The sequence below is a fragment of the Bradyrhizobium sp. Cp5.3 genome (assembly GCF_000426265.1).
In the GTDB taxonomy this organism is placed as follows: domain Bacteria; phylum Pseudomonadota; class Alphaproteobacteria; order Rhizobiales; family Xanthobacteraceae; genus Bradyrhizobium; species Bradyrhizobium neotropicale.
Genome location: NZ_AUFA01000009.1, coordinates 170,220 through 357,500, shown reverse-complemented (window position 1 = coordinate 357,500; position 187,281 = coordinate 170,220). Strand labels below are relative to the sequence as shown.

The window sequence follows — 187,281 nt, the reverse complement described above, 5'->3', positions numbered from 1 at the left end:
ACAACTCGCAACCAACCTCACGGAAGGAAGCGAGCGCCGAAATGATCCGGAGATAATGAAGGCTCGCGCAACAATTGCTGCACGACCCAACTCGGATCGATCTCCTCTTTACGATGTCAGAAAACACGCACGTCACTGTCCATCCGGACTAGTGGGTGCGAAGTGATGTTTCGCGGACGATTTCGGTACAAGCTGCGCCGGCAATCAAACCATCTGGTGGAGCCAGACGGGATCGAACCGACGACCTCATGCTTGCAAAGCACGCGCTCTCCCAGCTGAGCTATGGCCCCGTAACCAGAAGACGAATGCTCACTCGATGAAAGTGGTGGGCCTGGGAAGACTTGAACTTCCGACCTCACGCTTATCAAGCGCGCGCTCTAACCAACTGAGCTACAAGCCCCTAACGCATATCCTTCGGAGGACAAGGGATCTTGCTCGCGTGCAGCCGGCGACTAGCGCCGAATGCAACCGCACAGCGCAGCCCCTGGCGCGTGTTCGTCCGCGAAGAAAGAGAAACGTAGACGGCGAAATCCCGCCAATGGAGCTCAACGATCTGGCGATCTGTTGGCCCCTGATGTTTCTAAAACGGTCCGATAGTGAGCGTGAGCTCTCTGAAGGACCATCCTTAGAAAGGAGGTGATCCAGCCGCAGGTTCCCCTACGGCTACCTTGTTACGACTTCACCCCAGTCGCTGACCCTACCGTGGCCGGCTGCCTCCATTGCTGGTTAGCGCACCGTCTTCAGGTAAAGCCAACTCCCATGGTGTGACGGGCGGTGTGTACAAGGCCCGGGAACGTATTCACCGTGGCGTGCTGATCCACGATTACTAGCGATTCCAACTTCATGGGCTCGAGTTGCAGAGCCCAATCCGAACTGAGACGGCTTTTTGAGATTTGCTAGGACTTGCGTCTTCGCTTCCCATTGTCACCGCCATTGTAGCACGTGTGTAGCCCAGCCCGTAAGGGCCATGAGGACTTGACGTCATCCCCACCTTCCTCGCGGCTTATCACCGGCAGTCTCCTTAGAGTGCTCAACTAAATGGTAGCAACTAAGGACGGGGGTTGCGCTCGTTGCGGGACTTAACCCAACATCTCACGACACGAGCTGACGACAGCCATGCAGCACCTGTCTCCGGTCCAGCCGAACTGAAGAACTCCGTCTCTGGAGTCCGCGACCGGGATGTCAAGGGCTGGTAAGGTTCTGCGCGTTGCGTCGAATTAAACCACATGCTCCACCGCTTGTGCGGGCCCCCGTCAATTCCTTTGAGTTTTAATCTTGCGACCGTACTCCCCAGGCGGAATGCTTAAAGCGTTAGCTGCGCCACTAGTGAGTAAACCCACTAACGGCTGGCATTCATCGTTTACGGCGTGGACTACCAGGGTATCTAATCCTGTTTGCTCCCCACGCTTTCGTGCCTCAGCGTCAGTATCGGGCCAGTGAGCCGCCTTCGCCACTGGTGTTCTTGCGAATATCTACGAATTTCACCTCTACACTCGCAGTTCCACTCACCTCTCCCGAACTCAAGATCTTCAGTATCAAAGGCAGTTCTGGAGTTGAGCTCCAGGATTTCACCCCTGACTTAAAGACCCGCCTACGCACCCTTTACGCCCAGTGATTCCGAGCAACGCTAGCCCCCTTCGTATTACCGCGGCTGCTGGCACGAAGTTAGCCGGGGCTTATTCTTGCGGTACCGTCATTATCTTCCCGCACAAAAGAGCTTTACAACCCTAGGGCCTTCATCACTCACGCGGCATGGCTGGATCAGGGTTGCCCCCATTGTCCAATATTCCCCACTGCTGCCTCCCGTAGGAGTTTGGGCCGTGTCTCAGTCCCAATGTGGCTGATCATCCTCTCAGACCAGCTACTGATCGTCGCCTTGGTGAGCCATTACCTCACCAACTAGCTAATCAGACGCGGGCCGATCTTTCGGCGATAAATCTTTCCCCGTAAGGGCTTATCCGGTATTAGCACAAGTTTCCCTGTGTTGTTCCGAACCAAAAGGTACGTTCCCACGCGTTACTCACCCGTCTGCCGCTGACGTATTGCTACGCCCGCTCGACTTGCATGTGTTAAGCCTGCCGCCAGCGTTCGCTCTGAGCCAGGATCAAACTCTCAAGTTGGACTTGAACTTTGAACCGGCTGATCACAACGTTTGACGAGGTCCCACCATTTTTCCGACGACCGAAGCCGCCGAGCTGCCCGCGATTCACATCGCTGGCAACGATGGTGTTTCCTTTAAAACGTGTACCGCCGAAGTCTTTCGTCCGGTCTCGATCAGAAAAGCCGAAGCTTTTCAGAAGCGAGACCCGCAAGGACTCCGCCGTCCACGTTTCTCTTTCTTCATCTTCACTTGTCAAACAGCCCGGGACCGGAGAGGCCCCAACCTTCCTGAGAGGAAGGGTTCCGACACCCTTACCGACGATGAATGACTCCAACCGACTGGTGTCGATTGTTGTGTCACTCAACAAGGTGAGGAGCATCAGTGGCGCGTTCGCTCGCCTTGGTCAGTGACCCGGCGGCGCCGCGCTCAGTGGTTGGGTTATAGTCCCCACCGATCGGGAATGTCAACGCCCATTGTCAACAAATCGTCGCACGCCCAAAGTTCGGAAAAATTCCCCTGTTTTCCATGACTTAGGTGGGACGCCATGGTTGGGTCGGCGACGCGGGTGGTAAAAAATCTGAAAAAAAGTTTGGGGCCGGAGGGGCTGCAAAGGGGTCCCGGAGGGGTTCCGGCGAGGGTCCCGGCCCCCCCCCCCGGCGGGGTGGCTCGGCAATGCGGGGGAGGAAAAAAGCGAAAAAAAATTTCGAGGCAGAGGGGTTCGGAAGGAATCCCGGAGGGGGGGGACGCCTCAAAGGGTCCTGGATCCCCCGGCGGGGGTGGCCCGGTGGCCGGCCCGTTCAGGAAACTTTTTCCGGATTTGCGGCCGTACTAGAGCCACAATCCCGCGGCGTTCTGATAAGAGACAAGCTTGAATCGTCGGGTGCCAGTGGGGGCTGCCGGCGATTTTCACTGGTCAGAGGAAGGCAATCTTACGATGAAGCGGCCTTCTTCAGACCTTCGAGAGACATCGAGAGACCTCTGCCCGCTTAGCTGTTCGTAATTTCGGCCGGCCCTCTTCGGGGCTTTCTGACTGCGGACTCCTGTGCGGTTTGCCTTTTCCAGCGATGCCCCTTCAAGAGGGCAACCTCGGCGAAGGCTCGGAGACAGGGCTTCTTGGGTCGTTGATTGGGGGACGTGGGTTGAACCATAGGACGTCACGCGGGGGTTATGGGCGTGAGACCGGGATCATCGATCTCGGCCACGAGCCGCCGCTTTCCGTCGATGGTTCCGAAGCCGCCGTCATCGATCGTCGTCGCGTCTCCGTGCAATGGTTCAGCGGTACAATTCTGACCGGACTCTGCGGCGCGGCCCTGATCGGCGGCGCCGTTTTCGCATCTCTCGACGGCGAGATGACCTTTGCGAAGGTGCCGGAGCGGGTCGAGGGCGCGCTGCGGGGCGCGTTCGGCGCAGCTGACCGCGCCGCCACGCTGCACAAGAGCGATCGCCTGCCGCCGCCCAACGAATCCACGGCCTCACGCAACATCGTACGCGTCTCCACCGTTGCCCGCGTCGGCAACCGCGACGTGATGCGCGTGCGCCCCTTCGTCCGGATCGCGGGCAATCTGTCGATGACGACGAGCGATCTGTCGGCGAAGATTCCCCCATTCAACGCGCAGCGTCTTCTCAGCGACGTCGGCGCCGATCCGAAGACGGCCTCCGACGATCCGAACAATCCCGAAGCCGTCGAGCCCGACGCCGAAGTCTCCTTCGTCACCAAGGACCTGTCGCCGGTGCTGCCGAAGGCCAAGATTTCCGCAGTGGTGGCGCTCGACGACATCCTGATGCGGGTGCGCGATGCCGCCAACTGGCGCGGCAATGGCGGCGTGCGCTACGCAGCGCTCGCCAATGCCACCGCCGACGTCTCCGGTGCGGCCGGCCAGTCCGACATCAAGATGGCCTACGCCACCGAGTCGCCCTCGGCGGACCCCTATGCCGGCTTCGAGACTCGCGTGGTGCCGGAAAATGTCACGCTGCTGCCGAAGACCAAGGAGCAGATCACGGGCGGCAATCCGAACGGTGAGCGCGTCCACATGGTCAAGAAGGGCGACAGCGTCGGCTCCGTGCTGCGCGATCTCGGCGCCACGCCGGAAGAAATCAAGGCGATCACCGCGACGCTCGGGCCGCGCGGCCGCGACGGCGGCCTGAAGGAAGGCGAGAAGCTGCGCATCCTGATGGCGCCGGCAACGCCCGGCGCGCGGCTGCAGCCGTTCCGCGTCGTCGTTGCCAACGACACCACGGTCGAGGCCATCGCCGCGCTGTCGGATCTCGGCAAATACGTTGCGGTCGACGTCTCTAGCATGAACACCGTCGCGGATGCGACCGCGAACGCCAACAGCGACGACGACGATGATGACGACGGCTCCGGCGTCAGGCTCTACCAGAGCATCTACGAGACCGCGATGCGCAACAAAGTGCCGATGCCGGTCATCGACGACATGATCAAGATCTACTCCTACGACGTCGACTTCCAGCGCAAGGTGCAGCCTGGCGATTCCTTCGACGTCTTCTACGCCGGTGAAGACGAGGGCGTGACCGCGACCGAGAAGAACGAGGTGCTGTTCGCCTCGCTGACGGTCGGCGGCGAGACCAAGAAATACTACCGCTTCCAGAGTCCCGACGACGGCGTCGTCGACTACTATGACGAGACCGGCAAGAGCGCGAAGAAATTCCTGGTCAGAAAGCCCGTCAACAGCGCGATCATGCGCTCCGGCTTCGGCGGCCGTCGCCATCCGATCCTGGGCTACGTCAAGATGCACACCGGCGTCGACTGGGCCACCGCCTACGGCACGCCGATCTTCGCCGCCGGCAACGGCGTGATCGAGAAGGCCCAGCTCGAGGGCGGCTACGGCAAGTATATCCGCATCAAGCACAACAACGGCTACGAGACCGCGTACGGCCACATGTCGGCCTTCGCCAAGGGCATGGAGGCGGGCAAGAAGGTGCGCCAAGGCCAGGTGATCGGCTTCGTCGGCTCGACCGGCCAGTCGACGGGACCCCACGTCCACTACGAAATCCTGGTCAACGGTCGCTTCGTCGACCCGATGCGCGTGAAGCTGCCGCGCGGCCGCTCGCTGGAAGGCCCGATGCTGACGGGCTTCGAGAAGGAACGCGACCGCCTCGATGGCATGATGAGCGGTCGCAACGGCGCCATCGCCCGGATGTCGGATGCGACCGGCGGGCCGCTGCAGGTCAGCAACCGCTAGGCCGGCAATCCCTCACCCTCGTTGGGCGCGGCTAGGGCAGAACCTGCGCCCGCACGATCACGAACATGATTCCGATCGCCGTCAGGCCGAACGAGACGGCCATCAGCGGCAACAGCACGTCGATCGCGGCATGCGAGCCGTGAAGCCTCGCGCCCCAGACCGCGAACTCGCCGGCCTCCCAGTCGCGCAGCGAGGTCGGCCTCAGATGCGGCTCGTACGGCATCCGATATCGCCTCCAGACCAGCGAAAGCGTCCATGGCAGCAGGATCGCGACCACGAACAGCAGCGTGACGAAGCCGAGGGAGAGGCTGACATCACTGCTGCGATCAAACAGCACCCAGGCCATCAGCGCGAACCAGGCGACAAGGCCGACGGCGGCCCCATAGATCTTGGGATGAAGCTCGTCGAAGACAGGATGATTGGAGACGACAAGATCTTGTTTCATGGCGGTTTCCTGCGCTGGCTTGTGGAGCAGGCTTCGCCGACGACGATTTTGGAGTTGCTGACGGCGATCGATCAGGCGCTCAAGCAGGCCCAGGGCGAGACGCGGATGGCGTGCGAGGCGGCTTTTGGGGGATCGGAGCGCTCGGCGGCGAACCTGTGTGCTGGGGCAACCCCCTGCCCGCGGCAGGAGTTTCATTAAATCGAATGGTACCATGGCCCCAGTCGCACCGTTGCAGGTGAACAACCGGTAGCTCTGCCGGTCACTTTTTCCCGCGGGACTTATACCCGGCCGGGCTTCTTCCTACGTCCTGTCTGATGGAACTGTTCTACGGGCATCCCGATTGACACGCGCGACGGGTTTTACCGTCGCCCCAGGACGTGCACGCCACGAGCATGAGGAGGGAACCATGCGGCGCCTCTCACGCGACGATGTCGTCAAGACCGTGGATCGAGCCGACGACGTCACCATCGCCCAAATCATCGGAACCGGCGCGACTGTGGAAGAGCTCGCCGAAGCGCAAGCCTGGCTCGCCAATGACGAGCCGATGATCAACGACCTGCGGCCGCTGGCGCACGGACGCGTGCGCGAGCTCGTGGATATTCTTTCGGAGCTCGAGCAGGACCGCGACGAGGAAGGTCCGGCCGGCCCCGGCTCCGGCTCTACGGCCAGCTAGCAAGCGGCCCCAGAAACGGTTCGCCCCGGAGAGACCTCTCCGGGGCGATCTTGTTTGGCGGCGAGTGCCAGCGATCAATTCAGCTTGCGCTTCGACACCGGCGTTTCGAACTGGGTAATCTCCGCGGTCTGCGGTGCCTTGCCGTTGAAGGTCAGCACGTTGCCAGCGGACGAGATCGTAACGCTATCTCCGTCCCTCACCTCGCCGGCCAGGATCATCTCGGCAAGCGGATCCTGAAGGTAGCGTTGGATCACGCGCTTGAGCGGCCTTGCGCCGTAGGCGGGATCCCAGCCCTTGGCGGCGAGCCAGTCGCGTGCGGCCGCGTCCAGCGTCAGAACGATCTTGCGATCGGTCAGCAGCTTCTGCAGGCGCGCGAACTGGATCTCGACGATCCGGCCCATCTCGCTCTTCTGCAAGCGATGGAACAGGATGATCTCGTCGACGCGGTTCAAAAATTCCGGCCTGAAATGTGCCCGCACCGTCGCCATCACCTGCTCGCGCACGGCCGACGTGTCTTCGCCCTCCGGTTGATTCACCAAAAACTCCGAGCCGAGGTTCGAGGTCATGATGATCAGCGTGTTGCGGAAATCGACGGTACGGCCCTGACCATCGGTCAGGCGGCCGTCGTCGAGCACCTGCAACAGGACGTTGAAGACGTCAGGATGGGCCTTCTCGATCTCGTCGAACAGCACCACCTGGTAGGGCCGGCGCCGCACCGCTTCGGTCAGCGCACCGCCCTCGTCATAGCCGACATAGCCCGGAGGCGCACCGATCAGCCGCGAGACCGAGTGCTTCTCCATGTATTCGGACATGTCGAGGCGCACCATCGCGGTCTCGTCGTTGAAGAGATACTCCGCCAGGGCTTTCGTCAGCTCGGTCTTGCCGACACCGGTGGGGCCCAGGAACATGAACGAGCCGGTCGGCCGGTGCGGGTCCTGCAGGCCTGCGCGCGAGCGGCGCACGGCGGTTGCGACCGCGCGCACGGCCTCAGCTTGGCCGACGACGCGCGTGCCGAGCTGCTCCTCCATCTTCAGGAGCTTCTCCTTCTCGCCTTCCAGCATCTTGTCGACGGGCACGCCGGTCCAGCGCGAGACCACCTGCGCGATGTGGTTGGCGGTGACCGCCTCCTCCATCATCTCGCCGGAGCCTTCACGCGCCTCGATGTCCGCGAGCTTCTTCTCGAGCTCCGGGATCCGGCCATAGGCCAGCTCGCCGGCGCGCTGGAATTCGCCGCGCCGCTGTGCATTGGCAAGCTCGACGCGCAAGCCGTCGAGCTCGGCTTTCAGCTTCTGGGCGTTCGAGAGCTTGTTCTTCTCCGCGCTCCAGCGTGACGTCAGCGCCGCCGACTTCTCCTCGAGCTCGACGAGCTCCTTCTCCAGTCCCTCGAGACGGGCCTTGGAGCCGAGATCGCTCTCTTTCTTCAGGGCCTCCTGCTCGATCTTGAGCCGGATGATCTCGCGGTCGAGCGAATCCAGCTCTTCCGGCTTGGAATCGACCTGCATCTTCAGCCGCGCGGCGGCCTCGTCCATGAGGTCGATCGCCTTGTCAGGCAGGAAACGGTCGGTGATGTAACGGTTGGACAGCGTCGCGGAGGCAACAAGCGCGGAATCGGTGATCCGAACGCCGTGGTGCTGCTCGTACTTGTCCTTCAGCCCGCGCAGGATCGAGATGGTGTCCTCGACCGACGGCTCGCTGACGAAGATCGGCTGGAAGCGCCGTGCCAGCGCCGCGTCCTTCTCGACATGCTTCTGGTACTCGTCGAGCGTGGTCGCGCCGATGCAGTGCAGCTCGCCGCGCGCCAAAGCCGGCTTGAGCAGGTTGGACGCGTCCATCGCGCCGTCGGCCTTGCCGGCGCCGATCAGCGTGTGCATCTCGTCGATGAACAGGATGAAGTTGCCGTCGCTCGCGGTCACTTCCTGGAGCACGGCCTTCAGCCGCTCCTCGAACTCGCCGCGATACTTCGCGCCGGCGATCAGCGCGCCGAGGTCGAGCGAGAGCAGCTTCTTGTCCTTGAGGCTCTCCGGAACGTCGCCATTGACGATGCGCAGCGCAAGGCCTTCGGCGATGGCGGTCTTGCCGACGCCGGGCTCGCCGATCAGGACGGGATTGTTCTTGGTCCGGCGCGACAGCACCTGGATGGTGCGGCGGATCTCCTCGTCGCGGCCGATGACCGGGTCGAGCTTGCCGTCGCGCGCAGCCTGGGTCAGATCGCGGGCATATTTCTTCAGGGCGTCATAGGCGTTCTCGGCGGTCGCGCTGTCGGCGGTCCGGCCCTTGCGCAGCGCCTCGATCGCCGCATTGAGATTTTGCGGGGTGACTCCGCCCTTGGCCAGGATCGCGCCGGCCTCGCTGGTCTTCTCCAGCGCAAGCCCGAGCAGGAGGCGCTCGACAGTGACAAAGCTGTCGCCGGCCTTCTCGCCGGCCTTTTCGGCCGCGTCAAAGGTACGGGCGAGCTCAGGCGCCAGATAGATCTGCCCGGCGCCGCCACCACTGACCTTCGGCACCTTGTTCAGGGCGTCCTCGGTCGCCTTCAAAATTGCACGGGAATTGCCGCCGGCACGGTCGATCAGACCGGCAGCGAGCCCCTCATTGTCGTCCAAAAGGACTTTCAGGAGGTGCAGGGTCGAAAACTGCTGGTGCCCCTCGCGCATCGCGAGCGATTGCGCAGACTGGATGAAGCCCCTGGAGCGTTCGGTATATTTGTCGATGTTCATGTCTTTTCTTTCCCTCGGCCTGCCCCTGGAGCCCTCTAAGGCACTCCAAACGGCATCTTCACTGGGTTTCCGCTGGCCGCGTTGACGTTCCTCAACCGGCAACGGTCGTTATCAGCCGGCGCTGGCGCCGGCCTGACCCAGATGTGGGAAGCGTGCCCTCGGATCGAAAGAGGCGACTTCACAAATTCGTGCGCAGACCGGCCTGCTTGGCTCCGGCCGATCGAATCCCTTAAGTAGCACCATGACACCGAGCCCGACCGCCGAGATCACCGGCCTTTACCGCTACCCGGTCAAAGGCCTGACGCCAGAGCCCCTGCCCCGCGCGCCCTTGCGGGTCGGCCAGACCCTGCCCGCCGACCGCCGCTACGCCATCGAGAACGGCCCGAGCGGCTTCGAGCCCGAGTCGCCCCAGTGGAAGCCGAAAATCCAGTTTCTGATGCTGGCACGCAATGAGCGGCTGGCAACCCTCGACAGCCGGTTCGAGGACGCGACCAACCGCCTGACCATCCGCGAGAACGGCCAAATCGTCGCCAGCGGCGATCTCGAGACCGCCGCCGGGCGCGCCGCCATCGAGGGCTACTTCAGCGCGAACTTTCAGCCGGAGCTGAAGGGCCCGCCAAAGCTGCTTTCCGGCCGCGATCACAGCTTTTCCGACGTCGCCCGCAAGGTCGTGTCCATCATCAATCTCGGCAGCGTCCGCGCCATCGAGACCATGCTCGGCGGCGCCGCCGTGCATCCGCTGCGCTTCCGCGCCAATCTCTATGTCCAGGGCTGGCCGGCATGGTCCGAGCTCGACCTCGTCGGCCAGACGCTCGCGATCGGCCAGGCCCGGCTGAAGGTGATCAAACGCATCGTTCGCTGCCCGGCCACTAATGTCGATCCTGAAACCGGCAAGCGCGACCTCGAAATCCCGCCCACGCTCTCGCGTAATCTCGGCCACATGGACTGCGGCATCTATGCCGAGGTGATCGCCGACGGCGAGATCGGCGTCGGCGACGAGATCGCGGTGGAAGAACTGGTGTGAGCTTCGTAGGGTGGGCAAAGGCGCTCTTGCGCCGTGCCCACCATTCCTTCGAGCAGACAGAAGTGGTGGGCACGCTGCGCTTTGCCCACCCTAAGGATTCCTGAACTCAGTTCGGCATCACGTACGCGTAGATCCGGCCGCGCGAGATCGGCGCCTCGCGGACGCGATTGCCGTTGTTGCCGGAGATCATGATCGGATTGCCGTGCGCGTCGATGCCGGTGATGATGCCGACATGACCGCCCCGCCGGCCGCGCGACATGACCGCGATCGCACCGACCTGCGGACCGGACACACGCGTTCCGTAATGCGCGAACGAGTTCGCCATGTCGGAGCCGGTGCCCTTATGGCCGGTGTGCTCCAGCACCATGTTCATGAAGCGCGCGCACCACAGGCTGCCGCGGCTGGTCGGATTGCCGCCGAGATAGCGGCGCGCCTCGGAGACCAGCCCCGATCCACCACCGAAGCCGCCGCTCGTTGCCATCCCGCCGCTGTTCGCATTCGGATCATAGCTGGCCTGGGAGTTGCCGAAGCCGCTCGCCTGCGGTTGCGCAGCGCTGCGCCCGACGCGCGAGCCGCGCGCGAAATGCCGGTAGTGATGATGGCTGGTGGCGTAATGTGCAGCGTGGTGCACGTGCCGCGCAGCGTGATGACGATGAGACCGTGCTGACGCCGGAGAAACGAACACGGCCGCGGCCGCGAAGAAGAGAGCCAGCGCGACAACGAGACGCGACAGGCGGTACGCAAACAACTCGAGCATTCTTCATCCTACGTTGACACCCCCAATTCCCGTCGGCCCGTGCGGTGGCCGACATCCACGGGCCGTTAAACCTTTAGATGTGGCGAGAAAAAGACACAGCGCCGCAGCGCGAAATGCCGCGTCCGGGAATTGTTGCGATGACTTTGTGTCGCCGCTGCTCTGAGGCTGCCGCATTGCTGCCAACAGAATTAACTGCGATCCTGTGCACACGGCTCTATGAAGAGGGAAAAGGTTAATGCCCCACGCCACGACCAGGGACGACGTCCGCATCTATTTCGAGGAAGCGGGCCAGGGAACGCCCATCATTTTTCTGCACGAGTTCGCGGCCGACTACACCAATTGGGAGCCGCAGATGCGCTACTTCTCGCGCGGCCACCGCTGCATCACCTATTCCGCGCGCGGCTACACGCCGTCGGATGTGCCCTCTGGCGAGGTCTACACCTACAAGCACTTCTACACCGATGCGCTGGCCGTGCTCGATCATCTCAAGATCGATCGCGCACATCTGGTCGGCCTCTCGATGGGCGCCTATTCATCGCTGCAGATCGGCCTCAATGCGCCAGAGCGCGCGCTGTCGATGACGCTTGCCGGCGTCGGCTCCGGCTCGGAGCTCGAGAACCTCGACGCCTGGCGCAAGCAGTGCCGCGCCAATGCCGAACAGTTCGAGACACTCGGCACCTCCGACGTCGCCAAGGTCACGCGCGAGGCGCCGAGCCGGATTCCCTTCCTGGTCAAGGACCCGCGCGGCCACGCGGATTTCTACGCCGCGCTGGCGCGGCATGACGCCAAGGGATCGGCGAGCACAATGCGTGGCTTCCAGGGCGGCCGCCCCTCGATCTACACGATGACGGATGCGATCAAAAACGTCGCGACACCAGCGCTGATCATCTGCGGCGACGAGGACGATCCGTGTGTCGGGCCGAGCCTATTCCTGAAGAAGCATCTGCCGGCGGCCGGGCTCGCGATGTTTCCGAAGTCGGGCCACGTGCTGAACCTCGAGGAGCCCGCGCTGTTCAACGAGAGCGTGGAGCGGTTCGTCACGCTGGTGGAAGCCGGGCGATGGCCGGTGCGCGATCCGAGGTCGGTGGCTGCAAACTAGCTCGTCATTCCACATTGCGCAATTGCGCAATCGGGATGCGCCGGCAGGCGCAGGCCCGGAATCCATTGTGCCACGAACGCTGAGGCCCGATGGATTCCGGGTTCGATGCTTCGCATCGCCCCGGAATGACGGTGACTACGACTTCCTCCCGCCTCTGCTCAGCAGAAACACGCCCTGCTCGCCGAACAGATTCCACACCCACCAGGGCAGCCGCAGCCGGAGCGGGCGGCCATAGAGGTCGAGCGCCTCGGCGCGCTCCATCTTGACACCGATCGCATCGCAGAGCTCGACGAAATCCTTGATGGTGCAGAAGTGGATGTTGGTGGTATCGTACCAGGTCGCCGGCAGATTCTCCGTGCGCGGCATGTGACCGCCGATCAGGAGCTGCAAGCGCATCTTCCAGTAGCCGAAATTCGGGAACGACACGATCGCGCGATGGCCGATGCGGAGCAGGTTTTCCAGCACGACCCTCGGCTGCCGCGTCGCCTGCAGCGTCTGCGACAGGATCACATAGTCGAAGGCGTCATCGGGATAGTTGACGAGGTCGGTATCGGCATCGCCCTGCACCACCGCAAGCCCCTTGGCGACGCAGCGATTGACGCCCTCGCGCGACAGCTCGATGCCGCGTCCGTCGATGCCGCGGGTCTCCAGAAGCTGCAGCAGGTCGCCGTCGCCGCAACCGACGTCGAGCACTTTCGAGCCGGGCTTGACCATCTCGGCGACCAGGAGATGGTCGGCGCGATAGTAGCCGGAATGCTCAGTGACAACGCCGTTGAGAGGCAGCACTTCTTGCACGGACATGTCTCAATCGCCCTTGCTGGTGAGCCCGCGCGCTTTGCCTGCGGATTGCAGGAAGGCGCGCGAGATATCGAAGAATTCGGGCACGTCGAGCAGGAAGGCATCATGGCCGCGATCGGTCTCGATCTCGGCGAATGACACCCGCGCGCTCGACGCGTTCAACGCATGCACGAGCGCGCGCGATTCCGATGTCGGGAACAGCCAATCGCTGGTGAAGGAGACAACGCAGAAGCGGGTCTGGATGCCCGCGAACGCCTTCGCGAGCACGCCGTCATGATCAGCAGCGATGTCGAAATAATCCATCGCGCGCGTCAGATAGAGATAGCTATTGGCATCAAAGCGCTCGACGAAGGACGAGCCCTGGTAGCGCAGATAGCTCTCGACCTGGAAATCGGCGTCGAACGAGAAGGTCGGCAGCTCGCGATCCTGCATGCGACGACCGAACTTTCGATGCAGCGCCGCGTCGGACAGGTAGGTGATATGCGCGGCCATCCGCGCCACCGCGAGACCGCGATGCGGATGGATGCCGTGATCGGTGTAGCGGCCGTTGTGCCAGTCGGGATCGGCCATCACGGCCTGCCGGCCGAGCTCGTGGAAGGCGATGTTCTGCGCCGAGTGCCGTGTCGAGCAGGCGATCGCCAGCGCGGAGAACACGCGGCCAGGATAGGCCGCGGTCCACTGCAACACCTGCATGCCGCCCATCGAGCCGCCGACCACTGCGAACAGCGTGTCGATGCCGAGCCGGTCGATCAGCATGGCCTGCGCACGCACCATGTCGGGGATCGTGATGACCGGGAAATCCAGCCCCCACACCTTACCGGTCGCGGGATTGATTGAGGCCGGCCCGGTCGAGCCCATGCAGCCGCCAATCACATTGGCGCAGATGATGAAATATCGGCTCGGATCAAGCGGGCGGCCGGAGCCCACCAGGGTGTCCCACCAGCCCGGCTTGCCGGTGACGGGATGCACATTGGCGACATGCTGGTCGCCGGTCAGCGCATGGCAGATCAGAACGGCATTGGAGCGCTCTGCGTTGAGCTCACCATAGGTCTGGTAGGCGATCTGGAACGGCGAGAGATCGATGCCGCAATCGAGCGGCAGCGGCTGATTGGCGCCAAAATGCGCGACCTCCGAACTCGGATGATCCACCTCATGCGACCGGTCGTCGGCACTGATCGCGGGACTGGGAATCGACTTGACGCCAACCATCTCGACCTCATTTGCGATCAGCCCCTGCGGGCCGCCGCTGACATCAGGCCATAAAATACCCGGCCTGAACGATAGGTTCGGCCGGGATCGGATGCGTCCCCGGCCTGTTTAGCGAGTTTTTTAACGTGGCTGCAAGCCGGCCGGCTCAAATGACCACGGAACACGCAAAAACTACTGGCTCGGGCAGTTTTCGTCAAGTCGCGGTCCGGATTAACCAGATTCGTCTCTACGCCGTCAGCCGGATAGGCCGTCATTTCTCTTTGCTTTCGGCGCTCATCCTGCCTAATCAGGACCTTGACCGCAGCGGATCCGGCCTTGTCGATCCGGCCTTGCCGATCCGCTCTAGAACGCCTCTCAACAACACTGACAGATATGTCCCAACGTCCGCCCGCGCCACCATCGTTGCAGGAATTGCGCAAGGAGATCGATGCGATCGACGAGGGCGTGCATCGGCTGTTGATGCAGCGTGGCGACATCATCGACCGCCTGATCCAGGTCAAGCAGACCCAGGAGGTCGGCTCGGCGTTCCGGCCCGCGCGCGAGGCCAGCATGATGCGCAGCCTGGTCGAGCGCCATCGCGGTATCCTGCCGCTCGATACGGTCGAGAGCATCTGGCGCGTCATCATCTCGACCTTCACCTATGTCCAGGCGCCGTTCGCGGTGCACGCCGACGTCTCGGTGAGCGAGCCCGCGATGCGCGATTCCGCGCGCTTCCATTTCGGCTTCACCGTGCCTTACGTCGCGCATTTCAGCGCACAGGCAGCGGTCGAGGCGGTCGCGAAATCCAAGGGCGATCTGGCGCTGGTCTCGGCGACCTCCAGCCGCACCCCGTGGTGGCTCTCGCTGGAGGAGACGGGCGCGCCGAAGATCATTGCACGGCTGCCCTTCGTCGAGCGTGCCGACCATCCGGCGGCGCTCCCGGTGTTCGTGGTCTCGCGCGTCGCCGACAGCGCCATGGTGACGGAGGTCGAGACGTTCAGCGTGCGCGTGTCGGGCTGGAACGCCGAGATCGCGCGCGCCCTGTCGCCGCTCGCCGAGATCGTGGCGGTGCCCGACACCGCCTTCGACGGCGCAGCGCTGCTGATCTCGATCACTGCGGCAACCAACCTCGATAAGATCAAGGCAGCCCTGATCGATGCGGGGGCCTCCGTCCGCTCCACGGCCCTCGTCGGCAGCCACGCAACGCGCTATACGGTGCCCCCGACCGGGACGAAATCGTAGGCCACGGTCCGTCCCGCCCATCCGGAGTCCAAGATGTCCCGCCCCGTGCCGAACCCCGGCATTCTCGATATTGCGCCCTACACGCCCGGCAAGACGCCGGTGCCGGAGCCGGGCCGCAAGGTCTTCAAGCTGTCGGCCAACGAGACGCCGTTCGGGCCCTCGCCCAAGGCGATCGAGGCCTTCAAGCACGTGGCGACGCATCTGGAGGACTATCCCGAGGGCACCTCGCGCGTGCTGCGCGAGGCGATCGGCCGCTCCTTCGGCCTCGATCCCAGCCGCATCATCTGCGGCGCCGGCTCGGACGAGATCCTCAACCTGCTCGCCCACACCTATCTCAGTCACGGCGATGAGGCGATCTCGACCACTCACGGCTTCCTGGTCTACCCGATCGCCACCATGGCGAACGGAGCCAAGAATATCGTGGCGCCCGAGAAGGATCTCATCGCCGACGTCGACGCAATCCTGAAAGCCGTGACGCCGCGCACGAAGCTCGTCTGGCTCGCCAATCCCAACAACCCGACCGGCACCTATCTGCCGTTCGACGAGGTCAAGCGCCTGCGCGCGGGCCTGCCGCCGCACATCCTGCTCGTGCTCGACGCCGCCTATTGCGACTACGTTTCTCGTAACGACTATGAGATGGGGATCGAGCTCGTCGCCACGACCGAGAACACCGTGGTGACGCACACCTTCTCCAAGATCCACGGTCTCGCGGCGTTGCGCATCGGCTGGATGTTCGGCCCCGAGCACATCATCGATGCAGTCAACCGCATCCGCGGTCCTTTCAACGTCTCGACGCCGGCGATGTACGCCGCGGTCGCCGCGATCGAGGACACCGCGCATCAGGCGATGTCGAAGCAGTTCACCGAGACCTGGCGCAACTGGCTGACCGATGAGATCGGCAAGCTCGGGCTCAAGGTGACGCCGAGCGTCGCCAATTTCGTTCTGATCCATTTCCCGACCGACAAGGGCAAGACCTCGGACGACGCCGACGCCTTCCTGACCAAGCGGGGCCTGGTGCTGCGAGCGCTGAAGAACTATGGCCTGCCGCATTCACTGCGCATGACCATCGGCACCGAGGAGGCCAACCGCCTCGTGGTCGAGGCCTTGCGCGACTTCGTGGCCGGCAAATGAGCGCGCATCCGCACTTCCAGCGTGTCGCGCTGATCGGCTTCGGCCTGATCGGAGGCTCGATCGCGCGCGCTGCGAAGCTCCAGGGCCTGGCCGGTGAGATCGTCACCACCGCGCGTTCGGAAAAGACGCGCGCGCGGGTCGGCGAACTCGGCATCGTCGATGAGGTCGTAGCGACCAACGCGGAAGCCGTGAAGGATGCCGATCTCGTCATCCTCTGTATTCCCGTCGGCGCCTGCGGGCCGGTGGCGCAGGAGATCGCCGCGCATCTGAAACCGGGCGCGATCATCTCCGACGTCGGCTCGGTCAAGGGCGCCATCGTCAGGGACATGTCTCCGCATCTGCCGCAGGGCATTCATTTCATTCCCGCGCACCCCGTCGCGGGCACCGAGCATTCGGGTCCGGATTCCGGCTTCGCCGAGCTGTTCATCAACCGCTGGTGCATCCTCACTCCGCCCGAAGGCACCGACACCGCCGCCGTCGACCGGCTGCGCGGCTTCTGGGCCGCGCTCGGCGCCAAGGTCGAGGTGATGACGCCGGATCATCATGATCTCGTGCTCGCGATCACCAGCCATCTGCCGCATCTGATCGCCTACACCATCGTCGGCACCGCCGACGAGCTGGCGCAGGTGACGGAGTCCGAAGTGATCAAGTTCTCCGCCGGCGGCTTCCGCGACTTTACCCGTATCGCGGCCTCCGATCCGACGATGTGGCGCGACGTCTTCCTCGCCAACAAGGAAGCCGTGCTGGAAATGCTCGGCACCTTCAACGAGGACCTCGCAAAGCTCACCCGCGCGATCCGGCGCGGCGACGGCGAGGCGTTGTTCGACCATTTCACCCGCACCCGCGCGATCCGCCGCGGCATCGTCGAGATCGGCCAGGATTCGGCAGCAGCGGATTTCGGCCGGCCGCACGCGGCGCTCGACAAGAAATGACGAGCATGGGCCCAGCCGATCAGATCCGGCCGGGCCCACCTCAAAACGCGCAGCGCTCGCGGACGGAAGCAACACTATTTGCCCTTGGCTGCGTGCGGCATCGTGTGCCGCGGCGACTTCGGCATCAACGGCACGAACGCCATGGCATCCCGCGCGCCGCTGAGTGCGGCAGCGTGATCGCCATTCGGATACTGGGCTGCGAATGCGGCCGGCTCCTGCGACTGCCACTGCGCGAGCGCGGGCGTCGCAAATGCGGCCTGGATGGCAATGGCGGCAATGAACAGCTTGGTCTTCGTCATGGTGGTCTCTCCTGAACCGGCCGCTAGAGTGTGCGGCCGACGTGAAGAGAGACCGGACTTCGTGGCCTCGCATTCCCAGTGCGAGGCCGCATCGCCATCACGATGGCGCGAAGGCGCCGTGACCGCCCATCAGTAGAGCGGCGGGATCTGCCCGACCCTGATCGGGCCGAGCAGCACCGCGCCATCGGCGAAGCGCAAGGGGAAGCTGCGGGCCTTCTTGCCTTCCAGCGTGCTCTCGGTGCCGAGCGAATTGATGCCGGCGGCAAGCCCGACATTGGCGTTCTGCTTGACGACCTTGCCGAGGCCGGGAATGGCGCGGTCGAGCGCGCCGAGCAGATTATTCAGGTCCTGCGTCTTCACGCCCGGCGCGACGCGATCGAGCGTCGCTTGCGGCACGCCCTCCTCCAGCATCTTCTCGAGGCCGAGCGCCGGGATCACCCGCTCGAGGCCGGTCACCGTCATCTGCAATTCGCCATCGAGACGACCATTGGCGGAGAGGCCGAGCGTGCCAGCCGCGACCGCGATCATGTCGCCCTGCTGGATCCGCGACTGCACGATCTCGACATGGCCGCCGGCGGCCTGGAGCTCGCGGAAGCGCTGCGGCCACGGCTTCGGCGTGAGGTCGGAGAGCCCGGTGACCTTGGCCCGCACGTCGGCCTCGAACGGCTCGGCGAGCAGCGGATGAACGCCCTGGATGCTGCCTTGCGCGATCTGGAGCACGGTCTCGATGACCGGATGATCGCGCGACGATCCATCCGCGAGGCGGCCATGCAACTCGACCTGCTTTGCGCGCGCCATCGGCACTTGCACGGTGCCGTCAAGACGGTTGATGGCAGGATCTTCGAACACGATGGAGGCGCGCTCCGGCACGGCCGGCAAGCCGACCACGCTGCTGCGGCCCTTGCTCCAGTTCACCACGAACGAGGTCTGCGTGACCCCGTCGGTCAGCGTCGCAGGCGCCTTGAATTCGGCGATGACGAGCTTGGGATCATAGACCTGGGCGACCACCAGGATGTTGTCGAGCTTTGCCGTGAACGGCGTCTTGCTCGCGCTCTGCGACACCAGGGCGACGCTGGCGCCATTGCACTGGACCTCGAAGCGGAACGGGAAGCCCGCGATCGAGCGCTTGGCGCAATCATAGATACGGCCGGACTTGGCCTCCTGAGCGCGCCAGGCGTCGGCTGCTACCTCGGCCTGCGAGGCGGCATAGAACCAGAAGCCGCTCCAGGCAGCGGCGAGGATCAGGAGGAGGACGGGGGCAATGAAAAGGCCCCAACGGGAGCGCCGGCCTGCGGCAACGGTCATATCGGACATGCGGCGACCCTTTGACCACAGATTTTGGCAAATGTAAGCGGGGTTCGACCGCGGCGGAAGGCGGAGAATTCGCTTCGCTTGGGGACCCGGTTCTGATAGCCGTGCCCGAAATGTCGGAAATCACCCTCCCCTCCGCCACCACCGCCATGGGCGACCTCTGGGTGTTCGGCTACGGCTCGCTGATGTGGCGGCCGGGCTTCGAATTCGAGGAACGTGTCCCGGCGCGGCTGGTCGGAGAGCACCGCGCGCTCTGCGTCTATTCCTTCGTCCATCGCGGTACGCCGGAGAAGCCGGGCCTCGTGCTCGGGCTCGACCGCGGCGGCGCCTGCCGCGGCATCGCCTTCCGCGTCGCCGAAAAGAACCGTATCGACGTGGTCGCCTATTTGCGGGCACGCGAGCAGGTGACCTCGGTCTATCGCGAGGTGATGCGCTCGGTGTGGCTGGAAAACGATGCGCGGCAGCGCGTATCCGCGCTCACCTATGTCGTCGACCGCGGTCATGCGCAATATGCCGGCCGGCTGTCGCTTACCGAACAGCATCGCCACGTGCTCCAGGGCCACGGCCAGTCCGGCGCCAACCGCGACTACGTGACCGCGACGGTGAAGGCGATCGAGGCCGAAGGCTTTCGCGACACGCAGCTGCATCGGCTTGCGACGATGCTGCATGGTGATGCGCATGCCCTGCACGCGCCGCCTCCGGCCGAAGACCACGAAAATCGCTAGCCGCTCGTCGCCGCGTAGCTCGGCGCGGATCCGATCAGCTGCTCCTGCTCCTTGCGGCCAGCGTCGACGATGCGCCCGGTCGCGTCTTCGATGGTCGTTTGCACGCGGGAGAGAAACTCGTCCTTCGGCAGACCCGGGGGCAGCGGGTCGAGGAATTCGACCACCAGCGTGCCGGGATAACGCATGAAGGTACGGCGCGGCCAGAACAGGCCGGAGTTGAGCGCGATCGGCAGGCACTGCACGCCGCAGGCCGAATAGATCTGGGCGAAGCCGGTCTTGTAGTCGGGCGGTGCGCCGGGCGCACGGCGCGTGCCCTCGGGGAAGATCACGAGCTGGCAACCACTGCGCACGGCTTCGCGCGCCCGCCGTGTCATGTCCAGGAGCGCCTTGACGCCGGCGCCGCGGTCGATCGCAATCATGCCCGTCTTGATCAGGAATTGGCCGAACACCGGAATGTTCGTCAGCTGCCGCTTGAGGATGAAGATCGGCCGATCGAAGAACTGGAGGAGAGCGAACGTTTCCCAGAACGACTGATGCTTCGCCACGATCACCAGCGGCCCCTTCGGGATCTTCTCCTGCCCGCGGAATTCGACCTTGATGTTGCAGACCACCCGCATCAGGAACAGCGTCGCATTCGCCCACCATTTCGCAACCGTCAGCATGGCTCGGGGCGGCAATGCGAAGGTCGGCAGGGCCACGATCGCGAGGCACACCAGCACGGCGTAAAACAGCACGTTGAACAGGAGCGAGCGCAGGAAAATCAGGAACATCAACAATCCGATCAATTGGCCTGTGCGGTGGCGGGCCGCCTCGAGGGCTGGCCCGCAGGCTGCTCCGACACTTCGGGTGCAAGGTCAACCCCGAAATCCTCGAGCTGGACCCTGACCTCGGCCGCGATATATTTGACGTATTCCGACAGCAGCAGCCGCAGGGTCGAGGCCGAGGTCCACCACGGCTCCTCGCGCCATTTGTCGCCGACCACCGCGAACGGGATCAGCGCCGTCTCCGGCATCGCGTGCGAAAACTCCACCAGCGCCCGCGGCATGTGGTAATTCGAGGTGACCACGATCAGCGACTTGAAGCCGCGCTCCTGCGCCCAGCGCCGCGTCTCCGCCGCATTGCCGCGGGTCGAGACCGCGGTGCGGTCGAGATCGACGCAGCAATGCATGAAGGTCTGGTTCTCCGGCAGAGTCCGGGAGATGTCGCTCGCCGTGGAGGTCGGGTGCACGCCCGAAATCAGGAGCCGCCTGCCGTAGCCGGCGGCCAAAAGCTCCATCGCGTCCGAGACCCGCGAGGAGCCGCCGGTCAGAACCACGATGCCGTCAGCCTTGCGATCCGGCGCGAGCTCGGCACCGCGCAATTGCGACAGGAACGCGACGAAGCCCGCAGCCGCCGCCACGAAGGCGATCGCAACCGTCGACACGACGGTCGCGCGCAGCCAGCCGCGCGGCAGGTTCGGCGATCGATCGTCGGTCGGCGAGGTCATGCGATGTCGGTGATCCCTTCCCCGGCTGATTTTAAGACGTTTTGAGACGAAGTGGAGTCCGGTTTATTTGGCCTACGAACGCAAAGAATACTAGGCTGCGAACTCGATCCGCCTCTCCCCTTCTTGTGGGAGAGGGTGGCTCGCCGCGCAGCGGCGAGAGGGGTGAGGGGTCTCTCTCGGCGCAGGAATCTCGCGCAGTGAGTTGCGGGGCGAACCCCTCATCCGGCGCTTCGCGCCACCTTCTCCCACAATAAGGGGAGAAGGGAAAACGGCGATCTCAATCGACATCGTTCAGCGTCGCGAACAGCGTCTGGCGCGAGGCGACCGCGGTGATCGCGCCGATTGCAAGTGCCTGCACCGCGAGCACGACATAGCCGGACGGCCGCAGCGAGAACGTGCCGAGCAGCGCCGCGAACTGGTCGCCGACCGGGGTACCGGAGAACCAGCCGGCGATCGACTCGGAGAAGCCGAACACCAGCATGGCGACGCCGCCACCGATCACTCCGCCCTCGAGGCCTAAGCGGAGGAAATGGCGCAGGAAGCGGTTGGCGATATAGCGGTCGCCGGCACCGACAAAGTGCAGGACCTCGACGATCGGGCGGTTCGCCGCCATCGCGCCCCGGGTCGCGAACGACACCGAGATGATGGTCGCGACGATCACGAGCGCGAGGATGCCGAGGCCCGCGAGCACGGTCGCATTGGTCATCGAGCGCATCCGCTCGATCCAGGCACGGTGATCGTCGACACTCGCGCTTGGGGCCACCTGCGTCACGCGAGCGCGCAAGGCGGCGAGGTCGAGCGACGTGCCCGGCTGCACGCGGGCGATGATCATGCGCGGCACCGGCAGATCGTCCATCGACAGGCCGGTGCCGAGCCAGGGCTCGAGCAGCTTGCCGGATTCCTCCTTGCTGAACGGCTTGACCTCGACGATGCCGGCTTGCGCGCGCATCGCCTCGGTAACCGCGACGGTATCGCGCTCGATGTCGCGCCCAGCCTGCGGGCGGACCTGGATGGTGATTTCGCTCGCCACATCCGACTGCCATTCCGCCGCCGAGGCGCTGACCAGCAGCACCGTGCCTGTCGTCATCGAGGCGAGGAAGGTCATGATGGCGACGACGGCCACCAGCGCGCGGCCGTGGATCGAGGCACGCGGCACGATCGGCGACATGTTGCGCGCCTTGGCCGGCAGCGGCGGACGCTCCTGCCCGAGGTCGACCAGCACGCCGCGGTCATCGGTCCTACTCATAGACGTGCAACCGTCCCTGGTGCAGCACCAGCCGCCGCGCCTCGTACTGGTCCATCAGGCCGATGTCGTGGGTGGCGATGATGACGGCGGTGCCGGACTTGTTGAGCTCGATGAAAAGGCGCAGCAGACGGCGCCCGAGCGTCGGATCGACGCTGCCGGTCGGCTCGTCCGCGAGCAGGAGCTGCGGCCGCGAGATCACCGCGCGCGCGATCGCCGCGCGCTGCTTCTCACCGCCGGACAGGATCGGCGGCAGCGCGTCCATGCGGTCGCCGAGTCCCACCCAGCGCAGGAGATCGATGACCTCCTTGCGGTAGCTCGATTCACTGCGGCCCATCACGCGGAACGGCAGCGCCACGTTCTCATAGGTCGTCATATGGTCGAGCAGGCGGAAATCCTGAAGCACGATGCCGATGCGCTTGCGCAAGTCCGCGATCTCGTCCTTGCCGAGTTGCGAGATGTCATGGCCGAACAGGTTGATCAGGCCGCGCGTCGGCCGATGCGACAAGAACAACAGACGCAGCAGCGAGGTCTTGCCGGCGCCGGACGGGCCGGTGAGAAACTGAAAGGAATGCGCCGGAATCTGGAAGCTCAGGTCGCGCAGGATCTCCGGCCCCAGACCGTAACGCAGTCCGACATTTTCGAACCGAACCAAGCTCAGCTCCGTTCGAGAGGGGACGTGGCACGCACCGCGAGGTTTCGCCGCACGCCTGGGAAAGGTTTTGCGGCCGTTATGGTTTCCGGTTCGTTAACGGTCGCCTTGTAGCATTCAAGGTGCCCGGTTTCGCACGATCGGGTCATCGCCGAGGCTGGTCCATGCACATCGTCTGTCCCCATTGTACGACATCCTATGCCATCAAGCTTGCGAGCCTGGGGGCCAATGGACGGACGGTACGCTGCTCCCGCTGCAAGGAGACCTGGGTGGCGCATCCCGAGGACGCCATCGAGGAGGCTCCGATCCCGGCCATGGCCGCGGCAAACCAGGCCGACGATCAGTCCGACCTCGCCGAACAGTGGAACTCCTACGCCAGGGACGATGGCGCGGCCGATACGCCCGTGATTGACAGCCCCTCGATCGCCAGCGACTGGCCGGATGGGAACGCTGGACAGACCGAGGACGACTGGTCTGAGGCGGCCCTCTCCGCCGAAGAGGACGGGGCCCAGCACCAGTCCTGGTTCCGCGGCCTGTTCCGCCGGCGCATGGCGCGAGTAAGCCGCCCGGCCGCAAGCCCAGTTCCGCGAAAATCCTATTTCGGCCTGCCGACCGCCTGCGCCGCCATGGGCGCGCTGGTCGTGGCCCTGGTGGTCTGGCGCGCCGACATGGTGCGCCTGCTGCCGCAAACGGCCGCCTTCTACAGGACTGTCGGCTTCGACGTGAACCTGCGCGGGCTGGCCTTCAAGGACGTCAAGCTCTCCAGCGAGACCGTGGACGGCAAGCAGGTGCTGGTGATCGAGGGCGTGATCGTCGGCGAGGGCAACAGGAAGGCGCTCGAGATTCCGCGGCTGCGCTTCGCCGTGCGTGACGCGCAAGGCGCCGAGATCTATGCCTGGAATACGGTGCTGGAGCAGACGGTGCTGCGGCCGGGCGAGCGCGCCTTCTTCAAGTCGCGCCTGGCCTCGCCGCCGCCCGAGGGCCGCAATATCGATGTTCGCTTCTTCAACCGGCGCGACGTGGCCGGCGGCAGCGTATGATCGGCGCCGCGGGGTCCCGCACGGGAGGTCAGGTCCCATGCCAAAAGTTCTGATCGCCGACGACGAGGAGTCCATGCGCACGCTGGTCGCGCGCGCCATCGCGATGGACGGCCACCAGACCGTCACCGCACAGGACGGCGCCGAGGCGCTGGAGATCCTGATCCGCGAGGACGGCGCCTTCGACCTGCTGCTCACCGACATCCAGATGCCGGTGATGGACGGCATCGCGCTCGCGCTCTCAGTCGCACGCGATTTCCCCGATCTGACCATTCTGCTGATGACCGGATTTGCCGACCAGCGCGAACGCGCCTCGAACCTCAATGCGCTGGTGCATGACGTCGTGACAAAACCGTTCTCGATCGCCGACATCCGCACGGCCGTCGCCGACGCGCTGGCGGCGAAGAAGGGGTAGCGGCGCGGCAAAGCACTGTCGCTGTCATTCCCCGCGAAAGCCGCGAAGCCGGTACGCCGCGGCTTCTCAATGACCTACCGACGACGCGGAGTACTGGATCGCCCGATTAAATCGGGCGATGACATCGAGTGTGTGGGACGCAAAACGCCCAATCGCACGCCGTCCTTAAGCGAAGCGATGCTGGGGCCACAAATCGCGCCTCAAAAATCCTTCAGCAGCCGCTCGAGGTAATCGAGCTCGATCTGCGGGCGCGATTGGTCGCCGAGGCGGCGGCGGAGCTCTTCGAGGATGCGGCGGACGCGCTGGACGTCGATCTCGCCGGGAATCTTCACCGTATAGTCGTCGCCGAATTCGCGGCCGTGCAGGGGCCGGCCGAGCGGATCGGTCTGATTGCCGCCGCTCTGCTGCCGGCCGACTCGATTGCCGGGACCGTCGCCCTGGCCATCGCCATCGCCCTGCTGCATCGCCTCGGCCATCTTCTGCGCACCCTTGCGCAGCGCGTCCAGCGCCTTGCCCTGGGAATCCACGGCACCGTCGGCATTGCCTTCGCCGAGCTTCGAGCCGGCATCGCCCATGGCGCTATCGGCGGAATCCAGGCCGTTGTCGTCGTCGCCCTGATCACCGTCCTGGTCGCCGTCTTGTCCCTGCTGACCCTGGCCCTTTTGTCCCTGTTCGCCCTGCTGGCCGCGCTGTCCCTTCTGGCCGTTCTGCGACAGACCGCGCTTGGCGAGCTCGTCCTGAAGCTTTTTCAGACGGTCGCGCAGCGCCTGCTGGTCCTGCTGGAGGTCGGACATCGACTGGTCGCCCTGCTGCTTGCCGCGCATGCGGTCGCGCCGGGAGTCCTGCCCCTGCTTGAAGGTCTTGTCGCGCAGTTGCTGCTGCTTGCGGATCATGTCGCCGAGCTCGTTGAGCGCCTGCTCCATGTCGCTCTCGCCGGACTGCCCCGGCTGCGCCATCTGCAAGCCCTCCAGCATCTGCTGGAGTTGGTCGAGCAATTGCTTGGCCGCGTCCTTGTCGCCGGAGCGCGACAGGCGCTCCATGCGGTCGATCATGTTGTTGAGGTCCTGCTGGCGCAGGATTTTGGTGTTGGGATCAAGAGGCCGGGCAAGCTGCTGCGGATTGTTGCGGAACTGCTCGGCGAGCTGGCGCATGAAATTGTCCAGCGCCTGGCGCAGGTCCTGCGTGAGCTTCTTGATCTCCTCGTCGCTGGCGCCGCGCTCCAGGGCCTGCTTCAGCGCGTCCTGCGCCGCGCGCAGCGCCTTGTCGACATCGCTGATGTTGCCGTCCTCGATCGTCACCGCGAGCGCCCACAGGCTCGCCACGACCTCGCGCAGAGCATCGTCGGTGCGCGCCGCCTCGAGCTGCCGCGCGACGCTGTGGAGGCCGAGATACTGCCCCGCCTCTGGCGTGAACAATTCAGGCGCAATCATCAGCGCGTCGAGCGCGGCGTAGACATCGGCATTCTTGTCGGCGTCGAGCGCGAGGATGCGGCGCTGCTCGATCAACGCGCGCGCGAGCGGCTTGGTGAACAGCCGCTCCGGCAGGCGCATGTTGAAGGGCTCGCTTTTCGCCTCGTTGCCAGCCTCGTCCTTGGCGGTCAGCGTGAGCGCGACGTCCGCGCCGGCGTAAGGATCTTCGCTGAGGTCCTTCACGGTCTGGCCGACGCCATTACGTGTGCGCGCGTTCGGCAGCACCAGGGCGAATTGCGGCGGCTGGAACAGCGGCCGTGCCGCCTTGGCATCGCCGTCCTTGGTGCCGTCCCTGGCACTCTCCTTGGCGTCGGCGGGACGCAGGGCGAACTGCGCCTCGGCGCCGGTGACGCCGTAATCGTCTTCGATCTTGTAGGCGAGTTGCAGAGCGCCACGCGCCTGGCGCTCCGGATCCTTGGCGAGTGCGATCGTCGGCGGGCGGTCCGGCGTCGCAGTGAAGGTCCATTGCGGCTGGCCCGAGGGCGCGCGGACATGTGCGGTGCCGTCACCGGTGATGGTGAAGTGCTTCTCGTTTGTACCCTTGGGCGCAGCCTCCGTGGGAGCGGCCTCCTTGAGGCCGCCGGAGACGGCGACATCCAGGCTGCCGCCGGAGGAGCGCACGATCAGTGTCGAGCCGGCGGGAACGGCAAGCGGGCCGCTCGCCGGGAGTGCGGCGGCTTCCTTGTTGGCAGCCGACAGGATCACCGGCGGCTTGGCCGTATAGACCGGCGGGGTGACCCAGGCGTCGACGCGGACATTGGTCGGCGCCAGCACGCCGTTCCAGTCGAAGGCTGCGCCTAACCGCAGGGCGCGCTCGTCGCCCGCGGCGAAGAAGGTCGCCACCAGCATCACCATCACCAGCGCGCGCAGCGCCCAGGGATCATGGATGACTAGGCGCGGATGCGGCAAACCGGCGCGGATGCGCTTGAGCGAGGCCAGCGTGCGCTCGCGCTGGGCCTGCCACAGCGCCTGCGCGACCGGATCCTGCGAGGTCAGCGTGTCGGTGAGCGTGGTAGCCGGACGGTGACGGATGCCTGAACCGCGGTCGAGCCGGCTCAGGGCCTGCTCGCGGGTCGGCCAGCGGAAGCGAATCAGCGGGAACAGGGCCGCAGCCGCAAGGCCTGCGAAGACAGCGAGACCGATCGCGCGGGCCACCGAGGGCAAAGCCAGCCAGAGTCCGGCCCAGGACACCACCAAGAACAACCCGGCAACGGTCAGCACGCGCGCCAGATGCGGCCAGGCGCGCTCCCAAGCGATCGCATATGTGGCCCGTTGCAGGGCCTGCGCCAGCTTCAGCCGCGACAGAGCGTCGCCATCGCGGATCGGGTCTGACGGGTCGGGGGTGACGCCGTTCAATCAACTCTCCAGGTTGCCCGGTGAGAGAAGCGTATCACAACGGCAGCACTGAGGCATCCGTTCCTGTACGGGACCCACCCCATTTGCCGCATAACACGAGGACGTGACTGGCCCGGCGCCCCCCCGTAATTTCCGCGGCGCCATCGAGGAAGACGAGAAGGAAACGTCATGGACAAGAAGATGCACGACAAGGGCCTGGAAGTTCGCAAAGCGGTGCTGGGCGAGGCCTATGTCAACAACACCCTCAAGAACGTCGACGACTTCAACCGTCCGTTCCAGGAGATGCTCAACGAATATTGCTGGGGCACGGTGTGGGGCCGCGAGGAACTGCCGCGCAAGACCCGCAGCATGCTCAACATCGCGATGATCGCGATCCTCAACCGCCAGCACGAATTCCGCGCGCATCTGAAGGGGGCGCTGACCAACGGCGTCAGCCGCGACGAGATCCGCGAGATTCTGATGCAAGTCGCGATCTATGGCGGCATGCCGGCGGCGGTCGACAGCTTCCGGATCGCACGCGAGGTGTTCGCGGAGATCGATGAGAAGGCGTGAGGCGGCAAGAGTGAGGGGAGGCACAATCCTCCAACCGTCGTCCTGGCTTTCGCCAGGACGACACCGAGGGTGTGGCGCGCAGCCCCGCTTCAACAACGAACAACAACCAACAAGGAAACACCATGGACATCGGATTCATCGGCCTCGGAAACATGGGTTTCCCAATGGCGCGGCGGCTGATCGAGGCGGGGCATCGGCTCGTCGTATTCGACACGCGCAAGGAGGTCGTCGACAAGGTCGTGGCGCGCGGCGCAACGGCGGCGACGTCGCCGAAGGATGTCGCCGACCAGGTCGAGACCGTGATGGCGAGCCTGCCCTCGCTGCAGGCGTCACTCGCGGTCGCCACGGGGTCGAGCGGCGTGATCGAAGGCCAGCGCGTCAAGCGCTTCGTTGATCTGTCGACCGTCGGCTCGCAGATGGCGGCGAAGATTCACGCCCTGCTCGCGGCGCGCAACATCGTGCAGATCGACAGCCCCGTTTCCGGCGGTGTCGGCGGCGCGGAGAAGGGCACGCTGGCGGTGATGGTGTCGGGACCGAAAGCGGAGTTCGAGACGATCAAGGCTGCGCTCGGCGTGATCGGCAAGGTGTTCTTCATCGGCGAGAAGCCGGGCGCGGCGCAGACCATGAAGCTCGCCAACAATTTCCTCTCCGCGACCGCGATCGTGGCGACCTCGGAAGCCGTCGTGATGGGCGTGAAGGCCGGGCTCGATCCCGCCGTGATGATCGACGTCATCAATGCCGGCTCCGGCATGAACACTGCGAGCCGGGACAAATTTCCGCGCTCGGTGCTGCCGCGAACTTTCGACTTCGGTTTCGCCACCGGATTGATGGTGAAGGACGTGCGGCTCGCGCTTGAGGAGATGAAGCAGCTCGGCCTGTCGATGGAGGTCGCGGATGCAGTCGGCCGCCTGTGGGAAACCGTGATCAGCGCCGAGGGCCCCGATTCCGATTTCACCGCGGCGATCAAGCCGATCGAGAAGAAGGCGGGGGTTGTGGTTGGCGGCGCGAAGGGGGGATTGGCGGGGAAGTAGTTTTCGGGCGCAACGCCCTCCCCGCGTCGTCCTGGACAAGCGAGCGCTTGGCAACGCGTAGCGTTGTCCAATAGCGAGCACTGATCCAGGACCCATAATCACAGGGAGGAGTTTGGCGAAGACTCGTGGTTACCAGCTTCGCGCCACAACCACTCCCTGGGGTAATGGATCCTGGCTTGCGCCAGGACGACAGCGAAGAGGGGCGCGGCCGTGCCGCCCCTCACCTCGTGATCACAGCCACGGCGCCGGCTTGTCCATCGCGATCAGCTGCTCGACCTCGAGGCGGGGGCGCACCACGGCGTACTGGTCGTCCTTCACCAGCACCTCCGGCACCAGCGGCCGCGTGTTGTAGGTGCCGGCCTGCACGGCGCCATAGGCGCCGGCGGTCATGATGGCGAGGAGGTCGCCTGGCTTCGGCGTCGGCAGCGTGCGGTCGAGGGCGAGATAGTCGCCGGTCTCGCAGACCGGGCCGACGACGTCGGCCATGATCGTCTGAGCGCCCTTGGCGGGCTGCATCACCGGTAGGATGTCGTGATGCGCCTCATACAGCGTCGGGCGGATCAGGTCGTTCATCGCGGCATCGATGATGACGAAGTTCTTGCCGTCGCCGTGCTTCACATAGATCACCTTGGTGACCAGGATGCCGGCGTTGCCGACGATCATGCGGCCCGGCTCGAACATCAGCGTGCAGCCGAGATTGTGGGTGACGCGCTTGACCATGGCGGCATAGGCGTCGGGCGCCGGCGGTGCCTCGCGGTCCATGTAATAGGGAATGCCGAGGCCGCCGCCGAAATCGACATGGGAGATGTTGTGGCCGTCGGCGCGGAGCGTCTGCACGAACTCGGCGAGGATGCGGAACGCGGTCTCCATGTTGGAGAGATCGGTGATCTGGCTGCCGATATGCACGTCGGTGCCGGTCACCTCGATGCCCGGAAGCTTCGCCGCCCGCGCGTAGACTTCGCGGGCATGCGCGATCGGGATGCCGAACTTGTTCTCGGATTTGCCGGTGGAGATCTTTGCGTGCGTGCCGGCATCGACGTCCGGATTGACGCGAATGGAGATGCGCGCGGTCCTGCCCGTCTCGGTCGCAAGGCGCGACAGCAGCTCGAGCTCGGGCTCGGATTCGACGTTGATGCAGAGGATGTCGGCGGCGAGCGCGGCGCGCAGCTCTTCTTCCGTCTTGCCGACCCCCGAGAACAGGATCTTGCTGCCAGGAATGCCTGCGGCCAGCGCGCGCTTCAACTCGCCGCCCGAGACGACGTCAGCGCCGGCGCCGAGCTTTGCCAGGGTGCGCAGCACCGACTGGTTGGAGTTGGCCTTCATGGCGTAGCAGACCAGCACCTTCTCGCCGGCAAAGGCCTCGGTGAAGACGCGATAGTGGCGCTCGAGCGTCGCGGTCGAATAGCAATAGAAGGGCGTGCCGACGGTCGCGGCAAGCTCGGACAGATTCACCGCCTCGGCGTGCAGCACGCCGTTGCGGTAGTCGAAATGGTTCATGGCGTTGGCTCAGTTACCCCAGCTCATCGGCTGGGCTTTTCGTCCAGGAGCGGGTCGAGAACAAACGGTCGTTTCTTGCCCTTGGCCGCCGCCGGCGCGGCGTCCGCGCCGTAGGTGGGATTGAAGACGCTCGGCGTCCTCTGGGCTTCGATCTCGGTGTCCGTCGGCGCAGCGCTCGCCGTGGGCGCATTTGAGGCGGTCGGCGGCAGGTCGAGCGGACCCTTGCGGCCGCAGCCGGCAAGCGCGAGCGCCGTCAGGCTAAGGACAATGATGGCCCACCCCGAGCCGGCCGGGCGAAACTTTGACGTCACGACGAGATCCCCACTAGGCGGGGCGCACCATACAGAGATTGGCGCGCTCTGGCGAGAGCCGGATGACCATGAAACATAAGCGAAATTTTGCTCTCAGCCCGATTTTTGCTCTTTTTCCAGCCGCCTCGCCCAGGCCTTGGCCTGGCTGGCGACATTCTTCGGCGCGGTGCCACCGAAGCTGGTGCGGCTCTTCACCGACGATTCGACCGAGAGCATGCCGAGCACGTCCCTGGTGATCTTCGGCTCGATCGCCTGCATTTCCTTCAGCGGCAGCTCGTGGAGCGCCACGCCGTCCTTGGCGGCCTGCGCCACGATCCGGCCGGTGACATGGTGGGCCTCGCGGAAGGGCATCTTCAGCGTCCGCACCAGCCAGTCAGCAAGATCGGTCGCGGTGGCGTAGCCCTCGCCAGCGGCGGCCTTCATCTTCGCCTCGTCAGGCACGAGGTCGCGGACCATGCCCGTCATGGCGCGGATCGCGAGCGACAGCGCGGCAAAGCCCTCCATGGCGCCCTGCTTGTCTTCCTGCATGTCCTTTTGATAGGCGAGCGGCAGGCCCTTCATCACGATCAGAAGCCCGTTGAGCGCGCCGATGACGCGTCCGGTCTTGGCGCGCACGAGCTCGGCCGCATCCGGATTGCGCTTCTGCGGCATGATCGAGGAGCCCGTGGTGAACTTGTCGCTGAGCCTGACAAGGCCGACCAGCGGCGAAGTCCAGATCACGATCTCCTCGGCGAACCGCGACATGTGCACGGCGCAGATCGAGGCGGCCGACAGGGTCTCCAGCACGAAGTCGCGGTCGGAGACCGCATCGAGCGAGTTCGCCATCGGGCGGTCGAAGAGAAGCGCCTTCGCGGTGGCGTGGCGATCGATCGGAAACGAGGTGCCGGCGAGCGCAGCGGCGCCGAGCGGCGACTCGTTGAGCCGCTTGCGCGCGTCCTGGAAGCGACCGCGATCGCGCGCGGTCATCTCGACATAGGCGAGCAGGTGGTGGCCAAAGGTCACGGGCTGCGCGGTCTGCAGATGCGTAAAGCCGGGCATCACGGTCGCGGCATGCTCCAGCGCGCGATCCACCAGCGCCTGCTGGAACGCGGCGAGCGCGGCGTCGGTCTCGTCGATCACGTCGCGGACGAACAGGCGGAAGTCGGTTGCGACCTGGTCGTTGCGCGAGCGCGCGGTGTGCAGGCGGCCGGCGGCGGGGCCGATCAGCTCGGACAGCCGGCTCTCGACATTCATATGGATGTCCTCGAGCGCGCGCTTGAACTCGAAGCCGCCCTTGCCGATCTCTGACAAAATCGTGTCTAGACCCTTGCCGATATTTTTCGCATCAGAGGCCGTGATGATGCCCTGCGCGGCAAGCATCGCGGCGTGGGCCTTGGACGCGGCAATGTCCTGGGCAAAGAGGTGACGATCGACGTCGATGGAGACGTTGATCTCCTCCATGATCTCATCGGGACGTTCCGAGAACCGGCCGCCCCACATCTTGTTGCTCATGATCCCTTGCTCACGCCCTGCTTGTCGCTGTGCGGCCTGTGCCGCGCGTTTGCTGGCGGCGGCCAGCCGTATTAAGAGGCCCCTGATAGCCATATCTGCGACCGGATGACAAACGATATGCTCGAACAGAAGCCCTCCGCCACGCGCCGCATCCCCCTCGTCATCGCCACCGTGGCGATCGGGGGCCTCGCCGGCTTTGCCGCGCTGTACGGGCTGGGCCTGAGCCGCGCGCCCAGCGGCGATCCGGCCTGCCGGGCGGCGGTGACCACCGCGCAGAAGATCGCACCGCTCGCCCATGGCGAGGTGGCGGCGCTGACCATGGCGACCGCTGCGCTGAAGCTACCCGACCTCGCCTTCGAGGACGCCGACGGCAAGCCGAAAAGGCTGTCCGACTTCCGCGGCAAGACACTGCTGGTCAACCTCTGGGCCACCTGGTGCGTGCCCTGCCGCAAGGAGATGCCGGCACTCGACGAGCTCCAGGGCAAGCTGGCAGGTCCGAATTTCGAGGTGGTGGCGATCAATATCGACACCCGCGATCCCGAAAAGCCCAAGAATTTCCTGAAAGAGGCTAATTTGACCCGGCTCGGCTATTTCAGCGATCCAAAAGCCAAAGTTTTTCAGGAGCTTAAGACGATAGGCCGGGCCCTGGGCATGCCGACCTCGGTGCTGGTCGACCCGCAAGGCTGCGAGATCGCGACGATCGCCGGGCCCGCCGAATGGGCGAGCGACGACGCACTGAAGCTGATCCGGGCCGCAGTGACCCCTGCAGCCGCGTCGCTTAAGCCGTGACGTTGAGGTTGCCGCCGACGCCCGCGCCGACATTGGCAAGCGAAGGCTGACCGGCGCCGAGCAGCGTCAGGACCGCGGACTTCTCTGCATCCATGTTCTGCTTCATCACAGTCGCCGATACCTGCGACTGGAGAGCGCCCTGCTGAGCGGCCAGCATGGTGCTGACCATTGCCATCATGTCCATTACGCGAACCCTCGTACCGACTGCAGCCTAGGCGCGAGGAGTTAACGAGAGGTGGAGATTTCGGACGGTTTCGTGTCCTGGACACGATGCGACACGAAGTGCCGCAGGGTCGTAGGGTGGGCAAAGCGGAGCGTGCCCATCAATTCCATCACATGATTGGAGATATGGTGGGGATGGCGCTTTGCGCCTTTACCCACCCTACGGCGCCAATAGATCGATCAGCGCGTCGGAACCGGCTTGGCGCCGCGGTAGTCGTAGAAACCGCGCTGGGTCTTGCGGCCGAGCCAGCCGGCCTCGACGTATTTCACCAGCAGCGGGCACGGGCGGTATTTGGAGTCCGCCAGCCCCTCATGCAGCACCTGCATGATGGAGAGGCAGGTGTCCAGGCCGATGAAGTCGGCAAGCTCCAGCGGGCCCATCGGATGGTGGGCGCCAAGCTTCATCGCCGCGTCGATCGCCTCGACGTTGCCGACGCCTTCGTAGAGCGTGTAGATCGCCTCGTTGATCATCGGCAGCAGAATGCGGTTGACGATGAAGGCCGGAAAATCCTCGGAAACCGCCACTTGCTTGCCGAGCTTGGCGACGAACTCCTTGGCCGCCTCGAAAGTTGAATCGTCGGTTGCGATGCCGCGGATCAGCTCCACCAGCTCCATCAGCGGCACCGGATTCATGAAGTGGATGCCGATGAAGCGCTCGGGCCGGTCGGTGGCAGCGGCAAGGCGCGTAATCGAGATCGAGGACGTATCGGAGGCGACGATCGCCTCCGGTTTCAGGATCGCGCAGAGCTCGTGAAAGATCTTGCGCTTGACCTCTTCCTTCTCGACCGCGGTCTCGATCACGAGATCGCAGTCGGCGAGGTCGTCCAGCTTCTCGGCGAGCGCGATCCGCGCAATGGCCTTGGTCTTGGCGTCCTCGGTGACGACCTTCTTGGAGACCTGGCGCGCCAGATTGCCGTTGATGGTGGCCATGCCCGACTTGAGCCGATCGGCCGAGACGTCGTTGAGCACCACGTCGAAACCGGCCAGCGCCGCGACATGCGCGATGCCACTGCCCATCTGCCCCGCGCCGATCACGCCGACCTTCTTGATCACTGCCGCCATAATGTCATCCACCGGAACGGCGCGCTAAGGCGCGCCTGCCTATCCCCTGAGCCGGGAGGTCCGATTTAACCAGAACCCGGGCTCGAAACCTAGATTGGATGCGCCCCTCCGCGCGCCCCGCGCGAAAGAAAACGCCTCAAAAATGAAACACCGGCCGGAGTGTACCTCTCCGGCCGGTGTTTTATCGCGTTTTTTACTTTCCGAGCTTGGCGAGTTCGGCCGTGAGCTCCGGAACCGCCTGGTAGAGGTCGGCCACCAGGCCGTAATCGGCGACCTGGAAGATCGGCGCGTCCTCGTCCTTGTTGATCGCGACGATCACCTTGGAGTCCTTCATGCCGGCCAGATGCTGGATCGCGCCGGAAATACCCACCGCGACATAGAGCTCGGGGGCCACGACCTTGCCGGTCTGACCGACCTGCCAGTCGTTCGGCGCATAGCCGGCGTCGACCGCCGCGCGCGAGGCACCGACACCGGCGCCGAGCTTGTCGGCGAGCGGCTCGATGTATTTTGCAAAGTTTTCCCGGCTCTGCATGGCGCGGCCACCGGAGACGATGATCTTCGCCGAAGTCAGCTCGGGACGGTCGCTCTTGGCGACCTCCTCGCCCACGAAGGACGACAGGCCCGGATCGGCCGCCGCCGCCGCGCTCTCGACGGCGGCGCTGCCGCCCTCGCCCGCTGCGGCGAAGGTCGAGGTGCGGACCGTGATGACCTTCTTGGCGTCCTTCGACTTCACCGTCTGGATGGCGTTGCCGGCGTAGATCGGGCGCTCGAATGTGTCGGGGGCGACCACCTTGGTGATCTCCGAGACCTGCATGACGTCGAGCAGGGCGGCGACGCGCGGCATCACGTTCTTGAAGCGCGAGGTCGCGGGCGCGACGATCGCGTCATAGGACGGCGCCAGCGAGACGATCAGCGCGGCCAGCGGCTCGGCGAGATCGTGCGCGTAGAGCTCGCCATCGGCGAGCAGCACCTTCTTCACGCCGGCGAGCTTAGCGGCGGCATCCGCTGCGGCCTTGGCGTTCTGGCCGGCGACCAGCACCTCGACGTCCGCGCCGAGCGCGGCAGCCGCGGTCAGGGCCTTGTTGGTCGCGTCCTTGAGCGACGCATTGTCGTGTTCGGCAATCAGAAGCGTCGTCATCAGAGCACCCCGGCTTCGTTCTTGAGTTTCGACACCAGCTCGGCGACGTCCTTGACCTTGACGCCTGCCTTGCGGCCCGCGGGCTCCGTCGTCTTGAGAACTTCGAGACGCGCGGTGACGTCCACGCCGTAATCGGCGACGGTCTTCTCCGCGATCGGCTTCTTCTTCGCCTTCATGATGTTGGGCAGCGAGGCATAGCGCGGCTCGTTGAGGCGCAGGTCGGTGGTGACGATCGCCGGCCCCTTCAGCTTCACGGTCTGCAGGCCGCCGTCGACTTCACGGGTGACCTTGAAGTCCGAACCTTCGACCTCGAGCTTGGACGCGAACGTCGCCTGCGACCAGCCCAGCAGCGCGGCCAGCATCTGACCGGTCTGGTTGGAGTCGTCATCGATCGCCTGCTTGCCCAGGATGATCAGGCCCGGCTGCTCTTCGTCCGCAACCTTCTTCAGGATCTTCGCGACCGCGAGCGGCTCGACGGTGCCCTCGGCCTTCACCAGGATGCCGCGGTCGGCGCCCATGGCGAGACCGGTGCGGATCGTCTCCGACGCCTGCGCCGGTCCGATGGAGACCACCACGACCTCGGTGGCCTTGCCGCCTTCCTTAAGGCGCAGCGCTTCCTCGACCGCGATTTCGTCGAACGGGTTCATCGACATCTTGACGTTGGCGAGTTCAACGCCCGATCCATCGCCCTTGACGCGGACCTTGACGTTGTAATCGACCACCCGCTTTACCGGCACTAAGACCTTCATCGATCCTCTTTCACTTATTTTGGGAGGGGGGTTATCAACTGGCGCGGAACCTAAAGGCCTGATCCGGCCCGGTCAACGCGCGAAGGGGCCAAATTTTGGCCGGCCCGAACACTGCCCTCCCAATGGGTCAGCGGTTCTGGCCCGGAACCCACAGCACGTCGCCTGCGCCATTATGATTTGCGAAGCGGCTCGCCACAAACAGGAAATCCGACAGGCGGTTCATATACTGGATGCCAGCCGCGCCGACCGGCTCGCCTGGTCTGGCCGCCAGTTCCACCATCACCCGTTCCGCCCTGCGGCATATCGTGCGCGCGACATGGAGATGCGCAGCCGCCGGCGTACCGCCCGGCAGCACGAAGGAGGTCAGCGGCGCGAGGTTTTCGTTGAGCGCGTCGATGTCGTGCTCGAGCCGCTCCACCTGGCTTGCCACCACCCGCAACCTTTCCGCCTTGCCTTCGCGCTCGGGCACCGCGAGGTCGGCGCCGAGATCGAACAGATCGTTCTGGATGCGGCCGAGCATCGCATCGAGATCGGTCGCGTCCTTGGTGTGGAGCCGCACCACGCCGATCGCGGCATTGGTCTCGTCGACCGTGCCATAGGCCTCGATGCGCAGATCATATTTGGCCCGGCGCTCGCCACTGCCGAGCGCCGTCGTGCCGTCGTCACCGGTGCGGGTGTAGATGCGGTTGAGCACGACCATGTTTGCCTCGTTGCTGTCTACGCTAGCGGCCCATCGCCCAGACCGCGAGCATGGCGACGACGATCGCCACGAACTGAAGCAGCACGCGCCAGCGCATCAGCTTCTGCGAGGTGTCGGGCGAGCCGCCGCGCATCATATTGACGAGACCGAGCAGCAGCACCACCGCTACGGCGCCGGCTGCCACCGGCAGAATGAAAGAACTCAAAAGGGATGCCATTGAGAGTAGATAACACCGTGCCGGCTGCTTCGCTATCTCCCCCACCCTGTCATTCCGGGGCGCGTCGCAGGGGCAGCGAAGCGCGCCCCGGCGGCGCGAGCCCCGAATCCATCGGGCCACATCATGTATGGCGAAATGGATTCCGGGCTCGCGCTTCGCGCGCCCCGAAAATGACGACCGGCGCTTCGCGATCTGGCTTTTAGGTCCATAATATCAGATGGTAGCAGGATGATTTCCGATCTACGCCAACTGCCAGCCTTCTTCGCCTCTCCCCCCGCGCGGGGAGAGGGAGCAGCATCAGCCAAGTAGGTGGCGCGTGAAGGCGGTTCGCTACCTCTATATCGTCGTGATGGATGCGTTCTATACGTTCCTAGCCGATGACGGCTGGGCGATTGCGAGCCATATCGCGCTGTCGACGCTGATGGCGCTGTTCCCGTTCCTGATCGTGCTGACCTCGCTCGCCGGCTTCTTCGGCTCCAAGGAACTCGCCGACCAGGCCGCTGGGCTGATGCTGCAGGTCTGGCCCAAGCAGGTCGCAGATTCCATCTCCAGCGACGTCCACGATGTCCTGACCACCACCCGCACCGACGTACTGACCATCGGCGCGGTGCTGTCGGTCTATTTCGCCTCGAACGGCGTGGAGGCGCTGCGGGTCGCGCTCAACCGCGCCTACGCGGTGGTGGAGATGCGGCGCTGGTACTGGCTGCGGCTGGAATCGATCGGCTACACGCTGGTCGCGGCCTTCACTGCGCTCGCCATGGCGTTCCTGATCGTGCTCGGCCCGCTCCTCATCGCGGCGGCGCGGCGACACATCCCGCTGTTCGTCGAGTCCAACGAGAGCATCCTCACCTGGCTGCGCTATGGCATCACCATCGGCGCGCTGGTGGTGGCGCTGTTCATCCTACACGCCTGGCTGCCGGCAGGCCGGCGCGGCTTCCTGCAGATCCTGCCCGGCATCGTCTTCACCGTGGTGGCGTCGCTGATCTCCGGCATCGTGTTCGGGCAATATCTGGCGCGCTTCGCCAACAACTACGTGACGATGTATGCGGGGCTCGCTTCGGTGATCATCGCGCTGGTATTTTTGTATTTCATAGCCGCGATCTTCGTCTACGGCGGCGAGCTCAACGCCGCGATCATCAAGTCGCGGCTTCCTCACGGCGTCTCGCTTCAAGCAGCGCAGTCGCTAAAGCCCGCGGGGACACAGGCTTGATCAGGAAGGCGTCGGCGCCGGCCTCGCGCGAGGCCGCCTCGTCCTCGCCGCGGCCCGACACTCCGATGATGGGGATTTGAGCGAGCGGCGGCGACATGGTGCGGATCCGCTTGATCGCCTCGATGCCATCGATGCCCGGCAGCACCATGTCCATCAGCACCGCGTCGAAGGCGCCCTGCGCAATCCGGTCGACCGCATCCTCGCCGCGCCCGATGAACTCCGCATGATGGCCGAGCTCGGTCAGGATGGTGTTGAGCACGACGCGGCCGAACGGATTGTCCTCGACGCTGAGCACGCGCAAAGCCGCCATCGCATCCGCCTCAGGATCTTCGCACCCGCCGGACGGGCCTGATCCCGACGCATCCAGCGACACCGTCAGCGTGAAGGTGGCGCCGCCGCTGCGCCGCGGGGCAACCGTGATGTCACCGCCCATCGCACGCGCCAATTGCTTCACCGAGGACAGCCCGAGCCCGGCGCCGCCGAAACGCGCGGCGATGGTGACATTGGCCTGGGTGAACGGGCGGAACAGCCGCTTGATCTCGGCCATGGTCAGGCCGATGCCGCTGTCGGACACCGCAAAGGCGACGCCGACCCTGCCTTTGTCCTTCGTTTTGCCCCTGCCCTTCTGCGGACGCCAGGGCACGACCGCGAGCGCGACGCCGCCCTCGTCGGTGAACTTCACGGCGTTGTCGATCAGGTTCTCAAGGGCGGCGCGCAGGCGGACGGGATCGCCGACCACCAGCCCGGAAAGCTTGCCGGAGATCTCGACCTGGGCCTGAAGTCCTTTGGCCGCGGCACGCCCGGCGAGCGAATCACCCATGCTGCGGGCCAGCGCCCGCAGGTCGAACAGGTCCTGGCGCAGCGCGTTTGCCCCCTTCCCGGTCTTGGCCGCGTCCACGAACAGGGTGGCGAGGCTCGCCAGGTGCTCGGCGCCGGCCTTGATGGTATCGGCCCAGCGCCGCTCCCGCTCGCCGAGATCGGAGGTCGCAAGCAGGTCGCTGATCGCCAGAATTCCGGTCAGGGGTGTGCGGACCTCGTGGGCGAAGGCGGCCAGCGCCGCCTGGACCACGTCCGGCGTTGCGGCGGCGGCGCGTTTACGCGTCGCGCCAACCGCCCCGGACCGCTTCCGAGGCGGCCGCCTGGACGTCCGCGTAGTGCGCGATGCGCGCGTTTTCGCCGCCATAGATCCCCTTCGAAGTATTCCTTCGAACCCCCGGGCCGTCAGGCGAGCATCGCACGGAGGAACACTCCGAGTCACGGCGACCTTTTGCTAAACCCCAGAGAAACTTAACCTAATCCCACCAGCCGGCGGATGTCCGCGGGCGAGGCACCGGCGGCGCGCAACTCCCGCAAACCGGTCGAGCCGGTCGATTTCGACAGCTTCCGCCCCTCAGCATCCCGAATCAGCCGGTGGTGGCGGTAGGCGGGCTCCGGCAGGTCGAGCAGCGTTTGCAGCAGCCGGTGCACCGAGGTGGCGTGAAACAGGTCCTGGCCCCGAACCACCTCGCTCGCGCCCTGGAGCGAATCATCGACCACCACCGACAGATGGTAGCTCGTTGGCGTCTCCTTGCGGGCGAGGATCACGTCGCCCCAGGCTTCCGGCCGCGCCGCGACAATGCCACGCTCGCCGTCCGGCCCCACGCCCAGTTCGCGCCAGGTCAGGCCGGCAACGCGGCGGCAGGCAGCCGCCATGTCGAGCCGCAGGGCATAGGGCGCCCCGGCCGCGATGAGGCGAGCGCGCTCGTCGGCAGGTAGCGATTTCGCGGCGCCGGGATAAAGCGGCGCCCCGTCGGGATCGCGCGGCCAGGACCCGGCCGCCTCGCGCGCGGCTGTGAGCCTTGCGATCTCGGCGCGGCTTTCGAAGGAGGGATAGACCAGGCCGAGCGCGACAAGCTTCTCCAGCGCGGCGCGGTAATCGGCAAGATGCTCCGACTGCCGCCGTACCGGCGTCTCCCAGGCGATGCCAAGCCAGGCGAGGTCGTCGTAGATCGCCGTCTCGTATTCGGGCCGGCAACGCGTCGCGTCGATGTCCTCGATCCGCAGCAACAGCCGCCCGCCGGTCTCGCGCGCTCGATCGAAGTTGAGCAGCGCGGAATAGGCGTGGCCGAGATGCAGGAAGCCGTTCGGGCTCGGAGCGAATCGGAAAACGGGTGGCGACATACGACAGATCTCGTCATGGCCGGGCATAGCCGTCCGAAGGACGGCGTCGCTTCCGCTCGCCTACTTCCCGGCCATCCACGTTCTTCGGTGCCACATGGCGACCATGTCAAGGTGGCGGAGGAATACGACGACCGTCACTCATGCTAACAATGACGTGCGGTTGGAAAGACGTGGATGGCCGGGACAAGCCCGGTCATGACGTCGCAGAGAGTTTGCCGAACCACGATGACCATCCACCTCGAAGCCCAGTCCGACCTCGAAGAGGCCGTCCACACGCTGGTGAAACGCGATCCGCGCCTCAAACCCGTATTCGAGGTCGCCGGCATGCCCGCCTTGCGGCGGCGCGAACCGGGCTTTGTGGGCCTTGCGCATATCGTCTGCGGGCAACAGCTCTCGACCGCGAGCGCCTCGGCGATCTGGGGGCGGCTTTCGGCCGCCTTCGATCCGTTCGACCATGACGCCGTGCGCCGCGCCCGCACCGATCGGCTGGGGCGGCTTGGCCTCTCCGCTGCGAAGATCAAGACGTTGAAACATCTGGCGCGCGAGATCACCGCGCAGCGGCTGAACCTCGAGGTGCTCGCCGAAGAAGATGCCGACGCCGCGCATCACACGCTGATCTCGCTGCCGGGCATCGGGCCGTGGACCGCGGACGTCTATCTCTTGTTCTGCCTCGGCCATGGCGATGCCTGGCCGGCCGGCGACCTCGCCGTGCAGGAGGGCATTCGCATCGGGCTGGGGCTGAAGGCGCGGCCGACGGAAAAGCAGATGGCCCCGCTCGCCGAACCCTGGCGGCCCATGCGCGGTGCCGCGGCGCATCTGTGGTGGAGCTATTATCGCGCGGTGAAGAAGCGCGAGGGCGTGCTGACGGCCTGATGCGGCCGAACAGCGTTTAAAACTATGTTGCTGTTGCAAATGTCGCGCGTGCGACCGAAGAGATGCCGGCGCGGGCCCGAACCGGGATCAACACCATGACAGCCACCGACTTCATCGTTGCGCGGGACGATCTCGAAACGTGCAAGACGATCGCAACCAAGCTTCCTGCAGGCGAGTCGCTGCCGCAGGACGCACTGCTCGTGAAGGTCGACCGCTTCGCCTTCACCGCCAACAACATCACCTATGCAGTGCTCGGCGACGAGATGAAATACTGGCAGCTGTTTCCTGCGCCGAACGGCTTCGGCAACGTCCCGGTGTGGGGCTTTGGCGAGGTGATCGCCTCAAACCATCCGAACGTCGCCGTGGGCGAGCGGCTGTTCGGGTACTTCCCGATGGCGACGCATCTCGTGATCGAGGCGACCGACGTCAGCAAGCGGGGCTTACGCGATGGCGCCGCGCACCGGCAAGGCGTGGCGCCGGTCTACAACGCCTATGCGCGCGTGACCGGCGATCCCGCTTACGCCGGGCGGCAGGGCGACTACCAGGCGCTGCTGCGGCCGCTGTTCATGCTGTCATTCCTGGTCGACGACTTCCTTGCCGAGAACGACGATTTTGGCGCGCGTACCGTGCTGCTCTCGAGCGCTTCGAGCAAGACTGCGTTCGGGCTTGCGCATCTCCTCCACACGCGCGGCCGCAAAGTGATCGGGCTGACATCGGCCGGCAACACCGGATTCGTCAGCTCGCTCGGCTGCTACGACGAAGTCGTCACTTATGATCGCGTGACGTCGCTGCCATCGGATACCGCCGTCGCCTTTGTCGACATGGCCGGCAACAGCGCGCTGCGCGCCGGGCTGCACCATCACTTCAGCGGTCAGATGAAATGCTCCGTGCGTGTCGGATTGACGCATCGCGCCACCGACGCCGACGAGGGCGTGCTGCCCGGCGCAAAACCGCGCTGGTTCTTCGCCCCAGACCAGATCCGCAAGCGCGCCAGGGAATGGGGCCCAGGCGGCATCGAGCAGTGTTTTGGCGCGGCATGGTCGGACTTTGCATCGCTCCTGGAGAGGTGCCTCGCCGTGGTCGAGAGCCGCGGACCGGAGGCAGTGCGGCAGGTTTATCTCGACACGCTGAAGGGTCGTATTCCGCCTGAGCAGGGCCACATGCTCTCGCTGCTCGGGTAACCGGCTTTTGGACGCCACCGAAACCAGATAGCCTCGGCCTCTCTTATTGGAGCATGATCTTTCGGAAAACCGCTGCACACTTTGCGCTGCGCGGCCCTCCGGGTCCGGATCATGCTCGAGGAAACGCCGCGAAGACGGCCACGAGGTCGCGCATGCTGGACAGGACGAAGGATATTTCCGTATCCGCGCAGGCCTGGCTCGACGAGTTCGAGCGCGCGCTGGGCCAGCCCGATCGCGCCGCACTGGACCGCCTCTTCCTCGCCGACAGTTTTTGGCGCGATGCGCTGGCGCTGAGCTGGAACCTGCAGACCATCGCCGGCCGCGAGGCGATCGCGCACGAGCTGACTGCGCTCGTGCCCAAGGTGGCGCCAGGCAATTTCAAGATCGCGCCCAATCGCGCGGTGCCACGCTGGGTGACGCGCGCCGGCACCAACAATATCGAAGCGATCTTCAATTTCGAAACTGCGATCGGCCGCGGCAACGGCATCGTCCGGCTTGTTCCTGATTCCGCTGATGGCGACCGGCTGAAAGCCTGGACGCTGCTCACCGCCCTCGACGAGCTGAAGGGCTTTGAAGAGCAGCTCGGCACAACGCGCCCGCGCGGCCAGGCCTATTCGCGCGATTTCCGCGGGCCGAACTGGCTCGATTTGCGCAAGGCATCGAATGACTACACCGATCGCAACCCGGTCGTGCTGGTGGTCGGCGGCGGCCAGGCCGGGCTCGCGATCGCGGCGCGGCTGAAGCAGTTGCAGGTCGACACGCTGATCGTCGATCGCTGGCCACGCATCGGCGACAACTGGCGCAAGCGCTATCACGCGCTCACCCTGCACAACCAGGTGCAGGTCAATCACCTGCCCTACATGCCGTTCCCGCCGAACTGGCCGGTCTATGTCCCCAAGGACAAGCTCGCCAACTGGTTCGAGGCTTACGTCGACGCCATGGAGCTGAACTACTGGACCGGCACCGAGTTCGCGGGCGGCGCCTACGACGACGCAAAGGGCCACTGGACCGTCACGCTCCGCCGCGACGGCACGACGCGCACCATGCATCCGCGCCACGTGGTGATGGCGACCGGCGTCAGCGGCATCGCGAACATGCCGGACATTCCGAGCCTTGAGAACTTCAAGGGCACATTGCTGCATTCGAGCCGCTATGACGACGGCGAGAACTGGAAAGGCAAGCGCGCCATCGTCATCGGCACCGGCAACAGCGGCCACGATATCGCGCAGGACCTCTGCTCGAGTGGCGCCGAGGTCACGCTGGTGCAGCGCTCGCCGACGCTGGTGACCAATATCGAACCGTCGGCGCAGCTTGCGTATGCGACCTATAACGAGGGCACGCTCGAGGACAACGATCTGATCGCGACTTCGATGCCGACGCCGCTCGCCAGGAAGACCCATGTGATGCTGACGGAGCAGTCCAAGGAGCTCGACAAGGAGCTGCTGGACGGCCTGCGGCGCGTCGGCTTCAAGCTCGATTTCGGCGAGGCCGGCACCGGCTGGCAGTTCAAATACCTCACCCGCGGCGGCGGCTATTATTTCAACGTCGGCTGCTCCAACCTCATCGTCGAGGGCGCGATCAATCTGAAGCAGTTCGCCGACATCGAGAGCTTTGTCGCCGAAGGCGCTCGCATGAAGGACGGCGCGCTCCTCACCGCCGACCTCATCGTGCTCTCGACCGGCTACAAGCCGCAGGAGTATCTGGTGCGAAAGCTGTTCGGCGATGCCATGGCCGACCGCGTCGGCCCAGTCTGGGGCTTTGGCGACGGCTTCGAGCTGCGCAACATGTATGCGCGCACGAAACAGCCCGGCCTCTGGTTCATCGCCGGCAGCCTCGCGCAGTGCCGCATCAACTCGAAATACCTCGCGCTCCAGATCAAGGCGATCGAGGAAGGGATGCTGGGGCGGGGAGTGGTCACAACGTAAACCACTCGGGGGCACGCGAAGCGTGAACCCGGAATCCATTCACCCCCGAAATCCGCGGCGCGATGGATTCCGGGCTCGGGACTTTATCGCGCCCCGGAATGACAGCCAGGAATCACTCCACCTTGATCCCCGACGCCGGCGATGCCGACAGAGGCCTTGTCCGGATTGGCCTTCAGCCACGCGATCAATTGTTTGAGATCGTCAGCGGGCAGATCCTTGCGGCCGACGATCAGCAGCGGCACGCTGCCGATCAGGATGACCGGTTCGAGAGCGCGCAACAGATCGAACGGCAGCGCATAGAGCCCGCCGGTCAGCATGTGCGTGGTCGAGGTTCCAATCGACAGCGTGTAGCCGTCGGCCGCGGCGCGCACGGCACGGCCGACGCCGAGCGAGCCGGCCGCACCGCTGACATCTCGACGACGATGGGCTGTTTCAGCACGGCATGCAGGCGTTCACCGAGGAACCGCGCCAGCGTGTCGGTGGCGCGGCCCGCCGGGAACGGCACGATCATGGTGACGGGGCGCGCAGAATAATCCTCGGCTATTGCGCACCGAATCGACGCAGCACCAAGCACGGCCGCGAGCAGCACGGCGAGCCAGCCACGCATGAACCCTTCCCAAATCACGGCGTTTTTGAGCGTTTGCCACCCCGCTGCCGCATTGCTTGCGCCTGAATAAGTCTCTCAGCGGGCTTCACAATCCCGTCACGCTGCATGTAGTATGTCAATACATGCTGCTTCGCAGCGTATATGGAGGCCGGGAGCGTTACTTGAACGCACATGTCTCGCAGGGCAGTTGGCCGGTGTTGGTGCTGAATGCGGACTTCCGGCCGCTGAGTTATTACCCGCTGTCGCTCTGGTCCTGGCAGGACGCGATCAAGGCGGTGTTCCTCGACCGCGTCAACATCGTCGCACACTACGATCAGGCGGTTCGAAGTCCTACGCTGGAAATGCAGCTGCCGAGCGTCGTCTCGCTCAAATCCTTCGTCAAGCCGACCACCCACCCCGCCTTCACCCGATTCAACGTCTTCCTGCGCGATCGTTTCGCCTGCCAATATTGCGGCTCGCCCGAAGACCTCACCTTCGATCACATCATCCCGCGCAGCAAAGGCGGACAGACCACCTGGGAGAACGTGGTCGCGGCCTGCTCGCCCTGTAACCTGCGCAAAGGCAATCTGACACCGGCGCAGGCAAAGATGTTTCCGCGCCAGACCGCGTTCGCGCCGACCGTGCACCAGCTCCACCGCAACGGCCGCCTCTTCCCGCCGAACTATCTGCACGACAGCTGGCTCGACTATCTCTACTGGGATACGGAGCTGGATCCGTAGGGCTGGCGTTGGCCCTCACACGCCGATCGCATTGCGCGCCACCACGTCGCGGTAGAACGCTGCGCTCAGTTTCGGGACCCTCGCCTGGGTCTCGAAGTCGACGCGGTAGAGGCCGAAGCGCTTCCCGTAGCCAAAAATCCACTCGAAATTGTCCATCAGGCTCCACAGGAAATAGCCGCGGATCGGGACGCCTTCGGCGACCGCACGCTGCATCTGGGTCAGGTAGTTGCGCAGGAACATGATGCGGTCGAGGTCGTAGACCTGGCCGTCAGCGGCGAGCTTGTCCTCGGATGAGGTGCCGTTCTCGCTGATATAGATGGTGTCGATGTTCCAGATTTTTGCAGCGATGCGCGGCGCCCAGTAGATCACCTCGGGGCCGATCCTCAGCCATTCCGAATTCATGTGCGGGAACGAGGTCGGAAAAGGCAGCACGTGAAAGCCCGGCGCGCGGTCGGAGGCGGTGACGTAGAACTGCGGAGCATAGATGTTGAGGCCGACGAAATCGTTCGGCGTGCCGATGATCTTCAGCTCATCAGTGGTGAATTTCGGCGCGTCGGCGCCGGCATAGGCGAGGAAGCCGTCGGTGTACTTGCCCTCCAGCACCACGCCGAGAAAGCCGGCGTTGAGCTCGCGCGTCGCGATCTCGGCGGCGCGGATGTTCTCCGCCGTCGCGATTGCCGGCACGCAGGCCGCAATGTTTTCCGCCGCGCCCACCTTGGTGCCGGCGCGCCCCGACGCGCGGATCGCCTGCACGGCGAGCCCGTGCGCCAGCGCGACGTGATGGCGAGCCTGATTGAGCTGCGCCGTGGGCAGCTTGAGGCCGGGCGCATCGATGGCCCAGCCGTAGCCGAAATTCACGAAGCGCCCGACCTCGTTCACGGTGAAGATGGTCTTCACGCGATCGGTCAGGCGTGCGGCGACGTAAGCGGCGTAGTCGGCAAAAGCCTTCGAAGTGTCGCTCGACTGCCAGCCGCCGACGCGGTCCTGGAGCGCCTGCGGCAGGTCCCAGTGATAGAGCGTGGCGTAGGGCTCGATGCCGTTGGCAAGCAGCTCGTCGACGAGGCGGTTGTAGAAATCGAGGCCCCTGGGGTTGGGCTGCCCCGTGCCGTCCGGAAACACCCGCGGCCATGCGATCGAGAAACGGTAGGCCTTGACACCGAGCGCCTTGATCAGCCCGACGTCCTCCTTGTAGCGATGATAATGCTCGTTGGCGCGATCGCCGGTGGTGCCGTCCTCGATCTTGCCTGGCGTGTGGCTGAAGACATCCCAGATCGACTTGCCACGGCCGTCCTCATTGACCGCGCCTTCGATCTGGTAGGACGAGGTGGCCGTGCCCCACACGAAATCCTTCGGGAAGCGCGCCGGCGCGTGGGTATCGCTTTCGGCGGCGCTTGCGCGCGTCGTCATGCCGAGCGCGGCGAGGCCGGCAAGCCCTGCAAAAGACCGGCGCGAGAGGTTCGCGAACATCGTCATCTCCGCGCCTGCTCCATGTCGATCTGATAGGCGGAAATCCGGTCGATCTCGAATGCGACGGTCGAGGGCGATTCCGCATCGACCGGACCGACACCGAGAAAGAACTTCGATCCGATCGCGAGATTGACGATCATGTACATGGGATCGTCGAAGCCGATCGGCACCTTGATGTCGGAGACCGGCCTGCGGTCGATGAAATAGACCAGGCGATCCTCCTCCCACAGCACACCGTAATTGTGGAATGTGTTGGAAGCATCCGCGACGCCGAAGTCGAAGCCGCAGGACTGGATCTTGCCGGTTGCCGGAATTCGCCAGTGCGTCGTCATCACCATGTCGCCCGACCGCTCGCCGCGGCCTTCGAGCACATCGACCTCGGGCGGCCAGCCGCCGTCATCCGCCAGCATCCAGAACGCCGGCCATACCGCGTGGCCGATCGGGAGTTTGGCGCGGATCTCGAAATAGCCGTGCTTCTGCGAGAACGTGCCCTGGGTGGTCAGGATCCCCGAGATGTAGTCGTTGTTGAACAGCACGGATTTCAGCTCCGGCGGGGTGCGGCTTGCGACGATCGAGAGCACGCCGTCCTTCACCTTGAAGGGATCGAGCCCGAGCGCCGTGGTCGCGCGGCCGGCGTAACGTGGATCGACATAGATCTGCTGCTCGCCATTGGCGCTGGTCTTGCGCTTGAAATCGGAGCCGTCGCCGCCCCAGTAGCGCGCTTCCGGCCAGGCCGCGCCACCAGCGTAATGCGGCACCCAGCGTCCGCTGGACAATGGATGCTCGTCAAAATCCTCATTGAAGGTCCGGCGCAGCGGCAGGAAGACGAGCGAACTCGGATTGACCGTCTCGAGCCTGCGGCACTCGATCGTGGAGGGATCGGTCGTCACTTGCAGCGAAATGCTGTCTGGCGCGACGTCGAGGTCGTCCTGCGCGACGCCCGGTGCGGGCACAGCGAACAGGCCGATCGCGACCAAACTGCCCTTCGTCCAACGGCCGATCATCACCGCACATCGAACACGCCAGGAAACGCGCGCGAGGTTAGCTCCTCGGCATTCCGCCGGGCAAGAGCGACGGTGCATCCCGGCGACTTTCACGAGCAGCATCAAGGCTTCAGCCCAGGATTGCCAATCCACGCCGGATGTGATCTATAGCCGCTCCGCATCGAGCATTCCGCTCCGCTTGAACAGGAGACAGACGATGACGAGCATCGCTCGCTGCTCCACCTGGAGCCGCCAGGCCTAGAGACCTCGCGTGAGGCGAGGGATCGGGCCACAGCCTACGCGCGCCTGAGCGCGTATTTCTCCCTGCCTTTCTCCCGGATTTTTGACATGGGCAATCCTCCCATCGTGGACCGCCGCGCGCCGGTCCACACTTTCTACTCGTCCAAGACCTGGATCGAGGGCGCCGCCGTGCACCAGCTCGAGCAGGTCGCAGCGATGCCCGCACTGTGGCCGGCATGCCGGATCTTCATCCCGGCAAGTACGGCCCGGTCGGCTGCGCCATCCTCGCCGACCGGATCCATCCGGCCTTTGTCGGCTCCGACGCGGGCTGCGGCATGGCGCTGTTTGCGCTCGACGTCCGCGTGCGCAAGCTGCGCATCGACAAGGCCGCCGAACGTCTGCGTGACATCGAGCGTCCCTTTGACGGCGACATCAGGGGCAAGATCGAAGCGGCGGGACTTGAACCGTCCGCCTTCGATTCTGCGCTCGGCACGATCGGCGGCGGCAATCATTTCTGCGAATTGCTTGCGGTCGAGGACGTCGTCGATACCTCGTTCGGAATCGACCGCTCGCGCGCTCATGTGCTGACGCATTCGGGATCGCGTGGCCTCGGCCACGCCCTGCTCGAAAGCCGGATCACAGAAGGCCTGCACCCGATCGATCCCGACAGCGAGCCTGGGCGCGCCTATTTGCACGCCCACGATCACGCGGTTCGCTGGGCCACCGCCAACCGGCTGCTGATCGCCGCGCGGGCCGCGCAGGCGCTGCGCTGCGACGCCGACTTTGTCTGTCAGTGCTCGCACAATTGCGTCGAGCATCGCGCGGACGGCGTGCTGCACCGGAAGGGCGCCGCGCCATCCGACCAGGGGCTCGTCGTCGTTCCCGGATCGCGCGGTGCGCTGTCCTATCTCGTCGAGCCGCTGTCGGACGCGCCGCTGGAGGCCTTGGCATCCATCGCGCACGGTGCGGGGCGCAAATACGACCGCGCCTCGATGGGCGGGCGCGTCGGTGCGAGGAAGTCCGACCGCGAGAGGCTGATGCGCAATCCATTCGGCGGCAGGGTGATCTGCGAGGATCGTGCGCTGCTCGTCGAGTAAGCGCCGGAGGCCTACAAGCCGATCGCAGGCGTGATCGCCGACCTCGAAGCGTTTGGCCGCGCGCGCGTCGTCGCCTCGTTCCGTCCGCTCGTGACGGTCAAGAGGGTCGCCGACGAGCGCGGGCGGCGGGAGGAGCGTCGATGATCCGTTTGCTCTTCACATCTGGACAGGGGCCGGCGGAATGCCGCATCGCGCTTGCCAACGCGCTCCGACGACTGACTACCGAGGCGGATGCTGTCGTGCTCCTGTGCGATCGCGCAGGAGCACGACAGCGACGGCCACGGCCCGGGATCGGCCATCGCGGTCCTCGACGGCGATGCGGCGCGCGATCTCGCGCGGCGGTGGACATCGGGATCGGTGCTGTGGGTCAGCAAGAGTCCCTAGCGGCCACGCCACATGAGGAAGAACTGGTTCATCGGCGTATTCGAGCTTGCGGCGGGCGAGGTCGCCGCGACACACGCGGCCACCGATATCCGCTTCGATAGCTTCCGCGCCGGAGGGCCCGGCGGCCAGCATCAAAACAAGACCGAAAGTGCCGTGCGCGCCGCGCACGTGCCGACCGGCCTTGCCGCCACCGCACGCGACGGACGCTCGCAGCACCGAAACAAGGCGCTTGCCCTCGCGCGCCTCCACGCGCTGCTCGATGCACGGACACGGCTGGCGCAGCACGGCGAAGCGCGCCTGATCCACGCTGCGCATCACAGCGTGGTCCGCGGCGCAACCGGCCTGCGTTTCGAGGGACCCGATTTCAAGCCGGCGAAGCCGTGAACAGGAGGCCCCATCCGCAAAAATCCTTATCCTTTCGTTACCGTCCTTTAAGCCTCTGACGGCAATCTCGGCCGGGATGGGCGGTCCGGCCTGCCGTCCGCCCATCGGTCAGGTTCGAGGTCGCCTCCTATGCTCGCGGAAACTCTGGAACAGGTTCAGTTCTCGCCGTCGAAGCGGGCGACCTATGTGCGTTTCGCGCTGGCGGCGCTGGCGGTGATCGTCGTCTTCAAGACGTTCTGGTTCGCCCGCTGGGGCAGCTGGGCGGATCGCGAGCTCGCCGATTTCGACGCCTTCTACATCGTCGCACAGCGCGTCTGGCTCGGCGATCTCGATCAGGTCTACCATTTCGAGGCGCTGCTGAAGATGCAGGTCGCGGCTTCCGGCGGCAAGCTCAGCTTCATGCCTTGGACCTATCCGCCGCAATACGACCTGCTGGTGGCGCCGTTCGCGTTCCTGCCGGTCGGCGTCGGCTATCTCCTGTTCACCGCCGCAACGATGGCATTCTATCTCGTGACGTTGCGCACGATCGCCCGCAACAATTTCGCGCAGGTGCTAGTGATCCTGTTTCCGGCGCTTGCGATCACCATCGGCTGCGGACAGAACGGCTTTCTCACAGGGGCGCTGATCGGCCTCGTCTGCGTCAACCTGGAGCGTCGGCAGGTGCTCGCAGGTCTCGCGCTCGGCGCCATGGTGATCAAGCCGCACCTTGCGATTGCCGCCGGCGTCTATTTGCTGGCAACGCGTCGCTGGGTCGCGCTCGCGACCGCCGCCGCCGTGGTGCTGGCGAGCTCGCTGCTCTGCACGCTCCTCTTCGGATGGCAGATCTGGACCGCCTGGCTTGGCGCGATCAGGGAGTCGGCGAGCTATCTCGAGCAAGGCTTCTATCCGCTGTTCCGCATGATCTCGACCTATGCGGCGCTCTACAAGGCTGGCCTCCCGGCAAGCATCGCCTTCTGGGGACAGGCGGCCGTTGCGGGGCTCGCGCTACTCGCCGTGCTGCTCGGCGTCTTCCTCGGCATGGCGCGCGGCATCTCGACGGCGTTCGCGCTCGGCATCGCCGCGATGGTGTCGGTGATGATCAGCCCCTACGCCTATGATTACGACCTGCCGATGCTCGGCATCGGCCTCGCTCTGCTGCTGCCCGACCTTGGCAAATTGGCGAGTCCGCGCGAGCGCAGTGTGATGTACGGACTGATCCTGTTTGCCGGCGCCTATGGGCTGTTGCAGTCGGCGCGGCTGCTGGCACAGTTCGGACAGATCGCCGATCGCGACCAGCATTTCGCACCTGCCATTGCCGGCCTTGCCATGATGGCACTGCTTGCGCTGCTCCTGAAGGTGCTATGGCGCACCGCGCAGCCTGCGCCCGCCCTGCCCCAGGCTGCACACCTCGCGGAATAACCTGCCTACGCGCGCCGCAACGCCAGCGTCACGCCGCCGAGCGTGAGCGCCATCGCCGCGACCTCGCGCAGGCCGAGCGGCTCGCCGAGAATGATCGCGGTCAGGCAGAGAAAGCCGATGGTCCTGTCGCGCCGCGAATCCATGGAGACAGCGCTTAGCAGGCGAACGCGGCCCGCTCCACCTCGGCCGGCGCATGCGGGCCAATAACGGAACCCAGTACCGCCCCGGCCGTTCAGATTGGCGTGCGTACGACTCACTGATAGAATCGGCCGGCGACACGTCCCGGCCTGCCAGAGCTCACACAAGCGGAGGTTCGCCCATGCCCACAGCCGAGAAGGACCACGTCTACAAGATCCTGGAACTCGTCGGATCATCGGAGACGTCGATCGATGATGCGATCAAGAACGCGGTCAGCCGCGCCGCCAAGACCATTCGCGATATGAAATGGTTCGAGGTCGTGCAGACGCGTGGCCACATCGAGAATGGCGCCGTCCGCCACTACCAGGTGACGCTCCGCGTCGGCTTCACGCTGGAGGGCTAGAGGGCGGCAGCACTGCGCGCAACGTGCACGCGGGCCGCGCGTGGTTAATGTCGTGCGAGGATAACCCGTCGAATTGACAAGGACTTCCTCCGGCCGAATACGGGCTCCGCACAATCAGCGCGGATGTTGCAAGAGGCCGTTAAGCCCAAAGTGAGAGGTTTGCGCCGAATTGGAGCAGACCTCCATGGTCACGAGCCGCGAACTCGGCAAGACGCATCTTCCGCTCTGGGCGGCAGGTTTCGTCGTGCTGATTTGCGTCGCCATCCTGGTTCTGAGCGGCTGGCGCGAATGGGAAGCGCGCAACAGCGAGCTCCGGAATGCCGAGATCGACGTCGCCAATCTCGCGCAATCGCTGGTCCAGCATGCGGACGACACGTTCGAGCTCGTCGATACGATCCTGGTCGGGCTGGTCCACCGGCTCGAGCTCGATGGAATGGGCTCGGACACGATCGGAAAGCTTCAGACCTATCTGCCCACCCGCAAATCTTCGGACCGCATCCGCGGCATCTTCGTCTATGACGAGACCGGCCGATGGCTTGCCACGACCGAGAATGTCGACTTCTCTAAATTCAACAACAGCGACCGCGAATATTTCCAGCATCATCGCAGCTCGCCAGATCGGGGCACGCTGATCGGACGGCCGGTCCGGAGCCGCGCCGGCGGCCAGTGGATCATCACCGCGTCACGCCGGGTCAATCATCCGGACGGCAGCTTCGCCGGCGTTGCCTTGCTGACGATCGACGTCGCCTATTTCGTCAAATTCTACGAGCGCTTCGACTTCGGGCCGAACGGCTCGACGTCGCTGCTCAACAATGACGGCATCATGCTGGCGCGCAGCCGCGACGAGAGCGGCGCCTTCGTCGGACGCGACCTGTCAAAGGCGCCGCTGTTCAGGGAATGGGAGAGCCGGCCGGCCGCGGCGGTCTACTATTTCAAGTCGCCCCTCGATGACGTGCAGCGATTGAGCTACTACCAGCGCAGCAACCGCTATCCCCTGATGGTGCTGGCGACCAAGTCGCAGGATGACGTGCTCGCGCCCTGGCGCCGCGCGGCGGTCGTGCGTATGACCGTCGTCATCGGCCTCGTCCTGCTGATCGCGGTGATCGGCTTCTACCTGGTCCGCCAGTTCGCGCAGCGGCAGCGCATGGCACAAGCCCTGGTCGCCAAGGAAGCCCATTTCCGCCTGCTGGCCGAGCAATCCAGCGACATGGTGACCCGGATCGGGCTCGATAACCGGCTGATCTACGTCTCTCCGTCATGCGCGCGCATCATCGGCTGGTCTCCCGACGAACTCCTGGGCACATCGGCCGTGGCCGGCGTTCATCCGGAGGACATGGAGCGGGTCGAGCAAGCCATCGTTGCGCTGAAGAATGGCGAGGCCGAGGAAGCGAGATTCGTGTATCGCCAGCGCCATCGCGACAAGGGCGAGATCTGGGCCGAGTCGGCCCTGCACGTGACGCGGGCGTCCGACAGCGGCGAGATCGACGGCGTCGTCGCGGTCGTGCGCGACATGACGGAGCAGAAGGATCTGCAGGACAAGCTCGCCTCGCTCGCAGCAACCGACGGTCTCACCGGGCTCGCCAACCGTCGCGCGTTCGACGAGCGCCTCGCGGAGGAATGGGCACGCGCCCGGCGCGACGGCACGCAGCTCTCGCTGCTGCTGATCGACGTCGATCATTTCAAGACATTCAACGACCATTACGGACATCTGGCCGGCGACAGGTGCTTGCGCGCACTGGGCCGGATCCTGTCCACCCATGCCAGGCGCCCGGCCGACCTCGCGGCGCGCTATGGCGGCGAGGAATTCGCCGTGCTGTTGCCGAGCACCGGCGCGGATGGCTGTGTCGAGGTCGGCGAAGAGATCCGCAACGCGCTGCGCGACCTCGCGATGCTGCATGCGCAGAACCTGCCGTCACGCCTCGTTACCGCGAGCGTGGGCGGCGCGACGAGTGTTCCGTCCCAGACGACGGCGGATTGCAGCGCACTGGTGGCCGCCGCCGACCGCGCGCTTTACGCCGCCAAGGATGGCGGCCGCGACCGGCTGGTGATGTCGGGGCAGGTCGTGCCCTGGCCGGCGAAAACCGCATGACGGGTCGACAGCTCACCGGGCGTAGCGAACGACACCCTTGCCGCTGCGCTACGGCCGATGAGCGGCGTCTTTGCGCGACAACAGCTTCGATGCGGCTTCCGCGTCGAATACGAGCGGCTCTCCGATTACCCAAGCTTGATCGAACGGTCGTCAAGCTAGTCGTAAAGGGCGAGCGTCTGTTCTAGCGATGGAGCTGCGGTCCGGACGGCCGAGGGAGGCACCAGGAACACGAGGGTCAGGATGTGGAGAATGCAAAAGCCGACCGCGATGATCGCCAACAGCATATTCTCGCTCAGTGCCGGAGCCTGAATGAAGCCCTTCCGCTCTGATTTCTCACTGATCGACATTGTCAGGTCCCTTGATGCTGGGCGTATCGGAAATTGCACGCTGATCGGGTTTCGCGATGAGATGGGCATATTGTCGAAGGACGCGATTTGCCTGTAGCCGCCGCGAGCAGTGCAAGGCTTCGAGCAACCATGTCGAAAGGCTTTTCCGCCGCGGGCGACGATCGGAATCTTCTTGAGCCGCAGCGAGCCCCGCCGTTGGAAGCGACGCCTGTGTCATCGGCAAAATTCCACAATTGATATCGTAGAGCGGCGCACATGATCCGTGTCGCATTCGGACCTCTGGGCCACGCCGATGTCTACCATGCCGGTGAGCGGGACGTTGTGCCGAGAGTCTCAACCTGCATTGATGCATTTCGAGGATGGCTACGCGTCCCGCGAAGACTCCAGCCAGAGGAGATCCGGCAACGCGGGACACGATTGGCCAGTCGCCTCACCTGCCCTGGGTCAGGCCGAAGTGCTGGGAAAAGTCACGGTTCACCATGCATAGCGAACGACACCCTTGCCTGAGTAGGAGCGTGTGACGTTCGAGAACTCGCCTTCGAACGTTGCCGCCGCCGACCAGCCGTTCAGCCAATTCATTTCGACCGCCGCGCTGGTGAGCGCGGAGTCCGCGGCCTGCGCCGCACCGTTCACGACGAAGCTCGCGCCCGGCAGCGCCAGGAAGGTCGCGGCGATCGCACGATCCGGATTGAAATCATGTGCCCAGGCGAAGCGCCCGCGCAGCGTCAACACGCCATTCGGCATCGCGAAGGACTTGTCGGTGCGCAGACCGAGCTCGCTGCGCGTGTCCGTCACGCTCTTGGCGGCGTAGCTCAAGGCGAACGCAGCCGAACCGGAGACGGCCTGCTCGGCATAGGCCGGCAGCTCGAATGTCGTGAACTGCGCCGCGCTATAGGGCGTGAGGCCGATCCCGCCGATCCACGGCGCAATGAAACGATAGCCACCTTCGACGCGGCCGGAATATGCATTGGCGTTGAACTCGGCGCGCAGATGATCGGCGCCGGCGATGGTCACGGTGCGATCGGTGGTGATGTCCTGCCAGCCATAGGCGAGTGCAGCAGAGATGTAGGCCGGGCCATTGCTATGGCGCAGATAAGCGCCGGCCTGGAACAGATCGGAGCGGCCGGAGCCGAGACCGTTCACGCTGAAATTGGTCCCGCCGCCGGCCAGCGCAAAGCCGACTAGCGTATCTGCCGAGAACCGGTAATCGGCCCCGACGGCGGTCCCAAACACGCGGCTCGTCGTGTCGTTCGAGCCGGTCACTGCATTGCCATCTGTCGATTGCGCGCCGCCGAAGCCCGCGGCCCACACGCTCCAGCGCTGCGCGAACGCCTGCGGCTGAGCTTTGGTGACCATGGCAAAGGCGTCGGTGCGCTTGCGAGCGGCGTAGGCGCTGGTGCTGTCCTCGTCCGCAAAGCCGTTCGCGCCGCCGGCCGGCTCCGCATCTCCGCTTCGCTGCGCGAAGGGATCGGTGAGCAGGCCCATGAACTGGCTCATGGCGTTGAACGTGGTCTGCTGCGAGCCGGTGCCCGACTCGCCGGAGGCTTGTGTCAGGCCAGCCGGCGTCAGTGCGGCGTAAACCGCAGCGATCCCGCCATTGGCGTTGAAGAAATTCGTCAGTGCGCCCGCGACGCGCTGCTGATTGCCGTTGAGCCCGGACGGAATCGCGAAGCCCAGGCCGACATCGAGATAGACGTCGTTGGCGTCGTAGCTCAGCACCGCGCTCTTGATGCTGCTCGGCAGGCCGGTCGTGACCAGCGAGCCGAACGAGCCGTTGATCCCGGCAGTTGCGGTCAGGATGGTGTAGCGCTTCGAGATATAGCTTCCGTTCGTGAACACCGCGTCCACGGTGGCACCGCCGAGTGTCGCCGCGCCGCTGACGGAGGCAAGCGAGGCCGCCGAGGGACTGACCTGGACCAGATAGACGGCGCCAGACTGGAGCGCGAGGCTGCCGCTGACTGCTAGCGATGTCCCTGCGGTGCCGTTGCCGGGCGCGAGGACAGCACCGTTCTCGATGACGGTCGAGCCGACCGTGCCGCTGCCACTGAGCGCCGCGCCAGCCTGGACAGTCGTCAGGCTGGATGAAGCGATCGATCCGTCCACCTGCAACGTGCCGCCGCTGACGGTAGTCCCGCCCGTATAGGTGTTGCTTCCCGAGAGCAGCAACAGGCCGCTACCGGTCTTGGTCAGTGCAATTGATCCCGCGCCATCCTGGATCGCGCCGGAAAAGGCCGTGGAGGTGTTGTCGCCACCGGCGGTCAGTGTGACCGCGCCGCCGCTGTTGGTGACGATGCCGGCGCCGGCGAGCGAGCCGATCGCGCTGGCGAAGCCGGCGAGATCGAGCACGGCACCGCTTGCGACCGTGACCGCGGAGTTGTTGCCGAACGCGCTGGTCGAGCCGGCTTGCAAGGTGCCCGCGTCCACGACGGTCGGGCCGGTATAGGTGTTCATGCCGGACAGGATCAGCATTCCGGCATAGCCGCTCGCTTGGTTGACGACGATGTCGCCTGAGCCGGAGAGCACGCCCGTCAGGTTGACCGTATTGCCGGTGAGGACGTTGTAGATGGGATCGCCGGTGGCGGCGATGTTGTTGGCGATCGTATAGCTGCCGTTGAAGGTCACGGTGACGCCGGTCGTGCCGCCGTTGAGCGTCAACGTGCCCGTGCCGAGCGCCTGGGCGTTGCCGACGACCAGCGTCGAGCCCTCGTTGATGGTGGTGCCGCCGCTATAGGTGTTGGCGGCCGACAGCGTCAGCGTGCCGCCATTGCTCTTGGTGATCGAGCCCTGCCCGCCCGTGCCGCCAAAACCGTCGGCGGCGCTGCTGCCACCGGAGCCGTTCTGATCGGCGATGACATCAGAGATGGTGAAATTGCCGGCGCCGAAAGCCAGTGCCGAGCCCTGCACGAAAATCCCGGAGCCGAACGCCGAACCGGCATTGCCGCCGGTGCCGCCCGTGGCACTGCCGCCAGACGTCGAGCCGTCACCGACGATGGTGAGCGTGCCGCCTTTGGCAACGAACACCGCACCACCCATAGCTGCGCCGCCGCCGCCGGCGCCGGCGGTCGCATTCCCGGCGCCAAACCCACCGGTGCCGCTTACATCGTAACCCGCTCCACCACCACCGCCAAAGCCGCCCGCGCCCCCGACGGCAGCGGCGCTCCCCCCGAAATACGGCACTCCTGCGCTGCCACCGCCACCGCCAAATCCTCCAGCGCCCCCGACGTTCGCCGCTAGTGCAGCGGACGACGTTCCGCCGCCGCCACCACCAAAGCCGCCTTTGCCTCCGTTCGCATCACCACTACCGCCGCCGCCGCCATAACCGCCGCCGCCGCCACTGCCCAGGTTGCCGCCGTTGCCGCCACCACCACCAAAGCCGCCGGATCCGCCTGCGACTGCGCCGGTGCTGACGGGATAAATGCCATTCCCGCCGCCGAATCCGCCCCCGCCACCCTGAGCCGTGTCTATCTGGGTCCCGCCACCCCCGCCATTGGCACCGCCATTGTTTCCAACACCGCTGGAAACACCCCCAGCGCCGCCACCACCTGTGAGCCCGGAGACGCCGAGCAGGCCGGGCGCTCCATTGGCCGGACTGCTGACGAAACTACCGCCGTTGCCGGAATAACCGCCGCCGCCGGCTCCATTCGTGCCGCCATTTCCGAAGACGCCCCCGCCTCCGCCCAAGTTGCGGCCTCCACTGCCGAAAATACCACCACCGCCGCCGGCGACGGTGCTGGAGGTCGTCGCGGCGCCGCCCGCGCCTCCGAGCCCGCCGCCACCGCCAGCCTGCAAACTCGAATATGCGGTCCCGGCGCCGCCGATCGCACGGTTATTGGTGAAGGTCACCCCGGATAAGCTCACGTTGGCGGACTGATTGACGAACAGCGCCCCGCCCGCGCCCATTCCCCCGCCCGCGCCGGCGCCGCCGGCACCGCCCTGGGCGAGACCGTTGGCCAAGGTGACATTGGTGATACTGACGTTCTGCGTCTGTGCGACGATCGAGCCGGCGACCGCGGCGCTGGCCTGGGTCGCGGCATCGACGCCGACGAAGAATATCCGCTGGGTGCCGCCACCATCGATCGTGTGGCCATTGCCGTTGATCGTCAGCGAATTGAAGATCGGCGACAGTGGCCCCGACAGCGTCACGTTGGTCTGGATGTTGATGGTGACGGGCGACGACTGGGCGTTGGCATAGGCAAGCGCGTAGCTCAGCGTGCCCGCCGCGCCGGTCGTGCCGCTCGAAGCGGTCCCGGGATCGCTTGCAATCGTGACGGTGCAGGTATTGCCTGCACATTGGGCAAACGCCACGTCCGCGCACGTCACATTGGCAGTTGCAAGTCCGATTGCAGCAAGCCAGACGGCATGAACGCGCGTCCGGCAGCTCGACTTCATTCCCATCAGCATTCCAAACCCACTCCGCGCCGGGCACACGCACCGGCTTCGCGGTCTGCCGCGTCCTACGCTCGGCATCGAGCGCGGAAGCGGACCATAGCGGCGCACCTGTCCGGACGATGTGCCCGGAGTCTCAGCCGCAGATTCATGGAGCCACTGATGCAATTGCATCACAACTTGAACGCACGCGTTGCCACTTCCACGCAGTTGCCCGGCATCGTCCGAATCGCTAGATACGCGCGTCGATGTCGGTGCTCTGTATGGCCTTCGTCCGTGCGGCCGGTGTTATCGGGGGATGGTGTGGACGGGGCACTCGCGAACGAGAGCATGCCGGCGGATGACGGCGAGCGCGGAGCAGCGGCGCTGGCGCAAATGCGCGCGATGACAGCCGATATCTGCGATGTCATCCCGCTCACCGCGGAGGATGATTTCCACATCACCACCGCGACGATGATGATCGGCAATGCCTTGCTGGTCGATTCACGCGTCACCGACCTCGAATACGACCGGACACCCGCGCACATCGCCCGCGGCGGCCTCGATCACTTTCACGTCACTCTCTGCATCGAAGGCGAGATGTGGTTCAGTTCCGGGCGTCGGGACGTGACGGTACGGGCCGGCGACATCTGTCTGCTCGACATGGGGCCACCGAACCGCACGGTGCTTCGTGGCGGCGGCGGTCGCACCCATCTCAGGGCGATCATTCTGCAACGCGCGATGCTAGCGCCCCGCCTCGCGCATCCAGACGCGGCGACGGCGATATTGCTGCCGGCGCAGCACCCCCATGCGCGCCTGCTCGCCAACCATTTCGCGGCACTCATGCGGCCTCCCGCGCCTGAGGCCGGCAGCGCCGAGGTCACAATCGAGGCGATCGCCGACATCGCCGCGGCAGCCGCCGGCGGTACGGCCGACATTGCGGCGGGTGTCGAGCGCGCCGAGCGGCATCTCTACCTCGCGATGATCAAGCGTCGGATCGCGGACAATCTCGAGACCGACGCGCTCAAAGTTGACGAGCTCTGCCGTCACTTCCAGATCTCGCGCGCGACGCTCTACCGGTTGTTCGAGACCGATGGCGGGCTTGCGCATTACGTGAGAGAGCAGCGGCTCAATCTTGCCTTCCGGCAGCTGATATCGCCGGCCGCACAGGAGACGCGCCTGATCGACATGGCCGTCAACATGCGCTTCAGCAGCGACTCCACCTTCATCCGTGCATTTCGCCGCAAATTCGGCCTGACGCCGGGGGAGCTCAGAGAGCTGGCCGACACATGGCTTCGCGAGACCGGAGCGGTACCCGCCATCGACACTGTGTTGCATCAACTGGCGCGGCGGCGCGAATCATAGTCGCAGGGAGCACTGCGTTCAGCGGACGGTGCACGAGCGCCCCGCTCAGGCGAGGTCGACGCCACGCCGCTCCGGGATCAGCGCGAGCAGTGCCACGATATCGAGGATGTAGAGTAGTGCGAGACCGGCGATTGCGGTCGGGAAGCCGTAGGCGGCGCTGACGATGCCAACAACCAGCGGCCCGAAGCCGGCGACTGCACGGCCAATATTGAAGAACACGTTTTGCGCGGTGGCGCGCGCCGCCGTCGGATAGAGCTCGCTCATCAGCGCGCCATAGCCGCCCAGCATGCCGTTGACGAAGAAGCCCATCACGGCGCCGCCGATCAACAGCGCCGTCGCGCCGGTCAGCTGCGAATAGACCACGACCATGATGGCCGCGCCCGCCATGTAAGTGAGAAACGCGGGGCGGCGACCGAAGCGGTCGGCCGCGTGGCCGAACAGGAAGATGCCGAGCGCCATGCCGGCGATGGTGACGGCGGTCCAGAGGGCCGATTGCGTGAGGCCATAGCCGAACCGCGTCGACAGGTAGTTCGGCAGCCAGATCATGATGCCGTAGTAACCAAAATTCTGCACCGAGCAGAGGATGATCATGCCGATGCTGATCCTGGTCGTCTCCCTGTTGGCCACGAGGGCGCGGAGCGAGGAGCCGGCATCCGCCGTTTTCGCCTTGTGCGCCATGAAGACGTCAGGCTCATGCAGTCTGCTCCGGATCACATAGGCAAGCAGGGCCGGAAACACGCCGATCGCGAACATCCCGCGCCAGCCGATGAGGGGCAGCAGGATCGGCGTCACCAGCGCCGCGGTGAGCACGCCGAACTGCCATCCGAGCCCGACATAGGAGGTCGCCCGTGCGCGCTTTTCCGCGGGCCAGGCCTCCGCCACCAGTGCCATGCCGATGCCGAACTCGCCGCCGAGACCGATGCCGGCGATGGCCCGGTAAGTCAGCAGGTCCCAATAGCCCTGCGCCAGCGCGCAGAGGCCGGTGAAGACCGCGAACAGGACGATGCTCCAGGTCAAAACGCGGACCCGGCCAAGCCGATCCGACAACATGCCGAAGATGAAGCCGCCGACGACCGCGCCGACCAGTGTCCCCGTCACCAGCGAAGCCGCCTGCGGCTGTGTGAGATGAAGATCCCTGGAGATCGCCGTCAGCATGAAGCCGAGGATGAGCAGATCGAACCCATCCATGGCATAGCCCAGCGCCGACCCCCACAGCGCCCGGCGTGCTTCCGTATCAGCATCCCTCGACGGCCGCGCGTCGGCGCCGACGAGATCGACGCCCTCTATCTGGCTCATTGCTTCCCCCGTCCCTGACCGATCCCTTCGGGATCAAGCCCCCATCTCACATGCGCAACGCGCCTCAGACCAGATGACACGCCACGGCGTGACCGCCTGCGCCCTCCTTCAACTCCGGCGCACTCTCCGAGCAGCGCGGCTGGGCGATCGGGCAGCGGGTGTGGAAGTGGCAGCCCTTCGGCGGCTTCATCGGGCTCGGCACGTCGCCTTTGAGGCGAATGCGGTTGCGCTTGAATTTCGGGTCCGGCACTGGCACGGCGGAAAGCAGCGCCTTGGTATAGGGATGCTGCGGATTGCGGTAGAGGTCGCTCGCCTTCGCGATCTCGACGATGCGGCCGAGATACATCACCGCGACGCGGTCGGAGATGTGCTCAACCACCGAGAGGTCGTGCGCGACGAAGAGATAGGTGAGGTTCAGCTCGGCCTGGAGGTCCTCCAGCAGGTTGATAACCTGCGCCTGGATCGAGACGTCGAGCGCGGAGACCGGTTCGTCGCAGACGATCAGTTTTGGCTCGACCGCAAGCGCACGCGCGATCACGATGCGCTGGCGCTGGCCGCCGGAGAATTCGTGCGGATAGCGGCGCATGTGCTCGGCCTTGAGGCCGACCTTCACCAGCAGGCCCGCGACGCGCTCTTCGCGCTCCCTGGCGGAGGACGCGAGATTATGGATGGTGAAGGCTTCGCCGAGGATGGCGCCGACCGTCATGCGCGGATTGAGCGAGGCGAACGGGTCCTGGAACACGAGCTGCATGTTCCGCCGCATCGCGCGCAGATCGTTGCCGCCGAGCTTGCGCACGTCCTGGCCGTCGAACACGACCTCGCCTTCGGTCGGCTCGATCAGGCGCAGCACGCAGCGCCCCGTGGTGGACTTGCCGCAGCCTGATTCGCCAACGAGCCCGAGCGTCTCGCCGCGATTGACCGAGAACGACACGCCGTCAACCGCGTAGACGCTGCCGACCTGACGCGACAACAGGCCGCCGAGCACGGGGAAATGTTTCTTCAGACCGCTGACGCGCAGCAAGGGCTCGCTCATGACGCGTCTCCCAGATGACAGGCCATGCGGTGACCGGGCGCGATCTCGCGGAGCAGCGGCTCCTTCCTGGTGCAGATGTCCATGGCAAAGCGGCAACGTGGGGCAAAGCGGCAGCCGACCGGCGGATTGATCAGGATCGGGACCGAGCCGCCGATCGCCTCCAGCCGCGTCTTGTGCTCGCTGTCGAGATCGATACGCGGGATCGAACGGATCAGGCCTTGCGTGTAGGGATGGCGCGGATCGCTGAAGAGATCGTCGACCGGCGCTTCCTCCACGACCTTGCCGGCATACATCACGACGACGCGCTGCGCGGTCTCGGCAACGACGCCCATGGCATGGGTGATCAGCATCACCGCCATGCCGAAGCGGTCCTTCATGTCCTGCAGGAGATCGAGGATCTGCGCCTGGATCGTGACGTCGAGCGCGGTGGTCGGCTCGTCGGCGATGACCAGCTTCGGCTTGCAGGCGAGCGCCATCGCGATCATCACGCGCTGGCGCATGCCGCCGGAGAACTGGTGCGGATAGTGATGCACACGGCCTTCCGCGTTCGGGATCTGCACCAGCTTCAGCATGTCGATGGTGCGCTCGAGCGCCTGCTTCCTGGTCACCGCCTCGTGGCGGCGCAGGCTCTCGGCGATCTGCTCGCCGATGGTCAGCACCGGATTGAGCGAGGTCATCGGCTCCTGGAAGATGAAGCCGATCTCCTTGGCGCGGATCTCGTCGAGCTGGCTGCTCGTCAGCGGCACCAGATCGCGGCCCTCGAAGATGATCTCGCCGGCTGCGATACGGCCCGGCGGCATCGCGATCAGCTTCAGGATCGACATTGCGGTGACGGTCTTGCCGCAGCCGGATTCGCCGACCACGCAGAGCGTCTCGCCCCTGTTGATGGAGATGTCGACGCCGTCGACGGCTTGCAGGATGCCGTCGTCGGTGGAGAAGTGGGTCTTGAGCCCTTTGATCTCGAGCAGCGGCGCCATCAGATCACCCGTCGCGCATCGAGCGCGTCACGCAAGCCGTCGCCGATGAAGTTGATCGCGACGACCGCAATGAAGATCGCGCCGCCCGGGAACAGTGCCCAGTGTGGACCGATGTCGAGGAAGTCCTTGGCGTCGAACAACAGCCGTCCCCACGTCGGCGTATCCGGCGGGAAGCCGAGACCGAGGAAGGACAGCGTCGATTCCGCGATGATCGCGGCGGCGACGTCGATGGTGCCGGCGATGATGACGGGGCCGACGGCATTGGGCAGGATGTGACGCACCACCTGTCGCACCGGGCTCGCGCCGAGCGCGCGCGCCGCCTCGACGAACTCCTTCTCGCGGATCGACAGGAACTGCGCGCGCACGAGGCGCGCGACCGGCATCCAGCGCAAGCCACCTATCACGAGCACGATCAGGATGAAGATGCCGCCCTCGGGGCCGAACATCACCTTCAGCCCGTCGCGGAAGAGATAGATGAGAAGGAGCAGCAGCGGCAGTTGCGGCAGCGACAGGAAGAGGTCGGTAAGCCACATCAGCCCATGCCCGAGCGCACCGCGCGACATGCCGGCCAGCGCGCCGATCAGCGTGCCGACGAACACCGAGACAAGCATCGCGGCGAGACCGACCGCGAGCGAGATGCGGCCGCCATAGATCATGCGCGCCAGGATGTCCTGGCCAAGATCGTCGGTGCCGAAGGGATGGGCGAGCGAGGGCCCCTGCAGGCCGGCCACAATGTCGATGTCATTGATCTTGACGCGCCAGACGAAGGGACCGACCACGACCGCAAGGATCAGGATCAGAAGCAGGAAGGTGCTGACCACGGCGAGCCGGTGGCGACGATAGCGCCGCCACGTCTCGCGCCAGGGCGAATAGGCCGCCCGCGCGGTGGTCCGCTCAGCGGAGGGAGATGCGAGGGTCAAGCCAGCCATACAGGACGTCCGCGATGAGATTGAACAGCACGACGAGGCACGCGAAGACGAAGGTGACGGCCATCACCACCGGCGTGTCGTTGGCGAGAATGGAAGAGATCAGGAGCGAGCCGATGCCGGGAATACGGAAGATCTGCTCGGTGACGATGGCACCGCCGAACACCGCCGGCATCTGCAGCGCGATCAGCGTGACGACCGGGATCATGGCGTTGCGCATCACGTGCTTGACGATGACCTTGGCCTGGCCGAGGCCCTTAGCGCGCGCCGTGGTAACGTAATCCAGCCTGATCACGTCCAGCATCGCCGAGCGAACGAAGCGCGTCAGTGATGCAGCCTGGAACAGGCCGAGCACCATCACCGGCATGATCGCCTGCCGGATCATCTCGAGCACCCAGCGGATGCCGGTCCCCTTGATGTCGGTGGAGTAGACGAAGGGCAGCCAGTCCAGCGTGACCGAGAAGATCAGGATGAAAAGGATGCCGGTGAAGAAGGTCGGCAGCGAGAAGCCGACGAAGGCGAGCGTGTTGGCGATCTGGTCGAACAGCGAATAGGGTTTCGTCGCCGCATAGACGCCAACTGGTATGGCCACAAGCAGCGCCAGGATCTGCGCCGAGCCGATCACGTAGAGAGTCGCCGGCAGGCGCTGCAGGATGAGCGTGTCGACGTTCATCCTGCTGACGAAAGAGAAGCCCCAATCGCCATGCGCCATGGCGGAGAGCCAGTGCAGGTAACGCAGGTAGATCGGATCATCCAGGCCGAACTTCGCCCGAAGCGCGAGAGCGACTTCGGGCGGCACGTTCGGATTGGTCGCCAGTTCCGAGAAGGGATCGCCCGGGGCGAGCGCGAGCACGACGAACAGCACGAGCGAGATTCCGAGCAGGCTCGGAATCGCGATCAGGATGCGACGCAGGACATACTGACTCATGAGAGAAGGACCCGCTCAGGCGTGCGTGATCATTCTTCCCGGTACCAATCGTGCAGATTGTCGGTTTCGTTGGCCCAGCCGCTGATGATCGGACGCAGATTGTTGGCCGCCGCTTCCACCTTGAGCCGATGCTGCACCGGGATGAACACCGTGTCCTGGTACATGAGATCGTTGGCCTTGATGTAGAGCGCTGCGCGCTTGACCGGATCCATTTCGCTCTCGGCGGCTTCGATCGCCGCGTCGTAGTCCTTGTTGACCCAGCGCGGGAAGTTCGTGCCCTGCCACTTGTTCTCCTTCGTGGCGACGTTGGTCGACAGATAGCGGCGCATATGCTGCGACGGATCCGGCTGGCTCAGCGGTATCTGGAACATCTCGAGATCGGCGTAGAAATGCGCATAGGTGTCGGGGTTGGCGACGTCGGAGGAGAAGAACACGGACGCCACCACCGACTTCAGCTCGACGTCGATGCCGGCCTTCTGACAAGCCTGCTTGACGATCGCCTGGGTCTTCTGACGCGGGCCGTTGATCGAGGTCTGGTAGACGAGCTTCAGCTTCTTGCCGTCCTTCTCGCGGATGCCGTCCGCGCCCGGCTTCCAGCCGGCGTCGTCCAGGATCTTCGAGGCCTTCTCGACGCTGAACTCCCAAGAGGTGTTCTTGGAGACGAATTTTTCCGGGCCGTTGAGGAAGTTGGCGGTGGTGCGGCCGGCACGGCCGTAGATCGCCTTCTTCACCGACTCGCGGTCGATCAGCAGCGACAGCGCCTTGCGCACCGCAGGATCGGAGAACAACGGATGCTTGGTCTTCATCGAAGAGCGCTCGCCGTCGACCTCGGTGTTGGGATCGGTGAAGTTGAGCGCGATGAACTCGGTGTCACCGCCGACGGCATAGATGGTCTTGCCCTTGCCGCCCTTCTCTAGGCGCAAGAGGACGTCGTCCTCGACCTGGATGTTCCAGCCGAAATCATATTCGCCGGTCTGGATCACGGCGCGCGCGGCCGAGACGGCGTCGCCGCCGCCCTTCATCTCGATCGTGTCGAAATAAGGCCGGTTCGGCATGTGGTAATCGGGATTGAGCTGGCCGCGGACGAGATCGCCCGGCTTGAACTCGACGAACTTGTAGGGGCCGGTGCCGACCGGCGAGAGGTTGGTCGGCGCCTCCCGCGATTTGGATCCTTTGTAGTCCGCGAACAGATGCTTCGGGATGATGGTGTTGGGAGCCCCGACAAAGGCGTCGGCCCAGAACGGCGTCGGCTTGTTGAAGAGGATGCGGACCGTAAGGTCATCCACCTTCTCGACCGTGATGTCGCGGTGCGTCGCGATCGTCAGCGCGGAGGTCGCCGGATCCTTGGCGTATTCCCAGTTGAACACGACGTCGTCGGCGGTGAACGGCTTGCCGTCGTGCCACTTCACGCCGGGCTTGAGCTTCCAGGTCACCGACTTGCCGTCGGCGGCCAAGCCGCCGTTCTGGATCGAGGGAATTTCGGCCGCCAGCACCAGCTTCATGTTGCCGTCCGGATCCCAACAGGCGAGCGGTTCGTAGAACAGGCGCGAGCCGTCCTGGTCCTTGGTGCCGGTCGCGAAATGCGGATTGAGCAGGGTCGGGCCCTGCCACCACAGCAGCTTCAGCGCACCGCCGCCGCCGCGCTTGGTCGGCTTGTAGACTTGAGGACCTTCCGCCATGGCGACGCCGCCAAGCGCGAGGATCTGGTTGGCCAGGGGTGCGGTGAGGCCGACCGCGGCCATACGCTGGATGAAGGCGCGGCGATCCATCTTGCCGCCCGCCACCTTGTCGATCATCGAACGCAGTTCTTTATCCAGCATGGTTGTCCCCCGTCTGGTTCCGTTACGGATGCAGGCGGCCGCGATGCGGCCGCCAATTTTGGCTGGCAGTAGATGGCACACCGAATAGGCCGCGCGTCAACTGGGACCGTGTGTGTGCAAACGGTCTTCTGACTTTCCGTTGGGCAAAACGCGTTTCGTTCGCCCAACCGTGCGGCAATCCGGCGTCAAAGCACGCCGGATTCCGCGCTGCACTGCGGAAAATTTGTTCGCCGCATCAGACGAAGTAACGAGACGAAATTCTACACCACGGACATATCGAGCGGCGGCGCGACATGATCCGGCAGCGGACAGACGTAAGGTGTCTTGGCGGTCCGCTTCGTCAGGTCCGCCTTGGCGGCCTTGATCAGCTCCGGTTCCGTGAGCGCCTTGACACCGAGCCCGGCCATGGCCTTGGCCGCCTGCACCATGGCTTTGTGGGCGTGCCCGCTCTTGCCTTGCGCCACCACCTGCCAGGTGTGGAACGGCGTGCCGATTGCAACCGTCGGTGCGTGCACCTGCACCGTCGGCACCACCCAGCTGACGTCGCCGACATCGGTCGAGCCGACCAGCGGATTGCGCTTGGCATCGAGCGGCACCAGGAAGTCGGCGAGCGGCCGATCGGTCGGCTCCATGCCGATCGCGTAATAGACCGACGAGATGTCCTTGTCGCTCAGCGTCGCGCGGATCTCCGTGGCGAAGCTCTTGTCCGCGTCGTCGAAATGCGGCGGTCCGAGCTCTTCCATGACCCGGTGCAGCGCCTGCTCAAGCGGCGCGTTGGGCAGGATGTTCGAGACCGCAGAGATGATCTTCATCTCGACCTTGGTCTCGGTCATCAGCGCCGCACCCTGCGCGATCTTGCTGACGCGCTCGACCAGCTCGGTCATGCCGGGCAGATCGCGGGCGCGGATCGAATAGCGCACCCGCGCGTGCGCCTGCACCACGTTGGGCGCGATGCCGCCGGTATCGAGCAGCGCGTAATGAACGCGCGCATCGCTCGGCATGTGCTCGCGCATGTAGTTCACGCCGACATTCATCAGCTCGACCGCGTCGAGCGCGGAACGGCCGAGATGCGGCGAGGCCGCCGCATGCGAGGTGCGGCCGGTGAAGATGAAGTCGGCGCGCGTGTTGGCGAGCGACGGCGTCACCGCCACTTCCCAGAAGCTGTGCGGGTGCCAGGTGATGGCGATGTCGGCGTCCGCGAAGGCGCCGGAGCGCACCATGAAGGCCTTGGCCGCGCCGCCCTCTTCCGCCGGGCAGCCGTAATAGCGCACACGGCCAGGCACCTTGTTCTCGGCGAGCCAGTCCTTCACCGCGGTTGCGGCGAGCAGCGCGGCCGAGCCGAGCAGATTGTGACCACAGCCATGGCCATGGCCGCCGGATTCGATCGGACGATGCTCGGCGACACCTGCCTCCTGGCTGAGGCCCGGCAGCGCGTCATATTCGCCCATGAAGGCGATGACCGGACCGCCCTCGCCCCATTCGCCCATCAGCGCAGTCGGGATGCCGGCGACGTTCTCGGTAATACGAAAGCCCTGATGGCGCAGCTCGGCGAGATGCTCGGCGGCGGACCGCGCCTCGGTGTAGCACACCTCGGGCATGCCCCAGACCTTGTTGCTGAGGTCGATGAAGCGCCCCTTGATAGTGTCGACGCCACGCCAGATGTCACTGCGGTTATCCATGCTTCGGTCCGTGATCCAGGTCAAAACGAAGCGGTAATGGTTAGCAGCTTCGTTCGCCAACGACCAGCGGCTGGCCGGACATCAGCCATGCGGACGGTGCCGATATGCCGATATGATGACATGTCTGTCAGACTTGCGTGCGGCCAGTTCCTGCCCTTTCGAAGAATTCACGCGGCGGCATCTGGAATAGTGGCGGTCAAGTCTTTCAAGACGGCCGCCCGGGGCTTAAATTGGGAAATGCTTCGCGCGCCGCTCGTTCGCGGCGAAGGGGCCGCGTTCGCAGATCAGGAGAACTCCATGCCCGCTCTGACCGAATGGCGCGTGCCGCCGGCCAACCAGCCGCGGGCGAGCGACTACGGCTTCGATCTCGACCGTGCGCTCGCCTCCATCGTCGGCCTGCATGCCATCATCCCGCCGGACGCCTTCAGCGCCGAGACGCTGGGCACCGAGCGGGCCGGCAACGGCGTCGTGATCGACGACGGGCTGGTGCTCACCATCGGCTATCTCATCACCGAGGCGGAATCGGTCTGGCTGCATCTCGCCGACGGGCGTGTCGTGGAAGGACATGCGCTCGGCTTCGATTCCGTCACGGGCTTCGGCCTGGTGCAGGCGCTCGGCCAGCTCGACATCGAACCGTTGCCGCTCGGCTCGTCGGCGGCGAGCCGGATCGGCGACCGCGTCGTGGTCGGCGGCGCCGGCGGACGCACGCGATCGGTCGCGAGCCAGATCGTGGCCAAGCAGGAATTCGCCGGCTACTGGGAATATCTGCTCGATGAAGCCGTCTTTACCTATCCCGCCCACCCGAACTGGGGCGGCACGGGCCTTCTCAACGAGCGCGGCGAACTGATCGGGATCGGCTCGCTGCAGCTCGAGCGCGAACGCGACGGCAAGGCCGAACACGTCAACATGGTCGTGCCGATCGACCTGTTGAAGCCGGTCCTGGACGATTTGCGCAAATTCGGCCGCGTCAACAAGCCGGCACGGCCCTGGCTCGGGCTCTACTCGACCGAGATCGACAACCGCGTGGTCGTGATCGGGATCTCCGCCAACGGCCCGGCTGCCCGGGCCGAGCTCAAGACCGGCGACGTCATCCTCGCGGTCGACGGCGACAAGGTGACGAGCCAGACCGCCTTCTATCGCAAGATGTGGGCACTCGGCGCCGCCGGCGTCGACGTGCCATTGACGGTGCATCACGAAGGCGTCACCTTCGACGTCACGGTGACGTCGACCGACCGCTTCAAGCTCTTGAAGGCGCCGAAGCTGCATTGAGCAGGCTGAACTGACCTCAGGCAAGGACGTGGTAATGACCGAGGCCGTGGTGGACGACATCGTCGCCGTGCTGCCGCCGCTGCTCAATGCGTTGGAAGCGCTGAGCTTCGTCGGCCGCCATTTGCATCCGCCGGCATTCGGTTCAGTGATGAACGCGATCGGTGCGCCGGACGAGACGCTGCAGGCGGCGCGCGCGGGGCTCGGAGAATGGCCGGAGCAATTCGCTGACATCCGCAGCCTGGTGGAGCGCGCCTGCGACGAGACGCTCGCCGCGTTCGCCGGCCTGCGCGAGGTCGAGCGCGGCAATGGCGACCTGGTCGCTGTCTTCCGCGCGCTGCGCCACGTGCCTCGTGCGCAGGAGGCGCTCTATCCGCTCGCGGCGAAATTTCCGCCGGTGAGCAGCTTCTTTCTTAGCGTGACGACACGCGAGGATGAAGGCCTGCTGATGCGGCTTGCCACAGGCACGAGCGAGCACACCGGCGTCTTCCACGATCACAACGAGCCCGGCAGCCGCGGCGGCTTCTCGGTCTATGTGCCGGAATACTACACGCCCGATCGCGCCATGCCGCTGGTGATGGCGCTGCATGGCGGCAGCGGCAACGGTCGCGGCTTCCTGTGGAGCTGGCTGCGCGATGCGCGCAGCTTTGGTGCGATCCTGGTGGCGCCGACCGCGACCGGACCGACCTGGGCGCTGGTGGGCGAGGATACCGACACACCGAATCTGACGCGCGTCCTCGAGGAAGTGCGCAGCCGCTGGACGATCGATGCCGCACGCCTGCTGCTGACAGGCATGAGCGACGGCGGCACCTTCTGCTACGTCAGCGGGCTCGACGGCGCCTCACCCTTCACGCATCTCGCGCCGGTCTCAGCGACCTTCCATCCGTTGATGGCAGAGATGGCGGACGCCGCGCGCATGCAGGGCCTGCCGATCTTCGTCACCCACGGCAAGCTCGACTGGATGTTTCCCGTGCAGACAGCGCGGCAGACACAGGCTGCGCTCTCGGCCGCCGGGGCCGACGTCACCTATCGCGAGATCGACGATCTCAGCCACGCCTATCCGCGCGAGATCAATGCGGAGCTGGTGCAGTGGCTGAATGGAGGATGAACAACCCGTCCTTGACCGCGCCGCAGTGCCGCGGAACCATCACTCCAGGCCGGAGTTATCGTCCGGTCACCGGAGGTTCGACAATGCAGACTATTCTCGGAATGATTTTGGGCGCGCTCCTGCTGGCTGGCGGCGTCTATGTCTATGACTCCATGCAGACGTCCTCGGTCGCCAATGGTGACGTCGCGACCGCCAATCGCACCATCGTAAACTGGGATGTCGCGAAGGCCGATTGGGACGCGCTGCGCGATCGCGCGCACAAGGACTGGGTCCGGATCTCGTCGAAGTAACATCGCCCGAACATGAGCAAGGCGCCGTCGCGGTTCGCGGCGGCGCCTTTGTGTTGGGCACGATCAGAGCGGCGCGCAAATCAGTTCATCGTATCAGTTCATCTTGGCCTTGCGCGCATCGGCGATGACCTGCTCGAACTCCGCCATCGTCAGCACGCCGGGCACGCGGTATTTTCCGACGATGAAGGACGGCGTGCCGCGGAAGCCGAAGGCCTCGGCCTGGTCGTTGTTGCGCTTGAGGACGGCGTCGATGTCCTTTGCGCGCTCAGTGAGGTCGCGCTTCAGGCGATCCATGTCGACGCCGACGCCGGCCAGGAGCTCGTTGATGCGCGGCTCGGTCAGGCGCGAGCTGACTCCCATCATCGCGTCATGGGCCTGGTGATACTTGTCCTGGAATTTCGCCGCGAGTGCGATCCGCGCCGCCGTGACCGAGACCGGACCGAGGATCGGCCAGTCCTTCAGCACCAGCCTCACCTTGCCGTCGTCCTGGATGACCTGGCGCAGCTCGGGCTCGAGCTTGCGGCAATAGGGACAATTATAATCGGACCATTCAACGATGGTGATGTCACCATTGGGATTGCCGGCGACGGGAGTGTCGGGATCGCGCAGCACCTTGGCCTCGGTCAGCACCTCGTCATCGTCGACGGCCGCGCGTGCCGAGGCGATGCCACCCGCCACGAGGGCTCCGGCTCCGATCAACGTCAATGCGGTGCGCCGCGTCGGCCCAAGGCCCTTATCCCTGAATCCAGTCATATCTCGTCCCGTTTCGGTCCCATCGCCGCTGATACGGTTCAGGACCGGGAATTGTTACGCGTCATATAGAATGTTGCAGCGGCATTGTCATCGCACCAGCAGCGTGACCGCCAGCGGCAGCAGAAACGAGGTGACCAGGGCGTTCAGGCTCAATCGCCGCGCGGCGCCTGCGAAGACTACCCGCGGGGCAGCATCGCCATCAGCGTGCCGGTCATCGCCGCGATCAAGGTGGTCTTGCCGCTATGCTCGGCGAAGGCCTTGGCCTCGCAGAAGGTCAGCGTGCGGCCCGGCTTGACGACCTCGGCCTTGAAGACGAAGCGCTCGCCGCGGGCGGGCGCGAGCAGCGAGGTCTTGAACTCGACGGTGAGGATGTCGGCCTCGCGCTGCATCAGGGTGAAGGCGGCAACCCCGCAGGCATTGTCCAGCCCTGCGGTGATGATGCCGGCGTGAATGAAACCGTTCTGCTGCGTGAAGGCTGACGTATGCGGCATCGCCAGCTCGACCTCGCCCGGCGCGAGACGGACAATCGAGATGCCGAGCGTGCGCATCGCCGGCTGTCCGGCGAACAGCGCGGTGGCGGCGGCGTGGTAGTTCGGGTTCTTCGGCTCGAACGCGGCCATCGTCTAGGCCTCGGCCGGCTCGACGAGATGCGTCATGGCGATTTGGCGGATGTCGCCCGCAAACGGCGCAGACTTGCGCAGCTCACGGTCCATATGCACACCCGTGATCTCGCAGATCGCCGCGATCTCTCCGGTCTCGGCATTCGTCATCTCGTGCCGGAAGCGGATCGATTTTTCGCGGATCTCGAGCAGGCGGCTGCGGATCTCGATGATATCGCCGGCGAGCAGCTCGCGCTGATAGGTGATATTCTGCTGCACCGCGGCCATTCCGCGGCCGGAGCTGCGCAAATAACTCGGCGTCAGCCCGAGCCGCGCGAACAGATTCCAGTTGGCCTCGTCGAATTTGCCGACATACCACATGATGTTCATGTGGCCGACGTGATCGCACTGCCACGGATAGACCGTGCCGCGATAGGTTGCCTCCTGTTCCATCGGACTTCCTGTCCTTCCGCTGCCTGTCTTTTTGATCTTGATACGGTAGCGTATCAGGGGTCGAGCGCGTTAGCAATACGGCACCGTATCAAGAACCGGTGAGGCTTCCTTCATGAGCGACGGCAGAGGCGATGTCTGGGTCGAGGCAGGATTTACCGAGCTCGCCCGCTCGGGGGTCGAGGGGGTGCGGGTCGAGGTGCTCGCCAAGAATCTGGGCGTCACCAAAGGAGGCTTCTACCGCCGCTTCGCCGACCGCGCCGCGCTGCTCGACACCATGCTGGAACGCTGGCGCGAGGGGCGCGCGGCAGCTATTGCGCAGCAGACGAGCCTCGACGGGCAAGAGCCGCGCGAACGGCTGAAGGCGCTGATCCAGCTCTATTCCGAGCGGCTGAACCCCGAAGGCATGGCGATCGAGCTCGCGATCCGGCAATGGGCCCGCACGGACGAAGCCGCAAGCGCGGCAGTGGCGAGCGTGGATGAGGCGCGGCTGAAGCACGTCGGCGAGCTCTATCGCGCCACCGGGCTTGCGACTGAGGAGGCCGACGCGCAGGCCTTCCTGTTCTACTGCTTCATCTTCGGCCAGAGCCTGTTGTTCGTCGAGCGCGGCCCGCGCAAGCGCTCGCAGCTCGTGGCGAAGTCGGCCGAGAAGCTGCTGGACTAGATGATTTGATTTTGGCGAAATGGCCGGAGCTTTGCTCCGGCCATCGCATCACATCGAAGCTCAGGCGGCGCCCTTCAGCTTCTTGTTGCATTCCGAGTAGTAGCCGCCGCCCTTCTCGATCCACTTCATGCCGCCATTGGCGTTGGTCGCCTTGTTGGCATTGTACTGGTCGACGCAGGTGTGCAGGCGGGCCTTGCCGGCGGTCTCCTTGGCATATTTCGGATCGACCGCGTTCGGGAAGACCGCATTGCCCATCGGCATGGTCGGCGCCGGCGCGGCAGCGGGGGCTGCTTCCTTCTTCGCAGCGGCCTTCGGCTCGGCGGGAGCGGCCGGAGCAGCCGCAGTCGGCGCCGCGGCGGGCGTTGCGTCCGCGCCGCACTGGGCCTTGCGGAAGTCATTCCACTTCATGCCACCGAGCGTGCCGTCCTTCTTGGCGGCCTGATATTTCGCACTGCACTCTTGCGTGGTCAGTGCCTGCGCCGGCGCGGTCGCCACCAGCGCGGCGAATCCCGCCACCGCGGCGGCACACAACAATTTTGCTTGAATCGTCATCCTTGGTCTCCCTCCTTGGCCTTCCCTGGGGAAGCGAAATGAGGATTGCTATCCTAGCGTGCCGACGGATTCCGACAAGGAAGCGATGCTGCTCCCGGCCAAAATTTAGTGGTCGCGCGCTGCGAATTATTCATGTCGCGTTCAGCATCGCGAGCCGACGTTCACACCCTCGCCAACTTGCAACCAAGAGTGCAACGCCATGAACCTCGCCTCGCGCCTCGCCGCAGTCGCCCTCGTCTCCCTGTTCGCAACCGGCACCGCCTTCGCTCAGACCGCCGCGCCGGCCGCCAAGACCGATCCCGCTGCCACCACGGACAAGAAGGCGCCGAAGGAGCGCTCGGCCGAGTCGCTCGATTGCTCGAAGCAGGCGGATGCCAAGGGCCTCAAGGGCAAGGAGCGCAAGAAATTCCGCCGCGAGTGCATGAAGGAAGCGAAGGCCGGCACCGCCGCCCCCGCCGACAAGAAGTAAATCCGTCACAATCTTTCTGATCGCGTTACGGCGAGAGGCGCGCGCATTGCGGCATGACATGGCCGCAATTGTGCGCCTCCCGCCGATTTGCCATAAGGTGGCGTGAAGCAAATCACCGCCTCCCTGCCGTTCGAATGGCCGAGCCGCGCCAAGGTCTTGAGCGCGGTGGAGACGCTCGTCATCGGCGCCGCTGGCGGGCTTCTGTTTCTGGTCGCGGGCCTTCCCGGCGGGCTGATCTCGGGATCGATGATCGCAGTCGGGATCGCGGCGATCGCCGGACGCCAGCTCGCGGTGCCTCCGCTCCTGACCCAGACCGTGCTGGTGCTGCTCGGCATTTCCTTGGGCTCCGTCGTCTCGCGCCACCTGATCCAGCAGGTCAGCGCCTATCCCCTGACCATCGGGCTGCTCGCTTTGGCGACGTTCTGCGCGACCTTTGGCTCGAGCTATTACCTCCAGCGTGTCCACGGCTGGGACCGCACCTCGGCGTTCCTTGCCGGCAGTCCCGGGGCACTGTCGCAGATCACGATCCTTGCGGTCGAGCGCGGCGCCGACCTGCCGGGCATCGCGGTGGTGCAGACCATGCGCGTCATCATCCTGACCGCGGCGCTGCCGCTGGTGCTGGCACTCGCGGGCGTTGCGCCCTCCGCCGCGCCGTCGCTGACGACGACGACCGCCTCGCCGTTCGATCTCCTGAAGCTGGTCGCCGCCTCGCTGGCGCTGTCGCTGCTGTTGCGGCTGATCAAGTTTCCGGCGAGCTGGATGTTCGGCGCGATGATCGCCTCCAGCGTGCTGCATGGCGCGGGATGGGTCGAGGGCGGCCTGCCGGACTGGGTGCGCGGTGTGGCGCTGGTCGGCATCGGCGCGCTGATCGGCAGCCGTTTTGCGCGGATGAAAGTCAAGACGCTCGCTGGCCACCTCCGTGCGGCGCTGGGCTCATTCGCGGTCGCGATCGCCGTCTCCGGCATCTTCGTCGGCATCGTGGCGCTCGCCACGCAGGTGAAATTCTCCGACGTCGTCGTCGCCTTCGCACCGGGCGCGATGGACGCGATGCTGGCGCTGGCCCTGACGCTGCACATCGACCCGATCTTCGTCGGCGCCCATCATCTGTCGCGCTTCGTGTTCGTGACGATCGCGACCCCCGGCATCGTGCACCTGTTCGGTCGTACGCAGGACGACGTGGACGATTAGGTGGCGCCACTCCCTGCCTGGTGGGGTGGGCAAAGCGAAGCGTGCCCACCAGCCGCACGCGCGATCGCTCATCAATGGTGGGCACGGCGCGCGAAGAGCGCGCCCAAGCCCACCCTACGGCAGCTAGGCGCGCTTCGCCGTCGCGAAGAATCCCCACGCCGCGATCCCAGCCATCAGCAGCGAGATCAGCACATTGTAACCGGCGAGCGAGAGGCCGAGGAAGCGCCACTGCACCTCGTCGCAGCGGACCACCTTCACGGTGTCGAGCCGCGACAGCAGGTCGGTGGCGCTGCCGAGGTTGACGACGGGACCGGAGCAATCGGTCGGCCCCTTCCAAAACCCCCATTCGACGCCGGCGTGGTAGCCGCCGAGCCCGGCATTGGCGAGCGTCGCCAGCGCGAGGATCGCGAGCCCTGCGAGCAGCAGCGGCCGCGGCGCGCCGCTTCGTGCCGCGAGCACGGTGAGCACACCAACCGGGATCGCCAGATAATAGGCATAGCGCTGCTCAAGGCAGAGCGGACAGGGCACGATCTCCAGCACGAGCTGGAAGAACCAGGCGCCCGCGATCGTCGCCGCCGCGATCAAGGTGACGAGAAGCGAGGCGGTCAGCGCGGGACCGCCCGTGGCCGACTTGAACGCAGGCATTGCGGCAGCACTCTGGGTTGTCACGGCAGCCTCTCCGGGTAGATCGCTGCCCAAGCCTCTAACCCCGGCCCATGTCGCTGTCGAGAACGGCCGGGATCACTTTGGCGCGGGTTGACCCCGTCTTTCCCATGGCTATAGTCCGCCGGCTTCGCGACGCCCTCACCCAGGAGGGGCCGACCGAGGGCCCCTGTGGCGGAACTGGTAGACGCGCTCGACTCAAAATCGAGTTCCGCAAGGAGTGCTGGTTCGATTCCGGCCAGGGGCACCAAGCTGAGAACACTAGCAAAAACAACGATTTAAATTCTTTCGATTCCGGATTTTCCTGGGAAAATTTTCGTGGCGTATTGAAGACACTTGTGAAAACTCACGGCAGGACACCGGATCCCGTGTACCCCATGCACCCGCCCGTTTTGTTGGTATTTTTGTTGGTATCGGGCGAACAAACGTTCACGGCGAATTTCGTCATTCCCGAACGAGGGAATTGCACAAATGGCCCGCAAGAACGATGGCGCGAGCGCCAACCCGAACACATCGACTAACTTCCCGAGCGGCCGGTGAACGAAGAAACAGTTTCGTCGGCGTATCCGGCGCAATCCATATTCGTTATCAGGTCTTCTTGTCCCGAAATCAGATGCCGCGCGGAATCGAATTCATTCCCATGAAACGCTCGACCTTCAGCGCTTCGACGACATCCAAGGGATACTCGCGTGATTGATCGATTTCGGCGCCGCGCTTGCGCAGCAACCCGTTGGAGAGCGCCGCGGCTCTTTCCTTCAGCGCCAATTGCTCCGATGAAAGCTCCATCGCGCGCCTCCTCTCAGCTACGGCCCATAGCGTAGAATTCGGCATTCGGACGCATGCTGGTGACGTTGGCAAGCCGGTTCGACAGGCCGAAGAAGGCCGAAATCGCAGCGATGTCCCAGATGTCCTCCTCGGTGAAGCCATGCGACTTCAGCGTAGCAAAATCGCTCTCGGAGACCGTTTGAGCTTCCGTCGAGACCCGAACCGCGAAATCCAGCATCGCCTTCTGGCGATCTGTGATGTCCGCCTTGCGATAGTTGACCGCGACCTGATCGGCGATGAGCGGGTCCTTAGCACGAATCCGCAGGATCGCGCCATGCGCGACGACGCAATACTGACACTGGTTGAGGTTGCTGGTCGCAACCACGATCATCTCGCGCTCGGCCTTGGTCAGGTTGCCGGGCTTTTCCATCAGCGCGTCATGATAGGCGAAGAAGGCACGGAACTCGTCCGGCCGGTGCGCGAGCACGAGAAAGACGTTGGGAATGAAGCCCGACCTCTCCTGAACGGCCAGGATGCGGCTGCGGATGTCGTCGGGCATGTCGGCGAGATCGGGAACGGGGAAGCGGCTGACGGCTTGGGTCATGACTTTGGATCCCAGATTAATGTTCGTTAGAGATTGGTACGATCACGCGGCCGCGCACCGCGCCCGCCATGAGCCGGTCCGCAACGGTGATGCAGGCTTCGAGCGGCACGCGCTCGGTCATTGATTCGAGGAGGGACGGATCGAGGTCGCGGGCAAGCCGCCGCCACGCCTCTCGGCGTTCCTCGCGAGGACACATGACGCTGTCGATGCCGACAAGCGTGACGCCTCGCAAGATAAACGGGGCGACGGTTGCCGGAAAGCTCAAGCCTCCGGCGAGGCCGCACGCCGCGACCACGCCGCGATACTTCATCGATGCGCAGACATTGGCGAGCACCTGCCCGCCAGCCACGTCGACCGCCCCAGCCCATTGTTCCTTCGCGAGCGGCTTCCCTGGCTCGCTGAACTGCGATCGCGGCAGGATGCGCTTCGCGCCGAGCTTCATGAGATAGTCCACCTCCTCTGGACGGCCCGTAACGGCAACCACCTCATAACCGAGCTTGGCGAGTAGCGCTGTCGCGACACTGCCAACCCCGCCGGCTGCGCCGGTCACGACCACCTCGCCGCTTCCGGGCGAAACGCCCTGACGCTCGAGCGCCATCACGCAGAGCGCCGCGGTGTAACCGGCGGTCCCGATGCTCATCGCCTGAGTCGCGGAAAAGGTGCGCTCTAGAGGGATCAGCCAATCGCCCTTCACGCGCGCGACTTCGGCCAACCCGCCCCAGTGCCGCTCGCCCACGCCCCATCCGTTCAGCACAACTCGATCGCCTGGCTTGAAGTCGGCGTTCGAGGATTCTTCGACCGCCCCGGCGAAATCGATGCCGGGGATCATAGGAAAGTCACGAACAACCGGGCTCTTCCCCGTGATCGCCAGCGCGTCCTTGTAGTTCAAGGTCGAGCAGGCAATCCGTACGGTCACATCTCCCTCGGGCAACCGGTCCCGGGAAAGCTCGGCCAGTCCGACCGACTGCCGGCTACCATCATACTCGATCAGGATGGCTCTGAAATTCTTGCCCACCGTCATCTTCCCTTACTTCTTGCCCGGATCATCGCGAAAAAGCCTTCGGCGAACACGTCTAGCGCGTCGGGGCGCCGTTCGAGCTTGGCGCGCAGCACAGCGCCCTCCCAGCCCGTCCAAAAAAACTGCGCGAGGCGTTCGCAATCGATGCTTCTGGGAATCTCGCCCGCCTCTTGCGCCGAGCGCAGGCAACGGGACGTCCGCGCTTCCCAGTCCCGGAAGACGGCGGCGAGGCGTTTTCGGAACGGCTCTGGCAGGACACCCATCTCCTGTCCGAGATTGCCGACGAGGCAGCCGCGCCGGTAGCGGTAGCGCGCCATCCCAGATCGGGCATCCGCGATGAAATCGCGGAGACGGTCGAGCGGAGCACGGTTCGTGTTGTCGAACCATCGGTCCAGCTTGCGTGCGAAGTAGTCGGCATAGGCGTCGATCAGTTCGAGACCGAAGACGTCCTTGCTGCCGAAGTAGTGGTAGAACGACCCCTTTGGGACCTCCGCAGATTCCAGTATCTCTTCGATCCCGACGGCACTGAAGCCCTTCTCCGTCAGGATCGCGACGCCAGTGCGCAGCAGCCGCACGCGCGGCGCGTCTGGCCCGGTTTGGTCCTTGGGCGGACGGCCACGGGGACGAGGTTCGGCTGACGGGGAGCTCGCTGTCATGTCTATTTATTAGACCGACTGTCTTGTAAAATCAACCTGTCGTGTCGCCGTACCAGGCAACTGCGACGCCGTCATTTTCGAGGCGTTCACGGAGCTGTGCCGCAGAACCAAGTCTGCGTAGTTGCCATCACAAACAGCAGTTAAGACGCCTCTTCGCAAACTTGAGCATTTCTTCCGAATAGGGCACGCCTTCCAGGCGAAAGCCGCTGGTCCTCGCGGCAAGGAACTTGATCACCGGACGATAAGGTCCTTGATGCGAACGTTCTCCTGCGCGATTTTTCGATTTTCGATCGAAAGCGACCGGATCGTGCCCGCGATCTCCGCGGTCTCCGGCAGGATGTTGAAGCGAGTCCCGCCCTGCAACTGGCCCACGGTCACCACGATCGACCCATCCAACGGGTTGGTCCGATTGCTGACAATGTTTTGCAAAGCCAGGGTGATCTCGGCAGCGGCCAGCGTCGGATCCTTGGAGAGCCATGGCATTGCACCGTGCCCACCTTTGCCTTTGAGGGAAATCCTGAAGATGTCGATGCTGGCCATCAGACTGCCCCGTCGATAGCCGATCGTGCCCGATGGCGAGGCGGCCCCGATGTGCTGTCCCATCACGACATCGACCTTCGGGTTGTCGAGTGCGCCGGCTTCGACCATGGCAGAGGCGCCACTGAGCTCAGGCCCGGGGCCCAGCTCTTCCGCCGGCTGGAAAAGAAAGACGACGGTGCCGGGGAGCTCGGCGCGCACGGCGGACAGCGCCTCGGCCGCACCCAGCAACATTGCGACGTGCGTATCATGTCCACAGGCGTGAGCAATGGATGTCGGCTTGCCGAGGTATTCGCCCTTCGCAGTGGACTTAAACGGCAGATCGTTGCGTTCCTCAACGGGCAACGCATCCATATCGGCGCGCAGAGCGACCACCGGACCTGGCCTGCCGCCGAGCGCCGCCTCGGGATATTATGGTCTGCCAAACACTGGCTGTGCTGCTGCCTCTGGTGCGACAGACCGATGCCGTTGGAATCGTATCAGCTTGGTTGTTTCGCGATCGAGCGGCAGCGCGGGGGCTAACTCCGCTCGGAAATTCCCAGACGCTCCCGAAGGCTCGCGTATCAATCGTGATGCGCGACGGCTCGTCGCTGACTCCCGCGGCCCGCTTGTTCAAAGAGTGCCTCAAGGAATCCGCAGCGTCCATTGGTGCCTGAGCGCCTCACCGCACGGCGGTTGCATCCCCCGCTTGACCCGCAGTGGAAGACATCTGATCTCAATAACCAAGGGCGACGCCATCCCGACGGGGATCAGCCCCACCTCTGAGAAGTCCACGTTTGCGGTCGATCCAAATCGCTTGGGCAGTTCCGAGTGGATTTGCCGCTCGCGTCGGGAGGTGCCCTAAGGCACGAAGCCCCTCGACGATGTTACCCGGAACGGTCGCTTCGACCTCCAGTACGTCGCCGCGTGCGAAGATACGCGGTTGGTCGATCGCTTCCTGCACCGACATTTTGTGATCGAGTAGGTTCGACAGGACCTGGATCTGTCCAATGGGCTGGAAATGCCCTCCTGTCACGCCGAACGACAAGACGCACTCGCCGCCTCGCGTCAGCATGGCAGGCAGGATGGTGTGCATTGGTCGCTTGCCACCCGCGATCACGTTGGGATGGCCGGGCTCGAGCACAAAGCCGAAGCCGCGGTTGTGCAGCAAGACCCCGCATTCGGGTGCCACGATGCCGCTGCCGAAATCATCGAAGACGGAATTGATAAATGAAACCGCGGTGCGATCTTTGTCCACGATTGACAGGAACACCGTGTCTTTGTGCTCCGGCATTGTGATCGGCGCGATGTCGCTCAGCCGCCCGCTCAATGATATCCGGTGAGAGAGAATGTCGGCACGGGCAGACGAGGTCATGCGCTCGACCGGCACATGCCCGGTGTCGGGATCGCCGACGAAGGCGTCGCGCTCCGCATAGCCAATGCGCGCGATCTCGGCCAAGAGATGGTAGCGCTCCACCGATACGGGAGCAAAGTCCGCGACGCCATGACGGTCGAGCAGACTTGCCATGGCTAGAGCAGCAACGCCTGAGCCATTCGGCGGACATTCCCACAGCTCAAAACCACGGTAGGACGCGGATATTGGCTTCTCGTAGCGCGGCCGGAAGGCGGCAAAATCCTCAACGGTATGAAAACCACCGAGCGAGCGCAGGGCCTTTACGATGCTCTCCGCAATCCATCCCTCGTAAAACACGTCGGGGCCCTTTGCGGCGACATCCCGAAGGGTGCGGGCCAGCATGGGCTGCGTGTGCAAATCGCCGGGGGCCGGCGTTTTGCCACGGGGGAGAAAGATTGACGTCGTAGCAGCCAGACGGGAGAGCTTCGGGATCTGCCTCGCCCAGTCCCTCGCCAGCCGCTCAGCGACGGAATAGCCATTTTCCGCAGCGGCGATGGCAGGTGAAAGGAGACGTGCGAGATCAAGCGTTCCGTGATCCTCTGCCAACCGGGCCCACGTTCGCACGGCACCTGGAACAGTAACCGCGTGCGCACTCTCGGGGTCGAGCGTCGTTACGCCGGCTTCTGCGAGCCGTTCGACACTCGCGGCCGACGGCGCCGCTCCGGATCCGTTGAGCGCGATGATCGGTTGCCCTTCCCGTTTCAGCAGAACGAAGCAATCCCCACCCACGCCGGTCTGGGTTGGCTCAACGACAGCAAGCACAGCGCCGGCCGCCACGGCTGCATCTATGGCGTTGCCGCCTTCGCGCAGCACTTCGATTGCGGCCAGCGTGGCCAGCGGGTGCGGGGTCGCGGCCATTCCATTGACGCCGAATGCTTCGGAACGTCCTGGCGACTGGAAATCTCTCATTTCAGCACCGACACTGTAGGATTCGCAATTTTGCCGATCTCACTCTCGTCGGATCTCAGCTCCGATTCGAATGGTCTCGCGCAGTCGCGGGTTAAGAAAAAACGCCGGGGCAAGAGCCCCGGCAAGTTTGGGAGATAGGGAATCGAACGCAGGTAGAAAACTGAGCTTGAGCCTATCATTATTGCGTTTGACGGCGAGAAACGCGTCTAAATGCCCTCCCATTTTGCAAGAATGTTGCAGGTTGGGGCCACAAGTCACAAAGCCGCCTTGCGAGATGCCGTTCTGTCAGAGAGACGAGTGCGGAAACTCGGTCGTACGCAGCGGTTACGATCGACATCTCGGTGGCATGGGTGAGTCGCTTTCCCCAGCATCCGCAGGCAGATTTTGAGGGTCTCATCGTCGCGGACGGCACAAACTGTCGCCATCAGATCTGGGACGGAGCCGCCCGGGAAGCCGTTCACGTCGCGCGCGTCCTCGCCATGGCACTAGACGACTGATCGAAGCGCACGACCTATTTATTCGTTTTCTCGGTGGGCAATTTTAGGCCCATCGACGCTTTGACGCGATCCATGACCACCATCGTCTTGAAATGCTTGACGTTGTGATTCTCGAAAAACAAGCGCTTGGTAAGCTCTTCGTAATCCCGCATCGAGGCAATGGTGATCACCAACACGAAATCCATGTCGCCAGTAATGTAGTAGCATTGCTGGACTTCCGGGGTCGCAATGAACGCCTTCTTGGCAGCCTCGAGTAAATCAAGACGCTCGCTCTCGATGTGGACTTCCACGAGGATCGTGATCGGCAAACCCACGGTTTCCGGATCGAGGATAGCGACGTTGCTTTCGATGACGCCCCCCTTCTGAAGCCTGCTGATCCGGCGCTGAACGGCCGCAGCGGACAGGTTGACCATGTCTCCGACAGTGCGTTGCGGAGTCGTGTTGTCGCGCTGAAGAATTTCGAGGATTGCTAGATCATATTGATCGAGGTCATCCACCCCGAGCTTCTTCGGCATCAACGCCTCCATCGTCCAGTAAGCCTCTCAAGCTAAAAGCGTTTTTGAGCCTGCGCGCAATATCTTTTCGACGAGAATCCCCGCATCTCAGTCCTCTCGCCGCCCCCCTTTCGTCGATAACCCCGACCCGAGCTTGCGGCACTCCCCTCCGAAATGGCGCTCCGAGCGGTTTCGAGTGAACCACCACAATTCGTTCGGCCGGTGCCGAGAAAACGAGGGAAGATTGCATTCGGCAGCTTGAATCCGAGCGCACAACTCGGCGGCGCCGCAATACTGATCATGTCTGAATATGCACATTCTTAAGGCACAAGAACCGCGACGCAGGGAGCGGCGGCGTGGGCTCGCAGTCGGCGATTCTTCCTTTCCGGAGTTCTGATGTCTAACGTTGCCCAACCGACCATGAGGGAAGCTGCGGTCGCCGCCGCGCGAAACTATGTCGTGGACGGCGGCTTTACGGCCGAGATGGCCCCTCGCATTGCTATCCGCAGCGAAAGCCCGCGAGAAGACTGCCGCGACGACAATCTTCACTACTTGAACAAGGAAATGCGTCCGCTCCTGGAGCGGATGGGTTTTTCATGCCAAGTCCTCGAGAACCCGATCGCACGGCGTCTACCGGCTATGTATGCCGAGCGGATCGAAGATCCGAGACGCCCCACTATTCTGATCTACGGCCACGGCGACGTTCTGTGGGGGATGAGTGGCGACTGGAAGGATGGCCGTGATCCCTGGGTACTGGATGAAGCCGGAGGACGCATCTACGGCCGAGGCACTGCGGACAACAAGGGTCAGCACTCCATCAACTTGGCTGCCTTGCGCATCGTGCTGGAAAGACGCGGCCAGCTTGGGTTCAACACCAAAGCGCTCATCGAGATGGGCGAAGAGACCGGCTCGCTCGGGCTGGCCGAACTCGCGAGAAACCACCGCGATCTGCTCAAGTCGGACTGTCTTATCGCTTCCGACGGCCCTCGTTTGGCGGCAGGTGCACCGACCCTGTTTCTCGGCGGTCGAGGCAGCGTTGGCTTTCGTCTGACCAGCGATATCCGCGAAGGAGCATATCATTCCGGAAACTGGGGTGGCCTGCTCGTCAATCCCGGCATCAGACTTGCCCATGCGATCGCAACTATTACCGATCCGACCGGCCGCATCGCGATCCCGGAATGGACTCCGGAGCGCATGCCGCCCGAGGTCCGCGCAGCCCTGAAAAGAATCGTCCTCGAAACAGGACCCGATGACCCGGCGATTGACGACAACTGGGGTGAGCCGGGCTTGGCGGGCGCGGAACAGGTCTATGGCTGGTGCAATTTCGAGGTCTTGGCCTTCATCTGCGGCCGGCCGGACGCGCCGGTCAATGCCGTGCCGGGTACCGCTAACGCGACCTGCCAGCTGCGCTATGTCGTTGGTGTCGATCCGGCGAAAGTTCTTCCCGCCCTGCGCGTCCATTTGGACGCGCGAGGTTTCTCCGACGTGACGATCGAGGAAATCAAGGAGGACTTCTATCTTGCGACCCGGACCAACCTCGACAACGGTTGGGTTCAGTTCGCTCTCTCGTCGATGGAGACGACGCTCGGTCGCGAAGCATCTTTGTTGCCAAACTTTGGTGGGTCGCTGCCGAACGAAGTCTTTGCCGAGATCATCGGCATGCCGACCCTCTGGATCCCGCACTCCTATCCTTCCTGCTCCCAACATGCACCGGACGAGCACATGCTCGTCTCCGTGGCGGAGGAAGGAATGCAGATCATGACGGGCCTGTTCTGGGATCTCGGAGAGGCAGCGATCCGGGACGGGCAACCAGTCGCATCGGCGGCGGCCTGATACGGCTGCTCCTCGCCGAGCTTTCGTAAAAGAACCGGTGATGCCGCAAGGCCCGCCCAAAAGACAAAAACAAGGCATCATCCAAACAGGAAGGATCGACCATGGAGACGTTCGGAAACTCTCACCCGCGCGCTGGCAGGCCGCATTCAAAGCTGGCGGTCGCACTTGGTGCCGCAGTCCTGGTCGCTGCGATGGCAATCGCTCCGCTTAGCGCCCAGGCGCAAACCCAGAGCGGTCAGGGCGCCGCCGCCTCAGACAAGGTCGACACGCTCGGAGCCATCAAGGCACGCGGGTACTTGATCTGTGGAGTGGCAGGCGATCGGCCGGGCTTCAGCTTCCCGGACAGCAAAGGCGTGATGCAAGGACTGGATGCGGACATCTGTCGCTCGGTCGCGGCCGCGATCTTCGGCGACCCGGAGAAGATTCGCTTCACCTCCCTCACCAGCTTGACACGCTTCCCTGCACTCCAATCAGGTGAAGTCGACATGTTGGCTCGCTTCACCACGTGGACACTCACTCGCGAAGCCAGCCTGGGTCTAGACGTTGCCTCGGTCTATTTCTATGACGGCCAGGGGTTCATGGCAAAGAAGAGCCTCGGCGTAAAAGGCGCGCTGGAACTCGACGGTGCGACCGTCTGCGTGACGCAGGGCACGACAAGCGAAGCCAACATGGTCGACTTCTTCCGCGCCCACAATATCGCACTGAAGCCTGTCGTCATCGAAAAGATCGAACAGGTTCGCGATGCGTTGGCAAACAACCGATGTGACGCCTATACGAACGATGCCTCGCAACTCGGCTCCCTGAAACTTGCAATGGGACCGGCCGGCGACGAATACATTGTTCTTCCCGAGATCATTTCAAAGGAACCGCTGGGAATCTTCGTGCGCAAGGGCGACCAGCGCTTCTTCGACATAGTTCGCTGGACTTACATCGCCATGCTGACCGCCGAGGAGCTCGGTATCGCCAAAAGCAATATCGACACCTTCCGGAAGACGCGCGATCCGCAGAATCAACGCTTCATGGGCGAAACCGGCGATCTGGGCGCCGCCCTTGGCCTGGATGCGCAATGGGCCGTCAATGTGATCAAGGCAGTCGGAAATACTGCCGAGTTGTGGGACCGCACCATCGCCGGTCTGGGCATTCAGCGTGGCGTGAACCGCCTAATGAAGGATGGTGGCATTCAATACGCTCCCCCGATGCGTTGATACAGGCGCGTCAGCGGAGACGAGAGGAACGGCCTCCCGACGGCCCCCTCGACTTCTCCTGCGGAGACACGTCACCATTCTGTCCCACTTATCGAAGTTCGCGGTGGAGTAATATGTCTGCAGTCGACGACGGCATACAAACGCACAATCGGCAGCCAACAACGTTGAGTACACTTGCCTCGAACGTCGCTGTCCGTAGATTTGTTTGGCAAGCACTCGCAGCGATTGCCTTGTTTGGAGGCGTCTTCTGGCTCGCGGGCAACCTCCATCACAATCTCGCAGCGCGCAACATCTCCTCGGGTTTCGGCTTCCTTACTCGTGAAGCGGGCCTGCCTATTGCGGAACACTTGATTTCTTACACGCCGGCCGACAGCTATTTCCGCGCGCTTCTCGTAGGGACGCTGAATACGCTGTGGGTCGCGTCCTGGGCTATCATTCTTGGAACAATTCTCGGCACCGCCATCGGCATCGCGCGCACTTCGAAGAATTGGCTGCTCGCCAAGCTTGCTTCCATTTACGTCGATTTATTCCGCGACGTCCCGCTCCTGCTACAGCTCTTTCTTTGGTACACTATTCTCCAGAAATTGCCCCCGGTGCGGCAAGCTCTAAATCCCGTCGCCGGTGTTTTTCTGTCGAACCGTGGATTGAGCTTCCCCGTTCTCGATTGGCAAACCGCGCATAGTTGGACGCTGCTCGCCTTTGTACTTGGCCTGGTGGCAACGAAGCTGTACGCGAAGAGAGCGTCGCGCAGGCAACTGGAGGACGGCCGCGCAAGGTCCCTCTGGCCCGTAGCCACGCTCCTTCTGGTCGTCATCCCCCTTGTCGTGGCATTCGCGCTCGGCGCATCCGTAGACATCGACATGCCTCAGCCAAAGGGCTTCAACATTCGCGGCGGCGTCACCGTTTCTCCGGAATTCTTCGCGCTTCTCGTAGGTCTAGTCATCTACAATGCCGCCTTCATCGCCGAAATCGTTCGATCGGGCCTCGAATCGGTGGGTCGTGGGCAGCACGAAGCGGCGCGCGCCCTCGGGCTCCATCCGAAAAACATTCTGACGTGGATCGTATTTCCGCAGGCGTTGCGCGTCATGGTGCCTCCGTTGACCAGCCAGTATCTGAATGTGACCAAAGGCTCCTCCCTCGCCGTCGCGATCGGCTACCAGGACATTGTGTCCGTCGCGACGACCTCGATGAATCAAACGGGTCAGTCCATCGAGCTCGTGGGCGTCATCATGGGCGTCTATTTAACGATCAGTCTTTCTATCAGTCTTCTGATGAACATCTACAACGCCCGCGTGGCGCTGGTGGAGCGCTGACCATGACCGCTTCGGTTGAACACACCGTCAATCCGACGCTGATTGAAGCGCGCGAACGCCCGGAATTGATCGGTGGCGGCTTCTTCGCTTGGGCGCGGGAGAACCTCTTCTACTCCTGGCTTTCCTCGCTCACGACATTGGTCTTGCTGGCGGCCATGGCGAAGGCCGGACTCTCGCTATTCCAATGGGCTTTTTTGGACGCCGTGTGGAGTGTTCCAGCGGGTCCCCAGGGCCCCATTACCGATAGCTGTAGAGCGCTGGGAAGTGGGGCTTGCTGGGCAGTCATCGGGGAGAAGTACCGCTTCATCCTTTTCGGCATATATCCGTTCGAGCAGCAATGGCGACCAACGATCGTTATTGCACTCTTCGTTGGATTGTTCGTCGTGTCAGCAATGAAGCGGTTCTGGCGCATCGAACTCGCAGCAGTGTGGGTGCTTACGCTCCTCCTGATTGGACTTCTCATGTGGGGCGGCATTTTCGGGCTCACATTCGTTTCCCAGGTGAACTGGGGCGGCCTGGCACTCACTCTTATCATTGCGACTATCGGGGTGGCGATCGCGTTTCCGTTGTCAGTCTTCGTAGCGCTCGGCCGACGCTCGGACCTTCCGTTCATCAAATGGCTCTGCGTGGCCTACGTCGAAGTCATTCGCGGCGTCCCCCTGATTACCCTCCTTTTCATGGCGAGCGTGATGTTTCCGCTGTTGATGCCCGAAGGCGTCAATCTCGACAAACTACTTCGAGCCCAGATCGCCATCATCCTGTTCTTTGCCGCGTATCTAGCGGAAGTCGTGCGCGGCGGCCTACAAGCGCTTCCGAAGGGGCAGTACGAGGCTGCGTACGTGTTGGGGCTTTCCTATTGGCAGACTTCAAGACGGATCGTGCTTCCGCAGGCCTTGCGGACCGTCATTCCGCCGCTCGTCAACAACTTCATCGGGTTCTTTAAGGACACCTCGCTGGTCCTGGTCATCGGTCTATACGACCTTCTGCACTCGGCGCAGGTCGCCGTCGCCGAGCCAGCCTGGCAAGGATTCGGAGTGGAAACCTACATCTTTGCCGGCCTGATCTACTTCGCCTTCTGCTTCGCAATGTCGAGATACAGCCAATGGCTGGAAATCGGCCTCAACATGCATAGACACCGCTAGTCATTCATCACCCCGGGCGAGTTCTTGAACCGCCCTCCTGCGAGAGACTCCAGATGACTCGAAAGGGACTTAAAGTGATCGAGCCAGCGATCGCCGAGACTAGCTCGCCAGCAAAGGCGATTGCCGTTTCGATACAGAAGGTCAACAAGTGGTACGGTAGCTTGCACGTACTTCGCGACGTCGATCTGGACGTGGCAGCCGGCGAACGGGTCGTGATCTGCGGGCCTTCGGGCTCGGGCAAGTCCACGCTTATCCGCTGTATCAACAATCTCGAGGAACATCAGCAGGGCGCGATCGTCGTGGACGGCATACAGGTCGACCACAACATCGCCCATCTGGATGCCGTTCGCCGGGAGGTCGGGATGGTGTTCCAAAGCTTCAATTTATTCCCGCATCTGACTGTTCTCGAGAACTGTACGCTCGCACCCATGCTCGTGCGCGGCGTCGCTCGCGCAGACGCCGAAGCTCAGGCAAGAGCCTACCTGGAGCGTGTCCGCATTCCCGATCAAGCCAATAAGTTCCCGGGACAACTTTCGGGCGGACAGCAACAGCGCGTCGCCATCGCCCGCGCCCTATGCATGAAGCCTAAGATCATGCTGTTCGACGAACCAACGTCGGCTCTCGATCCGGAGATGGTCAAAGAGGTGCTCGATACGATGGTTTCGCTCGCCAGGGATGGCATGACGATGATTTGCGTCACCCATGAGATGGGATTTGCCCGCGAAGTCGCCGATCGCGTCGTGTTCATGGACCACGGCCAGATCGTCGAATCTGGAAGTCCGCAGGCGGTGTTTGGCCAACCAAAGACCGATCGGCTCAAGCTATTCTTAGGTCAAGTTCTTAGAGAGCACTGATCTTCCGATGTGCCAACTCGGGAAATACCGAACCGACGGATTTGATTGACACAACGGGAGGCCGCGGCTCGCCGAGGGGCTGGTCCCGGAGGCGGCTCCATGGATGGATGGCAATGATTCTTGCGATTGATGCAACTCGCCTGATCGAACGCATCCTAGCCAGCGCAGATCCGGTCCTAAGATGAATAGACCGGGAAAGATCAACGCGAGCAACCACACTGCCTTTGAAGGAGGACTGCACTATGAGACATTCGGATTTGTACTGTTCGACGCTCGCGAAACGCCACGACGTGTTGCGGCGAGCCCTGCGTACGACGATCTGCGCAGCAGCGTTCGCGATCGCGCCGTTGGCCGCTCAAGCTCAGGCACAGAACTCACCCGCAGCAGCCGGTACAGTCGACACGCTCGGTGCCATCAAGGCCCGCGGATATCTGATCTGTGGCATCTCGGGGGACAAGCCCGGCTTTAGTTTCGCCGACAGCAAGGGCGTCATGCAGGGGCTCGACGTTGACCTCTGCCGTTCCGTCGCAGCCGCAATCTTCGGCGATCCCGCGAAGGCGCGCTTCACTTCTTTGACTAGTCTTACACGCTTCCCCGCACTGCAGTCTGGCGAAGTCGACCTCATTGCGCGATATACGACCTGGACTCTCACCCGTGAGGCCAGTCTCGGCCTGGAGGTCGCTGCAGTCTACTTCTATGATGGCCAAGGTTTTCTCGTAAAGAAAAGCATTGGTGCAAAAAGTGCGCTGGATCTCAACGGCGCATCCGTCTGTGTGGAGCCTGGCTCGACCGGCGAGGTGAACCTCGTCGACTATTTTCGAGCCAATAAGCTTGAACTAAAACCTGTTGTCATTGAGAAGCTAGAACAGATCCGCGACGCGCTGACGAGCGACCGCTGCGACGCCTACACGAATGACAGTGCGCAACTGGGTGCGTTCAAGGCGACGCTGGGTCCCGCGGGCGACAACTATGTCGTGCTACCCGAAATCATCTCGAAAGAGCCTCTCGGAATCTTCGTCCGCAAAGGTGACCAACGCTTTTTCGACATCGTCCGCTGGACGCATGTCGCGCTGCTCACCGCCGAGGAGTTCGGCATTACCCAATCAAATATAGAAACGTTCCGTAAGAGCGCTAATCCCCAAATTCAGCGTTTCATGGGCGAGACGAACGATCTCGGTGCGGCTTTGGGCTTGGACACCCAGTGGGCTGTGAATGCAGTTAAGGCGGTCGGCAACTTCGCCGAGATCTGGGATCGCAATATTGTACCGCTGGGCATTCCCCGCGGCATCAACCGCCTCGTGAAAGATGGCGGCGCGCAATACGCCCCGCCGATGCGTTGATCGCAGCGAGATAAGCACTTTCCAAGGAGACACCCCAATGACCGACTTTGCGACGCTGGACCGTGAAATGACGGAGTGGAGACGCGATCTCCATCGGCATCCAGAATTCGGGTTCGAGGAGCGCCGCACTGCAGCCTTCGTGGCAGCCAAGCTCCGCGAATTTGGTTTGGACGACGTTACTGAGGGGATCGGCGGTACGGGAGTGGTTGGCACGCTGAGGCGCGGAACGGGCAATCGCTGCATCGCGCTGCGCGCCGACATGGACGCACTACGCATCTCTGAGCAAGGAGAGATTGGCCATCGGTCTCTCAATCCCGGTGTTATGCATGCGTGCGGGCATGATGGTCATACCGCGATGCTTCTTGGGGCCGCCAAGCTTCTGTCCGAAGAAGGTGGGTTCGATGGCACCGTGCGTTTTGTCTTCCAACCCGCCGAGGAATGGGGTCGAGGGGCACTCGCGATGCTCGACAACGGTCTGATGGAACGGTTTCCGTTTGAGGAAATTTATGGCCTCCATAACATGCCAGGTCTTGCGGTCGGGCACGTGCAAACCCGTGTTGGGCCCATTATGTCGGCAGAGGACAACTTCGAAATTGTACTGAAGGGCATCGGCGGCCACGCCGCCCGTCCTCATCAGGGCAAGGAGGCCCTTGTGGCCGCGTGCGCGACCGTCATGAATATTCAGTCGATAGTGTCTCGGCGGCTGAGCCCGACCGATATCGGTGTCGTCTCGGTGACCGAGCTCATTACCGACGGTACCCGGAACGCGCTCCCAGGACTGGCACGGATCCTGGGCGATGCCCGCAGCTTCCGCCCCGAAGTCAGTGCGGAGATCGAGGCCCAGATGCGCGTGATTGCTGAAGGAACCGCCCGAACCTACAATCTTGCCGTCGAGGTTACATATACGCGCGAGTTTGTTCCGCTCCTGAACGACCCTGCCCTCGTCGAGGAAGCGTTTGCGGCCGCACACACCGTCGCTCCGCCGGAGAATGTCGCGACCGCACGTGAACCTATGACTGGATCGGAAGACTTCGCACGGTTTCTGGCGCACCTGCCGGGCTGCTTTCTATTCGTAGGCAATGGCACGAACTCTGCTCCCTTGCACAACCCAAGCTACGACTTCAACGACGATGGGCTTCTCACCGGCACCAAGCTCCATGTCGCAATCACGCGGCGTCGACTACCAGCAACATAACGCCAGGCACAGCGGCTGAAGAGCCCGGCCTGGGGGCGACCTCCAAGGATGGATGGCAATGATTCTTGCGATTGACGCAGCTCGCCTGATCGAGCGTATCAAAGAACTGGGGGCAACCGGCCGCGACGAAACCGGACGCCTTTGCCGTGTCGCGGCTACCGACGCCGATCGCGAGGGGCGAGACCTTCTTTGTGGTTGGCTGAAGCAAGCGGACTTGCGCATCGAAATCGATCGCATCGGCAACATCTATGGCGTCTGGGAGCCGGAAGGCTCTTCAGGCGAGCTGGTCGTAATGGGATCCCATATAGACACCGTAATTGATGCCGGCATCTACGATGGCTGCTTTGGTGTGCTGGCCGGTTTGGCGGTGATCGAAGCAATGCAGCAAGCGAACCTACGACCGGTTCGGCCTCTTGCCGTGGTCGCCTACACCAATGAAGAGGGTGTGCGTTACGCCCCTGACATGATGGGCAGTCTCGTCGCAGCGGGAGGATTGGCTACCGACGACGCTCTTGCAGTCGTCGGGACCGACGGAACGACGCTTGGGGCGGAGCTTGCTCGTATCGGCTATGCCGGATCCCGAGAACCGGGATTCCTGCGCCCCCATGCTTACGTCGAACTCCACATAGAACAAGGTCCTGTATTGGAAGCCGAGGGGCTGCCTATCGGTGCGGTCGAAAACCTCCAGGGCATTTCGTGGCAAAGAGTGTCAATAGGCGGCACAGCAAACCATGCAGGAACGACGCCTATGGTGATGCGTCGCGATGCCGGTGTTGCAGCGGGACTCGTCATTGCTTTCCTTGATGACCTGGCGCGAAGAACGCAGGACGCCGTGGCGACTGTCGGCACCATGCGGTTCGAACCAAATGCGATCAACGTAATTCCGTCCGCCGCTGTCTTTACTGTCGACTTGAGGAATCCGGACGAGGGTCGGCTGAGATCTCAGGAGGCTGCTCTCCAGCGCTTCTTAGACGGGCTTCGCGATGAAGGCTATGAGGTAACGACCGAGCGTTTGGCTCGCTTCGAACCCGTGACGTTCGCGCCCGAAATCGTGGCTGCCGTTGAGCAGTCCGCGGCTGAGCGGCAGTTGGCGTGCAGGCGAATGACGTCAGGCGCGGGTCACGATGCGCAAATGATTGCGCGCGTTGCACCCGCGGCGATGATCTTCGTACCATCGAAAGGTGGGATCAGTCACAATCCTGCGGAGTTCACGGCCGACAACGAGTTGATCGCCGGTGCAAACGTTCTTCTCGATGTCGCCAGGAAGCTGAGCCAATGACTAAGAAGGCTGATGCTTGGGCGACCTGAGCCGGCAAGCCGGTCAACACGTCGACGCTAACGAGTAGGCTCCATGTCGGCTTCACACGACGGGCACGAAGAGAGCTGGATCGAAAGTCCCCTCATATTCGAAGGTTGCTGTGCCCGTCATCAGCACGTGGTCATCGCGTTCACGCCACTCGATGCCGAGCTTGCCGCAGGGCAGCGTGATCTCGACGGCTCGGCTGGTGCGCTTCAGTCGCGCAGCAGCGACAGCGGTTGCGCAAGCCCCCGAGCCGCAAGCCTTGGTCACGCCGACACCACGCTCCCAGGTGCGGGTCGTGATGTGGTTGCGATCAACGATATGAGCGAGCGTGATGTTGGCGCGCTCGGGGAACATCGGATGATTTTCGAGCAGCGGACCAAAACGCCCGAGATCATAGCCGTTGACGTTGTCGACCCAGAAGATCGCGTGCGGATTGCCCATGCTCACGACTGCGGGCGAATGGAGGATCGGATTGTCGATCGGCCCAACTTGTAAGTCGATGTAGCGGGTGTCGCTAAACTTTTGCGCAAGCGGAATATCCCGCCAACCGAACTTGGGCGCGCCCATGTCGACGGTATAGAGATCGGGCACCGGCCCCTGCCAGCAATAGAGCAGGCCGGCGCGCGTCTCCAACGTCGCCACGGTCTGGCCGGTCTTTTCGAAGATCCGGCGGACCACGCAGCGCATGCCGTTGCCGCAAGCGCCGGCTTCCGAACCGTCATTGTTGTAGATGCTGACGAAGGCTTCGGTGCCCGCCAGCCGTGGCTTGTGAAGTACCATCAGCTGGTCGTAGGGAACGGCGCCCGCCACCACGCGCACATCGTTCGACGTAACGGGAGCAACGGAATCACGCATGTCGACGACGACGATCTCGTTGCCGATGCCGTTCATCTTGGCAAATGCGCGATTGGCGAGCGGGCTCATGGCAGCACCCTTTTCCCACCGGCCACGGAGAACTCCCTAGAACGTTGACCGCGCTTTCACCGGCCGATCCTAGTTAGCAGGTTCTTCCGACGTAAAATGCTCATTTGCGAGGGTGCGTGAGAGGAAAATCTGCGATTTCCGGGCGAAATTGTAGCGCAGTGATCACAATGAGGGCGGTATCTATGTTGAACTTGGTCAACAGAAGATGACGCCATGTTGCTCCGCAATACCCTCAGTGACTATCGTTTAGCGCTCGATCCTTCCGATGCCGACGCTCTCGGTATCGAAGCCGCTCAAGCGGTGGAGCGCTTCCTTCAACATCGAGACGGGGCGACCCCGACCCCGCTGGTTTCGCTTCCTGCTCTTGCACGTCGTCTGGGTGTCCAATCCATTTACATCAAGGACGAGGGGCAACGGCTTGGTCTCGGTAGCTTCAAAGCGCTCGGAGGGGCCTATGCCGTCATCCAACTCGTTCTCGAGCTGGCATCGAAACAACTCGGCCGTCGAGTGGACGTATCCGAGTGGCGCTCACCGGAAGTAGCCGCAGTCGCCGCCGGAATAACGGTGACGTGCGCGACCGACGGCAACCACGGCCGATCGGTCGCACAAGGCGCTCAACTGGTCGGCGCAAATTGCGTCATCTTTGTCCATGCGGGCGTCAGTAACGAGCGATGCCGAGCGATCGCGCGCTATGGCGCTCGTATCGAGCGCGTTGAGGGCAACTACGATGATTCCGTTGCGGCGGCTTCGAGTGTCGCCAGCGAAAGGGGCTGGATCGTGGTCTCCGACACATCGTGGCCTGGTTACGAACGCATCCCGCACCTTGTCATGCAGGGCTACACGGCACTGCTACGCGAGGCGCTCGTTGCACTACCGAAACCCCCAACCCATGTGTTCATACAGGCTGGTGTCGGCGGTATCGCGGCAGCGGTTGCCGCTCATTTTGCAGTTGTGTTCGGGAGTGACAGGCCGTTCCTCACTGTGGTGGACCCAGCGCGCGCCGCCTGCCTTCTCGAGAGTGCCAAGGCCGGCCATATCGTGAAGGTGCCACATGACAAGCCGACCGTCATGGCAATGCTCGAATGCTATGAGCCCTCCCTCGTTGCGTGGCGCATTCTCTCCCGAGTTGCCGATGCCTTCATGACCGTCGAAGACGACGAGGCGGTCGCCATGATGAAGGATCTCGCTTATCCCCTGGGCGGCGATCCGGCGATCGTCGCCGGCGAAAGTGGCGGTGTTGGTCTCGCTGGATTGGCAAAGGTGGCGGGTGACCCGGCACTGCGTGCCGAGATCGGGCTCGGCCCAGACTCATCGGTCTTCCTGATCAATACTGAGGGCGCGACTGATCCGGTCCTCTATGAAAGGCTCGTGGGCGTTCGCCCCGGGGACGTGACGGCACAAGTTCTGAGCAAGACTTGAGCGATATCGCAGGGAGCCCGAAGCGGATCGACGATCCTCACATAGGAAACCGAGTTCGGCGGTCTACGGCTGCCGCACCTCGTCGCAGTGGAATCTAAACGTAAGCGTGCGACGTTCGCATGGCATAGAACACTCCAAGTGCACGAGCAATCCCTCGGCGGAGCCCGCGGCGCCCTAATGGTGGGTGATAGCAGGCGATAGCGACTCGTCGCCGCGAACCGCCGCCCCAGTGGGATGATTTCCGACGTCGATGGTGGCCCCGGTGACCGCGTTCGTCGTCGAATCGATGACCGAGACAGTATTGTCATTATCATTGGGCACGTAGACGAACGGCCCCGACTGCGCATGTGCTGTGGCCAGGCTTTCGAGCGTGAGCGCCAGCGCCGCCGCCAGGCCGATCGCGCTTTGATGCAAGAGTCGGGCGCACGACCTCATTAGCTCGTAGGGTGGGCAAAGCGACTTGTCCGCCGTAGCTCGAAGAGCGAAGGTGGAAGCGTGCCCACGCATTTCTTGCGATCGAGAGAGTTGGTGGGCACGGCGCACGTGCGCCTTTGCCCACCCTTGTAATAGCGCAACCAGATATTGTCGGGATGTTCCGAGAGGAATGGCCTGCCGCGGCTGCAACCACGGCAGGCTGCTGGCGATCGGATCGCGACGACCCCCGAGCAGCGCGGTCTTTGCCGTCTCCTGCGCAACCGCGTCGGCAGCTATGTCGAGGCCTTCGACGAGGCCCCGCCGCCGGTCGAGGTCGCCGATGACGCTCATCACCGCCTGCTGACACTCCTCGCCAGCCTCGACCCCGAGGGCGATGCAAGCCGGCGGCTCGCCGACATCAATCGCGTCGCCGGGAGCGAACTCTGGCAGTGATGCGGCCACGTCAGCCCTCGTGCTGGTCTTCTACCGCACGCTTCAGCATCGCGAGCGCACTGCGCCAGTAGAAGGCTGCGTGCTTCCAGCCAGAGTTCTCACCGATCTCCCACCCCTGTCCCCGACGCGGCGGTGAGGGCGGCACCTGCTGCTCGACGGTCACAATCGTCTCCACGGCGTCGACTTCGACCCTCATGGTGATGGTCGACCAGGATTGCGGCGTATCCGGCAGGCCGGAGACGCGCCAATACGTCTTGAAGTCGGCGTTGCGCCATCTCTCGCCGGCCTGGGGATCGATGAGCATGTCCCAGACGCGTCGAGGCTCCGCTGCGATCCGGATCGATTGAGTGACTGTCTTGAAGGTCATGACGAATGCTTCCAGGCCTGCAGCGGCGTGCCGCAATAGGCGCTCTGCAAGTCCAGGCCGCATCGATATCGTGGCAAGGGCCGCCCTTGTCAAAGACGTCCCGGGCAAGAACGGCCGCAGGGAATTCGACTTCGCTGAGCCACTACCTATATCCTCTAGCAACGGATGCTGATGCAGCGAGCAGCTTGATGGCCAGGAGACGCACGAGCGAGCCGGACGCCGACGAGCTCCCCCGCTTTTTCGTCTGGGTCCGGGGCCTCGAGGGTCCCGAGCCGCAGAAATGGATGGCGATGGATTTCGGCATCGACGACTGGAAACGGTCGCTTGTGCTGGCCTATCTGGAGCTGCCGGAGGACGAGCGGCATCTGCCGCTGTCGGTGCTGGCGCGGCGCTATCCGCACCCGCGGGTGGACTCTTTGTAGGGTGGGTTAGCGTCAGCGTAACCCACCACTGTCTATCTGCACGGAAACAAAAGAGGTGGGTTACGCCGAGCGGACTGCGCTTCGCGCAGCCGCGGGGCTAACCCACCCTACGATTGCGGATCGCGATCTCTCACCTCCCCCTTGCCGCGGTCGGCGTCAGGCCGAAGCGGCGGCGGAAACAGCGGTTGAAATAAGAGAGATCGTTGAAGCCGCAGGCGAACGCGATGTCGCTGATGCGGCCTTCGCGTTGCGCGAGCAGGTCGGCCGCCTTGCGCAGGCGCAGCTCATTGAGGCGCGTGGTGAAGCCTGCGCCGGCCTCGAACAACAGCTCATTGACGTAGCGTTCGGACAGGCCGGCGGCGACGGCGAGCTTTTGCGCGGAAAAATCCGGCTCATGGAAGCGCGTCTCCAGGATCGCCAGCACCGCCTTGAGCCGCACGGCGCGCAGCCCCCGGCGGCGTGCCGCGGCCGCGACATCGCTGCGGGCCCCGAGGCCGATCGCTGCGAGATCGAGCAGATGAGCGGCGATCGCCATGCCGGCTTCGTCGGCGGCGGTGGGATGGCGCAACAGGAGATCGCTGTAATCCATCACCAGCGACAGCGCGCCACCGGGCTCGAGCTCGCAGCCGACGAGACCCTCGACGTCGGCGACCATTGCCCGCAGCGTCTCGGCCGGCAGATGCACGTTGGTGAAGCGCTTGACGCTCGCGCCGTCGGCGGCGAAGAACGGCTCGTCAAGCTTGAGCAGCACCATCGATCCCGGCCGCATGTCGAATTCGCGGCCGCGATGGACCACGCGGGAGGTGCGGTCGCCGGTGTTGCGCACGAGGCAGAAACGGTCGTCGCCGGTCTCGATCACCTGACGCTTCTCCCGTCGCACCGTCACGAAGCTTCCGTTGCAGCGGCCGAGCATGGTGGTGCCGATGTGGATCGAGTTCATCGCGGCGCGGAACGGCACGTCGGAGGCCGGATCGAGCTCGCCGGTGTTGGAAAAATGCTCGAACAGCTCGGCGAAGCGGATGAATCGCTGCCGGTCGGACAGACCCTGCGGCAGCATGTCGGTCGAGAGCACTTTCCTGATGACGGACATCGGAGAATGACTTTTCGAGAAAGGCTTTTTGAAAAGATCGCAGGCGACGCCGGCCGACCTTCGCAACCCGAAGGCTCGCTGAAGGCCAACCGCCGACAACCTATCAGCACGGTGACGTGATTCAAGCAGCGCCGGTCAGTCCAAGCCGGCAAGCGGCCGGCGCCCGACAGTCCAAGACGGCCCGCGCGCGCCCGCCCTATTGAGACGACGGATGCGGCATCCCGCCACCTGCGGGCTGCATCCGGGCAACCGGGCGGCCCCAGCCTGACGCCCGCTGGAGGAGACAACGACATGCGAACCTCTCTACCCCGCAGCCTCATGCTCGGCGGCGCCATCGCGGCAAGTCTTTGCGTCGGCTATGCGCTCGGCGCGCAGCCGCACATGGACGAGGCCATCGGGATCCTGCAATCGGCCCGTGCCGAGCTCGCCAAGGCCGAGCCGAACAAGGGCGGCCATCGTGAAAAGGCGCTCGGCCTGATCGACCAGGCGATCGGCGAAGTGCGCGCCGGCATCGCATTTGCCGCCGGCCATTGATCGGGGAGGACAGATCATGATGCGAACCGTTCTTGCCGCAGCCTTCGCCCTCGCCGCGATCGCAGGCTCCGCAGCGGCGATGCCGCTGGCGCCCCTCGACGCGGCGACGAGTGGCGATGTCATCGCCGTCGCCGGTGGCTGCGGCGCCGGCTGGCACCGCGGCCCCTATGGCGGCTGCCTGCGCAACTACGCCAACCCGGCGGCGCATGCCTGCCCGCGCGGATACCACATTGGTCCCGGTGGCGGCTGCCGCGGCAACGGCAGGTAAAGACCACGCGGCTTCTCCCTCCGCCTTCCCTCGTTCCACGAACACGACATGCCCGGGCAAGAGCGCGAAGCGCGTCTCCCCCGGGCAAGAGCGCGTAGCGCGTACACGCGGTGCGGGACCATGATCATGACCGAACAGGGCGAGACGGCTGAGGCCATCGCCATCCTCCTCGCCGAGGACGATGGAATCGCACGGGGGTTGAAGCCCACGGTCATTCCGGAGCGCGCCAACGGCGCTAGCCCGGAATCCATCTCGCCGCGCTAGGAGTTGATGAATGGATTCCGGGCCCGCGTGCTACGCACGCATCCCGGAATGACGAGGCGAGTTTGGAACGCAGGTCTCACCATCGCTCCCGCTGAGGTTGTCTTCCTAATCGTCATCATCAGCCCCAAACAGCCTGATCTGCGGAAAGCCGCTGCGCGGACGCGCGGCGAGGTCGCGGGCGTCGGAATCCTCGCGGATGCTGCGCGCGACGTCATCCCAGTCGGTGCGGTCGCGCATGCCTCGTGATTCGCGGGATTCGTGGCGGCGCCGCTCGGCCCAACGCTCGCGCCGTTCTGCCCGGCGCCGCTCTGAGGCGGCGCGCTTCACGTCGGAATCCTTGGCCTTGGCGTTGGCGTTTTCAGGCGAGGATGTCGGCTCGGCGGTGGTCTGCTGTTCGGCGGGCTTGGCGGCCTGTGCAGGTGACGCCGGCGCCCCCTTCGGCTCTTCGGCTGCAACGGGCTTCGGCGGTACTGGCGGCGCTGCTGGTTCTGCATTGGCCTGAGAGGTCTTCGCTTCAGGTCTTGCTTCGGACTTGGCCCGGTCCTGCGCCTGCGCGGGCGCGGCGATCATGGTGCCGAACGCCTGCGAGCCGCTGAGATACTGGACGCGTTCAGACGGCGCACTCGTCGCCGCCACGGAGTCGGCGCGCCGTTCCTTGATGGCGTCCGGGCCCCGCTTGGGCGTGACCGGATTCATCATGTTGCCGGCGACGATGCCGCCGCCGAGCCCAATGGCGATGGCCGCAATGATGGTTCCGGCACCGACGAAATAGGCTGTCGAGGCGCGCATTGATCCACTCCCTCTTTTGGAGCGGGCAACGCCGAGGGATTACCGGATGTTCCTGATCGGGAGACGCGCGATCCCCGCAGGGAACTTGGGCGTTAGATCTGCTGCGCGACCTTTTCCAGCCCGATGATGCGGGCGAGCTTGCGCACTTCCTCTTTCTGGTCGTCGCGCAACTGGAACAACAGCGGCATCGCGGCCGACTTCAACTGCTGGACCTCATCGCAATTCGGATCGATTTGCACGCCAGGCGGTGTGTTCGGATTCGATAGCTTGTTCGCCTGGATCTTGCGGGCGACGTTGCGCAGCGCGGTCTCGACCGACGGCCAGTAATATTCCTGCGAGGACGACAGCTTCAGACGGTCCTTGATGCCGGCGATCTGCACGTCGGACAGCAGCGAATAGGTTTTTTGCGGCTGCGGTTTTGGCGCTTTCGGCTTGGCCGGAGCCTCGGCAGCATGCGCCGGCGCGTTTGCAGCGGGCGCTTCAACAGCCGGCGCCTCGGACACACTGGCCTTGGGCACCGGGAAGTCGGACGGCGTCGCAGCGGCAAAAGCCTGGCGGAGCGGCTCGGTCAGCACAGGCATTTGAGTTTGAGTCTGCACCGGCTCGATCGCGGCCGAGGCGAGCGCCAGCGTCGGGACCAGGCGGTCGGCCTTGGCGGCGCGGTTGGCAGCGAGCGGCTTCGGCGGACCCTGCGTGATCATCTCGGCGCTGACACTGGGCACGCTGTCGCGGCCGAGAATGGCGGTGGTGGCGGCGCCGAGGACGAGGAGGCAGGTCAACGCGACGATGGTGATGGCTTTGGACAAACGTCTCTCCACGTCCGGCATTTCAAGTCCAATTGATCACTGTTGGGAAACTGGGCGGTAATTAAGGCCTAACCGTGCTCCCGCCGCGGAATTCGCTGGGACTGCGGCGACACAGGCCGAAAAACTCAATGAAATCAGGCAGCTGCGGCAAGATCATAGGCGTCCTGGATGTCGGCGACGATCTCGGACGCCTCCCAGACGGCGCGCGGTTCGACCGATTGCAGCGTCACCGTCCAATTGCCGCCGCGGCGGGTGCGAGGGACGCTGACGATATCGAAGCGCACGTTGCGGCACAGCGGATGACGAGCCAGCGCATGGGCCACACGGACGCGGATTTCATCCAGCGAAGCCGCCGTCTTGGTGCTGAGAAAATCGAAGTCCATCGCCTGTCCCTCTCGATCCTGGTTGGCGGCCTTGAGGGGATTCTTGGCGGGCGATGGTTAATCTGCCGTTAAGTGCGCCGGACCGCGGGAGTGCGCGGTTAACTGTGCTGCGTCTTCTCCCTCTCCCCGCTCGTTGCGGGGAGAGGGTCGGGGTGAGGGGCTGCCGCCGCGCGCACGGTGAGAGTTGGCCTCGCGGAGACTCCCCCTCACCCGTATCGCATCTTCGATGCGATACGGCCTCTCCCCGCAAGCGGGGAGAGGCGAAGGAGAGCGACGACCACCCGCCCGCCCCCGCGATATTCGGCGAGCGTCCGTGCGACGAGATCGTCGACCCCCAGCGCATCGCTCACGCCCGACGTCGAGTGCCCGCCGCTCCAGATGTCGCGCCAGCGCTTCGGCCGGTTCTCGCGCGCGGTGACGTCGATGTCCTTGCCGATGTCGATGGCGCCGCGCGCGGGCAGGTCGTCCGGATCGAGACCGGCGGCAATGATCGACGGCTACAGCATGCTGGTCTGAAGTCCGATGAACGCAGTGGTGAGCAGAATGTCGTCGGCGCTGCTGTCGACGAGCATCTGCTTGTGGCTGTCATCCGCCATGCTCTCGCGCGTGGCGATGAACTTCGTGCCCATATAGGCGAGGTCGCAGCCGATCACTTCGGCGGCCTGCAGCGCGCGGCCGTCGCTGATGCCGCCGGCGAGCACGATGATGCCGTCGTAGAACGCGCGCACAGCGCGGACGAAGGCGAACGGATTGGGCCAGCCGGTCTGGCCGCCGGCGCCTGCGGCCGCCGCGATCAGCGGCAGGCTGAGACGGTCGCGAAAGCGTTGCAGTCGGTCGGACGTCACGCAGCCTCCCTAAAGCGGGCTTTGCCGTTCCGTCCCGTATGCGCCGACGTTGCGGCAACATTGGCACGTCAGAAGCCGATGACAGAGCGAACCGGATCCGGTTCGTCAGGCAGCTGCCGATGACCGGCGCCGGCAAAATCGACAAGAAGACGTTGCACGCGAGCTTCTGGAGCCGGCGAGATCGAGTGGTGAGATAATCGTCCTGATTGTGATCCCGGGTTCGGAGTGCACGCGCCGCGCGAAACGCCGCTGCATAGCAGCATTTTCCTCCGGAGTATTACGGTGTTGTTGTGGCCGGCGAACAACAATCCGCCACGGAGTGTGAGGGCACGATGCGCGCGCAATTGCGGGCGAATCAACGAATCAACTAGACCGCAAATGGGGCTGGGAAGCGGAGTATCAGATGAGAGTCGCTTCCTTGGAAAGTGCGTTGGCTGCGGTCACGTTGATCACGGCTATCATTGTCCTGCTGTGGGAGATCAAGATCGTCTACGGCAGTTGAACTGGCAGGACGCTGGCGTCGAACAGAGACCTCCGGACAAGAAGAGGTCGCGACCAGGGCATCCCTTCCGCGGCGGCGGAAGCTGCCATTCAAATTGACACCAGGACTTGAGCGCGGCGAAAGCCGTGAAGCTCACCGCTTCTCGATCACGAGACTCTGCACAGCGCGACCGAAATAGCCTTGCCTGTCCGCGAGCCGCGACATCGCGAGCCCTGTGCCGTCGGCACCGATCCAGGATTCCCCGTCAAGCAAAATCCATTCGTCGACCGGCTGGCGCGCAAAGCTCACCGTGAGGTCGGCGTTGATGTAGGTCCAGGCGCGGAAATCCAGCGTCGAGGCGGTGCCGTTGGAGAAATCGGCAGCGACCACAGCGCGCATCGCCTGCGAGATCGCTTCACCTTCGATCAGCGGATGGTCGACGCGAAACCAGATCGCGCCAGCGCCGGCCTGACCGAAGCGGCCGCGCGCGGCGCGCATCGAGACCGATCGCACGAACGGACTGGTCGCGGCGTGGCCGTCCTCGACGAGAGAGTCCTCCGGAGACGGCAGCTCGACCGGCAACTCCTTGACGTCGTCCGGCAACGTCAGCACCTGCCGCTTGATCTTGAGCACGGTCGCGCCGACGACTTGCACGCCGTCGGCCAGCAACTTGACTGCGCAGAGCTGAATCTTGCGGCCCTCGCGCAAGACTTCGGTCGCGATCGTGAGCGGCGCCACCGGCACCGGCCGCATCAGGTCGATGGTGACGCGCGCGATGTCCATCGGCACTTGCGTCGGGATGCGTTCGGCCGCCCAGGTCACCAGCGAGGCTGGCGCCGAGCCATGCTGCATGCGCCGGTCCCAGGGACCCGCGGCATTCGCGCTCGTGACGACGCTGTTGCCGTCGACGCGGTAGATGGCGGTCATGTCTTGCTCGGTCTCGGCTGGCGTTCCCGGACGCAGCGCAGCGGGTAGCGGTGCGCTGCTGATCCGGGGGCCATATGTTGCGGCGATGGGTCCGGCTCTGCGGCGCGGAACTTCATGCCGCACCGCGTCCGGAACACGAGAGCGATCACAACGGCGGATCGATCGCCTCGTCATATTCCTTCTTGAAGCGCGCGATCAGCTCGGCGGCGGGCACGACCTTGTCGACGCTGCCGATGCCCTGGCCCGAGCCCCAGATCTCCTTCCAGGCCTTCGGCTTGGCGCGCTCGCCGGAGGCGTCGGTGCCGAAGTTCATCTTGGAGGGATCGGAGGACGGCAGGTTTTCCGGGTCCATGCCGGCCGCGAGGATCGAGGGCTTCAGGTAGTTGCCGTGCACGCCGGTGAAGAGGTTGGAGTAGACGATGTCGTCGGCGGTCGAGCCCGCGATCATCTCCTTGTAGCGCTCGACCGCATTGGCCTCCTGCGTGGCGATGAAGGCCGAGCCGATATAGGCGAAGTCGGCGCCGAGAATGCGCGCGGCGCGGATCGCCTTGCCGTTGCCGATCGCGCCCGACAGCGCGATCGGGCCGTCGAACCATCTGCGCGTCTCCGCGACGAAGGCGAGTGGCGAGATCGTGCCGGCATGGCCGCCGGCGCCGGCCGCGACCAGGATCAGGCCGTCGGCGCCCTTCTCGATCGCCTTGTTCGCGAATTTCTGGTTGATCACGTCGTGGAAGACGATGCCGCCCCAGCCGTGAACGGCCTGGTTGAGCTCCTCGCGCGCGCCGAGCGAGGAGATGATCATCGGCACCTTGTACTTGGCGCAGAGCTGCATGTCGTGATCGAGCCGGTTATTCGATTTGTGCACGATCTGGTTCACCGCGAACGGTGCGGAAGGCCGCTCGGGGTAAGCGCGGTCATAGGCGGCGAGCTCTTCGGTGATCCGCGCCAGCCACTCGTCGAGCAGCTCCGGCGGACGTGCGTTCAAAGCGGGAAACGAGCCGACCACGCCCGCCTTGCACTGCGCGATCACGAGATCGGGCACCGAGATGATGAAGAGCGGCGAACCGATCACGGGGATCGACAGGCGCCCTTTGAACAGCGCAGGCATGGTCATAGCGAAACGATCCTCTATTGGGCTGACATGTTGAAGGCTGGCGGCCATACCAACAAGGCAATCTTTCCACTGTCAAGTATTGCGTTTGCACGCCACCCGCGGACGTCGTTACCGCAATTCCAAGGCACGGAATTCGCTGCGCGAGTTCGCTTCAATTCCCGCTTCGTCACTCCGGGGCGCGCGAAGCGCGAACCCGGAATCCATCGCACCATTCACGCTGAGGCCTGATGGATTCCGGGCCTGCGCCTGTCGGCGCATCCCGGAATGACGGGATGCGCGATCTACGTTCCCGCAATCAGATCCGGATTGATCAGCCGCTCGAACGAGAACATCTCGTCCCACTTGTCCTGCGTCAGCAGCTTGCGCTCGACCACCACGATCTGGTGCAGCGACTTGCCGCTCTTGTAGCCCTCGCGCGCGATCTCGGCGCATTGCTTGTAGCCGAGCAGCGGCTTCAGCACGGTGACGATGCCGAGCGAGTTGAGCACCATGTTGCGGGTGTGCTCCTCGTTGGCGGTGATGCCGAGCACGCAGTTCTCGCGCAGGCTGTTGACCGCGCGCTCCATGGTGCGGATCGAGAAGAACAGCGCGAACGAGATCACCGGCTCCATCACATTGAGCTGGAGCTGGCCGGCGGAGGCGGCAAGCGTCACCGTGGTGTCGAGGCCGATGACGAGGAAGCTGGTCTGGTTGACCACCTCGGGGATCACCGGATTGACCTTGCCGGGCATGATCGAGGAGCCCGGCTGGAGCTGCGGCAGGTTGATCTCGTTCAGGCCCGCACGCGGGCCTGAGGCGAGCAGGCGGATGTCGTTGCAGATTTTTGTCAGCTTGCTCGCGGTGCGCTTCAGGACGCCCGACAATTGCACATAGGCGCCGGTGTCGGAGGTTGCCTCGACGAGATCGCCGGCGAGCACGAAGTCGACGCCGGTCAGCGCGCTCAGGTGCCGGACGGCGAGTTTGGGATAACCGGGCGCGGCCGTGACCGAGGTGCCGATCGCGGTGGCGCCGAGATTGATCTCACGCAGCAGCGCGCGGGCTTCCGAGATGCGGTCAACCTCCTCGCCGATCGTGGTGCCCCAGCCGCGGAATTCGGCCCCTAGCGACATCGGCACGGCGTCCTGCAGATGCGTGCGGCCCATCTTCAGCACGCGGTCGAACTCGCGGCCCTTGGTGAAGAAGGCCTCCTGGAGCTGGCGCAACGCCGTCATGTAGCTTTCGAGCCGCAGGATCAGCGCAAGCCGAAAGGCGGTCGGATAGGTGTCGTTGGTGGACTGGCCGTAATTGACGTGATCGTTAGGGCTGACCTGCTGGTAGTCGCCCTTCGCAAAACCGAGCGATTCCAGCGCGAGGTTGGCGATGACCTCGTTGGCGTTCATGTTCGTGGAGGTGCCGGCGCCGCCCTGGATGAAGTCGGTGACGAACTGATCCATCATGTCGCCGGCGATGACGCGGTCGCAGCCGACGATGATCGCGTCCGCAACCTTGCCGTCGATCGCGCCGAGATCGCGGTTGGCCATGGCCGCGGCCTTCTTGACGTAGCCGAGCGCCTTCACGAAGTAGGGCTCCTGGCTCATCGGAATGCCGGTGATGTGGAAGTTCTCCTTCCCGCGGATGGTCTGGACGCCGTAGTAGATGTCGTCGGCGATCTCACGCTGTCCGAGGAAGTCCTGCTCCGTACGGCTCATGGGCGCTCCTTGTTGTTCGCGCGCGGCGTCATCGCCTTCAGTTCTGGCACAGCGCGCTGGTCACGAAAGTATCGGTGCGGCAGTCATCCGGTTTGCGTTGCCTGCCCGGGATCAGGACCTTGGCCGAGCACTTCTCGGCGGAGTCGGCGTTCAGGCTCTTGCCTTCCCTGTAGCCCTTGCTCTGGCAGAGCTGGTCAGCGGCCTGCTTGCAGTCCGGCGCGCCGTTCGCCGAAGCCGGACAGACAACGCGGCCCGACACCATGCTGGACGGCTTCGCCAAGCGCGACAGGCCGTCCATCGTCTCACTTGGGCTTTTCAACGGCGGAAGGATCGAGGGCAGCTTGTCGAACAGCTTGCCCATCTCATTGATCAGACCCGGATTCTCCTCGCCCGCCGGCGGTCCCGACGGAGCGGGCGCCGATTGCGGCAGCGCCTGGGGTCCAGCCTCCTGAAGACCGAGCGACGGCGCGGACGCAGGCGCGGTGGACTGGGCCCATCCGAAACCGGCGGTGCCAGGCAGGACCAGCAGCACCGCGGTCACGAGTATCCGGAGTCGCGCGACCGTGGTGCCGGATCGAACCATCATGGCGCAACCGTAGCCGAAGCCGGCGCGGCGGCAAAGCGCCTCGCTAGATCAGCTTGATCGCCACCACGAAGCCGAGCACGAGCACGGCGGCACCGAGCGCGACCCAGAGGCCGAGATGCCGCTCGATCCTGACGCGGATCCAGTCGCCATAGCGGTTGAGCAGCACGGCGGCGACGAAGAAGCGTCCGCCGCGCGCCACGATCGAGCACAGGATGAACAGCCCGATATTGTAGCCGGCAAAGCCCGAGGTGATGGTGACGAGCTTGTAGGGGATCGGGGTGAGCCCCTTGAGCAGGATGATCACGGCGCCCCATTCGGCATAAGAAGCACGAAAAGCATCGACCTTGTCGCCGAGGCCATAGACCTGGATCAGCCAGTGGCCAACCGAGTCATAGAGCAGCGCGCCGATGGCGTAGCCCAACATGCCCCCGAGCACCGAGGTGGCGGTGCAGACCGCGGCATAGACCCAGGCGCGCTGCGGGCGCGCCAGCGACATCGGGATCAGCATCACATCCGGCGGCACCGGAAAGAACGAGCTCTCCGCGAAAGACACGGCGCCCATGATCCAGAGCGCGTAGGGCTTGTGGGCGGCGTCAATGCACCAATCGTAGATACGTTTCAGCATGGCGCCGCGATCAAGCACCATGGGACGGATTTGTCCATGGCAAGATTGGGCCGATTTGTGTTGCTTCTAGTGGCGCTTTCGCGCCGCGCGGCCCTCGAGCGCGACAATCGGTCGCCGCGCAGCGACGGACGGCGAGGCGACCTTGGGCAGCTTCATCGCCGACTTCGGCAGCTTCTCGGCGATGCCGAGCATCTCTTCGCGCCGGGCCATCTCGCGCCAGACGTCGTCGGGACGCACGCCGGCCGACACCCAGAGCACGGTGAGATTGTAGAGCAGATCGGCGCTTTCCCTGATCACGGCTTCGCTATCGCCGTGGACCGCGTCGATGACGACCTCGATGGCCTCCTCGGCCAGCTTCTTCGCCATCTTGGCCGGCCCACGCTGAAACAGCCGGGCCGTGCGTGATGTCTGGGGATCAAGATCCCTGGCCGCGAGCACAGCCAGATATAGCCGCTCAAGCGAATCGCTCATGTCATCAAAACTACCCTAAACCAATGGCGAGCGCGTTAACGTCCAATAGGAGAACCAAAAAACAGGCCGCCGCGGCAAGCACGACGGCCTGTTGTGGTCAACCTTTGGTAGCCAAGCTCGTACCCGTTAAGACTCGTACCGTTAAGGCTCGTACCCGTTAAGGCTAGTAACAGTTGGTGAAGTAGCCTTGGCCGCAGAGCTCGGACGGTGCCGTGCCACCATAGCGCTGCGCCTGGTAGTCCGGGCCCGGACCGTAATAGGGGCCGCCGCCGTAGTAGGTCGGGCCGCCATAATAGACGGGACCGCCACCGTAATAGGCCGGACCATAGTCATAGGCGTAGGCGTTGCGGGACGCGGCGATCGCAAGGCCGGTGCCGACGATGCCGGCAAATGCTGCGGCCGCAGCCGCTCCGCCGCCGCCATGCCAGTGGCGGCCGCCTGCGAACGAGGCCGTGGGCGCGACGGTGGTCAGGGCCAGCACGGCCGCGGTTGCAAGAACGGCCTTGCGGCCGGCAAACCTGGAAACTCGGTCTAACATGTCTTGGACCCTCCTTGGGACCTGCGATGGTGCCTGCGGACAGGCTCATGCCTCTCAAACCCCCGCATCCCATGTTGGGTTCCCCAACCCCAACACAAGCTGAACGGGGTTGCGTAATCGTGACGCAACCTCCGCTCATCTACCGTTCATGTTCGATCGTCCACGATGGATGCGAGCCGGCGCTGCACACTCGTCAAGCGTCATCAAACCATAATAAAGGCGGGACCGGCGCCGCTGATGTTCGGACTTGGAACGATCGCTCTTCGTGGCCTGCTGGCGTTCACGATCGTGATGGCCATGCTGGCCGCGCGCGACACTGGGGCAGCGGAGACCACCGCATCGCCCATTGCAATCCGGTTTGCCTTCGATCGGCCGATTGACTCGAGCATGGCGCCGTTCTTCGTGGCAATGAAGGACGGCAGATTTTCCGCCGAGCATCTCACGGTCTCCTTCACCAGCGCGGCCGGATCGCCGGAGGCGCTCGCGCGTGTCGCGAAGGGCGACAGCGATCTCGCGCTCGTCGACATCAACGAGTTGATCCGCTTCCGCGACAATTCCGATGCGGCGCCCATCAAGGCGGTGTTCGTGCTGTTCAATCGCGCGCCCTACGCGATCGTCGCACGCAAGAGCCGCGGCATTCACCAACCGTCCGATATCGAGGGCAGGACCGTCGGCGTTGCCGACAGTGATCTGTCGATCCGGCTGTGGCCGGCACTGGCGCAACAAAACGGCATCAACACCTCGCACGTGAAATTCCACAAGATGAGCGCGGCGGTGCGCGAACCGATCCTCTCGGCCGGGCAGGTCGACGCGGTGGCGGGATTCAGCTATCTCTCGGCGGTGAACCTGCGCGACCGCGGCGTGCCCGCGGGCGATCTCGCCGTGCTGCGCTACGCCGACTATGGCTGCGAGGCCTACGGTTTTGCCGTGGTGGCCAATCCCGCCTTCGCAGCAGGAAAGCCGGACGCGGTGAAGGGCTTCGTGCGCGCGCTGGTCGCCGGCATCAACGCCACCGTGAAGGAGCCGACGCGCGCGGTGGACGAGGCCGTAAGCCGCATGGACAGCGGCGATCGCGATCTCGAACTCGAGCGCCTGCGCACCGTGCTCGCCGATAACGTACTGACCGACGAGGTCCGCCGCGATGGCCTCGGCGGTGTCGACGCCGCGCGCCTGGAGCGCTCGATCGACCAGATCGCGCAGGATTTCAAATTCCGCAAGCGCCCGGCCGCAAGCGACATCTTCGACGCGCAGTTCCTGCCACCGCTCGAGGACCGGCTGATCAATTGAGTAAAACTGGCAGCTTCCGCTGTATCTCGCAGGCGATCCTAGTTTAGAATACGGGCTCCTCCAGTCGCCCACCCGAGTTCGTCGCCCGCATGTCCATCTTCCGCCTCTACACCCGCGTTCTTGAGCTGCTCGGCAGAGAGGCGCGGCTGGGCTGGCTGCTGGCGATCGCCAATCTCCTGCTCGCGAGCGCGCAGTTCGCCGAGCCCGTGCTGTTCGGACGTATCGTCGACGTGCTCTCCGGCAAGACGGTGGCCGGCTCGAATTCGGCCTGGCCGTTTCTTTGGGCCTGGGTCGCCTTCGGGTTGTTCACAATCATCTGCAGCGCGCTTGTCGCGCTGCACGCCGACCGCCTCGCCCACCGCCAGCGTCAGGCGGTGCTGACGAGCTATTTCGAGCACATCCTGCAACTGCCGCTGACCTTCCACTCCGGCACCCATTCGGGCCGGCTGATGAAGGTGATGCTGAACGGCACGGACGCGCTCTGGCGACTGTGGCTCGGCTTCTTCCGCGAGCATTTTGCCGCGATCCTCTCGGTCGTGGTGCTGCTGCCGCTGTCGCTCTATCTGAATTGGCGGCTCGCGATCCTCCTGTTCGTGCTCTGCGTCGTCTTCACGGGTCTGACCACCTTCGTCGTGCGCAAGACCTACGGCATGCAGATGGCGGTCGAGGAACACTACAGCGACCTCTCCGCTCGCGCCTCCGACGCGCTCGGCAACGTCGCGCTGGTGCAGAGCTTCGTGCGCGTCGAGTCCGAGGTGCAGGGCCTGCGCTTCGTCGCAGATCAATTGCTGGCGGCACAGATGCCGGTGTTATCCTGGTGGGCGCTGGTCACCGTGATCACGCGCGCTTCCACCACCATCACCGTGCTCGCGATCTTCACGGTCGGCATCGCACTGCATGAGCAGGGACTGACCACGGTCGGCGAGATCGTGATGTTCGTGAGCTTCGCGACGATGCTGATCCAGAAGCTCGAGCAGGTCGTCAGCTTCATCAACAACGTGTTCATGGAAGCGCCGCGCCTGCGGGAGTTCTTCAACGTGCTCGACGCCGTGCCCGCAGTCCACGACCGGCCCGACGCGATCGATGCCGGACGCCTCTCCGGCCTTGTCGAGTTCCACGACGTCACCTTCTCCTATGACGGCAAGCGGCCGGCGGTCGAGGACCTCTCCTTCACAGCGCTGCCCGGCCAGAGCATCGCGCTGGTCGGCCCGACCGGCGCCGGCAAATCCACCGCGATCGCGCTGCTGCATCGCGCCTTCGACCCGCAGTCCGGCTTCATCAAGATCGACGGCATGGACGTGCGCGGGATCACGCTGACGTCGCTGCGGCGAAACATCGGCGTCGTGTTCCAGGAGGCGCTGCTGTTCAACCGCTCGATCGCGGAGAATTTGCGCGTCGGCAAGCCGGACGCGACGGACGCGGAGATGCGCCTCGCCGCCGAGCGCGCGCAGGCGCTCGACTTCATCGAGCGCAGCGGCGGCTTCGAGACCAATGCCGGCGAGCGCGGCCGCATGCTGTCCGGCGGCGAGCGGCAGCGGCTGTCGATCGCGCGCGCACTGCTCAAGGACCCGCCGATCCTGATCCTGGACGAGGCGACCAGCGCGCTCGACGCAATCACCGAGGCCAAGGTGAACGCCGCTCTCGACGAAGTGATGAGGGGCCGCACCACCTTCGTGATCGCGCACCGCCTCTCCACCATCCGCAAGGCCACGCGGATCCTGGTGTTCGAGAACGGCAGGGTGATCGAGAGCGGAACTTTCGATGAACTCGTGGCCAAAGGCGGTCATTTCGCCGAGCTCGCCAGGGCCCAGTTCATGGTGCAGGAGAACGCACGGGCCAGCGTGACGGCGGCGGAGGCCGCAGCGGCGACGGTCAAATCCTCCTAAGGCCGTCGAAATTCAGCCTATTTCCTTGCTGAATACCCGGCCAAGCCCCCTGTTCTCGACGCACGAGCCGGTATAGGTTTGCGATGCCGCGAGCGGCGGCGCCGGATTTCAAAGTTCGAAACTCAGCTCACGAGAGCCGTCCGGAACCGGCGGGTCTCCAAGGACCGGAATCGGATAGTGCACGTCTTTCGCCCGCTGCTTCGTCATTCCCTGTTGAACCTGCTCGCTGCAACGCTCGCGCTTGCCGCGCTGCTGGCGCCGCGCGCGGCGGACGCCGAAGCGCTGCTCCTGATCGAAGCCAACAGCGGCAAGGTGCTGCAGGCGGAAAACGCGACCATCCCCTGGTACCCGGCGTCTGTCACCAAGATCATGACCGCCTATGTGACGCTGAAAGCGGTCAAGGACGGCAAGATCACGCTCGACACGCTGTTCACGGTGTCGCCGACCGCAGCTTCGCAATCGCCGTCGAAAATGGGCTTCCGCCCGGGAACACAGCTCACCGTCGACAACGCGCTGAAGATGATGATGGTGAAGTCGGCGAACGACATGGCTGTGGTGCTCGCCGAAGGCGTCGGCGGCTCGATCGACGGCTTCTCCGCGATGATGAACCAGACCGCGCAGAAGCTCGGCATGACGCAGACGAGCTACGTCAATCCGAACGGCCTGCCTGCCGATGGCCAGATCACCTCGGCGCGCGACCTCGGCATCCTCGCACGCGCGTTCCTGCGCGACCTGCCGGAGTACGAATACTTCGTGCACATCCCGGCGATCCGCTTCGGCAAGCGCATCACGCCTAACTTCAACAAGCTGATCGGCCGCTATCCCGGCGCCGACGGTTTCAAGACCGGCTTCATCTGCGCCTCCGGCTACAACCTCGTGGCATCCGCAACGCGCAACGGAAGGCGCCTGATCGCGGTGGTGCTCGGCTCCAACTCCGGCACCGCGCGTGCGGTGAAGGCGGCGCAGCTGCTCGAGCGCGGCTTCGCGCAGGACAATCTGACGTGGCTGCGCCCCTCGCTCGGCACCGTCGAAAATCTCGTGCCGGTCGACGCCTCGCCGCCGAACCTGCGCGAGGAGATGTGCGGCGGCCACCGCAAGCGGCCCGCGAGCGACGATGATGATGCGATGATCGCGACCAATGCCGGGCCGACCGGATCGGCCTCGGCCACCGGCGGCGAAGCCCAGGTGACGTTCTTCACCGCCGGGCTTCAACCGCCCCTGATGAAGGCTTCGGATCTCATGGCCTCGGCCGCGGCGGCCACCGAGCCGGTGCCGGTCTACACCGGCCCGACCCGCACCGGCGCCGCCCTGATCGCGGCGGTTGCCGCCGATGCCGACCAGCAGGCGACTCCAAAGGCGCGTGGCAAGAAGTCGCGCGTTGCGGCCAAGAAGCCCGACGCGGCGGACAATCCCAAGGACGGAAGCAAGGACGGAAACAAGGACGCTTGGAAGGGCGCCAGGACGGCGGCCGCAAAGCCAGATGCCAAGCCCAATGCGAAGGGTGAGACCAAGGGCGACGCCAAGACCGCGGCAAAGCCGGCCGGGACCAAGCATGCTGCGGCCAAGCCGGATGCGTCCAAACCTGCCGAGAAGCCTGCCGCCAACGGCGATCAAGTGGCGAAGCCATCCAAGCCGAAGGCGGCGACCAAGCCCAAGCCAGCCCCCAACAACAGTTAAGTCAACGGCACGGCGAGCGATGCTGCGTCGGCACTTCGCAGGTGCGACAGCGCGGCTTGCGACGATTCCAGTAGCCTCCCCCCGCCCTTTGCCCTAAGCCTCAACGGCTTGCCACCGGTTCCGGCAGGCTCGATACTGCCGGCAACGAGGCAAGCCCGAGACACAACGGGCTCTGAAGGAGGGGAGTTTCCATGGAGCGTATCTGGCTCAAGCAATATCCGCCCGGCGTGCCCGCTGATATCGAGCCGACGCAATACGCATCGCTGGTCGACCTGCTGGAGGAGAGCTTCACCAAGTTCGCCGACCGCAAGGCCTTCATCTGCATGGACAAGGCGATCAGCTACCGCGACCTCGATCAGATGTCGCTGGCGCTTGCGGCTTACCTGCAGGGCCGCGGCCTGCAGCGCGGGGCACGCGTCGCGATCATGATGCCGAACGTGCTGCAATATCCGATCGCGACCGCCGCCGTGCTGCGCGCCGGCTTTGCGGTGGTCAACGTCAACCCGCTCTACACGCCGCGCGAGCTCGAGCACCAGCTCAAGGATTCCGGCGCCGAAGCCATCATCGTGCTCGAGAATTTCGCCCACACCGTCCAACAGGTGATCGCCAAGACGGCGGTGAAGCACGTCGTCGTCGCCAGTATGGGCGACCTGCTCGGCTTCAAGGGCGTGATCGTCAATCTCGTCGTCCGCCGCGTGAAGAAGATGGTGCCGGCCTGGTCGCTGCCGGGCGCGGTGCCCTTCAACGAGGCGCTTGCGGCCGGCCGTAGCATCACGTTCAACAAGCCAAAACTGTCGCCCGGCGACGTCGCCTTCCTGCAATATACCGGCGGCACCACCGGCGTCTCCAAGGGCGCCACCCTGCTTCACCGCAACATCGTCGCCAACGTGTTGCAAAACGACGCCTGGCTCCAGCCGGCGCTCAACGCACCGCCGCACATCGAGCAGCTCCTGATCGTCTGCGCACTGCCGCTCTATCACATCTTCGCGCTGACGGCCTGTTACCTGCTCGCGGTGCGCGCCGGCGGCTGCAACCTCCTGATCCCCAACCCGCGCGACATCGCGGGCTTCGTGAAGGAGCTGGCGAAGTACCAGGTCAACAGCTTCCCGGCCGTGAACACGCTCTACAACGGGTTGATGCATCATCCCGACTTCAAGAAGCTCGACTTCTCCAAGTTGAAGATCTCCAACGGCGGCGGCATGGCGGTGCAACGCCCGGTCGCCGAGCAGTGGCGGGCTGTGACCGGCTGCTTCATCGCCGAAGGCTACGGCCTGTCGGAGACCTCGCCGACCCTCACCTGCAATCCGGCGACCACGACCGAGTTCTCCGGCTCGATCGGCATCCCCGTGCCCTCGACCTGGCTCTCGATCCGCGACGACGACGGCAACGAATTGCCGCTTGGCCAGCCCGGCGAGATCTGCGCCAAGGGCCCGCAGGTGATGACGGGCTACTGGAACAGGCCGGAGGAGACCGCCAAGGTGATGACGGCCGACGGCTACTTCCGCACCGGCGACATCGGCGTGATGGACGAGAAGGGCTACACCAAGATCGTCGACCGCAAGAAGGACATGATCCTGGTATCGGGCTTCAACGTCTATCCGAACGAGATCGAGGAAGTGATCGCGAGCCATCCGGGCGTGCTCGAATGCGCCGTGATCGGCATCCCCGATTCCAAATCGGGCGAGGCGGTGAAGGCCTTCGTGGTGAAGAAGGACCCGAACCTCACGGCGGAAGACGTCATCAGGTTCTGCCAGGAGCAGCTCACCGGCTACAAGGTGCCCAAGCACATCGAATTCCGGACCGACCTGCCGAAGACCAATGTCGGCAAGATCCTGCGCCGGCAGTTGCGCGACGAGAAGAAGGCGGAGGCGGCGTAAATCGCGCCGCTTTAGTCCATGATTGAAGTGGCCGACATCGGACCGGCCGGCATTCTCGCCTTTTGGCGCGAAGCCGGCTACGACCGCTGGTACAAGCGCGACGACGTGTTTGACACGGAAGTCAGGCGCCGCTTTCTGGATCTATGGCGGAAGGCCGCCGCCGGCGAGCTGGCAACCTGGGAGGCGACCGACGATGGTGCGCTGGCGCTCGTCATCGTGCTCGACCAGTTTCCCCGCAACATGTTCCGCGACGACCCCATGACGTTTTCCAGCGACGCGCTGGCGCGCGAGGTGGCCCGCAGCGCGCTCGCCCGCGGCGTGGACAAGCGGATTGATCCGATCCTGCTCGAATTTCTCTATCTGCCCTTCATGCATTCCGAGCATCTCCCCGACCAGCAGCATTGCGTTGAGCTGTTCCGGAAAATCGAGGACAGCGAGAACCTGAAATACGCCGAGGAGCACGCCGACATCATCCGCCGCTTCGGCCGCTTCCCCCACCGCAACCACGTCCTGGGGCGAAAGACCACGGAGGAGGAGCAGGCGTTCCTCGACAGTGGCGGCTTTGCCGGCTGATGACATCACGGTGAAAGGCCGCAACCTTCGCCGCCAGGCACATTGGAAATATTGTGCGGCCCGGCCGCCCGGTCTACAAAGCGGAACCGATTTCCAGGGAGACTGACGATGGCGATCCAGATTGGCGACAAGCTGCCCGAGGCGAAATTCCGCGTGATGACGGCGGAAGGCCCGCAAGTGAAAAGCACCGACGATATTTTCAAGGGCAAGAAGGTGGCGCTGTTCGCGGTGCCCGGCGCCTACACCGGCACCTGCCACAAGATGCATCTGCCGAGCATCTTCCTCAACGCCTACGCCTTGAAGGACAAGGGCGTCGACACCATCGCGATCGTATCCGTCAACGACGCCTTCGTGATGAACGCCTGGAAGCGCGACACCGATCAGCGCGACGAGGCGACCTTCCTCGCCGACGGCAATGCCGACTTCACCAAGGCGATCGGCATGGAGCTCGATGCCTCCGCCAACGGCCTCGGCATCCGCTCCAAGCGCTACTCGATGCTGATCGAGGATGGCGTGGTCAAGAAGCTGAACCTCGAAGCGATGCCCGGCAAGGTCGAGGTGTCCGGCGGCGATACGCTGCTGGGGCAACTGTAAGGCGAGACGAGCCTCGCGCTACGTTTACGACGGTCATCGCCCGCCTTGTGCGCAATTGCGCACTGGAGCGGGCGATCCAGTATTCCAGAGGCTTCGAGATCACAACGCCGCCGCGGTCTACTGGATCGCCCGGTCAAGCCGGGCGATGACGCATGAAGACATGGTGGCGATGAAGACCTACTCCGCCACCCTCTGCTGCAACCTCGCCTTCGCGATCCCGTCACGTGCAAGCTGATCCGCGCGCTCGTTCTCGGGGTGGCCGGCGTGGCCCTTGACCCAGTGCCAGCGCACCTCGTGCTGCTTCAGCGCGGCATCCAAGCGCTGCCATAGCTCGACATTCTTGACCGGCTTCTTGTCGGCGGTGCGCCATCCGTTGCGCTTCCAGCCATGGATCCAGCCGGTGATGCCCTGCCGGACATACTGGCTGTCGGTGTAGAGATCGACCGTGCACGGCTTCTTCAGCGCTTCGAGTGCCGAGATCGCCGCCATCAGCTCCATCTGGTTGTTGGTGGTGTGGCGCTCGCCGCCGTTCAGCTCCTTCTCCTTGTCGCCGAACTTCAGGATCGCGCCCCAGCCGCCGGGCCCGGGATTTCCCGAGCACGCGCCGTCCGTGTAGATGGTGACGTTGGGAAGTTCGCTCACGCGACGAGTCCTGACGGCATCAGCCCGTAGTCGCGCACGCTCGAGACGCTCTGGTGGAAGCGCAGCTTGCGGACATATTCCAGGGGATCCTTGGGGCGCACCAGCGCACCGGGCGGCACGTTGAGCCAGTCGACCAGCCGCGTCAGCAGGAAGCGGATCGCGGCGCCGCGCGCCAGAAGCGGCAGCGCGGCCTCTTCCGCCTCGGTCAGCTTTCGCACGCGACCGTAAGCATTCAGGAAGGCGCGCGCCTTGGTGACGTTGAACGAGTGATCGGCCTCGAAGCACCAGGCGTTCAGGCAGATCGCGATGTCATAGGCCAGCATATCGTTGCAGGCGAAGGTGAAGTCGATGATCCCCGAGAGCTGGTCGCCGAGAAAGAAGACGTTGTCGTTGAACAGGTCGGCGTGGATCACGCCCTCCGGCAGCTGCGTCGGCCAGACGCCGCTCTCGAGATGGTCGAGCTCGGCGGCGAGAAACGCACGCAGGCCCGGCTGCACCTCGTCGGCACGGACCGCGGCCTGATCGAACAACGGGCGCCAGCCGGAGACGGAGAGCGCATTGGCGCGCCGAACCGCGAAGTTGGCGCCGGCCAGATGCATCTTCGCCAGCACCTCGCCAACACCGGCGCAATGCGCGGCGTTCGGCTTGCGCGGCCAGACGCCCTCGAGAAAGGTGATGATCGCCGCGGGCCGCCCTGCGAGCTCGCGCAGCGCTTCGCCGTCCCTGCCCTTCACCGGCAGCGGACAGTTGATGCCGTGCTCGGCGAGATGCGTCATCAGCGCGAGGAAGAACGGCAGATCGTTCTTCGCCACGCGCTTCTCGTAGAGCGTGAGGATGAACGAGGCTTGGCTGGTATGCAGCAGGAAGTTGGAGTTTTCGACGCCCTCGGCGATGCCCTTGTAGGAGAGCAATTCGCCGAGATCGTACTGATTCAAGAATTCCGCAAGCTCGTCGGCGGCGACGTCGGTGTAGACCGCCATAAAGAGCTACTCGGCAGCAGCTTCGGGGCGCACCGAGCGCGGCAGCGGGAAGAACTCGTTCTCTTCCGCGGCCGAGACCGTCTCCACATGCAGCGTATAGCGCTCGGCGAAGGCGTCCATGATCTCCTCGACTATCACTTCAGGCGCGGATGCGCCCGCGGTGATGCCGAGGCTCGTGATGTTGCCGAACTTGGTCCAGTCGATGTCGGCGGCGCGCTGCGCCAGCACGGCGACCTTGCAGCCTTCGCGCTCGGCGACCTCGCGCAGGCGCTGCGAGTTCGACGAGTTCGGCGCACCGACCACGATCAGCGCATCCACCACCGGCGCCACCTTCTTCACTGCGAGCTGGCGGTTAGTGGTGGCGTAGCAGATGTCTTCCTTGTGCGGCCCGTTGATGTTCGGGAAGCGCTCCTTGAGCAGCGCCACGATCTCCGCGGTGTCGTCAATCGACAACGTGGTCTGGGTCACGAAGGCGATGTTGTTCGGGTCCTTCGGTGTAATGGTCTTGGCGTCCTCGGCGGTCTCGATCAGGGTCACGGCGCCGGGCGGAAGCTGGCCAAGCGTGCCGACCACCTCGGGGTGATGGGAATGCCCGATCAGGAAGATCTCGCGGCCACGCTTGAAGTGGATCGCGGCCTCGCGGTGGACCTTCGTCACCAGCGGGCAGGTCGCGTCCAGCGAGAACAGGTTGCGGGACTGGGCGTCGGCAGGAACCGACTTCGGCACGCCATGGGCCGAGAACACCACCGGCGCGGTGGTGTTTTCCGGGATTTCAGCCAGTTCCTCGACGAAAATGGCGCCCTTCTTCTTCAACCCGTCGACGACATACTTGTTGTGCACAATCTCGTGGCGAACATAGACCGGGGCGCCGTACTTATCGAGCGCCCGTTCCACGGTGTCGATGGCCCGCACCACGCCCGCACAGAAGCCGCGGGGAGAACAAAGCACGATCTTGAGGTCTGGTTTGGCTGACATGAAGCGATCTCGGGACCGAATCACCCCTCGGGCAAAAGGCCGGGGCGCGGTCGATGGATTGAATAGGGCTTAGGTACGGTCTGCTCGGACTTTACAGGGACTTGGGCCCCCTTTCGGGCGCTGTCAAGGCACTATCTATAGCAGAACCATTGCGTAATTGCCCCCCGGCGGCTTATATAGGGGTTAATTCCCGTCATCGCTGATGACCACCGGTTTCGCCTCCAAAGGGGTGGGCGAAGCACAAAGGAGATTTGCCATGAGCAACGCACCTCTGATGCCCAAGGCGACTGCCGTCTGGCTGCTCGATAACACGGCGCTGACTTTCGACCAGGTCGCCGATTTCACCAAGATGCACCCCCTCGAGGTGCGCGCGATCGCCGACGGCGACGCCGCCCAGGGCATCAAGGGCATGGATCCCCTTTCCAACGGCCAGCTGACCCGCGAGGAGATCGAGAAGGGCGAGAAGAATCCCGACTACCGCCTCCGCCTCCAGGAGAGCAAGGTGGTGCTGCCACCCCAGCCCAAGCGCAAGGGCCCGCGCTATACCCCGGTGTCGCGCCGCCATGAGCGCCCGAGCGCGATCCTCTGGCTGCTGCGCAACCACGCCGAGCTCAAGGACGCCCAGATCATGCGCCTTGTCGGCACGACCAAGAGCACGATCGCCAGCGTGCGCGACCGCACCCACTGGAACACCGCCGGGCTGACGCCGATCGACCCCGTCACGCTCGGCCTCTGCTCGCAGATCGAGCTCGATTTCGAGGTGCAGCGCGCGGCCAAGGAAAAGCCGATCGACGCAGCCTATGGCGGCGCCACGCTGCTGCCCGCCTCCGAGACCACCCGCAAGGACGAGTTCGAGCCCTCCGAGAAATCGAGCGACGACCTCAACGTCGACGCCGTGTTCGCCAAGCTCAAGACGCTCGGCGGCAAGAAGCAGGACGAGGAGGAGTAGTCCTCAAGTCTCTCTTCGATCGATTTGAACGCGGCGGGCACCCCGCCGCGTTTTTGTTTTGTCAGCTGCTGAACGACGGAGCACGCCACGCCCTCCGGGGTCGTCCTGGCGAAAGCCAGGACCTCCGCGCGAGCGCTTGCGCTCGTCGCGATTACCCCAGGGAGTAGTTTGGCGAAGATTCGTCGTTCGGTACGCCCGCCAGGACGACGTTGGGGAAGCACCGTGCCCTCTCCCAACCTCAGAACTTATACGTCACACCACCACCGACCAGCCACGGGTCGATATGCGCCGTGCCGCTCACCGGCAGCCCAGAGACCGTCGCGGTGTAGTCCGGCCGCAGCCAGAGCTTCTTCACGTCGACGTTGAGGCCCCAGTGGCGATCGAGCATGTAATCGAAGCCGAACTGCACGGCCGCGCCCCACTGGTTGCTGACATGCAGGCCTGTGGTGGTGGCGACGATCGCGGGGGGCCCGGCGATGGCCGCCGGCACATTGGCGGCCGAGTTGTTGAAGAACACGGTGTAATTCACGCCGGCGCCGACATAGGGCTTGAACGCGCCGAAATTGTCGAAGTGATATTGCAGCGTCAGCGTTGGCGGCAGCAGCGTCGTCTTGCCGATCGGCAGGCTGGCGAGCGAACCGGTGCCGGTGATCGAATGACGCGTCACGCCGAGGATCAGTTCGGCCGCGATGTTGTTCGTGAAGAAATAGCTGATGTCCAGTTCGGGTACGACCTGGTCGCTGATCGACAGACCCGAATTCGGCGAGGAAAGCGACGGAACGCCCGCGACATTGACGCTGCTGCCGCCGGCATCCGGCAGGACACCGAGCGCGCGCAGGCGGATCATCCAGGGATTGACGGCTTCCACCGGCGGCGGCGCCTTCTTGTAGACCGGCAGGTCGGCGGCTTCCGCCGACACAAAAGTCCCCGCAACCACCACACCAAGCGTCGCGAGCCGCGCCAGGTTTCTTATCGTACTTTGCATTGCATTGCCCTTCAGCCATGTCCGCGCTTCGTTGCGCGACATGCGCGTCAGAGCAGAAAGGGGATGGAGAAGGATTTGATCCCGATCAAATCAGGCGACGCGCGCCACAATTTGGCCGCGGCGTTGCAGATGCGTCACGATGAACGCGAATGCGAGCGAATGGCGCGGGAGCCGTCAACGTGCGGCTCGCGCGAACGGCAAATCAGCCCAGCTCGATCGTGTCGTCGACCTCGTGGACGAGTCCGACGCTGTCGATCGTCAGCACCATCTTCGCGTTGAGCTTCTCATGGCCCGTGATCCGGCCCGCCGCGATCGCGTCGCGCACGGCCTTCTCGATCTCGCGCTGCGAGGTGACACCGACTTGCTTCAGAAATTTACGCAGGCTGGTGTTGAACTGGTCTTCGTTCATGACGGCCTCCGTCGACCGGGGCGGCTCACGGCCGTTCCGGGTGGTTCAGCATGTACTCGCCGAGGTCGCGCTGGCGGCGGTCGGCGCGGGCGGTGGCGGCGTTGCGCTGGACGTCGCGATCCTTGCGGCAGGCGACGTATTCGGGCGAACCGGACGCGTAGCCGCGGCTCTGGCAGACCGCATCGTCGTCGTCACCCCCCATCGCCACCGGCGTCTGGTAGCGTGCCGAGCACGCGGAGAGAATGAGGCCCGCAAACACAATCGCAAGAAACGGCTTCGAATTCATGGCAGGCCTTTCATCCTCATGGTGAGGAGCCCGCGCAGCGGGCGTCTCGAACCATGCAGGCCCGGATGCAGCAGCGGGGCCTTTCATCCTTCGAGACGCGCGCTAAGCGCGCTTCTCAGGATGAGGGTTGAGCGGAAAAATGCGGCCTATTCAAGCCCCGTGAGGTTGTCATTCCGGGGCGATGCGACGGGACCGCGCAAGCGCGGCCCGGAATGACAGGTCAAACTTCACACCCTCCCCTTCAACGCGTCCCCGATCTCGTCGAGCACCTTGGGGTCCTCGATCGTGGCCGGCATCGCCCAGGGCTCGCCGTCGGCGATCTTCTTGATGGTGCCGCGCAGGATCTTGCCCGAGCGTGTCTTCGGCAGGCGGCCGACGGTGATGGCGAGCTTGAAGGCGGCCACGGGGCCGAGCTTGTCGCGCACCAGTGCGACGATCTCCTTCTCGATCTCGGCAGGCGGCCGTTTCACGCCCGCCTTGAGCACCAGGAAGCCGCAGGGCACCTCGCCCTTGATTGCATCCTTGATGCCGAGCACGGCGCATTCGGCGACATCCTGGTGCGAGGCCAAAATCTCTTCCATGCCGCCGGTCGAGAGGCGATGGCCGGCGACATTGATGATGTCGTCGGTGCGGCCCATGACCCAGACGTAGCCGTCCTCATCCTTGTAGCCAGCATCGGAGGTTTTGTAGTAGCCGGGGAATTCGGTGAGATAGGCCTCCTTGAACCGCTCGTCCTGATTCCACAGCGTTGGCAGGCAGCCCGGCGGCATCGGCAGCTTGATGACGATCGAACCCATGGTGTTGGCGTCGACGGGCTTGGCCGCTTCATCCACCACGTCGACCTGGTAGCCCGGCATCGGCACGGTCGGCGAGCCGTGCTTCACCGGCAGCATGCCGAGGCCCACCGGATTGCCGGCGATGCACCAACCGGTCTCGGTCTGCCACCAGTGATCGATCACCGGCACCTTCAGCTGCGCTTCGGCCCATTCGACCGTCGGCGGATCGGCGCGCTCGCCGGCGAGGAACAGCGTGCGGAATTTGGAGAGGTCGTACTGCCGGATGAACCTCCCCTCCGGATCCTCCTTCTTGATCGCGCGAAACGCGGTCGGCGCGGTGAAGAAGGCCACCGCCTTGTGCTCCGAGATCACGCGCCAGAACGCGCCGGCATCGGGCGTGCCGACCGGCTTGCCCTCATACATGATCGAAGTCGCACCGTGCAGCAGCGGCCCGTAAATGATGTAGCTGTGCCCGACGACCCAGCCGATGTCGGAACCGCACCACCAGACCTCGCCGGGCTTGACGCCGTAGAGGTTGAACATCGACCATTTCACCGCGACGAGATGGCCGCCATTGTCGCGCACGACGCCCTTGGGAATGCCCGTCGTGCCCGAAGTGTAGAGGATATAGAGCGGATCGGTGGCGGCGACCGGCACGCAAGGCGCGCGCTTGCCGTCATTGATCGCCTTGCGGCGCAGGCTCGCCCAGTCGTAGTCGCGCCCCGGCGTCAGATCGCAAATGAGCTGGGGACGTTGCAGGATGATGCACGCCTTCGGCTTGCTGCTGGCAAGCCTGATCGCCTCGTCGAGCAGCGGCTTGTACTGCACGATGCGACCGGGCTCGATCCCGCAGCTTGCCGACAGGATCAGCTTGGGCTGGGCATCATCGATGCGGGTGGCGAGTTCCTTGGCCGCAAAGCCGCCGAACACCACGCTGTGGACCGCGCCGATACGGGCGCAGGCGAGCGTCGCCACCACGGCCTCCGGCACCATCGGCATATAGAGGAGGACGCGTTCGCCCTTTGCGACGCCGAAATCCTGCATGATGGCGGCGAGCGCCTGTACCTCGGCGAGCAGCTCGGCATAGGTGAATTTCCTGGTGCTGCCCGTCAGCGGCGAATCATGGATCAGCGCGACCTGGTCGGCGCGGCCGCGTTCGACGTGACGGTCGAGCGCGTTGTAGCAGGTGTTGACGATGCCGCCGGTGAACCAGCGGCCATAGGTCCCCTGGGTGGCATCGAAGATCTTTTTCGGAGCCTCGATCCAGTCGATCTCCCTGGCAGCCTCGGCCCAAAACCCCTCGGGATCGGCGAGCGAGCGCGCATACACCTCGTGATACCTGCTCTTACCCTGGACGTTCATACCCGCGCTCCCGTTCCCTTTATTTGCCTGGCCTCGACCTTGTGACAGGACAGCCGTCCCGCCATGACCCGGATCAAGTGCCAGCCTTGTTTGACGGGTATTTTCCCGGGAACGGGCCGCGGTTCAAGCTGAAAAGGAGGGTGTACTGTCTCCCTCTCCCCGTTCTTACGGGGAAAGGGTCGGGGCGAGGGGCTGCATCCGCAATCACGATGAAAGCTGGACTCGCGGAAGGTCCCCTCACCCGGAATTTGCTAGGCAGGTTCCGGCCTCTCCCCGCAGGCGGGAGAGGCGAAGAGCGCGACCGTCGAACGCTCGTCAGCTCTCCATCGCGTTCAGGCGCTGCAGGCGATCCTGCATGACCTTTCTCAGATCATACCCCGGACGGCCGAAGCTGGCGTTGCGGATGGCGAGGAAGTCGCGCTGGCTCTTGCGCAGGTCATTCGCCGAGCGCTTATTCGCCGCCTTCAGCACGCGCTCATAGGTCTCGGCGATCTGGCGGTCGAGCACCCCGAGCTGCGGATCGGCGCAGATCACCTTCTCGACCTCGCGCCTCGCCGTCGCGCAATCGAACGACGGCCCGTTGCCGGAATTCGTGGCCAGGGGGCGTTCCGACTCGTCGCCGAATTTTGCGATCTCCGCCATCATGGTGCGGCGGCCGCCGGCGGCGTTCTCGTTGCCGGGATCGAGCCGCAGCGCGGTCTCGTAATCGGCCAGCGCCTTCCTGCGCTCGCCCATCTTCTTGTAGAGCACTGCGCGGTTGTTATAGGTCTGCGCGAAATTCGGATCGAGTTTCAGCGCAGCCTCGTAGTCGCTCAGCGCAGCGCCAAGCTCGCCCTTGAGCTGGTAGGAATCGCCGCGGTTGGTGAAGAAGTTCGGCCGCTGTGCGAGGCGCAGCGCCTGGTCGTAATCGGCGATCGCCTTGTCGTACTCGCCCATCGCGGCGAGCGAGAGGCCGCGGTTGTCGTAATATTCCGGCACCTTCGGATCGAGCTTGATCGCCTCGCTGTCGTCGGAGACCGACTTGTCGAGCTGCCCGAGCTGCTTGTAGGCATTCCCGCGATTGGTGTAGGTGCGCGGCCGCTTCGGATCGAGCCGCAGCGCCTCGTCGAAATCCTTGATTGCCTTCTCGTTGTCGCCGCCGAGATGGAAGGTCACGCCACGGTCGGACCAGGCCTGCGCGTAGTCCGGCTTGAGCTCGATCGCCTGGTCGAAATCGGCGAGCGCACGGTCAAGCCGGCGCTGATTGATGTAGACGACGCCGCGTAGCTCATAGGCTTCGGCATCCTGCGGATCGAACTCGATCGCCTTGCTGAGGTCGGAAGCGGCACGGTTGAGATCACCACCGGCGCGGCGCAGGAGGTCGCCGCGCGAACGCCAGGCACGCGCATTCCTGCCGTCGAGCGCGATGGCGCGGTCGAGGTCCCGCAGTGCTGCGGTCTGACCGCCGGAGGTTCGAGCGTTGGCGTCGGCACGAACGACGAGCGCCGCGGCGCGATCGGCATTTGGATTTGCGGTCTGGTCGATGATGGTGCTGCAGGCGGAAATCAGGTCGGTCGGCTCGGCCTTGCTGCCGGACGCGCAGTTGACACCTGTTTCCCCGTCGGCCGCGGCGACAGGACCAGCAAGGAGAAGGCTCATGGCCGCGCCGAGGAAGCAGGCGCGCAGTGTGCGCGTCGCAAGAGAGGGCATTTGCGCGGAAGACTGCGTGCCGCACATGAGAAAGCTCCGTGACATCAGGTTTTCACACCATTGTCGCGGTGACGCAGGGTTCGGTTCAAGCCGCGACCTCCCGTGAGGGGCGGATCGCCCTTCGCACTCCCTCTCCCCGCCTACGGCGAGAGGGTGGGGTGAGGGGGAGCCTCCGCGGGGACGGTGAGAGCTGGAATCGCGGAGACTCCCCCTCACCCGGAATTTGCTCTCGCAAATTCCGGCCTCTCCCCGCACGCGGGGAGAGGCGAAGACATCCTCAATACCCATCCACCCCGTTCAGCCGTTGCAGCCGGTCCTGCATCGCTTTCTTCAGGTCATAACCCGGCCGGCCAAACTCGGCGTTGCGGCGGGCGATGAACTCGTCTTGCTCGCGCTGGAGCACCTTGGCCTCCGTCGGGCCACGCGCTTCGCGGATGACGCGCGCGTTCAAGGCGTAGATCTCGCGGTCGAGATCGGCGAGCTCGCGATTGGCGCAGATCGCCTTCTCGACGGCACGGCGAACGCGGGCGCAGTTGAAGCTGGGCTTGCCGGCGACCGCCATCTGCGCCCCGATGCGCTCGAGCTCGCGGGCGATCGCCTTGTGATTGGCCTTGGCCTTCTCGTGGTTCGGATCGAGCTTCAGCGCCGCACCGAAATCGTGCACGGCCTTGGGCCGGTCGCCCTTCTTCAGCCACAGCTCGCCGCGCGCATTGAAGATGTCGGCGAGCGTGGGATCGAGCTGCAATGCGCGGCTGTCGTCGGCGATCGCGCGGTCGATCTGGTCGTGGCGCGCATAGAGTGCGGCCCGCGCTGCAAGCGCCTTGACGAGGTCCGGCTTGGCCGTCTTCTCGTTGTCGATCACATCAGCGCAGGCCGACGTTGCCTTGTCCACGTCATCGGCGGCCGCCGCAGCCAGGCACGGCGCGATATCGACCGGCGTGACGGCAACCGGCTCGCCGCCGGTGGCGGCATGGGCCGGACCGACAGACAGTGCGCCGAACAACGCGGCGGCACCGAGCCATTGAATCAGAACGCAAGCGCGCATCGTCTTCGTGATCGGAATGTCTCGCCTTGTCGCCGTATTGTCCATTATACGGCCGGATTGATGCTAGCCTGTAGCGTCGCTCAAACTGTCTCGGGGCTTCGTCGTGTCGACATTCGAATGGGTCATCGCGCTGCTGCTCGGCGCCGTTGCATTATCGGCGGCCGCGCGGCGGATCAAGGTCCCCTACCCGACCTTTCTCGCCATCGGCGGCGCGCTGATCGCCTTCGTGCCGAACAGCCCGTCCTGGACACTGGAGCCTGACCTGGCTTTGGCGCTTTTTGTCGCACCGGTATTGCTGGATGCCGCCTACGACACCTCGCTGCGCGACCTCCGCAAAAACTGGGTTCCCGTCTCGACCCTGGTCGTCGCCGCAGTCGGCCTGACCACGGTCGGCGTGGCATATGTTGCGCACCGGCTGGTGCCGGACATGCCCTGGGCCGCCGCAATTGCGCTCGGCGCGATCGTGGCGCCGCCGGATGCCGCGGCCGCGGTCGCGATCCTGAGCCAGGTGAAGCTGCCCCACCGTATGGTGAAGGTGCTGGAGGGTGAAAGCCTGCTCAATGACGCGAGCGCGCTCCTGATCTATCGCATCGCGGTCGGCGCGGTCGCCATCGAGCATCTGAAGTGGAGCCAGGTCGCGCCGACGATTGCGCTGGGGCTGGTCGGCAGCGTCCTCGCCGGTCTCCTCGTGGCCCGCATCATCCCGTTGTTCCTGGAGCGCGTCACCGAGGCGCCGAGCGCGATCATCGTCCAGTTTGCCACCACCTTCTTGATCTGGATCACTGCCGAGCATCTCGGGCTGTCCGGCATCCTCACCATCGTGGTCTACGCCATCACGATCGCGCGCACGGCGCCGGCGCGGATACCGGCGCGGCTGCGGGTGCCGTCCTATGCGGTGTGGGAGACGATGGTGTTCGTGCTCAACGTGCTCGCCTTCATGCTGATCGGCATGCAGATGCGTCCGATCTGGTCGCGGCTCAATCAGGACGTGCGCTGGGAATATTGCGTGGCGGCGGCCTGGATCCTGCTCACGGTGATCCTGGTGCGGCTCGCCTGGGTGACGTTCTATCGCACGACGCTGCGCGTGCTGATCACGCATGGGCTGTATCATCCGAAGGATCCGAAGGCGGTCGCCTCGCCCAAGGGCGGCCTCATCATCTCCTGGTGCGGCATGCGCGGCCTCGTCACGCTCGCCACCGCCTTCGCGCTGCCGGAAAACTTTCCCCATCGCGACTTCATCGTCTTCATCGCCTTTGCGGTGGTGCTGGGCTCGCTGGTCGTGCAGGGCCTGACGCTGCGGCCGCTGATCCTGGCCTTCGGTCTGAAGGACGACGATCCCGTCGGCGTGGAGGTCGCGCGCGCCCGCGCGGTTGCCTATCGCGCCGCGCTCGATGCGATCGACGACGATCCCTCGGAGGAGGCGGAGATCCTGCGGCTCGAATACCGCGCGATCCTGATGCAGGCCGAGAACGATCCCGACGGCGGCATCGCCGACGGCCGCTTGCCCGCCGATCCGCTGCGCCTGCGCGCCATCGAGGCGGCGCGAAAATCGATCTTCGACCTCCGCGCCACCGAGGTGATCGGCGACGACGCGTTCCACCGGATCGAGGAGGAGCTCGATCGCGCGGAATTGAGCGCGGGGGGATGAATTCGCTCGATGGCGCCCCACAAAACACGGCGTCTTCCCGGCGAAGGCCGGGACGACATCGGAGAGCGAGGCGAGCGGTGAGCACGACATCGCAAATCCGTCATTGAACCAAACGCACTGCCCTCAGACTCATTTCTGATGACAACCCTGCTTGATGATCGTCGCGTCCGCGCGCGTGTTGCGTCGCCTGCGCGGTATTTTTACGTCCACATGGCCCTGGCCTGCGCGGCCACTGCCTTTCTCGGCTTCGCTCCGACCTATTGGCTGCCGCTCGCTCACCGGACCTTCACCGCAAGTCCGGTGATTCACTTCCACGGCCTCTTGTTCTTCACCTGGTCGCTCTATTTCGTGCTCCAGACCTGGCTCGCGGCCTCAGGCCGCGTCGTCAATCACCGCTCGCTCGGCATCGCCGGCGTCTCGCTTGCAACCGCGATGACGATTTTCGGCTTCCTCGCCTCCGTGCATGTGATGCAGCACGCGGCCGCGCTGGGCCAGCGAGAGGCCGGCATCGCCTTCTCGATCGTGCCGATGAGCGGTATCGCGTTCTTCGCCGTGGTCTTCGTGCTTGCGATCATGAACACGCGCAAACCCGAGATTCACAAGCGCCTGATGCTGCTCGCCGCGGTCTCGATCCTCGATGCCGCGATCGCGCGCTGGTTCCTCACCTTCCTTGCACCGCCCGGACCGCCCGGCCCGCCGCCGGTGCCGGTTACCATCGCGCCGGCGGTCGTCGCCTCGCTACTGCTCGTCGTCGCCATGGTGCGAGACTGGCGCACCGAGGGCCGCGTGCATCCGGTCTATATCTACGGCACGCTTGCGCTGCTGGCGGTGAAGATCTTGAACTGGCCGGTCAGCGAGACCGCTGCCTGGCACTGGTTTGCCGGCGGGATCCTGGCGCTGGCGCAATAGGCACCACAATCTCCGCCGTCGTCCCGGACAAGCGCAGCGACGCGGAGCGCCGATCCGGGACCCATCGCCACAGGATCGAGTTTGGCGAAGGCTCGTGGTTATCAGTCTCGCGCCACAACTGCTCCCTGGGGTTATGGCTCCGGGGCTGGCGTTACGCGCGCCCCGGGACGACGGCGGAAAATGCGGCGCCGTCTACGCCCCCGCCTTGCACGTGATCCCGCCGTCCACCACCAGCTCGATCCCCGTCACGTATTTCGACTCGTCCGAGGCCAGGAACAGCGCCGCATTCGCGACGTCCCAGGCGTCGCCCATGTGGCCCATCGGCACCTGGGCGTCGCGGGCGCGCCACATCGCTTCGACATCGCCCTTGGCGTAGCTCGACGCGAGGCCTGCGGAATGCGCGACCATCGGCGTCTTCATCAGACCGGGCAGGATCGCGTTGACGCGCACATGGTGGCGCGCGAACTCGATCGCGGTGGTGCGGGTCATCTGGTTCATCGCCGCCTTCGAGGTGCCGTAGGTGACGTAGGAGATGCCCATGTGGCGGATCGAGGCGATCGAGGAGATGTTGATGATCGTGCCGCCGCCCTGCTTCACCATCACGGGGATGACGTGCTTCATGGCGAAATAGGCGCTCTTGAGGTTGACGCTGAAGACGCGATCCCAGCTCTCCTCGGTCACCTCGACCACGCTGCCCATCTCGGCGATGCCGACATTGTTGTCGAGCACGTCGATACGGCCGTAAGCCTTCAGGCACGCCGCGACCATCGCCTCGATCTCGCTCGCGCGCGACACGTCAGCCGTGAACGCGGTCGCCTTGCCGCCCTCGTCCGCGATGATCTTCGCGGTCTCCTCCGCGGCCGCGCCGTTGCGGTCGACGCAAAACACCTGCGCGCCCTCGCGCGCAAAGGTCACGGCGGTCGCCTTGCCGTTGCCCCATCCCGGCCCGATCGAGCCGGCGCCAACCACCATCGCAACCTTGCCCTTGAGCCGATCCATCGTGGTCTCCCTTATTGCTGTTGTTGTTCGCAGATGCTCATCCTGGTGACGTTAGCACCGATCGGATGCCCGATGATCTCCGACAATGTCTGGCAGGCGCCATCATGGCACAACCGCCATTCGCCGGCGGCGCCGGAATTGCCGAGCACGACCTCCTGCATGGGTGCGCGTTTCGGCTGCCACTGAAACCAGCCGTCGACGAGCCGGGCTTGCGGCGGCGGCTCCATGCCGGCGCCCGTGCCCTTCACCCGTGCCTGCACCAGCTCGAGACCGGCCGGCGTGACGCGCCAGTCCTCCTGCCATTCGATCTTCTCGATCGAATGCGTCCAGGCAAGCGTGAAGGCGGTCAGCGCCAGCGCCTTCACGCCGCCCGCTGTGGCAAAGCAGAGGCTCACACCGCCTCGACCACTGCCGGCGGCCGCTGCCGCCACTGCCACAGCATGAGCGCCGCAGAGAGCACGAAGCCAGCAGTGTCGCTGAACGGGAAGTCACCGAGCAGGCAGAGCGCGGCGCCGAGCGCGGCCGCGCGTTCGACCAGCGTCAGCCGCGTGAACAGGAAGCCGATCGCCACCATTCCGAACAGGCCGATCGCGACCAGCGCCTTGAAGGTCGCCAGCGCCACCGCGCCGTAGAAGCCGAGTTGCGCGGCCAAGGGATCTCCGGCCTGCAGCATCAGGGCGGGCGAATAGACGAAGATGAAGGGGATGACGTAGCCGGCGAGCGCGATGCGCATCGCCTCCCAGCCGATCTTGTCCGGATTCTCCTTCGCGATCGGCGCCGCCGCAAGCGCGGCCAGCGCGACCGGCGGCGAGAGGTCGGCCATGATGCCGTAGTAGAACGCGAACATGTGGCTCGCGATCAGCGGCACGCCGAGCTTGGCGAGCGCGGGCGCGGCGAGCGCCGCGGTGATGATGTAGGTCGGGATCGTCGGGATGCCGGTGCCGAGCAGGATCGACAGCAGCATAGTCATGATCAGCGCCAGGAACAGGCTCTTCTCCCCGAGCCCGATCACCCAGCTGCCGAAGATGGTGCCGACGCCGGTCTGCGACATCATGCCGATGATGACGCCGACGATGGCGCAGGCCATGCCGACGGTGATGGCGGATTTCGCACTCTCGGCCAAAGCATCGCGGCAGGCGCGCAAGGCCGCAAGGCCGCCGCGCACGAACGCCGTGAGCACGATCAGCCCGACGACGACGCTCGCGACCGGCACGATCTGCAGGCCGTCACGCGACAGCGCGGCGACGACGAGCGCGAGCCCGATCCAGAAGATGTAGCGGATGACCATCGAGGGGGCGCCCGCTGTGATGCTGGCCCCGAGGATCAGCGTCACCGTGAGCGCGAGGCCCATGCTGCCGGCATAGAGCGGCGTAAAGCCTTCGAACAGCATGTAGACGAGAGCCGCGAGCGGCAGCACGAGATACCAGCGCGTCACCAGCGCCTTCCAGGCGCTCGGGATCTCCGAACGCTTCATGCCGACAAGGCCATATTTGCCGGCTTCCAGATGCACCATCCAGAACGCGGAAGCGAAATAGAGAATGGCTGGGATCGCAGCGGCTTTGACGATCTCGGAGTATTGGACGCCGAGCGTCTCCGCCATGATGAAGGCGACCGCGCCCATCACCGGCGGCATGATCTGTCCGCCCATCGACGCAGTGGCTTCGACGCCGGCCGCGAAGGCGCGGCGGTAGCCGAACTTGATCATCAGCGGGATCGTGAACTGGCCGACGGTGACGACGTTGGCGACACCGGAGCCGGAGATCGTGCCCATCATGCCCGAGGCGAACACCGCGACTTTCGCCGGACCGCCGCGGGTGCGGCCGAACAGGCCGAGCGAGACATCCGTAAAGAGCTGGATCATGCCGGCGCGCTCCAGGAACGAGCCGAACAGGATGAACAGGAAGATGTAGGTCGCCGAGACGTAGATCGGCACGCCGTAAAAGCCTTCGGTGCCGAACGACAGATGCGTGACGATCTGGTCGAAGTCATAGCCGCGATGGTTGAGCGGCGACGGCAAATATTGGCCAAAGAACCAATAGACCAGACACGCGCCGCACATCAGCGGCAGCGCCGCACCCATCAGGCGCCGCGTGCCCTCGAAGATCAGCACCGCGAGCAGCGTGCCGACGGCGAGATCGAGCCGCGTCGGATCGCCGTCGCGCGCTATCAGGTCGGCGTAGAAGATCCACTGGTAGAGCCCGCAGAGGAAGCCGGCGCCGCCGACAAGCCAGCCGAGCGCGCGACCGAAATCGCTCTTGGCGGTGAAGTTGGCGATCAGGCCGAAGGTGAGCAGGATGAGGAAGCCGACGTGGACGCCGCGCACCACCTGGCTCGGCAGGTAGTTGAAGGCGGCGACATAGAGCTGGAACGAGGCGAAAGCGATGCCGATCCAGTAGGCGAGATTGCCCCACCAGCCCGGGCCGAACCCTTCCGGAAAACCATGCTCGAAATTGTCGAATTCAACCTTGATGGGCGCTTCTGCGCCCTCTGCCTTTTCCAGCATCCAATTCGCCCCAGTCCCACCCTGCACATCTATAGCATTGGCACGATTCATCCGAGCCGTCATGCCCGGGACATCTGCGCGAAGACGCGCTTCGCGCTTTTGCCCCGGGCATGACGTTCAACGGAGAAAGCCGGCCTTACTTGATCAGGCCCTTTTCCTTGTAATAGCGGATCGCGCCGGGATGCAGCGGAACCGGGCTGCCGCTGGCGGCGGTCTCGAGCTTGATCTCCTTGCCGGCGGCATGCGCGTTGGCGAGCTCGGGGAGCGACTCGTAGATCAGCTTGGTCATCTGATAGGCGAGATCGTCCGACACCGCCGAGCTCGTCACGAGATAGTTGACCACGGCCGCGGTCGGCACGTCCTTGTCCTGGCCGGTATAGGTGTTGGCCGGAATGATCGCCGAGATGAAGGGCGGCCCGATCTTGTCGACGGTCTCCTTCGGCACCGCCACGACCGTGATCGGGCTCGAGGTCGAGAGATCCTTCAGCGAGGCAACACCGAGGCCGGCCGATTGCAGCGTGGCAGCGAGCTGCCGGTTCTTCATGAGGTCGACGGATTCGGCGAACGGCAGATATTCGACCTTGCCGAGATCCTTGTAGGTCATGCCGGCAGCGGCGAGGATCGCGCGCGAATTGAGCTCGGTTCCGGACTTCGGCGCGCCGACCGACAGGCTCTTGCCCTTGAGGTCCGCCAGCGTCTTGATGCCGGACTCGGCGGTCGCAACGATCTGGATGTAGTTCGGATAGATCGCCCCGATGGTGCGCAGCTTGTCGAGCTTGTTCTTGAAGCCGGCTTCCTCCTCGCCCTCCCAGGCCGCTTTCAGCGAGTCACCCAGCGTGAACGCCAGCTCGCCGCGGCCCTGCTGCAGCAGGATGAGGTTTTCGACCGACGCCTTGGTGGCCTGCACCTGCGTCTTCACGTTCGGAATCTTGTCGCCGTAGATCTTCCCGATCGCGACCCCGAGCGGATAGTAGACGCCGGAGGTGCCGCCGGTCAGGACGTTGATGAACGACTGCGCATGCGCGCGAGGTGCCGACGCCGCCAGAGCAAGAGCCGCGGCAACGCCGAAAAACTTCAATTTCATGATTTCTGAACTCCCCAAACGGCGGCGAAATTGGCCGGACGGGGGAAGCGGGTCAACCCATCCAAAAGGCAAAACAGGGCTGCGGGAAGCGGCTATTTTGGCTCGACCTTGGTGGAACCCGGCAGGTGCGGCGACGTGGCGCAGCTAGATCAAGCCAGCTCACGTGACGATCATTCACTCGCGCCACTGGCTCGGTGCGACGTCTCCCGCTTGCGGGAGAGGCAGAGACGCCGCGGCAAAGCCTCGGCGATGGCGAAGCGCCGGGTGAGGGCTCCCTCCGCTTGGGGATTGTCTCATTGCGGATGCACCCTCTCCCAACCCTCCCCCGCAAGCGCAGGGCAATCGCATATGAGAGAGAGTTTGGCAGGCAGCCTCCTTGCGGCCCATCCTTCGAGACGCCCGCTTTTGGCGGGCTCCTCAGGATGAGGTCTTTCTTAGACCCTCATGGTGAGGAGCGCCGCCTTACGGCGCGTCTCGAACCATGAAGGCCGAGCGCTTTCGCGCCACCAGGGCATATGCGCCCTGCCCGCAAGCGGGGGAGGGAGCGCACCGTCACTGGAAGGTCATATCCAGGCACTTGGAGATGTCGGAGCCGAGGCCGGAGGAGATGATGATGCAGCCGCGGACCTTCTGCGTGGTGACGTCGGCGGCCCAGACCGAATAGCCGCCGGGACCGAAGAACGAGTTGGTGTTCGGCGGCTCGGTCTCGGTCGCGTCGAAATCGTAATGTCCGTCGGTCTCGAAGATGCGCTGCTTTTTGGTGCAGCCGCCGTCGGTCTGCACGTTGATCACTTCCTTGTTGTCGCGGGTCAGCGCGAGCGAGACCTGGCAGCGGAAATATTCCGAGGTCTTGGTATTGAAGAGATACGTGTAGGACCTGCAGGTCGCGGTGTTGAGCTTGCCCGGGGCAAGGCCACGGCTGCAGGAAATCCTCTGGTTGTGGCTGAGCTGGAAATCGTCGGCCCAGGCGGCCGGCTCGGACGTCACCAGCGACAGCGCAGCGGCCGAACAAATTTTCATGACGTGACGCATTCGAATCACCCCCACCAATCTTTTTGTCGAGTTGCGTTCTAGACTGAAAGCGGAACATAGTCGCGCGGGGACGAAGGGAAAATCACAAACTGCTGGGCAAGACGTGATGCGCCGCGGTGCAGATCGCAGATTGACCCGAAAACGCCGTTCGTGATTTGTTCAAGCCTGCTAGCCCCGATTAAGGGGAGGATGGATGATGGCATTTTCAACGAAGACATTCGCAACGAAGACATTTGCAATCGCAGCGGTGCTCGGCGCATTCACAGCGCCGGCCTTCGCGCAGACCGCGGCGACGCCGTGGGAGCTGAAGCCCGACATGGGCTATGCCTATGACAAGGACGGCAAGACCTTTTCCTACAGGATGGGCACCAGCAATGCCGGCGAGCTCCTGAAGGGCGCCAAGAAGGTGCCGAAGGGCACGCTGTTCTTCATCGGCCACAACGGCCAGCTCTACATGCGCACCGGCCCGTATCTCGAGGGCGACGGCAAGTTCAAGTTCGGGCCGGATCAGTAGGGACGCCGGCGCCTATTCGGAGCAGTAGGGTGGGTTAGTCCTGCGGCTGCGCGAAGCGCAGTCCGCTCTCGGCGTAACCCACCACTTCAGCTTCCGCCGATGCAGACTTGGTGGGTTACGCTGCGCTAACCCACCCTACGGCAGCCCGCGATTGGCTAGAACGCCCCCGCCAGCTCCCGCGCGCCACCATTGCTGCTGTTGCTGTCCATCCGCGCATCCGTCACCGCGAGCAGCTTCGCCACGGTGTTGTGGCGGATCGCGACCGGATTGCGCTCGTAGCCGCCGCGCTGGAAGAAATTCGAGGTCGGCACCTGCTCGCGCATCGCCTGCGGCATGGTCACCATGTCGAGCCCGGTGCCATCGCCGGTGAGGTTCATCATCTCGAGCTCGGCGGCGGAGAGCGGGCGATTATAGCCCTTGGCGCGGGCGAACAGCACCGACGTCAGCAGCTTGTGAGTCTGCAGCATCGGGCCGACGTCGATGTCGAGCACCATCGCATGCATGGCCCAGCCCTGCGCGGTGTTGCCGATCTTCTCGTGCTCCGACCAGGTGTCGGGCACCGACTTCGCATGCGCCACCATGCGCTTCAGCACGGCGAGCTTGTACTCGAGCGACTTGCGCGCCGGCCCCGAGGTCTGCGTCACCTTCTCACCGAGCGCACGGATGAATTCGTGGCCCTGCTCGGCCAGCAGTTCGACGCTGTTGGTCGTCAGCAACTGGTTGTAGCCAATCGCGGTCGAGATCGCGCGCTTGCCGCCATGCTCGATTCCCGCCTGCACGTCGTAACTGCCGGTGCCGCCGGTCTCGAACGAATAGACCCGCACGGCCTGCTCGCGCGTAAGCCCTGAAGCGAGCGCGTAGCGCGCATAGACGCGCTTGAACTCGACCTCGGAGGTCGGACGCTGTGGCGTGAACTGATATTGCTCCTGCGCCGCGCGCAGGAGATCGGCGACCACGGGTATAGGCTTTCGGGCCGGGCGCTCCGGCGTTTCCTCCGGCTCCGGGTTCACCGGCCGCTTCGGCCCGTTATAGAGCGGCGGATGCTCCAGCACATAATCGTCGAGCGTGACCTGCTGCCCGCTGCGGCGCTTGGCGTTGCGGGTGCGCCGCTTCTCCGCGATCTGGCTCCAATAAGCGCCGGCCTCGGCATCAAAGGCGGCGCGCGCCTCCTGATACTCCTGCAGCTTGCGGCGATATTCGAGCACGGCAGACGACGCCCCGCCTTGCGCAAAAAACTGCGACAATAGCTGGGCTTTGGCATTGCTGACGGCGGGCGGCAGCGCGGCAGAATCCTGGGCGGGCGCCGCGGGCGCGAGCAGGACGAGCGCGAATGGAACCAGCCTCAGGACACGTCGAATCGGGATGTGATGCATGCGCCCTTGTAGCAAGCATCCGGTAACCGTCACGTTAACGCTGCGTTTACCATCGTCACTTCCAGGCGAATACCGGCTGTTCCAGATCGCTGACGCGGGTTTGGCGCCCCGCCAGCACCTCGCGGAACTGGTAGATCAGGGCCGCGGTCGGCGCGTGGATCAGGCTCTCATGATGATGGAAGCGGATCACACGGCGCGTGCTCTCGGGAATCGCGACGAAGTCGAAGGCAGCATCGCGCTCGATCGTGGCGAGCGCGATGCGATGCACGGAGGCGACCTCATCGGGGTTCGGCCTGATCGCGGCGCTGCCGGCGGCCCAGACCACGACCGGTGTGATCAGATAGCCGGAGCGGGTCGGATAGTCGTCGAGCTGGCCGAGCACCTCGCCAGCCCCGAGCTTGAGGTTCAGCTCCTCGTCGAGCTCGCGCAGCGCCGCCTCAACCGGCGTTTCGCCGGCATCGCAGCGTCCGCCTGGCAGCGCCCATTGCCCGCGATGCGCGCGCAGGTGTGATGCGCGCCTCGTGAGCAGGAAGGCGGTGTCGTCGCTGTCGCGCGCCGCGGTCAGCGCAACCACCACCGCCGCGCGCTTGAGCGATGCCGGGTCGGCATTCTCCGGCAGACGCGTGAAGGCTGCGCAGGCGGCCGCGATATTCCGCCTGGTGGCATCGTCGAACGGTCTCATGATGCTTGACTACACCAGGAGCGCGCTTGATGAAATGACGGCAGATGCCCACGCAAGAATGGACCAGCAGATGATCGACAAGACCGCCGCGAAGCTCAAATCGGACGGCTGGACCATCCTCGAGACCACGGGCTTCATGCACCTGATCGGCCCGCTCTGGGAGCGCAAGGTCGAAGGCCATTACGAATTCGCGCTGGCCACCGAGGACAAGCACCACAACCGCCGCGGCATGGTCCAGGGCGGCGTGATGATGACCTTCGCCGACCGCACCTGCGGCATGACCGCCCGCTACGTCTCGGGCAAGGAATTCATGGCGACGGTGCAGCTCGACACGCATTTCGTCGAGGCCGGCAAGATCGGCGACCTCCTGATCTCCCGCCCCCGCGTGGTCCGCTCGACGCGCAGCCTCATCTTCATGAACACCGAAGTCACGGTGGACAACCGCTGCATCGTGATGGCGAACGGTGTGTTCAAGATATTGAAAGGGCCGGAGTAGCGGACTGCGCAGTTAGGCTGCCACCGCTGCCCACCGAAAATCCCGCCGTCGTCCTGGCGAAAGCCAGGACGACAAAACTGAGAAATCGCGCATCAGGAAGTATTGCTGGATTGCTTCGCTGCGCTCGCAATGACGGAGCGGGACGGTTATGCTGGCGCCAACGCAAGCGTTGAGGAATAGCCCATGCAATACCGCCAGCTCGGCCGCAGTGGCCTGAAAGTGTCGCCGATCTGTCTCGGCACGATGATGTTCGGCGGGCCGACGGATGAAGCGGACTCGCGGCGGATCATCGCCAAAGCGCACGAGGCCGGCATCAACTTCATCGACACGGCGGATGCCTATTCGAACGGCGCATCCGAAGAGGTGGTGGGACGCGCGATCGCGAGCAACCGCGATGCCTGGGTGCTCGCCACAAAACTCGCCAACCCCATGGGCAAGGACCCCAATCGCGTCGGACTGTCGCGGCGCTGGGTGTTGCAGGCGGCCGATGAAAGCCTGAGGCGGCTCGGCACCGATCACATCGACATCTACTACCTGCACAAGGAAGACCATGCGACGCCGCTGGAGGAGACGGTGCGCGCGATGGGCGATTTGATCCGCGCCGGCAAGGTGCGCTATTTCGGCGTCTCGAACTACCGCGCCTGGCGTGTCGCCGAGATCTGCAACATCTGCGACCGGCTCGGCATCGACCGGCCCGCGGTGAGCCAGCCCTATTACAACGCGATGAACCGCATGCCGGAGGTCGAGCATTTCCCGGCCTGCGGCTATTACGGCCTCGGCATCGTGCCCTATAGCCCGCTGGCGCGCGGCGTGCTCACCGGCAAATACCGGCCCGACGCCGCACCGGACAAGGAGACGCGCGCGGGCCGCAATGACAGCCGTATGATGCAGACCGAATGGCGGCCGGAATCGCTCCAGCTCGCGCAGCAGATCAAGAACCACGCCGAGAAGAAAGGCATCACCGCCGGCCAGTTCGCGGTCGCCTGGGTGCTGAACTCCGCCTTCGTCAGCTCCGTCATCGCCGGCCCCCGCACCGAGGAGCAGTGGGACGACTATATCCGCGCGCTCGACTATCGCTTCACGGCCGAGGACGAGGCGCTGATCGACGCGCTGGTGACGTCCGGCCATCCATCAACGCCGGGCTACAACGATCCGGCCTATCCGATCGAAGGACGGCGCGCACGGACGGCGTGAAAGCGGGAGACGACGATGGCGCATGAGGATCGCTACGGGCTGCCGCTCTCGACCAACTCGGATGAAGCGGCATCCGCCTATCGCGAGGGCGTCGACCTCATGCTCGCCGGCTGGACCGGCGCGGCGGAGGCGCTGGAGCACGCGATCGCAGCCGACCCCGATTTCGCGCTGGCGCATATCGCGCGGGCGCGGCTCTACGCCTTCTATCAGCAGGGCGATCTCGCGCGGCGGGAGGCGGCGGCAGCGCGCGCGCTCGTAGCCAAGCGAGGGGCGGAGCGCGAGCGCTCGCATGTCGAGACCTTGGCGCTGTCAGTCGAGGGGCGGCCGCCCGAGGCGCTGGCGGCGACGTTGAAGCATATCGAGAGCTGGCCGCGCGATGCCGTCGTGCTGTCGCTGCCGCTCGGCGCGTTCGGCCTGTTCGCCTTCTCCGGCATGGCCGATCACGACCGCGCTCGGCAGGAGCTGTGCGAGCGCGTCGCAAGGCATTATGGCGAGGACTGGTGGTTCCTGACGCTGTACGGCTGGGCCATGACCGAGAACGGCGACGTCGCGCGCGGCCGCCCCGTCACCGAGCGCGGCTTCGCGTTGCGGCGGCAGAACGCCCATGCCGCGCACGCCGTGCTGCATGCGATGTTCGAGGACGGCTCGATCGACGAGGCCGATCGTCTCGTCGACGAGTGGATTCCGACTTACGACCGCGCCGGCATCTTGCACGGCCATATCCGCTGGCACCAGGCGCTCGGCGCGCTCGAGCATGGCGATGCGGCGCGCGCGCTTGCGATCTATGCCGACGTGCTGCAGCCGCAGGCGACGCGGGCGCCGCCGCTCAATGTGATCACCGACGGCGCCTCGCTGCTGTGGCGGCTCGCGGCTTACGGCCACAACGTGCCGCAGGTGCTCTGGGCCGAGGCCGACGCCGCCGCGCAAAAACTGTTCCCGAAATCGAGCATCCCGTTCGCCGACGTTCACATGGCGCTGTTCGCCGCGGCAACGCAAAGCCGCGAGGCGCTTGCCGCGCGGTTGGCCGTGATCGAGCAGCGGCTCGCCGACGGCAAGCTTCCCGCCGGTCCCGTGGTGCCCGCGATCTGCCGCGCGATGAAGGCCTTTGCGGACGAGGATTATGGGACCTGCGCGCAAACGCTCGCGCCTGTCATCGCCGAGGTCGTGCGCATCGGCGGCAGCCACGCCCAGCGCGAGCTGATCGAGGACACTTTCATCGTGGCGCTGATGCGCAGTGGCGACCTCCTCCGCGCCCGCGCTCTGCTCGACACCCGCCTGCACCGCCGCCCTTCCTTGCGCGATACGCGCTGGCAGACGGCGATGGCTTGAGGCAGGATGACGAAAACAGACCGGAGGACGCCATGACCGAGATCGTTACGCTGGAGGCGCTGGCCGCGCGCGTCGCATCGGGACAGACGCTGGCCGTTCCCGTCGATCGCTCCGGCGTCGCGATGGCCGCGACCGCCGCGCTGATCGAGGCCGGCGTCGACAACCTCCATCTGGTCTGCGTCCCCATCAGCGGCATGCAGGCCGATCTCCTGATCGGTGCCGGCGCAGTCGCCATGCTCGAGACCAGCGCCATCTCGCTCGGCGAAGCCGGTGGCGCGCCGCGCTTCGGCGCCGCCGTCCGGGCCGGCTCCCTGACCTTGCGCGATGCCACCTGCCCCGCGATTCACGCAGGTCTCATGGCGGCGCAGCACGGCGTGCCCTTCATGCCGATCGCCGGCATCATCGGTAGCGACCTGCTCGAGGTGCGCCCCGACTGGAAGGTGATCGACAGTCCGGTCGGCGAGGCGCGCAAGGTCGTCGTCGTGCCGGCGATCACGCCCGACGTCGCGCTGTTCCATGCACCCGAGGCCGACCGTGCCGGCAACGTCAGGATCGGCCGCCTCCGCGAGCTCGCGACCATGGCCTATGCCGCGCGAAAAACACTGGTCACCGTCGAGCGCATCGTCGACCGCAATCTGCTGGAAACGGAAGACTCCGCCGCGGGCGTCTTGCCCTCGCTCTATGTCGACAGCATCGCGGTCGCCGCGCGCGGCGCCTGGCCGGTCGCGCTGTGGGACGAATATCCGGCCGACGAGGCCGAGATCGCGCGCTACGCAGCGATGGCGCGCAGCGAGGAGGGTTTTCGGGCCTATCTCTCGACCTTCCTGGCGCATCGCAAGCAGGTGGCGTGACGCCATGTCATCCGAACGCGAGCGCCGCGAAATCCTCATCGCCACCATCGCCGATCTGCTCGACGGCATCCGTCACGTCGCGGTCGGCGCGTCGTCGCCGATCCCGGCGGCCGGCGCGATGCTGCTGCGCGCGCGCAACGAACGCGACGGCAAGCCGCCGGTGCGCATCTCGATCCTGGGATCGCAGGCGCACAACTTCTTCACCAATGGCGGGATCGAGCTGTTCGACTGCGCGGCGCAGGGCCGCGTCGACGCCTTCTTCCTCGGCGGCGGCCAGATCGACGGCGAGGGCAACATCAACCTGGTCGGCACCGGCGACTATCCGCGAACCGACGTGCGCTGGCCCGGCTCGTTCGGCTCGGCCTATCTCTATCACCTGATCCCGCGCGTGATCCTGTTTCGCGAGGAGCATTCGCCGCGCGTGTTCGTGCCCAAGGTCGATTTCGTCAGCGCGCGGGCGATCACGCCGGAGGTCCCGCGCCGCGGCGGCCCCTACGCGCTCCTGACCAACATGGCGCTGTTCGATTTCGACCGCGAGGCGGGCGGCTTTGCCCTGCGCTCGGTGCATCCGCCCTTCACCCCGGCCGACATCAGGGACAACACCGGCTTTTCCTATGCGGAGCCGGAGGTGGTTCGGGAGACGCCGCGGCCCGATCCCGCAACGCTGGCGCTGCTGCGCGGACGAATTCTCGATGACCTTGCCGAGACTTATCCGGCCTTCGCGCGAACGATGAAGCAGGCTGCGTGACCCCTGCCCGCCTCTGCCACGAAAAAAACATGGGCTTGGCGGCATGTGCCGGCTTGGGACGGGTTGGGCGATCTAGCGAATCGCCGACGGGTGGCGCGGTGGTATTGCAGTCTGGCATCGTAGAACGAACGGGATCGCAACCAATTCGGGGTTCGATGGTTGGTGGACGGAATCTGCCCGCTCCACTGGTCTCCGCCTCTCTGGTCTCTTGGCATGCGAGCCTGACGATGCGCCTCCGCCGACCGGTTCTCGCCGCGACCCTCGTGCCTGCTTTCCTGGCTTTCGCCAGTCCCTGTTTTGCCGAGTCTTCCACCCCGATTGCAGTCAACAATCCGCCGGCGCAGCAGAACGCTCTGATCGACCTCCTGGCGCTGATGTCGGGCAAGTGCAAGACGCTGAAGATCGCGGGCCGCACCTTCGCCTGCAAGACGGTGGCGTACGCCCATGGCGACAAGGGCCGGGTCAATTTCGCCGTCGCGATCGACGATCCCAGCGATGACAGCCATGTGGTGTCGTTCTCCGGCGAGAACGGCAAGCGCGCCGACGACAATTCCTACGAGCTGCCGATCGACCGCATGTTGCTCAACTCCAAGCACCGGCCCAAGGTCGACGGCCTGCCGGTGCCGGCCGAGCAGGCCTCCACGGGAATCTGCCGCCAGACCGGCAATTTCGCCGCCAAGAAAGTCTCCGACATCACCTGCTCGGCGACCGACAACGAGGGCCGCAAATACGAGCTGCTATTCGTCTCCGACGGCACGCCGGTGAGCGTGCGCCGGATCCGGCAGTCGTCGCCGTCGATCCAGGATCCGTTCAAGTAATATTCCGCGCCGTCGCCGGCTTCTTCGCATAGATCCGCTCGATCTCGGCTTTGAAGCGATGTTCGAGCGCGGGTCGCTTGTTCTTCAGGGTCGGCGTGAGAAGTCCGGCGGCGATGGTCCAGGGCTCGAGCGTCCACCACACCGCGCGCGGCGTCGCGTAGGATGGATAGGCCTTCACCGCAACAGCGATCCGCGCGAGCAGATCGGCGCGCTCGGCCGCTTCGCCCTGCTTGCCGCTCGTCGCAATCCGCGCGCGCTCCTGCTCCCAGGCCTCGGCGTTGAGCACGACCAGCGCGGTGAGGAACGGCCGCTGCTCGCCGATCACCATCGCCTGCTCGAACAGGGGATCGGCGAGGATCGCGGTCTCCAGATCCACCGGCGCGATCTTCTCGCCGGTGGAGGTGACCAGGATGTCCTTGATGCGGCCGGTGATGGTGATGCGCCCGTTGTCGATACGCGCCTGGTCGCCGGTGTGCAGCCAGCCATCGGCCTCCTTGAGGCGGCGCGTCTCCTCCGGCTTGTGCCAATAGCCGAGCATCACGCTCCGTCCGCGAACGAGCAGCTCATCACGCTCGCCGAGCCTGACCTCGATGCCGTCGAGCACGCGGCCGACCGAGCGCGGGTCGTTGTCCTCGACCGTGTTGACGCTGACCACCGGCGAGGTCTCGGTCATGCCGTAGCCCTGGAGGATGTCGAGCCCGAGCGACAGGAACAGGCGGATGACGGGCTCGGCGATCGGCGCGCCGCCGGAGACGGCGACCCGCAAGCGGCCGCCGAGCTGCGCCAGCACCTTGTCGACCACGAGCCGCTTCAGGAGCGGCCAGGCTAGGCGATCGAACAGCGAGAGCGAGGCGCGCCCCTGCCGCGCATCGAAACGCCGGCCGCCGACGGCAAGCGTGAGATCGAGCAGCGCGCGTTCGACGCCGCCGGCCGCAGCGCGATGCTGCATGATCAGCGCGTAGATGCGCTCATAGATCCGCGGCACCGAATTCAGCACCGTGGGGCGGACGCGCTTCAGATCCTCCGACAGCAGCGGCACCGAGCGCGCATAGGCGACGCAGGCGCCGGCCGCGATCGGATAGTAGTAGCCGCCGGTCCGCTCGAACGTATGCGAGAGCGGCAGGAAGGACAGGAAGACATCGTCCGGGTGAGCGGCAATGCGCCCGGCGATCGCCTTCACATTGGCGACGATGTTGTCGTGCGACAGCATCACCCCTTTCGGCCGCCCGGTCGTGCCTGACGTGTAGACGATGGCGGCGAGATCGTCCGGATTGACCGCGACGTCCGGCATCGGCGCGGCCGCGCCTGGTGCCGCATCGAGCCAGTGGTCGAGCGCGACGATGCGCGCCTCGCTTGCCGCAAGACCCGCCGCATCGGCACAGATGATGCGCCTGAGAGTGTCGAGCGGCTGGCCGGCGGCCACGATCGCCTGCCAGCGCGCCAGCGTATCCACGAACAGCAGAAGCGCGCCGGAATCGGCGAGGATGTAGGCGATGCTGTCTGGGTTGTCGACGGCGTGCATCGGCACCGGCACGAGGCCACGCGACAGCGCCGCCTGGTCCATCGCGATATGCGCAATCCCGTTCGGCATCAGGATCGCGACGCGTTCGCCTGCCGCCAAGCCTTCCGCCGCGAGCGCCCGCCGCCAGCGCTCGAGCTCCGCATCGATCTCCTGCCAGGACTGGCTGACCCAGCGCCTCGCGGCGTTGTCGAAATGCCGGTAGGCCTCCGCCGCCGGCGTCAGAGCGATCCGCCAGCGCAGGAGCTCTGGCAGCGTCCTCACCTCGGCGAGCGTGCGGGGCGCAGCCTGCGGTCGACTGATCGGCGGTTGACTGATGGGCTCCGGCATGGCGTCCTCCCGCAACGATCGATTCCCGGAAAGATTTACTGCCTTGAGGTTAGGTCGGCCAGCCAGTCCCACCTTGATCCTCAGCAAGGCGGCCATGTTTCGGAGCGGCCCATGACGCGTGACCGTCTGTTTCTGCTGCGCCCCGATTTCGAGGACCCGGCCTTTCCGGGCCGGCGCTTCTATTGCTGGCATTGCGCACTGATCGAGGGCGTGCTGGCCTCGTTTCCGGCGCTCGCCGGAAGGCTCGACGTCGAGCGCATCGCATGGCCGCGACCGCGGCAGGCCGTGATTGAGCTCGTCGGCGAAGAAAACCAGTCGCTGCCGCTCCTGGTGCTCGCGATTGGGGCGACGTCACCGCACCAGACCGGCCAGCATCGCGGCCGCGCCTTCATCGCCGACAAGGACGCGATCCTCGCCGCACTGTCCGAACGCCACGGCTTCCCCGATCCGCATCCGTGAGGGGGTGCCGCGTGCGCGGTGCCGTTCCCTCCCCCCCCTTGCGGGGAGGGAGCGCGGTGTGCGCGGTGGCTGCATCAACACGTCATTGCGAGCGCAGCGAAGCAATCCAGAGTCTTTCCGCGGGAGCAGTCTGGATTGCTTCGCTGCGCTCGCAATGACGGAGCATGAGGTCGCCACTCAGCTCACTCTCGCCATCCGGCGGCCCGTCTCGAAACGAGGGAAAAATCGGCCTTGTCTGCACCGGTGGCAACCTCGCATACTCCCCACCAAGACCCGGAAAGCCGCCCCATGATCCGCCTGCCCTCGCTCACCGCCCTCATCGTCGTCGACGTCCAGCGCGCGTTTGATGAATGGGAGGCTGCGGGGAAGCGGCGCAACAATCCGGATGCGGTGGCCCGGATCGCAGATCTGCTCAAGGCGTTCAGGGCGAGCGGCGCGCCGATCTTCCACATCCGCCACGAGGGCACGCGGCCGACATCGTCGTTTCTGCCGACAGGCTCCGGCTACAAGGTCAAGGACGAGGCGCGCGAAGCGCCGGGTGAGCCGGTGATCATCAAGCGCGTCAACAGCGCCTTCATCGGCACCGACCTCGAGGGCCGGCTGCGCGCAGCCGGCATCACCACGCTCGTCATTTGCGGCGCCACGACCAATCATTGCGTCGAGACCACGACGCGGATGGCAGGCAATCTCGGCTTCGACACCCACCTCGTGCGTGACGCGACATGGACGTTCGATCGGCTCGGGCCCGATGGCGATGCGCATTCGGCCGAGGCTATCCATGCGATGACGCTGTCGAACCTCAACGGCGAGTTTGCCCGCATCGTCACAACGGATGAAGTTATCGCGATGCTTGCCACGGCATGACACCGCGGCGATTGCGAGGCAGACACGGTGTCATGCGACAATAGATCGCGCGACACGCGATCATTCACACGCGTTGATCAAAACTGAGGTCTGCGTCGTTTCGACGCCGGAACGTCGCGGACGCACTTCTGTTATCACACGGTAATCTCAACTGGAGTGATGACATGAAGTATCTCCTTGTCGCGATGGCTGTCGGTGCTGCGGCACTTGCCGGCGGATCCGCGGCTCACGCGGCCAACAACGGAAAGGCGGCGCAGAACGCGCAAGGTAGCCCATCGACCGACATCAGCGCGCAACACCGGCATCACTGGCGCGGACACCGCCACCATCATCATAACTGGGGTCATCACGGCCACTATCGTCCATACTATCGCAGCTACGGCTATTATCCGCGGCATAGCTATTATGGCGCCGGGCCCTACGGCTATTACGGCGGTGGCGGTCCCGGCGTGACGTTCAGCTTCGGCTCCGGCGGCTATCGCTACTAGACGAAAGGCCCGCAAAGATGCGGGCCTTTTTCCTGGCGAACGCACTCGGCCTCATGGTTCTCTAGGCGATGCGAAAGCATCGTCCGGGAGACGCGCCGGAAGGCGGCGCTCCTCACCATGAGGGTCAAAGATCGTACCGCGAAACAAGACCTCATCCTGAGGAGCCCGCCAAAGGCGGGCGTCTCGAAGGATGGCCCGCTTTGAAGCTGCTTCCCAAGTTCCTCTCCAAATGCGACAGGCCTATCCGCGCAAAATCATCTTCGCCGTCTCAAGCCCGCTCGCCAGTGCCGCCTCGACCGTTCCCATGTCGCGGCCGCGATAGAGCGCTTCGCCGGAGAACAGGACAGGACCATCCGCGCACGCAAGGATCGATTGCGCCTCGCGCGTCTGCGGCGTCGCCCAGGAATAGGCGCCGCGCGCGAAGGGATCGTGCGCCCAGTTGGTCGCGGTCGCCGCCACAAGGCCGCGTTCGATATCCTTGCGTGGCAGGCCGAAGATGGCGGCGAGCGAATCCAGCCCGGCCGCGATCAGCGCCTGCGGATCGAGGCGGGACAATTCCGCCGTTCTCGGGCCGCCGAACCAGCCGGTGAGCACCGGACACTTCGAGGGACGTTGCGTCCACCACACCGGGATCGTCTCGTCCGACAGCAGGAAGGTGAGCTCGCTGAGATCCTCCTTCCAGTCGAGCCACCATGGCCGCTCGAAACGCAGCAAAATCTTGATCACGTTGCCGAAGCCGATATCGGCGGCGACTGCAGCCTTGTCGCGCGCAGCTTGCGGAAGCGCGATCTTTGCCAACAGCGGAAGCGGCACGGTGAGGATAACCCTGTCGCAGGCGTACGCCTCGCCGTCGGCGCAGCGAACGCTCACCGTGCCGCCAGTCTCCTCGATCGCCGAGACGACCGAGCCGAAGCGAATCGCAACGCCATGCCTGCGGCACTCGGCCGCGAGATGGGCGACGAGGCCGCCATAGCCGCCGACGATGCGCGCCAGCGGGCTGTGGCCGCCGTCCATCCATTCGTCGCGTAGCGCCAGCGTAGAGGCACGCTCGGGGTCGGCGGCGTCATAGCCCTCGACCATCAACGCAATGTCGTGGCGCAGTCGCTCGTATTCGCCTCCCGCAAAATGACGGCGCAGGAAGTCGGCGACGGAAAGATCGTCCTTCAGCTCCTTCAGCACGCCATGAAGCTTCGCCTCATGTGGATCCAGTTGCTCGCGCGAGAGCGTTTCGCCATCGAAAATCCATTGCGCGCCTTCGATCTCCTCGAGCGACAGATTCGCCTCGCGCACGAGGCCGCGCGTGACCGGCGCCTCGCCATGGACGAATTCGGCGCCGCCGTCGGCGGCGTAGCCGAACTCTGATGAGGGCAGCGGATGGATGCGCCCGCCACAGCGCTCGCGTGCCTCCAAAATCGTCACGCGCGTCCCTGCGCGCCCGAGCTCGCGCGCGGCCATCAGACCGGCCGCGCCGGCGCCGACGATGACAATGTGCTCTGATGATTTGCGCGACATGCCGGCGCTTTTACTTGCCCACGGCCTGCGGGTCATTCTGGATGAGATAGCGCAGCAGCAGGACGCCGCCGCCGAGCGGCCGCGTGCTCTCCAGCGTCATCGCGGTGACGGGCGCGCGCTCATCGCTCTCGGCTTCGCCTGAGTCGAACACGATCGGCGCGCCCCTCGCGCCATCCACCGCGGGACACAGGATCAAGTTGAGCTCGTCGATCAGCCCTGCGCGCAGGAACGCGCCATTGGCCGCGCCGCCGCCCTCGAGCAGCAGCCGCTTCACGCCGAGCTCGCGATTGAGAATTTCCAGTGTCAGCGCCAGGTCAATCTCCGACTTTCCGGCAAAGATGTAGGATACGCCTTCGCCGCGCAGGCCGGCGAGATGCGCATCCGACACACTCTCGGTCAGCACCACGACGATCGGATCGCCGCCGATGTCCGAGCGGCCCCAGCCGATCTTGCCGTGCGCGTCGAGCACGACGCCATAGGCGCTCGCATCGCGCCGCGCGAACCAGTTCTCGCGCGGAAACGTCTCGCTCGTCGTGGTGGGATACGGCCTGCCCTTGGCAAACTCCGAGCCGGTGACGCGCCCGATCAGCCAGGCATCGCCGCCGAGCTCGTCATGGATCCGCTCGAACCACTCCGCCCCCGCGCCCTTCGGCCGCCAGCGGCTGTGATGCGCGCGGCCGTCGACGCTCGTGGTCATCAGGCAGATGACATGCGGTTTCATGCAAAACTCCGGGATGCTCTCTCAGGCCGCCGGTCCGCCACCCTTGGCGCGATCACCCTTGGCGCGATCACCTTTGGCGCGATCGTTCACGATCACCGCCAGCGGATTGAGCTTCGGCGGCGCGACCAGCTTGAGCGTATTGGTGTCGCGGTGATTGAACGGCGCGCCTCTCACGAAAAGCTCGGTCTGAATCAGGTAGGTCCAGCTTCCATCATCGTTGAAAGTGATGTCACAACGATAACTGTCGGTGCGGAAGGCTTGTTCCAGGAAATCGGTCGAGCAGATCCCGTAAGCCGTCTCGCCGCGCTTCGCCGTAACCGAGATCTTCTTGTCATCCGGCTGAGCCTTGCCCGACGCAAGCAGCACCTGCCCGCGCGGAATGGCGAGCGTCTGCATGATCAGCCCGGTCGCGGGCTCCCACAGCCAATAGCCGACCTGGTCGTGGAAAGTGATGTCTTCCTCGGGCGTGTTGATGTGGATGTGATAGCGCAGCCCATAGAAGAGCTGCGGCCCGTTGGCCTGCGGATCGATCGGATCCATCCGGATGTGCTCGATGAAGGTCCGCCGCTCCGGCCCCTCGGCCTTCGGATTGATGTCGATGCCCTTGTCCGCCTGCCAGACCCCGGCGAGACGGCGGAGCGGTCCGAGATTGGCGAGGCCATCGGGGGAGACGTCGTCGGGCTCGGTGAAGATGTCGGCTGGGATGGGGAGCATGGGGCGGCCTCGCGGGGGGTGCGGGGAGTAGCAATAGCACAAGAGCAGGCTATGTGGATTCAAACGCGCCTCACAAACCGGGTGGGCACTGGCGATCCGTTCAGCGCAAGTCGCTCATCCAGGCCACGCCGGCATGCAGGCCTCGTCAGCTCTGGACGCGACGTTTACTACTTCAACGCCAGGCTGCTGCAATACGCCATGGTCTCACCGGATCGCCAACCGGTGATCCGTCCGGCTTCCTTGCACTCGTCGTAGGTCTTGTAGTTGCCGACGTTTCGGCAAGTGAACGAGTACACGCCACCCGAAGCGTTGCAACCGACCCAGGGCTTATTGCCCGTCTTGAAGCTCGATTGGCAACCGCCGACGCAACTGCCCGTTTCGCGTTCGAGCTTGGCAAGCTTCGCGGCATCCGACATTGGCGCCGCCGAAGCGGTCGAGATGGTTGGCGACGTGCGAGAGACGGTGCTGTGGGCTGCCATACGATGCGTCGGCCTGTAAGGCCTCGCCACTTGTTTCGGCGCGTCGACCGTGACGCCGGGAAGCTGGGTGTCGGCGGGTGTCGGTTGAGACATTGCCGTGCCGCCCAGGCCACACAGCAGCAGTGCGAGCGATGCGATTGCGACCGCTGGGCTCGCGAAGAAGAGCGACGAAAGCCTCATAGCCATGTCCTCCCAAATGCGGGGACGGCCAATGTCCATCCCGGAATGGAAAGTATCACGCTCCCATGAAAGTTGAGCTACCGCCTCTCACAACCAGACATGGCTGTCGGTCAGATTCGGAAGCTTGACGGCGGAATCAATTAGCCCGCTTCGGCCGAGCATCCAGACTTCAGCAAGCGATTTTCAGGAAAGCGCCATCAGGCTGGATGGTGCCCAGGGAGGGAAACATACGCAACCACCGACACGACGAACCGCTATTTGTCCTTAGCATGGTGGCGTGAGCGCTGGCATGGTGGCGGAGATTCGCTTCTCGCCAAATCCCCTACCGCGTTAATCCCGCGCTTGATTGGGATCAGAGGCTTGCTCTTTCATGAGCCGATGCAAATGCCCGCGACTGATGCCGAGCAGCCCTGCTGCTTGGCGCTTGTTACCGCCGGTTTTCTCCAAGGCGGCTCGAATTTCGGTCGCGGTCTGAGACTGGATGCGCTGCTTCAGCAGTCCGGACGCCTTCTCCGCTTCCGGCCTTGACGGAGCATGTGCCGGGAGCACCGATAGTTGACCGGTCACGATGAACCGAGTGAGCACGTTTTCCAGCTCCCGGACATTTCCAGGCCACCTATATGCGCCCAGCGACGCCAACTCTCTTCGCGATAGGTTCCTCGTTTCGCTGCCCAACCGCTCCCCAATCCGGATGAGCAATTGTCCGGCGAGAAATTCGATATCGTCCCGCTCGCGGAGGGACGGCACGCTGATCGGCAACACGCTCAGGCGGTAATAAAGATCCTGCCGAAAGCGACCGGCTCGGGCCAGTTCGGGAAGCGATTGATTGGTTGCGCAAACAACCCGGGCATTGACCGCAACCGGAGTTGTGCCCCCCACCCGCACCATCTCATTTGTCTGAAGAACCCGCAGCAAGCTGCCCTGCAGGTGCAATGGCATATCCCCAATCTCATCCAAGAACAGCGTGCCGCCGGAGGCCAACTCGAACTTTCCGAGCTTTCCGCGACTGCGCGCGCCGGTGAATGCGCCGCCCTCATACCCAAACAACTCGGCTTCGATCAGCTCGCTCGGGATTGAAGCGCAATTGATCCAAACGAAGGGGCCCTCGGATCGGCTCGAATTCGCGTGAATGGCGTGTGCGGCCAGCTCTTTGCCGGACCCGGTCTCGCCCGATATCAAGACTGGAAGATCATGACCGGCGACGACCGCGAGCGAATTTCGGTACGCGTTCATGAGTTCGCCTTCGCCAACGATGTCGCGCATGCTGAACCGCGAGCGCCAATGCTTGCCTTCCGGCATCGCCAGTTCGGCCTGCGCGACCCGTCGGAAGGTCCTCTTCAGAGCGCCGAAATCGGAGAATAGTGCCATCCCGACCGCGCCAATGATGCGACCATCCTGAAGTACGGGAACCTGTCTTGTAATGAGTTGGTGCCCACGCACCTTCAGGGGATAGCCGACATGGCTGCCTTCCCCACGCGCCACAAGATGAAGCTTGGTCTGCGGACCCACCACCTCGGTAATATGTCGACCGATGAAATCGTCAGCTTCGCCTCCCAACAGTCTGCAATAGGGTTGGTTGATCAGGACAATCGTGCCGGAAGTATCAACCGCCACGAGACAGTCCGATACGTGGTCGAGCACAAGCTTTAGGAAGCCTGCTTCTTCCAAAGATCCGGCAATCCACTGCGAAAGGACCATTGAGGGACCACAGCCTGCGTCGTATTTATACGACAGTTAGTGTCACATAATTGATACACTAGCGCTGCGATCAATCGGCGTCAAATCGGGGCCGTGGCTCTCGCCCACAGGAATTCAGATCGCAATGTCAGAGCGTTAGCGCGCGATCCCATGACAAGAAGCCGATATGGCACGGCGTTTGCGAACCTCTCGCTGGGACAACGGGAGGAGCGGAATGACACTCATCAGAACGATCACGATCGGGGACACAGTCGTGCAGGTGTCCGGAGAAGGAATGCCATTGGTGTTCGTGCACGGCTTCACGACGACAGCGGAGTTCTGGCGTGAGCAGGTCGAGCCATTCTCGACCCGTCACCAGATGGTTCGCATCAACCTGCCCGGTCACGGCCGCTCGCCGCGCCCCGAGGACCGAAAGTACACGATCGACGCCTTCGTCGAAGACGTGCTCGGAGTGTACCGCGCATTGTCCATCGAGTCGGCCGTTCTTGTCGGTCTTTCGATGGGCGGGACTGTGGCCCAGAATTTCGCGCTCGCCCACCCGGCACGCGTGCGAGCGTTGGTGCTCGTAGGGGCCACGCCGCATGGATTGGGCGCAGACGTCAACGTCGAGAACGTGCGCAAAGCCATAGACGAACTGGGTGTGGTGACAGCGAGCCAGAAGGTGATCGAACGATCCTTCGGCTCTGCTGCGAGCGCTGAGCTCATTGGCTTTGCCAGGAACGAGGTCGCGCAGACACCGGCCTTTGTCGCGCGCCAGGCAATTGCCTCGCTTAACGCGTCGGACAGCCGCGCGAGACTTGGCGAGATCAGCGTGCCGACGCTGGTCGTCGTCGGCGAGGAGGACGTCATCACCCCACCAAGCGAGTCGCGAACCTTGGCGAACGGCATTCCGAACAGCCAGCTTCAAATCATGGCATCGGCCGGTCATTTCCCGATGCTCGAGCAACCGGACGCATTCAATCGCCTGCTGGGTGAATTTCTGATGCAGCAGGGCATGCTGCCGCCACGCCTAACCGAAAACGCCACCGCTCACGTACACCAAGCCGATTGAGAAGGGAGGATAGGATGTCCGTTCAAGCTATCGATGCACAAACCAGCCTCGCCTCCAACCGCCTCAATCGCGATACCAAACGCATCATCTTCGCGGCGGCCCTGGGCACCGTTTTCGAGTGGTATGATTTCTTTGTCTACGGCTCATTGGCGGCGTTTTTCAGCACGCTATTTTTTCCGAAGGGGAATGACACAGCGGCATTGCTCGCGGCATTGGCGACCTTCGGCGCGGGTTTCGTTCTTCGCCCGTTCGGCGCCGTCGTCTTCGGACGCCTCGGCGATCTCGTAGGCCGCAAAAAGACATTCCTCGTAACCATGCTGGTGATGGGCCTCGCCACCGCAGCGGTCGGCCTGCTGCCCTCATTCGAGACTTTCGGCTGGTGGGCTCCGACCATTTTGGTTGGATTGCGCCTGCTGCAAGGGCTCGCCGTTGGCGGCGAATTCGGGGGTGCGGTGACCTACGTTGCCGAACACTCCGATCCGGACAAGCGAGGCTTCACGACAAGCTGGATCCAGATCACGGCGACGCTTGGGCTGTTTCTCTCGCTTGCGGTCATCATTCTTTGCCGTTCTTCCATGTCGGCGGAGAGCTTTTCGAGCTGGGGCTGGCGCATCCCGTTCATCGGATCAATCGCGCTTCTGATCCTCTCTTTGTACATCCGGTTGAAGTTGCACGAGTCACCTGTATTCCAGCAGATGAAGGCCGAGGGCAAAGGCTCGAAAAATCCGATTGTCGACACACTTGGCGATCGGCGCAATCTGCGTTTGGTGCTCGTGGCCATTTTTGGAGTGGTGGCGGGTCAGGCGGTGATTTGGTACACGGGGCATTTCTACAGCCTCTATTTCATGACCACCGCACTGAAGATGAGCCAGGATCAGGCCAACTTCTACCTCCTGGTCGCGCTCACTCTCGGAACACCGTTCTTCCTGTTTTTCGGCTGGCTCTCCGACAAGGTCGGGCGCAAGTGGATCGTCGTCGCTGGATGCGCATTATCTGCCCTGCTGATCATGCCGTTATTCCAGAGTCTGGCGACTTACGGCAATCCGGCGCTAGCAGAATTCCGCGCCAAGACTTCGGTGGTCATACACGGAAACGACTGCGGCGAGGATCAGTCCTGGATCGGCCAGCTCTTCCGCCCCCAGGCGACGAAGGAATGTACGCGCCTGAAGGCATTCCTGACCGCGAATGCCGTTCCATACGTCGTGAAGACCGATACCGCATCACTTGGCGTCCAGGTCAACGACGATCCGGCGGCGGCGTTCGATGAAGCCAAGCTTCTGAAGGAGCTGACCGAACGAGGTCTTCCGTCGGCGAAGGCGCCGGCGCAGCCCAACGGTCCAGTGGTGATCGCCATCTTGTTCGCTTTGGTCTTCCTGGCGACCATGGTTTACGGGCCGCTTGGGGCTCTCCTGGTCGAACTGTTTCCCGTCCACATCCGCTACAGCGGCGTTTCCGTCGCCCTGCAGTTCGGTAACGGCTGGATCGGCGGTTTTGCCCCGTTCGTCGCAACGGCGGTCGTCATCGCGAGCGGCAACATCTTCGGCGGCCTTTGGTACACCATCGCGTTTGCCGGTTCGACCGCGATCATCGGGGCATTGTTGCTGCCGGAAACCCGCGGCCGCGACATCCGCAGCTAATCCGCACCACTCCTGACCTGCGGCGGCGAATCCCCCGCCGTCGCAGGGCCTCGTGGCGAAGACGCCGCCCGAGCGGCGCATCCCAAACTTCATCAGACATTCGAGACGCACTGAAACAATCCGGCGGCAACAATGGCGACATCGCAGAAAATTCCGATCACTGTCCTGACTGGCTATCTGGGATCCGGCAAGACTACGCTGCTCAATCGCTTGCTCGAAAGCGAGATGATGGCCGATACGGCGGTCATCGTGAACGAGTTCGGAGCCATCAGCATCGATGCCGAGTTGGTCGTCGGCGTCGATGAGGACATTCTCCAGATCAACAACGGCTGCATCTGCTGCACGGTCCGCTCCGACCTTGTTTCAACCATCACCAGCCTGCTCTCCGGAACAAGACCAATCCGCCGCATCCTCATCGAGACCACGGGGCTGGCCGATCCCGCCCCCATCATTCAAAGCTTTATTGTCGATGAGGTCCTTTCTGAAACCACCGCGCTCGATGCGGTCGTGACCGTGGTGGACGCCATCAACATAGACCGGTGGCTTGCCGATCAGGGTTCTGGCGAGAACGTTGCGGCCGAGCAGATCGCCTTCGCCGACGTCGCAGTAGTAAGCAAGCTTGACCTGGTCGACGACGGCGCGCGCGCCAAATGCGAGGCGACCATTCGGGCCATCAATCCGATGGTCCGAATGGTCGGGGCGATCGACGGTCGGGTCGACGTCGCCTCCATTGTCGACGTCAAGGCTTTCGATTTGAAGAACTGCCTGGCCATCGAACCGCTGCTGCTCTCCGAGCTTGAGCACGAGCACGACCTCTCGGTGATCAGCGTCGAGGTGCGCGAAGACCGCGCTCTGGACGAGCCCCGCTTCTTCCGGTGGCTCAACGGGTTTGTGCAGCAGAATGGCGAGACCCTTCTGCGCTCCAAGGGAATCCTTTCGCTGGCAGGCGAGGCCCGGCGTTGGGTTTTCCATGGCGTGCATATGACGCTCGAAGGTCGACCGGGCAGGCCCTGGGCCGCGAATGAGCATCGCATCAGCGCACTCGTCTTCATCGGGCGAGGACTCGATGCAACCCGAATTCGACACGAGATCGCCGATCTGACCTTGTCAGATGCCAGTCTTGTCACGCGATCGACCCCGAAAGAGGCAGCGCAACGATGAAGCTCCAGCACTATCTCGGAGGACTCGAAGGTCTCGATCCGATCCCACTCGATACGCGTGTCTTCGCGGAAGCGTGGGAGGAGAGAATCTTCGGAATCCATACGGCGATGATGGCACTGAGCCCGCAGCTCGATCTCGAAACGACGCCGAGCACATTCAACACCGAATGGACCTGGGCCGACCTGCGCAAGGGCGCGGAATCGATACATCCCTTCGACTACTTCAAATTCCGCTACTACGAAAAGTGGCTTGGCGGAATTTCGGCCTATTTCGTCGCGAAGGGTTACATCACTCAGACAGAACTCGACGCGCGAACCGAAACCTTTTTGACGTCGCCCCCCGTCATGCCAAAAGGCGGAGACGCCGCCGTGGACGCGCGCGTGCGGACATACCTGCTGATCGGTGACGATCCGAAACGGGAGCGCTCAACGCAACCTCGCTTTGCGATCGGCGACGCCGTTTGCGTCGCCGATCCGAAATCGGTCGACCACACACGCTTGCCCGGACATCTGCGAAACAAGCCGGGCATCATCGATGGCGTTTATCCCGACGCTTACGTCTACCTTTGTGACACAGGACCGGACGGAATCGGCAAACCAATGCCCGTCTACTCCGTCAAGTTCGACCCGGAGACTCTCTGGCCCGGGAATACCGAACGGAATTTCACCTTCTATGCGGACCTGTTCGAAGCCTATCTCGAACCGGCCATCGCACCCTGAGGAGCCGCACACCATGCAACGTTTCGAGTATCCCAACGACCGGGAGACGCTAAACGCGGCGCGCGTCCGCGCGTTGGAGGCACTGCTCATCGAGAGAGGTGTCATCACCGGCGACACCGTCGACAAGATCATGGCGATCTTCGCGACCGAGATGGGCCCGTTCAACGGTGCAAAGCTCGTCGCGAAGGCATGGGTCGATCCCTCCTTCATGAAGCTTGTGGCTGAAGATACCATGACTGCGGTCGAGCAGATGAACTTCGTGACCAGGGGAGCCGGCGCCGAAGGTGAGCATATGCGGGCGGCGGTCAACACGTCGGAGGTGCACAATCTCATCATCTGCACCCTCTGCTCTTGCTATCCTTGGCCGATTCTGGGCCTGCCGCCCTATTGGTACAAGGATCCTTCGTTCCGCGCGCGAGCGGCGCGCGAACCCCGCAAAGTCCTGAACGAATTTGGTCTGGACATTGCGCCCGAAAAGGAAATCCGAACCTGGGACAGCAGCGCCCAGATCCGCTGGTTCGTTGTCCCCGAACGACCGGCGGGCACCGACAGTTTCAGCGAAGAGCAACTGGCGGCTCTTGTCACGCCTGAGTCGATGATGGGCGTCGCCATCGTCAAGCCGCCGGGCGCCTGACGCGATGCAAACGAATTTCGAGCATTTCGCCTTGGGAAGCATGCTGGGGAAACCCGACAGGCCACCCAAGGACAATGGAAGCCTTTGCTTCAGCGCGCCCTGGGAGCGTCAGGCCTTCGGCATGGCGCTGGCTCTTTCCAAACAGGGCGTGTTCGAATGGGATGATTTCCGTTCGGAAATGATATCAAGCATCGCCGCGTGGGAGGCCACCCACGACAAGACCGACCCAAGTTGGGACTACTACGAGATCTGGTTCACCGTACTTGAGCAGATGGTGCAACGCTCCGGCTTAGTCGACCAATCGGCCGAGGCATCTTCCTAGGCGCTTCGGTATCGGACTGATCCAGCGGTCCCCCAGAGCGCATCCATCCAACGACCTCTGCCGGTGCGGTCGAGCTAGGCCTTCGACCCGAGATCATGCCAGCAGTTTATGTGAGGCGTTCGAATTGGCTTGACTCGACGGACACCTGGCTTGGTTGCCCGGGGGGTGGATTTGAACGTACGTAAACCTAGCGAGCCCTGGGCAGATAGACCCGCGAGCACCCTTCGCACCGATCATGCAGCGAACGATGTAGGGGATCGTGCTCCAGCGTGGAAAATCGCAGGAATGGTGCCCAGGGAGGGAATCATACGCAACCACCGACACAACGAACCACTGTTTGTGCTTCGTATGGTGGCGTGAGCACTTGGCAGCTTGGTGGAGGTTCGCTGCATCGCGAAACCCACAATCGTGGGAGCTGCCCCTTGTGCGAACCCCTGGCTAGGTTCAAATCCGGGGCAAGATTTGAACGTAAGTAAACCTAGCGAACCCTAGGGAGAGAAATCCGCGAACGCTTTTCGCGTCATCTAGCGGACGCAGTGTATGAGATCGTGCTCCAGCGCGGAAAGGCGTAGTTTTGGTGCCCAGGGGCGGATACACGACAACTGAATCGAACCAATGACTTAGGCCAAGGTGCGGGCGGATTCCAGCGCGTTGTGACGCCTTGTGCATTTCGCGATCTGCCCGCACCTGTCGGCTATATTCGGCGCACACTCGGTCAGTTCGAGCTCCGACAGCGGTCCCCCGCGCCGGTTATTGTGAAGCCATCAAGCCTCATATGCAGATGGCTTTGCATTCCGCCCTTTTCGGCGGCGTCGCAGACGCGCGTTGGAGGGGGGAGCCACGAACCAGTTTAAGGATGCATGCCGAGACTCGCGAGCCCTTCGCAGGCACGATCGCAAAACCCTGGCGTGTGCGGCAAAGCCCTTCTAACTTGGCTGATTGTGAGATCAGGATAGGCACGAGTCAGTTCAGTGAAGCTCAGGCGTGCCTCTTCCCTGCGGCCCGCCAACGCAAAGGCCGCCGCGCGAAAGCGATTGACCCAAACCGCGGGCAGATGCTCGGCGATTCCACGGGTAAACCATCGCGCAGCCTCATCGTAACGGCCTGCTTCGAAATGCGCCGAACCAATCCCGATGGAGCAGAAGAAATTCAGCGGATCGTCGGGGCCCAGCGTTCTTGCAAACTGAAAGCATTCGATCGCATCAGATGCTCGCCCATGATAGAGATGCAGCATGCCGCTTCGGTTCCATCCCCAGACGCAACCTCCGTCCAGCGCGAGGGCGCGATCGCAATGCATCGAGGCCGCCTCGAAATCCTGCGCGAGTGTATGGGCCGCGGCCAACAACGCCTCGACTTTCGGATCGCAAGCGTTAAGCCGGCTTGCGCGCAGGGCCAGTTCGCGACCGGCTTGTTTTTCCGCGTCAGGCTGTGGTCCAAGATGATGGCTCCCACGCTGGGCATGGCACCACGCCGCGAGCGCTATTGGCAATGCATCCTGCGGTGCAAGGGCCATTGCCCTTTCGAGCAATTCAAGCGCTTCGGCTTGAGCGGCGGGTTGGATCAAAAGGGCTCGCGGCAGCGCTCTCATCGTGAGCTCCCATGCACCGAGTTGTGCGGGGTCCCCGTTGGATGCTCGTTGGATCTCCGCTGATCGAAGCGACGATTCGACCGCACTTGCGACGCGGTTTGCAACGCTCTGCTCGAAGGCGAATACGTCGTCGAGCTCCCCGTCCCAACGATCTGCCCAGATGTGGCGCCCGGCCGCTAAGTCCGTCAACATCACCAGGATTCGCAAGCGCCGTGCGCCGTCCTCCCGCACCTTGCCGCGCAGGTGATAGCGGGCATGGCGAGGTGGCCCCACGCTAACCCAGCGGTCTCTCAGGAGCTCAATTGCAATTTCGTCGGCGATCGTGGTCAACTGGTGGGCTCGCGCACCGATGAGCTCGAATGAATGCACGGCAATAACCGGGCGATCGAGAGTCGGCAACAGCACCGCTGGCACTGTCTCCTGTCGCGCAAAGGTCGCGCAACGGCGCCTGAGGGTAACCGAAGGGCTTTCGCCGTAACATTCGCGATAGGCGGCGGCAAAGCGTCCGAGATGGTGAACGCCGCACTGCATTGCGATTTCCGTAATGCTGGACTTTGGCTGTGCCCGCAGCAATTCGTGACGGAATCGTTCGAGGAGAAAAGCGCGCCTGACTTCGCATGGCGAGCGCCCAACGAAGCGACGGAAATGCTTCTCCAACGTCCGGCGTGCCACGCCGCACGTCGCAGCCACCTCGTCAATGCTGCGCTCGGCGTCAGCCTCAAGCAGAGCCAGGGCTTTCTTCACGTCGCGAGGAAGCATCGGCGGTCGAGCCTCCATCCTGCGCCTAAGCGTATCACAAAACGTTGCTTATCCGTTGGGGGATTCGGACGCAGGCCGGATAACAGGGGCGCAAAATGGATAGTGATGGGCAATGGATTGGGCGGAAGCTGGCGGGACCCTAGTACCAGATGCAGTCGAGAACGGAGCCGAGCATGCGCACAATGTCTTGTCTGTTGCTCGTGGTAGCGGCATCGACCTGCGTAGGCTTCCGCGCATCGGCCGATGTCATCGCCGATTGGAACGAGAAGACGGTCACGGTCGTGACTAACGCGAAGATGGCACCACCGCAGGCTGAACGGGTCATGGCCATGGCACACGTGGCTATGTTCGACGCGGTCAATGCGATCGATAAACGCGATCGTCCTTATCTGATCCAGCCGCCGGCATCGACGATGGCTTCAAGGGAGGCAGCGGCTGCGGCTGCGGCGGGAAAGGTCCTGCTCGGTTTGCATCCAATCGCTGAGGGGGAGTTGAGGGAAGCGTTGACGAACTACCTCGCGGCCATACCAGATGGTCAGCCCAAGTCGGAAGGCGTCGCGATCGGCGAAACGGTCGCCGCGCGAGTTCTTGAAGCGCGTGCGGACGACGGCTGCGACGCGCCAGACGCCTACCGACCCAAGACCAAGCCGGGTGTATACATTCCCACCCCAATCACCGTCGGCTCGGTGTGGCCCAAGCTGAAGCCTTTCGTCATAGCGAGCCCGTCGCAATTTCGTCCTCAGCCGCCAATTTCGTTAGACAGCAAGCAATGGGCGGCTGACTACAACGAGATCATGGCCTTGGGTAGCAGAGCGAGCAGGGAACGTTCCTCTCGACAGACGGAGGACGCCCAATTCTGGCTGACGCCTGGTCCGATCGTCTACTACCCGATCGTGCGGCAGCTCGCTGCGGCAAACAAGCTGGACGTTGGTGACAGTGCACGGTTCATGGCACTGGTGGCGGTTGCCAGAAACGATGCATTCATTGCGATCTTCGACGCCAAGTATTTCTACGAGTTCTGGCGACCCGTGACCGCCATTCGCAACGGCGATCTCGATGACAACCCGGCCACCGCCGCGGACGCAAATTGGCTGCCGTTAGCGGATACCCCAATGCATCCAGAATATCCGTGCGCGCATTGCATCATGGCGGCGTCGGTTGCATCGGTGGCCGAGTCCGTTTTCGGCACTGTCAATGTGCCTGAATTGACTTTGACCAGCCCAACAGCACCCGGCGTCACCCACCGCTGGACCAGTCTCAACGCATTCGTCGATGAAGTGTCGGAGGCGCGCATCTGGGCGGGCTTCCACTATCGGTTTTCGACGCGCGTTGGCCAGGAGATGGGGCGCAAGATCGGCAAGTACGTCGTCGAGAACGTCATGCAGCCGAACACAATGGCGGGGCGCTAATGACGGTGCGATTCCAGCGAAAGATCACGGGTCCGCTTGCGGGAAGCTCAACAATGTCCGATCCGCATCCGCCCTTGTACCCTCGGAGCGAACATTTGGGGCTTCGATGAGCATCAACGGCGAGCTGCTTCGGCAGCGCGAATGGTGCCCCGGTTGTTGAAAGGTGCGGGAATTACGTCTGAAAGCAGAGATGAAACAATTGTTTAGGAGAACTGGATGGTGCGCCGGTCAGAATAAAACTGCGAACTCATATGTTATTGAAATGCCTATATAATTTCCGCAACCAATCTATCCTCACGATCCGCTGGTGGCAACAGCGGCAATTGCTTCCTCAACTACAGCGACCTCATCTTGCGTTTGGAAGGATCAGATCGCCATGTTCTCCATGCGCACGACACTCGACAAATGGATCGGTGATTGGCAATCTTGCGAACTGAATCGCAGACTCAAGCATTGCGGAACCTGCCCGGTGATGAACGTAGATCGTCGAGCCGAACCCTATTTTTTGGCTACGGCTTGCGGGTGCTCGGCCTCATGTTTCCGGCAGAACCTTATTGAGTGACGACAATAAACGTACTCTTTTGGGCGCGTTAGTCGGAAATCATGAAACCAAGGAGCAAACGGACCGCGAAGTTCGTTCAGGTCCCGATATACAAAAGTGGAATATCGATTCGGCCAGTTCATTTTACGTGCCTCTCACGTGCGACTTTCTCAAAGCCGTTCAGGACGCCACAGGTTATCGAAGCATGTGAATCGTACCTTAGGCTATAACTCAGCTTCAACCTGCACATTTTTAATGTTGCCTCCGGGCATAGTGCACCCGTTGCCCGTTCAATGCCTATCTCCGATCGAAACAGTTGGACAGAGACGTGAACGAAGCCGCTGCACTAGTGATCAGAAGACACACCTCCATGATCGCCACCAGTTCCGTCCGAGCCGACTACTTTAGTTGCAGCCGCCAGCTTGACGCGGACAAAGATAAAAGAAGGGTTGTTAGAGGGATTGCGGCGGCTCTTGCTGGCCTCCTCTGTTCTCCAATGGCAGCGATGGCAATCGCACTACAGGATGATCACATTGTCGGCAGCCGCGATGCGAACGGAAAGCCGATCGAACTACGGGCGCTACTCGCCACAAAGAGCTCTGAACTAGGCTTATCACAGGATGAGATATCCCAGATTCGCAAGACGACTGGCGACATTTTTTGCTCCTCGATCGCTTTAGAAGCATGGACTGCGACCGGCTTCCTCATAGGACAGGGCGGCATGGTCATGACCAACTCTCATGCGTTGGTCACTCACTGGGGTGGCTTCGGCGGCAAGCCGTCTGTCGTATCGCCCCCCTCCTGGGAATGCTTCTGGCAAAACAAAGATACTCCCTTTCGTCGGGTACCTCTCGATATAAGCGCAGGCGGTCTCAAGATTTTCTCAATCGACGACGGTAACACTCAACGAGATGTCGCGGTCGCGCGCTTGAGATGGAAGGTCCCTGGGGCGAGACCTTTTCCAATTAACAACACCAAGCTCATGCTCAGCGTTGGCGAAAACTTGACTATGGTCTCAGGGACCCAATTGCGAATGCCTTCGCTGCCCAAGCCGGTGTCAGAGGTGATTCGAACATACCGCGATTCTTCGCTCTCGTTCGATTATAATCGTGACCTTATTGTGCAGCGATGTTCTGCAAAGCATTTTGAGCCGACTCGTGCGAACTGGGTTGGTGAAATTTACACAGACTGCGCTACAACTGGGGGAACCAGCGGTTCGCCGGTCTTTGCGCGAACTGGAAATGGCGAGCTAGTTATCGTCGCTATCAACGCTGCTGGCACGAGCGGGAGGTTACCGGACTTCACGCCATACCGATTCGACGAATCTGACCACCGTCACGACAATTACGCCATTGCTGTGCGGCTCAGCGCTTTCGCATGTGACGAGATTCAAGGCTTCGAAGATCAATTCGAGAAACTGCGCGTGCCAACCGTTCCTATGTCGACCGTCGCACGTGACGCCGTTCAAGCGCATGTCCTAGGTCTGGTGGTAGCCGATCTAACCGACGAGCTTCGTAAAAAGTATAGCATATCAGAGACCACGCGTGGGGTTGTCATTCTCGACGCAGACTCAGAGCTTTCCAAATCTAAACCGCTATTGAAATCTGGTAGCGTCATCAGCATGATTGCTCAAGACGGCGTAGAACGCCTTGCAGATTTTGTAGCCTTGGTTGATAAATACAGAGCTAGAGGAACGAAGAATATTCTGTTCCAAATCAGAGCGGCCGATGTCGTAGTATTTAATACGGTCCCATTCGATCTGATCGATTTCGTTGCACGCCGAGATAGGGATTGCCTGATTCCTTATCGTCCAAATCTGTGAATAAGTCGTCGACGGAACAAAGAGTTCAATCGGTTTTATTCGCGTAAAGAAGCATTTTTTCAGCCGCCAGGCTAGACACCTTGGATCAAGCCTCGGCCTATCCTTGAATCGGCGCTGTCAAGCAGGGCGCATCTGTCGCGAGCGTGACCTTCAAATGCGACCGTTGATCATTCTCAAACTTTTCTCGCGCTTTTTTCTTATACTGCTGCTGTGGAACGTCGCCGATTGTCTCAGTGCGCAGGCGGCGTCGCGGCTGAGGCACTCAGTTTTGACCACATGCGGCGGTCAACGCTTAGCGGCTTACACCGGCAAACCTGTTCATGCATTGCGTCGCGAACATCTCGCTGAAGCTCGCTTCGTTTGTGAAAAAGATTGCGTGATAACGGCTGACTATCATTCGTCACGACTAACTGTTATTTATTCGCGGCAAACGAACCAGATCGTACGGCTATTTTGCGGCTAGACGACGGATTCCATGAAACCAAAAAAATGTCACCGATCGTCTTGCGAAGACGGGCTATCTCCTCTTGGGAGAGCTTCAGTTCTGGCCCTTTCGTGGCTAACAATCCTCGTAGCTCGATCGGCTTTCCGCTTGCATCGCGATTGCCGACAATTGTGGCATTCGCATTAGGTGTCTTAAAAAAGGAGAAAAGGCAGAGAATCGTCAACGCCGCTCTTGCTGTTCTTCTCTTTGTTTCAGCAGCCGCACGGAATCGATGGTCATTGCTCGCAATGTTAGCTTCGGCAGCACGGTCCTACCTCGAAGTGTCCGCGAAGTTGATCGAAAGCATACCTTCCGTCATGGTTCCGTGCTTTCCGTAAAGTGAATAATTGCATAAAATTTGACGATGTGTATCAGGTCATTTGTGGGCGCGGCAGCGATGGCTGCGCTCTTGCCTCACACCGCGATGGGTTTCAATTGGTGTCATGGCAACGCCGTAGGCGGCGATCTTGATGGTCTTCGGGCTTACATTTGGAAAGCCGCGACTTACTATGGTGTCGAACATCGGAAGACCGAGCAAGAACTCGCGACGGCCAGCGAGCCGGTCGAAGTGATCCACAAGAAATACGGAGCCACCGGAACGATTAGGTGTTCAGGTTTCAGGGGCACAGCTTCGGTTACCGTCAAACACAATGTAATTACAACGGCTGGCCACCTACTCGAACATGTCACACCCTGCGATCCAGTAGCAGCCGCCAAAGCTTGCACTTTCACATTGGCTGATTTGAATGGCAGTGAACATTCAATGAAGGTCATTGACCTTTTAGGCACTGGGCTCAAATGCCCTGCTATTAAAGATCAGAAGGACGATTGGGCGATTTTGAAACTTGAAGGAGTTGGCGCGATCGAGGTAGATCCTTACTCGGTGCCCGCACCACCGGGAGAGAACCTTACGATAGATTCCAAGCTAACCGAGGTCGCGCATTCGATCGATTTCCAAAGAAAGGACGCCCAAGGTAGAAGAATTTTTCCGAAACACATTCAGCGTGGCTGCTCAATCAAGAGAATAGAAGGCGGCTTTGATCCAAATTTTTATTTCAATGATTGCGATGCGAGTGGAATGTCTTCCGGCGGAGCTCTTCTTAGCGAAAACTCAGGGCGACTTCTGCTTGCGGCTATTTTTGTGAGTACCGTGGAGTCGAAGGAGCAAACGGCAAGGCAATTGGAGACGGGAGTACCAAGCAGAGGCAATTATAATCCCATGGGGTTTTGGCATAGCGGCGCGGTCGCCGTTCGCGGCGAATTTCTCAAACGGATTTTAGAGGTTACGAAGGCGAAATAGGATTACGGTGACACCCATTAGCCGGTCGGTCGTCAAGGGCGTAGCGTATTTTTTTTGGCAGCGCGAGCTGCCAAGTTCTTCATTCGTCGCTTTCAGCTGCCAGTGCTCGAACCGCGCCCGTTTCTTCGGTCGATGGCTGCGTCCGCATCTCGGATCGCGCCAGACACCCATTGGGGATCAAGCATCGGCCCAAGAAGTCCGCGGAGTGAGGCCTGTTCCCTGGCGGCGTGGCCGCCCAGGTCGAAGGGCTGTCTGTCGAACAGCACAGCGCTCGCGATGGTCTTCAAGCTCGTCGAGGGCGCGCAGAAAAGCTGGCGCCGTCTCGATGGTCGCAACCAGTTGCCAAAACTCGTTCTCGGTGTGACGACGGGATCGAGGTCATCGCCAAGCCGACCGACCGTCAGCCCGCAACCGCCGCTGCTGACCGGCTCCACCGATCGACGCTCCGAATATGTCCCTCTTACCAACTTTCCTTACTTCGAAGACTGAACTGCGGGCACACCCAAATCTTCGAGAACTGCGGCATCGAGCTTATTCACGCGAACGCGCAAGCCATGCGCTCCAGAGGAATCCGAATACTTCCAGCACCCGGTCATGATCGAAAAGAAACTCAAGTCGCCTTCGTCCTCGGTCGGACTGCAGCGACCAAGATGATGCCAATTTTCACCACGAGTCTGCGCTGTCCAATACGTTCGGCCTCCATGTCTGAGCCGAACGTTATCGGCTTCGGCTGTGAAATGTATGACAGGCACGGGCCCACCATAGACGGCGTTTGCTTTAGACCCAGTAAATATTGGCTCAGCCTCAGTATTTACCAGCTGGTCAAAAGTTGAAACTTGTGGCCGATCGCCCGTACCTGGATCGATAAAACCACCAATACCGAAGCCATGACCAAGCTCGTGCGCAAGAGTGGTCACCAAATCACGTTTGCCTTCGGGAACCGGATCGGTTCGTCGATCCGGATGTGGATCGATCCAAAGAGACTTAAGGTGGTTCGGATCAATTCTTATGATCACATCGGGCTGATCGGGTCGAAACGAATAGCCGGTTCTCAGTTTACTTGTGCCGGAACCTTCGAAAACGCTAACGTCTCTCTCATTACGCAAATGCTCCCAATGACCCGGGACGGCGCTAAGATGGCCCGACGTGGACCCTGCTGTCGACAATTCAATCCAGACTTGGCCACGACTCGCGATAAAGCGGCCCCAGTCCGTGACTGCGGCGTCGAGATTTGCCAGAAGCGCCGGCCGGTATGCGCCGAGATCATTATACGGATCGTTGAAGGTTACGCGATAGTCGATCTTACCGTACGCTGGAACACTGAAGAGAGGCAAAGGCCCTATAAAGAGCGAAAGCGTGAAGAGCGTAAAGCTGACAGTGATAAACAATTTGCGAATACTCGAGTTCATGAATTCGCTCTCCTCCTTCGATAAGCCGAAGATGGCCGTAGGTCTTGGCTGATGTTGATTCCGATTTCTTCGGAATCGCACACCAGGTCTCGTCGACGGACATCACCTACGGGGCTTCGTCTATATGGCCGTGGTGCTGGACTGGGCGGCCCGCCGGGTTCTGTCGTGGCGGCTGAAAGTGTTCCCCATCTTCTTCGATTACAAAACGAAGCCGTGCCAGTTCAGGTCTGAGACGGGGCACCAAATAAATATCACCGTGCCTCCGGCACGCCCAAATCCAGGAGAATTGCGGCATCGAGCTTGTTCACAAAGAGGCGCACGCCCTGAACCGAATTTGTAAATTTCCAGCACCCGCTCATGACCGAAAAGAAACTCAAGTCGCCTTCGTCCTTGCTCGGGTTGCAGCGACCAATGTGATAAAAATTTTCCATAGCATCAAGGTTTGCAAGATATCTTCGTCCAGCATGCGAGAGCCAAACGTCTTTGTCTTTGGAGTTGAAAAAAAAGATGAGAGGAACGGGCCCGCCATATACAGCTTCGGCTTTTGGTCCGGTAAACAATGGCTCAATCTCCGTCCTTACAAGCATTTCAAAAGTTGAAGCGGATTCGACAACCGGATCTTCGGAAAATTTCGGCAGGCGGCCTGTATTAGTGTCGATGAGACCATCAATGCCAAATGCATGACCAAGCTCATGCGCAAAAGCGGTCACTAAATCAACTTTCCCTCCAGGGACTGGATCGTTCCGTCGATCCGGATGTAGATCAATCCAAAAAATTGTCCGAAGACAGTTCGGATCAATTGTTATGATCACATCGGGCTGATCGGGCTTAACCGCAACGCCAGTTCTAAGCTTGTGTGGGCCGGAACCTTCGAAAACGTAAAAGTCTCGCTGCGGACTTAGACGAGCCCAATTCGGCGATGTCGCGCCAAAATGGCCCGGCGTGGGATTTACTGTCGACAACTCAATCCAGACTTGACCACGGCTAGCGATAAAGCGGGCCCAGTCAGCCACGGCGGCGTCCAGGTTTGCCAAAAGCGCCATCCGGTTTGCGGCAAGAGCATTTTTCGGATCGTTGAAGGTAACGTGATATTCGATCTTGGCGTTTGCCTGAGCGCTATAGAGCAAAGCAAAAATGGCAAAAAAAGCAGGTAACGACCTTGCAAACAAAAATAGATACATTGGCTCACCTGCCTGCGGTCTATTAGGCCAGCGCAACGTGTCATCGAATGTGATCGATCGATCGCTTGAGCGCCTCCAAGAACCTTCCAGACACACCGCAGTACTTCCCTGCGAAAACAAGGCCTCATCATACGTGTCTCGAGCTGCGATAGCCACAATTTCCTTCAAGGTAGAATTGAGGAGCCCAGTAGCCGGTCGCGAGCCATATCCGTGATGATGGGATCGTTTGTCTTCTGGCAGCATACGCCAATCATGCGTTACTCCCTCATTCGATTTAGGCGACTGCCTTAAGGATCTGCTTTGCCGCCATCGCACACAGGAGTGCGGAAATAATAGCGTCATAGCCTGCCAACGAAAGCCCGAAAATTGGAAACGGCTCCTGCACCCGATTGCAGAGAACGACGGGCTCGGACCCTAGCCGTTCATAAATGTCCTTTGCATTTCCGAAACCTGCAATCGTTCCCGAACAGCTAGTTGGACCGCTCCAAAACCCCCACTCAATACCGGCATGATAACCCGCCAGCAGAGCGTTGGCGGCGAACAATAAAGAAAGGCTGGCGCCCAGCCAAAATGATGCGGTCGGTCGCTCTCCCGTCCGAGAAAGCAACAGTCCAAGGGGTATCGCAGCGTAATACGCGTAGCGTTGTTCAAGGCAAAGTTTGCAAGGCTGAAGACCTAGCGCGAGCTGAAACCAAAACGCCCCGCCCAATATGATGACGGAGAACGCGGCCACGCCTACTCCAAGGTAAAACTGATCGTTGCGAGTCATCTCCGCCCGCTCTCAGGCGACGATGCATTGATGCTGCGGCTGATCTCGCTAGAAGACCCGCTGGTAGGCCGCTTCCGCTCGGATGATGTTACTGCATTGCCATTCGAAACAGCGTGAAGTCCGGCTGATGGTCTGAACGTGCGAACTCGATCGCTACAACCACCAGCGCGCCCGCGTCGTCGCGTATGAAGACTGGTGAGCCACTCGTGCCACCCGTAGTGGCGTCGTCGGTAATGAGTTGACCTCTCCATCGTCCCACCACTGGAAGAAGCTTCTTCGCCGAACATCACTGCACCTATAATGTCGCGGTTTGAATTTCGATCGCGCTGGGCCGAGATGCAGAAAGAGAAGATAGGCTAGTGGGTGGCGAATTCGTAGAACGTTTCTCTCCAAAATAGACGTCGCCTAAAGGCGTTGTATTCGATTTCGTAGCGTCCACTGCGGTCAATTAGCTTCGCGCCAGCTGTGAGGTAAGGGTTCGGAGGGTCGAAAGGATACGGGTCGTTCACAAAAAGCATCGTCGCACTACCGGCAGCATGATAGCCTACTATCAAGGCAACGTGCTGAGTGGTAACGCCCGGCTGAAAGGAAATGCCCGCAACAATCGGACGCCGAGCATCAATCTCTATAGCAATGTCTTGTGGCGAGATGGGATTTTCCGATAACGTGACGCTAATCTTGGGCGAGATTTTCCCGGTAAATTTTTGGGCCTCCCCTGGATATGTCTGAAACATATACAGCATAGTTTGTTTCCAATTTCGATCTGAAAAAAAACTACCTGCGGGACCGCCGCACTGTCTGCAATCACTCCAGCACGGGTTGTGGGGCCCAGCCAGAATCCCCACTAGGCCACATTGATAATTTCCATAGGGGTTGGAATTTGGAACGCCATAGTACTTGAAAACCATTTCTCCGATCGCCAACCAACACCATTCATGCGTCCCCTGAACCACTGGCGGAATAGGTAAAGTCTCGGCCGCAGTCGCCAAAGTCACCAAGGTGCAACCAACGATTAACGCGACGGAAGGCACAGCGATACGCTTCACTCGATATTCTCCCCTCATTTTTGCCCGGCAGTCACTCGTTACTGGCCGCAGTTGCTGGCATCGCCGCTATGGCACCAAGCGCGGCACGAGATCGCATTGCCGCAGCAGGCTTGGCCGGTCGAGCAATACGTTGATGACCATGATCCATTTTGGCAACGGCTCTCGCATTTGAAGCTACCGCGTTGCGACAGCTTCTGACCGCTTGCCTGCGCCGATACGCAAAGGTCCGAGGGTCACACTGGCAACGCAAATCGACATCTCCTTCAGTTTGAAGGCCGGCCCAAAGCCCGGGGGGCGCAAAAAGAAAATGGGCCTGTTTTAAGCGATGCGGCCATCATGTTGTGTCGGGCTCGACCCGTCGTGCCCCAAATGAGGTAGATGCGAGAGTGGCTGCCGTACCGATAATCACAGCAAACGGCGACAGCTGGAGCGCTCCGTGCGCGCATTCGAGACTTCTCAGGACAGCGGCAACCTGACCAGGAAACAGGCGCCGCCATAGGCCATGTCGGTCTCCTAAATGGAGCCGCCATGCGATGGGAATGGGGCTGTCGATTGCGCGCTGAATCGCCGATGGCGCCGCCGTTCGTACGTAACCCCGGCGCACAGGTCGTGCGGATCGATCATCCGATTAATCTAACAGGTATCACTCCGAGGGACGGCGCCCCTATTTCTTTCCGAGGCAAACGCAAACCGGCGCCCGCCGACCGTTGCTAACAATCGCTGGAGACCGTCGCTGCGTCAGAAAGCGGTCCGTGAGATTGGATCCTCACAAGTCCGGCCAAGCGTGCCCCTTAGCAGCCAATCATAGTTTTCCCATAGTAGATCGGCGTACACTTCCCTGACGGTGCGTAAGAAGGTGTTGGCGGAGGCGGAGGCGGCGGCGAACGCTGAGCGGAAGTTAGTCGCGAAGGCGCGCTATAGCTCGGCGAACCACCTGCGGCAGAGAGCGCGCTCAGGAAGGCCTGGACCTGGAGGGCTGCCTCCATCTCCTCGCGAGCGCGTTGCTCTCCGAGCTCACGGTTGAGCTGATCGACGACGTCTTTCATGTTGGCATTCGCCGCCCGAACGCGGGCTTCCGCCCGGGCCCGCTTGTTCTCGTCGTCCAGATTGTCCGCAACGCATGCATCCACCACGGAGGAGCACAAATTCACGCAGGCGTTCATGTAGTTGGCCGAGCCCCGGGCTTTGCTAGAGCATTGAGCGTCGCAACGCTGGGCATGGGCAGCACACCAATTGCGGATATCAGCCTTGTACCGGGCAACATTCGTCTCCACCGACTGCTGATGCTGCTGGCTGAGTGCACCGAGATCCGCCCGGTTTTTGGCGTCGGCATTTGCGGCGTCTGATGCGGCTGCCTGCAATTGCTTTGACAGATCGCGCGGTGGCTTCGAGCCTGCTTTAGGAGGCTCAGGACAGGAAAATTCGTAGGAGTATTCGGGATACTGACCCCTTGTCGGCCCGCACGCCATGATCATGTCGTGCTGCGTGCCGCCGTTCCGCTTTACGCCGGTAAAAACAGCCGATCCACCATCCGGGAGCTTGATATTGACCGACACGTCGCAAGCGCATTTGTTGGTCACGCGCGCGAAGGTTTGAATGTTACCAGACGAGCCACAAGACTCGGTCTCCAGATCCACCGATGGGCTGCAATCGAGCCGCCCCTCAGCGCCCGCCGCCCCCGAAGCAACAAGGGCCGCGAACAGGGCAGCGACCGGAATTATGGATTGGGGAAGATGGCTTGGTTGTTTCATCGTGCGCCCCGATCGCTATTTCGTCTGACCATACGTCGCTGCGGACACGAGTATGCCTAGCGCGTCACCTGCGTTTTTGACTTGCGCTGGACATATTCCAGAAAGGGTGAGCCCCTGACGTTGTTCCCGTTTCGGGGGGGAGGTTCCATAATTGCATTCTGTGCCGTTCCAGCTCTTGCAAGTCGACGGCCCCCTGGACTCGAAGGAGTCGATGCAAGGCTTGTCGACAACGCACCCAAGGCTGAGCGATCCGATGTTCTTATTGAGCGAGATATGCCCGATCGAGCTCAGGGCCGCAGCATACGTCGTCTGGCTAGCCGATTGAGTGGCCGCATTGACGCCGGGTATGGGGATGTCGGACTGGACCGGTTGTCCATTTGGGAACTTGAAGCCTTCGAAGGAGTGCTGGGTCTCCCTGACACGCAGTGTCGCGCGATCTCCGAAGGATTCATGCTCATACTTGAAGTAAAGCGCATACCCCTCACGTATGGGCTCGGAGGGACACTTCAGCGCAAGTTTAAAAAGTTCCAGGGCCTGGTCAACGAGTGCCGCACTTTGAGGAGCGTTGTCTGGTTCGATAACCTCAATCCCCCTCGCCACACTCAGTGCGGCTAGACGGGCGGTGTACAAGGAGCGAATGCACCCAACGTCGGTCAAGCACGATTTGCGCTTGGGCAGAAATGCACGCTGGTTTTTCCGTTCTTGTTCAATGGTGGCGGCCGACACCTCTCTGCCCCTCAGAATATCCTGGTACTCTGAATTCAACTCTTCATCTAGCCGGGAGAGAGTGGCGTCGGAGCAGACTGTCTTTTCGTCCGGCAGAAGTTTGCTGCTTGCACAATTGAACCATGCAGCAGAGGCGGGTTCACTGATCGTCAAAAGAGCAAGACTTGGTATCAGAAATACTCTGCGCATTATTCGGTTGGCTCCGTCGGACAGCGGCTGGGCTTGGAATCGACCAGGTTCTTGCAAACGCATTTTCGGGACCGGTGTCACCGTAATATGCAAATCCGGGCAGCACATCGAATTTATTGGCGAGCATGGCAAGCGTTTGAGCAAGCGTATAATCACAAATTGGGATTCTGGATTTATTGATGATTGGCTCGTCGCCGTGAGGGCAACGACTCGTCTCATCGATGCGAGGATGAACGGACCGCATGTCGCCGTCATCCAAATGGCATTCGCGGAATGCCGGGATCAGCGAGGTCGCACAGCCGCAATGCGCGACAGCGCAAACAAATCCAAATGAAAGCGTGGCGCCGACTAGGGTCTCTCGACGAGTAAGCATCGTGTCTCCAGACCGTTACCTGCTCGCCTCGCACGAACCGCGCACGTAACCGCGGCATCCGCCGGAAGAGCCACCGCCTCCACCGCCTGACGGCGCTGGCAGCGAGCTTGAGTACGCCGAAATGAAGCCCTGCAGGAAGCTTCCCAGGGCTGCTTCGGCGATTGCGCGCTGCTCTTGCTGCGCTTCGAGCTGGCGCATGAGCTGCGCCTGGCGTCTTTCCTCCCGTTCCTGCTGCAACTGGGCGCGGATCCTCGCCTCCTCCTGGTGCGCAGCGATCAGGTCATTACGCTTCTGCTCGAGCGATTTCAGAAAGTCTTCTTGCTGCTTCCCGTTGGTCGCTTCCATCTGCTGGTTGCGTGCCTTGGCTTTGTCCAGGCGAGCGGCGAAATCGTCGCCGCCGGAGCCCGTATCTTTGGCCGCGCCGGGCTGCAGGGGTTTGGCCGCGTCCTTTTGGCGCTGGTCTGCCGCCGCGCATTTGGCGATCCAGTCATTGTAGTCGTAGACAGTCTGATTTTCCTCGTCGACCTGGCGACGGCATTCCTCGACCTGCTCGTAGCATGCATGCCACGCCTTGCCGGGCGCCTCGTATTTGGCGTCGCAGGCCTTGGTGACACTCATGTTCGGATTGCAGCGAGCGTTCGCATCGATGATGGACACCCTGGTGAGACTGGCAGGGCATGCCCGACCAATCTGGTTCTTCATGTCCGAAAGCGAGATCATATCTGCGTTCGCATGTGACGCGAGGAACAGGATGATCGCGGCAGACATTGCGCATTTGAGCATGGGATCACTCCCGAGGAGTCAATTCGATTGCGAGATGAAGGCAAGACCGTCGGCCGCATCCTTCGCGGCGCTGGCGTCGCAAAGATCAATGTAGAAGGAGTCGATATATTCCTTCCTTTGGCTGTTGACGCTGATGTTGGCGCAGATTCCGTTCTCGTCACAGCCGGAATCGACATAGGCATGAGCAAGGCAGGCTGGCTGCTTGCAGCTCACGGTCAGCCGTTTGCCGGCTGGCGTGAAGCTCAGAAGCGAAAGAAACGAGATGTAGGTCCCGCCGCGAAACCCGTAGGCGGCGGAATCCGCCGCGGTTTCAGCCGAGGTCCGCTGGAAGAAGACTGAGAATTTCTTGTAATCGCCGCGCCATTCGATTTCGTCCGCCGATCGCGCGGTTGCCGTGGTCGTCACGGCTGTCTTGCACGCGAAAGCCTGCTGAACGAGCTGAAGCGCCTGATCCTTTTTGTCATCGGCCGAGGCCGTCGACAAAGCCCCGGACAGAGCGACAACAGCGACCGCAAGGAGCAGTGCAACAGACAAGCGCATGACTAAACCCTCAAAAATGCTGTCGGCAGTTATTTCTTCATATCCTCGAAGCCCGAGCCGGTGGGTTTCAGTCCTTTGCAGGCGTCGGGCGTGGGCAGAACAGAATCGGCACCGCAGGTTTCGCGGAGCAGTTTGGCGGCTTCCTTCGCTCGCTGCGCCTCATTCTTCGCGACGGCGTCGTCCAGCGGTTTTCGCTCGGCCGCCAGCGCCTTCTTCATACAGTCTTCATATCGTGCGCTGACGCCCTGGAAGGCGCACCAGGACGCATCAGAGGCGTCACGACACTCCCTGAAGGCAGAGACCTTGGCGCCACCACAGGACGGGACGAACTCAACGAAATCGCCGTTTTTAGCCATCCAGTTTCGCTCCGAGCAATCCTTGCTCTTCTGCAGAATGGCGTTGGCGTATTCGTTTTGCTGGCGTTGATAGGCGCGGCATTCGTCCTGCGATTTTGGATTAGAAGGAGGCACCGGCGGTCCCTCCGCCGATGCTGCGTTGAGGAAGGCGAACAGTATGAGGCACCACAGTGCGGGAAGAGAGGCCAAGAGCCTGCCAGCGTCATGAACTACCGAGCGCCCCCTGCAGCCCCCTCCCGGGACGCTCGATAGCCATGTCGCTGGACCGCCGCTGATCGTCATTTCAGAATCTACATGCCCGCCGCGGCTAGTAGAAACCTCGTCAGGCCGGCCTCAGCCGTACGACGGACAATCTCGATCCGGTCCTCCATGCTGATGTTTCCCCGCAGGTCGCCGATCCGGATGGCCCGGCCGGACAATAGGTCCGAAACGGAATCCTCCATCCTGCCGGGAAACTCGATGACAGATGCGCCATAATGGATCGACACCGTCTCGTTGCGCTTCGAGACCAGATGGTTGCCGGGCTCACGCGCCTGGACGACGGTACTGTCGTCGATCTTGGCGAACTCGATGGTTCGTAGGAGCTGACCCTCCAGAGGAATATCGGACGTTCGCGAGAACTCGTCGGCAAAACTTGCCGCGACCTTGTCGAAATCGCTGCCATCCGCAAATCGCCTGAGCAGTGAAGAGAATTGCTCCCTGGCCTCCGACACCTTGAACCTCCCGGTCTCGAAACCGATCGGAAGACCCCGCCTGAAGGAAACGTCGCGCGCGATCACCTCTCCCAAGGATTCAATCAAGAACTCGCCCCAGGACCTTGTATGGGCTCCTAGCGTGATGTGGAGGGAAAGTTCGCCGGTGCTTTCCGCGCGGTGGTAGACGCCGCGCGGGATGTAGAGGAGATCGCCCTCATGCAGTTCGAACGTCGCGGTGACCGGGCCCGCCGGCGCAAAGCCAGGTTCGTCGTGATGCTGGCCTGGCATCGGCAGTTCGAACGAGGACTCGAAGAGCTCCCACTTCTTGCTGCCGCAGATCTGGAGGACGAAGACGTCGTGGGTGTCGAAGTGGGTGTCGAAACCGCCCGAGCGGGGCGGGGTCAGATAGAGATTGGTCTGAAACCGGATGCCAAGCTCGCGACCAAGATTCTGGCAGAGCTCCCGCAGCGTCTTGATGCGGCTGTTCATCTTATCGAGGATGACCGTGGCCCCGTCCGCATAGAGCTTGCAGACGGCGACAGCGTCGATTTTGGAGCCGGAATGCGTGTAGTCGGATGCTTCCAGCTTGGCGCCCAGCTTCGTCAGCCGGATCTCGGGAAATTCCACGCTCGGCGAGGTCAGAACTTCGTCGATGTCCTTGAGCGATAGCAGAGAGCCGTAATAACCCGCCGTCCCACGTCGTATAAGGAGCGGCTTTTTCTCCCACATGTCATCCAGGAAGTGGCTGGCGTCGTGGGGTGAGACCAGCCACTCTAAATTGGTATAGCCCATGATGCACCGATCGTCAGTCGCGATCGTTATTCTGCTTCATGTCGTTCGAACGCGAACGGTCACCATCGGCATAGCGCCCCTGGTTCGAGATCGGCGCTTTGATGTCTCCGTTTTGATAGTAATCGCGATCGTTGACGGCCTTCTGATCGCTCATCCTCCGCCGTCCCTGTGCCAGTGCCGAGCCAGCGCCGAGCAGCGCGGCGGAGGTTGTGACGCCAATACCGAGAGCCGCCATGAAAGAACGCCTCGTGGTCGCACGGTGAACCTTGATGCCGCTGGTCCCTTCGGTTTTGTCGTCGGTTTCCTTGCTCATCGCTTATCTCCCATTTCACACGCTAAAATAGATTATCGCTCATTGGAGCGACTCGTGTTGCCATCACTGGAGTTCGAGTTGAAATTGCGCATCGTGTCCGAAAGTGTTTCGCTGGCGCAATTCCAGCAGTTCCGGACAGCCTCGCCGGTCGTTTGGGCACGGTCGGTTTCGTTTTCCTGGCCGAGCATCTTCTTGCCGGCATTCTTGAATTCGTCGAAGCACTCGCGAGTGACGCTCGAGTTGCTATCGCAGGCGACCGGCAAGAGCGACGGATGGGGAGGTGCGTGAAGGCCGATAAAGGCCAGCGTCAAGGGGATGAAAATGGACATAAAATTCCTTGCAAAGATTCCATTCAGAAAATTAAACCGGCGTTGCCAAACGGTCTGCGGGACACGCCATACGATAATGCTAGGGTGGATGTACGCGCGCGACATCACCCGTTTGAGGTATCCATCGGAAAATCCGGCAATAATGGTTGGCGACTACGAGCCCGATCCTGTTGGCGTTGCAATTGCTTCGGTCACCTAGCGGTTCCCATAGCGAGCCATGGAGCTCAGCAGGGCGACCAGCTCGGACTGTCGGCCGATACCCATCTTCGCAAATATCCGTTTGAGGTGGGTGCGCGCTGTCTGCTTCGAAATCAAGAACTCGCCCGAGACGTCGTCCAGGGAGGCGCCGGTCGCCAGACGGGCGGCCAGCTTAGCTTCGGTTTGCGTCAGTCGGAAACCAGACTGGAGTACGGCTTCGGGTGCGTTCCGCCGCTCTTCCGGGTCAACGAAAATCACGATGGCCTGGCAGTCGGCAAGCGCGTTGGCGGCGACGGCAGACAGCCTTGCCGGGTATGCCATGAGCGGCGACCTACCCGTGCGCGGCAGGGCGACAGGGGGCGCCATTGCTGCGCCCGTTGGCCGCCACATCACCTGATTGATGGCGCGAGCGAGCGCGGAAGATGCCGCCGCATCGAAGGAGATGATCTTTCGGCCGCAGACCCGGATATCGCCCTGGAGCACGGTTTCCGCCGCCGGGTTCATCTGATAGACGTCGCCTTGACGGTTGAGTAGTGCGACGGCCGTATTGCTCAGCTCGAAGGCATTCAAGGCGCCTTTGACGGTCGACGTTGAAAATGCTCGCGACAGTGCGGCGCTGGTGCTCAAGGACCGGGAGAGGGTCCCAAGGAGGGACTTCTCCTCGGATGGAAACGGTCCTTGCTCGATGCGTCGCTGGATAGAGAGGCACCAGACGTCGGTTCCGCACGCGACCTTGACACCGGCAAACCATCTTAGACCGTGGGGAGCAAGAAATTCCTGGTAATAGGGGTGCTTCTTGATGCTGTCGGGATCGATGATGTCAGTATCGTCGACCACCCCGTCCTTCATCATGAGGTGGATGCCGGCATGGCGATGGTCCCTCAGGTGCCAGCCATCCCGGAAGTAATGCTCCGCAATGTCACCCAGCCATCGTGTAGCAGGAACGTTCGGGATGACGGCTCCGGTGATGGGGAGAAGGGTGGCGCCGAAACTTCCCGTTTCCCGGGTAACCACATCCAGAGCTCGGACCCACTGCGATGGATCGACCGCAGCTTCTGCGAACGCACTTTCGATACGACCTAGATCGCCGAGTTCCAAGCTGGCCCCCAACAGCATGCAAGATTAGGCTAGTGGGTGCGTTTATCGTGAGTCAATACGAAACGCGAAACCGCAGCTTGAGGATCCGTTGTCGCGCTCGCGATGCTGCACCGCAAGCAGCAAGGGTTCGTCATCGCTCTCGAAGCTTCTCAGGGCGGAGGTCTCGGCCCGATGCCCGCACGATCGGAACTAGCCTAACAAGGGAGGCCCCCCGGCTCTGCCTGGGAGGCAGCAGAAGTTTGACGTTTCCGGCGGTCGTCCACCGACGAAACTCGCGACTCGTGAGCCACCACGCGCACGAGAAGGAGTTTCGCGATGGACGATTACGAGAGCCTAAGCCACAGCAAATGGGAGTGCAAATATCACGTGGTCTTCATTCCCAAGTGTCGCAGGAAGACGCTGTACGGGGAGTTGAGGCAGCATCTTGGGGACGTGTTCCGGAGATTGGCCATGCAGAAGGAGTGCAGGGTCGAGGAGGGGCATTTGATGCCCGACCATGTTCACATGATGATTTCGATCCCACCCAAATATGCGGTGTCGCAGGTGATTGGATACATCAAGGGCAAGAGCGCCATCCATCTGGCGCGGGTCTATGGAGAGAAGAAGCGCAACTTCGTAGGGCAGCACTTCTGGGCTCGGGGATACTTCGTCTCGACCGTCGGTCGAGACGAAGCGGTGATCAGGGAATACATTCGCAAGCAGGAGGCCGAAGATACCCGGCTCGACCAAATGAACTTGTGGCGCTGAGGCCGCCTTTAGGCGGCCAACAAAATCGGGGCCGCGTTAGCGTCCCCACGGCCGCTTTGAGCGGCCCAATTCCTAAAGCCCCCGGCTTTGCCGGGGGATACTTACCTTCAAGGTCATGTAGCGAAGGTGAAGGGTATCCAAAAACTGTCACCTCCGGTTTTGCAAACAGCACCAGTTCATCTGAACCCGATTTGGCGGCTTACTTGCTTAATCCAAATTTCTCAAACTTCTGAATGCTATCATCGCTATGGGTCACGAGTAGATTGTCGCCCTTTAGATCTATCCGTTTGAGATGATCCATCCTGAGGGCATTGCTATGATCACAAGCTTGACGCGCTTCCAGAGCGGAGTCGCGCTCTGTTTGTTCTTTTCGCTCGGCTCCAGCTCCTGGATCGGCTCCAGCTCCAGGAACCGCTTTGCTACCGACAGACTGATGAGGACAAGCCATCGTTGTTACGCGATGGTAGCCCGTGAGTTCTTCAAGGTTTCCGTCAGCCGTTTGAACATACTCCGTTGAATGATAGTTGCAGCCGTCATAGAAACCCAATCTGATGAATCGTTGGGTCGACTCTTCGTTCTCAGACCGAGCGGCTCTTAGAATTCTTTTTTGGACCCATTGTCTTTCAGACGTCTGATCAAGGGGACTGTAGTGGGATTCAATAAACTTGTGGACCGGGGTAACACTGTCGCCAACGCTGATTCTATCGTACTCGGCGTCGCAAGCAGTTGATCTGGTGGGCTCGTCAATGATGCGCCATGTACCCGCCAATTTGTCGTCCTGGGCGTAGCCGGCATCGACTATCCCGAACAAGCACAAAGCTAAAGCCGCTCTACGCAAGTCCAACTCCCAATCGTTGCTTGGCAGAAGGCTATTTCGCGAGCCATCATCGGCAGTCCCTTTATATCAGATCAAGGATGGATTGGAAAGCACGGTGAGAAAGGCCTGCCCCGCCCCGACGCTTCACCTTACGCCGTCTGTTGAGTGAGCACTGAGAAGTCTGGCTTCGTGTCGCGGGACTCTTAAAATCCGAACCGTCGCAAATAGAAACGGCATTTTGTTTCTAGTGCCCACACCTCCTCACTCGCCTATCAGACAGACGCTTCGATTGAATTCGCCCAATCTGAGGCAGCATGATCGTGTTTGGCGGGGGAGGCTGATTTTTTTTATTGGGCTGTTGTTCGTCGCGCTCTTGCTCACTTCGGCGCCCGCGCGCGCCGGCAGTCGTGTAGCTCTGGTGATCGGCAACAGCGGTTACCAAAATGTCCCTATCCTTCCCGATCCGGCAAACGACGCCACAGACGTGTCGGCATCGCTGAGACGGCTCGGTTTCGACGTCAAGACGTTGACCGATGCCCGTTACGACGACATGCGGCAAGCGCTGAACGACTTTGAGCGGCAGGCTAAACTGTCGGGGACCGGATCAGGTTCGGTCGCCGTACCGAATTGGCTGGCCATCGAATCATCAACGGCACCTGCGGCAAGATTGAGCATATTGAGCAGGACGGCCGCGACCAAGCCAACATCACCGCGCGTATTGGCCGGCACCGCGTCTCGTTCTCGACGAGGGGTATCGCTGACGAGCACGGCCACGCTCGCCTCTCTCATGATTACGCAACGACCGTCTATCAGTCTCAGGGATTGACTGCCGAGAGCTGCACGGCGGTGATCGATCCGCGTTACGACCGGAACTCGCTCTACGTCGCTGCCAGCCGGGCCCGCGGAGTTCTGTCGCTGGTCATCGACCGTGCCGAGATCGACGCCCATGTCAAAGCTGCCCGCTCGCCTGAAACCAGGCAGAGAGACGTCACCGCCGCGGAGCGCCGAGCCCTCCTGCTGAAATTGCTCTCACGCGAGAGCATCAAAACGAGCACGATCGACCCGTCCGAGCTGGCGAGAGCCGCCGCAACCGGCGACCGCGACCACCAGCGTCGCAAGAAGCGTGAGCTCAGCCATGAGCTCTAATCGCTCTCCAGCAAAGCCGCGGCCCTCCGATCCGGAATTCTGGACCGTGGAGAACGAATTGCCCAATCCGATCCCGGTCTCGAAGGACGAGCTGGACGCGATCGAGCGATATTTCGGCGACTTGCTCGACGCGGTCTTCGATCCCAAACCCCGCACGATGCCGACGGTGACTACGGCACATCGAAAAGGAGAGAAGCGATGACCACCCATCCGTTCTACGAGCCCCGCATCCTGAAAATGGAATTGGAGAAATTCGCCGACATCGCCGTCGACGGCGGTGTCTGGCTGGTTGGCGAGGTCCTGGCGCAGGGTCCCTCAATGAGCTGCGAATTCACTCCCGATACTCGCTACGTCTTCAAGCCCAGGCATCGGGAGGCGGCGATCATCGAGCTTCGCGCGATCAACGAGGAACTGCGCCACCGGATCTTCATCGCGGGATTTCTCAGGCTGCCCAACAATGGCGCGCAGGCAACGTTTCGGTACGTGTGTGAGACGCACACCGAGATGCTGCACGAGGCGTTCCGCATCGAATGGACGCGCCGCCACGGTAAGATGATCGATGTGAGCAAGATGCGCAGCAAGGCTGCGATCGAATTGCTTCACAAGCTCGCACCGCCCCGCTAGACTCGATCCATGACTTGAGGCAGGGGGCAATATTCTCATGGCACGCAAGCATCTTCACGCATTGGAAGCGCCCTCGACGAACGGAGTCAAGGCGACGCGAAACGTGCTCATCTACGTGCGCGTATCGACTGACGCTCAGGCTCAGAATGCCCTCAGCCTGATGGATCAGGAGAACCAACTGGTTGCTCGCTGCGAGCGAGACGGCGAGAATGTCGTCGGCATTTTCCGCGACGAGGGTGAGACGGCCACAAATATGAAGCGGCCCGCGTTCGAGCAGATGATTGCGCGCGCAACCGACGGCACGCGATCGGTCGACGCCATTCTCGTCTACTCGTTTTCGCGCGCGTTCCGAAACCAGTTCGAGCAGGAGCTCACCGTCCGCGCTCTGCGCAAGCACAAGGTTGAACTGATTTCATTCGCCGAGCCACTGACCAATGATGCGAGCGGAGATCTGTTCAGGAAATTCATCGGTATCGTCAACGAATTCCAGTCCGCGGAAACGTCACGCGCGACAACGCGCACCATGAAGGAGAACGCGCGCCGTGGATTCTCCAACGGTGGCATCATTCCATTCGGATACAAGTCCGTCGATGCCGAGATCATCGGAAACAAGCAGAAGAAAAAGCTCGCGATCGAACCGGTCGAGGCCGAGATCGTCGTTCGCGCCTTCGACCTTGCCCGGAACGGCGATGGAAACTCCGGCCCGCTCGGCACGAAAAAGATCGCGATCTGGTTGAACGAGCGCGGCTTCCGTTCGAGGAACGGCTCGTTGTTCGGCACTGGAACTATCCACGAGATTCTCACGCGCGACGCCTATACAGGGGTTCGCCGTTTCAATGAGTTCAACCGCAAGGGCGATGGCGAACGCAAGGACGCCGCCGAAATCGTCGAATATGATGTGCCGACGATCATCGATCGTACCTTGTTCGACGAAGTCCAGGCCCTTCTGGTTGCGCGGCAGCCGCGAGCCAAAGGGCCGCGTCTGACCTCGGCGCCCTCCTTGCTCGGCGGCCTGGTGCGCTGCGACTGTGAAGTATCTTGCGCGTTGACGACCGCGACAGGCACCTCCAGGACCGGAAAGATATACGCCTACTACAAGTGCATCCAAGCCACCAAGCAGGCGCGCCACAAGCAGGGCGACGGGACGAGCTGCGTCAACCGAAAGGTCCCCCGTCCGGTAATCGAGAAGCTGGTTGTTGAGGCTCTGACCGATCAGTTGCTACAGCCGGGATCGGGTAACTTCGATCCTGCTCGCCTTGAAAGCCCGGCGCGACGAACGGCAGGCTTCCGCCGATCGCCGGATCGTCGATCTCGCTCGCCAGGCTTCCGATGCCGAAGAGCGGTTGGGGCGCCTCTACGCGGCGATTGAGGCGGGTACCGTTTGACGGCACCGATCCGACCCTCAAAGAGCGCGTTGCGGCTCTGAAAGCCTCCCGGGACAGGGCGGTGGAAGCGCTGGATTATGCGAAGAAGTCGAGCGGAGCGCCCATCGAGATTGACCCCGTCGCTGTCGATCGGTTCACCCGCCTGTTGCGCGAACAGCTCACCTCCGGCGATGTCGCCGCGCGGAAGGCCTATCTTTCGAGCATGGTGGACGCGATCATCGTATCCGAAGACAAGATCCGGATCGTTGGTTCAAACGACAACATCCGGTTCACCTTTGGACCGGACGGGCAACCGACGCCCCGGGTTCGCAAATCTGTTCAGGAATGGTGCCCAGGGGCGGAATCGAACCACCGACACTGCGATTTTCAGTCGCATGCTCTACCAACTGAGCTACCTGGGCGTGCTCCAAGAGAGGGGCCAAGGCCCATCGAGCGGGCGGTTTATAGTGGGCTCGGAGCGGCCTGTCCACCCGGCTTCGCCAAGAGGCTTCGCCGGGCGCGGCCCAGCTGTGCACAAGATGAGGCGGGGCTCGACGGGTGCGGATGACGATGGACCAGACTTCACGTAACAGATTGATAATACATCACTATTCGACGTCATCCGTCCCGTCATCGCGGCCGGGGATGACGTAGGAGCCCTTCAGCCAGCGGTTCAGGTCGACGTCGCGGCAGCGCGAGGAGCAGAACGGACGGGTGGCATGCTCGGCGGGCTTGCCGCAGATCGGGCATTTTCGCTTCGGGTTGGCGGGCTTTTTGACGTGGTCGTCCATGATCGGGGCAGCTTACATGAGGTTAGGCAGTTCAAGAGCCTGTCGGCAAACGGGTTCCACCAGTGGACGCGCACGCGTCGCCGCCAGAGTTCCACGGGGACTACTCTACTTTGCATGGGGTTGTTTTCGAGATTTTTGTCGGCGCGCGGCCGGCGCCGCCTTCGTGCTCACACGCCGGCGGCGTTGAGCCAGCCGAAGCGGATCGGGAAGCCCTCGCCGCCGAGCAGCGCGGTGGTCTCGTAGAGCGGCAGGCCGACGACGTTGGTGTAGGAGCCGACCATCTTCACAACGAAGGACCCGGCGATGCCCTGTACGGCGTAGCCGCCGGCTTTGCCGCGCCATTCGCCGGAGCCGATATAGGCCTGGATGTCGTCCTCCGAGAGGCGCTTGAAGCGGACGCGGGTCTCGACCAGGCGCTGGCGGAAGGCCTCGCGCGGCGTCACCAGGGTGATCGCGGTGTAGACGCGGTGGTTGCGGCCCGACAGCAGCCGCAGGCACTGCGCGGCTTCGTCCACGAGGTTGGCCTTGGGCAGGATGCGGCGGCCGACCGCCACCACCGTGTCGGCCGAGAGGATGAAGGCGCCGCGCAGCTCGTCGTCGAGCTGCACCGACTTCAGCGCCGCATCGGCCTTGGCCCGCGCCAGGCGGTTGGCGCAGGCGCGCGGCAGCTCGCCCCGCTTCGGCGTCTCGTCGACGTCGGCGGGCCTGAGCGCGTCCGGCTCAATGCCGGCCTGGTTGAGCAGCGACAGGCGTCGCGGCGAACCGGAGGCAAGAACGAATTTGGGGCGGCCAAGCATCAGGTGATTTGAGGGGGCGAAGCAGGGGGTGAATTGCGCGCGGAACCTATCGGAAGGGGGCTGATTTCACAACCCGGGAACCCGGACTTAAGCGATTCGGTGGTGCCATGATGCGTGTGCCTGCGCACTGTGACGGGGGTGTTACGGGGCTCGGGGTTCCGGACGGGGCGCGAGAGTTACCCGCTCGCCGCGCCCGCCTTCGCAAAGCGGCGGCGGATGCGCAGCAGGAGCTGGTCGCAGACCTCGCGATAGGCCGCGAGCTTCTGGTCGCGGCTGCCCTCGGTGGTGGTGGGGTCCTGCGTCGGCCAGTATTCGACGTCGGCAGCGAGCGTTCGGGTCAGATCCAGCGCCTTGTGATGCGCCTCCGGCGACAGCGTGATGATGAGATCGAAGTTGAGCCCCTCCCAATCCTCCAGCTCCTCGAAGGTCTGCGGCCTGTGGGTGGAGATGTCCTGCCCGAGCTCGGCCATCACGGTGACGGCGAACGGATCGAGCTCGCCCTTCCTGGCGCCGGCGGATTTGACGTAGAGGCCTTGCGGAAACATGTGCCGCAGCAGGCTCTCGGCCATCGGCGAGCGCACGCTGTTCATCGCGCAGGCGAACAGCACCGATTGCGGATCGCGTGCGCGTGGCGGACCCGCCATCGCACTTAGCCCTTCCAGTGCAAGACAGTAATGAGCGTGAACAGCCGGCGCGAGGTCTCGAAGTCGACCCGCACCTTGCCCTTCAGCCGCTCCTGGAGCGTGCGCGAACCTTCGTCATGGATGCCGCGGCGGCCCATGTCGATGGCTTCGATCTTGTCCGGCGTCGCCGTGCGGATCGCCTGGTAGTAGCTGTCGCAGATCATGAAATAGTCCTTCACGATCCGCCGGAACGGCGTCAGCGACAACAGATGTGCGACCACGGGCGCGCCGTCCCCTTTGCGGATGTCGAACATCAGCCGGTTGCCGGTGATGCCGATATGCAGCGTGAACGGCCCCTGCCCATCCGCGCCATCAGGCGCGAACAGGTTCTGCTCGATCAAATCGTAGATCGCGATCGCCCGCTCGTGCTCGATGTCGGGCCCGGAACGGCCGATCGAGTCCTCGTCGAGGGTGACCGCGACGATGCGATTGCTGGAGTCGTCCTGTTCGGGCGAGCTGGTCATGACAGATTGAGGCGCAATCCAACCGAGCGCGAATGGGCTTCCAGCCCCTCCGCCTTGCCGAGCGTCATCGCGGCCGGACCCAGCGCACGGAGCTGATCCGGGCCGCATTTCAGAATCGAGGTGCGCTTCATGAAATCATGCACCGACAGCCCCGAGGAGAATCGCGCCGAGCGCGCGGTCGGCAGCACGTGGTTGGAGCCGCCGACATAGTCGCCGATCGCCTCCGGCGTATGCGCGCCGAGGAACACCGCGCCGGCGTTGCGGATCTTGGCGGCGAGCGCATCGGGATCCGTCGTCATGATCTCGAGATGCTCTGCGGCGATCGCATCCGCGAGCGGGATGGCGTCGTTGAGATTCTTCACCACGATGATGGCGCCGAAATCTTGCCATGAGGCGCTGGCGATCGCGGCGCGCGGCAGCGTCTTCAGCTGCGCAGCCACAGCGGCTTCGACATCGGCGGCGAGGCGCGCGGAATCGGTGATCAGGATCGACTGCGCGCTGGCATCGTGCTCGGCCTGCGCCAGGAGGTCGGCGGCGATCCAGTCGGCATTGCCGGTGTCGTCGGCGATGACCAGCACCTCGGAGGGACCGGCGATCATGTCGATGCCGACCTTGCCGAACACCAGCCGCTTGGCGGCGGCGACATAGGCATTGCCGGGGCCGACGATCTTGGCGACCGGCGCGATCGTCGCGGTGCCGTAGGCGAGCGCAGCCACCGCCTGCGCGCCGCCGACGCGATAGATCTCGCTGACACCGCCGAGCCGGGCCGCCGCCAGCACCAGCGGGTTGAGCCTGCCGTCCGGCGCCGGCACCACCATCACGAGCCGCGCGACGCCGGCAACTTTTGCGGGCACCGCGTTCATCAGCACCGAGGATGGATAGGCCGCGGTGCCGCCGGGCACGTAAAGGCCGGCGGATTCGATCGCGCTGTAGCGCCAGCCGAGCTCGACGCCGAGCGGATCGGTGAAGCGCTCGTCCTTCGGGAGCTGGCGGCTATGGTAGGTCTCGATGCGGTCGCGCGCGAGTTTCAGCGCATCCAGGGTTGCGGCATCGCAGACCTTGACCGCGGCCTCGATCTCGGCCGCGGAGACGCGAAGTGCGGATGCAGCCAGCGTCAGGCGGTCGAACTTTGCCGTCGCCTCGATCAGGGCGGCATCGCCGCGTTTCGCCACGTCGTCGACGATGGCGCGCGCGGCGGCTTCGACATCGGCCGAGA

The 187,281-nt window shown here is 63.4% G+C and carries 183 protein-coding genes, 4 tRNA genes, 1 rRNA gene, 5 pseudogenes and 1 riboswitch (1 of these 194 cut by a window edge); of the genes and pseudogenes, 83 read left to right on the top strand and 110 right to left on the bottom strand.

Annotation, left to right across the window (positions count from 1 at the left end; all coding sequences use genetic code 11):
- Nucleotides 1-214: 214 nt before the first annotated feature.
- The 3 genes from K289_RS0115725 to K289_RS0115715 all read right to left on the bottom strand — a co-directional run bounded on the left by K289_RS0115725 (nt 215) and on the right by K289_RS0115715 (nt 2,120).
- A tRNA-Ala gene (locus K289_RS0115725) sits at nt 215-290 on the bottom strand.
- A 33-nt stretch (nt 291-323) separates the two neighbouring features.
- A tRNA-Ile gene (locus K289_RS0115720) sits at nt 324-400 on the bottom strand.
- 229 nt (nt 401-629) lie between these two features.
- Nucleotides 630-2,120 (bottom strand): 16S ribosomal RNA (locus K289_RS0115715).
- Between the two features lie 1,120 nt (nt 2,121-3,240).
- Between K289_RS0115715 and K289_RS0115710 the strand changes: the two genes are divergently transcribed.
- On the top strand, nt 3,241-5,304 hold the full coding sequence (locus K289_RS0115710; RefSeq protein ID WP_027552406.1) for a M23 family metallopeptidase: 2,064 nt from the start codon (nt 3,241-3,243) through the stop codon (nt 5,302-5,304).
- Nucleotides 5,305-5,335: 31 nt separating this feature from the next.
- Here K289_RS0115710 and K289_RS0115705 read toward each other — a convergent pair whose 3' ends face one another.
- A complete protein-coding gene (locus K289_RS0115705; RefSeq protein ID WP_027552405.1) occupies nt 5,336-5,749 on the bottom strand; it encodes a hypothetical protein in 414 nt (137 codons plus the stop codon).
- Between K289_RS0115705 and K289_RS50465 the strand changes: the two genes are divergently transcribed.
- Nucleotides 5,741-5,947: a hypothetical protein gene (locus K289_RS50465; RefSeq protein ID WP_027552404.1), complete on the top strand. Its 207-nt coding sequence runs from the start codon at nt 5,741-5,743 to the stop codon at nt 5,945-5,947. The genes K289_RS0115705 and K289_RS50465 overlap by 9 nt on opposite strands.
- 208 nt (nt 5,948-6,155) lie before the next feature.
- Nucleotides 6,156-6,422 carry a hypothetical protein gene (locus tag K289_RS0115695; RefSeq protein WP_027552403.1) on the top strand — a complete coding sequence of 89 codons (267 nt, stop codon included), beginning with the start codon at nt 6,156-6,158 and terminating at the stop codon, nt 6,420-6,422.
- Nucleotides 6,423-6,496: 74 nt separating this feature from the next.
- On the opposite strand, the gene clpB is transcribed toward K289_RS0115695, so the two are convergent.
- Nucleotides 6,497-9,136, bottom strand: coding sequence for an ATP-dependent chaperone ClpB (gene clpB / locus K289_RS0115690; protein WP_027552402.1), 2,640 nt, complete (start codon nt 9,134-9,136; stop codon nt 6,497-6,499).
- A 241-nt stretch (nt 9,137-9,377) separates the two neighbouring features.
- Between clpB and K289_RS0115685 the strand changes: the two genes are divergently transcribed.
- Nucleotides 9,378-10,160 (top strand): MOSC domain-containing protein, encoded by a 783-nt coding sequence (locus K289_RS0115685; protein ID WP_027552401.1) that lies wholly within the window; start codon nt 9,378-9,380, stop codon nt 10,158-10,160.
- A gap of 106 nt (nt 10,161-10,266) precedes the next feature.
- Here the strand turns inward: K289_RS0115685 and K289_RS0115680 are convergent, their stop codons facing one another.
- Nucleotides 10,267-10,917 (bottom strand): TIGR02594 family protein, encoded by a 651-nt coding sequence (locus tag K289_RS0115680; protein WP_027552400.1) that lies wholly within the window; start codon nt 10,915-10,917, stop codon nt 10,267-10,269.
- 235 nt (nt 10,918-11,152) lie between these two features.
- Here K289_RS0115680 and K289_RS0115675 point away from each other — a divergent pair, with 235 nt between their 5' ends.
- Nucleotides 11,153-12,016 carry an alpha/beta fold hydrolase gene (locus tag K289_RS0115675; RefSeq protein WP_027552399.1) on the top strand — a complete coding sequence of 288 codons (864 nt, stop codon included), beginning with the start codon at nt 11,153-11,155 and terminating at the stop codon, nt 12,014-12,016.
- A 135-nt stretch (nt 12,017-12,151) separates the two neighbouring features.
- Here K289_RS0115675 and metW read toward each other — a convergent pair whose 3' ends face one another.
- Nucleotides 12,152-12,817: a methionine biosynthesis protein MetW gene (gene metW / locus K289_RS0115670; RefSeq protein WP_027552398.1), complete on the bottom strand. Its 666-nt coding sequence runs from the start codon at nt 12,815-12,817 to the stop codon at nt 12,152-12,154.
- Between the two features lie 3 nt (nt 12,818-12,820).
- Nucleotides 12,821-14,023 carry a homoserine O-acetyltransferase gene (locus tag K289_RS0115665; RefSeq protein ID WP_027552397.1) on the bottom strand — a complete coding sequence of 401 codons (1,203 nt, stop codon included), beginning with the start codon at nt 14,021-14,023 and terminating at the stop codon, nt 12,821-12,823.
- A gap of 87 nt (nt 14,024-14,110) precedes the next feature.
- Nucleotides 14,111-14,190, bottom strand: a riboswitch (SAM riboswitch).
- Nucleotides 14,191-14,395: 205 nt separating this feature from the next.
- Here K289_RS0115665 and K289_RS0115660 point away from each other — a divergent pair.
- From K289_RS0115660 to K289_RS0115650, 3 genes are read left to right on the top strand one after another with little or no spacing between them, the layout of a single operon-like run.
- On the top strand, nt 14,396-15,244 hold the full coding sequence (locus K289_RS0115660; RefSeq protein WP_027552396.1) for a chorismate mutase: 849 nt from the start codon (nt 14,396-14,398) through the stop codon (nt 15,242-15,244).
- Between the two features lie 33 nt (nt 15,245-15,277).
- Nucleotides 15,278-16,375: a histidinol-phosphate transaminase gene (gene hisC, locus K289_RS0115655; protein ID WP_027552395.1), complete on the top strand. Its 1,098-nt coding sequence runs from the start codon at nt 15,278-15,280 to the stop codon at nt 16,373-16,375.
- Entirely contained in the window at nt 16,372-17,307 is a 936-nt protein-coding gene (locus K289_RS0115650) for a prephenate/arogenate dehydrogenase family protein (protein ID WP_027552394.1), read from the top strand. Before hisC ends, K289_RS0115650 begins: the two co-directional genes overlap by 4 nt.
- A gap of 74 nt (nt 17,308-17,381) precedes the next feature.
- Here the strand turns inward: K289_RS0115650 and K289_RS0115645 are convergent, their stop codons facing one another.
- Together K289_RS0115645 and K289_RS0115640 are read right to left on the bottom strand one after the other, a co-directional pair.
- The gene (locus tag K289_RS0115645; protein WP_027552393.1) at nt 17,382-17,606 is read right to left on the bottom strand and encodes a hypothetical protein; all 225 of its coding nucleotides are present in this window, start codon (nt 17,604-17,606) and stop codon (nt 17,382-17,384) included.
- A gap of 129 nt (nt 17,607-17,735) precedes the next feature.
- A complete protein-coding gene (locus tag K289_RS0115640) occupies nt 17,736-18,920 on the bottom strand; it encodes a DUF2125 domain-containing protein (RefSeq protein WP_027552392.1) in 1,185 nt (394 codons plus the stop codon).
- Nucleotides 18,921-19,030: 110 nt separating this feature from the next.
- Between K289_RS0115640 and K289_RS0115635 the strand changes: the two genes are divergently transcribed.
- A complete protein-coding gene (locus tag K289_RS0115635) occupies nt 19,031-19,642 on the top strand; it encodes a gamma-glutamylcyclotransferase (protein WP_027552391.1) in 612 nt (203 codons plus the stop codon).
- Here K289_RS0115635 and K289_RS0115630 read toward each other — a convergent pair.
- The 4 genes from K289_RS0115630 to ftsE form a co-directional block, all read right to left on the bottom strand.
- Nucleotides 19,639-20,412, bottom strand: coding sequence for a 1-acyl-sn-glycerol-3-phosphate acyltransferase (locus K289_RS0115630; protein ID WP_027552390.1), 774 nt, complete (start codon nt 20,410-20,412; stop codon nt 19,639-19,641). The genes K289_RS0115635 and K289_RS0115630 overlap by 4 nt on opposite strands.
- Nucleotides 20,413-20,423: 11 nt before the next feature.
- Nucleotides 20,424-21,128, bottom strand: coding sequence for a YdcF family protein (locus tag K289_RS0115625; protein ID WP_027552389.1), 705 nt, complete (start codon nt 21,126-21,128; stop codon nt 20,424-20,426).
- Between the two features lie 277 nt (nt 21,129-21,405).
- Nucleotides 21,406-22,374: an ABC transporter permease gene (locus K289_RS0115620; protein ID WP_027552388.1), complete on the bottom strand. Its 969-nt coding sequence runs from the start codon at nt 22,372-22,374 to the stop codon at nt 21,406-21,408.
- Nucleotides 22,367-23,026 (bottom strand): cell division ATP-binding protein FtsE, encoded by a 660-nt coding sequence (gene ftsE / locus K289_RS0115615; protein WP_027552387.1) that lies wholly within the window; start codon nt 23,024-23,026, stop codon nt 22,367-22,369. The genes K289_RS0115620 and ftsE overlap by 8 nt, the downstream gene beginning before the upstream one ends.
- 161 nt (nt 23,027-23,187) lie before the next feature.
- On the opposite strand from ftsE, the gene K289_RS0115610 reads away from it, so the two are divergent.
- Nucleotides 23,188-24,063: an MJ0042-type zinc finger domain-containing protein gene (locus tag K289_RS0115610; RefSeq protein ID WP_027552386.1), complete on the top strand. Its 876-nt coding sequence runs from the start codon at nt 23,188-23,190 to the stop codon at nt 24,061-24,063.
- A gap of 37 nt (nt 24,064-24,100) precedes the next feature.
- Nucleotides 24,101-24,475, top strand: coding sequence for a response regulator (locus tag K289_RS0115605; protein ID WP_027552385.1), 375 nt, complete (start codon nt 24,101-24,103; stop codon nt 24,473-24,475).
- 200 nt (nt 24,476-24,675) lie between these two features.
- Here the strand turns inward: K289_RS0115605 and K289_RS0115600 are convergent, their stop codons facing one another.
- Nucleotides 24,676-27,300, bottom strand: a complete 2,625-nt coding sequence (locus K289_RS0115600; RefSeq protein ID WP_027552384.1) for a TIGR02302 family protein — start codon at nt 27,298-27,300, stop codon at nt 24,676-24,678.
- A gap of 168 nt (nt 27,301-27,468) precedes the next feature.
- On the opposite strand from K289_RS0115600, the gene K289_RS0115595 reads away from it, so the two are divergent.
- Together K289_RS0115595 and K289_RS0115590 are read left to right on the top strand one after the other, a co-directional pair.
- Nucleotides 27,469-27,852, top strand: coding sequence for a carboxymuconolactone decarboxylase family protein (locus K289_RS0115595; protein ID WP_027552383.1), 384 nt, complete (start codon nt 27,469-27,471; stop codon nt 27,850-27,852).
- A gap of 122 nt (nt 27,853-27,974) precedes the next feature.
- The gene (locus K289_RS0115590; protein ID WP_027552382.1) at nt 27,975-28,883 is read left to right on the top strand and encodes an NAD(P)-dependent oxidoreductase; all 909 of its coding nucleotides are present in this window, start codon (nt 27,975-27,977) and stop codon (nt 28,881-28,883) included.
- Nucleotides 28,884-29,114: 231 nt separating this feature from the next.
- On the opposite strand, the gene lysA is transcribed toward K289_RS0115590, so the two are convergent.
- From lysA to argH, 3 genes are all read right to left on the bottom strand, one after another.
- Nucleotides 29,115-30,380, bottom strand: coding sequence for a diaminopimelate decarboxylase (gene lysA / locus K289_RS0115585; protein WP_027552381.1), 1,266 nt, complete (start codon nt 30,378-30,380; stop codon nt 29,115-29,117).
- Between the two features lie 23 nt (nt 30,381-30,403).
- Nucleotides 30,404-30,691 carry a lipoprotein gene (locus K289_RS0115580; protein WP_027552380.1) on the bottom strand — a complete coding sequence of 96 codons (288 nt, stop codon included), beginning with the start codon at nt 30,689-30,691 and terminating at the stop codon, nt 30,404-30,406.
- A gap of 93 nt (nt 30,692-30,784) precedes the next feature.
- Nucleotides 30,785-32,182, bottom strand: coding sequence for an argininosuccinate lyase (argH, locus tag K289_RS0115575; RefSeq protein ID WP_027552379.1), 1,398 nt, complete (start codon nt 32,180-32,182; stop codon nt 30,785-30,787).
- A gap of 117 nt (nt 32,183-32,299) precedes the next feature.
- Here argH and K289_RS0115570 point away from each other — a divergent pair, with 117 nt between their 5' ends.
- A complete protein-coding gene (locus K289_RS0115570) occupies nt 32,300-32,971 on the top strand; it encodes a TlpA disulfide reductase family protein (RefSeq protein WP_027552378.1) in 672 nt (223 codons plus the stop codon).
- Here K289_RS0115570 and K289_RS0115565 read toward each other — a convergent pair.
- From K289_RS0115565 to K289_RS0115540, 6 genes are all read right to left on the bottom strand, one after another.
- A complete protein-coding gene (locus K289_RS0115565) occupies nt 32,961-33,155 on the bottom strand; it encodes a putative motility protein (RefSeq protein WP_027552377.1) in 195 nt (64 codons plus the stop codon). The genes K289_RS0115570 and K289_RS0115565 overlap by 11 nt on opposite strands.
- Nucleotides 33,156-33,373: 218 nt before the next feature.
- On the bottom strand, nt 33,374-34,255 hold the full coding sequence (locus tag K289_RS0115560; RefSeq protein ID WP_027552376.1) for a 3-hydroxybutyryl-CoA dehydrogenase: 882 nt from the start codon (nt 34,253-34,255) through the stop codon (nt 33,374-33,376).
- 193 nt (nt 34,256-34,448) lie between these two features.
- Complete coding sequence (locus tag K289_RS0115555) at nt 34,449-35,393, bottom strand: electron transfer flavoprotein subunit alpha/FixB family protein (RefSeq protein ID WP_027552375.1); 945 nt, start codon at nt 35,391-35,393, stop codon at nt 34,449-34,451.
- A complete protein-coding gene (locus K289_RS0115550) occupies nt 35,393-36,142 on the bottom strand; it encodes an electron transfer flavoprotein subunit beta/FixA family protein (RefSeq protein ID WP_027552374.1) in 750 nt (249 codons plus the stop codon). Before K289_RS0115550 ends, K289_RS0115555 begins: the two co-directional genes overlap by 1 nt.
- 127 nt (nt 36,143-36,269) lie before the next feature.
- The gene (locus K289_RS0115545; RefSeq protein WP_027552373.1) at nt 36,270-36,842 is read right to left on the bottom strand and encodes a cob(I)yrinic acid a,c-diamide adenosyltransferase; all 573 of its coding nucleotides are present in this window, start codon (nt 36,840-36,842) and stop codon (nt 36,270-36,272) included.
- A 22-nt stretch (nt 36,843-36,864) separates the two neighbouring features.
- Nucleotides 36,865-37,059 (bottom strand): twin transmembrane helix small protein, encoded by a 195-nt coding sequence (locus tag K289_RS0115540; protein ID WP_027552372.1) that lies wholly within the window; start codon nt 37,057-37,059, stop codon nt 36,865-36,867.
- A 316-nt stretch (nt 37,060-37,375) separates the two neighbouring features.
- Here K289_RS0115540 and K289_RS0115535 point away from each other — a divergent pair, with 316 nt between their 5' ends.
- Nucleotides 37,376-38,269 (top strand): YihY/virulence factor BrkB family protein, encoded by an 894-nt coding sequence (locus K289_RS0115535; protein ID WP_027552371.1) that lies wholly within the window; start codon nt 37,376-37,378, stop codon nt 38,267-38,269.
- On the opposite strand, the gene K289_RS0115530 is transcribed toward K289_RS0115535, so the two are convergent.
- Together K289_RS0115530 and gluQRS are read right to left on the bottom strand one after the other, a co-directional pair.
- Nucleotides 38,196-39,452 carry an ATP-binding protein gene (locus K289_RS0115530; RefSeq protein WP_027552370.1) on the bottom strand — a complete coding sequence of 419 codons (1,257 nt, stop codon included), beginning with the start codon at nt 39,450-39,452 and terminating at the stop codon, nt 38,196-38,198. The two genes, K289_RS0115535 and K289_RS0115530, sit on opposite strands and share 74 nt — an antisense overlap.
- A gap of 104 nt (nt 39,453-39,556) precedes the next feature.
- Nucleotides 39,557-40,429, bottom strand: coding sequence for a tRNA glutamyl-Q(34) synthetase GluQRS (gene gluQRS, locus K289_RS0115525; protein WP_027552369.1), 873 nt, complete (start codon nt 40,427-40,429; stop codon nt 39,557-39,559).
- A gap of 225 nt (nt 40,430-40,654) precedes the next feature.
- Here gluQRS and K289_RS0115520 point away from each other — a divergent pair, with 225 nt between their 5' ends.
- The 3 genes from K289_RS0115520 to K289_RS0115510 all read left to right on the top strand — a co-directional run bounded on the left by K289_RS0115520 (nt 40,655) and on the right by K289_RS0115510 (nt 44,408).
- The gene (locus K289_RS0115520; RefSeq protein WP_027552368.1) at nt 40,655-41,302 is read left to right on the top strand and encodes a DNA-3-methyladenine glycosylase; all 648 of its coding nucleotides are present in this window, start codon (nt 40,655-40,657) and stop codon (nt 41,300-41,302) included.
- Nucleotides 41,303-41,397: 95 nt separating this feature from the next.
- Entirely contained in the window at nt 41,398-42,483 is a 1,086-nt protein-coding gene (locus K289_RS0115515; RefSeq protein ID WP_027552367.1) for a DUF2855 family protein, read from the top strand.
- 152 nt (nt 42,484-42,635) lie between these two features.
- On the top strand, nt 42,636-44,408 hold the full coding sequence (locus K289_RS0115510) for an NAD(P)/FAD-dependent oxidoreductase (RefSeq protein WP_027552366.1): 1,773 nt from the start codon (nt 42,636-42,638) through the stop codon (nt 44,406-44,408).
- 83 nt (nt 44,409-44,491) lie between these two features.
- Here K289_RS0115510 and K289_RS47725 read toward each other — a convergent pair whose 3' ends face one another.
- Both K289_RS47725 and K289_RS51575 read right to left on the bottom strand, forming a co-directional pair.
- Nucleotides 44,492-44,779, bottom strand: coding sequence for a tripartite tricarboxylate transporter substrate-binding protein (locus tag K289_RS47725; protein ID WP_027552365.1), 288 nt, complete (start codon nt 44,777-44,779; stop codon nt 44,492-44,494).
- Nucleotides 44,719-45,015 carry a hypothetical protein gene (locus tag K289_RS51575; protein ID WP_198024715.1) on the bottom strand — a complete coding sequence of 99 codons (297 nt, stop codon included), beginning with the start codon at nt 45,013-45,015 and terminating at the stop codon, nt 44,719-44,721. The genes K289_RS47725 and K289_RS51575 overlap by 61 nt, the downstream gene beginning before the upstream one ends.
- A gap of 161 nt (nt 45,016-45,176) precedes the next feature.
- Between K289_RS51575 and K289_RS0115500 the strand changes: the two genes are divergently transcribed.
- Nucleotides 45,177-45,734: an HNH endonuclease gene (locus K289_RS0115500; RefSeq protein ID WP_025033554.1), complete on the top strand. Its 558-nt coding sequence runs from the start codon at nt 45,177-45,179 to the stop codon at nt 45,732-45,734.
- A 15-nt stretch (nt 45,735-45,749) separates the two neighbouring features.
- Here K289_RS0115500 and K289_RS0115495 read toward each other — a convergent pair whose 3' ends face one another.
- Together K289_RS0115495 and K289_RS0115490 are read right to left on the bottom strand one after the other, a co-directional pair.
- Nucleotides 45,750-47,201, bottom strand: a complete 1,452-nt coding sequence (locus K289_RS0115495; protein ID WP_027552364.1) for a GH1 family beta-glucosidase — start codon at nt 47,199-47,201, stop codon at nt 45,750-45,752.
- A 2-nt stretch (nt 47,202-47,203) separates the two neighbouring features.
- Nucleotides 47,204-48,205, bottom strand: a complete 1,002-nt coding sequence (locus K289_RS0115490; protein WP_027552363.1) for a family 16 glycosylhydrolase — start codon at nt 48,203-48,205, stop codon at nt 47,204-47,206.
- 455 nt (nt 48,206-48,660) lie between these two features.
- Here K289_RS0115490 and K289_RS44460 point away from each other — a divergent pair, with 455 nt between their 5' ends.
- From K289_RS44460 to K289_RS0115475, 4 genes are all read left to right on the top strand, one after another.
- Nucleotides 48,661-49,521: an RNA ligase RtcB family protein gene (locus tag K289_RS44460; RefSeq protein WP_245283930.1), complete on the top strand. Its 861-nt coding sequence runs from the start codon at nt 48,661-48,663 to the stop codon at nt 49,519-49,521.
- Between the two features lie 231 nt (nt 49,522-49,752).
- Nucleotides 49,753-49,905, top strand: coding sequence for a hypothetical protein (locus tag K289_RS52300; RefSeq protein WP_245283929.1), 153 nt, complete (start codon nt 49,753-49,755; stop codon nt 49,903-49,905).
- Nucleotides 49,906-49,917: 12 nt separating this feature from the next.
- Entirely contained in the window at nt 49,918-50,289 is a 372-nt protein-coding gene (locus K289_RS52295) for a peptide chain release factor-like protein (protein ID WP_245283928.1), read from the top strand.
- Nucleotides 50,290-50,418: 129 nt separating this feature from the next.
- Complete coding sequence (locus K289_RS0115475; RefSeq protein ID WP_027552362.1) at nt 50,419-51,687, top strand: glycosyltransferase family 87 protein; 1,269 nt, start codon at nt 50,419-50,421, stop codon at nt 51,685-51,687.
- A gap of 5 nt (nt 51,688-51,692) precedes the next feature.
- Here K289_RS0115475 and K289_RS50460 read toward each other — a convergent pair whose 3' ends face one another.
- Nucleotides 51,693-51,830: a hypothetical protein gene (locus K289_RS50460; RefSeq protein WP_156917986.1), complete on the bottom strand. Its 138-nt coding sequence runs from the start codon at nt 51,828-51,830 to the stop codon at nt 51,693-51,695.
- A 176-nt stretch (nt 51,831-52,006) separates the two neighbouring features.
- On the opposite strand from K289_RS50460, the gene K289_RS0115465 reads away from it, so the two are divergent.
- On the top strand, nt 52,007-52,228 hold the full coding sequence (locus tag K289_RS0115465; protein ID WP_027552361.1) for a dodecin: 222 nt from the start codon (nt 52,007-52,009) through the stop codon (nt 52,226-52,228).
- Nucleotides 52,229-52,412: 184 nt separating this feature from the next.
- The gene (locus K289_RS0115460; protein ID WP_027552360.1) at nt 52,413-54,317 is read left to right on the top strand and encodes a sensor domain-containing diguanylate cyclase; all 1,905 of its coding nucleotides are present in this window, start codon (nt 52,413-52,415) and stop codon (nt 54,315-54,317) included.
- 155 nt (nt 54,318-54,472) lie between these two features.
- Here the strand turns inward: K289_RS0115460 and K289_RS0115455 are convergent, their stop codons facing one another.
- Nucleotides 54,473-54,664 carry a hypothetical protein gene (locus K289_RS0115455; protein WP_027552359.1) on the bottom strand — a complete coding sequence of 64 codons (192 nt, stop codon included), beginning with the start codon at nt 54,662-54,664 and terminating at the stop codon, nt 54,473-54,475.
- A gap of 474 nt (nt 54,665-55,138) precedes the next feature.
- The gene (locus tag K289_RS47715; RefSeq protein WP_051310587.1) at nt 55,139-59,065 is read right to left on the bottom strand and encodes an autotransporter domain-containing protein; all 3,927 of its coding nucleotides are present in this window, start codon (nt 59,063-59,065) and stop codon (nt 55,139-55,141) included.
- Between the two features lie 147 nt (nt 59,066-59,212).
- On the opposite strand from K289_RS47715, the gene K289_RS0115445 reads away from it, so the two are divergent.
- Complete coding sequence (locus K289_RS0115445) at nt 59,213-60,394, top strand: AraC family transcriptional regulator (RefSeq protein ID WP_245283925.1); 1,182 nt, start codon at nt 59,213-59,215, stop codon at nt 60,392-60,394.
- A 45-nt stretch (nt 60,395-60,439) separates the two neighbouring features.
- Here K289_RS0115445 and K289_RS0115440 read toward each other — a convergent pair whose 3' ends face one another.
- The 7 genes from K289_RS0115440 to K289_RS0115410 all read right to left on the bottom strand — a co-directional run bounded on the left by K289_RS0115440 (nt 60,440) and on the right by K289_RS0115410 (nt 69,053).
- Complete coding sequence (locus K289_RS0115440) at nt 60,440-61,690, bottom strand: MFS transporter (protein WP_027552356.1); 1,251 nt, start codon at nt 61,688-61,690, stop codon at nt 60,440-60,442.
- Between the two features lie 64 nt (nt 61,691-61,754).
- Nucleotides 61,755-62,723 (bottom strand): ABC transporter ATP-binding protein, encoded by a 969-nt coding sequence (locus tag K289_RS0115435; RefSeq protein ID WP_027552355.1) that lies wholly within the window; start codon nt 62,721-62,723, stop codon nt 61,755-61,757.
- Nucleotides 62,720-63,700 (bottom strand): ABC transporter ATP-binding protein, encoded by a 981-nt coding sequence (locus K289_RS0115430; RefSeq protein WP_027552354.1) that lies wholly within the window; start codon nt 63,698-63,700, stop codon nt 62,720-62,722. The genes K289_RS0115435 and K289_RS0115430 overlap by 4 nt, the downstream gene beginning before the upstream one ends.
- Complete coding sequence (locus tag K289_RS0115425) at nt 63,700-64,629, bottom strand: ABC transporter permease (RefSeq protein ID WP_027552353.1); 930 nt, start codon at nt 64,627-64,629, stop codon at nt 63,700-63,702. Before K289_RS0115425 ends, K289_RS0115430 begins: the two co-directional genes overlap by 1 nt.
- The gene (locus K289_RS0115420) at nt 64,595-65,554 is read right to left on the bottom strand and encodes an ABC transporter permease (protein ID WP_027552352.1); all 960 of its coding nucleotides are present in this window, start codon (nt 65,552-65,554) and stop codon (nt 64,595-64,597) included. Before K289_RS0115420 ends, K289_RS0115425 begins: the two co-directional genes overlap by 35 nt.
- Nucleotides 65,555-65,583: 29 nt before the next feature.
- Nucleotides 65,584-67,374, bottom strand: a complete 1,791-nt coding sequence (locus K289_RS0115415) for a peptide ABC transporter substrate-binding protein (RefSeq protein ID WP_027552351.1) — start codon at nt 67,372-67,374, stop codon at nt 65,584-65,586.
- A gap of 260 nt (nt 67,375-67,634) precedes the next feature.
- Nucleotides 67,635-69,053 (bottom strand): M20 family metallopeptidase, encoded by a 1,419-nt coding sequence (locus K289_RS0115410; protein ID WP_027552350.1) that lies wholly within the window; start codon nt 69,051-69,053, stop codon nt 67,635-67,637.
- A gap of 297 nt (nt 69,054-69,350) precedes the next feature.
- Here K289_RS0115410 and K289_RS0115405 point away from each other — a divergent pair, with 297 nt between their 5' ends.
- The 3 genes from K289_RS0115405 (at nt 69,351) to K289_RS0115395 (ending at nt 71,717) form a co-directional block, all read left to right on the top strand.
- Nucleotides 69,351-70,322, top strand: coding sequence for a S1C family serine protease (locus K289_RS0115405; RefSeq protein ID WP_027552349.1), 972 nt, complete (start codon nt 69,351-69,353; stop codon nt 70,320-70,322).
- Nucleotides 70,323-70,356: 34 nt separating this feature from the next.
- The gene (locus K289_RS0115400) at nt 70,357-71,427 is read left to right on the top strand and encodes a phospholipase (RefSeq protein ID WP_027552348.1); all 1,071 of its coding nucleotides are present in this window, start codon (nt 70,357-70,359) and stop codon (nt 71,425-71,427) included.
- An 83-nt stretch (nt 71,428-71,510) separates the two neighbouring features.
- Nucleotides 71,511-71,717, top strand: a complete 207-nt coding sequence (locus tag K289_RS0115395) for a hypothetical protein (RefSeq protein WP_027552347.1) — start codon at nt 71,511-71,513, stop codon at nt 71,715-71,717.
- A gap of 93 nt (nt 71,718-71,810) precedes the next feature.
- On the opposite strand, the gene K289_RS0115390 is transcribed toward K289_RS0115395, so the two are convergent.
- The 3 genes from K289_RS0115390 to K289_RS0115380 form a co-directional block, all read right to left on the bottom strand.
- Complete coding sequence (locus K289_RS0115390; RefSeq protein ID WP_027552346.1) at nt 71,811-72,470, bottom strand: DsbA family protein; 660 nt, start codon at nt 72,468-72,470, stop codon at nt 71,811-71,813.
- 176 nt (nt 72,471-72,646) lie between these two features.
- On the bottom strand, nt 72,647-73,090 hold the full coding sequence (locus K289_RS0115385) for a PaaI family thioesterase (protein ID WP_027552345.1): 444 nt from the start codon (nt 73,088-73,090) through the stop codon (nt 72,647-72,649).
- Nucleotides 73,091-73,093: 3 nt separating this feature from the next.
- A complete protein-coding gene (locus K289_RS0115380) occupies nt 73,094-73,522 on the bottom strand; it encodes a thioesterase family protein (RefSeq protein ID WP_027552344.1) in 429 nt (142 codons plus the stop codon).
- Between the two features lie 112 nt (nt 73,523-73,634).
- On the opposite strand from K289_RS0115380, the gene K289_RS0115375 reads away from it, so the two are divergent.
- A complete protein-coding gene (locus K289_RS0115375; RefSeq protein WP_027552343.1) occupies nt 73,635-74,183 on the top strand; it encodes a TetR/AcrR family transcriptional regulator in 549 nt (182 codons plus the stop codon).
- 60 nt (nt 74,184-74,243) lie between these two features.
- Here the strand turns inward: K289_RS0115375 and K289_RS0115370 are convergent, their stop codons facing one another.
- Entirely contained in the window at nt 74,244-74,735 is a 492-nt protein-coding gene (locus tag K289_RS0115370) for a hypothetical protein (RefSeq protein ID WP_027552342.1), read from the bottom strand.
- Between the two features lie 199 nt (nt 74,736-74,934).
- On the opposite strand from K289_RS0115370, the gene K289_RS0115365 reads away from it, so the two are divergent.
- Both K289_RS0115365 and K289_RS0115360 read left to right on the top strand, forming a co-directional pair.
- Nucleotides 74,935-75,204 carry a PsiF family protein gene (locus K289_RS0115365; protein WP_027552341.1) on the top strand — a complete coding sequence of 90 codons (270 nt, stop codon included), beginning with the start codon at nt 74,935-74,937 and terminating at the stop codon, nt 75,202-75,204.
- 102 nt (nt 75,205-75,306) lie between these two features.
- Nucleotides 75,307-76,392: an AbrB family transcriptional regulator gene (locus K289_RS0115360; protein ID WP_027552340.1), complete on the top strand. Its 1,086-nt coding sequence runs from the start codon at nt 75,307-75,309 to the stop codon at nt 76,390-76,392.
- 123 nt (nt 76,393-76,515) lie between these two features.
- Here the strand turns inward: K289_RS0115360 and K289_RS0115355 are convergent, their stop codons facing one another.
- Nucleotides 76,516-77,061: a disulfide bond formation protein B gene (locus tag K289_RS0115355; RefSeq protein ID WP_027552339.1), complete on the bottom strand. Its 546-nt coding sequence runs from the start codon at nt 77,059-77,061 to the stop codon at nt 76,516-76,518.
- Nucleotides 77,062-77,220: 159 nt separating this feature from the next.
- On the opposite strand from K289_RS0115355, the gene K289_RS0115350 reads away from it, so the two are divergent.
- A tRNA-Leu gene (locus K289_RS0115350) sits at nt 77,221-77,305 on the top strand.
- A gap of 359 nt (nt 77,306-77,664) precedes the next feature.
- Here the strand turns inward: K289_RS0115350 and K289_RS50450 are convergent.
- From K289_RS50450 to K289_RS44440, 5 genes and pseudogenes are all read right to left on the bottom strand, one after another.
- On the bottom strand, nt 77,665-77,820 hold the full coding sequence (locus tag K289_RS50450; protein WP_198024711.1) for a hypothetical protein: 156 nt from the start codon (nt 77,818-77,820) through the stop codon (nt 77,665-77,667).
- 34 nt (nt 77,821-77,854) lie between these two features.
- Nucleotides 77,855-78,424, bottom strand: a complete 570-nt coding sequence (locus tag K289_RS0115340; RefSeq protein WP_027552338.1) for a peroxidase-related enzyme — start codon at nt 78,422-78,424, stop codon at nt 77,855-77,857.
- A gap of 16 nt (nt 78,425-78,440) precedes the next feature.
- Nucleotides 78,441-79,445, bottom strand: a complete 1,005-nt coding sequence (locus K289_RS0115335) for an MDR family oxidoreductase (protein WP_027552337.1) — start codon at nt 79,443-79,445, stop codon at nt 78,441-78,443.
- The gene (locus K289_RS0115330; protein WP_245283924.1) at nt 79,442-80,017 is read right to left on the bottom strand and encodes a TetR/AcrR family transcriptional regulator; all 576 of its coding nucleotides are present in this window, start codon (nt 80,015-80,017) and stop codon (nt 79,442-79,444) included. Before K289_RS0115330 ends, K289_RS0115335 begins: the two co-directional genes overlap by 4 nt.
- A 312-nt stretch (nt 80,018-80,329) precedes the next feature.
- Nucleotides 80,330-81,016, bottom strand: a pseudogene (locus tag K289_RS44440) (M20 family metallopeptidase); the annotation flags it as partial.
- Here K289_RS44440 and K289_RS53070 point away from each other — a divergent pair.
- Nucleotides 81,016-81,291 (top strand): LysR substrate-binding domain-containing protein, encoded by a 276-nt coding sequence (locus K289_RS53070; RefSeq protein WP_371260818.1) that lies wholly within the window; start codon nt 81,016-81,018, stop codon nt 81,289-81,291. The pseudogene K289_RS44440 and the gene K289_RS53070 overlap by 1 nt on opposite strands.
- Nucleotides 81,292-81,350: 59 nt before the next feature.
- Here K289_RS53070 and ggt read toward each other — a convergent pair whose 3' ends face one another.
- Nucleotides 81,351-82,886 (bottom strand): gamma-glutamyltransferase, encoded by a 1,536-nt coding sequence (gene ggt, locus K289_RS0115320; RefSeq protein ID WP_245283923.1) that lies wholly within the window; start codon nt 82,884-82,886, stop codon nt 81,351-81,353.
- 562 nt (nt 82,887-83,448) lie between these two features.
- A complete protein-coding gene (locus tag K289_RS0115310) occupies nt 83,449-83,949 on the bottom strand; it encodes an Lrp/AsnC family transcriptional regulator (protein WP_027552334.1) in 501 nt (166 codons plus the stop codon).
- A 375-nt stretch (nt 83,950-84,324) separates the two neighbouring features.
- Between K289_RS0115310 and K289_RS44435 the strand changes: the two genes are divergently transcribed.
- The 8 genes from K289_RS44435 to K289_RS0115270 all read left to right on the top strand — a co-directional run bounded on the left by K289_RS44435 (nt 84,325) and on the right by K289_RS0115270 (nt 94,089).
- On the top strand, nt 84,325-85,761 hold the full coding sequence (locus K289_RS44435) for a M20 family metallopeptidase (RefSeq protein ID WP_245283922.1): 1,437 nt from the start codon (nt 84,325-84,327) through the stop codon (nt 85,759-85,761).
- A gap of 101 nt (nt 85,762-85,862) precedes the next feature.
- Entirely contained in the window at nt 85,863-86,966 is a 1,104-nt protein-coding gene (locus K289_RS0115300) for an amino acid ABC transporter substrate-binding protein (RefSeq protein WP_084788618.1), read from the top strand.
- 113 nt (nt 86,967-87,079) lie between these two features.
- Nucleotides 87,080-88,279, top strand: a complete 1,200-nt coding sequence (locus tag K289_RS0115295; protein WP_063614140.1) for an amino acid ABC transporter permease — start codon at nt 87,080-87,082, stop codon at nt 88,277-88,279.
- Nucleotides 88,280-88,281: 2 nt separating this feature from the next.
- Nucleotides 88,282-89,421 (top strand): amino acid ABC transporter permease, encoded by a 1,140-nt coding sequence (locus K289_RS0115290; protein WP_027552331.1) that lies wholly within the window; start codon nt 88,282-88,284, stop codon nt 89,419-89,421.
- Between the two features lie 53 nt (nt 89,422-89,474).
- Nucleotides 89,475-90,275: an amino acid ABC transporter ATP-binding protein gene (locus K289_RS0115285; RefSeq protein ID WP_084788617.1), complete on the top strand. Its 801-nt coding sequence runs from the start codon at nt 89,475-89,477 to the stop codon at nt 90,273-90,275.
- Between the two features lie 290 nt (nt 90,276-90,565).
- Nucleotides 90,566-91,615, top strand: coding sequence for an amino acid ABC transporter substrate-binding protein (locus K289_RS0115280; protein ID WP_371260817.1), 1,050 nt, complete (start codon nt 90,566-90,568; stop codon nt 91,613-91,615).
- Nucleotides 91,616-91,652: 37 nt separating this feature from the next.
- Entirely contained in the window at nt 91,653-92,810 is a 1,158-nt protein-coding gene (locus K289_RS0115275) for a M20 aminoacylase family protein (RefSeq protein WP_027552328.1), read from the top strand.
- A gap of 52 nt (nt 92,811-92,862) precedes the next feature.
- Nucleotides 92,863-94,089, top strand: coding sequence for a Zn-dependent hydrolase (locus tag K289_RS0115270; RefSeq protein WP_156917983.1), 1,227 nt, complete (start codon nt 92,863-92,865; stop codon nt 94,087-94,089).
- A gap of 81 nt (nt 94,090-94,170) precedes the next feature.
- Here the strand turns inward: K289_RS0115270 and dapF are convergent, their stop codons facing one another.
- Nucleotides 94,171-95,037, bottom strand: coding sequence for a diaminopimelate epimerase (dapF, locus tag K289_RS0115265; RefSeq protein ID WP_027552326.1), 867 nt, complete (start codon nt 95,035-95,037; stop codon nt 94,171-94,173).
- A 213-nt stretch (nt 95,038-95,250) separates the two neighbouring features.
- Here dapF and K289_RS0115260 point away from each other — a divergent pair, with 213 nt between their 5' ends.
- Complete coding sequence (locus K289_RS0115260) at nt 95,251-96,456, top strand: diaminopropionate ammonia-lyase (RefSeq protein ID WP_027552325.1); 1,206 nt, start codon at nt 95,251-95,253, stop codon at nt 96,454-96,456.
- Nucleotides 96,457-96,630: 174 nt separating this feature from the next.
- On the opposite strand, the gene K289_RS52275 is transcribed toward K289_RS0115260, so the two are convergent.
- On the bottom strand, nt 96,631-96,891 hold the full coding sequence (locus K289_RS52275) for a hypothetical protein (protein ID WP_245283921.1): 261 nt from the start codon (nt 96,889-96,891) through the stop codon (nt 96,631-96,633).
- 225 nt (nt 96,892-97,116) lie between these two features.
- On the opposite strand from K289_RS52275, the pseudogene K289_RS52270 reads away from it, so the two are divergent.
- Nucleotides 97,117-97,323: pseudogene (locus K289_RS52270) on the top strand (hypothetical protein); the annotation flags it as partial.
- 10 nt (nt 97,324-97,333) lie between these two features.
- Here the strand turns inward: K289_RS52270 and K289_RS0115245 are convergent.
- Complete coding sequence (locus K289_RS0115245) at nt 97,334-97,690, bottom strand: hypothetical protein (protein ID WP_027552323.1); 357 nt, start codon at nt 97,688-97,690, stop codon at nt 97,334-97,336.
- Between the two features lie 188 nt (nt 97,691-97,878).
- On the opposite strand from K289_RS0115245, the gene K289_RS0115240 reads away from it, so the two are divergent.
- Entirely contained in the window at nt 97,879-98,112 is a 234-nt protein-coding gene (locus K289_RS0115240; RefSeq protein WP_027552322.1) for a hypothetical protein, read from the top strand.
- Between the two features lie 130 nt (nt 98,113-98,242).
- On the opposite strand, the gene K289_RS0115235 is transcribed toward K289_RS0115240, so the two are convergent.
- Nucleotides 98,243-99,202 (bottom strand): AraC family transcriptional regulator, encoded by a 960-nt coding sequence (locus K289_RS0115235; RefSeq protein WP_027552321.1) that lies wholly within the window; start codon nt 99,200-99,202, stop codon nt 98,243-98,245.
- 291 nt (nt 99,203-99,493) lie between these two features.
- Between K289_RS0115235 and K289_RS0115230 the strand changes: the two genes are divergently transcribed.
- The 3 genes from K289_RS0115230 (at nt 99,494) to K289_RS0115220 (ending at nt 100,268) form a co-directional block, all read left to right on the top strand.
- Nucleotides 99,494-99,736 carry a hypothetical protein gene (locus K289_RS0115230; protein WP_027552320.1) on the top strand — a complete coding sequence of 81 codons (243 nt, stop codon included), beginning with the start codon at nt 99,494-99,496 and terminating at the stop codon, nt 99,734-99,736.
- Nucleotides 99,737-99,752: 16 nt separating this feature from the next.
- On the top strand, nt 99,753-100,004 hold the full coding sequence (locus tag K289_RS0115225) for a GCG_CRPN prefix-to-repeats domain-containing protein (protein ID WP_027552319.1): 252 nt from the start codon (nt 99,753-99,755) through the stop codon (nt 100,002-100,004).
- A gap of 120 nt (nt 100,005-100,124) precedes the next feature.
- Nucleotides 100,125-100,268, top strand: coding sequence for a hypothetical protein (locus tag K289_RS0115220; protein WP_156917982.1), 144 nt, complete (start codon nt 100,125-100,127; stop codon nt 100,266-100,268).
- A gap of 105 nt (nt 100,269-100,373) precedes the next feature.
- On the opposite strand, the gene K289_RS0115215 is transcribed toward K289_RS0115220, so the two are convergent.
- The 11 genes and pseudogenes from K289_RS0115215 to K289_RS0115155 form a co-directional block, all read right to left on the bottom strand.
- Nucleotides 100,374-101,057, bottom strand: coding sequence for a hypothetical protein (locus K289_RS0115215; protein ID WP_027552317.1), 684 nt, complete (start codon nt 101,055-101,057; stop codon nt 100,374-100,376).
- A 92-nt stretch (nt 101,058-101,149) separates the two neighbouring features.
- The gene (locus K289_RS0115210; RefSeq protein WP_027552316.1) at nt 101,150-101,863 is read right to left on the bottom strand and encodes a hypothetical protein; all 714 of its coding nucleotides are present in this window, start codon (nt 101,861-101,863) and stop codon (nt 101,150-101,152) included.
- Nucleotides 101,864-101,997: 134 nt separating this feature from the next.
- Nucleotides 101,998-102,246: a hypothetical protein gene (locus K289_RS0115205; RefSeq protein WP_027552315.1), complete on the bottom strand. Its 249-nt coding sequence runs from the start codon at nt 102,244-102,246 to the stop codon at nt 101,998-102,000.
- A 281-nt stretch (nt 102,247-102,527) separates the two neighbouring features.
- Nucleotides 102,528-103,043 (bottom strand): annotated as a pseudogene (locus K289_RS44425) (NAD(P)H-dependent flavin oxidoreductase); the annotation flags it as partial.
- A 682-nt stretch (nt 103,044-103,725) separates the two neighbouring features.
- Nucleotides 103,726-104,499, bottom strand: a complete 774-nt coding sequence (locus tag K289_RS0115185) for a thioesterase family protein (protein WP_027552313.1) — start codon at nt 104,497-104,499, stop codon at nt 103,726-103,728.
- A gap of 145 nt (nt 104,500-104,644) precedes the next feature.
- Nucleotides 104,645-105,613: a nitronate monooxygenase family protein gene (locus tag K289_RS0115180; RefSeq protein ID WP_027552312.1), complete on the bottom strand. Its 969-nt coding sequence runs from the start codon at nt 105,611-105,613 to the stop codon at nt 104,645-104,647.
- 281 nt (nt 105,614-105,894) lie between these two features.
- Complete coding sequence (locus K289_RS0115175) at nt 105,895-107,301, bottom strand: aspartate ammonia-lyase (protein ID WP_027552311.1); 1,407 nt, start codon at nt 107,299-107,301, stop codon at nt 105,895-105,897.
- Between the two features lie 37 nt (nt 107,302-107,338).
- On the bottom strand, nt 107,339-107,887 hold the full coding sequence (locus K289_RS0115170) for a hypothetical protein (RefSeq protein ID WP_027552310.1): 549 nt from the start codon (nt 107,885-107,887) through the stop codon (nt 107,339-107,341).
- Nucleotides 107,888-107,930: 43 nt separating this feature from the next.
- Nucleotides 107,931-108,533, bottom strand: a complete 603-nt coding sequence (locus tag K289_RS0115165) for a YqaA family protein (RefSeq protein ID WP_082908072.1) — start codon at nt 108,531-108,533, stop codon at nt 107,931-107,933.
- A 45-nt stretch (nt 108,534-108,578) separates the two neighbouring features.
- Complete coding sequence (gene hisE / locus K289_RS0115160; RefSeq protein WP_027552308.1) at nt 108,579-108,983, bottom strand: phosphoribosyl-ATP diphosphatase; 405 nt, start codon at nt 108,981-108,983, stop codon at nt 108,579-108,581.
- A gap of 163 nt (nt 108,984-109,146) precedes the next feature.
- Complete coding sequence (locus K289_RS0115155; protein ID WP_027552307.1) at nt 109,147-109,521, bottom strand: hypothetical protein; 375 nt, start codon at nt 109,519-109,521, stop codon at nt 109,147-109,149.
- Nucleotides 109,522-109,758: 237 nt separating this feature from the next.
- Here K289_RS0115155 and K289_RS0115150 point away from each other — a divergent pair, with 237 nt between their 5' ends.
- The 6 genes from K289_RS0115150 to K289_RS0115125 all read left to right on the top strand — a co-directional run bounded on the left by K289_RS0115150 (nt 109,759) and on the right by K289_RS0115125 (nt 117,415).
- Nucleotides 109,759-110,808: an ABC transporter substrate-binding protein gene (locus K289_RS0115150; RefSeq protein WP_027552306.1), complete on the top strand. Its 1,050-nt coding sequence runs from the start codon at nt 109,759-109,761 to the stop codon at nt 110,806-110,808.
- An 89-nt stretch (nt 110,809-110,897) separates the two neighbouring features.
- On the top strand, nt 110,898-112,694 hold the full coding sequence (locus K289_RS0115145; protein ID WP_027552305.1) for a glucan ABC transporter ATP-binding protein/ permease: 1,797 nt from the start codon (nt 110,898-110,900) through the stop codon (nt 112,692-112,694).
- 177 nt (nt 112,695-112,871) lie between these two features.
- Nucleotides 112,872-114,371: a D-alanyl-D-alanine carboxypeptidase family protein gene (locus K289_RS0115140; protein ID WP_027552304.1), complete on the top strand. Its 1,500-nt coding sequence runs from the start codon at nt 112,872-112,874 to the stop codon at nt 114,369-114,371.
- Between the two features lie 191 nt (nt 114,372-114,562).
- Complete coding sequence (locus K289_RS0115135) at nt 114,563-116,248, top strand: long-chain fatty acid--CoA ligase (protein WP_027552303.1); 1,686 nt, start codon at nt 114,563-114,565, stop codon at nt 116,246-116,248.
- A gap of 18 nt (nt 116,249-116,266) precedes the next feature.
- Entirely contained in the window at nt 116,267-116,821 is a 555-nt protein-coding gene (locus K289_RS0115130) for a DUF924 family protein (protein ID WP_027552302.1), read from the top strand.
- A gap of 108 nt (nt 116,822-116,929) precedes the next feature.
- Nucleotides 116,930-117,415 (top strand): peroxiredoxin, encoded by a 486-nt coding sequence (locus K289_RS0115125; protein WP_027552301.1) that lies wholly within the window; start codon nt 116,930-116,932, stop codon nt 117,413-117,415.
- Between the two features lie 177 nt (nt 117,416-117,592).
- Here K289_RS0115125 and rnhA read toward each other — a convergent pair whose 3' ends face one another.
- Genes rnhA through ispH form a run of 3 tightly spaced genes read right to left on the bottom strand, consistent with a single transcriptional unit; the run spans nt 117,593 to nt 120,012 of the window.
- Complete coding sequence (gene rnhA / locus K289_RS0115120) at nt 117,593-118,057, bottom strand: ribonuclease HI (RefSeq protein ID WP_027552300.1); 465 nt, start codon at nt 118,055-118,057, stop codon at nt 117,593-117,595.
- Nucleotides 118,054-119,037 carry a homoserine kinase gene (locus K289_RS0115115; RefSeq protein ID WP_027552299.1) on the bottom strand — a complete coding sequence of 328 codons (984 nt, stop codon included), beginning with the start codon at nt 119,035-119,037 and terminating at the stop codon, nt 118,054-118,056. The genes rnhA and K289_RS0115115 overlap by 4 nt, the downstream gene beginning before the upstream one ends.
- A gap of 6 nt (nt 119,038-119,043) precedes the next feature.
- On the bottom strand, nt 119,044-120,012 hold the full coding sequence (gene ispH, locus K289_RS0115110; RefSeq protein ID WP_027552298.1) for a 4-hydroxy-3-methylbut-2-enyl diphosphate reductase: 969 nt from the start codon (nt 120,010-120,012) through the stop codon (nt 119,044-119,046).
- Nucleotides 120,013-120,268: 256 nt separating this feature from the next.
- On the opposite strand from ispH, the gene K289_RS0115105 reads away from it, so the two are divergent.
- Entirely contained in the window at nt 120,269-120,961 is a 693-nt protein-coding gene (locus tag K289_RS0115105) for a DUF1013 domain-containing protein (protein ID WP_027552297.1), read from the top strand.
- A 238-nt stretch (nt 120,962-121,199) separates the two neighbouring features.
- On the opposite strand, the gene K289_RS0115100 is transcribed toward K289_RS0115105, so the two are convergent.
- The 6 genes from K289_RS0115100 to K289_RS0115075 all read right to left on the bottom strand — a co-directional run bounded on the left by K289_RS0115100 (nt 121,200) and on the right by K289_RS0115075 (nt 127,513).
- Nucleotides 121,200-121,946 (bottom strand): OmpW family protein, encoded by a 747-nt coding sequence (locus K289_RS0115100; RefSeq protein WP_027552296.1) that lies wholly within the window; start codon nt 121,944-121,946, stop codon nt 121,200-121,202.
- A gap of 202 nt (nt 121,947-122,148) precedes the next feature.
- Nucleotides 122,149-122,355: a DUF6494 family protein gene (locus K289_RS0115095; protein WP_027552295.1), complete on the bottom strand. Its 207-nt coding sequence runs from the start codon at nt 122,353-122,355 to the stop codon at nt 122,149-122,151.
- A gap of 25 nt (nt 122,356-122,380) precedes the next feature.
- Nucleotides 122,381-122,641, bottom strand: a complete 261-nt coding sequence (locus K289_RS0115090) for a hypothetical protein (protein ID WP_035684761.1) — start codon at nt 122,639-122,641, stop codon at nt 122,381-122,383.
- Between the two features lie 227 nt (nt 122,642-122,868).
- The gene (locus K289_RS0115085) at nt 122,869-124,779 is read right to left on the bottom strand and encodes a propionyl-CoA synthetase (RefSeq protein ID WP_027552293.1); all 1,911 of its coding nucleotides are present in this window, start codon (nt 124,777-124,779) and stop codon (nt 122,869-122,871) included.
- 315 nt (nt 124,780-125,094) lie between these two features.
- On the bottom strand, nt 125,095-126,495 hold the full coding sequence (locus tag K289_RS0115080; RefSeq protein WP_027552292.1) for a tetratricopeptide repeat protein: 1,401 nt from the start codon (nt 126,493-126,495) through the stop codon (nt 125,095-125,097).
- A 250-nt stretch (nt 126,496-126,745) separates the two neighbouring features.
- Entirely contained in the window at nt 126,746-127,513 is a 768-nt protein-coding gene (locus tag K289_RS0115075; RefSeq protein WP_027552291.1) for a tetratricopeptide repeat protein, read from the bottom strand.
- 103 nt (nt 127,514-127,616) lie between these two features.
- Here K289_RS0115075 and K289_RS0115070 point away from each other — a divergent pair, with 103 nt between their 5' ends.
- Together K289_RS0115070 and K289_RS0115065 are read left to right on the top strand one after the other, a co-directional pair.
- Entirely contained in the window at nt 127,617-129,161 is a 1,545-nt protein-coding gene (locus K289_RS0115070) for a sodium:proton antiporter (RefSeq protein WP_027552290.1), read from the top strand.
- Between the two features lie 138 nt (nt 129,162-129,299).
- On the top strand, nt 129,300-130,070 hold the full coding sequence (locus tag K289_RS0115065; protein WP_027552289.1) for a hypothetical protein: 771 nt from the start codon (nt 129,300-129,302) through the stop codon (nt 130,068-130,070).
- A 192-nt stretch (nt 130,071-130,262) separates the two neighbouring features.
- Here K289_RS0115065 and K289_RS0115060 read toward each other — a convergent pair whose 3' ends face one another.
- The 5 genes from K289_RS0115060 to K289_RS0115040 form a co-directional block, all read right to left on the bottom strand.
- Nucleotides 130,263-131,069 (bottom strand): SDR family NAD(P)-dependent oxidoreductase, encoded by an 807-nt coding sequence (locus K289_RS0115060; protein ID WP_027552288.1) that lies wholly within the window; start codon nt 131,067-131,069, stop codon nt 130,263-130,265.
- 11 nt (nt 131,070-131,080) lie between these two features.
- The gene (locus tag K289_RS0115055) at nt 131,081-131,464 is read right to left on the bottom strand and encodes a DUF1850 domain-containing protein (protein ID WP_245283920.1); all 384 of its coding nucleotides are present in this window, start codon (nt 131,462-131,464) and stop codon (nt 131,081-131,083) included.
- Nucleotides 131,461-133,572 (bottom strand): TRAP transporter permease, encoded by a 2,112-nt coding sequence (locus K289_RS0115050; RefSeq protein WP_027552286.1) that lies wholly within the window; start codon nt 133,570-133,572, stop codon nt 131,461-131,463. The genes K289_RS0115055 and K289_RS0115050 overlap by 4 nt, the downstream gene beginning before the upstream one ends.
- A 136-nt stretch (nt 133,573-133,708) precedes the next feature.
- A complete protein-coding gene (locus tag K289_RS0115045) occupies nt 133,709-134,656 on the bottom strand; it encodes a TAXI family TRAP transporter solute-binding subunit (RefSeq protein ID WP_027552285.1) in 948 nt (315 codons plus the stop codon).
- Between the two features lie 552 nt (nt 134,657-135,208).
- On the bottom strand, nt 135,209-135,688 hold the full coding sequence (locus tag K289_RS0115040) for a hypothetical protein (protein ID WP_027552284.1): 480 nt from the start codon (nt 135,686-135,688) through the stop codon (nt 135,209-135,211).
- A gap of 193 nt (nt 135,689-135,881) precedes the next feature.
- On the opposite strand from K289_RS0115040, the gene K289_RS0115035 reads away from it, so the two are divergent.
- The gene (locus K289_RS0115035) at nt 135,882-136,202 is read left to right on the top strand and encodes a hypothetical protein (RefSeq protein WP_027552283.1); all 321 of its coding nucleotides are present in this window, start codon (nt 135,882-135,884) and stop codon (nt 136,200-136,202) included.
- A gap of 155 nt (nt 136,203-136,357) precedes the next feature.
- Here the strand turns inward: K289_RS0115035 and K289_RS0115030 are convergent, their stop codons facing one another.
- Both K289_RS0115030 and K289_RS0115025 read right to left on the bottom strand, forming a co-directional pair.
- Nucleotides 136,358-137,575, bottom strand: a complete 1,218-nt coding sequence (locus K289_RS0115030; RefSeq protein ID WP_027552282.1) for a hypothetical protein — start codon at nt 137,573-137,575, stop codon at nt 136,358-136,360.
- Nucleotides 137,576-137,630: 55 nt separating this feature from the next.
- A complete protein-coding gene (locus K289_RS0115025) occupies nt 137,631-138,257 on the bottom strand; it encodes a CoA pyrophosphatase (RefSeq protein WP_035684759.1) in 627 nt (208 codons plus the stop codon).
- A gap of 70 nt (nt 138,258-138,327) precedes the next feature.
- On the opposite strand from K289_RS0115025, the gene K289_RS0115020 reads away from it, so the two are divergent.
- From K289_RS0115020 to K289_RS0114995, 6 genes are all read left to right on the top strand, one after another.
- On the top strand, nt 138,328-138,753 hold the full coding sequence (locus K289_RS0115020; RefSeq protein ID WP_027552280.1) for a PaaI family thioesterase: 426 nt from the start codon (nt 138,328-138,330) through the stop codon (nt 138,751-138,753).
- A 183-nt stretch (nt 138,754-138,936) separates the two neighbouring features.
- On the top strand, nt 138,937-139,947 hold the full coding sequence (locus tag K289_RS0115015; protein WP_027552279.1) for an aldo/keto reductase: 1,011 nt from the start codon (nt 138,937-138,939) through the stop codon (nt 139,945-139,947).
- A 15-nt stretch (nt 139,948-139,962) separates the two neighbouring features.
- Nucleotides 139,963-141,276, top strand: coding sequence for a tetratricopeptide repeat protein (locus K289_RS0115010; RefSeq protein ID WP_027552278.1), 1,314 nt, complete (start codon nt 139,963-139,965; stop codon nt 141,274-141,276).
- Between the two features lie 32 nt (nt 141,277-141,308).
- Nucleotides 141,309-142,127: a CoA transferase subunit A gene (locus K289_RS0115005; protein WP_027552277.1), complete on the top strand. Its 819-nt coding sequence runs from the start codon at nt 141,309-141,311 to the stop codon at nt 142,125-142,127.
- A 4-nt stretch (nt 142,128-142,131) separates the two neighbouring features.
- A complete protein-coding gene (locus K289_RS0115000; RefSeq protein ID WP_027552276.1) occupies nt 142,132-142,875 on the top strand; it encodes a CoA transferase in 744 nt (247 codons plus the stop codon).
- Nucleotides 142,876-143,102: 227 nt separating this feature from the next.
- Nucleotides 143,103-143,693 (top strand): hypothetical protein, encoded by a 591-nt coding sequence (locus K289_RS0114995; protein ID WP_027552275.1) that lies wholly within the window; start codon nt 143,103-143,105, stop codon nt 143,691-143,693.
- Here K289_RS0114995 and K289_RS0114990 read toward each other — a convergent pair.
- On the bottom strand, nt 143,686-145,542 hold the full coding sequence (locus tag K289_RS0114990; RefSeq protein ID WP_027552274.1) for a long-chain fatty acid--CoA ligase: 1,857 nt from the start codon (nt 145,540-145,542) through the stop codon (nt 143,686-143,688). The genes K289_RS0114995 and K289_RS0114990 overlap by 8 nt on opposite strands.
- Before the next feature lie 111 nt (nt 145,543-145,653).
- On the opposite strand from K289_RS0114990, the gene K289_RS0114985 reads away from it, so the two are divergent.
- From K289_RS0114985 to K289_RS0114975, 3 genes are all read left to right on the top strand, one after another.
- Nucleotides 145,654-146,001 carry a DUF3088 domain-containing protein gene (locus K289_RS0114985; protein WP_027552273.1) on the top strand — a complete coding sequence of 116 codons (348 nt, stop codon included), beginning with the start codon at nt 145,654-145,656 and terminating at the stop codon, nt 145,999-146,001.
- A gap of 288 nt (nt 146,002-146,289) precedes the next feature.
- Entirely contained in the window at nt 146,290-146,865 is a 576-nt protein-coding gene (locus K289_RS0114980; protein WP_027552272.1) for an isochorismatase family protein, read from the top strand.
- Between the two features lie 164 nt (nt 146,866-147,029).
- Nucleotides 147,030-147,353 (top strand): hypothetical protein, encoded by a 324-nt coding sequence (locus K289_RS0114975; RefSeq protein WP_027552271.1) that lies wholly within the window; start codon nt 147,030-147,032, stop codon nt 147,351-147,353.
- Nucleotides 147,354-147,593: 240 nt separating this feature from the next.
- Here K289_RS0114975 and K289_RS0114970 read toward each other — a convergent pair whose 3' ends face one another.
- The 5 genes from K289_RS0114970 to K289_RS0114950 form a co-directional block, all read right to left on the bottom strand.
- Entirely contained in the window at nt 147,594-148,865 is a 1,272-nt protein-coding gene (locus K289_RS0114970) for an NAD(P)/FAD-dependent oxidoreductase (protein WP_027552270.1), read from the bottom strand.
- A gap of 10 nt (nt 148,866-148,875) precedes the next feature.
- Nucleotides 148,876-149,586: a dihydrofolate reductase family protein gene (locus K289_RS0114965; RefSeq protein WP_027552269.1), complete on the bottom strand. Its 711-nt coding sequence runs from the start codon at nt 149,584-149,586 to the stop codon at nt 148,876-148,878.
- A 21-nt stretch (nt 149,587-149,607) separates the two neighbouring features.
- The gene (locus K289_RS44420; RefSeq protein WP_051310585.1) at nt 149,608-150,300 is read right to left on the bottom strand and encodes an FABP family protein; all 693 of its coding nucleotides are present in this window, start codon (nt 150,298-150,300) and stop codon (nt 149,608-149,610) included.
- 167 nt (nt 150,301-150,467) lie between these two features.
- Nucleotides 150,468-150,959, bottom strand: coding sequence for a hypothetical protein (locus K289_RS0114955; protein ID WP_035684758.1), 492 nt, complete (start codon nt 150,957-150,959; stop codon nt 150,468-150,470).
- Between the two features lie 330 nt (nt 150,960-151,289).
- Nucleotides 151,290-152,657, bottom strand: coding sequence for a sigma-54-dependent Fis family transcriptional regulator (locus tag K289_RS0114950; RefSeq protein WP_027552267.1), 1,368 nt, complete (start codon nt 152,655-152,657; stop codon nt 151,290-151,292).
- Nucleotides 152,658-152,871: 214 nt separating this feature from the next.
- Here K289_RS0114950 and K289_RS0114945 point away from each other — a divergent pair, with 214 nt between their 5' ends.
- The 6 genes from K289_RS0114945 to K289_RS0114920 all read left to right on the top strand — a co-directional run bounded on the left by K289_RS0114945 (nt 152,872) and on the right by K289_RS0114920 (nt 158,181).
- Nucleotides 152,872-153,708: an alpha/beta fold hydrolase gene (locus tag K289_RS0114945; protein WP_027552266.1), complete on the top strand. Its 837-nt coding sequence runs from the start codon at nt 152,872-152,874 to the stop codon at nt 153,706-153,708.
- A 14-nt stretch (nt 153,709-153,722) separates the two neighbouring features.
- Nucleotides 153,723-155,345, top strand: a complete 1,623-nt coding sequence (locus K289_RS0114940) for an MFS transporter (RefSeq protein ID WP_027552265.1) — start codon at nt 153,723-153,725, stop codon at nt 155,343-155,345.
- Between the two features lie 132 nt (nt 155,346-155,477).
- Nucleotides 155,478-156,506, top strand: a complete 1,029-nt coding sequence (locus K289_RS0114935; RefSeq protein ID WP_027552264.1) for a GTP-binding protein — start codon at nt 155,478-155,480, stop codon at nt 156,504-156,506.
- Nucleotides 156,503-157,225, top strand: a complete 723-nt coding sequence (gene nthB, locus K289_RS0114930; RefSeq protein WP_027552263.1) for a nitrile hydratase subunit beta — start codon at nt 156,503-156,505, stop codon at nt 157,223-157,225. The genes K289_RS0114935 and nthB overlap by 4 nt, the downstream gene beginning before the upstream one ends.
- A gap of 13 nt (nt 157,226-157,238) precedes the next feature.
- A complete protein-coding gene (gene nthA / locus K289_RS0114925; protein WP_027552262.1) occupies nt 157,239-157,859 on the top strand; it encodes a nitrile hydratase subunit alpha in 621 nt (206 codons plus the stop codon).
- A gap of 4 nt (nt 157,860-157,863) precedes the next feature.
- Entirely contained in the window at nt 157,864-158,181 is a 318-nt protein-coding gene (locus K289_RS0114920; protein WP_027552261.1) for a nitrile hydratase accessory protein, read from the top strand.
- An 850-nt stretch (nt 158,182-159,031) separates the two neighbouring features.
- On the opposite strand, the gene K289_RS52985 is transcribed toward K289_RS0114920, so the two are convergent.
- Complete coding sequence (locus K289_RS52985) at nt 159,032-160,528, bottom strand: helix-turn-helix domain-containing protein (RefSeq protein WP_051310583.1); 1,497 nt, start codon at nt 160,526-160,528, stop codon at nt 159,032-159,034.
- A 173-nt stretch (nt 160,529-160,701) separates the two neighbouring features.
- Here K289_RS52985 and K289_RS44410 point away from each other — a divergent pair, with 173 nt between their 5' ends.
- From K289_RS44410 to K289_RS48645, 4 genes and pseudogenes are all read left to right on the top strand, one after another.
- Nucleotides 160,702-161,937 carry a vanadium-dependent haloperoxidase gene (locus K289_RS44410; RefSeq protein WP_063614144.1) on the top strand — a complete coding sequence of 412 codons (1,236 nt, stop codon included), beginning with the start codon at nt 160,702-160,704 and terminating at the stop codon, nt 161,935-161,937.
- Between the two features lie 869 nt (nt 161,938-162,806).
- Nucleotides 162,807-164,300, top strand: coding sequence for a serine protease (locus tag K289_RS0114905; RefSeq protein WP_156917979.1), 1,494 nt, complete (start codon nt 162,807-162,809; stop codon nt 164,298-164,300).
- A gap of 881 nt (nt 164,301-165,181) precedes the next feature.
- Nucleotides 165,182-166,084, top strand: coding sequence for a hypothetical protein (locus K289_RS50440; protein WP_156917978.1), 903 nt, complete (start codon nt 165,182-165,184; stop codon nt 166,082-166,084).
- Nucleotides 166,085-166,318: 234 nt separating this feature from the next.
- Nucleotides 166,319-166,506, top strand: a pseudogene (locus K289_RS48645) (IS256 family transposase); the annotation flags it as partial.
- Between the two features lie 51 nt (nt 166,507-166,557).
- On the opposite strand, the gene K289_RS51565 reads toward K289_RS48645, so the two are convergent.
- The 13 genes from K289_RS51565 to K289_RS0114830 form a co-directional block, all read right to left on the bottom strand.
- Nucleotides 166,558-167,493, bottom strand: coding sequence for a hypothetical protein (locus K289_RS51565; protein ID WP_198024714.1), 936 nt, complete (start codon nt 167,491-167,493; stop codon nt 166,558-166,560).
- 251 nt (nt 167,494-167,744) lie between these two features.
- Nucleotides 167,745-168,674 carry a hypothetical protein gene (locus tag K289_RS50435; protein WP_156917977.1) on the bottom strand — a complete coding sequence of 310 codons (930 nt, stop codon included), beginning with the start codon at nt 168,672-168,674 and terminating at the stop codon, nt 167,745-167,747.
- A gap of 274 nt (nt 168,675-168,948) precedes the next feature.
- On the bottom strand, nt 168,949-169,443 hold the full coding sequence (locus K289_RS0114880; RefSeq protein WP_051310580.1) for a disulfide bond formation protein B: 495 nt from the start codon (nt 169,441-169,443) through the stop codon (nt 168,949-168,951).
- Nucleotides 169,444-169,799: 356 nt separating this feature from the next.
- Nucleotides 169,800-170,489, bottom strand: coding sequence for a papain-like cysteine protease family protein (locus K289_RS48640; RefSeq protein WP_198024708.1), 690 nt, complete (start codon nt 170,487-170,489; stop codon nt 169,800-169,802).
- 791 nt (nt 170,490-171,280) lie between these two features.
- The gene (locus tag K289_RS0114870) at nt 171,281-172,240 is read right to left on the bottom strand and encodes a hypothetical protein (protein WP_027552253.1); all 960 of its coding nucleotides are present in this window, start codon (nt 172,238-172,240) and stop codon (nt 171,281-171,283) included.
- A gap of 865 nt (nt 172,241-173,105) precedes the next feature.
- Entirely contained in the window at nt 173,106-173,528 is a 423-nt protein-coding gene (locus K289_RS50430) for a hypothetical protein (protein WP_156917976.1), read from the bottom strand.
- Between the two features lie 15 nt (nt 173,529-173,543).
- Nucleotides 173,544-174,311, bottom strand: a complete 768-nt coding sequence (locus K289_RS0114860; RefSeq protein WP_027552251.1) for a hypothetical protein — start codon at nt 174,309-174,311, stop codon at nt 173,544-173,546.
- Between the two features lie 18 nt (nt 174,312-174,329).
- On the bottom strand, nt 174,330-174,716 hold the full coding sequence (locus K289_RS0114855) for a hypothetical protein (protein WP_156917975.1): 387 nt from the start codon (nt 174,714-174,716) through the stop codon (nt 174,330-174,332).
- 164 nt (nt 174,717-174,880) lie between these two features.
- Complete coding sequence (locus tag K289_RS50425; protein ID WP_156917974.1) at nt 174,881-175,396, bottom strand: hypothetical protein; 516 nt, start codon at nt 175,394-175,396, stop codon at nt 174,881-174,883.
- Nucleotides 175,397-175,497: 101 nt separating this feature from the next.
- Nucleotides 175,498-176,694: a cupin domain-containing protein gene (locus K289_RS0114845; RefSeq protein WP_027552248.1), complete on the bottom strand. Its 1,197-nt coding sequence runs from the start codon at nt 176,692-176,694 to the stop codon at nt 175,498-175,500.
- Nucleotides 176,695-176,707: 13 nt separating this feature from the next.
- Nucleotides 176,708-177,007, bottom strand: a complete 300-nt coding sequence (locus tag K289_RS0114840) for a hypothetical protein (protein ID WP_027552247.1) — start codon at nt 177,005-177,007, stop codon at nt 176,708-176,710.
- Nucleotides 177,008-177,039: 32 nt separating this feature from the next.
- Nucleotides 177,040-177,336: a hypothetical protein gene (locus K289_RS0114835; RefSeq protein ID WP_027552246.1), complete on the bottom strand. Its 297-nt coding sequence runs from the start codon at nt 177,334-177,336 to the stop codon at nt 177,040-177,042.
- Between the two features lie 195 nt (nt 177,337-177,531).
- Nucleotides 177,532-178,632: a helix-turn-helix transcriptional regulator gene (locus K289_RS0114830; protein ID WP_198024707.1), complete on the bottom strand. Its 1,101-nt coding sequence runs from the start codon at nt 178,630-178,632 to the stop codon at nt 177,532-177,534.
- Nucleotides 178,633-178,947: 315 nt separating this feature from the next.
- On the opposite strand from K289_RS0114830, the gene tnpA reads away from it, so the two are divergent.
- A complete protein-coding gene (gene tnpA, locus K289_RS0114825; RefSeq protein WP_027552244.1) occupies nt 178,948-179,379 on the top strand; it encodes an IS200/IS605 family transposase in 432 nt (143 codons plus the stop codon).
- Nucleotides 179,380-179,578: 199 nt separating this feature from the next.
- Here tnpA and K289_RS50420 read toward each other — a convergent pair whose 3' ends face one another.
- A complete protein-coding gene (locus K289_RS50420; protein ID WP_156917973.1) occupies nt 179,579-179,926 on the bottom strand; it encodes a hypothetical protein in 348 nt (115 codons plus the stop codon).
- Between the two features lie 517 nt (nt 179,927-180,443).
- Between K289_RS50420 and K289_RS53065 the strand changes: the two are divergent.
- From K289_RS53065 to K289_RS44405, 5 genes and pseudogenes are all read left to right on the top strand, one after another.
- Nucleotides 180,444-180,782, top strand: a pseudogene (locus K289_RS53065) (caspase family protein); the annotation flags it as partial.
- A 41-nt stretch (nt 180,783-180,823) separates the two neighbouring features.
- Nucleotides 180,824-181,342: a hypothetical protein gene (locus tag K289_RS52255; RefSeq protein ID WP_027552242.1), complete on the top strand. Its 519-nt coding sequence runs from the start codon at nt 180,824-180,826 to the stop codon at nt 181,340-181,342.
- Entirely contained in the window at nt 181,332-181,544 is a 213-nt protein-coding gene (locus K289_RS0114810; RefSeq protein WP_027552241.1) for a hypothetical protein, read from the top strand. The genes K289_RS52255 and K289_RS0114810 overlap by 11 nt, the downstream gene beginning before the upstream one ends.
- Entirely contained in the window at nt 181,541-181,966 is a 426-nt protein-coding gene (locus K289_RS0114805; protein ID WP_027552240.1) for a hypothetical protein, read from the top strand. The genes K289_RS0114810 and K289_RS0114805 overlap by 4 nt, the downstream gene beginning before the upstream one ends.
- Nucleotides 181,967-182,003: 37 nt before the next feature.
- Complete coding sequence (locus K289_RS44405) at nt 182,004-183,335, top strand: recombinase family protein (protein ID WP_051310579.1); 1,332 nt, start codon at nt 182,004-182,006, stop codon at nt 183,333-183,335.
- Nucleotides 183,336-183,676: 341 nt separating this feature from the next.
- On the opposite strand, the gene K289_RS0114795 is transcribed toward K289_RS44405, so the two are convergent.
- The 6 genes from K289_RS0114795 to hisD all read right to left on the bottom strand — a co-directional run.
- Nucleotides 183,677-183,752 (bottom strand) — tRNA-Phe (locus tag K289_RS0114795).
- A 186-nt stretch (nt 183,753-183,938) separates the two neighbouring features.
- Nucleotides 183,939-184,121 carry a DNA gyrase inhibitor YacG gene (gene yacG, locus K289_RS0114790; protein WP_027552239.1) on the bottom strand — a complete coding sequence of 61 codons (183 nt, stop codon included), beginning with the start codon at nt 184,119-184,121 and terminating at the stop codon, nt 183,939-183,941.
- A gap of 167 nt (nt 184,122-184,288) precedes the next feature.
- Nucleotides 184,289-184,918 (bottom strand): Maf-like protein, encoded by a 630-nt coding sequence (locus tag K289_RS0114785; RefSeq protein WP_027552238.1) that lies wholly within the window; start codon nt 184,916-184,918, stop codon nt 184,289-184,291.
- 176 nt (nt 184,919-185,094) lie between these two features.
- Nucleotides 185,095-185,562 carry a low molecular weight phosphatase family protein gene (locus tag K289_RS0114780; protein ID WP_027552237.1) on the bottom strand — a complete coding sequence of 156 codons (468 nt, stop codon included), beginning with the start codon at nt 185,560-185,562 and terminating at the stop codon, nt 185,095-185,097.
- 5 nt (nt 185,563-185,567) lie between these two features.
- Nucleotides 185,568-186,065 (bottom strand): UPF0262 family protein, encoded by a 498-nt coding sequence (locus K289_RS0114775; protein ID WP_027552236.1) that lies wholly within the window; start codon nt 186,063-186,065, stop codon nt 185,568-185,570.
- On the bottom strand, nt 186,062-187,281 hold the 3' portion of the coding sequence (gene hisD / locus K289_RS0114770) for a histidinol dehydrogenase (protein ID WP_027552235.1). 76 nt of this gene lie beyond the right edge of the window; 1,220 of the gene's 1,296 nt are visible here — the last part of the coding sequence; its start codon lies beyond the right edge, outside the window; its stop codon occupies nt 186,062-186,064. Before hisD ends, K289_RS0114775 begins: the two co-directional genes overlap by 4 nt.

Coding starts and splice junctions, on each gene's coding strand:
- K289_RS0115705 (WP_027552405.1), bottom strand. CDS start 5,749: ATGAAACAAGATCTTGTCGTCTCCAATCATCCTGTCTTCGACGAGCTT.
- K289_RS0115695 (WP_027552403.1), top strand. CDS start 6,156: ATGCGGCGCCTCTCACGCGACGATGTCGTCAAGACCGTGGATCGAGCC.
- clpB (WP_027552402.1), bottom strand. CDS start 9,136: ATGAACATCGACAAATATACCGAACGCTCCAGGGGCTTCATCCAGTCT.
- K289_RS0115685 (WP_027552401.1), top strand. CDS start 9,378: ATGACACCGAGCCCGACCGCCGAGATCACCGGCCTTTACCGCTACCCG.
- K289_RS0115680 (WP_027552400.1), bottom strand. CDS start 10,917: ATGCTCGAGTTGTTTGCGTACCGCCTGTCGCGTCTCGTTGTCGCGCTG.
- K289_RS0115675 (WP_027552399.1), top strand. CDS start 11,153: ATGCCCCACGCCACGACCAGGGACGACGTCCGCATCTATTTCGAGGAA.
- metW (WP_027552398.1), bottom strand. CDS start 12,817: ATGTCCGTGCAAGAAGTGCTGCCTCTCAACGGCGTTGTCACTGAGCAT.
- K289_RS0115665 (WP_027552397.1), bottom strand. CDS start 14,023: ATGGTTGGCGTCAAGTCGATTCCCAGTCCCGCGATCAGTGCCGACGAC.
- K289_RS0115660 (WP_027552396.1), top strand. CDS start 14,396: ATGTCCCAACGTCCGCCCGCGCCACCATCGTTGCAGGAATTGCGCAAG.
- hisC (WP_027552395.1), top strand. CDS start 15,278: ATGTCCCGCCCCGTGCCGAACCCCGGCATTCTCGATATTGCGCCCTAC.
- K289_RS0115650 (WP_027552394.1), top strand. CDS start 16,372: ATGAGCGCGCATCCGCACTTCCAGCGTGTCGCGCTGATCGGCTTCGGC.
- K289_RS0115645 (WP_027552393.1), bottom strand. CDS start 17,606: ATGACGAAGACCAAGCTGTTCATTGCCGCCATTGCCATCCAGGCCGCA.
- K289_RS0115640 (WP_027552392.1), bottom strand. CDS start 18,920: ATGTCCGATATGACCGTTGCCGCAGGCCGGCGCTCCCGTTGGGGCCTT.
- K289_RS0115635 (WP_027552391.1), top strand. CDS start 19,031: ATGTCGGAAATCACCCTCCCCTCCGCCACCACCGCCATGGGCGACCTC.
- K289_RS0115630 (WP_027552390.1), bottom strand. CDS start 20,412: ATGTTCCTGATTTTCCTGCGCTCGCTCCTGTTCAACGTGCTGTTTTAC.
- K289_RS0115625 (WP_027552389.1), bottom strand. CDS start 21,128: ATGACCTCGCCGACCGACGATCGATCGCCGAACCTGCCGCGCGGCTGG.
- K289_RS0115620 (WP_027552388.1), bottom strand. CDS start 22,374: ATGAGTAGGACCGATGACCGCGGCGTGCTGGTCGACCTCGGGCAGGAG.
- K289_RS0115610 (WP_027552386.1), top strand. CDS start 23,188: ATGCACATCGTCTGTCCCCATTGTACGACATCCTATGCCATCAAGCTT.
- K289_RS0115605 (WP_027552385.1), top strand. CDS start 24,101: ATGCCAAAAGTTCTGATCGCCGACGACGAGGAGTCCATGCGCACGCTG.
- K289_RS0115595 (WP_027552383.1), top strand. CDS start 27,469: ATGGACAAGAAGATGCACGACAAGGGCCTGGAAGTTCGCAAAGCGGTG.
- K289_RS0115590 (WP_027552382.1), top strand. CDS start 27,975: ATGGACATCGGATTCATCGGCCTCGGAAACATGGGTTTCCCAATGGCG.
- lysA (WP_027552381.1), bottom strand. CDS start 30,380: ATGAACCATTTCGACTACCGCAACGGCGTGCTGCACGCCGAGGCGGTG.
- argH (WP_027552379.1), bottom strand. CDS start 32,182: ATGAGCAACAAGATGTGGGGCGGCCGGTTCTCGGAACGTCCCGATGAG.
- K289_RS0115570 (WP_027552378.1), top strand. CDS start 32,300: ATGCTCGAACAGAAGCCCTCCGCCACGCGCCGCATCCCCCTCGTCATC.
- K289_RS0115565 (WP_027552377.1), bottom strand. CDS start 33,155: ATGGACATGATGGCAATGGTCAGCACCATGCTGGCCGCTCAGCAGGGC.
- K289_RS0115560 (WP_027552376.1), bottom strand. CDS start 34,255: ATGGCGGCAGTGATCAAGAAGGTCGGCGTGATCGGCGCGGGGCAGATG.
- K289_RS0115555 (WP_027552375.1), bottom strand. CDS start 35,393: ATGACGACGCTTCTGATTGCCGAACACGACAATGCGTCGCTCAAGGAC.
- K289_RS0115550 (WP_027552374.1), bottom strand. CDS start 36,142: ATGAAGGTCTTAGTGCCGGTAAAGCGGGTGGTCGATTACAACGTCAAG.
- K289_RS0115545 (WP_027552373.1), bottom strand. CDS start 36,842: ATGGTCGTGCTCAACCGCATCTACACCCGCACCGGTGACGACGGCACG.
- K289_RS0115540 (WP_027552372.1), bottom strand. CDS start 37,059: ATGGCATCCCTTTTGAGTTCTTTCATTCTGCCGGTGGCAGCCGGCGCC.
- K289_RS0115530 (WP_027552370.1), bottom strand. CDS start 39,452: ATGGCGGCGAAAACGCGCGCATCGCGCACTACGCGGACGTCCAGGCGG.
- gluQRS (WP_027552369.1), bottom strand. CDS start 40,429: ATGTCGCCACCCGTTTTCCGATTCGCTCCGAGCCCGAACGGCTTCCTG.
- K289_RS0115520 (WP_027552368.1), top strand. CDS start 40,655: ATGACCATCCACCTCGAAGCCCAGTCCGACCTCGAAGAGGCCGTCCAC.
- K289_RS0115515 (WP_027552367.1), top strand. CDS start 41,398: ATGACAGCCACCGACTTCATCGTTGCGCGGGACGATCTCGAAACGTGC.
- K289_RS0115510 (WP_027552366.1), top strand. CDS start 42,636: ATGCTGGACAGGACGAAGGATATTTCCGTATCCGCGCAGGCCTGGCTC.
- K289_RS51575 (WP_198024715.1), bottom strand. CDS start 45,015: ATGCGTGGCTGGCTCGCCGTGCTGCTCGCGGCCGTGCTTGGTGCTGCG.
- K289_RS0115495 (WP_027552364.1), bottom strand. CDS start 47,201: ATGTTCGCGAACCTCTCGCGCCGGTCTTTTGCAGGGCTTGCCGGCCTC.
- K289_RS0115490 (WP_027552363.1), bottom strand. CDS start 48,205: ATGATCGGCCGTTGGACGAAGGGCAGTTTGGTCGCGATCGGCCTGTTC.
- K289_RS44460 (WP_245283930.1), top strand. CDS start 48,661: ATGCCGGATCTTCATCCCGGCAAGTACGGCCCGGTCGGCTGCGCCATC.
- K289_RS52300 (WP_245283929.1), top strand. CDS start 49,753: ATGCTGTCGTGCTCCTGTGCGATCGCGCAGGAGCACGACAGCGACGGC.
- K289_RS52295 (WP_245283928.1), top strand. CDS start 49,918: ATGAGGAAGAACTGGTTCATCGGCGTATTCGAGCTTGCGGCGGGCGAG.
- K289_RS0115475 (WP_027552362.1), top strand. CDS start 50,419: ATGCTCGCGGAAACTCTGGAACAGGTTCAGTTCTCGCCGTCGAAGCGG.
- K289_RS50460 (WP_156917986.1), bottom strand. CDS start 51,830: ATGGATTCGCGGCGCGACAGGACCATCGGCTTTCTCTGCCTGACCGCG.
- K289_RS0115465 (WP_027552361.1), top strand. CDS start 52,007: ATGCCCACAGCCGAGAAGGACCACGTCTACAAGATCCTGGAACTCGTC.
- K289_RS0115460 (WP_027552360.1), top strand. CDS start 52,413: ATGGTCACGAGCCGCGAACTCGGCAAGACGCATCTTCCGCTCTGGGCG.
- K289_RS0115455 (WP_027552359.1), bottom strand. CDS start 54,664: ATGTCGATCAGTGAGAAATCAGAGCGGAAGGGCTTCATTCAGGCTCCG.
- K289_RS47715 (WP_051310587.1), bottom strand. CDS start 59,065: ATGCTGATGGGAATGAAGTCGAGCTGCCGGACGCGCGTTCATGCCGTC.
- K289_RS0115445 (WP_245283925.1), top strand. CDS start 59,213: ATGCAATTGCATCACAACTTGAACGCACGCGTTGCCACTTCCACGCAG.
- K289_RS0115440 (WP_027552356.1), bottom strand. CDS start 61,690: ATGAGCCAGATAGAGGGCGTCGATCTCGTCGGCGCCGACGCGCGGCCG.
- K289_RS0115435 (WP_027552355.1), bottom strand. CDS start 62,723: ATGAGCGAGCCCTTGCTGCGCGTCAGCGGTCTGAAGAAACATTTCCCC.
- K289_RS0115430 (WP_027552354.1), bottom strand. CDS start 63,700: ATGGCGCCGCTGCTCGAGATCAAAGGGCTCAAGACCCACTTCTCCACC.
- K289_RS0115425 (WP_027552353.1), bottom strand. CDS start 64,629: ATGGCTGGCTTGACCCTCGCATCTCCCTCCGCTGAGCGGACCACCGCG.
- K289_RS0115420 (WP_027552352.1), bottom strand. CDS start 65,554: ATGAGTCAGTATGTCCTGCGTCGCATCCTGATCGCGATTCCGAGCCTG.
- K289_RS0115415 (WP_027552351.1), bottom strand. CDS start 67,374: ATGCTGGATAAAGAACTGCGTTCGATGATCGACAAGGTGGCGGGCGGC.
- K289_RS0115410 (WP_027552350.1), bottom strand. CDS start 69,053: ATGGATAACCGCAGTGACATCTGGCGTGGCGTCGACACTATCAAGGGG.
- K289_RS0115405 (WP_027552349.1), top strand. CDS start 69,351: ATGCCCGCTCTGACCGAATGGCGCGTGCCGCCGGCCAACCAGCCGCGG.
- K289_RS0115400 (WP_027552348.1), top strand. CDS start 70,357: ATGACCGAGGCCGTGGTGGACGACATCGTCGCCGTGCTGCCGCCGCTG.
- K289_RS0115395 (WP_027552347.1), top strand. CDS start 71,511: ATGCAGACTATTCTCGGAATGATTTTGGGCGCGCTCCTGCTGGCTGGC.
- K289_RS0115390 (WP_027552346.1), bottom strand. CDS start 72,470: ATGACTGGATTCAGGGATAAGGGCCTTGGGCCGACGCGGCGCACCGCA.
- K289_RS0115385 (WP_027552345.1), bottom strand. CDS start 73,090: ATGGCCGCGTTCGAGCCGAAGAACCCGAACTACCACGCCGCCGCCACC.
- K289_RS0115380 (WP_027552344.1), bottom strand. CDS start 73,522: ATGGAACAGGAGGCAACCTATCGCGGCACGGTCTATCCGTGGCAGTGC.
- K289_RS0115375 (WP_027552343.1), top strand. CDS start 73,635: ATGAGCGACGGCAGAGGCGATGTCTGGGTCGAGGCAGGATTTACCGAG.
- K289_RS0115370 (WP_027552342.1), bottom strand. CDS start 74,735: ATGACGATTCAAGCAAAATTGTTGTGTGCCGCCGCGGTGGCGGGATTC.
- K289_RS0115365 (WP_027552341.1), top strand. CDS start 74,935: ATGAACCTCGCCTCGCGCCTCGCCGCAGTCGCCCTCGTCTCCCTGTTC.
- K289_RS0115340 (WP_027552338.1), bottom strand. CDS start 78,424: ATGACCCAAGCCGTCAGCCGCTTCCCCGTTCCCGATCTCGCCGACATG.
- K289_RS0115335 (WP_027552337.1), bottom strand. CDS start 79,445: ATGACGGTGGGCAAGAATTTCAGAGCCATCCTGATCGAGTATGATGGT.
- ggt (WP_245283923.1), bottom strand. CDS start 82,886: ATGGCCGCGACCCCGCACCCGCTGGCCACGCTGGCCGCAATCGAAGTG.
- K289_RS0115310 (WP_027552334.1), bottom strand. CDS start 83,949: ATGCCGAAGAAGCTCGGGGTGGATGACCTCGATCAATATGATCTAGCA.
- K289_RS44435 (WP_245283922.1), top strand. CDS start 84,325: ATGTCTAACGTTGCCCAACCGACCATGAGGGAAGCTGCGGTCGCCGCC.
- K289_RS0115300 (WP_084788618.1), top strand. CDS start 85,863: ATGGAGACGTTCGGAAACTCTCACCCGCGCGCTGGCAGGCCGCATTCA.
- K289_RS0115295 (WP_063614140.1), top strand. CDS start 87,080: ATGTCTGCAGTCGACGACGGCATACAAACGCACAATCGGCAGCCAACA.
- K289_RS0115290 (WP_027552331.1), top strand. CDS start 88,282: ATGACCGCTTCGGTTGAACACACCGTCAATCCGACGCTGATTGAAGCG.
- K289_RS0115285 (WP_084788617.1), top strand. CDS start 89,475: ATGACTCGAAAGGGACTTAAAGTGATCGAGCCAGCGATCGCCGAGACT.
- K289_RS0115275 (WP_027552328.1), top strand. CDS start 91,653: ATGACCGACTTTGCGACGCTGGACCGTGAAATGACGGAGTGGAGACGC.
- K289_RS0115270 (WP_156917983.1), top strand. CDS start 92,863: ATGGCAATGATTCTTGCGATTGACGCAGCTCGCCTGATCGAGCGTATC.
- dapF (WP_027552326.1), bottom strand. CDS start 95,037: ATGAGCCCGCTCGCCAATCGCGCATTTGCCAAGATGAACGGCATCGGC.
- K289_RS0115260 (WP_027552325.1), top strand. CDS start 95,251: ATGTTGCTCCGCAATACCCTCAGTGACTATCGTTTAGCGCTCGATCCT.
- K289_RS52275 (WP_245283921.1), bottom strand. CDS start 96,891: ATGAGGTCGTGCGCCCGACTCTTGCATCAAAGCGCGATCGGCCTGGCG.
- K289_RS0115245 (WP_027552323.1), bottom strand. CDS start 97,690: ATGACCTTCAAGACAGTCACTCAATCGATCCGGATCGCAGCGGAGCCT.
- K289_RS0115240 (WP_027552322.1), top strand. CDS start 97,879: ATGGCCAGGAGACGCACGAGCGAGCCGGACGCCGACGAGCTCCCCCGC.
- K289_RS0115235 (WP_027552321.1), bottom strand. CDS start 99,202: ATGTCCGTCATCAGGAAAGTGCTCTCGACCGACATGCTGCCGCAGGGT.
- K289_RS0115230 (WP_027552320.1), top strand. CDS start 99,494: ATGCGAACCTCTCTACCCCGCAGCCTCATGCTCGGCGGCGCCATCGCG.
- K289_RS0115225 (WP_027552319.1), top strand. CDS start 99,753: ATGATGCGAACCGTTCTTGCCGCAGCCTTCGCCCTCGCCGCGATCGCA.
- K289_RS0115220 (WP_156917982.1), top strand. CDS start 100,125: ATGATCATGACCGAACAGGGCGAGACGGCTGAGGCCATCGCCATCCTC.
- K289_RS0115215 (WP_027552317.1), bottom strand. CDS start 101,057: ATGCGCGCCTCGACAGCCTATTTCGTCGGTGCCGGAACCATCATTGCG.
- K289_RS0115205 (WP_027552315.1), bottom strand. CDS start 102,246: ATGGACTTCGATTTTCTCAGCACCAAGACGGCGGCTTCGCTGGATGAA.
- K289_RS0115185 (WP_027552313.1), bottom strand. CDS start 104,499: ATGACCGCCATCTACCGCGTCGACGGCAACAGCGTCGTCACGAGCGCG.
- K289_RS0115180 (WP_027552312.1), bottom strand. CDS start 105,613: ATGACCATGCCTGCGCTGTTCAAAGGGCGCCTGTCGATCCCCGTGATC.
- K289_RS0115175 (WP_027552311.1), bottom strand. CDS start 107,301: ATGAGCCGTACGGAGCAGGACTTCCTCGGACAGCGTGAGATCGCCGAC.
- K289_RS0115170 (WP_027552310.1), bottom strand. CDS start 107,887: ATGATGGTTCGATCCGGCACCACGGTCGCGCGACTCCGGATACTCGTG.
- K289_RS0115165 (WP_082908072.1), bottom strand. CDS start 108,533: ATGGTGCTTGATCGCGGCGCCATGCTGAAACGTATCTACGATTGGTGC.
- hisE (WP_027552308.1), bottom strand. CDS start 108,983: ATGAGCGATTCGCTTGAGCGGCTATATCTGGCTGTGCTCGCGGCCAGG.
- K289_RS0115155 (WP_027552307.1), bottom strand. CDS start 109,521: ATGTTAGACCGAGTTTCCAGGTTTGCCGGCCGCAAGGCCGTTCTTGCA.
- K289_RS0115150 (WP_027552306.1), top strand. CDS start 109,759: ATGTTCGGACTTGGAACGATCGCTCTTCGTGGCCTGCTGGCGTTCACG.
- K289_RS0115145 (WP_027552305.1), top strand. CDS start 110,898: ATGTCCATCTTCCGCCTCTACACCCGCGTTCTTGAGCTGCTCGGCAGA.
- K289_RS0115135 (WP_027552303.1), top strand. CDS start 114,563: ATGGAGCGTATCTGGCTCAAGCAATATCCGCCCGGCGTGCCCGCTGAT.
- K289_RS0115130 (WP_027552302.1), top strand. CDS start 116,267: ATGATTGAAGTGGCCGACATCGGACCGGCCGGCATTCTCGCCTTTTGG.
- K289_RS0115125 (WP_027552301.1), top strand. CDS start 116,930: ATGGCGATCCAGATTGGCGACAAGCTGCCCGAGGCGAAATTCCGCGTG.
- K289_RS0115115 (WP_027552299.1), bottom strand. CDS start 119,037: ATGGCGGTCTACACCGACGTCGCCGCCGACGAGCTTGCGGAATTCTTG.
- ispH (WP_027552298.1), bottom strand. CDS start 120,012: ATGTCAGCCAAACCAGACCTCAAGATCGTGCTTTGTTCTCCCCGCGGC.
- K289_RS0115105 (WP_027552297.1), top strand. CDS start 120,269: ATGAGCAACGCACCTCTGATGCCCAAGGCGACTGCCGTCTGGCTGCTC.
- K289_RS0115100 (WP_027552296.1), bottom strand. CDS start 121,946: ATGCAAAGTACGATAAGAAACCTGGCGCGGCTCGCGACGCTTGGTGTG.
- K289_RS0115095 (WP_027552295.1), bottom strand. CDS start 122,355: ATGAACGAAGACCAGTTCAACACCAGCCTGCGTAAATTTCTGAAGCAA.
- K289_RS0115090 (WP_035684761.1), bottom strand. CDS start 122,641: ATGAATTCGAAGCCGTTTCTTGCGATTGTGTTTGCGGGCCTCATTCTC.
- K289_RS0115085 (WP_027552293.1), bottom strand. CDS start 124,779: ATGAACGTCCAGGGTAAGAGCAGGTATCACGAGGTGTATGCGCGCTCG.
- K289_RS0115080 (WP_027552292.1), bottom strand. CDS start 126,495: ATGTGCGGCACGCAGTCTTCCGCGCAAATGCCCTCTCTTGCGACGCGC.
- K289_RS0115075 (WP_027552291.1), bottom strand. CDS start 127,513: ATGCGCGCTTGCGTTCTGATTCAATGGCTCGGTGCCGCCGCGTTGTTC.
- K289_RS0115065 (WP_027552289.1), top strand. CDS start 129,300: ATGACAACCCTGCTTGATGATCGTCGCGTCCGCGCGCGTGTTGCGTCG.
- K289_RS0115060 (WP_027552288.1), bottom strand. CDS start 131,069: ATGGATCGGCTCAAGGGCAAGGTTGCGATGGTGGTTGGCGCCGGCTCG.
- K289_RS0115050 (WP_027552286.1), bottom strand. CDS start 133,572: ATGCTGGAAAAGGCAGAGGGCGCAGAAGCGCCCATCAAGGTTGAATTC.
- K289_RS0115045 (WP_027552285.1), bottom strand. CDS start 134,656: ATGAAATTGAAGTTTTTCGGCGTTGCCGCGGCTCTTGCTCTGGCGGCG.
- K289_RS0115040 (WP_027552284.1), bottom strand. CDS start 135,688: ATGCGTCACGTCATGAAAATTTGTTCGGCCGCTGCGCTGTCGCTGGTG.
- K289_RS0115035 (WP_027552283.1), top strand. CDS start 135,882: ATGATGGCATTTTCAACGAAGACATTCGCAACGAAGACATTTGCAATC.
- K289_RS0115030 (WP_027552282.1), bottom strand. CDS start 137,575: ATGCATCACATCCCGATTCGACGTGTCCTGAGGCTGGTTCCATTCGCG.
- K289_RS0115025 (WP_035684759.1), bottom strand. CDS start 138,257: ATGAGACCGTTCGACGATGCCACCAGGCGGAATATCGCGGCCGCCTGC.
- K289_RS0115020 (WP_027552280.1), top strand. CDS start 138,328: ATGATCGACAAGACCGCCGCGAAGCTCAAATCGGACGGCTGGACCATC.
- K289_RS0115015 (WP_027552279.1), top strand. CDS start 138,937: ATGCAATACCGCCAGCTCGGCCGCAGTGGCCTGAAAGTGTCGCCGATC.
- K289_RS0115010 (WP_027552278.1), top strand. CDS start 139,963: ATGGCGCATGAGGATCGCTACGGGCTGCCGCTCTCGACCAACTCGGAT.
- K289_RS0115005 (WP_027552277.1), top strand. CDS start 141,309: ATGACCGAGATCGTTACGCTGGAGGCGCTGGCCGCGCGCGTCGCATCG.
- K289_RS0115000 (WP_027552276.1), top strand. CDS start 142,132: ATGTCATCCGAACGCGAGCGCCGCGAAATCCTCATCGCCACCATCGCC.
- K289_RS0114995 (WP_027552275.1), top strand. CDS start 143,103: ATGCGCCTCCGCCGACCGGTTCTCGCCGCGACCCTCGTGCCTGCTTTC.
- K289_RS0114990 (WP_027552274.1), bottom strand. CDS start 145,542: ATGCCGGAGCCCATCAGTCAACCGCCGATCAGTCGACCGCAGGCTGCG.
- K289_RS0114985 (WP_027552273.1), top strand. CDS start 145,654: ATGACGCGTGACCGTCTGTTTCTGCTGCGCCCCGATTTCGAGGACCCG.
- K289_RS0114980 (WP_027552272.1), top strand. CDS start 146,290: ATGATCCGCCTGCCCTCGCTCACCGCCCTCATCGTCGTCGACGTCCAG.
- K289_RS0114975 (WP_027552271.1), top strand. CDS start 147,030: ATGAAGTATCTCCTTGTCGCGATGGCTGTCGGTGCTGCGGCACTTGCC.
- K289_RS0114970 (WP_027552270.1), bottom strand. CDS start 148,865: ATGTCGCGCAAATCATCAGAGCACATTGTCATCGTCGGCGCCGGCGCG.
- K289_RS0114965 (WP_027552269.1), bottom strand. CDS start 149,586: ATGAAACCGCATGTCATCTGCCTGATGACCACGAGCGTCGACGGCCGC.
- K289_RS44420 (WP_051310585.1), bottom strand. CDS start 150,300: ATGCTCCCCATCCCAGCCGACATCTTCACCGAGCCCGACGACGTCTCC.
- K289_RS0114955 (WP_035684758.1), bottom strand. CDS start 150,959: ATGAGGCTTTCGTCGCTCTTCTTCGCGAGCCCAGCGGTCGCAATCGCA.
- K289_RS0114950 (WP_027552267.1), bottom strand. CDS start 152,657: ATGGTCCTTTCGCAGTGGATTGCCGGATCTTTGGAAGAAGCAGGCTTC.
- K289_RS0114945 (WP_027552266.1), top strand. CDS start 152,872: ATGACACTCATCAGAACGATCACGATCGGGGACACAGTCGTGCAGGTG.
- K289_RS0114940 (WP_027552265.1), top strand. CDS start 153,723: ATGTCCGTTCAAGCTATCGATGCACAAACCAGCCTCGCCTCCAACCGC.
- K289_RS0114935 (WP_027552264.1), top strand. CDS start 155,478: ATGGCGACATCGCAGAAAATTCCGATCACTGTCCTGACTGGCTATCTG.
- nthB (WP_027552263.1), top strand. CDS start 156,503: ATGAAGCTCCAGCACTATCTCGGAGGACTCGAAGGTCTCGATCCGATC.
- nthA (WP_027552262.1), top strand. CDS start 157,239: ATGCAACGTTTCGAGTATCCCAACGACCGGGAGACGCTAAACGCGGCG.
- K289_RS0114920 (WP_027552261.1), top strand. CDS start 157,864: ATGCAAACGAATTTCGAGCATTTCGCCTTGGGAAGCATGCTGGGGAAA.
- K289_RS52985 (WP_051310583.1), bottom strand. CDS start 160,528: ATGCTTCCTCGCGACGTGAAGAAAGCCCTGGCTCTGCTTGAGGCTGAC.
- K289_RS44410 (WP_063614144.1), top strand. CDS start 160,702: ATGCGCACAATGTCTTGTCTGTTGCTCGTGGTAGCGGCATCGACCTGC.
- K289_RS50440 (WP_156917978.1), top strand. CDS start 165,182: ATGGCTGCGCTCTTGCCTCACACCGCGATGGGTTTCAATTGGTGTCAT.
- K289_RS51565 (WP_198024714.1), bottom strand. CDS start 167,493: ATGAACTCGAGTATTCGCAAATTGTTTATCACTGTCAGCTTTACGCTC.
- K289_RS50435 (WP_156917977.1), bottom strand. CDS start 168,674: ATGTATCTATTTTTGTTTGCAAGGTCGTTACCTGCTTTTTTTGCCATT.
- K289_RS0114880 (WP_051310580.1), bottom strand. CDS start 169,443: ATGACTCGCAACGATCAGTTTTACCTTGGAGTAGGCGTGGCCGCGTTC.
- K289_RS0114870 (WP_027552253.1), bottom strand. CDS start 172,240: ATGAAACAACCAAGCCATCTTCCCCAATCCATAATTCCGGTCGCTGCC.
- K289_RS50430 (WP_156917976.1), bottom strand. CDS start 173,528: ATGCTTACTCGTCGAGAGACCCTAGTCGGCGCCACGCTTTCATTTGGA.
- K289_RS0114860 (WP_027552251.1), bottom strand. CDS start 174,311: ATGCTCAAATGCGCAATGTCTGCCGCGATCATCCTGTTCCTCGCGTCA.
- K289_RS0114845 (WP_027552248.1), bottom strand. CDS start 176,694: ATGGGCTATACCAATTTAGAGTGGCTGGTCTCACCCCACGACGCCAGC.
- K289_RS0114840 (WP_027552247.1), bottom strand. CDS start 177,007: ATGAGCAAGGAAACCGACGACAAAACCGAAGGGACCAGCGGCATCAAG.
- K289_RS0114835 (WP_027552246.1), bottom strand. CDS start 177,336: ATGTCCATTTTCATCCCCTTGACGCTGGCCTTTATCGGCCTTCACGCA.
- tnpA (WP_027552244.1), top strand. CDS start 178,948: ATGGACGATTACGAGAGCCTAAGCCACAGCAAATGGGAGTGCAAATAT.
- K289_RS0114810 (WP_027552241.1), top strand. CDS start 181,332: ATGAGCTCTAATCGCTCTCCAGCAAAGCCGCGGCCCTCCGATCCGGAA.
- K289_RS0114805 (WP_027552240.1), top strand. CDS start 181,541: ATGACCACCCATCCGTTCTACGAGCCCCGCATCCTGAAAATGGAATTG.
- K289_RS44405 (WP_051310579.1), top strand. CDS start 182,004: ATGGCACGCAAGCATCTTCACGCATTGGAAGCGCCCTCGACGAACGGA.
- yacG (WP_027552239.1), bottom strand. CDS start 184,121: ATGGACGACCACGTCAAAAAGCCCGCCAACCCGAAGCGAAAATGCCCG.
- K289_RS0114785 (WP_027552238.1), bottom strand. CDS start 184,918: ATGCTTGGCCGCCCCAAATTCGTTCTTGCCTCCGGTTCGCCGCGACGC.
- K289_RS0114780 (WP_027552237.1), bottom strand. CDS start 185,562: ATGGCGGGTCCGCCACGCGCACGCGATCCGCAATCGGTGCTGTTCGCC.
- K289_RS0114775 (WP_027552236.1), bottom strand. CDS start 186,065: ATGACCAGCTCGCCCGAACAGGACGACTCCAGCAATCGCATCGTCGCG.